Origin of the sequence: Haloferula rosea (genome assembly GCF_016595525.1) — a bacterium.
In the GTDB taxonomy this organism is placed as follows: domain Bacteria; phylum Verrucomicrobiota; class Verrucomicrobiia; order Verrucomicrobiales; family Akkermansiaceae; genus Haloferula; species Haloferula rosea.
On sequence record NZ_JAENII010000008.1, the window covers coordinates 1 to 230686 of the forward strand.

The window sequence follows — 230686 nt, forward strand, 5'->3', positions numbered from 1 at the left end:
CGACTCCGAGCCAAGGGCAAGAAGTCGATTGTGATTATCGGCGCTATCATGACCAAGCTTCTTCACTTGATCTTCGGTGTCCTCAGATCCGGAAACCCTTTGATCCAACCCGCCATCTCCAGCATCAACCTCATCCCGAAATATCCCGAAAATACCCCTTGATTCCATCACCGTAACTGACCCCTCTTACACGAGTGTTCGATTTCCGGGGCCGACCTCTTTCTCGCTCAATCTAACGGCATTCTCAACAGCTCAAGGGCTGAACTCGTCACATGAAGCAACTCGTCGCGAGGAACTTCCTCGCCACGGGAAAGCCTCTCTTCGAGTGCAACTAAGTCCTCAACCACTGCAGCCTTTCTCGCCTTGACCGAATTGCGGTTCTCGATCACACGATCCACCCTGAGAACCCCCAGGCTCTTTTCATTCCGGTCAGCAGTAAACACTCCCTCGAAGAGATACGAGCTAGACTTCCTCAGAACGCCGACACTCCCATCAAATTCGACCTTGAGAGCACTTCGCATAAACCCCTCTTGGATGCTTTCACGAGAATCAAAAAGATAAGACACCCCACTAACTACACTCAAGATCCCTTCAACTTGTAATCGCTCACGCTCAAAGTCGGATGAATTCGCTGAAATCTCCTTAATCCCCACCCGGACAGTTTGACTTCCATCCGATTCAACATTGTCCTCCTGCCCGAATCCGACTCCAAGAATTCCCCACAATGATGCTATCGCTATCGTGAAAAACTTCATAATGCTCATTCTATATCCAAGTTGAAACTGACTCAATAACAACCCATTTTTACTTAGCATTCCCGATGTTTGTTGTGTCATCTGGATGCACAGTTCCATCAACACGCCCTTTCCTGTCAGCCCGAGGCTTCCGGCTGAGATCGAGCTCCACCATATCACCGTCTGGATTAACTACAAAACCAAGCTCAAGACCCAATCCCTTCCCGAAGTGGTAGTCTTCGACCGAAAAGTAACGCGCCATTCTCATATTGATATCGTAAACATGCCAGTCCACATCGACCACATCAGGATTGTAAGGAGGACGCTGATGCTTCGGCGATCGCGGACCCGGCTGAGAGTGGTAATAGCCAATGACGTGGCACTGATCATCTCCATTACGATAATTCCGAAACTTCTCAAACTCTGATTCCTCAGGATTGTCAGCATTGTGGAGCCTAACACTGCGCTCCTCCTTATCGGTGATTGCCGGAGTGTATAGGTAATATAGGTCGAAACGGACTGTTGTCGTCTTCTGACAGTCATCGCTGGTATGCTTCCGCATATCATATTCCGACTCATCGGCGTTCCTGCATGAACAATCAACACGTGATTTCTCGCTACGGCTCCAGCAGCGCAGAATGAAGCCGCCGTATTCCCAATGGTTCTTTTTACTGAGAGGAAATATCTCCTTCATAGCGGCAACGGCTGCGCTCCTCGCAGTATCATATTTTGTCTGAAGGGCTACGAGACCGAGCAAATCCCACCGATTCACCCCATCATTCCCGACGAATCCGTATAAGTTGACCCCGCCGCGTTCCCCGATTGGATCCCTGGATGGCCACCTTCCCGTCACCGGGTCGTAGTATCTGTAGCCATAATAGCTGAATCCAGTTTCCTCGTCTCGATACTTCGTGCTGAACTGCCAAGGGTTGTCGTCGACGAGGACGCCAGTGGATTCGCGCACGTTGCCGAAGGCATCGTAACGGTAGATCCCTCCGTTGTTCGCCTGATTGGTCAGGCGGGCGGGGTTGCCATTCCCGTCATAGTGGTAGTAGAGGGCGTGGCTACCGGTGACGACGCGTGCCAGCAGACCGCCCACACCACCGGCTCCCTGGAGGCTGCCACTGAGATCCTCGCCCCAGACCAAATACGCCCGCAGGATCGGGGCGTTGGTGCTCGGGGCTGCGGCATGTTCCTGAATCACGTTCCATCCGTCATAGACGAAGAGGACGGTCTCGGCAACCAGAGAACTCCCATCGTCAGCGGAGGTTGCATGGGTGGTGGTTTCCTTGGCCACGCGGCGCCCGAGGGCGTCGTAGTGGTAGTAGGCGATGGGGTTCCCGGCCGAATCCCTCACCTCCCGGAGCCGATTCCAGGCATCCCAGACGAAGCTGCGCGTGCCGTCACTGGTCAGATTGCCGTCCGCATCGTGGTTTCGGGTCCCCTGCGGCGGGGTGGTGGGTGAGGTGATGGTGGCATACTGATTGAGGTCGTTGGGGGCATAGTTGGTATTGCCCTGCGCGACGGTCGACGAGGCTCCTTGAAGGGTCACCGCAAGACTGGTGCGGTTGCCCATGTCGTCATAGCTGTAGTCGTGGTCTTTGACGAAGGGGGCGGTGGTATTTCGGGGATCGCTCACGTCGTGGTCGACAGCTGTCAGCTGTCCGGCAGCATCGTGCTGGTAACGGTCGCCCACATTGCCCTTCCAAGCTTGGGCGATGCGCCGGGAACGCTTGTCGTAGGTATACCAGTTTCCATCCATCCAACCTCCGTTGGTATTGCGGTGGACCCGTCCGGTGAGCCGCTTGCCTTGGTCGTAATTGGGGTCGGTGCTTGCTCCATTCTCATACTGCAGCCAATCGATAAGTCCGTCCTTGCGGCGGGTGTAGGTCGCTAGCGCGGTGGTCTGGCCGTCATCGGGGTTGTAGACGTATTGCAGCTGACCGCGCAGGTTGTAGCGATAGTCCACTTGCTCGGTGCCCCCGGGGCTGGTTGGATAGGTCAAATGCGAGAGTCGGCCGGCGTCATCGTGATCGTAGCCTACGAGGTAGCTCTGGCCCGTATGCGCCTGGGTGACGGTGGAAGGGTCTCCATTGGCGTGATACGTGGTGGTCACGGTGGCGATGCTATTATTCTGCGTCAAGGGGCGGCCGCTGTCATCGTAGGTGAAGCTGCTGTTCTCCCCTGAACCGTAGAGTCCAGGCCCGCTCCAGTTAATGGAGGTCAAGCGGTCGCGCTGGTCGTAGCCATAGGTCGCCTTTTTCAGGCTGGGGCGTGTGTGGGTGGCTTCAACTGTGATTTCCCTCCCCTCACTCTCGCCCCCAAGCTCCACCGCCCGGCGTTTCGATCCTTACGCGTTCACCCGCCTCCGCCAGGTAGGTCACCACTCCCGGCAGTTCCACCTCGGAGCCCTCGGCATGGATCCGCGTCTGTTTCCCTCCGAGCCCATCGGCCCCACCGTCCATACCGGATGGACACGTGGTCCTTCGTTGGGTGAGGAACGAAACCGTCACCGGCCGGAGGAATTCAATCTCGCGCACGATCCCATCACCGCCGGGATGAATCCCGGTGCCCCCCGACCCCCGACGTAACCGGTGTTGGGTGACGCGAACCGGATACCGTTGCTCCATCAACTCCGGATCCGTTAGAGCGGTATTGGTCATGTGGACATGCCTGCCGCTGCATCCGGCATGGCCCGGACCTGCACCGGAACCTCCGGCAAGGGTTTCGTAGTAGCCGAATCCATCGTCGCCAAAGAGGAAGTTGTTCATCGTCCCCGGCCCGTTCGCCGAAATTCCGAGTGCTTCGAGAAGTGTATCCGCCAGACGTTGGCTGGTTTCCACATTTCCTCCCACCACAGCAGGTGCCTGCCCAGCTGGCCGCGAGAAATCCGGATTCAGCATTCCCGCGGGAAGCACGATCTCAACCGGAGCCAGCAACCCTTCATTCAGTGGCACGTCGTCCTTCAACCACAAACGCAGGACATACAGGAGCACGCTGCGAACGATCGCCGGGGTCGCGTTCAGGTTCCCCGGGTGCTCATCCGCACTCCCGGTGAAGTCAACGAGCATCCGGCCACCGCCCGAAGTGATCCTCACCTTCAAGATCCGCCCGTCATCCAGAACTCCCTCCGCGCCACGAAGCGCGATCGGCCCTTCCAGATGATCACGCATCAACCTCGCCGATCGCTCGACCACCTCCGAAAGACGTCTCCTCACTTCATCCGCGCCAAAACCATCCGCCAGTTTCACCAGTGCATCCCGGCCGAAATGGCAGGCTGCCAGCTGGGCTTCGGCATCAGCAAGATTGTCCTCCGGCCGTCGCGATGGATACGGCGCATCCCGTAGCAGCGCTTCCAATCGGTCCAATCGGGCCCTCCCCTTCTCGACCAGCAGCATCGGAGAAATCAGCACGCCTTCTTCCGCCAGGCAGGTGGCGGATGCCGGCATCGACCCCGGGGCCATGCCACCAAGTTCCGCATGGTGGGCGCGGTTCGCCACGTAGCCGAGCAGCTTCGCGTCGCGATCATGCACCGGGGCGATCACGGTCACATCCGGAAGATGGGATCCTCCGGCTCCCGGATCATTCGTGATCACCACATCGCCAACCCCGAGCTCGATCCGCTGGACCACCTCCCGGACACAGACTCCCAGCGCACCCAGATGGACCGGCACGTGAGGCGCACTCGCGACCAAGCGTCCATCGACATCCAGCAAGGCACAGGAGTAGTCCATGCGGTCCTTGACGTTGGTGGAGACCGCGGTGCGCTTCAGAGCTTCACCCATGGCATCGAGCATTCCCTCGAAGCGACTGCGGAAAAGCCCGGCAAGCACCGCATCCGGGGTGGCCGTTCCGGTTTCACGCGATGCGCCCGACGCACGTTCCAGCCACAGGGTCTTGCGCGAACCCATTCGCATCCTCCACCCCTCGGGGATCACGCAGGTCGAGAAGCAGTCCTGGAGCAACTCCGGCCCGTGGACGAAGGTTTCGCCAAAAGTCTCCTTCGCCACGGGTTCCAGCGTATCCTCTCCGATGACCCGCAGGGCCACCAGTTCGAGCACGCGCTCCTCCCCGACGGGATAGCCAAAGGTCTGCTGGTAGGTGCGTTTGAATGCGCCTTCGAGATCCGAGGCACTTCCGTGCATCGACTCCACGTCCAAGGCCGACTCCTGCCCTTGGATCCGCAGCGTGGCAAGCCAGCGCATCCGCGGCGACTCGATGCCGAGCGCCCTGCCGACCTCATCCGCCAACCTGCCCCAGATGCCCTCCACGTCCGCATCATCGAGGACCTGCAGCACCTGGGAGACCGCCTGCTCCTGCCGGACTGCCCGCTCCAGACCCCACGCACTCAGCAAGCCCGCATCGCCGGGGACGAGGACATGATCCAGCTCGAGTTTCTCCGCAATCGCCGTCGCATGTTGAGGGCCGGCTCCGCCGAAGGCCAACAAGGCATGCCCGCCCATGTCCACACCCTCCCGGATGCTGACCGACCGAATCGCCTCGGCCATGGTCTCCACCGCGATGTCCCGCAGCCCCCGGAGCAGACCACCGGGATCCGCCACCACCTCACCCGTTGATTCCATCTCCGCGATGAGCTCGGCGAACTTCGCTTCCGACGCCCTTCGATCCAGTGGAATGCCCGCCTTGTCAGGATCCATCAAGCCAAGCAGGAGATTCACATCGGTCAGCGTCAGAGGGCCGCCCCGTCCATAGCACGCCGGTCCTGGATCCGACCCCGCACTCTCCGGACCCACCTCCAACTGGCCGTGTCGCCACTGACAGATCGATCCTCCTCCGGCCGCGACTGTCTCGATCTTCAGCGCCGGAGCCACCACGCGGGCAGGCCCGATCTGCTGCTCGCTTCGATACTGAAAGGATCCATCCAGACGCGCCACATCCGTGCTCGTACCCCCCATGTCAAAGGTCAGCAATCGAGGGAATCCGGCCGCGCGACCGATCTCCGCGGCTCCGATCAAGCCACCTGCCGGGCCGGAAAGGAGCGAATCCTTCGGGTGATAGCGATCCGGAGGCACGAGCCCCCCGGCGCTGGTCATGAACCCGAGCCCCGCGCCATCGAGCGGACCGGAAACCCGCGCCACGAAATGCCGCATGATCGGCGCCAGAAACGCATCGGCCACCACCGTCTCGGTCCGCGGAAGAAGACGGATCAACGGTGCCGTCGCCGAGGAAAGCGTGACCTCGGAAAATCCCTCCGCCCGCAACCATTCTCCGACCTGATCCTCGTGGCGCGATGATCGCCAGCCGTGCATCAACGAAACCGCCGCGACTTCACATCCATCCTCAAGCGCTTGCCGGGCCTGCCGCCTGACCTGCAATTCATCGAGTGGATCCAGTTCATCCCCACCCGGATCCAACCTACCACGAATGCCGTAGACGCCGGTCGCCAGATGCTCATGAGCCGGTTGCTGCAACGAGAACAGATCCACCCGCCTCTGGTCGCGGATCTCCAACAGATCCTCCATCCCCTCGGAAACGAACAAGGCCACCCTGGCTCCTTTCCCCTCCAACAAGGCATTCGTCCCGCGCGTCGTCGCCACCCGCATGTCCAGTTCGGGAAATTCCTCACCCGGTCCGACACCGACCAGAATCCGCGCCGCCACGACCGGGGCCTCTTCGCCGCCGTCGAGCTCCACCAACCCCTTGCCACCTCCATGCAGGACGCGTCCTCCTTCATGCCCGGTCACCTCGACACCATCGGCACTTTTCCACCCGACCAACAGGCCATCGGGCCAGCCCACCGCCGCGCCCTTCAAATCCATCCAACCCTCCGCATCCGGCGCACCGAGCTCCACCCTCAACCTGCCATCAGACAGGATCTTGCAGCGGGATTCCCTGCCATCAGGGCTCCGTGCCCAGGCATCGGTGAAGGTTCCTCCGGTATCCACCCGGACCTGCCAGCATCCACTCATCAGGTCAGCCGTCCCGCCCCTGCCTGACGCCACAGGGCATTGAACACCGCGCCTTCGCCATGCGGGCGACTCGCCGAAGTCACCACGCGCGCCACCTCTTCACCCGGCGGCAGACCAAGCCAACCATCCATACGCGACGGCTGGAAACCCGGGTGGCCGTCGCATCGATGGTACTGGAGAACCAGTGGCTTCGAGCGGAGATCGTAGCCACCCCGCTGCGCACTCTCCGCCACGCGCTGGAGCGACCTCCAGCCCTCCTCCAGATGCTCATGACGCACGTCGAACACAAAGATCACCGCATCGGATTGACGAACCAACAGATCCTGTCCGGCCACATACGGACACGCATCATCGAGACAACGCATCAGGAGAGTGCGGCGATCACCCGCCTCGTTGGGCGCGGCGATTTCCGCCGACCACACTCTCAACTCGCCGACATAGTGCGCCAGCGGTTCGGCGTTGAACCGCCGACAAACCGCCTCAAGCACTTCCTGGCGGCCGTGACCAAGAGCACCTGCCACGGTCACCCGGAATGGGCGTGCATCCGTGGAGCTGCTCATGACCGGCGAAGATGCGTCTACATCCGACCGATTTCACGGGCGGCAATCATCAGGGTCTCGCGAACCCCGGGTGCGAAGCCTCCATCGGTCTGGACAGCCAGCATGACCGATCCTTCACGGATGAAGTCGATCGGAGCGCTACCACAATAAAGTTTCACCTGACCCCCACCGAAGCCAAGACCACCAAGGACGCGCTTGATGCCTTCCACGGCTCCGATGTCCGCGGCCGAAACACGACCCAGCTGGCGGATGCCTGGAAGGGCGCCTGCACGCTGAAGGATTTCGCTTTCGGAAAGCTCGCGGTCCACGCCGAAAATCGCGCGCAACTCGAGCTGCTTGATCGTGGAGGAATCGGATTCAGTCATGTCGATGGATGATGAAGAGGGTGCGGGTGAAGCCGGAGCCGGCGTCACCGGCTCCACGGCAGGAGCGGGTTCCACCTTCTCAGGTGCCTGGCCGAAGGGAGAATCCTCCTTCTTGGCCGGCTCGGGGGAACCCCCAAACGGGCTCGAGGCCGGCTCTGCGGATTTCGGTGATTCATCGACACCGAATGGAGAAGTCGAAGCGGCGGGTGGCTCGAAACCGAAAGGTGACTTGCCCTGCCCCGAAGCGAATGGGCTACTCGATTCAGCCTCCGGCTTCAGGCGCGTTGCCTCCTCGTCATCACCTGCCACGGCAAATGGCGACTTGGGGGCCTCGGCCGGGGCGGCAAACGGGTTCTTCGCGGACTCGTCGACCGCGAACGGGCTCTTCGGAGGAGAGGCAAAGCCTTCCTGCGGTTCAAAAATTCCTTTTTCTTTGCTCATCCTACGCTGGTTGGGGTGTGGGGAAACGCGCACCTGTTGGATGCACGATTTGATTTAACTAGCCAAACATTCCGCTAAAGTCGAGGCCTCATCGCGTCGTTCTGACAAGCCCGACGGGCTCATCCCTCAACGAGACGTTTCAGTTTCCGCTTCACACTCACTTTGGCGGCCGGGGACACGCGATCGATGAAAAGCACCCCGTTGAGGTGATCCGTTTCGTGCTGGATCGCCCGCGAAAGCAAGCCATCGGTCTCAATCTCCAGAACCCTTCCGTCGAGTTGGGGAAGCTTCGCCTTCACCACGGCGGGTCGACGGACGTCCGCGCGAATCTCGGAAATGCTCAGGCACCCTTCGGTGTCCTTCTCGCGTTCCTTCCCGAATTCCAGTTCCGGGTTGATGAAGACGAGCGGCATGATGGATGCCAGGTCGGCGTCTTTACCGTCCACCTTGAGAAAGGAAATGCACTCCGGGTCGTGCGACACATCGACCACGGCCAAGCGGATCGCCTTCCCGATCTGCGGAGCCGCCAGCCCGACACCTTGGGCGTCGTACATGGTCTCGATCATGTCATCGACCAACTTGCGCAGTTCGTCGTCCACCTCTTCCACCTTCCCGCAGCGCTCGCGCAGCACGGGGTCACCATATTGGACAATATCGAGAATCATTCGTTTTCTGCGTTTTCAGCCGGCAGCTGGATCCGTGCCGGCACGTCCTTAATCTCAATCCCCGCCTCGGTCAACGCATCCCAGACCGCAACCAACTGCTCGAGGGACACCTCCTTGTCCGCTTCCAGCTCGAGCTTCCTGCCCGGGTTCTCCTTCACGTAGGCGGAGAGGTAAGCCTTGAGCAACTTGATGTTCGGAACCGTTAGATCGTCGAGACGGATGGCTCCGTCGCGATCGACCGCAAGGATGGAGCGGGCGTCCGCAATCGTATCCGACGGCACTTCACGCACCGTCGGCAACTCGATCTTGAGCACCTCGCGCTTCTTCTTGAACTCCGAAGAGACGATGAAAAAGATCAGGACGATGAACAGAATGTCGATCATCGAAACGATCGGCAACTGCCGCGGGCGCTGAACTGGACGTTCGAATTGCATCGTCTGACCCTACTTGTCGGATGCTTTTGAACTCCCGAACAAGCCTTCAGCCCGCGGGGCTTGCTCGCACACATGGCCCATCTTCGTCAGCAGCACCTCAAGCACCGCCGCGTAGGTTTCGATCTTCCGCTGGAAATATCCCTGCGCGATGATCGAAGGTACGGCAATCGCCATACCAACGATGGTCGTCTTGAGCGCCCGACCGATACCACCGGTAATCATCATCCAATCGGCATCGGACTCGATCCCCGAGAAGACCACCACCAACCCGGAGGCCGTCCCAAGCAACCCGAGCAGCGGCGCCACGCTGGTCACCACATCAATTGCAGTCATCCCCGCATGCAGGCGGACGATCTCCGCACGAGCCATCGATTGCACGGCTTCGGCGATGTCGGTCTGGGATCGACCACGCTGGCTGACTGCCACCGAGCAGAGACGCGCCAGCGTACTTTCGCCACGATCGAACTCCGCGAGCACCGGCTCGAAATTCCCATCCCTCACCCGCTGGTCGAACTGCTCGACCTCCGCCTCGAGCGAATCAGGAAGCACCCTTGATTTCCTCAGGGTCAGCACCTTGAACATGATGGCAGCGAGACCGACCACCGAGGTGATCCCGAGAAGGATCATGAAGATGCCACCTTCCTCGAAAAACAGCCCGATCTGCTCGACCAATCCGGGTTCCGCATCCGCGGCTGCTAGAATCATTGAGTTCCACATGATAAATTGCAGGGCAAAACGCCCCTAAAAGATGAAGTTGTAAAGGAGTTCCAGCGGCTCGCCCTGCAATTCGCGGCGCACGTCGTCCGGCATCTTTGGCAGGTTTGCCTCCCGAATTGCCTTGTGGGTAAAACCTTTCTGGATCGCACCGATGCCGAATTCCTCGACCGTGCCAACGGATCGGACCCGACCATTCTCATCCAACACGACCTGAATCCGGATCACGCCCGGGGTGATCAGATCGCGGTGCTGGATCACCCGCCTCTGCCAAGCCTGCTCAATCGCCCGCCCGATCGCCGCATGGTAGCGCCCGAGCGCCCCCTCCTTCACATCCAGCGATGCCGTTCCCCGTCGAGAGATCGACCCCTTCAGCAAGGTCCTCCGTTGGTATCCGCGGAAGCCAGGTTCATTCGTCGCCTGAGGTTTCGCCGGCTTGGGTTGTTCCTCCACCTCTTCCTCGACCTTCGCGATCTCCTCTTCCGCCCTCTCCTCGGGCGACGCCTTCGGCTCTTCCTCCGCCATGTCAGGAGAAATCGGGCGATCCACCGACAACGGCCCTTCGGCCAGGCGCTGCCTCTCCCCACTCGCCTCCTCATCCGGAGACTCGGTTTCCGTGCCGCTCGGCGTCACCGGCTCGACCGGTTCAGTGACGGTCTCGGTGACCTCCTCAGGCATCGGGCTCGGTTCCTCCTCTCCGGGCGTGGCAGCGCGGTCATGCTCCAGCACCCCGTCCTGATACTCACTCACCGTGGTCTCGATCTCGCCAGCTCTCGGTTCGATCCCCTCCTGACTGGGAAGGTCCTCCATCCCCTCGACCGGATCCGCCTCGCTCGTCGCCACCGTATCCCGCTCGCCAATGAAGGCAGGATCCTCCGGGATCTCCGCCGTCTGATCATCCGAGGTGCGCGCAAATGCCTTCGGCCGTTCTGCCGCCGGCGGTTCGACCTTTTCCGAGGTCACCGGCTGGATCGTGATCGACCTCGACTCGGGCTCGGCCGCTTGCTCGGACGGAGTGGGAGGCTGAAAAATCAGCGTCTGAATGGCCATGAACGCCAGGAAGAGCACCACGCCCACATTGATTCCCAACGACAACAACAAGGCCGTGAGCCACAGCCTTGCATCATCAGATCGGGAGGAATGGATTACGCCTGCGGTCATGCGAACACGGGCCTACCATTGATGCTGGCCGACCCTCCTGCAACCGAGATGTCCGTTCCCGCCCAGAAAATCGACAAGCCCCACCGGACCTCTCGGGCATGCCATCGGCCCACGATCCGGCACTCTGAAGTGCCCCGCAGCCTACCAGTCGATGGTATTGTCCGGAATGTGACCCTCGGCCGTATTCAACGAACAGCTCATGTAGAGCGTGCCCATGTCCGGGATCTGGTTCCCACCGAGCGTATAGGTTCCCCCGGCCGGACATTTCGGCAATTCCTCGAAGAACAGTCCCGTGCCGATCACTTGGGCCTCGAGATTGAGCGCCGTCTGCCCCGGGTTGAGGCCCGACATGTTGCCATACCCCCTCACCGCCTTCTGGACGGCTTGCAGGTTCATGATGCAACCCGAACGGTCCGACCCTCGTTTGAAGGCTTTCGCGCCGGTCATCAGAAGGGTCGCAAACAGGAGAAGAAACAGAATGACGACGGCGAGCTCGATCAGGGTCATGCCGGGCATCGCACGGAAAGCAAGCGGACGCCGGGACACGCTCGAAACACGTTGGAGCCCCCGCGAGCGGGTGACGGATTTCATGGCTGGTTTTTGGGACTAAGGGTGCCGGGGAAGCTCCGATCAGACTAGATAGGTCAGAGTTCCCGACAAGAAGTTTTTTAAAACTTTCAGGAAAACCTAATCAATTCAACGGCTTCGGCCTGCGTCATCCACGCCCCCGAGCCAGCTTCCAACACTCAAGGAAACCGCTCGCGAAGTCATCCGGCTTCGACCGGGTCCAGGCGTCGACTTCATCCGCCGAAAGCCAGAGCGTCGATTCGACCTCGGAACACGGAAAATGCGGCTTCCCGTCCCACCTCACCATGTAGAGCACCACGTGCTCCCAGCCCGTTGCCTCCGTCGGCGGCAGCTTCCCCACCTCCTCAGGCTCCAGATCGACGATTCCCATTTCTTCCTCCATTTCCCGGATCGCGGCGTCCCGATAGTTCTCACCCCGATCCAGATGCCCGGCGACACTGGAGTCCCACACGCCCGGATGGGCATCCTTCAACCGAGAACGAAGCTGAAGGAGCAACTCCCCCCGATGGTTGATGGCGAACACATGCACGGCTCGATGAATCAATCCTTTCTCGTGGACTTCCGCCCTCGTCGCCTCACCCACGACCTCGTCGGACTCATCCACGACATCAAAGAGCTCATCACCTTTCTGGGGCAGCTCCTTGAGCGGATGCTCATCGTAGATCCTCGCTACCTCCACCCACTGCTCGAGCGTCAACTCCTCCGCTCGAACCGTCGGCAACAACCCCATCTTCGGAGCCACCTCCGACCACGCCGGCTCGGCAGGCAACTGCTTCTGCAGTTGCTTCCTCCGTTGCGAAAAACCCCTGCGAATCAGCTCGTCAAAGCGCGCTCCGTCAAATACCGGGAGCTCATTGGTCAAGGGCTCCAACACCGCCACCGACGAGTCGATCTGCGGTCGTGGATGGAAGGCCTCGGGCGGCACCACCTTCAGCGGCGTCACCTTCCACTCGCATTGCACCCGCAGGCTCAGCACCCCGTAAGCCTTCGTCCGCGGCACCGCACCAAGACGGTCGATCACTTCCTTCTGCAGCATGATCACCGCGCGCTCGAAAGGATGCGGGCGGGACAGCAGGTTCCGCATGATGGCTCCACCCGAGGAATACGGGAGGTTGCCGAGAAACTTCAACGGCCGATGCTTCCACAGCACCCGGGGATCGAAGCGAGCGCCGTCGGCGTGATGGACCTCGACGTCATCGCGATCCCGGAAGCGTTCCTTCAGCCATGCCGCAAGACGGGAATCGAACTCGATCAGGATCAGCCTCCGGACCTTCCCCAGCACCAACTCGGACAGGGCGCCCGTGCCGGGACCGACTTCCACCACGGCATCCTCCGGCTTCAGCTCGAGCTGATCCGTGATCCACTGCGCCACGTTCGGGTCGCAGAGGAAATTCTGCCCCAGCTGTCGATTCGGCCGCACCCCCGCCTGCTCCAGGGCCTCCATGATTTCAGTTCCGGTCACCCCGCCAAAGGACAGGTCCCGCCGCCCCTCCGCAAGCCCCGGATGACGAATCCCAAGGAAAGCCCCACAAATTTCTTTTCAAATCTTTGAACATTCAGCGACCTGATCGGTCTCTCTATTTTGAAAGCCGCGCGTAAGTGCAGTTTTCATGTAAGGGTGAACAGCAGTTGTCAGTTCTAGAGCCCCCCGGCTAGGGACTGCGCAACTTCCGCCGTCGGGGAGTGGGTGCTCCCCGGCGGCAACTTCTTTTCCGGAGGTGCCATCTGTTCCGGCCATCTGTTCCGGCCATCTGTTCCGGCCCTGCCCGCCCCTTCTTCCCCGCCCCCCTTTCCGGGCATCGTCGCGCCGCCACTCACTTGGCTGCATTCGGTTAAGAATAAGGGTTGAAGGCAGAGTCCCGGCTCCCTTTACTTCCGCGCCCGCGAACAAGCGGCTGCCCATTCATGATCGAGAACATTCGTAAATATACCGGCCTGATCATTGTCGTGATCGTTCTCCTGCTGCTCGGATTCCTCTTTATGGATACCAGCGGATTCTTCCGCCAATCCGCCGCTGGAGCGACTTACGCCACCGTCGATGGCCGGAATTACAGCCAGTCGGAATTCATCAACATCGGCTCATCCCCGATGCAAATGACCGGCAGCATTCGCAGCTTCGACCCGAACGGCCTGGAGATCATGCGCTTCTCCCGCACGCTCATGGGCAATGCGGAAAGCGAAGAGAATGCCGCACTCAACTTCTTTGCCGGCCGCCTGATCATCCAGAAGGCCGCCAAGGATTTCGGCATCCACACGTCCGCCGCAGACATCCGAGAGTTCATCGAAGGCCTGCAGATGTTCCAGTCGCAACCACCCGTGGGCAGCGCCCCCGGCACCCAGGGCGACTTCGATCAAGTCCGCTACAACCAGTTCATCAAGAACCTCGGCGCCTACGGCATGGTCGAGCGCGACTTCCAATCCCTCGTGTCCGACGTCATCGTCGCCGCCAAGCTGCGCGAAATCCTCGGCGGTGGCCTCACCGGATCCACCGACCTGGCGAAAGCCATGGCCGTGGTCACCTCGCAGCAGATCACGGCGGAAATCGCCGTCATCAGCGCCGATGCCATTCGCGAAAAGATCAAGCCGACCGACGAAGAACTGATGGCCTACTGGGAAACCCTCAAGGACGCCTATCAGACGGAGAAGCGGGTGAAGGTCTCCTACCTCCTCACCTCCCCCACCTACTCCGCGGAAGCCAGCGAGCCGGAGGAAGAAGCGTCCGACGCGGAGAAGACCGACGAGCAGAAAGCTGCGGACGAAGAGGCCAAGGCCAAAAGAGCCGAGCTGCGCAAAGCAGAGGACAAGAAATTCGCCGTCGCCATCGACTCCTTCATCACGGAAGTGGGCAGCAGCGAGGGCAAGGACTTCGAAAAGCTCATCGAGGACAACGGTTGGCAGCTCGTGTCGACCGATTGGCTCACCACCTCCACTCTTCCCGACGATCTGAAGCTCACCACACGGGGTGCTTCCGCGGGCAAGACGATCTCCGACTACATCTTCGAGCTGAAGACCGGTCCTGACCCACTCGCCCCGTTCACCAACGTGATCGGCGTGGGCACCAACCAGTGGCTGGTCGTGCGCCTCGACGAACTCGACGAGCCCCGCACCAAGACCTTCGAAGAGGCCAAAGAAGAGATCACCGAGCGCTACATTTCCGAAAAGGTCAACGAAGCGCTGACCCAGGACGTGGAAGCCAAGGGCAACGCCCTCAAGGAAGCCGTGGCCGCCGGCGACTCATTCGAAGAAGCCGCCAAGGGACTCGGCCTCGAAACCAAGACCCTCGGACCATGGGGCGTCTCCGACCCACTTCCCGAGGAAGCCGCAGGCCGTGAAATCTTCCAACTCGCCTCCACCGTCAACCCGGGTGAATTCGCCGAGCCCCTGATCGAAGACGACCGCGCCGTCATCATTCACGTGGTCAAGCGTGAGATCCTCAAGGACGACAACCGCGGACAGCAGTACGACCGCTTCGCCTCCCAGTTCGAGGTGCAGAACGAGAACGCCGCCTTCGCCGGCTGGCTCGATCAGCAGCTGGAAGACGCCGACATCAAGGGCCCACAAGGCCGCTGAATCATCATGTCTGAACGCGACGACCTGTTTGACGAAGCCAACGGCTGCCTGGCCGTCGGCGATCTCGAAGAGGCCGCCGCGCTCTATCGGCGCTGCACCCAGCTCGACCCGGACTTCTTCGACGGCTGGCACGCCCTCGGCATGGCCCTGCTCAAGCTCGGCCAGGTCAAGGAAGCCATCGGATGCGGGCTTCAGTCCGTGACGCTCCGGCCCAACGACCTGCTCGCCTGGACCTCGCTGTCCCAGATGTACGTCCGGGATGGCAACATCCCCGAAGCCGAAGCCGCAAAGGGCAACGCGCGCATCCTCTCTCTCGGCGGCAAGGTGGATCGCTCCTCCTGATCGCCCCCCGTTTTCCAATTCTCCATCCCTTTCCTGCGATGCTCATCACCACCGCCATCGACTACACCAACGGCGCCCCACACATCGGGCATGCCTACGAAAAGGTCCTCGCCGACGTCCTCACGCGCTACCACCGCCTGCGCGGCGATGAAGCCTACTTCCTGACTGGAGTCGACCAGCATGGCCAGAAGGTCCAACAGACCGCCGAGAAGGAAGGCATCCATCCCGCCACCTTCGCCAAGAAGAAGACCAAGCTTTTCCTCAACCTGTGGAAGAAGCTGGGCCTCGAGTTCGACGGCTGGGCCGAGACCACCGACGACCGCCACAAGGCCTGCGTGCAGAAGATCCTCCAGGACCTCTTCGACCGTGGACTGATCTACAAGAAGCAGTATCAGGGCTACTACTCGGTCAGGCAGGAGCAGTTCATCACCGACAAGGAGCGGAATGAGGACGGCGAATTCGGCCCGGAGTGGGGCGAGGTCGAAGAACGGGACGAGGAGAACTACTTCTTCCGCCTCGCCGATCAGGCCGACTGGCTGAAGGAATTCGTCAACTCGCTTCCGGACTTCGTCATCCCGAGCTTCCGGCGCAATGAACTCGTCGGTGCACTGGATCGCGTCGGTGAGGGCGACCTCTCCATCTCCCGGCCCAAGGAACGTCTCCGCTGGGGCATCGAGCTTCCCTTCGATGAGAACTACGTCACCTACGTCTGGTTCGACGCCCTGATCAACTACATCTCCTTCGCCGGCTACCTCGCCACCAACGATGCCGACCTTCCGCAGTTCGACAAGCTCTGGCCGGTCGACGGCAAGCGTCCGCTGCACATCATCGGCAAGGACATCCTCGTTCCTGCCCACGGGGTTTACTGGCCGTGCATGCTTCACGCCATGGGGCTCCCCGACAGCCAACTACCGCAGATCCTCGTCCACGGATGGTGGAACATCCGCGGCGAGAAAATGTCCAAGTCGCTCGGCAACATCGTCGACCCCGACGAACTCGCCGACAAGTTCGGCGTCGACGCCCTGCGCTACTACCTCGTCCGCGACATCGTCACAGGCAAGGACTCCGACTTCGATCTCGATCGTCTCGTCATGCTCTACAACCAGGAGCTTGCGAACGAACTCGGCAACCTGTGCAACCGGGCGCTCAACATGACCGCCCGCTTCTGCGGAGGCACGGTCACGACAACCCACGAACCATCCGAAGCCGATCAGGCGCTTCGCACCTCGCTCACCGACAGCATCGCCGCCTACCGCGCATGCATGGATGCCTACGACATCGCCGGCGCGCTCAAGGCCATCAATGCCCACGTGTCGCACTGCAATGCCTACGCCGAGCAGAACAAGCCATGGGAACTCTCCAAGGACCCTGAGAAGAAGGACAAGCTCGAGAGCGTCCTCTTCCACATGGTCGAGAGCCTTGCGCACCTCACCCTGCTCCTCTCACCCGTGCTGCCCGAGCCGGCGGCACGACTGGCACACCAACTGCGCATGGACGACCTGCTCTCCTTGAAGCTCGATGACCTGAGTTGGGGACTGGTTCCGGATGGCCATCAGACCGGCAAACCCAAGCCTGTCTTCCCGCGGATCGTGGTTGAGGAAGCGTAAGCCTCCCGCGGCAGGCAGTCGCTCAATCACCGAACTTCCACCCCTTCGGCCTGCCCGGGTGGAATTTCGTCCGTCCCCCGCTCGCCTTGCGCATCGGGTCGAAGAGCATGTCCATCCCGCAGGCCTTGATCTCGTAAACCTGCTCCATCAGCTCGCCCAGCCGACCTTTCGGGAAGCCACGCTCCTTGAACCATACGAGATACTCGATTGGCAGGTCATGGATCGGATAGCCATCAGGAGGGAACTCCTTCTTCCCATACTTGCCGAACGGCATCCGCATCGCCGCGATCTCGATCAGCAGATTGCGGAAATCCTCACGGTCGATCTCGCTCATGCCATCATCGGGGTTCAAAACGGTTCATCCACGTCCCCCCAGTCCTCGTCCGGGCTGCTGTCCCACGACGGCGACACCTTCCACTCCTCAACCATACTCTTCGGGAAATCCCCGAGGAAGCGCGAGGGCTTCTGGATCACATCACCCGAATAACTCTTCGGGTTGATCAGCGGATAGCTCATGTACAACTCGTCCTTCGCCCGGGTCACCGCGACATAGAACAAGCGCCTCTCCTCCTCCATCATCTCCACGTCGTCGGCCTCGATCACCCGACCATTGGGAAACTGACCTTCCGCCAGCCAGATCACGAAGACCACCTTCCACTCCAGACCCTTCGCCTGGTGGATGGATGAAAGCGTGACCTTCTCGGTGTCAGGCTCCGTCTTGTCGCCGGTCGGCTGACCGTCGGCAGACCCCAGCAGGGAAAGCTGGGAGAGAAACTCGAGAATGTCCTCGAATCCGTCCGCGTAGCTCATCAGCTGTTCGATGTCACTACGACGGTTCTCGTAATTGTCGAAGGTCGTCTGGAGATGCTCGTCATACATCCCTTCCAGCACGCTGTAGACCATGTCGCTCGGACGGGCGAACTCACCGTTCGGTGTCATCTCATCGAGGATGTAGCCGAGCTGCTCCCAATGCCGCACCGCCTTCTTCGGTGGCTTCATCGACCCCAGTGCCTCCTTCCAATCCGGGATCTCCTCGCTCTTCGCCCAGCCCCCGGCCACCCAGGCCTGCCACAGCTTGTCCGCCCCCTTGGCTCCGATCCCCGGCAGCAGCTGCACCAGACGCTTGAAGCTCGTTTCGTCGCGACGATTCGTCACCAGACGCATGAAGGCTGCGATGTCCTTGATGTGGGCCTGTTCGAAAAACCTCAACCCGCTGGTGATCCCGAACGGGATATCGTGGCGGGTGAGCTCCATCTGTAGCTCCAGCGACTGGAAGTGCGCCCGGTAAACCACCGCCATCTCCTCCAGCGGAATCCCCTCGTCCCGCAGCTCCAGAATCCGCTGACAGACGAACCGAGCCTGGGTCGAGGGATCCTCCAGCGCCACCATCGCCGGCTTCACCCCCTTCTGCCCCCGCGCCGACCTCAGATCCTTTTCGAATCGGGCGCCATTGGCACGGATCGCCGCATTCGACAGGTCGAGGATCTCCGGCACACTGCGGTAGTTCGTCTCAATCTTGAACACCCGGCAATCCTTGAACCGCTCGGGGAAGGACAGGATGTTCCCCATGTCCGCACCACGCCACGAGTAGATTGACTGCGCATCATCCCCGACCGCCATCACCGACGCACCACCGCCCGTCAGCAGATCGATCCACTGACACTGCACCGAGTTCGTATCCTGATACTCGTCGACCAGCACATGCTGGAAACGCTTCTGATAGAGCGCGAGCAGGTCCGGGTGCTCCTTCAGAAGCTTCAGGGTGAGCACCAGCAGGTCATCGAAGTCCACCGAGTTGGTGTCCAGCTTCCGCTGCGTGTAGCGCTTGTGCACCTCGATGATTTCCTCCTCCCAATCGATGAAATAGGGATAGCGCTGATCGATGAGATCACTCAGGGACACCCCCGTGTTCTCGACCAGGCTGAACATGCTGGCGAGCACATCCGACTTCGGGAAACGCCGGACCTTCGTATCGATCTCCAGACTCGCCACCACTCCGCCCATCAGGGACTTCTGGTCGTCGCGGTCGAGGATCGAGAATGCCTTCGTCAGCCCGATCTCCTCCGCGTGTCGACGCAGGATCCGGTTGCCAATCGAGTGGAACGTCCCACTCCACATCGCCGAAAGATCATGCGGCACCAACTCGCGCACCCGCTCGGTCATCTCCCGCGCCGCCTTGTTGGTGAAGGTCAGCAACAGGATCCGACGCGCATCCACCCCCTGATCGAGAAGCCAGGCCACCCGATACGTCAGCGTCCGGGTCTTCCCCGATCCCGCACCGGCAATCACCAGCGCCGAACCCGGCGCCGAGGTCACCGCCGCGAACTGCTCGTCATTGAGCTCGGCACGATAATCGATCCCCGACGATGGAGCCGACGACGGTCGGTTCAGCTGATACTCACGTGCCATTTCAGTAGTGACCCGGGTTCTCAGGAGACATCACCCGACTTCACTGCAGCAGCGGCATGATCCATGTCCTCCCCCGCATCGACCCGCCGGGCGAACGCCTTGAACTTGGCCAACTCCTTCTTGATCACCGGCAGCATGAAGTAAACCCCGATCAGGTTTGCAAACGACATGCTGAACAACATCGCATCGGAGAAATCGATCACCGCCCCAGGCGACATCGCGGCACCCAGGATGATCACGAGGCAGAAGATCACCTTGTAGGTCAGATCCGCCGCATGCGACTTCCCGAAAAGGAATTTCCACGCCTGAAGTCCGTAGTAGGACCACGTGATCAATGTCGAGAGCGCAAACAGAATCACTGCAATCGAAAGCACATAGGAGAACCACGGCACGACCGAAGCAAAGGAGTCCGAGGTGATCGTAATCCCGTCCACCCCTTGGTGCGTGTAGTCGCCGGTCACGATCACCACCAGCGCTGTCATCGTGCAAATCAACACCGTGTCCACGAAAGGCTCCAACAGCGCCACCAGACCCTCGCTCGCCGCAAAGCGCGTCTTCACCGCCGCATGGGCAATCGGCGCCGAACCAATCCCCGCCTCATTCGAGAAGGCAGCACGACGGACACCCTGCAAGAACGTGCCGATCAAACCACCGGCCATCGCCTCCCCGCTGAAAGCCTTCTCGAAAATCAATCCAAAGGTCGGGCCGATCTTGTCGATATGGGTTCCAAGGACGATGAAACAGCCAATGATGTAGAGCACCGTCATCGCGGGCACCAGACGGGCCGTGATCTTTCCAATCCGGGAAATGCCGCCGATGATGACCGCTCCCACCAGCAGAGCGACCGCGACTCCGACCGCCCAGCGGTATCCCTCCACCGCGCCGCCTGTCACATTTGCTAGCTGCGACGTCGCCTGGTTGATCTGGAACATGTTCCCGCCCCCGAAGGAGGCACCAATCGCACAGATGCTGAAGAAGACCGCCAGCGTCTTGCCCAGAGGCCCCAGGCCGCGCTCCGCGAAGCCACGCGTCAGATACAGCATCGGTCCACCATGAACCTTCCCGTCCTTTCCGATCTGCCGGTATTTCACACCCAGCGTGCACTCGGCGAACTTGCTGCTCATGCCGCACAAACCCATGACCACCATCCAGAAGGCTGCCCCCGGGCCACCGACACTGATCGCGATCGCGACGCCTGCGATGTTGCCTAGCCCGACCGTTCCCGAGACCGCCGCCGTCAACGCCTGGAAGTGGGTGATCTCGCCGGGATCGTCACTCTTCGAATACTTCCCCCTCACGGTTTTCAGCGCCAAACCGAAGCCACGGACGTTGATGAACTTGAAAAAGATCGTGAAGAAAACCGCGCCTCCGGCCAGCCAAAGGAGGACAAAAGGAACCTCGAGGTCCACCTTGTTCTCGCCCTGCCCGATCTCCCCTTTCCAAATCGGCACGAAAACTACCGTCGAGACGGCGTCGGTGTAGGGCTGAACGGCTTCATTCAGCTTCTCGTCAAAGGTGAGTTCCTTCGCCGGCGGCTCGGACTCGTCCTGCGCTGAGAGCTGGGTCGTGGCTCCACCAATGAACAGGAAAACGGCGACGAATGTCAGCATGGGGCTGCCTAGGCGAGTGAACAGACGACGAATCATGTCCGGGCAGGCTGGCAACTCCAATCCCTCCCGGCAAGGCTGGAGGCCACCGAGCTGAAGATGCCGGTTTCATGCCCCAATATTCTCTTGATTCACAGAGCCCAATAGGTCTCATTCGCCCCAGCCGTGCACGGGTAGCTCAGCGGTAGAGCAACCGGTTTACACCCGGTTGGTCGGCGGTTCGATCCCGTCCCCGTGTACCATTCTTTTTCTGCTCGGAACCCTAACCGGCTGGCCTCCCCCCCCACACTTCGCGACATCAACGATCGAGGGGACGGGTGAGAACCGTGGCGAGCGAAGCGAGCCCTTAGGTTCAATGCGGCGGGAGCCCCCGGCGACCGGATCCCTTCATGGCGAAGCCACCATCCGGCATGGCCCCGGCGCAGCGCAGGCAATCCCGTCCCCGTGTACCATTCTTTTTCTGCTCGGAACCCTAACCGGCTGGCCTCCCCCCCCACACTCCGCGACATCAACGATCGAGGGGAAGGGTGAGAACCGTGGCGAGCAAAGCGGGCCCTCAGGTTCAATGCAGCGGGAGCCCATGGCCAACTGGACCGCAGTTCGAATCGGACGGGAAAAACCCTTGCGCCCGGTGCGCGCAGCGCGACGATTCGCGCGTGCCAGCGACGGCGCTCAATCCGTGGTTGAGCCGAGCATCGGACCAACCCGCATTTCGAGATCGCCTCGCCTCATTGGGCTCAGGTGAAGGACCCATCGTGTTCGACCATGTCGATTTCCCGGCCTCGGCCTGGCTCATCGCCGTCATCCTCGATGCCCTTCCCCGCGGAAAACGCTGCTGGATTCTCGTTCATGCGCCCAAGCAGCGGGAGCGACTCGCGCTCGAACTGGAGTTGTGGAAGATCCGCTCCGAGATCCTGCCCGATCCGCCGATGATTCTCCAGGAAGGCGAGGTCTCCGACCCCGAGGGCGCGGCGGCGCGCTTGGAGACGCTCGCCTACGCCGGGCGAGCCAGAACCTGCGGGATACTTGCTTCCCCCGACGTCTTTGATCAGGAAGCTCCGTCGCCCGAGCAGCTGACCCAGCAGGCACTCAGTCTCCGGGTGGGTGAGGAATCCGACCCGCAGGAGCTTGCCTCGCGCCTCACGGCTCAAGGATTCATCCGGGGTCCCATCGTCCAAGGCCGTGGCCAGTTTGCGATCCGTGGTGGGATTCTCGACGTCTTCCCGTGGCAGGCCGGCCATCCGCTACGACTGGAGTTCTTCGACACGGAGATCGAGTCCATTCGTGAGTTCGACATCGACTCCCAAGCCTCCCAGCGAAAGCTGAGCCGGGCCGACCTGCTGATCGGAGAGCCTACGATGGACTCCACCGTCGCAGCCTATCGGCGACCGGACGACCTCGTCGTCCTTCTCGGACAACCGCCTGCCGACGCTCCCGACTACGACATCCACCTCCTCGAAGGAGCACTCGATCAGGAGGGCGAGGAAGATTTCTCAACTGCATGTTTCAGCCGGCCGCTGGGTCAGTTTGAAGCCGGCGACTTCATTCTGCAGGAGGCACTCCGCGAACGCTTCTTCCAGCAACTCGACGACTGGGCCAGGGATGACTGGCGCGTTGGCATCGTGTTCGCGAACCGAGGTGAGCAGGAGCGCTTTCAGGAGCTCCTCCCCGTCGACCAGCAAGACCACCCACCGGAGTTCCTGACCGGTGAGTTGATGGAAAGCTTCACCGTGCCTGCGGCGAAGCTCGCACTGCTTTCCTCGTCGGAAATTTTCGGCCGTTACCAGAACCCGACCGCCGCACGACGAAGCCGGACCGACCAGCAGCGGAACCATGTCGCGCGCGCTTCGATTTCAGACATCAATGAGGCGGATCTCGTGGTTCACTCAGAGTACGGCATCGGCCGGTTCCGCGGCATTGAGTCCGACGACGATGGCGAGGAACAAATCATCATCGAGTTCAGGGACGGCGCGCAGCTTGCAGTACCGATCGACCAAGCCCACCTGGTCGGCAAATACGTCGGCCTCGGTGGCCGCACCCCGGAGCTCTCGAAACTCGGCGGCAACTCGTGGCGCAACGCACGTCGAAATGCCGAACAGACCATCCTCGACTACGCGGCCCGTCTACTGCGCGTGCAAGCCGAGCGCGAGGCCGTCTCTGGCTTCGCCCATCCTCCCGATTCACGATGGATGTGGGAATTCGAGAACTCATTCCACTTCACCGAGACTCCCGATCAGCGCCGGGCGATCGACGAGGCAAAGCGGGACATGGAGTCGCCGCGACCGATGGATCGACTGGTCTGCGGCGACGTCGGATTTGGCAAGACCGAGGTGGCCATCCGCGCTGCCTTCAAAGCGGTCACAGGAGGCAAGCAGGTCGCGATCCTCTGCCCGACCACAGTCCTCGCCGAGCAGCACTGGCGCACCTTCCGGGAGCGGATGAGCGACTACCCGATCCGCATCGACCTGCTCAACCGATTCCGAACCGCCGCCGAAGCGAGGAAGACGATCAAGGATGTGGCCAGCGGCTCGGTCGACATTGTCATCGGCACCCACCGCCTGCTTTCCGCCGACATCACCTTCAAGGACCTCGGCCTCGCCGTGATCGACGAGGAACAGCGGTTCGGAGTGAAGCACAAGGAGCGCTTCAAGGAGATGTTCCGCCAGATCGACGTGCTGACCCTCTCCGCCACACCCATTCCCCGAACCTTGTACATGGCCCTCATGGGTGCCCGGGACATGTCGACCATCGACACGGCACCGCCGAACCGCGTGCCCGTCCACACCTCGGTCACCCCCTACGACGAGCGCCTGATCCGCGAAGCGATCAAGCGGGAGATGAAGCGTGGAGGGCAGATCTTCTTCCTGCACAACCGGGTGAAGTCGATCGAGATGATGCGCAAGAAGCTCACCGAACTCGTCCCGGATGCCCGCATCCTCGTCGGTCATGGCCAGATGGAGAAGGACGAGCTCGAGGTCGTCATGCGCGGTTTCGTCCATGGCGAAGCCGACATCCTTCTTGCCACCACCATCATCGAGACCGGCATCGACATCCCGAATGCCAATACCATTCTCATCGACCGCGCCGACCGCTTCGGCCTGGCCGACCTCTATCAGCTGCGCGGCCGCGTCGGCCGTGCCGGCGAGAAGGCCTACGCCATTCTACTCCTCCCACGCGAAATGGTGACCCAGGGGGACGCCCGCAAGCGCATCCACGCCATCAAACAATACACCGCCCTCGGCTCGGGATTCAAAATCGCCATGCGCGACCTCGAGATCCGCGGAGCCGGCAACCTGCTCGGCACCAAACAATCGGGACAGATCGCGGCCGTCGGCTTCGACCTCTACTGCCAGCTCCTGCGCCAGTCCGTCGATCGCCTCCAGGGGAAAACTCCACAGGAACGCGTCGACACCACCTTCCGCTCCGACTTCACCGCCTTCTCCGCCACCGAGTTCGAACGGGGATCCGGGGACGGGCCGATGCTGCCCTGCTACCTGCCACCCGGCTGGCTCGGAGAGACCCGACTCCGTGTCACCGCCTATCGGGAACTCGCCGAGTGTCAGAAGGAATCCGACTTGATCCAACTGGCCGATCGATGGGCCGACCGATTCGGCCGCCTGCCCGACGAAGCCCGCAACCTCGTCGACGTCTCGCGACTCCGACTGCTCGCCGGCGCGAAGGGTGTGCAGAGCATCGAGATCAAGGGGCAGCGGCTGATGCTTCAGCGCAACGGCGACTACATCATGCTGGAGGGCCGGCGATTCCCCCGCCTGACCACGACAGTCCCCGCCGAAAAATTGCAGGAGGCCGTAAACCTGCTGCGCACCCTTTGATCCGGGCATCCTATTCGGCACCCTCACGATCCCTCGCCGCTTCACGCATCGCCACGGCATCGATGAGCACCGGCCAGCTTTCCGGATCGGCCTTGAATGTGGCATCCATCAACTTCCGATTCGGTTGCTTCTGCTGGACTTCCACATGCACCCTGACCTCGTCGCCCCACCCTTCCACGGGACAGAACGAATAGGTCGAACCCGCCGTCGCACTTCTGCTGCGATTGCTCTTCACCGCCGACAACCAGACCACCACACGTTCCCAATCATCCCCGGCTTCCGAAGTCGGCGCGACTTCCTTTGGCTGCATGACCTTGAACAGGACTCCCGGTTTCCGCTCCAGTTCGAAGCGGAAATCGGAGTCGCCGGACGCCGAGACATCGACTTGAAATGACTTTGAGTAGGGATCATCGTCCCGCTCGGAGTCTCCCATGAAGCACCGAAAATCGATCTCTCCGGCGGGCAACTTCCCCACGAAGACTCCCTGGGCATCGAAATCCACCGTCGTCTCCGATCTGGATCCGCAGCTTCGATTCACTTCCAAGGCCCAGCCTTCTCCTGCAGGATCCGAGAACTGAAAGGAAGCCGACATGGGCACCACGGGAGCACCCCCGGTGTGGCCATCTACTAGACTCACCCGAGCATCGACCCGGGGACGCATTGAAACCGACAACTCGACGTGTCCCGTCTCCCTCCAAGCCTCCTGCGGAACCAAGCGCCCGGATTGATACCCCGGGCACTGGATGGCGAGCTGGCTGATCCTGACCCCGGAAAGGATGAATCTCCCATCGCGATCGGTGACCACCTCGCGCGACCCGATCGTGAGCGGGTGATGGATCCCGCCATGATGCGACAACACAGCCCCTTCGATGGCCTCACCGGTCACCCGGTCGATCACCCGACCGGAAATCCTGTCACACCGCCGAAGCTCCAACGGACCTTCATCAAAATGGACCGGCTCGCTCCGTGCCTCCTTGTAAAATTCGATGTCGCCCGCAATCGAACGTACCGCCCACCCCATCATCGTAGCTCCATCCCGCTCGGCGCGCGCCAGCACCTCCATTCCCGAGTCGAACGAGTAGCCTTGGATGACCGCCCCTCGCAACCGGTATCTTCCCTGCGCGTCAGTCGAGGTGCGGAACCACGGGAGCCCTTCAGCCACTCGATTCATATAAACCTGCAGGTAGGTGATTGCTCCGAATCTTCCCACGGTCACATCCGCACCCGCCACCGGAGCGCCACCTTCATCGATGACTATCCCTTCCAGCCAGAACTCCGGCTGGAGGCGGATTGGATCCTTCGGCAATCCATACTGCCAGATGCTGAGGGCGCAGCCCGGGGAATCGATCACCAGGAACGAACCGGCGAAGGCACCTCCGAGCTTCTCATCTCCACCCCGCTTCGCCCAGGTCTCCAGATCAGACTTCGTCACCTGCCAGTCCCCGTCGGCGGTGGGATGGACCTCGTGAATCACCGCCTCCGCAACGGGTTTGCCATCCGGCCCCGTGATATCACGGGAAACCGCCTCAAGCTCCGGCGCGCCAAACGCCAGAGCCACGAAGCCGTTCATCACCGCAGCCAGCCACATGCACCGATCCATTTCCTGAGCATAGCAGATCTTCCTCCCCGGTCCGTCAAGGCTGTGTAAATCCACCTCATCCCCCGAAATTGCCCGAACGATCCCCCGGAAATACGCACACAGCAGAGGCTGGACAAGGGACGAGGCCAGAAGGTGAACTCATCCCCCACATGAACCGCCCTCATCGTTTCTCGTTGTTTTCAGCCGTTGCCCTCATGGCGACCTCCCTCCCGGCCGCGGCCCAGGATGAAGTCTCCGCCATCGATAGCGGGGATACCGCCTGGATGCTCACGGCCACCGTGCTGGTGCTCCTCATGACCCTCCCGGGTCTGTCTCTATTCTACGGCGGACTGGTGCGGGCCAAGAACGTGCTCAGTATCCTCGTCCAGTGTTTCGTGATGGCTGCCCTGATGAGCATCATCTGGATCACCTTCGGCGCAAGCTTCGCCACCGGTCCGGATACGAACCTGTTCATCGGGGATGCCTCGAAGGTGATGCTCAAGCACCTGACGCCGGATCCGAATCTGGCCAATGGCACCATCCCGGAGAGCGTCTGGCTCACCTTTCAGATGACCTTCATCATCATCACTCCGGCGCTGATGGTCGGAGCGTTTGCGGAGCGCATGAAATTTTCCGCCATGCTCATCTTCACCACGCTCTGGACGATCTTCTCCTACCTGCCGATCTGGCACATGGCCTGGGGTGGTGGCCTTTTCCACCACTGGAATGTCCTCGATTTCGCCGGCGGCACGGTGGTCCACATCAATGCCGGTATCGCCGGACTCGTCGCCTGCATCATGGTCGGAAAACGTCGCGGTTTCCCGGGTCCGCTCCTCACTCCGCACAGCGTGCCTTTCACCGTGATCGGGGCCTCACTGCTGTGGGTCGGTTGGTTCGGATTCAATGCCGGCTCAGCCGTCGCCGCTGATGGGGCGGCTGGCATGGCGATGCTGACAACCCAGAGTGCAACTGCGGCCGCCGTCCTCGTGTGGATGGCGCTCGAGTGGTTCGTGCAGGGCAAGCCGACTGCCGTCGGTGTCGCCACCGGCGCGGTGGCCGGACTGGTCGCAATCACCCCGGCCGCAGGTTCCACCACCGTCGCTGGCGCACTTGCCCTCGGCGCGATCTCCAGCCTCATCTGTTACTTCACGGCGACCAAGCTCAAGCCTGCCCTGCGCTACGATGACTCTCTGGACGTCTTCGGCGTCCATGGTGTCGGCGGCATTGTCGGTGCCGTCCTCACCGGCGTCTTCATCCGTCCCGATGCGCTGGCCGAGGGAATGACCATCGCGACCCAGACCTGGGCACAAACCAAGAGTGTGATCGTCACCATCGTATGGAGCGGCGTGGTTTCGGTCCTGGCTCTCGCGATCGCCAAGTTCACCGTCGGACTCCGCGTCAGCGAAGACCACGAGCAGTCCGGCCTCGACCGCACGGCTCACGGCGAGGAAGCCTACAACACCGAGGGATAAGCTTCCGCACCCCCATTTCAACGCCCGCCTCCGACCTCCGGAGCGCGGGCGTTTTTCGTGGGTTGCTTCCTCTTCGACCCCGCTCTGCGGCCTCTTCCCTCCAAAACCCTTGAAAACCCGCGCGTAGCATCAACGTTAGTGCTTCGATGCGACGCCTTCTCCTCCTTGCCCTGATCCACGCCTCCCCGGCGGACGATTTTGCGACCAAGGCGGTCCCATTTCTCAAGGCTCACTGCTACGAGTGCCACAGCGCCAACGACCCCAAGGGCGGGATCGAGGTCCATGAAATCCTCTCCACGGACGCCGCCTACCGCCACCATGAGTTCCTCGACCGGATCGCCGAGGCAGTGAAGTGGGAGGACATGCCGCCACCGGAGGACGTCGACGTCGTGCCCGACGACCAGGAGCGCAGCGACTTCCTGCGCGAGATCGATCGGATTCGCACCACCTTGGAGAAAGGTGACTTTCCACGCCAGGCGGGCCGCCCGACCTTGCGACGACTGAACCGCGACGAGTATTCCTACACCGTCCGCGATCTCTTCGGGGTCAAATTCCTCGCCGGCCATGATTTCCCGTCCGACGGAGCCGGTGGCTCGGGCTTCAACAACACGGGCGATGCCCTGTTCGTGCCGCCGGTGCTGATGGAGAAATACCTCGCGGCCTCGCGCAAGGTGATCGACGCACTTTACGCGTCGCCAGCGTCCCTCAACCGGACGCTGCTTGCCCGCCCGGACGACAAGAAGTCGCCCGAGCAGGCAGCGAGGGAGGTCCTGACCATCCAGGGCTCACTCGCCTTCCGACGTCGCATTTCAGACGAGGAACTGAATGGCTTGATTGGCTTGTTCAACAGCCGGATCCAACGAGGCGACGACTACGAGGCGGCGCTTCGCTCTCCCCTCCAGGCCCTCCTCATCCACCCCGCATTCCTTTTCCGGGTTGAGAAAGACCAAGCAGGCAAGGACGAGTGGAAGCTCGACGACTTCGAGCTCGCCACCCGGCTTTCGTACTTCCTGTGGGCATCGATGCCCGACCGCGAACTTTTCCAGCTCGCCGATCAGGGAAAACTCTCCGATCCCGCCGTGCTGGCCGCGCAGACCGAGCGCATGATCGCCGACCCGAAATTCGAATACTTCGCCCGTCACTTCGGAGGTCAATGGCTCGGCTTCGACGACCTCCGCGAGGTCGCCAACCCCGACCCGAAACGCTTTCCCGAATTCACCCCCTCGCTCCGGCTCGCAATGTATCGGGAGTCCGTCGACTTCCTCACCCACCTCATCCGCCGCAACCGCCCGGTCCTGGAGCTCGTGCACGCCGACTACACCTTCGTGAATGGCGAGCTCGCCCGCCACTACGGCATTCCCGGCATCCGCGGAAACGAGAGCCAGAAGGTCGAACTCCGAGACCCCCAGCGCGGCGGAGTCATCGGACAGGCATCCATCCTCACCGCCACATCGCTTCCCTTGCGCACCAGCCCGGTCAAGCGGGGCAGCTGGATTCTCGACAACCTTCTGGGCACTCCGCCCCCACCACCGCCCCAGGATGCCGGGGTGCTTCCCGCCGATGACCGCTCGAGCGAGGGACTTTCGTTCCGGCAGCAGTTGGAGATCCACCGCGACAAGCCGAGCTGTGCCGGATGCCACGCGAAAATCGACCCCTTGGGATTCGGCCTCGAGAACTTCGATGCCATCGGACGCTGGCGGGATCGCGACGTGAATGGCAAACCGGTCGATTCGCTCGCGGTGATGCCCGGCGACATCACCTTCTCCACGCCCGCCGAGCTCAAGAAGCTCCTCCTCTCCAGCGATGAACTTTTTCTCAAGAACCTCGCTCGCCGCATGCTATCCTATGCCATCGGTCGCCAGCTCGAATACTACGACGAACCCGCCGTCGCCGAGCTGGTGCGTGAGCTCCGGGCCAATGACCTGAAGGCCCAATCCCTCGTCCTTTCCATCGTCCGCTCCCATCCCTTCCAATACCGCAGCGCCAATCGCTGAGACATCATGGCCAACATCCAATCCAACAAGTGGTCCATCCCACGTCGCTCGTTCCTCCGTGGTACGGGTGCCACCCTTGCCCTTCCCTTTCTCGATGCCATGCGCCCGTTGATGGCGGCGGGGAGCAATCAGGGAGTTCCGGTGCGCATGGGCATGCTCTACATGCCGAATGGCGTGCGCGCCGACCGATGGACGCCCTCCGGAAAAGGATCCGACTACAAGCTCTCGCCCATCCTCTCACCGCTGCAGGCGCACCGCGAGGAATTGCTCGTCCTGACCGGCCTGCAGAACAAGGCGTCCTTCACCGGTGACGGTCACTACGTGAAGACCGGTGGCTGGCTCACCGGCACCACCATTTCCAAGACGACCGGCTCCGACATCTCGGCGGGGGGGATTTCCATGGACCAGATCGCCGCACGACGGATCGGACAAGGCACCAAACTCCCGTCGCTGGAACTCGGCACCGAGCCGGTCGCCACCGGCATCGATCGCAACGTCAACTACACCCGCCTCTACGCATCCCACATCGCGTGGAAGGACGCCAACGTGCCCCTGCCCTGCGAGATCAACCCGCGGGTCGCCTTCGACCGGTTGTTCCGCAAACGCTCCGGCACCGGAGAAAAGCGCGCTGCGGATGAGCAGAGCGTGCTCGACCTCGTGCAGGAAGACGCACGTCGACTGCAGTCGAAACTCGGCCGCGCCGACAAGGCGAAGCTCGATCAGTATCTCGACTCCATTCGCGAGGTCGAACGCCGGATCGAACAGGAGGCAAACTCGCTGGGTGCCGGCGAGAACCTGTCACCCGAGTTGCTTGCCAAGATGGACCAGCTCGACAAGCGGATCTCCAAAGCCATGGGCAAATCCTCACGCGAGGAGGAACTCAGTTCCCGTCCGCGTTTCGATCATGGCGAGCACTGCCGCATCATGATGGACCTCATGGCCCTCGCCTTCTGGTCCGACTCGACCCGGGTCTCCACCTTCATGTTCGGCAATGACGTCACCGGTCGGAATTTCTCCTTCCTTGAGGGGGTGAACGGTGGACACCACCCGATTTCCCACCACAAGGGCAACAAGGACCAACTCGACCAGTACGAGAAGATCAACCGCTGGCACGTCGAACAGTACGCCTACCTTCTCGACCGCATGAAGGAACTCAAGGAAGGGGAAGGCTCCCTTCTCGACCACTGCATGATCGGATTCGGATCACCCATCCGGGACGGGAATTCGCACAACCCGCGCAACGTGCCCATCGTCGTCGCCGGCAGCGCTCAAGGGCAACTCAAGACCGGGCGCCATCTCGTTTACGAGGAAGGCACCCCGCTCTGCCGACTCTGGCTCGGCATGCTCGAGCGCGTCGGAGCCAAAACCAGTTCCCTTGGCGACGCCACCAGCCCGCTGACCGGACTCGGTTGATGACGGGTTGCATTTTGGGGCTAACCAACGGCGGGCGAACTGCAGTTCATCTAGCAGACCCGGTCTGCCCAGACTATTCCCAGCGAAGCTCTTCGCCGATCGTGCGGCGGGCCACGCCGTGTTGCCATCAACCCTCTTTCCATCCTTCAACGGCCCCTCTAGTGTCCAACCCAATCCCATGAAACTCGCCATTCTGCTGATCGCCCTTGGTGCGACCGCCCTCACCCACGCCGCTCCCGACTGGGAAGATGAAAAGATCTTCCGCATCAACAAAGAGGCCCCGCGGGCGGTCTCGATGCCCTTCCCCACGGAAGAAAGCGCCTTGAACAGCAAGCGACTGGAGTCGCCCTACGCCAAACTGCTGAATGGCGATTGGAAATTCCATTGGGTCGACCATCCCGACAAGCGCCCGGTCGACTTCTACAAGACGGACTTCGACATCTCATCGTGGAAGACAATCCCAGTGCCCGCGAACGTGGAGATGCACGGGTATGGAACCCCGATCTACTGCAACCAGCCCTATCCCTTCAAAAAGGACCCACCCCGGGTCATGGGCGAGCCCCCGAAGGACTTCACGACCCATCAGGAACGCAACCCGGTTTCATCCTACCGCCATGACTTCACCGTGCCGGACTCATGGGATGGCCGCCAAACCTTCCTCACCTTCAATGGCGTCTCATCCGCCTTCTACCTCTGGATCAACGGGGAGAAGGTCGGCTACTCGCAGGACTCCCGTACTCCCGCCGAGTTCAACATCACGAAGTATCTGAAGAAGGGAGGGAACACGCTGGCCGTCGAAGTCTACCGCTATTCCGATGGTGCCTACCTCGAGTGCCAGGACTTCTGGCGATTGTCCGGGATTTTCCGGGATGTCTACCTCTGGTCCTCCGCCCCCCTTCAGCTCCGCGACTATACCGCCCGTGGCGACTTGAGCGATGACTACAAGACGGGAACCTTCACCCTCTCACCCCGCGTCGCCGCACTCGACGAGAGCTCGAACGGAGACTTCAAGCTCGAGGTCAAGGTGCTGAACCCGGATGGAAGCACCCTGCTCGAGGAGTCCACGGTCGGAAATGCCCACGGTGGGGCTGGAGGCGACGGCGCGATTCAAATCCGCGACCTGGCCATCAAGCCATGGTCCGCTGAAGACCCGAATCTCTATCAACTGCTGCTGAGACTGAAGGATGGAGACGGCAAGGTCGTCGACTACTACGCAACCCGGATCGGTTTCTCCCGCAGCGAGATCAAGGACGGCAACCTGCTCGTCAACGGCAAGCCCATCATGATCAAGGGGGTGAACCGCCATGACCACCATCCGGACACCGCCCACTACATCACCGAAGAGCAGATGCTCGAGGACATCCTCATCGCCAAGCGCAACAACATCAACGCCATCCGCACCTCCCACTATCCGAACGACCCGCGCTTCTACGAGCTGTGCGATGAATACGGCCTCTATCTCTGTTCCGAGGCCAACATCGAGTCCCACGGCATGGGCTATGGCGCCGAGTCGCTGGCCAAGAAACCCAGCTGGAAGGGGGCTCATGTCGACCGCGTCAGCAACATGGTCGAGGCCTTCAAGAACCATCCGTCCATCATCCTCTGGTCACTCGGAAACGAAGCAGGAGACGGGGTGAACTTCGTCGCCGCCTCCGAATGGATCCGGAAACACGAGCCGACCCGGCCAGTCCACTACGAACGCGCCGGCATGGCCGGCCACGTGGACCTCTATAGCCCGATGTATGCTTCCCACGGGGCCTGCGAGAACTATGCGAAGAAGGAAAGCGCCAAGCCTCTCGACCAGCAGCGCCCACTGATCCAATGCGAGTATTCCCACGCGATGGGCAACTCCTCCGGCGGCTTGGCGGACTACTGGGAGATCTTCCAGCGGGAGCGTCTGCTGCAGGGCGGCTTCATCTGGGACTACATCGATCAAGGCATCCGCAAGACCAAACCGGCGCCCGCCGTGGTAACGGACGCCTCGAGCGCGGCCCGCGCCGTGACCCTGAATGGAGAGGTCGCGGAAGACGGTCTGACAAACGGACACGCGACCGTGGCCTCCAGCAAGGACCTCAATTTCAGCGGCCCCTTTTCGGTTGTGGCCGAACTCACCCCCGCCGGAAACCGCGGTGACAACGACATCGTGACCAAGGGTGACAAGGGCTGGGCGCTCAAGGTCAATGCCGCGGGCAAACTGGAGTTCTTCATCTATCAGAACCAATGGAATGCCGTGACGGCCGATGCTCCGGCCGACTTCGAAGGCAATCGCCACACCCTCGCCGGCACCTACGACGGAACCCAGCTTTCCCTGATCCTCGACGGCAAGGTGCTCGCCACCAAGGAGGCCAGCGGCAAGCCCGATCCAAATGGCCAGCCGATCGGGATTTCCACCAATGCGGACCATCCGTCCCGGTCCTTCAATGGCGCCATCCACAAGGTCCGGCTCCATGACCGCGCCCTGGCAGCCGATCAACTCGATCAGGCCGGCACCCTGCTGGACGTCGACTTCTCCAAGTTCACCCGCGCCGAGGGAGAGCTCGAGTTCTTCGCCTACGGCGGGGACTTCGGCGACAAGCCGAACGACGACAACTTCTGCTGCAACGGCATCATCACTTCCGATCGCAAGCCAACGCCACAACTTCAGGAAGTCGCCAAGGTCTATGCCGACACGGACATCGCCCTGATCGGTCGCAGCGCCCTGCGGATCACCAACAAACGGTTCTTCACCTCGCTGGATGATCTTGAACTCGTGATCGGCCACCTGGTGAACGGTGAGGGCCGCATCGATGAGAAGCTCCCGCTCCCCACCATCGCGCCCGGCGAATCCAAGGAGGTTCCGGTCGAGCTTCCCATGTTCAAGCTCGCACCCGGGACGGAGGTGATCCTCACCGCGGAACTCCGACTCAAGAATGACACGCCATGGGCAAAGGCCGGACACCTGGTGGATTGGGAGCAATTCCCCATCGCGGGAGACGCCTTCACCCTGACTCCGACGAAGACCCCGGGCGAGGTCACGCTCGAACAAGCGAACGAACAAACCATTGTCTCCGGCGAAGGCTTCGTGGTGACCTTCGACGACGAACTGGGTTCGCTCAGCCAGTTGTCCATCGGCGGCGAGAACCTCCTGGTCGCGCCAATGCGACTGAACTTCTGGCGGGCACCCGTCGACAACGAAAGGGCCAATGGCTACGCCAACCGATGCGGCGTCTGGAAGGATGCCGGTTCTGAGGCGGTCGTGAGCAATTCCAAAGCCACCAGGAAAGAAGGAGCCGTGATCGTCCACTACGACTTGAAGCTCCCGGTCGGAAAATCGACGTCGACCGTGATCTACAAGGTGGACGGAACCGGACGCATCAGTGTGGACGTCACCGTGCGTCCCAAAGGACAGCCACTGGGACGCGCCATACCAAGGCTCGGCATGCAGTGCCGGCTCCGCCCCGACTTGTCGAACTGGACATGGTACGGCCACGGTCCCGACGAGACGATGCTCGACCGTCAGGCGGGCGGACGCCTCGGCCTTTGGTCGAAGCCGGTCGCCGATGCGTGGTTCCCCTACGTCGAGCCGCAAGCCACGGCAAACCGCACCGGCATCCGCCACGGTTCGCTGACTACGGCAGATGGCGTAGGCCTGAGCTTCCATGCCCTCGGTGAGCCACTGGAAATGAGCGCATACCCATTCGCCATGTCGGACCTCGAGGGGCCACGTCACCCCTGTGACATCCCCGAGCGGGATTTCATCACCGTGCACGTGGACCATCTCCAGATGGGTGTCGGTGGAGTCAACTCGTGGGGTGCCTGGCCAATGGACAAACACCAGCCGAAGCCCGACAAGGACTACCACTGGCAGTTCTCGATCCAACCGACTCGCTGAACCCGCCCACCCACAAGCCCCCGGCCGGCAAATCATCTCTCCTCCATGCCCCACATCTTCCGTCTGCTCACCCTCGGCCTCACGCTGCTCGTCACTTCATGTTTCGAGGTTCGCGAGGAAATCTGGATCGACGCCCGCGGCGGAGGACGCATGCAGATGGACTACAGCCTTCCCAGGGCCGTGGTCACCCCACTGGGCGGCGAAGCCGGGATCCGCGAACAGGTCGACGAGTTGCTGCGCGAAGCACCCGAACTCCGATTGGATGAGCTTGTGGTCACCCACGAGGACGACCAGATCCTCATCCATGCGGAGCTCTCGACCGACTCCATGTTTTCCCTGCTCGACCTTTCCGAGAGCGCTGCCGTGGAGGGCTTGCCGGACGCCGCTTTGAAGTTGATCGGTGAGTTCGAGTTCCAGCGCGAGGGCACGGACATCACGTTCGCGCGCAAGGTGGACGTCGGGTCGGCTCTGGGGCTCGCCGCCATGATGATCCCGAAAGCAGAGAAGGCCGAACGACGGATGACCTACATCATTCACCTGCCAACCGCGGCAAACGTCCACAGCGCCGACCGGACGGAGGATGAAGGGCGCACCCTGATCTGGGACAAGACCTTGGGAGAAGCCATGGGGGAACCCATGCTGATGACCTTCACCGCCCCCATCCCCTTGCCCTGGGGGTGGATCGCCGCGGCCATGATCATCATCATGGCCATTCCGGTTTTCGCCATTCGACGGTGGCGAAAGCGGGCGGCGATTCGAAAGATCTCCACGACCGCCACCTAGCCATCCTCCTCTTCGGAGGTGAGGCTTTCGATGGTCTCCACCGACGCCCGGTCGCGTGGACGGAGAAACAGGAGGCCTCCCATCAAGGTCCAGATGAGGGAACAGGCGAAACCGATGAGCGTTGCTGCCACCGCGATGTCCGGTTTCATGCCGGTCAGGTCTTCCATCAGGATCTTCATGGATGCCTCGCGCACCCCGAGCCCCGAAATGGACAGCGGCATCGCGCTGAGCATGTCCACCACTGGCATCGCAACCAGGATCGGAGTCGCATCCACCATCGAACCCGCCGACCGCGCGCCGCACCAGAAGCTGGCATAGTAGATCGGCAGCATCACGATTGCTGCCGCAGTGGCAAGCAGGGCATGGCCCCACTTCGTCCGATACACATCGAGCGCTTCGGGGAACTTCCTCATCATGGCGAATCGGGTGTGAATCAGCTTTGCCTTGATGCGGTTGTGGATCGGCGGAGCGGACATCACGAACATGAACACGATCGATGCCAGGCCTCCGCTGAAGAACACCCACGAAAATTTCAGGATGGCGCGCGTCTCCTCACTCTGGCTGGCGAGCGCATCAAAGCGGCCCGCGGTCAGCGCGAAGAACACCACCGACATCGCGATCAAGCCGACCAAGTGATCAAACATCACCGCCAGGGTGACCGCCATCTTTCGTTCGGGATGATCGCGGATCAGCAGGAAAATGCGGGCGGCATCACTGCCGATGCTCCCGACCGCGAGCAGGTTGAACAAATTGCCGATCAGGGTCAGCTCAACCGAGCGCCACAGCGTGATCCGGATCCCTTGAGCGAGCAAAAGCACCCACAGGCGGAAGGCCGTCAGGAGAACCGTGACCCCTGCAAGAAAGATGCCCGGCAGAATCCAGCGCCACGACAGATCACCCGGGCTGGCGAGGATGGAATTGTCCCATTCAACTTCCCGCAGTGCCCACCACAGGCACAAGCCGGTCAGGACCAGTTTGATCAAAAACAGCAGCCACTTCTTCATCCGACTGCCAATGCATCACCCGGGATCAAGGCTGCGCCTCGATCTCCTTGGCGACCGTCTCGACGCTTTCGAGCACGGTCTTGGCCTTGTCGGCATCGCCGATCTTGAGCCCGAAATGCTTTTCGATGGCGACCACCAGTTGCAGCGCATCCACCGAGTCCAATCCCAGACCTTCGGCTCCGAAGATCGGCGTGTTGTCTTCAATCTCCGATGCTTCGAAATCGAGCATGAGCTCGTCGATCATCATCTCCTTGATCTGCGTCCGCAGTTCCGCGCCTTCAGCCATTTGAGTTTCGTTTAAGTGTCTTTTTTTTCAGAAAATGCCGCCGTCGATCTTCAAAGCGGAACCTGTGATGTACCCTGCATCCTGACAAGCGAGAAAGCCGACCGCGGCGGCGACCTCTTCGGGACGACCGAAGCGACGCATCGGGATGCCCGATTTCGCCCGCTTGGCGGCGTCCGAATCCATGTCGGAAAGTGCCTCGGTCTCGATGTATCCGGGAAGGATGGCATTCACCGTAATCCCGGCCCGGGCGACTTCCTTGGCCAGGGTTTGACTGAGCGTCACCACGCCGGCCTTGGCCGCAGCATAGTTCGTCTGGCCCACCGGAGGAAGCAGGGCACTCAGCGAGGCGATATTGATGATTCGCCCGAATCGCTGGCCCATCATCGTGCGGATCACCGCCCGGCATCCGTAGAACACGGAATCGAGATTGGATGAAATCACCGAGCTCCAATCCTCATCGGACATCGTGGCGAGAAGGGAGTCGCGGTGCACCCCGGCATTGTTCACCAGCACGTCGAGCCGGCCATCCTTTGCCGAAATCCTGGCCACGGCCGCCTCCCAGTTCTCACGATCCGTGACTTCAAGTCCCACCAGCTCGCATCGACCTCCGAATTCGGCCGCAAGTGCCTCCGCCTTGACGCGGCTCGACCGGACACCGAGCCAAACTCGGGTTTCCTCGTCTTGCTCCAGAAACCATCGGCCGATGGCCAAGCCCAGCCCGCCATTTCCACCTGTCACCAAGATGCTACGCACGGCCCCAGCATCGGCCCCGAACGCCATTTGGCAAGCCGCAGAATGTCATGGGCATGCAGCAACTGATCCGGCGCTACCAGCGAGCCAGCATGAGACGTGTCACGATGCCTACCGCCGCCGCGATCACCGCGAACCAAATCATGATCACCCCAACCTTCCGGGATGCTTGGTCATAGGTCGGGAACACCCCCTCCGGCGTCTTGTCCTTCATGCTGACAAGCGACCACCCGATGCCCACTCCGGCGATCCCGAACAGCAGGAAGCCGCACCCGGCAATGATGCAGCACACGAATCCTCCCAGCACCAGAAACCGGGACGCCTGCTTCCCCTCCTGCTTCAACCTGAGGCTCTGCTCCCGCTCCCGCTGGACCGCCGCAGGGTCCAGCCCCCTCGCCTTGGCCATTTGCCGAGCGTGAGCCACATCGAACGCGCTCCACTCCGACTCATGGGCGAGGATCTCAATCAGATCGTCGTCACTCGCGGTAAGGAGGTGGTGATCCTCAGGAAGCGGGTCATTCAGATAGGTCGCTTCCAAGAGATCCCGCGCCTTCGGATAGTCCTCAGCGGCAACGGAGAAAATCACCTCCGCGTCCCGCTCGGCACCCAGACTGGAAAGATCGAAGGTCGGAGCGGTGGAGCTGGTCCGGTACTCAATCCCCGCTCCATCGAGCAATCCGATCAAGTCGTCCGCCGGTCCACCATGCCTCAACCGCTGCAATTCAACAAACTCATCGTCCACAGGGTGATCGAATAGGTCATCAGCCCCATGCTCAAGACGTTCCTTCACGATCGAACGGATCAGAAGCCACCAGCCGGCGCCGCGCATAACTCAGCCCCGACTTGAGGGAGAGCATCAACAGAGGCGCCAGCAGCAGGCAGCAAAGCCGACATCCATTGAATCCATGTGCGAGGCCAAGCCCCAGGGCCATGACCACCTGGGGGACAAAGACGAACCACAACATGGACTCACAGGAAACGAGGAGACTGCGGAAGTACGGCTTCTGCCAGCTGGCATTCAGTCCCGCCGTGCTCTGCCCCGAAAGCTGGGTCGTCTGAATCTGATCGCCCAACAACTCGGTGAGCAATGCCCCACCATGGAAGAAACCGGCAATGCCAAGCCCCGCGAGACCCATCAGGCAGGCAGTGACTCCATCTCTGACCTCCCCACCCATGGCTCCGAGCAACCAGGCCGCGATCCCACCTCCCATCAGCGAAGCCAGCACCACCAGGACCATGACCAGCCTCACAAACCGAAGGAATGCGAGACTCAGCCTGACCCCGAGCGGGAAGCTGTCTTCTGGATTCACAAATACTTGTCGGTCACCGCACCCTCACTGGCGCTGGTCACCAACTTGGCATACTTCGCCAGCACCCCCCGCGTGTAGCGCGGCTCGGGCTGGGTCCAGTTGTCGCGGCGAGCCTGCAAGGCCTCGTCATCGAGATTCACGGAGATCTTGTTGTTGACGGCATCAATCGTGATCTCGTCGCCATCGACCAGCAAACCGATCGGCCCACCCTCATGAGCTTCCGGGGTGATGTGGCCAACTACGAATCCGTGACTCCCTCCGGAGAATCGGCCGTCCGTGATCAGGGCCACGGTCTTGCCAAGTCCACGGCCCATGATCGCACTGGTGGGGCCGAGCATTTCGCGCATCCCCGGACCACCCTTCGGTCCCTCGCGACGGATGACGATCACATCGCCGTCCTGAATCCCTCCTTCGAGGATCGACTTCATCGCATCGTCTTCGGAATCAAACACCTTGGCCTTGCCGGTGAAGGACTCGCCTTCCTTGCCGGTGATCTTGGCGACCGCACCACCCGGCGCGATGTTCCCGTATAGAATCCGCAGGTGGCTGTCCTTCTTGATCGGATTGTCCAGCGGACGGATGACCTCCTGACCTTCGGGATAAACCAAGGGTGAGTTCGCCAGGTTCTCCGCCATGGTCTTGCCGGTCACCGTCATGCAGTCACCGTGCAGCAGCCCTGCCTCAAGCAGCATGCGCATCAGAGGCACCGTGCCACCAATCCGCACCAGCTCGGCCATCACGAAACGACCGCTCGGCTTCAAATCCGCCAACAGCGGCACCCGCTTCCCGATCTCGGTGAAGTCGTCGATGGAAAGTTCGACCTCAGCGGCACTCGCCATGCCGAGAAGGTGCAGCACCGCATTGGTGGATCCCCCGAGCGCAATCACCACCGTAATGGCGTTCTCGAACGCCTTGCGGGTCATGATGTCGCGGGGCTTGATCCCCTTGTCGATCAGGTTGAGCACCGCCGCACCGGCATCAAAGCAATCGCGCATCTTGTCGTCGCTGACCGCCGCCTGCGCCGAGCTGTTGGGGAGACTCATGCCCAGCGCCTCGATCGCCGAGGCCATGGTATTCGCGGTGTACATGCCCCCGCAGGATCCCTCGCCCGGGATCGCGCAGCTTTCCACCGTCTCCAGTTCTTCGTCGGAAAACTCACCCGATGCGTGTTTCCCGACCGCCTCAAAGATCGAAACGATGTCGAGCTGTTCTTCCTTGCCCTTGATGGTCGCGCAACCGGGAAGGATCGTTCCGCCATACACGAAGACGCTCGGGCGATTCATCCGCGCCATCGCCATCACGCAGGCCGGCATGTTCTTGTCGCAGCCGCCGATGGCCACGAATCCGTCCATCCCCTCGCAGCCCACCACCGTTTCGATCGAGTCGGCGATCACCTCGCGGGAAACCAGCGAATACTTCATCCCCTCGGTCCCCATGGAAATACCGTCGGAAATCGTGATGGTGTTGAAAATCACCGCCTTGCCACCCGCCGCATCAGCCCCTTTCGCGGACTCCTTGGCCAGCCGGTCGATGTGGATATTGCACGGAGTGACCTGCGACCACGTGGAAGCGATCCCGATGTGCGGTTTGGAGAAATCCTCTTTCTCAAAGCCGACCGCATACAGCATCCCCCGCGAAGGGGCACGATCGGGGCCATCAAGCATGGGCGAGGAATACGGGCGGCGTTCGTCTGACATGGCCGGACTGTGTTTTTCCACGCACACGACGTCAAGACGCAGGGGCGCCAGAGTCGGTCAAATTCCCATCGCCCCGGAATCCACCCGCGGCCCCGTCCCACCCGTCATGCCATCCATTTAACCCAACTGACAGTCTCGGCCACTCAGAAGCCTTGCCAGTCGCCGCTGAGCAACTTATGGCCTCCGGCCTCATGGCCACCTATCGCGTTCTCGTCTCGGACCCCATTTCGGAAATCGGCGTCGCCGCTCTCAATGCTCATCCCGACATTTCCGCCGATTTCAAGACCGGCCTCCCACCTGAGGAGCTGATTTCCATCATCGGCGAATACGATGCCCTCGTCGTCCGTTCCCAGACGAAGGTCACCGCCGAGGTGTTCGCCGCCGCCAAAAAACTGCGGGCCGTCGGCCGGGCCGGCGTCGGAGTCGACAACATCGACCGTGCGGCCGCCACCGACCACGGGGTGATCGTCATGAACACGCCGACCGGCAACACCATTTCGACCGCCGAGCACGCCTTCACCCTGATGCTCTCGACCGCCCGGAACATCGCTCCGGCCCACGCCGAAGTGCTCGCAGGGAACTTCAAGGCAGCGCGCAAGGCCTACCAGGGCATCGAGCTCAACGGAAAGCGCCTTGCCGTCCTCGGCATGGGCCGGATCGGCTCGGAATTCGCCAAACGCGCCCAGGCATTCAACATGAAGGTGGTCGCCTACGACCCATTCCTGACCCAGAGCCGCGCAGATGAACTCAAGGTTGAACTGGCGGAATCCCCCGACATCGCCCTGAACGGAGCCGACGTTGTCACCCTCCACGTGCCGCTGACCGACGACACCAAGCACATTCTCAACGAAGCTCGCCTCGCCTCGATGAATCCCGGTGCCATCGTCGTCAACTGCGCCCGCGGCGGCCTGATCGACGAACCCGCGCTCAAGGCAGCGATCGAATCCGGACACATCGCCGGCTGCGGTCTCGATGTCTTCGAGGAAGAACCACCGCCAGCCGACCACATCCTTTTCGGGCTCAACAAGCACGTCGCCTTCACCCCCCACCTCGGTGCCTCGACCAATGAAGCCCAAGAAAACGTGGGAATCCAGGTGGCCGAGCAGATCCGCGATTTCCTCGCCACCGGCGAGATCCGCAACGCGATCAACATGCCGTCGCTCGACGCCGCCGCCCTCGCGGAAGTCGGCCCCTACCTCGACCTCGCCGGCTCCCTCGGCAAGCTGCTCGCCAAGCTGGGCCCGGAGAACCCGGACTCCCTGCGCGTGTCCTACCACGGCCCGCTGGCCAAGAAGGACACCGGACTCGTCTCGCGCAAGGCCCTCACCGCCTTGCTCAGCGCCCGCCGCAGCGACGGCCAGGTCAACATCGTCAACGCCCCCGCCGTGGCCCAATCAATGGGCCTCGACCTGACGGAGTCCACCATCAGCGCCCAGACTGAGTTCAACGAGCTCCTCGTCGCCGAGCTGCGCAAAGGAGATCAGCGCTTCCGCGTGGCAGGCACCATCATCGGCAAGAGCCCGCGCATCGTGGAAATCGACCGCTTGTTCGTCGACACCAACATCAAGGGCGAATTCCTCATCGTGAAGAACGACGACCGCCCCGGTATCGTTGGCGCCGTCGGCACCCTGCTCGGCTCGGCCCAGCAGAACATCGCCAACCTCTCGCTCGCCAGAAACAAGAGCGACGGCAACGCCCTGACCGTGATCGAGGTCGATTCGCCGCTCTCAGCCGAGCTGATGGACTCCATTCGCAGCACCCCCGGCGTCCTTTCGGCGACCGGAGTCAGCCTGTGATTCCGCAAATTCTTTCACTCTCATTGAATTCCGGGGAACTTTGCCGTTGCCAAGCCCCGCCTCCCTCTGAAAACATCACTCCAACGTATGAAAAAACTCTTCATTCTTGCGACTGCGTTCTTCGCTTTCAGCGGCATTGCCTCCGCTGACATCCAAGCCCCTCCAGGCCACGCTTACAACTCGACCCGGAAACTGGGCCGTGCCATCAGCAACATCCTCTACGGCTTCATGGAAATCCCGGAGCAGATCGTCCGTAAGGGCGATGACTACGGTCGCAAGGCTGGCTACTCCTACGGTGTGGTCGACGGCACCAGCCGTGCCCTTCGCCGCCTCGGCTATGGCTTCTACGAGCTCTTCACTTTCACCTGCCCGACCTACCGTGGCACCTTCAAGCCACCTTACGAAAAGTGTGGCATGGACAACCGCATTGAGATGAACGTGCACGACGGCCTCTCCGAGTTCCCACCAGAGCTGGGTTTCGAGACCTACTACAGGCACAGCCGCACTCAGAGATACTGATTTTCTGCAGTCCACGTTCAGCGTGAATTTCATCCCGGCAGCGGCTCAGGCCCTGCCGGGATTTTTCTTGCTTGGTGAAGGTGCCCGAAACCGAGACCGGCGCCCTGCCCTCTGCTCTTCCGGGTTTCAAAATGACGGAATATCCCGCAAACTTTTCCCCCTAGCCGCGTTTCAACCTCCTATGAATCCGACCCAGTCCTTCCTGATTGCACTGCTGATGATCCTCTTCATCGGCACAGCGAACGCCGAGTCGCGAACCTGGCGGAACAAGGAGGGCTCCGGATCCTTCACCGGGACCTACCTGGGGCACGACGCCCGGCACGTGACCATTCGCCGTCAGGACGGTCAGGTCTTCACCCTGAACATCGACAAGCTTCACGAGACCGACCAGGCGTGGCTGACCGCAAAGAACCCGCCAAAGGCCGAGGAAACACCGATCAACCCGAACGCGATTTTCGACACCCTTTGCTTCGGCGACAACCGCAAGGATGTCGAAGCGAAGCTGAAGGCCAGCAAGGTGGTGGAGACCACCCTCGATGAGACCTTCTTCGGTCGCTTCGGCCTGAACGGCACCTACCGGACCAAGCAGCAGATCGGCGGGCTCCACTGCGAACTCTACTTCGACTGGTCCAAAGCCGGCAACCTGGAGGAGATCTCCCTGCAGACCCAGGGCCTTGGCTCGGAATCCTATGCCAGCCGACTTCAGGACAACTGGACCGAACTCGCCGACCTCCTGACCACCCTGCACGGAAAACCCCTCCAGGCAGGCAAGTATCCGGAACGCAATGAGCTGCAGAACGACCTGTTCCTCGCTTCCCACATCTGGCGTCTCGACGGCGGGGGCTCCGCACTGCTTGGCACCTCAATGCAGTCCGGGAAATACCTGATTGTCGTCCGCTTCACCACCGCCTCGATCGAGCCCGTCCGCGTCCCTTGATCCCCACGGGGCCTCATTTCCTAATCCCGCTCGACCAGCGAGACCTGCAACACCCCGCAGGCTGCCAGGCAATTGAGCACATCGGTGAACCGCTGCGTGCTGACGCCGTCATCCGTCATCAGCATCACCCCGAGTTCCTCGCTCCCGGCCGCAGCAACTGCGGCTTCAAGCCCACGCTTCAGAACCGGAAGCTCCCGTCCGTCACCGCCATGGGCCACCGTGATCCCCGCCTCTCCCTGACCCCAGATCACGGAATTGTCCGGAGTGATCTCGATCCAGACCGGAGTGCTCGAATCCATGGCTTCCCCATGGGGGACCGGCAACTTCATCGGCAGATCCCGCTCGGTCGGCATGATCGTCGTTGCGACCAGAAAGAAGATCAGCAACAGGAACGCGATGTCGACCATCGAGCTCATGCCGCTCCGACCACTCGACTCCTTGAACTCGGGAAAGGTGATTCTCATGATGCTGGGAACGAACCAACCCGGGATTCTCTTGGGTTCGTATTCGAATCGCAGGTTCCAAACCTGTGCGGCCCATTCCTCCCTCGCCTCTAGGATTGAATCCACCCATGATCCTGCAATCAAACGTCTCACTCCAATCCGATTCGCGCTTGGGATCTGCCTGGGGATCTCCTCACTGGCATTCGCAAGTGACTTCCCCGAGCCCACCAACAATCAGGCAGTGCGGGACACACCGTTGGAGGATCCGGAGACCCTCGTCGACCGGTTCACCCTGCCCGAGGGTTTCAAGGCCACGCTCTACGCCGCGGAGCCGGACATCAGGAATCCCATCGCGATGTGCTGGGATGAACGGGGGAGAATGTGGGTGGCCGAGAACTACACCTACTCGGACCAGAAGGAACGCTACGACCTGAAACTGCGCGACCGCATTCTCATCTTCGACGACACCGATGGCGACGGGCGCTTCGATGAACGGACGGTGTTCGCCGACGATCTCCAGCGCCTGACCAGCATCGAGCGCGGCTTCGGCGGTGTGTATGCGCTCTGCCCACCCCACTTGCTTTTCATCCCCTGCGAGGAGGATCGCCCCACCGGCCCACCCGTGGTTCTGCTTGATGGCTTCGGTGCGGACAATGGATTGCGCCACACGATTGCCAATGGCCTCAAGTGGGGTCCGGATGGATGGCTCTATGGTCGCACAGGCATCACCCGAACCTGCCACATCGGGCCACCTTCCACGCCCAAGGATGAACGCCAGCCGATTGGCGGAGGGATCTGGCGATATCATCCCGTCCACCAACGATTCGAGCCCTACTGCCACGGCACCACCAATCCCTGGGGCTCCGACTGGAACGCCAACGGCGATCTCTTCTTCATCAATACGGTCATCGGCCACCTTTGGCACGCCATCCCGGGCGCACACTTCAAGCGCATGTTCGGAGAAGACCCCTACCCCCACGTCTACGAACTCATCGACCAACACGCGGATCACTACCACTGGGATACCGGCAAGAAGTGGAAGCAATCCCGCAATGCCGCCGGACTCTCCGATGATCTCGGTGGTGGACACGCCCATGTCGGCATGACGATCTATCAGGGAGAACAGTTTCCGGAGAATTACCGCGGCAAGGTCTTCACCGCGAATCTGCATGGACGTCGGATCAACGTGGATCGCCTCGAACCCTCAGGGAGCGGCTACGTCGGAAAGCACGAACCCGATTTCATCAGCACCAGCGACCCGTGGTTCCGTGCGGTCGAGGTTTCGACCGGCCCGGACGGTTCGCTCTACATCCTCGATTGGAGCGACATCGGAGAATGTCATGAGCACGACGGTGTCCATCGTACTTCAGGCCGGATCTATCGAATCAGCTACGGAGATCCCACACCCTTCAGAACGGACCTGGGCAGCCTGAGCAATGAGAAGTTGATCGAGCTCCAGACAAACCGCAATGAATGGGCATCCCGCATGGCCCGGTGGGAACTCAGACAGCGAGTCCACCAAGGAGGCGACCAGAGACTCGAAGCCATCTCAGCCCTCGTCGGGAGGATCCTGCCCAATGCTCCGGAAAAATCCCCCGAAAGCACCGCACTCCGCCGCCTGTGGCTGATGTCCACCCTCCGGAATGACACAGTCGAAGCAGCCGCCATGCTTCCCTGGCTCACCCAGGACACGCCTGCACTGCATTCGCAGTTGATCCGGATCCTGATCGACAACCCGTCAACCAACAAACCTGACCACAAGCCCGGGGTTCCACCGGTAGTTTGGAACCGGATCACCGATCCAGAGTTGGTCGGCGCTCATCCTTCCACGCGACTCGCACTTGCCTCGTCGCTGCCGAAACTCCAAGAAGACCAGCGGGTCGAACTCGCCCGACTCCTTCTCTCCTTCGAATCCGACTCCAGTGATCACAACCTCCCCCACTTGATCTGGTCGGGGATTTGCCAACTCCCACTGCCGCGACTCGTCGATTTGTTCGAGGACTGTCGCCTCCCGCCGGTCCGGCGGTTCATTGCCCGGCGCATCGCAGCAGCGGTGAACGAGACACCGGCAGCCCTCAATGCCCTGCTCGACATCCATGTCGAGAGTGGAGCCAGGGAGAGGATCGACGGCCTGACTCAGGCATTCGACGGCTGGAAACGCGCCCCCCGACCGGACAACTGGGCTGCTTTCGTGAAACAACTTCCCGAGGCCGAACAACATGCCCCCTCGGTCATCGCGCTCAGCATCCTTTTCGGGGACAAACGCCAACTGACCACCCTGCGGCAGACAGCCATGAAGACGGATGCCCCCGTCGAGGCCCGGCGTGGCGCCTTGTCCCTGCTAGTGGAACTCGCCGCCCCGGACTTGCAGGAAATCTGTGAAGCCTGCCTGGATGTTGAGGAACTCGCCCCGATCGCCATCCACGGCCTGTCTTCCAGCAAAGACCCTTCGGTCGCCGAATCACTGATTCGCCGCTATCCGGATCTGCCGGATCGAGCCCGTAGCGAAGTGATCACACTTCTTCTGTCGCGACCAGCCTCCGCATCGCTGCTTCTCGACCATCTTGGCACCACGATTCCAACCGCGGACCTGACCACCATTCATGCCCGACAAATCAAGCATCTCAACAAGCCCACACTGAACGAGAAGCTCTCCGCTCGCTGGGGCGAACTACGAGAGTCACCGGAGCAACTGATACAAAGCATCGCCAGCTACCGCTCGAAGCTCACACCGGAATTCCTGTCCAAAGCCAACCCATCACAAGGGCGCCTTCTTTTCCAATCCAATTGTGCCGCCTGCCACAAGCTCTACGGGGAGGGTGGCTCCATCGGTCCGGACATTACCGGGAGTGGTCGCCATTCCATCGACTATCTCCTCGAGAGCATCGTCGACCCCAATGCCGTCGTGGCCAGCGAGCACGCGCTGATGCTTCTCTATCTGAAAGACGGACGCGTTCTCAGCGGGATGCAGCGCCGACAGACCCCGCAAACCATCACTCTGAGCATGACCGACCGTGAGGTGACCGTTTCCCGTGAGGAGATCCGGAAGCAGGAGAAGCAGAAGGCCAGCATGATGCCGACCGGACTTCTTGACCCGCTCAATGACCAGGAACTCCGCGACCTGATCGCCTACTTGATGTCCCGCGAGCAGGTCGAACTACCCCGCTAGCCGCGACCATTTGCAAGCGCGGAGGGATCAATGCCAGAAGTCCACGGCATACCCGCACTCTTCGGCGACGGCTTGGGTGAAGAAATAGTCACCCCAGCTTGTGTAGACACTGATGAAACTCCCCTGACCGTCGCCAACCTCCCCTTCACGCAGGAGACCCGCTCTCGCCGTGGTCGAATCGAGAAATCGCTCCGAACACAGCGCACGAATCATCCGCTCCTTGCCCTCGAGTAGCGCTGGTGTGGCCTCACCCAGGCGATCCAACTCCTGAATCGCGCAACAGGCAATGGCCGCGGCCGACGAATCACGGATCGCCGTGTCCTCATGAGCCAGGGAAAAGTCCCAGACCGGAACTCCCACCCCATCGAGCTCATTCACAAACTTTTCGGCCACCTTTCGAGCCGCCGCAAGGTAACTCGCATCCCCCGTATGCCTGAAACCCAAAGCGAACCCATACATTGCCCAGGAGGCACCCCGGGCCCAGTGGGAATCGATATCCAGCCCACAGTAATTGTCACCCCCGAGCGGACTCCCGGTCTCCGGATCGAAGCGGAACGCATGGAAGACCGACCCATCAGGGCGCACGAAGTGCTTCAAGGTGGTATTGGTATGCCGAATTGCAATATCCCGAAGACGTGTATCGCCTTCCTCCTTGGCCGCCCAGTAGAGCAGCGGCAGGTTCATCAAACTGTCGACGATGGCAAGGCCTTGGTATTTGCAGGAGGAATCGTCCATTCGCCCCCAGGCGCGGATGTAATCTCCAGGTTCGATGAACCGGTCGGCCAATAGGCGCGCCGCACGCAAACCGGTCTCGCGATGCCGCTCCTCGCCCGTGCGCCGATACAGAGCCACCGAGTACAATGAGAAAAGAAAACCCAGGTCGTGCATGGTATCCTTCCCATGCCGTCCGATCTTCTCTTCGTAGTTCTCTTTGAGGCCACCAACCACATCGAGCAACTCAGGGTCATCTGCCGCAGCCGATGCGATCAGAGCCATTCCAGCAAAGAACGAGGTCGTCCAGTTGTCGATATGGTAGAACGACTCATTGCGGTCCGAGTAGTGGCCGGCTCGGTCGAAACCCCAACTCGCAGGAGATGCAACCAAGGATGGGAAGAACTTCCGTATCTTCGAAATCGAGGCACCCAACGCACTCTCAACATCCGTCATGCACGGAGTCGCAAGAGTGTCGATGTCTGACTGAATTGCCATGGTTGTGTGCCGCAACTGAGAGTAGCCCGGAACACGAAGACTAGGCACGAGATCAGCCTAATGAAGCATCCAAACGGTTTCCTTGTTAACTCGTTTCCTACCGAAATGCTGCAGGGTGAACCAATGCATTCTCAGCATTCCATGTCACCTCCCCCGAGGACCGGCAGCGCCATGCTCCATTTTGATCTCTTATCAAAACGGCCGTAACCGGCTGCGGACCATTGGCGGACACTTTCAAGCCCGGCATTTCAAGCAGCTTCCCATGACCGAGGTACACCTCCTCAACCTGTCCCTTTTTGATCAGCACCACCCCCAGCGTTCCTTCGAAGGTCACCCCCTCGATCTCAAACGCTTTCCCGGGGGTCGCCGATTCAACAAGGAACACCTTGGCGTCCTCCCCCGACACCAGCACCGCCGCATGCCCCCCATCGGTCCCGCATCGCCGGACGGAACGGATCCAGGCACCCCGCTCCTCGAAATAGGGTTCATAAAGTGCCACGAAAGGTCGACTCCAAGCTTCACCCGATTGACGCACCAGCACCGTCGGCATCGGCATCTTGTCGAGCCCACGCGGCAGGTTCTTTCGAATGGCTCGATTCTGGGGAGCCTCCATCGAAAAGATCCGCCTGTCCTTTTCCCCAAGCATCCACATCGCCATGGTCGGACTTTTCCCGTCAGGAAGACGCAGCGGAAAGATCGCACGAAAATCACCATCGAACTCCGTCGAGCTTTCTGCACGAAAGTAGTCGTAGCCACTGAGGTCCCCATGCTGCTCGCCGAGCAGCTCGCATGGCTCGAAGCCGAGTGAATCCCCCTTCCGGTCCACCACGGTCACCTCCTGCGCCTGTCCATGATACAGGTAGTCGTGACACCGCTCCTGATCAGCATCGAGCACACGGGACCGGAACACATCGAAGTAGAATCCGGTCTCCCCGTCGATACGGACGACTCCCAGGGTCCGCCGCTGGTCGGCTGCCGGACGGAGATGCCGGAACCTTGCTTGAGCAAACCCGATGTGCTCGGTGAGCCCCGTCTTCTCCGACTCCGGCTCAACTGCCTCGAGAGTCATTGCCAACTGGCCTGGCCCCTCGGGCGGATACAGCGCATGGCCATTGGGAATCACTGTATTGTGGGCCGCCATTCTCGAGTAGTAATGACGTTGATCCCTCTGCCAGTAGCTGGACCCACGACCGGGGTCCGGAGCAAGAATCTGTCCCGCGCCATACAATTCGATGGCGAGACCATTCGCATGGGCATGCCCACCGGCAGTCCCAAACATGGCCGCGGACAGGTCGTGCTCGGGAGCCGATCCATCCAGATGCATCATCAGCGCATTGAGTGGCTCTGCCATGAAAGTGCGAAGCGGCTCCTTCGACAACGGCGCAACGTCCAGCAGATCTCCGACATAACTCGTGACGGCATGAAGCGTGGCCTGCTTTGACCGGTCATAGCGTCCGGTCTTGATCTCGTTGAGAAGCAGCGATGTCAGGCGCGCTTCCTGCTCCCGCTTGCCCAGCTTTCTCGCTGCGGAAATCAACATCTCCAGCGCGTTCATGTTGATCCGGATATTCGTCGAGTCACCGAGACCGATCGACAGACCATTGGGATGCACCAGTTCGGCCTGCACCAGCAAGGCACGCTCCAATTGTGGGTGGTCCAGGAGCTCACGTCCTCCCGGTTCGAGAGCGAGCAGGTTTGCCACCCCGAGGATGCTCGCCGTCGTTTCAAATCCATAGCCCGGCGCTTCCGGCCAGATCGCGGTCTTTCGATCGTAACCCTGTTCGACCACCTGCATCAATCCAAGCTGACCCGGTCGGTCCGCATGCAGGACTTCACCGACATAGTACTCGCGACCTCTCCCGTCGGAGTAATACTCATCAGGCTCGAGCACGAGGCCTCCGTGGGCAATGATCTTCGCCTGGAACAGGTTCCAGTTCCCCTCGTTCAAGCCGCCCTCGACCACGCGGTCCGCCATCCGCTTGATACCCTTCTGGATCACCAAGGGGTCCTTCCCCGACTCAACCAAGTAGGAGTGGATGAAGTCGTAGCACTGGCTGATGAGGATCAGGATATCCTCGTGGATGACCTCGAACGAGGTCGTCCCGATGATCCGCCCCGAGCCGCTCTCGGGGTCCTCGATCCGCGGAGGCAAAACATACTGAAAGCCCTCCATGTAGGTCCACAGCACCGGCAGCGCCACCTTCGCATAGCGCTCTTCCCCGGTGACCCAGTGGAGAAATGCGGCCTCCGCAGCGATGGTCATGATGTGAAAGTTCACCGACTCAATCAGGCGCCCGGTCTGACTGGGATGAACCCACTCGCCTTCATCCTCTTCGGTATTCCACAACCACACGTCGTCCCCCCACGAGTTGTAGGGCTTCCAATCCTCAATCTTCCGGGGAACCACATAGATGGATTTCCAGTCTCGTGCCCCCGCGAATCTGGGCGTAGGGACCGGCGCCCGTCCCTCACCTCCGATCCACTTTGACTCGCGTGTCACAGGGAGCATGTAGTGCGTCTCCCAATTCATCATCAGTCGCGATACCAGCCAATCGGGCTCCTCCTCGACCTTCTTTGCCACAGGATCCACCCGACTCTTGATCACCTCGTAGGCCGCCTTCACCCATCCGACATCACTCACTCTGGATTGCATCTCCGCATGGTCGGATGCACGAACCAGCAACCGGGGGTGATCCGCCCTCGCCCCAGGCGCCGTGACCAGCAATACCCCCACGATCCGTATGAGCCAACCACACGTCCAACGCCAAACCGCACAGGCCACTACTCGGATCGGTGTCGCGATCGATAGCTGAAGCAGACGATGGCCCCCACCAGAATCATGACTCCCCCGCAGGCGAGAAAGCAAAGGCGACCGGTCATGGGATTGGGAATCCATACGAGAGATGCGACGAATAGACCATAAATCAGGCACAGACGGCCAATGGAAACGGAAATCGCCCTCTCTTCTTTCAACCCCGACCCGCTTGGCGAAACCACCGGCGTCTTCAATCGGCCGAAGAAGTCGTCCAAGCGCTTCATGTAGCTCTCATCCTTTTCGTCGTAGAACCATCCGGTCGCAAAAAACCACATCGTGCAGAGCCCACAGACGATGAAGACACTGCTGAAGATTCGGAATGTGGTCACCTCCTCGGGAAGAAACGGCCCCTCCATTCCGGGCAGGAAGGCGAACATCTCAGGCGTCAACCAGAACCGGACCACGTAGGAAGCGCAAAGCCCCACCACCACCGTCGACCATCCCGCCCAAGGTGCCGTCTTCCGCCTGAACAAACCAAGAAACAACGGAATCGACATCGGCAGACCCAGGCTGATGGCCACCTGTGTCAGGAGATCGAACAAGGCCATCTCCCTCATCGTTTCCCAAAGAAACGCACAGGAGACCATGATCGCTCCAAATACCCCCGTCGCCAGCTTCGAAACCACCAGCAGCTGTCTTTCCGGACAATTCGGGTGCATCACCGGCAGGAAGAAATTCCGAACGAAGATCCCCGCGCCCTGATTCAGCCCGGCATCCATCGAGGTCATGGTTGCCGCGAAAATCCCGCACAACAACAGCCCGAGCATCCCGGTGGGCAGCACCTCGCTCGCCGTCAACACAAACGCCCCTTCCTCAGGAAACTTCAGATTCTCCATGATCCCTCCAATGTCCCCGTCGTGGCGAATCGCCGCCACGGTCGGAGGAATCAGCCAGATCAAGGGCGCCACGATCATCCCGATCATGGGAATCAGCAGGGTGAGGCGCGCATCACGATCACTGCGGGCCATCAGGAACTTCGCCGACTTGTCGATCGAGTTCTCCTCAAAGAGCTTGGTGACCATCAAGGCGACAAACCACAGGGCGATGAACTGGGGCCTCGAAAATTCTCCCCAGTCACGGTGGGCAGACGGCGCTTGCTCCAACATCCCCCGGATTCCACCGATGTCGGCTTGATTCAGTGCCAAAACCGCCACCAGAACGGTTACGGTCACCACCAGGAACATCTGGACAAAGTCGCTGGCCACAACACCGAACGAGCCACCAAGCATCGCAAGAATCGTTACCGATGCTCCTAGAACCAAAATCACGATCGGCGTTTCCGCACCCAGGACCGCAGCCATGAATACCGCAACGGCATTCAGCGTGACTCCGCCGAAAATCAGGATGAACGGCAGCCTCGCCCACGTGAAAAACACCTGGGTGCCCGGGCCAAACCTCAATCGCACCGCCTCGAACGGGGTGATGACCTGCATCCGACGGAAACGATAGCAGGTGAATGCGAGAAGGATCAGCAGGGGAACGAGAATCGAATAGAACAGCAGGATCGAATAGGCACCGGTCTGGAACATCTTCCCGGCCGCGCCCGTGAAGCTCCAGGCGCTGAAGCCCGCCATCCACACCGAGGCGCCCGTCACCCACCACGGCATGATCCCCCCTGCCCGGAAATAGTCGGACGTGCTTTTCGATCTGCGCGCATACGTGATCCCCACCCCAAGGAGGAAGATCACGTAAAACGCGATGCTGATGAGATCGTATCGGTCGATCATGCGCCGACCACCCCTAGCCTGATCTCAAGGCCACAGGGAGGAAAACCTGCCAGAGATTTCATCAGCCGGCCTGTGTCGGCCGGCTCGCTGCCTCACTTTGCCGTGAGGTCTTGATTCAGACGGCCGACATGACCATCCCAGTAAAGACCGAGACGGTAGCTGCCGTGAGCCATTCCTGATGGAAGACCGTCGAACCAACCCGGCGTGCTGCCTACGAAGTTCGGGTGCTCCCGGTCCACTTCAGTCAACATCAGTCGTTGTGCGGGATTGCCCATCTTCGACATCGCCGCAGACAACTTCATGCCATCCCGCCTCGCATCTCCATAGGGATAGCCAAAAGGAAGGAAGTTGGGCTGGGGCCTTGAGGGATTGTCACACTTGCCGCGCCCGGAATAAACACGGTGCATCACCAGCAGCGACGGACCGTCCTCATTGACACCGCGCTTCTGCCAACGCGCCGCCGCAAGCTCGGGGAAGAACTGACCTTCATAGGGATCCTCTCCACCAAGGTAGGGAGCGAGTGGTTTCACCAAACCCCTTCCCCGGTTGGTCCAGATGGGCCCAACGCCACCGGAAGTCGTCGGAAGAATCCCGTTGTTGTCCCCGCAATACATCTGGATCGCTCCGAAGACCGACCGCAAGTCATTGGCGTCCACGGCAGCCGATGAGCTCGCCTTCACCTTCTGGTAACCGATGAACGACAAGGCAGCCAGAACCGCCACGATCAGGATCGAAACCATCAGTTCAACCAAGGTGAAGCCGCGAGCACCACGACGTCGTGAATTCATCGCTTTGGAACCGCACCGATCGGCGCGACCAACGAAACAGGCACAACTTTCAAAGGATTGGGTTTTTGCGCTTTCCATAAGCGTGAAGGTGCTCGCGGAGACCCACAATTCGCAAGTGAGAATCCCCGGATGTGAGGTCACCATGTAAACCCTGATGACTTCACAACGAGTTTACAGGGTGACTCCAGCATCCCTTCCCCAATCAAGGTCACCACCCGTAGGGTTACCGATACCGATCGAGAACTTGGGAGAGAACCCAATGCTTCCGACCTCAAAGAAAACAAGACCCAAACCGCAAACTCATGACCATGAAATCCACCCCACGATCCAAAACCCCAAGATCCGTTCCTTACTCGCTCCGACTCGGCCTCGCCGCCATTCTCCTTTCTCCTTCCGTCAATGCCCAGTCGACATGGAATGGTGCGACGGATGCCCTGTGGAGCACCGCCACCAACTGGGATGTCGCTCCGATTGATGGAGCGGCACTCATCTTTGATGGCTCCGCCAACGTCGCGAACACCAACGACTTCATTACGTCTCTCAGTGCGGCAAACGAAGATTCCTTCACCTTTCCCGCGACGGCCGGATCTTTCGTCATCAGCGATGGTGGCGCAGGAACTGTAACCATCGGAACCACGGCCGGTTCCAACAATCTGGCATTCATGGACACCACCACACCCCAGGAGATCGCTCTTGACCTCCAATTCGCAGGTGGAGGCCGGGACCGGAGGGTTCAGATCAACACCGCGGGTGCAACGCTGAGACTCAGCGGAAACATTGACTCCTCGAACAGCTGGCTCTTCCCGAACGGAGAAGCGGGCACCATTGAACTCACCGGCGACAATACCGGACCCGGCAAGGGCGTCCACAGCTCAGGGTCCAATGGCATGCGCGCTTGGTGCCGACTCAACTCCCAGAATCAAACCATCGCACTCGGTAGCCCGACCTGTCTGGGCGACGCCAACGTCGACTTCGCGAATCTGCGTGGACTCCGCATGAACACCGGCGGCCAGGTCCTCACCACCGTCGGCGGCATGGATCTCGTCGGCGCCAACAAGGTGGACTCGACCATCAGTTGGAACGAAAGCACCAGTTACATCGGCTCCGGTGACCTCGAAGTGGGCGGCCTGATCTACACCAAGAACAACGGACGCGCATGGTCGGTCGACGGTGGAGGTGAGTTCATCATCTCCGGACAGGGGCTCATCCTCACCACCCGGGAGGCAGCCCAGGTGATGATCCTGCAGCCTCTCAACGGTAACGTGATCACCATCAATGGCCCGATTCACGACACCCATCAAAGCGGTGGTATCGTGACACAGGCCACGGGATTCGGTGGTGTCCCAACCGATGGTGTCCTCCGCCTCCAAGGAACGGGGACCGTCAACATCAACGCCGACAACTCGTCCACACTGAATGGCGAAGTCTACATCCGCACCGCTGGGCTCACCGTGAAACTTGGCGATGCAAACGCGCTCGGAACCTCGGGAGATCCTGTCGATGTGGTCACCCCGGTGTCAGTCGATAAGGTTTCCCAAACCTACACCAGCGCCCCCGCCAATGAGATTGATGTGGCCGACACCACAGACATCGAAGTAGGCTTCACGATCACCGGCCCTGGTATCCCGGCTGGTGCAGTGGTCACCGCCATCGACAGTCTCAACAACATCGTCACCATGGATGTGGACGCGACAGCGGATGGTAGCGATGTCTCCCTGAACTTCAGTGGGGACCTCGTTGAGACCGAAACGCCTGGTAGAACCAATCTGGAGAACGGAACGCTCGACCTGAACGGCTTCACCGTCAGCGAAACCTTCGTGAACATCGCCGGGGGCAGCAAATTCATCAACAGCAACACCGGCACACCTGCTGAGATCCTCACCGAGATCGTCAATCAGGGCAATCCGACCTTCGATGGTGACGGTGACATCATCGTCAACAACATCCGTCGCACGAATGGTGTCACTCGCCGCATCTTCAAGAACGGGGCTGGCACGCTGACTCTTGGTGGTGATCAGGACAATGGTCGCTATGGTCTCACCGTCGATGGCGGCGACGTCATCCTCGCAAAGACTGCGGGTGAGGCTGTTGCCCGTTTCCCACTGATCATCAACAACGCCGCCAGCACGGTCACGCTCACCAATACCGGTGAACAGATCGGCAATCAAACGGATGGCAATGGCTTGCACCAGATCAACGAGGGCACGCTCGACTTCAATGGATTCGACGAAAGCCTCGGCGCCCTGTCGACCAGCAGCGGCACCGAACCAGGTGGCCTCGTGACCAACAGCAACGTAGGCACGACCTCCACGCTGACCCTGCTCGGTGCAGGCTCGGATGCGACATGGCCGGGAACGCTGAGTGGCGACCTCAACCTCGTGAAGGGCGGAGCGTTCATTCAGACCTTCACCGGCACGGTGAACTACACCGGTGACACCACGGTCAACGACGGAACGCTTGAGTTCGGAGCCGGCACGGATCTTGATGACTCCTCAACGGTGAACATCAATGGTGCCACCGCCTTCCTGAAGCTCGACGACGCGGCCAACGACACGGTCGACAGCCTCTTCTTCGATGGTGTGCAGCAAGCCGCCGGCACATGGGGTTCCACCTCCTCGGCAGCCACCAATCAAGACGACACCCGCTTCTCGGGCACCGGCGTCCTGACTGTAACCACCGGTCCATCGGCCACCGACTACGACACCTGGCTTGGAGGTTTCACCTTTGCCCCTGGTGACGACACCACCGGCACCGGTGATCCGGATGGTGATGGTCTCACCAACGACGAAGAGTACGCTTTCGGCCTGAACCCAACACTCGGAAGCTCGGTCAATCCATATGTGGTGGGCGCAGGCGATGTCACGGCTGGCACATTCAGCTACACACGTCGTGATCCCGCACTGAGCAGTCTCACTTACTCGGTCTTTGTCTCGGATGACCTCGTGAACTGGATCGAAGACACCACCGCCACCCAGACACCAGGGCCGACCGATGGCGACGGCAACCAGCAAGTGGATGTCACCCTCACCAGCCCACCAACGGGCGACAAGGGCTTCGTCCGCGTTGAGGCGAACTGAGTTCGGCTTCATCACATGATTCCAAAGGCGGCAGTCGAAAGACTGCCGCCTTTTTCATTCCCACAGGGAATCCCTGATTCCACGCTTCTCTCACGCACAAGCTCGAAACCGGGGTCTCCCCCCTCGCACCGAAGTGCGCAGTCACATGGTCAACCGTGTGACCTCTTGGACTTCTTTCCCGGCGTAAGTTACCCTCCGAATGTTGGGTAAAGCGATAGGCTGACCCATCCCCCCGGCCCGAGACCCCCGACACCCGATCCATGCTCCACCCGAACCGCATCCTGCTTCTTTTCTTCATCACCTCACTTTGCCGTGCTGAAGTCATCGATCACGACATCTGTATCTACGGGGCCACGTCAGCGGGTGTCACGGCAGCCGTGCAAGCAGCTCGCGACGGAAAGTCGGTGATCATCGTTGATCCGAAGCGCCATCTCGGCGGACTGACCACCGGCGGTTTGGGGGCCACGGACATTGGCAACAAGGATGTCATCGGCGGCATCAGCCGCGAGTTTTACCACCGCATCGCCAGGCACTACAAAGATGATGCCAGCTGGAAATGGGAGACTCGTGAACATTTCTTCGAGAATCGCTCCAAACGTTCCAAGCTCTCCGAAGTCATGAAGGAAGATGGCACGATGTGGACCTTCGAGCCCCATGTGGCCTCGAGGATTTTCAAGACCATGCTCGAAGAGGTGGAGGTGACCGTGCACTTCGAGCAACCGATTGCTTCGGTCAGGAAGGAAGGCAAACGGATCACCAGCTTCAGCACCGAGACCGGGAATGCCTACCGCGCCAGGATGTTCATCGATGCCACCTACGAGGGCGACCTGATGGCACTCGCAGGCGTAACCTACACCGTCGGGCGCGAAGCCAACCCGAAGTATGGGGAGAAAGCCAACGGCATCCGGAAGGAAACACCGAAGAACCAACTTTTCGGCAGCATCGATCCCTACGTGGTCCCAGGTGATCCCACCAGCGGCTTGATCCCACTGATCCAGGATGGCGACGGGGGCACCCCGGGTGATGGAGACCATCGCGTGCAGGCCTACAATTTCCGCCTGTGCTTCACCAATGTTCCTGAAAACCGCCTGCCTCTCGACAAACCGGACAACTACGACCCTCAAACCTACGAACTGGCCGCGAGACGGATCGAAGTCATTCTTGAAGCCGGCAAGGAACCACTGATGAAGAACTTCTGCAATCCGGTCTGGATGCCGAACGGCAAAACCGACATCAACAACAGCCAGGGCATCTCCACCGACTTCATCGGGGCGAACTACGATTACCCGGATGCCGATGCAGCCAGGCGCGACGAGATCTGGAAGGCCCACGAGGACTACGTCCGTGGATTCTGGTATTTCATGTCCACCAGCCCGCGGGTTCCCGAGAAGCTTCGGAACGAGTTTCTCTCCTTCGGACCGTGCAGGGACGAATACGTGGACGACAACTTCTGGTCACCCCAGCTCTACGTGCGGGAAGCACGCCGCATGATTTCAGAGTACGTGATGACCGAGCACCACTGCCGGAGCAAGGTGGTCGCACAGGATTCGATCGGCATGGCCGCCTACGGCATGGACTCTCACAACTGCCAGCGGATCGTCCAGAACGGGGCCGCCCGCAATGAAGGCGACGTGCAGATCCACGGCCTGAAGCCATACGGCATTTCCTACCGGTCCATCGTCCCGAAGACCCACGAGTGCTCCAACCTCTTCGTCCCGGTATGCCTCTCAGCGTCCCACATCGCATTCGGATCCATCCGCATGGAACCCGTCTTCATGGTTCTCGGTCAGTCTTCCGCCATTGCGGCTTCTCTGGCCATCGACCATGACCTTGCGGTCCAGAAGCTCGACTACCAGACTCTCCGCCCCGCCCTCATCAAGGCGAAGCAGATACTTGAGCGGCCGACGAAAAAGAACTAGCAGCCCCGATGATTTCGCCATGACACCCACCCATCGACCTCCAGACGCCAGCCCATGCGATCCACGGACAGGCGGAGCACATGGGTCACTTTCCTCATCGTCATCGCGGCGATCAGCGCAAACCTCCAGACCATGAAGCACCCCCCTCATTCCATCATTCGGGCCTCGATCCAACTCCTTTTCGCGGTGCTTGCCCCCGTCGCCGCTGCCGATCTCAAGCCGGATCGCTCCGTAATCTACAAGACGGTGGGTAACACCAGGCTCCACCTCGAAATCTTCGAACCCCGGGATCTGAATGCATCCGACAGTCGATCCGCCATTGTATTCTTCTTCGGCGGCGGATGGAACGGTGGATCGACCAAACAATTCCACCAGCAAGCCGAGACACTTTCCAACATGGGCATGGTGGCCTTCTGTGCGGACTATCGGGTCAAGAGCCGGAACAAGACCACTCCTTTCGAATGCGTAACAGACGGCAAGTCCGCCATCCGCTGGGTGCGCGAACATGCCGCCGAACTCGGGGTGGACCCGAACAAGATCGTCGCCTCGGGTGGCTCCGCGGGCGGTCATGTGGCCATCTGCACCGACCTCATCACCGGATACGAAGAAAAGGGCGAGAACCCCGAGGTGAGCTCGCGCCCGAATGCTACCATCCTCTACAATCCGGTGATCGATACCACGCGCAAAGGCTACGGAGCCGCCAGGTTCGACGCCGATCAGCAAACCACCCTCTCTCCCTGCCATCAGGTCAAAGAAGGACTCGCGCCCACCATCGTCTTCCACGGAACCAAGGACACCACCGTGCCATTCGAAAACGCGGAACGCTTTACCGAACTGATGAAGAAGCACGGCAATGAATGCACGCTCGTCCCCATCGTTGGCAAAGGTCACGGCTCGTTTAACTCACTCGCATTCCGGCCGAAGAACGACAAGGCCGACTATGATCTGACCATGACGCGTTCGATCGATTTCCTGAGATCCCACGGCTACCTCGAGAACCCATAGGACATCCCTTCCAAGCCATACCAATGAGACTCGCAACCGCATTTTCCACCGTCCTGCTAGCCATGGCCGCCGCGAGCCAGTTGGTCGCGGAAGTCACCAAGCCAAACATCGTCCTGATCCTTGCCGATGACCTTGGATATGGCGACGTCCAGTGCCTCAATCCGGAACGGGGAAAGATTCCCACTCCACACATCGACCAGCTTGCGGCCGAGGGCATGATCTTCACCGACGCTCATAGTAGTTCCTCCGTCTGCACGCCTACTCGCTATGGTCTTCTCACCGGCCGCTACAACTGGCGCACCCGTCTCCAGCGGTTCGTCCTTTACGGATACGACAAACCACTGATCGCTGCGGATAGGCTGACCGTGGCAGGATTGCTTCAGAAGAACGGCTACACCACCGCCTGCATCGGCAAGTGGCATCTCGGCATGGGCCTGCCAGAGGGAGAACCCGACCCGAAGATCACCGACGGCCCCCTCACCCGCGGCTTCGGCACCTTCTTCGGAATCAGCGCATCCCTCGACATGCCGCCCTACGCCTTCATCGATGGCGACCGATTCACCCAACCGCTCACAACCACCAAGACCTGGATGCGCACCGGAGCTGCCGCGGAAGACTTTGAAGCGATCGACGTCCTTCCCACCTTCACCCGCAAGGCCATCGATTTCATCGAGGCGGAAGCGAAGACCGACAAGCCGTTCTTCCTCTACATGCCCCTGACCTCACCCCATACCCCCATCGTGCCGAACAAGGAGTGGCAAAAGAAGAGCCCGATCGGCCGCTACGGCGACTTCGTCATGGAAACCGATGCCATCGTGGGTGAGATCACCAACTCCCTGAAGAGGGCCGGGGTCAGGGACAACACCCTCATCATCGTGACCGCAGACAACGGGTGTTCCAAGGCCGCAAGAGTTCCCGACATGGAGAAGAAGGGTCACTACCCCAGCGCCGATCTGCGTGGCTTGAAAACGGACATCTTCGAAGGGGGCCACCGGGTTCCCTTCATCGCCCGCTGGCCGGATCGCATCGAGGCTGGCAGTCGGTCGGATCAGACGATCTGCCTGAATGACGTGATGGCCACCAGCGCCGAGATCGTGGGGGTCACCCTTCCCGACAATGCGGGTGAGGACAGCGTCAGCATCCTGCCCGCACTTCTTGGCAAGCCCATCCCCAACCAACGGGAGGCCCTGGTCCATCACGCCATGGAAGGTGACTTCGCCATTCGTCAGGGAAAGTGGAAGCTCATCCTCTGTTCGCACTCGGGCGGCGTAAGCGATCCGAAATACAACAGCGAGAAGTCCAGAACACTTCCTGAAAACCAACTCTATGACCTGAGTGCCGACCTCGGTGAGACCCGCAATCTCCAGGCCGAGCACCCCGAAGTCGTCGCGGAACTGACCAAACAACTGGAGAAGATCATCGCCAACGGACGCAGCACTCCGGGCGAAGCACAAAAGAACGACGCGCCGATCAAGCTGCGAAAAGTGCACAAAATCAAGAAGTAGGTCCCCAAACCCCTTACCATGAAAACGCTCACGATTCTCTCCTGTGCCTTGTTGCTGCCCTGTCTCTCCGCAGCTGCCGACGACAAAGCGAAAAAGCCCAACGTCCTCTTTCTGGTTTCCGATGACCTTCGCCCGGAGCTCGGATGCTACGGGAATGACGTCATCAAGAGCCCGAACATTGACGCCCTCGCGGCCAGCGGGCTTGTCTTCAACCGCGCCTATTGCCAGCAGGCCGTGTGCTCACCATCGCGTAGCAGTGTCATGACCGGAGCACGTCCCGACACCACCGGGGTCACGAACCTGACCACCCACTTCCGCGAGGCCATGCCCGACGTGGTCACCCTGCCACAACTCTTCAAGAACCACGGCTACACCTGCAGGGCATATGGCAAGATCTATCACGGCGACCTTCAGGACCCCCCATCGTGGTCCCCACAGAAGGAGCAGTCGTCCATTCGCGGCTTGTTCAATTCAAAGACCTACCTGGTCGCTGACAAGGAACCCGTCAAGCTCACCAAGACCGACCGCGGACCCGCCTTCAGGAAAACGGATGACCCTCCGAATGGCGGTGGTGAAGGGAAGCTCGCCGACCAGGCCATCGCCGCACTGAGGGACCTCAAGGCCGAGTCAGAACCTTTCTTCCTCGCCGTCGGCTTCCACAAGCCCCACCTCCCATTCAACGTCCCGAAATTCTACTGGGATCTCTATGATCGCGACGAAATCCCGCTCGCTCCGAACTACTTCCTGCCACAAGACGCCCCCGAGTTCGCTTTGGTCGAGAAACCGGAGATGTGGAACTACAGTGGTGTCCCCGACACCGCCGATCTCCCGGAAGACTACCGCCGCGATCTCAAGCACGGCTACTATGCCGCGGTGAGTTACATGGACGCCCAACTTGGCCGCGTTGTCGACGAGCTCGACGCCCTCGGCCTCCGCGACAACACCATCATCATCCTGTGGGGCGACCACGGCTGGAAACTCGGTGAGCACCGACGCTGGGCGAAGCACAGCTGTGTGGAGAACGACACCCGTTCCCCGCTCCTCATCAGCACCCCGGGGATGCCGTCCAAGGGTGACACCACTGATGCCCTCGTTGAGTTCGTCGATATCTACCCAACCCTCGCCGAGCTCGCAGGCCTCCCCCTTCCCGACCACCTCGAGGGCAGCAGCTTCACACCGCTGATCGAGAAACCGGACAGGGAATGGAAGGAAGCCGCCTTCAGCCAGTATCCTCGCAGCTACAAGGGCAAGCGTCTCACCGGGTACACCATGCGGACCGATCGCTATCGCTTCACCCGCTGGGTCCACACCAAGGATCACTCCAAGGTCGAGGCCATCGAACTCTACGACCACGACAAGGATCCTCAAGAAAACATCAACATCGCCCCGAACCCCGAGAACCGCGCCCTGATCGAGAAGCTCACCGAGCAATCAAAGGCAGGCTGGAAAGCAGCTCTCAAACCATGACCATCATCCGCATGATCCAACCCTTCACCTCCGCCCTGCTGATCAGTTCAGTAATCCTCATTTCGGAGGCTCGAAGCGAAGTCACCACGACTTCCCTCCTGAACGAGATGGTAGATCGCGAAGCACTCCCACGCTTCCCATCGTCCGATTTCCGCCTGAAGCAGGCCAGCAGTTACAACCGGGCATCGAAGACCCCGGACGACGAGAAGGGCTGGTTCACCAACCGCGACTTCAACTCAAACGACCGCGACAAGAACTTCATCCGTATCGACAATAGGGACGGCCGCAAGGAATGGGTCCTGATGGATCACAAGGGTGCCGGAGCCATCGTTCGCACATGGATGCCGTGGGCGAACGATCGCAAACCGGACACCGACACCATCATCCGGATCTACCTGGATGGCGCCGCCGAACCCGTCCTTCAGGGGAACATGCTCAGCCTCTTCGATGGCAGCGGCCTGATCCCCTACCCATTCGCACACGAGTCCCTGCGCTCCGCCGTCTCCTTCTTCCCGATCCCGTATGCCAAGCATTGCAAGATCACCACATCCAAGGCTCCGTTTTTCTATCAGTTCACCTACCGGGAGTATCCCCAGGGAACCAAGGTCAAAACGTTCTCGGTGGAAGAGTTCGAATCAGCACAACCGCTGGCCAAGAGCATCGGCGAAAAACTGATCGCTCCTCATGGCCCCGACCTTGGCGGCGATCTCACCCTCACCAAGACTCTTTCCACTCAGGAAGAAGCCATCATCGACCTTCCCGCAGGACCGGGTTCGGTCCGCGAAATCGCGGTCAAACTGGGAAGCTACCAAAAGCCGGCAATCACCCGCAGCGTGGTGCTGAAGATGGAATGCGACGGGAAGGAAACCATCTGGTGTCCGATTGGCGACTTCTTCGGCAGCGGCATCGGACTTCATCCGTTCCGGGGCTTCTACCGCACGGTCGATGAAGACGGCACCATGTCCTGCCGCTGGATCATGCCCTATCAAAAGACCGCGAGGATCTCGCTCGTCAACCTCGGCAAGGACTCCGTTGAAGCCACCCTCGCAGCACGAACTGGCGATTGGGCGTGGGATTCACAAAGCATGTACTTCCACGCCGATTGGAAGCGTCAGTACCCGGTCCCCACCCGTCCATTCTCCGACTGGAACTACATCACGACGTCCGGACAGGGCGTCTATGTTGGCGACACCCTGACCGTCATGAATCCCGTCGAGCGTTGGTGGGGCGAAGGCGATGAGAAGATCTGGGTCGACGGAGAAGACTTCCCATCCATTTTCGGCACCGGCACGGAAGACTACTACGCCTACTCGTGGGGAGGTCGGAGCACCGACTTCTACGAGCATCCCTTCCATGCCCAACCTCGCTCGAACGAATACAACAAGCTGAATCGAAAGACGGCCAGGAATGAGAAAGACACCTCGGGATACAGCACGGAAACCCGCACACGATCGCTCGACACCATGCCGTTCGGCAAGAGCCTTCAACTCGACATGGAGGTCTGGTCATGGACGGAGTGCGACATGGAGTTTGCCGTCGCCACCTACTGGTACGGCCTTCCTGGCACGACCAGTAATGTTGAGCCTTCGCCCGACGGAGCTACAGCGCCTCTGACTTGGCCGCTGTCCGCGAAACAAGGCGGAAACAAGAAGCCAGCACGCTGAATCGAAACCTTCGGACAACCCGGCGGGCCGAAGTCGCGAAGACACCTCCCGACAGCACCGGTCCGGGCAAACACACATGGGCGACACCCGAGCTGTCGAACCTGCCTCGGGTCGGAGCAGTCACCCGTGTGACCGGCTCCATCGTTGTTGCAACCTACCCACAGACGGACGATGGCAAGGAGCCGGGCTTTCCCTCGTCTCCAACCACCGGACCGGCAGCCCCCCGCTCTCCTCTCAAGCAATCCAACGACTTTCAGAATGAAAACGACACTCAGATTCCTGACGATCTTCTCGGTAGGACTCATCAATGCCCATGCGGCACGCAACCAGCCGAACATCATCCTGGTGATGCCCGACGACGTGGGCTACGGCGACTACGCCTGCTTCGGGAACCCCATCATGAAGACCCCGGCGGTCGATGCCTTCAAGAAGCAGAGCCTGCTGTTCAGCAAATTCCACGTCAGCCCGACCTGCGCACCAACCCGCGCAGCGCTGATGAGTGGACGTCACGAGTTCAAGAGTGGTGTCACCCACACCATCTACGAGCGTGAACGCCTGTCACTCGATACCTTCACGCTCCCACAGATGCTCAAGTCCGCCGGCTACACCACCGGCATCTTCGGCAAATGGCACCTTGGCGATGAAGAGGAATATCGCCCGGAAAGCCGTGGTTTCGATGAAGTCTACACCCACGGCGGCGGCGGCATCGGCCAGACCTACCCCGGTTCCTGCGGAGACGCCCCCGGCAACACCAACATCGACCCTGCCCTGTGGCACAATGGCAAATGGGTGAAGACCAAGGGCTACTGCACCGACCTCTTTTTCCAACAGGCCACCCGGTGGATGGATGAGAAACGCAAAGCCGATCAACCCTTCTTTGCCTACATCTCCCTCAATGCCGCCCACAGCCCGTATGTCCTGCCCGAGGAATACTACCAACACTACCTCGGCAAGCCCGGCGTCACCGATACCATCGCCAAGTTCTTCGGCATGATCGAGAACATCGACACGAACTTCGGAGCCCTCCTGAAGCAGCTCGAAGAGTGGGGCATGGCCGAGGACACACTCGTCATCTACCTAGCGTCCGACAATGGCGGAACCAAAGGCATCCACATCCACAACGCCGGCATGAGAGGCAGCAAGGGCCGCCCCTACGAAGGAGGCACACGGGTCCCCTGCTTCTTCCGCTGGCCGAACGGAAGCATTCCTGCCGATCGTGAATGCGACGCCCTCAGTTCAGGCATGGACATCTATCCCACCCTGGCCGGGATCGTGGGTGCCGAGTTGTCCGACGCCGTGAAGAAGCAGATCGAAGGCCGCAACCTTCAACCATTGCTCAAGGACCCCGCTGGCGAGTGGCCGGCACGCACGCTCATCCACCACGTCGGCCGCTGGGACAAAGGCAAACGGGAAGAGTGGAAATACACCGCCTGCGCGATCGAGGACGGACGCTTCCGCTTGGTCAACAACAAGGAGTTGTATGATCTTGAGGCTGACTCCGGCGACAAGTCTCCTGAGTACAACAACCTCATCTCCAAATATCCCGAGATCGCTGCGAGGCTTCGGGCCGAGTATGACAAGTGGTGGGATGCACTCCCCCCCTACCTCGTCAACGAGGATGCCATGGGCCCGAAGGTCAACCCCATGAAAGCCCTCTACTGGGAACAATTCGGAGGTGGCCCGGATGAGAAGATGAGATGGCAGATGAAGCCTGACCGGCTGATCAACGGCCATAAGAAGAAAAAGGAACCTGTCGCCAAATAGCCTTCCTTTCCCTCGATGAGACCCTGCTCTGCTTCACTGACCGCCCTGCTCCTCATTTCCTCGGTCAAAGCCCCCGCCGCCAGCCCCGGCGAGACCGTTTACCAGTCCGGATTCCTGTCAAAGAGCGAGGCCCTCGAGTCCATCGAGTTGCCCGACGGCTACCGCCTCGAACTCATCCTCAGCGAACCGCTGGTCGAGGAACCGGTAATGACCGCTTGGGACGGAAATGGCGCGATGTACGTGGTGCAGATGCGCACCTACATGCAGGACATCGATGCCTCGGGTGAGAAGGACTCGAAGAGCGTCATTACCCGCCACGTCGACACGAACGGCGACGGCCGCTACGACAAACACAGTATCTTTGCCAAGGACCTCAAGCTGCCACGCTTCGTGCTGCCGCTCGACGACCGGGTCATCGTCGGCCTGACCGACACCCTCGACCTCTGGACCTACCGCGACACCAGCGGCGATGGCATCGCCGACGAGGTCATCAAGATTCATGAAGGTGGTCGCCGCGGCGGCAACATGGAACACCAGCCAAGCGGCCTGATGTGGGCTTTGGACAACTGGCTGTATCTCACCTACGAGGCCAAGCGCTACCGCTTCACCGACGGCAAGCTGACTGTCCAGCAAATGCCGGCCGGCGGCGGCCAATGGGGCCTGACGCAGGACGACTGGGGTCGACTCTACTATTCCAATGCCGGCGGCGAACGTCCCGCAGTCGAGTTCCAACAGCCGCTGACCTACGGCTCGCTCGCCCTTCCCGGACAGGAAGAGGATGGCTTCCGCACCGTTTACCCGATCGCCGAGGTGCCCGACGTCCAGGGTGGCGAACGCCGCGTCGGCCCGAACGGCGGGCTCAACAACTTCACCGGCGTGGCCGGTCAGTCGATCTTCCGCGGCGACCGCCTGCCACAGGAACTTTACGGCGACCTGTTCATCCCTGAACCGGTCGGCCGCCTGATCCGCCAGGTCGAGGTCGACCGCCAACAGGCCAAGACCGTGCTGCGCAACGCGACCCCCGGCACGGAGTTCCTGCGCACCCGCGACGTGAACTTCCGCCCCGTCTGGACCGCCACCACCCCGGGCGGGCAAATGGCCATCGTCGACATGCACCGCGGCATCATCCAGCAAGGCAACTGGACCAAGCGCGGCAGCTACCTGCGCGAGGTGATCCAGAAGTGGAAGCTCGACAGGAACATCGGCAAGGGCCGCATCTACCGCCTCGTTCACAAGGACTTCAAGGCCGGGCCACAACCGCGGATGCTCGATGAAACGACCGCCCAACTCGTCGCCCACCTGGCCCACCCGAACGGCTGGTGGCGCGACACCGCGCAGAAGCTGATTATCCTCCGCGAGGACCGCGAGTCGGTCGTCCCGACACTTGAGAACATGGTCCGCAAAAGCCCCTCGGAGCTCGGCCGCCTGCACGCGCTGTGGACCCTCGAGGGCATCGGCAAGGTCGACCCGACCCTCCTCGTCCACGCTCTCAGGGACCCGGCCTCGATCGTCCGTACCTCCGCCGTACGCATCGCCGAGCCCTTCATGACCCGCGGCGACGAGTCCGTCGTCGCTGCCCTTTCCAGTCCGCTCCCGAAGGACGCCGAAATGGTCGTGCAGATGCTCAACTCAATCTCCGCCAGCGCCACCACCGCGCCGGAACTGTTGGCCGTCGCCAGCCTGATCGAGGAGAAGTTCGGTGACACCGAAATCATCAGCGAGGTCCTCAAGGTCCGCGAAAAGGCAACCCGCGAAGCCCGACTGGCCATGGCGCGCCAACAGCAGGATGCGCACTTCGCCGCCTCGATGGAACGCGGCAAGGCAATCTACCAGCAGTTGTGCTTCGCCTGCCACGGCGAGGACGGCCAAGGCGCGCCGATGGTCGGACGCCCCGGCGCCAAGCTCGCGCCCTCCTTCACCGACTCGCCCCGCGTCCTCGGCACCGGTGAAGGCGCCATCCGGGTGCTCCTCCACGGCATGAGCGGACCGATCGACGGCAAGGAATACGAAGGCCTCATGGTGCCGATGGCAAACAACGACGATCCATGGATCGCGGACATCGTGACCTACATCCGCAACAGCTTCGACAACGAGGCCCCCGCGATCACCCCGGAGCAGGTGGCCATCCTGCGAAAGCGCCACGCCGACCGCAGCGAAGCCTGGACCGCCGAAGAACTCGCCGAACTTGAACCGGCCGGGCTTCCTTTCGACAAGCGCTGGAAGCTCAGCTCCAGCCACAACGCCCGGGAACTCGAGCTCGCCTTCGACGGCAACGACAAGACCCGCTGGACGACCCAGAAAAGCATGGCACCCGACATGTGGATTCAGATCGAATTCCCCGAGACCACACGTCTGAACGGCCTGAGCCTCGACACCCGCCGCTCGAAGGGCGACTACCCGCGAGGCTACCAGATCCAGGTTTCCAACGACGGCAAACGCTGGAGCGACCCCATCGCCGCGGGCGTGGGAAGTGTCGAAACCAAGATCGTTTTTCCCCAGGTTGAAACCCGCTTCCTCCGCATCACCCAGACCGGCAAGGACCGCCTCTACTGGTCGATCCACGAAATGAATCTCTTGGGCAAGTCGTCCTGACCCCGGAACCCAATATCTCAGAACTCATGAAAAGCCCCATTTTCCTCTCCCTCGCCCTGCTGCTCTCCGCCGCCCATGGCGCCAAGCATGACATGGACGAGAAATACAACCCTCCTGCGACCGCCAAGTTCGTGGACGAGGCTTCTGCTCCTGAAGAACCACTGACCTTGTGGTATCGCATGCCCGCGAAGAAATGGGAAACCGAAGCGCTCCCGGTCGGGAACGGCCGTCTCGCCGGGATGGTCTTCGGTGGTGTCAATCAGGAACGCATCCAGCTCAATGAAGAAACCCTGTGGGACGGCGAATACCTCGACCGCCACAACCCGAGGGCACTCGAAGCCCTGCCGAAAGTCCAGCAGCTGCTCTTTGAGGGTAAGAACAAGGAAGCCACCAAACTAGCAGGCAAGGACATGATGGGAGTGCCTTCCCGAATCAAATCCTACCAAACCCTCGGCGATCTGCTGCTCGATTTCCCCGATGCGGAAAGCGTCTCCGGCTACCGTCGCGATCTCGACATCACCACCGGGATCTCACGGACCAGCTACTCCGTCGACGGCGTCACCTACACCCGTGAGGTCTTCGTCAGCGCACCGGATCAGGTGATGGTCGTCCATCTCACCGCCGACCAACCCGGCAAGCTCGACTTCACCGCCCGCTTTGACCGTCGCGACGTCACCTACACCGAAGGCCCCGGCAACCGACTGATCATGCGTGGCAAACTCGGCGTCGAATTCGAAGCCCAACTGCTTCCCCGGGTGAAAGGCGGATCCATCTCGACGAAGGACGGCGTGCTCACCGTCTCGAAGGCCGACGAAGTCACCCTGCTGGTCAATGGCGCCACGAGCTACAAGCACGCCGAGGACCTCAGCGGCGATGAAACCGCCCGCTGCGAGGCACCGCTCAAGAAGGCCTGGGAAAAGCCCACCGCCCAACTGCGCGCCGACCACGTCAAGGATCACCAATCGCTCTTTAGTCGTGTCGAGCTCGACCTCGGCACCACCGATGCCGTCAAACTCCCCACCGATGAACGCCTCCGCGCAATCAAGAAAGGCGCCCGCGACCCGCAGTTCGAGACGCTCTACTTCCAATATGGTCGCTACCTTCTGATCGGCAGCTCACGCGACGGATTCCTCCCCGCCAACCTGCAGGGCAAGTGGTGCCAGAACTACAAGGCCCCTTGGAACAGCGACTACCATTTCAACATCAACTTCCAGATGAACTACTGGCCGGCACAGGTCGCCAACCTGTCCGAGTGCCACCTGCCCTACTTCGACTACGTCGAAAGCCTCGTTCCCTACGGCCAGAAGACCGCCAAGCTCCACTACGGCGCCGACGGATGGACCCTCCACCACCTCTCCGACATCTTCGGCAAGACCACCCCTGCCGATGGCGTGCATGGCGTCTGGCCGATGGGTGCCGCGTGGGCGACGCGCGGATTCATGGAACACTACCGCTTTACGGGCGATCGCGAGTTCCTGGAAAAGCGCGCCTACCCGATCATGAAGGAGGCCGCCGAGTTCATCTTCGATTTTCTGATCGAGGCTCCCGAAGGTTCCCCCGTCGCCGGCAAACTGGTGACCAATCCTTCCCACTCACCGGAGAACAGCTTCATCAAGGCGGACGGGACCGAGTCGCTCTTCACCTACGCGTCCACGATGGACCTCCAGATCATCCACGGGCTTTTCTCGGACCTGTTGGAGACCAACCAGATCCTCGGTCCTGGCGGAAACTTCGACACTGAGTTCCGCAACAAGGTCGAGGAAATCATGGCCCGGATCGCCCCCATGCAGATCAGCGCCAAGACCGGTCGGCTTCAGGAATGGATCGAGGACTACAAGGAAGTGGACCCGAAGCACCGCCACACCTCCCACCTCTACGGCCTCCACCCGGGCAAGCAGATCAATGCCAACGACACGCCCGAGTTCTACGAGGCCGCGCGCAAGTCGCTCGAAGCCCGTGGCGACGGCGGCAAGGGCTGGAGCATGGCGTGGAAAGTCAACATGTGGGCCCGCTTCAAGAATGGTGAACGCTCCTACGACCTGCTCACCAACCTGCTCAGCAAGATGACGCTGACCAACCTCTTCGACACCCACCCGCCCTTCCAGATCGACGGCAACTTCGGCGGCACCGCCGCCATCGCGGAAATGCTGCTCCAGACCCACGCCGGCGACATTGAAGTCCTCCCGGCCCTGCCGAAAGCCTGGCCAAACGGATCGGTGAAAGGCCTGCGTGCCCGCGGCGGCTTCGAAGTCGATATCGCCTGGAAGGACGGCAAGCTCAGCGAAGCCACGATCAAGTCGCTCAACGGCAACCCGCTCAAAATCCGCTACGGCCAGACCGTCGTCGACAAGGAGCTCGCCAAGGGCGAAAGCCTCACCTGGAGCGGGAACTAACAGAGAATCATTCACGATGAACGAGAACAAACCCTCTGACGACTCCTGCGGCTGCCAACCCGGCGCCTGTTCTCCCGCCCCCTTTTCCCGCCGCGGTTTCATCAAGGCGGGCTCGTTCGCCTCGGCCGCAATGATGAGCGGCGGCCTGCGGGTGATGGCCGGACCTTTCACTCAGGCGGACTTCGAAAAGATCGTCCCTTCGGACAAGAAGCTGAGCAAGGAATGGATCGCCAGCCTCTATGACCGGGGCAAGCCCATGACGGCCACCAAGCCGGATCTGAAATACATCGGCATGCCGATCAACGGCATCTCCACCGGTCAGGTTTACCTCGGTGGCGACGGACGCCTGTGGTGCTGGAATCTCGATGGCGAGCCGGACATGAAGTGGGAAGACATCGGGAAAGGCCACAAATACATGAAGCCGGAGACGGCCCACAGTCCGATGGACCAGGGATTCGCCCTGAAGGTTGGTTCCGGAGATGCCAAGCGTGCCTTCACGCTCGATGCCGATGGCTTTGGCGACATCCGCTTCACCAACCAGTATCCGATGGGCAAGGTCGAGTACGCCGACGCCGATTGTCCGGTGAAGGTCCAGCTGGATGCCTACACGCCTTTCATCCCCCTGAACCGTGACGACTCCAGCTATCCGGTGATCGTCATGCGCTACACGATCCAGAATCCCTCCGATCAGGAACAGGAAGTCGCCATCGCGGGATGGATCGAAAACTTTTCCAACCATCGAAGCGGAAAAGAGAACGGCAAAGGAGCGCGCCTGAGCCAGTATCGCGAACTCGATGGTCTATCTATCGTCGAATGCTGGGCGAAACCCGCCGCAGGTGCCAAAGCCGCCGACGGCGAAACACCGCTCGACCTCGCCAATGACTTCGGCGCGGTCGCCCTTGGCCTGTTAGGCGACACGAAACCAGACTTGGTGGACACGACACGCTCCCAGCCTGGAGCGACCGATCTCTTCACCGCCGATCCATCGGATAAAGCGTCCCGGGACGTGCAGGAGCGCCCCTTCAGCGACAAGGCCTTCGCATCCTTGGGTCGCAAAGTAAAGCTGGCTCCGGGCGAGAGCAAGACCATCGCCTTCACCCTTTCCTGGCGTTTCCCGAACGCACGCTATGTCGAGGGATTTGGACGCAAGGAATGGAGCCGCGACGTCAATTACTACTCCACCCTGTGGCCCAACGCGAGCGACGCGGCCAGCAGCGTCGCCAAACAGGAAGAGGAACTTCGGAACACGACCCAGGATTGGGTGGACTCCTGGTATGACTCCACACTGCCCCACTGGTTCCTCGAACGTGCCTTCATTCCGATCGACTGCATGCAGACGCAACTGACCTTCCGCCTCGCCGAGCAGGACGGTCGCTACGGACTCGCCGAGGGCGTGAACTGCTGCGAGGGCAACTGCACCCACGTCTGGCACTACGCCCAGGGCTTGGCACGACTCTTCCCGGTGATCGAGCGCGAGTGCCGCGACAAGGTCGACTTCGGTCTCAGTTTCAAACCCGACACCGGCGCGATGAACTTCCGCTGCACGACGAAAACCTTCCGTGAGGCCATCGATGGTCAGTGCGGGACGATTCTTCGTGTGCTTCGCGAAAGCCAGATGACCACCGACCTAAAGTTCCTCGAAGGCATCTGGGAGCGCACCAAGCAGTCGATGGACTACGTCATCGAGAAATGGGACAAGGACGAAGACGGCATGCTTTCCGGTGGCCAGCACAACACTCTCGACAAGGCCTGGTATGGCCAGATCCACTGGCTGATCAACCTCTACCACGCCTCCCTCAAGGCCTCGGCCGTGATGGCCCGGCAGATGAAGCAGCCGAAGGTCGCGGAGCGCTACGAGGGCATCGTTGCCAAAGGTGGGAAGTCCATGGTCGAACTGCTGTGGAACGAGGACTACGGCCACTTTATCCACATCCCCGAGAAGAAGCCGGAGGAAACGATCGGCTCAACGACGGGCTGCCACATCGACCAGGTGCTCGGCGAATTCTGGCTACGGAACCTCGGCCTCGATCCAGTCTTACCGCAGGACAAGATTCGCAAGTCGCTTCAGTCGCTCTGGAAATACAACTTCTCTCCGAACATCGGTGACTTCCGCAAGCTCGAGAAGAAAGGACGCTGGTTCGCCGCGGAAGGCGACGCGGGTTTGATCATGTGCACCTTCCCTCACGGCAAGGAGAACGCGCAGAAGACGAACTTCCACCGCTACTTCAACGAGTGCATGTCCGGCTTCGAATGGCAGGTCTCGGCACTGATGATCTGGGAGGGCATGCTCGAGGAAGGCCTCGCGGTCGGCAAGGCGATCAACGACCGCTATCAACCCGCCAAGCGCAACCCCTACAACGAAGTCGAGTGCGGCGACCACTACTCACGCGCACTGGCAAGCTACAGCGCCTTCATGGCGATCTGCGGCTATCGCTACGATGGCCAAGCGGCCAAACTCGGTTTCGGGCCGCGCATGAACCAAGACGATTTCCGCGCCGCCTTCACCACCGCCGAAGGCTGGGGCCGCTTCACACAGAAAGTGGCCTCCGGCAAACAATCCGCCGGCATCGAACTGCGCTACGGCAAGCTGGAGCTGAAGGAACTCGCACTCGATCAGGTTGCTGGAACATCGGCGACGATCGCCAAGGTGGAAATCGATGGGAAACTCGTCGATGCCACCTTCAGCACCGAAGCAGGTCGCTACGTGATGACCTTCAGCGACGGCATCACCATCCAACAAGGCCAGCGCTTGCGCGTCTCACTCGTCTGATCATCTCCTGTTTCTCACCATCATCGATTCATGTCCCGGAAGGCCCTCTGCTCCATCCTCCTGACCCTGCTCGCCGCCCAGGTGGCCTCCGCCTGGCCGGAGCAACCCCCCGAGCCGAACAACCCGAAGGTCGACTTCGAATACTCGGACCCGGCCGCAGCGCCATCGGAACCGCTCACCCTTTGGTTTCGCAAGCCCGCGGCCCTGTGGGAACAAGAAGCTCTCCCCGTCGGCAACGGCCGGCTTGCGGCAATGGTCTTCGGCGGCATCAACCACGAGCGCATCCAGTTCAACGAGGAAACTCTCTGGGACGGCGTGCCGATCGACTACACGAACCCGGAAGCTCTGGAGGCCCTGCCCGAAGTCCGGCGACTGCTGTTCGAAGGCAAGAACAACGAGGCCAAGGGTCTGGCGAAGCGCAAGATGATGGGCGATCCGTACAAGATCAAATCCTACCAGACCTTCGGTGATCTCTTCCTCGACTTTCCCGATACCGACAAGGTCTCCGGCTACCGTCGCGACCTCGACCTCACCACCGCCATCAGCCGCACCCAGTACACCATCGATGGCGTGCAATTTGTCCGCGAGGTCTTCGTCAGTGCGCCCGACCAGGTGATCGTGATCCACCTGAAGGCCGACCGCCCGGGCCAGATCAGTTTCGACGCGGAATTCTCCCGCGAGAACGCCAAAATGGAATCCGCCGACGGAAACCGTCTGGTCCTGACCGGGAAACTCGGCATCGATTTCGAGGCCCAGCTCGTTCCGCGCGTCAAAGGCGGATCCGTTTCCTGCAACAACGGCAAACTCACCGTCAGCAAGGCCGACGAAGTCACCCTGCTGCTCAACGGCGCTACCAGCTACAACAACGCGAAGGATCTATCAGGCGACGCCCACGCCCGTTGCGAGAAACCGCTCCGTGCGCTCACCGGCAAGAAGACCTACGAGCAAATCCGTGCCGACCACATCGCCGACCATCAGTCCTTCTTCAACCGGGTGAAGCTCGACCTCGGCAGCACCAAGGCCACCGACAAACCCACCAACGAACGCCGCCGTTCCCTGAAAGGCGACTCCTTCGACCCGCAGCTTGAAGCCCTCTACTTTCAGTTCGGCCGCTACATGCTGATCGGCAGTTCCCGCCCCGGCGGCCTGCCTGCCAACCTCCAGGGCAAGTGGTGCCAGTCCTACGACGCCCCCTGGAACAGCGACTATCATTTCAACATCAACTTCCAGATGAACTACTGGCCCGCCCAGATCACCAATCTGGCCGATTGCCACCTGCCGATGTTCGACTACCTGGAAAGCCTCGTTCCTTCCGGAGAAAAGACGGCCAAGGTCCACTACGGAGCCGATGGCTGGGTGATTCACCACCTTTCCGACATCTACGGCATGACAGCTCCCGCAGACGGCGTGCACGGCGTCTGGCCCTTTGGCGCCGCGTGGACGGTGCGCGACATGATGGAGCACTATCGCTTCAATCGGGATGAAACTTTCCTCAAGGAACGCGCCTACCCGTTGATGAAGGGCGCCGCCGAGTTCATGCTCGATTTCCTCATCGAGGCACCGGAAGGCACTCCGCATGCCGGAAAGCTGGTGACCAATCCATCCCACTCGCCAGAGAACGAGTTCATCCTGCCCGACGGCACCAAGACCGAGTTCACCTACGCCGCGACGATGGACCTCCAGATCATCCATGACCTCTTCACCGGTCTGCTCGAAGCCAGCGATGCCATCGATCCGAGCGGCGGTCATGATGCCGAGTTCCGGAAAGAAGTCGAAACCGCCCTCGCCAATCTCGCGCCGCTCCAGATCAGCAAGAAGAGCGGCCGACTGATGGAGTGGATCGAAGACTACGAGGAAGTCGACGTCGACCATCGCCACACCTCTCACCTCTACGGCCTGCATCCCGGCAAGCAGATCACCAAGAACGCCACGCCCGAATTCTACGAAGCCGCCCGCAAGTCGCTCGAGACCCGCGGCGACCGCGGCACCGGCTGGAGCTACGCCTGGAAAGTCAACTTTTGGGCCCGCTTCCACGACGGTGACCGCGCCCGCAAGCTGCTCATGGACCTGCTTCGCGGCCGCACCATGGACAACCTCTTCTGCAACCACCCGCCCTTCCAGATCGACGGCAACTTCGGCGCCTCCGCCGGCATCGCCGAGATGCTGCTGCAAAGCCACGACGACGAAGTCCACCTGCTTCCCGCACTGCCGAGCGTGTGGAAAGAAGGCTCCGTCCAAGGCCTCCGTGCCCGCGGCGGCTTCGAAGTCGATATCGCCTGGAAAGACGGCAAGCTGACCGAGACAAAGGTCCGCTCACTCCATGGCCAGCCCCTCAAACTCCGCTACGGCCAGACCGCCGTCGAAAAGGAGCTAACAAAGGGCGAAAGCCTCACCTGGACCGGAAACTGAGCCATGAAATCACTACTTCTTTCCACCGCTCTCCTCGCTGGAGCGCTCTCATTGTCCGCCGCCGAGTACGACGCCTCCGTCCCCCAGTCGACCCACTCGGAAGTCTCTTACGGACCGCACAAGCGCAACGTCCTCGACTTCTGGAAAGCAGCATCCGACGAACCTACCCCACTGGTCTTCGTCATCCACGGCGGTGGCTGGGGAGGCAACAGTAAGGAGGCCATTCACAAATTCGTCGATACCAACAAGCTCCTCGACGCAGGGATTTCGGTGGTCGCGATCAACTATCGCTACCTCAAACAAGCCGGCGAACTCAGTCCGCCGGTCAAGGCGCCGCTCTTCGACGCCGCCCGTGCCCTGCAATTCGTCCGCAGCAAGGCGGACGATTGGAACATCGACAAAGCACGCATCGGTGCGGTGGGAGGATCCGCCGGCGGCTGCAGTTCGCTGTGGCTGGCCTACCGCGATGATCTCGCCGAGCCGGACAGCGACGACCCCATCGCCCGCGAGTCGACCCGGCTTCATTGCGTCGCCGGCATCCGCGTCCAGACCACCCTCGACCCGAAGCAGATGAAGGAGTGGATCCCGAACAGCCGCTATGGCGAGCGCGCCTTCGCCAAGAAGGATTTTCCCGAATTCTTGGCGGCGCGCGACGATCTGATGCCCGAGATCCAGCAATTTTCCCCCTACCATCTTCTCACCGCCGACGACCCGGCGACGTACCTATTCTACCAAACCCCACCGAATCCAGGCGGCAAAGAAAAGGACCCGACCCACTCGGCAAATTTCGGTGTGGGTTTGCTCAAGCGGTGCCAGGAACTCGGTGTCGACTGCGAGTTCGTCCACCCGGGACAGGAGGATGTCGTCCATCCCACCGCGACCGACTACCTGATCACCAAGCTCAAGGCACCGATTGAAGAATCCAAGAAATAGCCTCGCTCTCCAACAAGCTGTGAAAACCCTGCTCCTCTTCGCTTTTTCAGCCACCGTTCTCACGGCGGACGAAAGCAACTCCACCTTGTGGTATGACCAGCCCGCCGCGGAGTGGACCGACGCCGTCCCGATCGGCAACGGCCGACTTGGCGCGATGGTCTTCGGCGGGATCGAGAACGAACGCCTGCAGCTCAACGAGGACACACTGTGGAGCGGCGGCCCCCATTGCTACGATAATCCCGAGGCCTATAAGCACCTCGCTGAGGTCCGCAAACTCCTGCGTGATGGCAAATACGCCGAAGCCGAGAAACTCGCCGGCAAAATGATGGGCGAGCCGATCCACCAGGCGGCCTATCAGCCATTCGGCGACCTGCAGCTGAAATTCCGGCATGAGGCCGAAACCAGCGACTACCGTCGCGAACTCGACCTCGCAACCGGAGTCAGTACCGTCACCTATCAAATCGACGAGACCAAGTTCACCCGCCAGGTCTTCGCCTCCCACCCCGACCAAGCGATCGTCGTTCGTCTTGAATGCAGCCAGCCCGGTCGGATCAGCTTCGACCTGACCAACACCAGCCCACACCCTTCCAAAACCCTTGCCAGCGAAGGCGGCACCCTCACCATGACCGGGCACGTTGCCCCCCGCACCGGCAAACGTGAGGGCGGCTCACGCGGTCTCACCGCCGACTGGGACAAGCCGGGCACCCGTTTCGCCGCCACCACCCAAGTCCTCACCGAAGGCGGATCCATCAGCGCCCATGGCGACAGACTGACCGTCACGAATGCCGACGCGGTGACGCTCTACTACGTTGCTGCGACGAGTTTCGAAAACTATCAGGACGTCACCGGTGATCCCGTGGCCAAGGTCGATCGCGATCTTTCCGCCATCGGCGACAAGGCTTTCGCTGACGTCCTCAAGGCCCACGTCGACGACCATGCCTCACTCTTCGAACGCGTCTCGATCGATCTCGGTGGCGCGCCTTCCAAGCTCCCCACCGACGCTAGATTCAAGCTCGCCCGCGAGGGCCAGCACGACCCCGGCCTTGCCGAACTTGTCTTTCAATACGGCCGCTACCTGATGATCGCCGGCTCCCGCCCCGGTAGCCAGCCGCTCAACCTGCAGGGCATCTGGAACGACGACATGAGCCCGCCGTGGTCGAGCAAGTACACCATCAATATCAACATCGAGATGAACTACTGGGTCGCGGAGGTCGGCAACCTCAGCGAATGCCACGAACCGCTTTTACGGATGGCTGCCGAGCTGCAGGAGCCCGGCAGGAAAACCGCCGAGACCCACTATCGCGCCGAGGGCTGGATGACCCACCACAACACCGACCTGTGGCGCGGCACCGCCCCGGTCGATGGGCCGCAGTGGGGCATGTGGCCGATGGGTGGAGCATGGCTTTGCCAGCACCTGTGGGAGCACTACCTCTACACCGGCAACCAAACCCATCTCAAGAAGAGCTACCCCATCCTCAAGGGTGCGGTGGAGTTCTTCCTCGATGTGCTGATCGAAAACGAGAACGGCTACCTCATCACCTCGCCTTCGCTTTCGCCCGAGCACAGCCATGGCGGGGGCACCAAGGACGGACTGAGTATCGGCCGCGACGGCACTTCGCTCTGCGAAGGGCCCACCATGGACCTACAACTGCTCAACGACCTCTTCGCCAACACCATCGCCGCTTCCGAAAAACTCGGCGTTGACAAAACATTCCGCGCCAAAGTTGCCGAGACCCGCAAGCGACTCCAGCCGATGCAGATCGGTCGCCACGGTCAGCTACAGGAATGGCTCGTCGACTGGGACAACCCCGAAGACCAGCACAGCCACGTCTCGCACCTCTACGGACTTTTCCCCAGCGCCCAGATCAACCGCTACGACACCCCCGAGCTTTTCGAAGCGGCGACCACCTCCCTCGTCCATCGCGGTTTCTCTGGCGGCTGGTCCGGCGCCTGGCGGATTGCCCTCTGGGCCCGGGTCGGCGATGGCGACAAGGCGCTCAGATCGCTGAACGATCATGTGATGCCCCGCTTCGCCACCAACCTATTCAATGGCAGCGAAAAGTTCCAGATCGACGCCAACTTCGGCGCCACCGCCGGCATCGCCGAGATGCTGCTCCAGAGCCACAACGGCGAGATCCACCTGCTTCCCGCCCTACCGAAAGCCTGGCCCAGCGGTTCGGTCAAAGGTCTCCGTGCCCGCGGCGGATTCGAAGTGGACATCGCATGGAAAGACGGTGAACTCACCGAAGCCAAAATCCACTCTCTCAATGGTAGCCCCCTCAAGCTCCGCCACAGGGGGCGAAGCGTCAGCAAGGTCCTGAAGCAAGGCGAGTCCCTCACTTGGAACGGGCTCCCGCAGTAGGCGATCCGACAGTTCTTCAGATTCACTCCTGCTTGTGCGATTTGCCATCACACCGGAGCAATCTGGGCCGGGGCAGACTAAGGGGAATCGATGTGAAGCCGGAGGAAGCACTTCTCTTGTCCGATACTGTCGAGGGGCTCCGCTGCCCGCCAGGTCACGAGCTCGGTGCCATCCCCCTGGTTGACCGCTTCCACCATGACCAGGTCAGTGTTCGACGAAGACCATGCATGGAGATCCTCGGAAATCTCCGGATAGAAAAGAATATCACCCGCATCCAGATTTCGCCGAACCGTAATCGCCAAGAAATCCTGGAACTCGCCGTTCACATAGAAGCTGGCGAAGTGGGGACTGACAGGGTCTCCGCTTGAAGGGTCATTCGGATCCGTCCCTGCCCCATACTCGAAGAGATCCGCGATCGTATCCCCATCCGAATCGACCTCAGGGTCTCCGCCAAGGCCCTGGCTCAAGAACCACTGATCCCAGGTGATCCCGTCCGGCCCGCCTGGGTTGCCGTGAACATCGGCGTGGGAACGCCAGTTGGCAGCGACGTTGTGGTCCGGGTTCGCCGATTCGATGTTGAGCACAAGGCTGTATCCCTCGCCATCCGCCTCGGTCGGCCACGGCAGTTGATCATCGTAGGTGAAGTCCTTGATGACGGAGTCAGTGGCATCCAGCAGGGTGACCCGCTCGCCGGAGTTATCGAGATTTCCGGTGTATTGACCCGCAATGATGGAGGGAGGCACACCCGGATAGCGTTCCGTGAAGGCGGCGAGGTTGTTAACGATCAACACGCGCTCGCCGGGACCAAGCTGGACGACGTTGCTTCCGGTGAAGTCAAAGGTGATGCCATCGGTAAAACGGGTCCCGGTGAGTTCGATGGTGTTGGAGTCCGACAGATTGAGCAATTCGATGAATTCGTAGTCGTCCTTATCGGTGGAGCTGTCCGCCGCAGTTCCGCGCGGGTTGTAATGGAGTTCGGAAACAACCAGGTTCGCGGCGGAACCGGCAACACCGACTATGAATTCGAAGTCATTGAGAGCGCTCCAGGTGGAGATCGAGCTGTCATAGACGCGGGCCCTGACGCGTCCACTCTGATTGAGCACGACCGTGCCATTGGAGACTCCCGCATTTGGGTTGATGGATCCGCCGACCAGCCGGGGATCGGAGCCATCGGTCGTGTAGTAAACCACACCTCCGGAGGCGTTCGGGTTGGTGATGCCCAGCCCGAACCCAGAGGGAACCGAGCCACCGTTCTGTGAATACACAGGAGCGTCGATGGAGGGGTAAAGCGGCTTTGCGCCATCATGATCGTAAGCCCGGAGTTGCGCAATCAAGGTGGCATTGCGCCCGATCCCCGCAGTTTGGCCACTGACTCCCGCATTGATGAAATCGAGGACCTTCTGGTGGGCATCAAGCCAGGTCGAGTAGGTAAAGCCCCCACCCCAGCGGGCGAGCTCCGCATTGATCGCTTCGGTGATCGTCTGGTAGCGGTCATCGACGCGCTCAAGGGCGGCCGCATCGGCAAACGCGCCACCATTGAACAGATGCTTATGAACGCGATCAGCGAATGCCATGCGGTATTCCTCGTTCCACGCAAGATCCTCGTGAAGATACTGAGGATTGCTGCGTGAGAATTCCGATGGCGGTCTGTCGGTGTAAATATCGCCCCAAGGTCCGACGCGGCTATCGCTATCGTCGACCCGGGCACCGTTCCCCGCCCCCATGGAATGCTCACCGTCATGAACGAAAAAGCGGAAACCGTCGACCCCGTCGCGGTCTCGCATCCCAAACCAGTTGTTGGAAGCCCGGACAAAGGTCGAGACCGGCGCATCATAGTTGCCGGTGTAGAAGATCGCGATGAGGTAGTCGGCAAGGTTGTCGACCTCCAGCAGATCGGGGTTGTTCGCGAGGTCCGGGTGCGGGGAGATCCCATCGGAATCAAGCCCTTGCAGTGCGAAGTAGGCGCTGTTGTCAGAAGGATTGGACCGCAGAGCGCGCACCTTCGTCCAAAGGTCATACCAGGCTCCATTCAGGTCACCATCGGTCGCTTCCGTCGTGTAGTTCGCTTCATTGGCTGCCGACTTGATGACATCATACCCATCTTCATCCCCACCGAGGTAGGTTTCTCCAAAGGCGGCTTCGGCGCGCTCCTGGCTCATGAAGAGCCCCCAGTAGACTCCGTTGATGTAAAGCTGATAGTAGCGGCTACGGGTGTAGGGCTGCCCCATGTCACGCTGGGCGTCACGGCCGTGCACCTCACGAAGGAAAGTGTTCTGGTTCGAGTTGTCCTTCGACCATGAGTAATTCTGAGCGGTGCGCAGATCGAGCCTTTCGAAGCGAGATGGGCCCTCGTCCTGAAACACCGGATACCGGAGATCACCTTCGTAGCTATTCCTGAAATACAGACGGAACGCATGCTTGGGGTTGCCATTGCTGCGGCTGGCCCCACCGCGGATTCGGACACCGCAGTCCTTCTGGAACTGCCCGACACCCTGACCGCTCTCGTTGAGGAGCTCGACCGAACACCCACGCTCCCACCCGGCACCGCGTTTGGAGGCATTGGAGTAGATCCCTCTCGAGGCAGACGAAAAGTCCTCCTGCTCCATCACCAGCGAGATGGTCGGAATGTCAACGAGGCCATCGACGATGTCCTGTTGGGTCACGCTGCCACCACCCATGCCGTATTCATAGACCTGCCCGTTCACCGGGTCACTTGGGAAGCCAAGGGACGCAGCGTGGGTCACATCCTGATTGAGAACATCGTTGGGAAAGATGTAGGTCTGGGTATCGACATTCGTGGGGGCGTATCCATCGAGGAACGCTGCAGCGCGCACCACCGTGGTTTCGGAAACGGGGATCGGCGACGAATAGATCTCACCATGATTCCGCGTCGGCTCGGAGCCATCAAGCGTGTAACGGATCTCCGCACCCGGGTCATCCTTGGTAATGATGAGATCGAAGGGCGCGTAGAAAAGCCCCCGATCGACATCAAAGTGGGTATCACCAAGAAACCCCTGAACCCCACCGAAATTGGAACTGCCAGGTGTCGGTGTGGGCATGTAGCCGATTTCCTGCCCGGCACCCCAACTACCGTAGGATGCATCCTCCTCCTGGGGCGGGTAGGTTGGGTTGAAGTGATGAACGAGCACATAGACGCCGAAGACATTTCTCCGGTAAAGCCCGAGATACTCACCACTTGAAGAGAGCTTGAAGTTGGTATGGAACTCATTACCTCCGAATACCGTGTTCTTGGAGGACGCGAAGATGACGAGGTGGCCACCATGCTCCAGCGGGTAGGCGGGAATCGCATACTTTCCGGGATTCGACGGGTTGTCAGTCAGGAAGTAGCCGGCAAGGTTCACGGGGCCCCCGGTTCCATTGTAGAGCTCGATCCAATCCGATGCATCGCCCTCGGCGTCGTCGAGGGTGTTCTCGTTGTCCGCCATGAACTCGTTGATGATGAGGTGCGGGGTAATCAGTGGTTGCTGCACGGCAGTCACCTCGAACTGGGAATTGACGTTCTCTTCATTGAGGAAAAACACCTCGCCCGCATCCCCTCCCGTCGCCTCGAAATAGACATACTCGATGGCGTGAGTACCCACCGGCAGGAACATGCTCCCGTTGGTCGTCAGCGGCGCGTGGGTGCTGTCGTCGAGGATCAGATCCTGGCCATTGATGCGGAGCCTTCCCCCATCGTCGTTGTTGATTCCGAATGTATACTCACCCGGAATGTTGACGATGAGGTTGGCGGTGGCGCGGAGAACGTAGTGGTCAAGCCCATCGCCGATCGGCGGAGACAAGTCACCAGGAAACTCACCGGAATTCGCGGGTCCATAATTGATCTGCGGGACCATGCTGACAGTGATCTCCTCATCGACATTCGAACCAGCCAGTAACGCGTCGGCATCCGCGAGACTCGTGACGGTCCCGGTTGACGTTCGGTGGAGGACGGTCCACATGCCCGCGTCAATACCGATCCGTGTGAGCAGGGTCGCGGTGACGGTGGCACTACTTGAACCGAAGGAATTGGAAGCGGTAAGGGTATAGGTGGTGGTATTGAGCGGAATCGCAATTGCCGTTCCGGAGACTGGGTTCACCGATCCGATCTCTGGAGAAATCACCACCGACTCCGCGTTGCCGACGGACCAGGAAAGTTCAACGCTGGACTCGGGCACCGGATTGGCATTGTCGATCGTGAACGAACCAATGACAGGCACGTCCCCGGTTGCGATGGTGACGGAATCCGAGGCAGATCCAGCCGCATTGGTTGCCGTGATGGTATAGGTGGTCGTCGCGCTGATGTTCTCGACAACCAGGCTTCCGTTCCCCGATGCATCCGTATCGGGCAGGACGTTGCCAATGCCCTTGTCGATCGAGATTGAGGCAGCGCCCGTGCTATTCCACTGAAGGATGGTTGATGCTCCCGAGGGGATGAACTCCGGAGTGGCCGTGAGGTCGACGGTGGGCGGCACATCGACATGGACCGTGGTGGTTGCCGTTGCACTCCCCGACCCGGTGGTTCCAGTCAGCGTGTAGGTGGTCGTGGATGTCGGAGAAACCGACAAGGAGTTCAGCCCGGTGACGTCGACAGGAGCTGGACCACCGCTGATGGTCAGGCTGCCAAAACCAGCGGCACTCCACTGGAGCAAGCAGCTTTGACCACCCGTGATATAGGCTGGAGCAGCACTGAATGCGTCGATCTCCATGGGCGACCCGACGAGACCGCTGCCACTCTCGGAGAAGGCAAAGAAAGATGCCCCATTCCCCGGATCCGACGCGGCATAGGTCCAGCTGGTGTCACCGATATCCAGCGAACCCGCCCCCGCCCCATCATCGTGATGGTTGCGAAGTTGATTGAAGGTGCCGAGGTCGTAGAGAAACCGGGAATCCGTGGCGAGGGCGTAGAGACTGCCCGCCTCAGCATCGTTGAAGGGTTCGTCGAAAATGCCGACGTCATCGATGCCGCCCTTCCACTGTCGCTGCGGATCCGTCTCCGGGTTGGCGCCGATGAGAAGGGAAAACCGATCCCGGGCACGTTGCGCTTCGTTCAATTCAGGATCGTCCGGATCCGTGGCAACGAGCACACCATCGACGTAGAGGCGGGCCTCCGTCCCGTTGTCTGTGACGGCGAGGACGTGGTGCCACTGCCCGTCATTGACACTGCCGCCCGCGATATCGCCACCGCCACCATAGTAGGCGATTTCCGAAGAGTCTCGGTTGCGGCGGGCAATACGGTATTCGTCACTGTCCCCCTTCGAGAGGACCGCCTGCCAACCGGTATCCCAGGAATCCACCTGGATCCACGCCGAAACGGTCAGGTCTTCCTGCCTCCTCCGGGTGTCGGCGCTATCGGCAATATCAAGGTAATTCGATCCAGTGAGACGCAGGCCATTGCCAAATACAGCCGGCGAGTAGTTCGCAGTCCCGACCCATGTGGCGGCGTCATCGCTCACACCCGCCTGCGCGGAATCCAGAACGACCGACCCATTTCCCGACTCCATCTGCCAATAGCCTACCAATGAATCACTCAGGGCGGGTGAAAGCACGAAGGGCAGGATGAGCAGAGCTCTTGAAATAACGTTCATAGGGAGAAATCGAATGGGTGGTGGCGGGTTCCGCGTCACCGACATGGTGACGAGGATGATGGAGAGCAGTTGCGCAGGCTGGCTGTATGGAAGAACCGATGCCGATGGCACTCGCGAGGATGGGAATGGCCACCATCCCGGGGTTGAACCCGAAGGTGGGCAACAGGGATCGAGAGCACTGAATCCAAGGCTTCCACGACGCTTGGGGCATCCATGAAGATTCGGGCTGGCGGCTTCATTCGCGTCCTTGCCTTCTCAGGCATTTCACGAGCCTCGGGTGAGCGGCCGAAGCTTGGACAAGGGAAAAGAGCCCCCGGATTCGGAGGCTCTTTTGATGGTTAGGGATCGAATCACCTGAGCGGGTTGGCCCAGGTTACTCCACCACTTCGACTTCAAAGACCTGGTAGAAGGACTTCGGATAGGTCGCAACATCGACCGCAACCTCGGTAAAGGTGTTGGTCGAGCCACCCGTGTAGGGATCTCCCACATCCTCCCAGTCCGTGCCATCAAGCGTCGATGTTACCCGCATTTGATAGGTCTTCGACGGCGTAAGGCCCGAGACGGTCAAGTTGAAGTTGCCTCCGACATCAAACCCGAAGGATTCGACGACCACCGCCTTGTCCGGAACAGGTCCCGGGGTCACATCGTTGGCGATGAGGTATTCAACATTCTCTCCGTTGCCGTAGATCTCGTAGATCTCCTCCGGAGTGAGTACCCGCTTCCAAATTGCGACATCATCGATGTTACCATTCCAGGTCCGAAGTGAGTCCGGATTCGCACCGATGAGGACGGATGCAGCCGTATCCAGTGCATTCGGAATCGCATCCCCCCTGAACTCAACAAGGTAGCCATCGAGATAGAGGCTGATGCCCACCCCGGCTTCAGCAACCCCCACGAGGTGGTGCCAATTTCCGTCGTTGATGGGATTCGCATTCGCGGTGGAGTTCTGCGCAGGAACGTCACCGCTCGTGCCGGCTGCGAAAGCAGCTCCCACCGTATTATGCCGCCGCGCGAGGCGCCACGTGCTTTCACCCTTGGCAACAACCGCCTGCCATTGCTCGTCGAGCGCTTCCACCTGAACCCAGGCCGAAACAGTGATGTCACCGCCGACAATGTCGAAGTAGTTCTCGTCTCCGGAGACGAGCACGCGCTGGTTGTTCGCTTTGTCCAGATCGATCGCCTGACCGAACTTTCCGGTCGCATAGGTCTCGGTGGATACGGTTCCGAGCATGCTGCCATCCAGACCCAGGAATCCGGAGTCGGTCAGATCGTTGTCGAACTGCCAATTGCCGCGGAAGCCACGCAACCACTCGGTAGGGAAAGACTGGTCATCGGTTGGGTCAGTCGGAGGCGTGGCGTTGGTTTCCGTGCCATCCACCCATCCATCGTCGTCGAGGTCGGCATCGTTGGGATTCGTCACGTAGCCGTCTGCTCCTGCCACGACCTCTTCTCCGTCAGGAATGCCGTCAAGGTCGCTGTCAGCAGCGGCCCAATCGGTCGTATCACCAGGAGCGGTACCCAGGGTGGGCCCAGTCCAGGGGTTTGCGGAGCCCGATGTCTCCTGGAGGTTGGACAATCCATCAAGATCGAAATCGTTATCGGCGGTTGGGTCACTGCCAGCCAGAACTTCCTCGAGGTCACCGACACCATCGAAGTCGGTGTCGGGCTCGTTCGGGTTGGTCATGTGAATATTGACCTCATCATCGTCGAACAGACCGTCGTTGTCGGAATCCGTCGAGGCGAGCACCTTTGACAGGGGATTGAGCGAGAGTTGGGCGACTTCGGTTGGCGTCACCACCCGTTTCCAGATAGCGATATCGTCCAACTGACCATTGAAACGGTTCGTGAAGGTCGCTGCTCCACCGTCACGCATGCCGAAGGTCAGAAGCTTATCGAGTGCGTTCCCCGGTCCACCCTGCGAGAAGTCGGACGAGCCAACCGTCGTGGCATGACTGGTATCCTCGACCCCGTTGACATACAGGCGCCGGGTTCCGTTCGCACCATCCCACACAGCGAGGATGTGCTTCCAACCCGTATTTGCGGTCGCAGCCGTGTTGTCGAGGCCTGCTGGGTCGTCAGGTCCGCCAGTACTGCGAAGCGTCATGCAGGCAAAGGCGTTCCTGTTGTTGCGGCGAACCTGCCACCCTTCGACGCCTTCTCCGTGCTTGCACAGGAATGGACTCCACTGACCTACGGCACCATTCGCCCAGAACGAGATGGACAATGCGTTTGCGGCATTGACGTCGGCGTCAAAGGTGGTCGCATAGGAGCCCTCGGTGTTTGCCGAGTTGTTCACGAAAACCCCGTTGCTGCCATCGAGGGCGAGAGCCTGACCAAAGTCGGTATTTTGCCCCGCCACATAGGCGATGGTTCCATCCGCGGTGCCATCATGAAGTCCCCCGGTGTGGGTACCCGAGGTCTCGGTGAGGTTGTTCTCGAATTCCCAGTAGCCAATCAGCCCGGTGTCTGCGGCGGGAAAACTCTGGTCATCAAGTGGATTGGTCGACTCCGCCAATTCCAACCCATCGAACCAAAAGTCATCATCGGTATCGGCATCATTGGGGTTGGTCACATATCCGTTGGCCAATGAAATCTCATCTCCGTCGTCGACCCCATCGCCATCGCTGTCCGGGTTCATCCAGTCGGTGGTGTCACCCGGAGCGGATCCGAGAGTGCTTCCCGTCCAAGGATTGGCCGAACCGGTATTCTCTTCCGAGTTCAGCAGGCCATCCATGTCGTCGTCATCATCCGAGAGTGGGTTAGTCCCCATTTTGACCTCGGTGAAGTCATCGACACCGTCGCCATCCGTATCGGGATTATTGGGCAGTGTTCCAAGAGTCGCCTCATCATCGTCGAACAAACCGTCCGAGTCCGTGTCCGTGGATGCGATCGCGTCAGACACGGCATTGGTGGAAACGTGCAGGATTTCAAGCTCGGTCAGAGCACGACTCCAGATGGCCACATCATCGATCTGGCCCGTGAAGTTGTTGCCGAAAGTCCCCGAACCCGCATCACGCATGCCGAATGTCAGGTAATTGACAACCGCGGCACCTGGCCCTCCGGTCGGAGCGGTATCACCCGCTGCAATCGTCATCGTCGAATCCTCAACGCCGTTGACGTAGAGCTTTCTCGTCCCGGAAACCCCGTCCCAGACAGCGACGAAGTGCTTCCAGCCGGCATCGTTCGCCGCAGTATTGGCACCCACAGGATCGATAGCCCCTCCCGTACCTTGAAGGGTGAATGTAGCATTCGGAGAAGCCCCACGCTTGCGCACCTGCCAGCCCTCGGAGAGTTCACCGAACTTGCAGACGAACGGATTCCATGTGGCGGGGGTTCCCTGCGCCCAGAACGAAATCGTGATCGCATTCGCGGAAGCAATGTCGGCGTCAAAGGTGCCTGCGTAGCTTGGATCCACGTTCGACGTGTTGTTGATGAAGACACCATTGCTGCCATCCAGATCGAGAGCCTGGCCAAAGCTACCACCCGGATCGACAGGCAGCGCTGGCGGGCCCGAGGTGTAGGCACCCGTGCCATCCCACGTGCCGTCGTGAAGATTGCCGGCATGGGCGCCGGAAACTTCGGTGAGGTTGCCCTCGAACTCCCAGAGTCCGATGAGGTTTGAACTGAGCTGCGCGCTGGCCGTTCCAACGGGAAGGCAGGCAGCGAGCGTGATTAGTATGGGTTTTGTCGTTTTCATTGTCAGATGATCATCGAACCGACTCAGCGACTGCGAAATCAACAAGCAGTCGTGGCACTCATTCCAGCTCAGGGTGAGCCGGTGAGCTGAGTCCTTGGGTTTTCAGTTTGGGTTTCTGGGTTGGGTTTGGAGCCTTCTGGGCGGTTCTCACTCGTTTGCGAACTGGAACCGTAGTAGCAAGAAAAACAGACCATGTCCCACAACGAGACCATGCTCCACCTATGCTATTGTCGATCCTCGCAAAAACGTATTGAAGTCCGTTTTTCCGTCACAGCCGGCAGATTGCTCACTCTGTAAACTTGCTCCATCACCGGCATAAAGTCGACCTTGAGCGGACCTTCTGGAGGGGTCACACTGCCCCATGGCGACATCGCGAACCGCGCATGAAAGACATGCTCGATCAGCGGACATCTGGAGACAAAATAGCACAATATCTCTGATTTCCTTATCGTTCGCGCCATCGCACGGGACCACCTCGTCGATTGCCCTCATGGAATTCGTGGCATGATCGACTCCCACAAGTGACGGCGACGCGCCGTCAAACGCATGACACAAAAAACAATCTCTGGGAAGTGAGACTCGATCCTCGAGGTTCGCAATCCATCCCCGACTTCCATACCGGGATCTCTGAGTAAGCTCCCCTCGTCTCGATTCGAGCTCAACATCGGCTTCACCGCTCGCAAGAGACACGGCTTGCATCGTCGGGCGATTGCATCCCACCTTGTCCCCACTTGGATAAGCTCATGGCACATGCTCTCAAACTCCCACGAATCCGGCGCCTTTTGATGCTGCTTGCGTGGACTTCGATCTCCGCGTCGGCCTTCTGTAGGGACAGCGTCGTTGTCTTCAATGAGGTGCACTATCATCCGAGGAATGACGGCGATCTTCTTGAATACGTGGAACTCCACAACCAGTTGGCGTTTGAAGTCGACATGTCGAATTGGCGGATCGATGGGGACATCGATTTCGACTTCCCGGAAGGCACCATCTTGCCTGGGCGGGGCTACCTTGTCATTGCGAAGGACCCTGCAGCCTTGTCCTCCGCAACCGGACACAGTGGAGCCTTGGGTCCATTCAATCGCAGCCTGTCGAACTCCGGTGGGACGATCCGTCTCTACAACAACAAGCTCTCATTCCGCTCGCAATCGGGCACTGGCTCGGTCGGCGCCGCCACTTCCACTCTGGAAGGCCGACGCATCATGGATGAACTCAGCTTCGGCGATAACCATCCTTGGCCTGTCGGACCGGATGCCTCCGGATTCTCCCTCGCCAAACGCGATCCTGAGCGTGGCACCGCGGCTCCAGAGAACTGGACGGTCAGCACCCAACTCAATGGCACCCCAGGCAGCGAGAACACCTTCGCATCACTACGCAAGCTCTCGTTCAACGAAGTGACTTCGTCTCTCGATGCCGATTTCCAGCTTGAGATCCACAACCACGGCGACACCCCGGTCGCACTCGGAGGCTTGGTGATCGGGTCTTCCGACGAGCTCTCTCCGGATTACCTCCTCCCGGCGCTTGAGCTCGAAGCCCATGGCTTCCTCGCCATCGACGCGCTCATGCTGGGATTCGTTCCGGCTGACAACGACCGCTTGTTCCTCCATGGATCCGGGAAGGCCACCCTGATCGATGCCGTCCGGGTCGATGACACCGCGGTCGCACGAGCACCCGATGGCACGGGTGCATGGTCCCGCCCCACTACAATGACCCTTGGGTCGGAGAACGACGTTTCCTTCGAGGATGCCATCGTCATCAATGAAATCTTCTATCACGCCAAGGCACAGCTCGAATCAGGTGGCACCAGCACGACAAACCAGCAGGTTCTGGATTACTCGTCCACATGGCGCTACAACCTGAGCGCGGGCGCCGCCGGACTTCCCTCAGGATGGTCAACGGTCAGCCATCCAGTCGACGGTAACGACTGGGCCTCCGGTCCCGGACTGCTTGGATTTGAGAACACCCCACTGGGAGAACCGCTCCAAACCTCCGTCGCGCTGGAATCGAAGATCACCTACTACTTCGAAACGGATTTCATCTACAACGACCCCGAAACGGTCACGGAAATGGTGATCAACCACTACGTCGACGATGGCGCCGTGTTCTACCTGAACGGGGTCGAGATCGGCCGGTTCAATATGGAGCCGGGCACGGTCACCCCCAACACCGTGGCCAATCCCGGAGTCGGAAATGCTTCTCTGCATTCGCTCGTCATTCCCACACCGAATGTCCAAGCCGGCAGCAACCGCCTCTCGGTAGAAGTCCACCAGATCAACACAGGAAGCAGCGACATCGTCTTCGGTGCCAACGTCGTCCTGAGAACCGAGCAGACCAGCGACTACACTCCCTTTCTGGAACGCGATGAAGAATGGCTTGAACTCCATAACCGCAGCGCGGCGGTGGTGGACCTCTCCAGCTGGGCGCTGGATGGAGGCATCCGCTTCGACTTCCCGTCCGGCACGACCATCGCTCCGGGAGGGTATCTGGTGGTCGCCAAGGATTCATCCGCATTGTTGGCGAAGCATCCCAGTTCCCCGGTGATCGGCGACTACTCGGGACGGCTTGGCAACGGTGGGGACGAGGTGATCCTCAGGGACGCTCATGGGAATATTGCCGATGAAGTGAACTACTACGGTTCTGGTCATTGGCACCCGCAGGCGGACGGGGGTGGCTCCAGCCTCGAGCTGCGCGACCCGGATGCCGACAATTCCATCTCTGATGCCTGGCAACCCAGTCACGAATGGGCACGTAACACTTGGCAAACCTACTCATACGAAGCCGTCGCGACCGACAACGGCATCGGCGACAACCTCTATCACGAACTACAGATTGGCCTGCTCGATTCGGGCGAGCTGCTGATCGACGACCTCAGCGTCCTCGAAAACAACAGCACCGAGTTCATCCAGAACGGCGATTTCGAAAGTGACGCCGTGGGGGCGGCACCCGACAAGTGGCGCGCGATAGGCTCTCACGGCTCGCATGGGAAGACCGTCGTCATCAGTGATCCCGACGACCCGGGGAACAAGTGCCTTCACGTGGTTTCCACCGGCCCCACCGAGAACAAGCACAACAAGCTGGAGACCACCTTCGCCAATGGTGAGGAAGTCGTCCCCGGAAACACCTACCGAATCACCTTCCGTGCCAAATGGTTGAGTGGCTGCAGCCAGCTCAACACGAGGTTGTATTTCAACTACCTCCAACGCACCCACGCCCTGGACTCCGCCGAGATCTGGGGAACCCCCGGGACCATCAACACCGCTGCCATTCCCAATGCAGGACCGGACCTGTCCGGCCTCAACCACTCACCGGCAGTTCCCGATCCGGGGGAACCGGTCACGGTCAGCATCCTGGCAGATGACCCCGACGGCATCAGTGGCGTCACCCTCCATTACTCAGTCAATGAGGGGCCGTTTCTGAGCACGCCCATGACCTCGTCGCACGGCAGATTCACGGGCACCATCCCCGGCCAGAGCGCCAGCGCCATCGTGCGCTTCTATGCTCTGGCATCGGACGACCTCGGCATGACCTGCCTGCTCCCGCCGGCCGGAAGTCAAGGAGGCGCCTTCTTCAAGGTGCAGGATGGATTCACGGACACCTCGGGAGTCCGCCACAACCTCCGCATCATCATGTCGGCATCGGACCGCGACTTCCTCTTCCTGGACACCAACCGGATGAGCAACGACCGCTTTTCCGCCACCGTCATCGAGGATGAAGAAACCGTTTATTACGACGTGGAGCTGCGTCTCAAGGCCAGCGCCCACGGCCGCTACCAATCCGGAAGCTACGGTTTCAACCTTCGCTTCCAGCCGGACCGGCGGTTCCGGGGTGTCCACGACAGCATCTCGGTCGAGCGAGGAGGATCCGACCGGCAGATCCTCGCCAAAACCCTTACCAATCGAGCGGGCGGCGGCTATTGGTCATTCTACGATGACGTCAGCTACGTCATCCCTCCCACCGCGAATGACCGGGGCGTCGCCCTGCTGGCACTCAGTCGGCACACCTCAAGCTACTGGGACGGCCTCTTCCCCGACGCCGATGAAAGTGGGACCCTGTTCAACCTTGAACTTCACTACTCACCGAATGGCACGACTGGCGGGCCAGAGGACCTGAAAATCGGAAATCCATACAACCACACCAACGGGCAGTATCGTCTTCAAGACCGAGGCGATGACAAGGAGCCCTACCGCTGGGGTTTCCAGATCCGCAGTGCTCGTGAACGTGATGACTACTCCCGAATCATCGAGCTCAACCAGGCCGTTGGGAACCTCTCTGGCAGCGAGCTCAAGAACGCGCTCGATTCGATCATCGACGTCAACCAGTGGATGCGGACCTTCGCGATGATGTCTCTGAATGGTACCGACGATGTTTACAGCCGCATCTGGGAACACAACTTCCGCTTCTTCGTCCGTCCAACCGATGGAAAAATCATCATCATGCAATGGGATCTCGATCGGTCCTTCCGGCTCGCCGCGGGTTCTTCGGTAATCCCAACCGTGAACAAGCAGGGAACCCCCTATCCCGTCGCGAAGATCTTTTCGATACCGGAATACCGGCGCCTTTTCGATGGTCACCTGAATGACCTCGTTCAAACCACCTTCAACAGCGACTATGTCAGTGCCATCTCGGGCGGGCTCGCCACGGGCATCGGCTCGGGCGTGAACTTCACCAACTACGTCACCAACCGGGCGAACTACGTCCTCTCCACCCTCCCGGCTCCCATCTCCTTTGAAATCACGACCAATAGTGGCGCGGATTTTTCCGAAGCCGACAGCGTCGTCGACCTGTCCGGCAGCGGATCCCATGATGTCTTTTCCATCGAGGTCAACGGGATGCCTACCACCGTGAACTGGACTGGCACCAACAGCTGGCACGTTTCCCTTCCCATCGGGATCGGCCCCAACCCCCTGACTTTCACCGCGAAGAACCATCACGGAGTCGAGGTCGGAAGCGACTCCATCACGGTAACCAATACAAGCAGCATCGATCTCGCCGACGCCGGCAACACGATCCTCAGTGAGTTCCACTACCACCCGGGCTTGCCCAGCCCCGCCGAGTTGGCAGCGGGATTCACCGAAGACAATGATTTCGAGTTCATCGAACTGATGAACACCAGCGCTTCCTTCGTTGAATACACCAACGTCCGTTTCACCGATGGGGTGACCTTCACCATGCCGCCCGGCACCGTCCTCGCTCCGGGAGAAAGGATCATTCTGGTTCCTGATCAAGCGGCCTTCGAATTCCGCTACGGCATCGGCACGGCGAGAATTGGTGGCGTGTACACCGGCAAACTCAGCAACGGAGGAGAACGCATTCACCTGGTGGCTGCCGACGGATCCACCATTGTCGACTTCACCTATTCCGATGCCTTGCCGTGGCCGGGAAGCCCGGACGGCGAGGGATACAGCCTGGTTCTCCGGGGATCCACACCCGGCACCGCGGATCATTGGCGTCCGAGCATCGCGATCGACGGCAACCCGGGCAATACGGACGCGATCCACTATGCCGGAGGTAGCCTCGTGGATTACCTGCTGGTTGGCTCACCGACACCGCATGCGACAGGTGGCAACTTCCAACTGGAATTCACGATTCGTGCCGCTGCTGATGACGCCACCTTCGAGGTGCATTTTTCCAGTGACCTCGACTCATGGACCCCGGCGACGGAGGCAAACCGACTGTCCCGGACCGATCACCCCGATGGAACCAGCACCCTCCTGTATGAGACACCCATTCCCATGGGCGATGGGCTTGCCCACTTCGGCAGGGTCTCTGTGGCACCCCGCTGACGATCCCTTGGCCCGGCCTTGAGGTAGTCGACAGGGAAACCTGACTAGGCAGCGAATGCTGCTGGAAAACGCCCCTCAATGTCGTTGAGTCGCATCAGCCCTGAGGTCGCGCGATTTCACGGCTCATCCCGGCATGGACCGCGCGCTCCTGACATTCTCGAACCTCCTCCGATTTTCATCATGAAATTCTGCCTAACCGCCATGCTCGCCGGATCCCTGCTGATCGTATCGCCTGCAGCGCAGGCAGAGGACGCAAGCGCGGCGAGCAGCGGAAAGTCGGCGCCAGCCAAGCGCATGGACTGGTGGACAAACGCCGATTTCGGCATGTTCATCCACTGGGGTGTCTACTCAAAGGCAGGCGGAGAGTGGAATGGCGAGACCCACCACCACGAGTGGCTCCAGTTCACCGCCGGAATCCCCCTCAAGGAATACACCGAATACGCCAGAACCTTCGATCCGAAGGACTTCGATCCCGACGCCTGGGTGAAGGTCGCGAAGGATGCCGGGATGAAATATCTCGTCATCACCAGCAAACACCACGACGGCATCGCGATGTATGACTCAAAGGTCAGTGATCACAACATCATCAAGCTTGCGGGACTGGAAAAAGACCCCATCCGCCAACTTGCCGATGCCTGCCGCAAACAAGGGATCCGCTTCGGCGTCTACTACTCACTCGGGCGCGACTGGCAGGACCCGGACGTCCCCACCGGCAAATACAAGCCCGGTTGGCGCAGCAACCTGATCGACTTCCCCAACGAAAAGCAGAAAGTCTTCAACCGCTACTTCAAGCGCAAGGCCCTGCCCCAGGTCCGGGAATTGCTCACGAACTACGGGCCGATCGACATCATGTGGTTCGACACCCCCGAGCTCATCTCCCCCGCGGAGAGCAAGGAGATGCTCGACATGATTCGCTCCATCCAACCGGAATGCATTGTCAACCAGCGTGTGGGCAACGACCTGGGCGACTACGAAACGCCCGAACAGACGATTCCTCCGGCCGTGTCCCATGAACCCTGGGAAACCTGCATGACCCTGAATAGCCACTGGGGATACAACAAGGCGGACGACGACTGGAAGAGCTCCGGCTATCTGCTGCGCAACCTCGTCGACATTGTCAGCAAGGGAGGCAACTACCTGCTCAATGTCGGACCGACCGGCGAAGGCATCATCCCCGAGCCCAGCGTGATTCGCCTCACGGAAATGGGCGATTGGCTGAAGCGCAACGGCGAGGCGATCTACGGCTGCGGGCCGACGCCATTCGGGGACGAACTCGGTTCCTACAGCGCGACGGAAAAGGACAAGAAGGGAAACCCGAAGTTCATCGCCAAGAAGGAATGGCGAGCCACCACCAAACCCGGAGAACTATTCCTTCATGTCTTCAACTGGCCGAAGCAAGACCTCACCATTCCACCTGTGGAAGCCAGCATAGCCTCTGCAACCTTCCTCACGAACCCTGATCAAACACTGCATTTCGATCAGACCGATGATGGCGTGACCATCAAACTACCCGACGAGGCCCCTGACAGCCCGATCACGGTCATTCGACTGAAGCTCACCAAGTAATCATCATCCCCATTCAACTCCATGAAGCTCCAACTCTCCAACTCACCCCTTTTCCGGACACTACTCTGTTCGGCCCTGCCCCTCTCCTTCAGCGCCGCCGTGGCGAACGAGGCACAAACCCACCTCGAATCCCCTGACGGAAGCATCAACGTTGTCTTCAAACTTACTGACAAGGGCGCTCCGCGCTACGCGGTGAAACGCGGAGGCAAGGACCTGCTTCTCGAATCGCAGCTCGGACTCAAACTGAAGGGCGACCGCCATCTGGTCGATGGTTTCGCAGTGTCCGACAGCTCGACGTCCAGCCATGACGAGACCTGGACACCCTTCGTCGGTGAACGCAGCGAGATCCGCGACCGCTACAACGAACTCGTCGTCGACCTCAGCAAGGAAGACAGACCCGCCCTGCAGATCAAGTTCCGCGCCTACGATGAGGGAGTCGCCTTCTGCTACACGCTTCCCGAACAAGCAGGTAGTTTCACCATCACCGGGGAGTTGAGCCAATTCCGCTTCGCCGACGATCACTTCTGCTGGGACACCAAGGACCCTCAGGCCGTCTACCGTCGCGTCCCCATCTCCGAAGCCGGCAGCAACATCGAGCGGCCGTTGGTCGTCGAAGCCAGCCCCTTCGTCGCCCTTGGCGAGGCGCGCCTTGTCGACTACGCACGCCTGCGTTTCGACACCACAGATGACAACACCTTCGGCATCAAGCTCGGCAGCAATGTGGTGGCGAAAGGCTCCTACACCACCCCATGGCGCTACATCATGATTGGCGACACCCCCGGCGAACTGCTTGAAAACAACGACCTCCTCGTCAACCTCAACGATCCCTGCGCGATCGAGGACCCATCGTGGATCCGCCCCGGCAAGGTGATCCGCAGCGAACTCAACACCGAGACCGCCAAGAAGACGATCGATTGGGCCAAGAAGATGGGTGCCGCCCACATCCTGCTCGATGCCGGCTGGTATGGACCGGAAAACAGTGAGAAGTCCGACGCCACCACCGTCACCATCGACCCGAAGCGCTACAGCGGGGAATTGGACATGCAGGAGGTCATCGACTACGGCAAGAAGAACGGCATCGGCACGATCCTCTACGTCAACCGACGTGCTCTTGAGAAGCAACTCGATGAACTTCTCCCGCTCTATCAAAAATGGGGGGTCGCCGGAATCAAGTTCGGCTTCGTCCAGGTCGGCTCGCAGAAGTGGACCAAGTGGGTGCACGACTCGGTGAAAAAATGTGCGGATTACCAGATGATCGTCGACATCCACGACGACTACCGCCCCACGGGCTGGAGCCGGACTTACCCGAATCTTCTCACGCAGGAAGGCATCCACGGCAACGAGGAGATGCCCACACCTGAGAACAACGTACTGCTTCCCTTCACCCGATTCCTCTGCGGTGCTGCCGACTATACCGTTTGCTACTACAGCTCCCGTATCCAATCCACCCGCGCCCACCAGCTTGCAGCCTCCATCGTCTATTACAGCCCCATCCAGCTCATCTTCTGGTATGACGGCCCGCGGAATTTCAAGAACGCCGACGACCACGACCTTGAGGTCTTCAAGGAAGTCGTCACCACTTGGGACGACACCAAAGTGCTCCATGGCGAAATGGAGAAGTTCGTCTCCATTGCTCGACGCAACGGCGACAAGTGGTTCGTGGGCACCATGAATGCCGGAGAACCCCGCAAGCTCCCCATCAAACTCGACTTCCTCGAGCCCGGTGTGGAATACACCGCCAACATCAAATCCGACGGAAACCCGGATGGCAGCGACCCGAAGAAGGTCGTCAGCACCCGGCAAACCGTGACGTCCGAGTCCATCATCACCGCCGATATGGCACACAACGGAGGTCAGGCCATCATCCTGACCCCTACGAAATAAGGAACCAGGCGCCTGAGTTTTCGAGCTTCATCACGATGCTGAAGCTCGAAGCTCTCCCATCACGATTCTCCGGCCAAATCGAAGCGCCGCCTTCCCGGGTTCTTTTGCAAGCAATTCACTGCCTCCAGACCTGCACCCGGAAGAAGTGATCCGATCCATAGCCCCCCATGGGAATGCTGAAGGGCAGAACCCCTCCATTTCCCGAATAGACCCCCTCAACATCCTGCCAGCCGGATTCGCTCAGACCCCCGTTTTCCTGAATCTGGTAAAAATGGCCGATCTGGGAATTGAGAATTGAAAACTCCAGGTTGCCACCAGAACTTGCGATGGGGCTCATTCGCAGTTCTTCGATGACGATTGGATTCGACGGCACCACGGAAATCTCCGTGCTTGGATCCCCTTCAAATCCGTCAAAACGGGCGATCACGATGTAGTGATAGGGCGTTCCGGCGGAAACTCCGGTATCGCTGAAGCTGGTCCCCGTGATGGTGTCATCCACCACGGTGTACGGACCTCCCGCTGTGATGGAGCGCTTCACGGTATAGCCGATGGCCTCTGGAACCGCGTCCCATGAAAGGTCCACTTGGGATGCGTTCATCGGCGAACCGGCGAAGCCGACCGGAGTCTCCGGAATCTGAACCCTGAACCAGTCGAAGTTCACAAAGTCCGAGCCTGTCGTGCCGTCTTCGACGAACTCAAGGTAAAGGTTGTAGATGCCCGCCTCGTTATCGAGCTTCGTTTCGATCGATTCATAGACCTGCCAGTTGCCGGTCTCGGGAATATCCACCTCACCCAGGATCGCCCCATCGGCACTCCCCTCGCGAATCCTGATGAACCCATCAGGGCGCCCCCCAGGACGGGCCACATTGAAGGCCAGGGTGGAGTCCTCTGCCAACGCGACACCACCGTAGCGGACGAAGTTTCCGTCGTTGATACCAGCGACATTCATGTAGGTCGAATGATCTTCGAGGATGGTGCCCCACTGGTGGCTGTAGTCCTCGGCCTCGATATGCGCGTAGTCAAAACTCTCGGGACCGAGCACGATCTCGAAACAACAGACGGACTCGCCGGGAATCACGGATGTGAACGAGTCACTGGATCTCACCGGAACGAGCGACTCGAAGCCCTCGACATCACTCGGGTCGGTCCAGCGGGTGCGCCTCACCGTCGAGCTAGCGATCGTATTGCCGGCTGGGGTAATCTCCAATGGCACCGCCGCGGCGTTCTCATTGATGACCCAGACGGTCATCAGGTTGCCCTTGATGAAGGCCGCCACATTGCGGGGAACATCATCGTCGTTGGCGCCAAGAGGAGCGCGGAAGAGATCGGGCTCCTCGACGATGTCGAGCGCGTGACCGTAATTGGACGTCGAGCTGAGCTTCTGGAAAATGTGATACTTGACGTTCCGGGTCGGCGTTCCGTTGGGATTCAGAATGTAGGCGTGCCCCTGGCTGGTGGTTCCGATTGCCAACCAGCCGTTGAGCCCGCCAAACCCGGCGCGTATGGCCTCCAGGTAGTAATAGAACGAGGTCGTTTCATTCTCACCCGAAGTGGTTTTCCACCCGTGGACTTCGGTATTCCAGATCTCCGGAACCGTATCGCCCGGATTGCTCCAGATGCTCGCCACCTTGTCTGCAAATGTCTCCGCCTTCCCATCCCGACCGGTGTTGTGACAGGAGGCGATGTCAATGGCGTTTCTCCTGCGGGTGGTGTTGACCGTGTTCAACCAGGAGTTTCCCTGGGCATAGCTGTAGGAGGATGCAGCCACGATGGCCGGCATCAGCTCAGGATCCAGATTCGCCTCCAGGTACTCGGCGATATCGCGGACGTCGCCACTGCTCATGGCACCGGGACCCCGCCCGGAAGTGTCCCACTCGTTGGTGACATCCAGAAAGCTGATTTTGAACCCATAGGAGTCCATGAGCAGGATGTATCGTTCCAGATACTCGGCACACTTCTGGACATTGGCGGCATTGAGATTGTAGTCGGTGTTGTTGCCTGTTGATCCTGTGATCCATTGGGGATAGGGCTGCCAGTTGACATTGTTCTGGGCTTCATCCAACGGTCGGGGGGAAGCGAAGAACTTGATGTTCGGATTGGCCTCCTTCATCTCCTGCATCATGGGAATGATCTTGTTGGTATAGGCCGACAGATCGAAGTCCCCTTCCGTCAGTTCATAGCCGGCATTGATGGCCACGCGGACATAGTCGATGTCGGTATCCACCGCCGACCACCGGGCAATGTCGTTACGTTCGGACCCATTGAGACCACCCGTCCAATACCACAGGCGCTCGTAGTCCATACCGTAGCGCATCTTTTGTTGGGGGGTGTTGCCCACAATCAAGGGAAGTGGTGCACTTGCAGACTCGTAGGAAAACCAATTCAGGTTGAAGGCAGCCGAAGGGATCACAAACTCCAAACGAAGCGTCTGTGTGCCTGCTGTGGGGAAATTCACCCAGGTGCTGATCGTTTTCCATGACTGCCAGCCATCGGAAGCATCGATCCACAGCGAGTCGAGCATCTGCCCTCCTGAAACGATGTTGATGAATCCGTCCGAGTCGTCCGCAGCAACGCGAAAATCCAGCCGGTGCCATCCGGCCGATTCGGGCGCGATGGTATACTCCATCCACTCCCCATCGCTGATCCAACCCAGGTTCTTTCCACCGCCGATATCCTGCGTATCCTCGAAACGGTATCCCTGACCGTCATCATAGTCCTCTGCTTCCACCATCGCCGTCTTCGACCACCAGTTCAGGTTGAAGAGCGTGCCGTTGTTGGTGGTGCTGGTTTCCACGAAAACGAGATAGACATCCTGCGGGCCCACCACCGGGGCCACGGGAATGGACAGCGTTTCCCATTCCTGCCAGCCACCGGTCTCGGGGACCTCGATCTCCGCAATCAGCGTTCCACTCGTCGACCCAAGACGGACTTCGATGTGGCCGTCGTCCGTGCCGCTGTTCCGGGCGACCCGGAAGTTCAGAAGGGCGTTGTCGCCGAGGGTGACGTCTTCAAACCGAAGCCAGTCGCCGTTGGAAATATAGGCGACGTTCTGCCCGCCTCCGTCGTCGCTGGTGTCCTCCAGACGGGTTCCGGCCTGACCATCGTAGTTTTCGGCCTCGATCTGCCAACCGGCAAAGGGATTGGCGATGGCGCGCAGTTGAAGGGCATTGAGCTGAGCCCGGCCATAGTTGATGCCGCCATTGAGCGTTCCGGATACGCCGAATGACTGGGTGGTGGCGTCGGCGGTGAAGGTTCCGATCACAAATTGGCCGTAGTCGATGCCATTGTCTGCGTCGGTGTCCAATTGGAGGCTGGCGGCCCCGTCGAGAACCGTCAGAAAACCGGGATTCCGATTGGCATCCTGCGCCCAGTACTGGATTTGGTAATCTGCACCAATGGTCAATCCTCCCAACACCACGGTATCCGTGGCAAATGCCTGAGAGTCGTAATCGATCGCATTGGACCCGTGAAAATAGCCATCGTTGACCACGCCACCATAATCCGAGCTTCCAGCTCCGAAGTTCGCATCATCGCGAAACTTGCTGCTGAAGCCCGGAATGGAGTCCGCATTCGCCGCGCTGTAGGAGGCAAACTCGACCTCGATGCCATCCTTTCCTGTCACGATCACGGAGGACGAACCGTCGCCACTGCTGCTGGCGTCGAGTGCGTAGACCAGGGTGCCGCCAGTCTCGACATCAGCCGTCGCCGTGGAAATCGCCTGCGGGGTTCCCCACGTGATGATTGCCGCACTTAGGGAGGCGGGGATGACGGCAAGGCTGCAGCCGGTCAGGAACAGGAGGAATTGCTTCATGAAACTACCGTTGAATGGATTGGCGACCATTTTGCATCAGTGATACCGATCTCGCGGAAGATACACCAGACACAGTGGATGCCAGCCTGAACTCCGCGCACCTTGGTAACCTCTGATGAACGCCACACCCAGGCAGCCGATTGAGACAAATTGTTCCACCTTCCCATCACACTGACTCGCGGGAGGGTTGAATCCTCAGTGAACGACGGCATACCTTGCGCCTCGAATCGCGTTCCAGCTTACGGAATCGATGCACGTCCCTCGGGAGACCCGCGAACACGAGAGCCGATCCCACGGCATTACAACATGCAAAAACTCCCAGCCACTTTCCTTTTCACGGGTCTCCCTCTTGCTCTCAACTGCCTGACAGGAGGAACGGCTCATCGCCCCCATCAAGGTCCCTTGATCGTGGTCCACTGCGAACGGACCATGACCGAATCGCCCGCATGAATCACATGGCCCGAAACGTTTCCTTCTTCATGAAGCACCTGCTACTCGCGGCCCTCTTGTCCCTTCTCCCCGCCGAAGCGGATTGGGTTGCCCTGCTCAAGCAGGACCACTCGGATTTCCCGAATCCGGAGCGCGGTTTCTACTCCTATCAGAGTCTTTCCGCTCCATCGGATGAGTGGAAGGAACTGAGGAAGAAGGGAATCTCCCTGATCGCGGGCAAGCTGCAACTCGAAGCCTATCGCGAGGTAGAGGCCCTTCCGCAGACCCTTCTCGATGAGGTCCGTGCTGGATTCACCCAAGCCCGGGCATGCGGACTGAAGGTGATCGTGCGGGTGAACTACGGTCACCGCGGCCCGAGTGGTGACTACACGACCTACGAAGATCCCGCCGGGGAGATCCTGCTCGCCCACATGAGCCAACTGGCACCCGTCTGGGAAGACAACGCGGATGTCATCGCCCTGTTCGAGGCTGGTTTCGTCGGTCCGTGGGGCGAATGGCACACCACCAGGATCGCGAAGCATGAACCACTGCAGAGGAAGTTCTTCCTTGAGATCCTGAAACACACACCCAGGTCCCGCATGGTGGCCCTGCGATACCCGGAATTGAAACGAAGCATCTTCAAGCGCCGGAAGCCCCTCGGAGAAGAGGAGGCCTACAAAGCAACCGACCTCGCCCGAACCGGTCACCACAACGACTGCTTCCTCTCCTCACCCAACGACGTCGGGACCTATGGGCGCGGAAAGGACTCACGTCTGGAGGAAGTCGACTACCTCGCCAAGGAGACCCGCTACACGGTCTACGGAGGTGAGACCTGTGCACTCCACGGACTCAACGACGCGGAGCGAACGCTGGCCGAACTGGATTTCCTCAACGCCAGCTACCTCAACAGCGGATACCATCCTGAAGTCCTCGCCAAATGGAAGGACCAGGGATGCTACGCGGAGGTGTCCCGGCGCTTGGGCGCGCGCTTCCATGTTTCCGAAGCCACGGTCAACGGTGGGCGCCTGACTCTCACCATCAACAACCTCGGCTTCGCTTCTCTCTTCAATGCACGACCCGTGTTTCTGATGCGCGGAACTGAGGACAAAGTGATGGAACCCGTCCCGATTCAAATCGATCCCCGGTCATGGAAATCGGGGGAGAAGGTCACCCTGACGCTTGACGTTGAAACCGACGAAATCACACAAATCGGTCTGTGGATGCCGGACATGTCCCTTCCCTTGCGCAACGACCCCCGCTACTCGATCCGTTTCGCCAACATCGGAGCGTGGGATGAGGTCCGGGGCATCAACTGGTTCGTCAGGTCGAGCCAACCCTGACCCTCATTCAATACAACTCCATCTGAATTCCCAATGAACGCATCCCGAATCCTCCAAGTTCCTGCCGTTACTTTCGTCAGCTTCTGCGCTCCTCTACTTGCCCTCGAAATTCATGTCAGCCCGGATGGAGATGACACCAACCCGGGTTCTCCCGAGCGCCCCGTGGCCGGCCTTCATCGGGCTCAGGAAATCCTGCGGAGTTCAGACCAGCGCGGCAGCGAACCCATCGACATCATTCTCGACGAAGGAATCCACTACCTCGGCAAACCCCTGCTGCTCGAGGCGGCTGACTCCGGCAGCAAGGACGCGCCAGTCACCCTCCGCGCGGCGAACGGCAAAACGGCAGTGCTGAGCGGAGGCGCCGATCTGGGCAATCTCGACTGGAAGATCCATCAAGGCCAGATCCTGATGGCGAAGGTCCCCGAAGGCACGGCCATCGATATCCTCTACGTCAACGGCAAGACCATGCCCATGGCACGCTACCCGAACTTCGACCCCGAGGCGCAGTACTTCAACGGCACCGCCGCCGATGCGTTCAGCAAGGAAAAGGCCGCTGAGTGGAAGAACCCCGCAGGCGGCTTCATGCACGCCATGCACAAGGCCAAGTGGGGCGGCATGCACTACCGCATCACCGGCAAGGATGACAACGGCGAACTGACCCACGAAGGAGGCTGGCAGAACAACCGCCCTTCCCCACCCCACCCCGACATCCGCTTCGTCGAGAACATCTTCGAGGAACTCGATGCTCCCCGTGAGTGGTTCCTCGATACCGAAACCCATACACTCTACTTCTTTGCACCCAAAGGCCTCGACCTCTCGAAGGCGACCTTCCAAACCGCACGCCTCGAGAACCTTGTCGAGCTTCGCGGCACCGAGGAATCTCCGGCCCAGCACATCCAACTCTCCGGCCTGACCTTCACCCACGCCGCCCGCACCTTCATGAAGAACAAGGAACGACTGCTGCGCACCGACTGGACGGTCAACCGCAGTGCCGCCGTCTTCATCAATGGCGCTGAGGACTGCCTCATCCAGAACTGCCACGTCCGCGAAGTCGGAGGCAATGCCATCTTCGTCAACCACTACAACCGGCGTATCACCATCCGGGGCTGCCACATCGAGCAGGCCGGCGGCAATGGAATCGCCATCATCGGAGGTCAGGGAGCGGTGCGCGACGGACTCGTCGGCTACGGCTCACGCACGACCTATGAGAAACTCGACAAGACTCCCGGGCCGAAGACCAACAACTACCCCGCCGAAGTTCTCGTCGAAGACTGCCTGATTCACGACATCGGCCGGGTTGAGAAGCAGACCGCAGGGGTCGAGATCGACATCGCCATGCACATCACCGTGCGCCACGTCACCGTCCACGACGTCCCCCGCGCCGGCATCAACATCGGCGCCGGCAACTTCGGAGGTCACGTCATCGACTTCTGCGATGTCTTCGACACGGTCATGGAAACCGGCGACCACGGGTCGTTCAACTCCTGGGGCCGCGACCGCTTCTGGAAATTGAAGGACGTCCCCAATGACGAAATGGGCGCAGGCAAATACAAGGATCTGCCCCTGCTCGACGTCATTCACCCGATCACGATCAGCAACAGCCGCTGGCGTTGCGACCACGGATGGGACATCGATCTCGACGACGGTTCCTCGAACTACCACATCTTCAACAACCTCTGCCTCAATGGCGGCATCAAGAACCGTGAGGGCTTCCTCCGCACCGTGGAGAACAACATCATGGTCAACAACAGCCTCCACCCCCACGTCTGGTACAAGCACAGCGGCGACATTTTCCGGCGCAACATCGTCTTCGACAGCTATCGGCCCGCCATCATGCCCGACACCCCGTGGGGAAAGGAATTCGACCACAATCTCTACGTTTCCAAAGACAAGACCGGACCCGCCCTTCCCCTCGCCGGTCAGAGCAAGCGTGACGAGCATTCCATCTACGGGGATCCCGGGTTTCTGGATCCTCAAGCAGGAGACTACCGCGTCGCTCAGGATTCACCTGCGCTCAAACTGGGCTTCAAGAACTTCCCCATGGACCGCTTCGGCGTGACCAGCCCCCGGCTCAAGAAGCTCGCGCGGAGCCCCAAGCTCCCCATCCCCGGCGATCCCGAGCAAAAGAAATCCAAGCGTGACCGCCGCGAGCACCAATGGCTCGGAGCCAAGGTGAAGAACATCGTCGGCATGGGCGAAGTCTCCGCCACCGGACTCCCCGACGAGATCGGGGTCCGCCTCCTCGACGTACCGAAAGACTCGGCCGCCGCCAGACACGGACTGCAGAAGTCCGACGTCATCATCGGCTGCAACGGAAAGAAGACCGACACCTTTGCCGACCTTCAGGGCCACTGGCATGTCTCCAACGAAGATGTGGAACTTGAGATCTGGCGCGGTCAGGAATCGCAAATGCTCGAAATCAAGAAGGACTGACCGCTCTCGGCATCCCGGCTGCCCTCATCGGCGGGAAAAGGCGGTCAGCGAGCACCTGCCGGCACCCCCATCCTCGACCTGTCGATTTCGTCCCGAAATCAACAGAGAAACCCGCCCCCTTCTTGAGTCTCCGTCACAGGGTTTATGCTCCATGCAGACCATGAAACTCAGTTTTGCTTCCCTCCTAGCCACTGCCGCACTTGTGACCGGCTCCACTGCACCCCTCGCGGCCGAGGAGACTCCCGAAGTCACCGAAACCAAGCAACAGCAACATGACCGCATGGAATGGTGGCATGAAGCCAAGTTCGGCATGTTCATCCACTGGGGCATCTACTCGGTGGTCGGCGGCGAATACAAGGGGCAGAAACTCCCGAACAGCGCGGAATGGATGATGTGCCGGGGCAAGGTTCCCATTGCCGAATACAGCAAATACGCCGAGCAATTCAACCCGACCAAGTTCGATGCCGATACCTTCGTCAAGATGGCGAAGGACGCCGGCATGAAGTACATGGTTATCACCGCCAAACACCACGACGGCTTCGCCATGTTCGACTCGGTCTGGGGTGACTACGACGTGGTCGACGCAACTCCATTCGGTCGAGACATCATGAAGGAGCTCTCCCGGGCCTGCAATGAACAGGGGCTCAGATTTGGTTTCTACTACTCACAGGCGCAGGACTGGCACCACCCGGGAGGTTTCGGAAACAACTGGGACAAGACAATCAAGCGCGTCAGCTCCGACATCTACGTGAACGAGAAAGTCATTCCCGAGGTCAAACAACTCCTCACCGAGTATGGCCCCATCTCCATCCTCTGGTGGGACACCCCGCGCGACATGAGCGCCGAGGCCTTTGAGAACATCTATTCGTTGAAATCCCTCCAACCGGGAATCATCACCAACGACCGTCTCGGCAAGGACTACCCGGGTGATCACAAGACCTTCGAACGCCACATTCCGGACCGTGGCCCGGTGGATCAAGCTTGGGAGGTCTGCATGCCGATCAGTGGCAGCTGGGGTTACAAGAAGGGAGATGAAGACTTCAAGTCGACCTCGAAGCTGATCCGCAACCTCGCCGACATCGCCAGCAAGGGCGGCAACTACCTCCTCAATGTCAGCCCGACGGGCGAAGGCGTGGTCCTCCCCCAGGCCGTGGAGCGACTCAAGGAGATCGGCGACTGGATGAAGATCAACGGCGATTCCATCTACGGCACCACCGGTAGCCCGTTCAAGAAACTCGACTGGGGCCGCTGCACCAAGAAGGAGTATGCGAAGGGAACCACCCTTTACCTCCACGTCTTCGACTGGCCCGAGAACGGTGAATTGCTCGTCCCTGGACTGAAGAACCCGGTCAAGCAGGCCTATCTGATGGCAGACTGGAAGCCTCTCGAGTTCCGCCAGGAGGAATCAGGCACCATCATCAGCCTGCCCACCGATGCGCCCGACCCCATCAACAGCGTGATCACCGTGCAAGTCAGCGGCACCCTCGAAGTCGAGGACACCGGTCTCACACAGGACAAGGACGGCAACCTGCTGTTGCTGGCCGAGGATGCCTACATCCACAACAACGAAGGCAGCACCGACGCCAAACTTCAGGACCGCGGTGAGGAACCGGACAACATCGGCTACTGGAACGACAAGGAAGCCACGGTGGAATGGGATTTCAAGATCACGCAGCCCGGCACCTTCAACATCATCGCCGAGCTCGCCTCGGAAGCTGACAGCCGCTTCGTCATCACCGCCGGAGAGAGCACGATCAATGGCACGGCCCTGTCCACAGGCAGCTACGGCACCTACCGTAAACACCCGGTCGGGACGATCGAGTTCCCATCGGCCGGTGACTTCACCTTGAAAATCAAGCCGGATTCCAAGGCATGGAGCCCGCTGAACCTGCGGCGGGTGACCTTGGTGCCCGCCAAGTAACCCTTACCCTTTACGAGAATCGGGGGACCCTGTCCTGGGTCCCCCGAATTGAATTTCTCAGGCTGCCCCCTCACTCGGCAACCACACGCACGAACAAGGCAGGGTTCGACAACAGACCCACTGGCAGGGTCACGGTGACGGTCTCCACCGGATTCCCTCCATCGCTCGACTCACCGAAGCCAGCCGGCACGGGTGCCCAATCATTCGCCAGCGAAACCGAGTATTCGTAGCGATAGCTCAGACCGGTCGCGTTGGAGACCGGATTGCGCCGGGTGTAGCTGAACGTTCCGGTGGCGGCATCCAGCGACTCACTGATGGGGCTCACTGACGATGCGGAGGTGGGATCGGTCCCGAACGCATACTCATCCCCGTTGGAGACCCCATCCAGATCATCGTCGTCATGCGGAAGTCCCTCCAGGCCGAATCCGCTTGCCCAGCTTTGATAGTCAGGGGATGAGGCATCGCTGAGCACCACCAGCCAGCCATCGCCCATGAAGCGGTCATCATCCACCACATCGAGCACGGTGCCGGTCACTGACGAACTTCCATAAGTTCCCGAAGGCATCTGCACGCCATCGATGTACAGGGCGTTGACCACGTCGGATTGTCCGTGGAACAGGTCGAGTTTCCCACGAGTTCCGCTCACATAGGGAGTGAAAATCACCCTACCCGTGTCGGAAAGGATTGGATCAAAAAGCCGCATGGTTCCCGCTTCAATCTGGGTGTCCCCCTCGTAGCCGGTCTTGAGTCCGGATTCAAGGAACTGGTCGATCTCGAGAAGCCCGTTGCCCCGCTTGATCAGGCCACCGGGCCCCGACATGTTCCGTTCGATGATCAGGGCATTGTCCCCACTCGCCGGATCCACCACCAGCGTCTCGTTGATGACAACCGGCACTTGGATCTCGTTGTCTCCGTCGTTGAACCTCGGACTCATCAGGGAGGGCGCATCAACGACGATCGATCCGGTGCCGCTGATCGTCGATGCATGCAGTTCAAGCTCCGGCCCGTTCATGATCAGATTCCCATCGAAGACGCAGGCGCCTCCGATATTGATTCGCTGGGTGCCCGACAAGGTCACCGAGCCGTCCAGAATCTCCAAACTCACCGGCCCCGTGGCGATCGTGCCCAGACCACTCGTGAATTCGAGGTCCCCCGCACCGGTTTTCTCAAGCGGGTTCTCATCGAACGTGTTTTCGACCGGCCCAAGGCTCAAGCTCTCCGCATTCCGGATATCAGCCCCGCCACCCCCCATGATGATCGATGCGGACAGTCCGTTGAAAACGCCTCCCGCCTCGACCTCAAGACGGCTACCTCCTCCCAGTTCCAGCGTACCCAAGGTCAGGTTTCCGGTCGGCCCAACCTCGATCTCACCATTCTCCAGGCATCTCACCACCCCGTTGATGGTGGCAGTGTTTTCAAACCGAACCGAACCACGGTCCACGTTGTTCATGCTCTCCGCGACAAGGCTACCGCCGGCAATGAAGGTCAGCGTGCCGTTCCTCGTGTTGACCCACGCAAGATCTCCGGCGATCACCCCTGCAGGCTCGATCGTGACCGCTAGATTGCCATTATCGGGGAAAATCACGTCGTCACCCGTGTTGAAGACCGTCGGCAGCCCGTTTTCCAGGAAGTCGTCGTCCGGAGTCGTCCAATCACCCACACCGTCCTGGTCACCATAGATGATGCCGGTCGGCGGTTCGGGGATCGCAGCCACCGTCAGATACTTCGCCCGCACCTCGCGATCACCGCTGGTGTTGGTCAACTCCATCGTGATCACAGTCCCTGCCGGCACGCTTCTACTACCGAGAGAAAAGGTGTCTCCAAACGGGGCGCCAAACAGCACGAGCGGGGCGCTTGCATCCGAAAAGGAAAGGGTGACCTCCGAGGAGTTGTCTCCCCAACCCGCGAAATCGAGAGCCTTCAATTCGACATCAACATCGAAGCTGAACATCCACGCCTCCCCCGGATTGAAATCCCGATCGTCATTTCCCCAGCCTCCCGAGTTCACGACCGAGTTGATGCCAAGAGCGTCCCCGACATTACCGGGAGGCAGGCTGTTGGTCACATGGCCGGCTCCGTTCGAAGCCAAGGTTCCGTCCTGACCGCGGATGTCCACGGTCGTCAGTGTGATGTCGATCAGATTGTCGTCTTTCTCCATCATGCTCGCTCCGACTCCTTGCCCATCGAGACCGCCTCCATCGAGGAAATTGAATTGGACGTCGGCAAGAGCAGTTGAAGTCAGAAGAGCCAGGGAAAGCAGACCAGACCGGGTGCAGCGGGATTTCATGGTGTAGGGATTGGTTCGAAGCATGCGGGACGACCGTGAGTTCGCCCTCTTATGGTGTCACCTCACGAGAATTCGGGAGGGACGGCCCCGCCGAGCAGAAGGTGTGCCGGGGGACCTCGAAAATGGATGTGAACTCAGCAATAATATCCATGCCTTCCTGATCCACTCCAAGAGGTCAACAGGGTTCGCACCACATCCCTTGAACCCCCATCCGCGCCCAACAGAATTCCGTGACCAGCTCGTAAACCCATGTCCGAAAAACCTGCGCCGTCCGGCAACCGCTTCGCATTCGTCATCGTCACTTCGCTGTTCTTCATGTGGGGCTTCATCAGCTGCATGAACGACCTGCTGATCCCGAAGTTCAAAGCGGAGTTCGACCTCACCCAATTCCAGGCCAACCTCGTTCAATCCTTCTTCTTCGGCGCCTACTTCCTCGTCTCCTTCATCTATTTCATCATCTCCGCCTCCAAGGGAGATCCCATCAACAAGATCGGCTACAAGAACGGCCTGATCATCGGACTGTTGCTGACCGCAGGTGCCTGTCTCGTCTTCTACCCGGCCGCCAACGCCAAGTCCTACCCCCTCTTCCTGACCGCCCTCTGTCTGCTGGGCAGCGGCGTCACCCTGATCCAGATCGCGGCAAACCCATACATTTCGATTCTCGGACCCGAGTCATCCGCCTCGTCCCGATTGAACCTCTCCCAGGGCCTCAACTCACTTGGCTATGTCCTGACCCCACTGATCGGCGGCTACTTTCTCTTCAAGGGGCAGGAGGACACCGGACTCGAATCGGTCAAGGCACCCTACATCGGTCTTGCCGTGGTCCTCTTCCTGATCGCCGCGGCCATCAAGTTCATCAAGCTTCCCACCTTCCAACAGCACGGGAAGGTTGAGGCAGGCATCAAGGTCTTCCGCCACAAACACTTCATCTGGGGCTGGTTCGCCATCTTCTTCTATGTCGGTGCCGAGGTAACCGTGGGAAGCATCCTCGTAAACTACCTCGGCGACAGCGAGATCGCCGGGCTGAGCGAAGAAGAGGGCGTCAAGTATCTCGCCTTCTACTGGGGCGGCCTGATGATCGGCCGCCTCATGGGAGCCATCTCCCTGAGCGGTCTTGCAGAAGCGAAGAAGTATCCCTTCATGCTTCTTGCCGCAGCGGTATCCATCGGCGTCATCTTCCTCTCGGCATCTGCGGATTCCGACATGAAATTCGGTGACATCTGGCCCTACCTCGTCACCGTCGCCCTTAGCTTCTTGTTCTTCCGCCTCGGCAATGCCAAGGCCGGGCGCATGGTCGGACTCTTCGCACTGATCGCCACCGTGCTGTCGGTCCTCGCCATGACCACCTCCGGCAATTTCGCGCTGTGGTCCATCGTCGGCATCGGACTCTTCAACTCGATCATGTGGTCGAACATCTTCACCCTGTCCATTCGCGGGCTCGGAGAAGACACCTCACAAGGCAGCTCGTTGCTCGTCATGATGATTGTCGGTGGTGCCGTCCTCCCGGCGATCCAGGGATCGATGATGGACCTGATGGGCGTCCGCCTCTCACTCTCCATCGTTTTGGTCAGCTACCTCTACCTCGCCTTCTTCGGCTTCATTGGATCGAAACTTGGCCGTGAGGCAGACGCCCCACCCCCATCCGCGTAAGGTCTCTCCGGTTCGATCACGCCGATCCACCATGTCTGCCAACCCGAATACCGACGAGCGCGCCGTCATGGCGCTTGATGCGGGAGGAACGAACTTCAAGTTCTCCGCCATCCGTGGAAACGAACCCGCCATCGAGCCGTTCTCCGTACCTTCGAATGCCCACGACCTGGAACTCTGCCTCGCCACATTGGTCGATGGTTTCAAGCGGGTGCGGAACTCACTGCCGGACAACCCGGTCGCCATCAGCTTCGCGTTTCCCGGACCCTGCGACTACCCGAACGGCATCGTCGGGGACCTCAAGAACCTGCCCTGCTTCCGGGGCGGTGTCGCTCTCAAGGCCATGCTTGAGGAGGTATTCGACATTCCTACCTTCATCAACAACGACGGCGACCTTTTCGTCTACGGTGAAGCGATCGCCGGCCTCCTGCCCGAAGTGAACGAACTTCTTGCCAAGGCAGGCAGCCCGAAACGCTATCGCAACCTCTTCGGCGTCACGCTCGGAACCGGCTTTGGCGGTGGAATCGTCCGCAACGGTCAGCTCTTTCTCGGCGACAACATCAGCGCCGCGGAAGTCTGGACTCTCCGCAACAAGATCGACCGCGACATGCCCGCCGAAGAAGGTGCCTGCATCCGCGCCGTCCGTCGCACCTACGCGGAACAAACGGGCATTCCGTTCGACGAGGCACCTGATCCTCGAACCATCTACGAGATTGGTGTGGGAACGACCGAGGGAAACCAGCAGGCCGCGGTCGCAGCCTTCCAGCGCCTCGGTGAAGTCGCCGGCGACGCGATCGCCCAGGCACTCACTCTGATCGACGGACTCGCCGTCATCGGCGGCGGCATTTCCGGCGCCCATCCACTCTTCCTCCCCTCCATCATTGCCGAGATCAACGGCAACTTCCGTACTCCGAACGGCGAGACCCAGAGGAGGCTGACCCAACTCGCCTTCAACCTCGAGGACCCCACCCAGGTGGAAACCTTCCTCAAGGGTGACACCCGCGAAATCATCATCCCCGGTACCACCCGGACCACTCAATACGATCCCATGCCGCGTGTCGGTGTCGGCATTTCCCGACTCGGCACCAGCGAAGCCGTGGCCATCGGTGCCTACGCCTTCGCCCTCAACCAACTCGACTCTCAATAACATGCTACGCTCCCTTCTCTTCGCCCTACTGACCGTCAGCGCCGTCGCCGCTGAGAAATCGCCCGTTGATTGGATCGACCCACAGATCGACACCAAAGAGCCCCGCTTCTTCTTCTTCAGCTCCGCCTGCCGGCCATTCGGCATGGTCAATCTGAGCCCCGATACGAAGACCGATCACACCTGGAAGTCCGGCTACCGCTACTACGACGAGAAGATCCAGTGCTTCAGCCACATCCACGGCTGGCAGATCGCCGGCCTGCCCGTCATGCCCGTCGCGGAAAGTTCGAACCACAAGGACTACGCCTCGAAGTTCTCCCACGACGGCGAAATCGTCAAAGCAGGCTACCACAAGATCCACCTCGACGATCACGGCGTCACCGCCGAACTGACTTCGACCACCCGGGTCGGATTCCATCGCTATACCTACCAGAAAGACGAAGCCGCCCACCTGATCCTCGACCTCGGGCGCAAACTCATGGATCACGAGATGATCGACCCGGTCGCCGAACTCCGTGAGGACAAGATGGCCATCGAAGGATCCACAACCATGGGCCCTTCGGGACGCCGGAAAAAGGAGTTCACCGTCTACTACGTCGCGGAATTCGATCATCCCGCCGAAGCCGTCGGCGATTGGAAGAACGGCAAGGTGGTCGTCGACTTCGGCAAGCTCGGGAAACCGCTCCAGATGAAGGTCGGCCTGTCCTACACGAGCCTTGAAGGAGCCCGCCGGAACCTCGCCGCCGAGCTGCCGCACTGGGACTTCGAAAAGGTCGTGCAGGATTCCTACGACCAATGGAACGACTGGCTCGGCCGCATCGAGGTCGAGGGAGGTACGGACGCGCAGAAGACCAAGTTCTATACCGACCTGTGGCACGCTCACTTGGGCCGGCGCATCATCAGCGACGTCGACAAGTCCTACCCGGACAACACCGGCCCGGAAACCGTCGTCCGGAAGGGCAAACGTCACCACTACAACTTCGACGCCCTGTGGGGTGCCCAATGGTCCCTCAACGTGCTCTGGCCGATGGCCTGGCCGGAGCTCATGGATGATTTCGCCGACACCATGATCAACATGTATCAGAACGGTGGCATGATTCCCCGGGGACCATCCGGTGGCAACTACACCTTTGTGATGATCGGGGATCCAGCGACCTCCTTTTTCTCCGCTGCGTACCACAAGGGCATCCGCAATTGGGACAAGCAGATCGCCTTCGATGGACTGATGCGGAATGCATTTCCAGGCGGCATCCGTGACCATGCCGGCTACGAAACCCAGAAGTATTCCAACGGGGGCGGCATGAGCTACTACGTCAATCGTGGCTATGTGCCGCTCGGCATTCCCAAGTCTCAAGGAGGACACCGTCAGGGCGCAGCCCAGACGCTCGAGTATTCCTATCAGGACTGGTGTCTCGCCCAACTCGCGAGATCCCTCGACTACAACGAGGAAGCCGAACTGCTGGAGAAGCGCGCCACGAACTACAAGAACCTCTGGGACCCATCGATCGGCTGGATGCGCCCACGCAACCTCGATGGAAGCTGGTACAAGAATTTCAAGCCGATCAACGAACAGGGTGGCTTCACTTCCCCCGGCTTCGTCGAGTCCGCCTCGGCCATCTACACCTTCTACATCCCCCATGACCTGAAGGGGCTCGCCGACCTCTTCGGCAGCGCCGACGCCATGGCGGACCGACTCAACAGCAACTTCGAGAAAGCGGCTCCCGTTCGCTTCATCGCCGAGCACGGCAACCACGCCATCTCCTGGGTCGACTACCAGAATCAACCGTCGACCGGGCTGGCCCACGTGTTCTCCCACATCGGGAAACCCTGGCTTTCCCAATACTGGGTCCGCGAAGTTCTCGACAAGACCTTCTCCGACATCACCCCCGATGGTGGCTACAATGGTGACGAGGACCAGGGACAGATGGGAGCACTCAGCGCCCTGATGGCGATCGGTCTGTTCGACATGACAGGCGGAGCCGCTCAGAACCCCAACTTCGACATCCTCGCCCCCGTCTTCGACAAGGTAACCATCAAACTCAACCCCGACTACCACGACGGCGGCGAGTTCACCATCACCACGAAGAACCAGAGCCCCCAGAACCGCTACATCCAATCCGCGAAGCTCAACGGCAAATCATGGGATTCCTTTCTTCTCCCACATTCCGAATTTGAAAAAGGTGGAACCCTGGAACTCGTCCTGGGTCCGGAACCGAACAAGGCATGGGGAACGAAGGAATTGCCGGAACCCCGCAGGAATGGGAGGTAAGCGGACTTGGCTCGTCGGGCCGGGAGCCGTGCCACTCGCCACTGGATGGGTGCAGGGGAAACAGTCGTAGGAACAGCCCATCGACACCGACGGGCGGATGTTTATCATGTTCCGATCCACCTCAACCTGCCTGACCCGAATGGCGCGGTTTTCAGGGCATTGATCCGGCCCACCTTGCCAGTGGTATGACCGTCTCCCACCTAAGAGCAGCGCCAGTCCAACCAGACCCTCAATAGCGATAGTCCAGTCCGTCGCGACTGAGCTGGCAGCTCCGGTCGATATCCAGCATCGCCTTCTCAAGCTCCGCGAGTCTCTCCGGCAACTCGCTGGCCAGATCCTTCTTCTCGAAGGGGTCTCGCGACAGATCGTAGAGCCGGAGCCGACCACTGGGCTTCGCTTCACGAAGCAATTTCATGTCGCCACGGATGATGGACATGCCGTCGGTGCCCTGCACCAGACGGCGGTATCCGAAGAACAGATCCTTCCCCCGTTCGTCGACTTCTCCCTTCGCCACCGGCATCAGGTCGATCCCATCGATCGGGCGCTTGTCCTTCGACCGGAACTCGTATCCGGTCAGATTCGCAATGGTCGGAAAGAAATCCACCGTGGAGCATCTCACCATGGTCTTGCCACCAGGTTTCAGCATTCCCGGCCACTCGACACAGGCGGGAACCAGAAGGCCCCCTTCATACATGGTGTGCTTGTGCCCCTTGAACCCTCCTGCTGAAGCGACCCCCTTCTTCACCATCGGATCCGCCGGGCCATTGTCGCTGCAGAAGAACACCACGGTCTCACGTTCGATCTTCAACTCCCTCAGCTTGGCACGCAACCGACCGATCTGCTCATCCATCGCAGTAATGCAACCATAGTAATTCTTCCGCGTTTCACCCGCCTTGGGATACAATTTCTTGTATTCCTCTCCTGCCACAACCGGTTCGTGGGGAGCATGGAACCACACCGTGGCGAGAAAGCGCCCGTTGCGGTTCTTCTCAATGAAGGGGATCACCCGATCCATGATCACACGGCTGTCGTCGCCCGCCACGTTCTCGGTCACCGGCACACCGTCCTGCAAATACGGCGCTCCACCCTTCCACGGTTCACCCGGTTCAGCCCCCCACTTGCTCCAGCCATCGGGAGTCACACAAGGATCCCAGGTCGGGACGGCGCTCGTCGTGGCAAAGTACTCGTCGAAACCATGATGAGAGGGCGGCGAGTAGAATCCCCGTGACCCCGGTTGATCGGGCTCGATCCACCCCACGTGCCACTTGCCGAAAAAGCCGGTCGCATACCCTTCGTCCTTGAGCATCTCCGCCACCGTGATCTCGCCCACCCGCATGCCTCCGGTGTGCGCCGCGAGAATCCCGAAGCGAAACGGAAACCTCCCGGTCAGACAGCTTCCCCGTGTCGGTGAGCACAACGGCGAGGAAGCGTAGAAGCGATCGAACCGCACACCATTTTCCGCCATCTGATCCAACTGCGGTGTCTTGATCTCATCATTTCCATTGAAACCCACATCCCCCCACCCCTGATCATCGCTCATGATGAGGATCACATTGGGACCCCGCCCTTCGTCAGCCCCGGCGGCCACACCCCACTGCATGGCAGCCACCGCTACGACGAGCGAAACCGCCCGCACCTGCTTCATCCAATATCGAATTTCCATCATGACTCTTCCTCAATGAGTGGTTTCACGGCGGCAGAGATCAATGCCGCAATCTTCCTCGTCCCGGCAGGCGACGGATGCACCCCGTCTTTGCTCAACCACCCGGGCTCGGATTCCAACTCCTGATTGAGGTCAACCAGGGTCAGGTTGTGACCCTTTGCCACCTGGATGGCTGCCTGTCGATAGCTCTGCCACAGCTTGGGTATCCCTCCCGCCGCTTCGTAGAGATCCGATTCATGACGGGTGTAGTAGATCTTCTCGTCGATCGGGGGCAAGGTGCAGACCACCACCTTGGCGCCGATTTCCCGGCAGGCATCGACGATCTTCTCAAGATTCGCCTGATACTGCTTCACCGGCACATGAACCCGCGGAGCATCCACACGGGCATCGTTGGTCCCGAAGAACACCACCACCACGTCCGGTTCCTGATCGAGCACATCCTTCTTCATCCGCCTCAGGCCCGCCGCGGATGAATGACCAGCCACACCGGCCATCACCGCATTCACTCCGAGCGTCTCACCCAAGATCTCCGGGTAGCCACGCTTGGTGATGCTGTCACCGAAACAGACGACTGTCTTGCGGTCCTCGTCGCCCTCAGGGGAAGCCGCAGCCGACACGAGGCAACTCAGCAGCACAGCCAACGCGGGGAGAAATCTCATCATGGGATCGGAAGGAAAGCCTGCATGAAGAAGCCCCGTCGTCGTCCGAGCCTCCACAGCCTAAAAATCATGCCTACTTCCAGACTCTATGCTGGCACTCCCTCCGGTCACCCTGTTGACTTTCCGGGATTTCACATGAGTAAATCCGGACCATCAGGGAAACACGTGACCCTTCGCGACATTGGCGCCGCCTTGGGTGTGAGCCACTCGACCGTCTCGCTTGCTCTGCGAGATCATCCCCGGATCTCTGAAAAGATGCGCGCCAAGGTGAAAAGCAAAGCCGAGGAACTCGGCTATCAACCCGACCCGATGCTGGCAGCGCTCGCCACCTACCGCCGCAGCCGGACGGATCAGCCGATCACCGCATCGATCGCCTGGATCAACGCCTGGCCCGACCCGAAGGACCTGCGTGCGCACCGGGAGTTCGACAGCTACTGGCAGGGTGCCAGCAAGGCCGCGGAGAAATTCGGTTACCGCTTGGAGGAGTTCCGCCTCGACGCCAACTTCACCCCCGAACGGCTTCACCAGATCCTCGACACTCGTGGGATTCGTGGGCTTCTCCTGCCACCTCACCACAATCAGCCTGATTGGAAGAATTTCCCATGGGACAAGTATTCCGTCGTCCGCTTCGGTCGCACCCTCCAATCACCCTCCTGCCACATCGTCACGGCCGACCAGGTGGCGAATACCATCCTCGCTTTCCAGAAGATGCATGAGCGAGGATACCGCCGCATCGGCTTCGTCGCCCACAACTTTGAGTTCCGCTACAATGGCATGCTCTTCGAACTCGGCTACATCGGAGGCCAACGTATGATCGATGATTGCGTCAAGCTGCCCCCGCTCCTCCTCCGCCGGCGCAAGCCTGACGAAGTCCGCGCCAGCCTCCGGGCCTGGCTCGACGAACACCGCCCGGATGCCATCTTCACCACTCTGACGGACCTTCCTGCCATGCTGAAGCGGGAACAACTCACGGTTCCTGACGACATCGCCGTGGCCGCCACCACCATCCTCGACACCAACGTGGACTCAGGCATCGACCAGCACCCCGAGGAAATCGGCCGGGTCGGTTTCCTGATGCTGAACTCACTGATCAACGACGGTTCCCGGGGCATCCCCGACATCTTCCGTCAGATCCTCGTGGAAGGCAGCTGGGTCGACGGCTCTAGCCTGCCGGACCGCTCCGCTTGAGGGTCTTCCCCCTTCCTTCGATGCAGTTCTACCGAGACATCGGAGCCCCCTCGAAACCAGGCTGACAAGTACCACCGGGGGGACTCGAACCCCCACGCAGGTTACCCTGCAACGGATTTTAAATCCGCGGCGTCTACCAATTCCGCCACGGTGGCATTCAACAATCGACTCCCGGGACTTCCAGCTCGGGCGCGCGCATTAACTCCGCCATTCAGCGCACAGGCAAGGGCAATCGAGCCCCGGCGAATACGTCGAGCTGACCCCGCCTGCACAACCTATGGCTCGCGCTTGGAAATCACATCAATCGCCCGATCCATCGATACCCTCACCTCCGCTGAGGCATCTTCCCTTGCCTTCTTCAATGCAGGAAGTGCCGCCGAGGTCCCCACCCTGGCAAGAAGTCGGACCGCGGAGAGCTGGGCCAGAGGGTCATACGATTCGAAGCCCGAAAGGAGGCTTGGTTCAATCATGGCTCCGAGATCCCCGTACAAGGCTTCCCAGTCCTGAGGCTCTTTCAACCACAGCGCATGGATCAGATCGATCGAGCCCTCATCGCGCTTTTTCACGAGGAATTGAATCACACTATCCGGAACCTCTTCTCCATTGGACTGCAGTTCGCTCGCTGCGATCCGCACGGCCGCGATCGATCCGTCATCATCCGCCGCCCAATTGATCAGAGCACGTGCCACGTCTCGCTTCATCGAAAGGTCACCTTCCTCGAAGAGTTCCTGCAAGCGCTTCACAATGTCACTCCGGTAGAGCTTCGGTTCGACCTCGACGAGGCGCTTCACCGCCGATTGGGCGCGTTGCAGATCGATACTCTCCAACTCGCGGCGATTGAGCTCGTAGAACGACGGATCCCCAGGGTCCTGCATCTTGTCCAACTCCCCCTGCAGGAAGGTCTGATTGTCGACCTTCACCTCGATCAGGTTGAGTTCATCAATCACCCTCTCCACCGACCCGAACTCATCACAGAGCTCGGCAATCGACGTCAGGCCGGGCGGCACATCACGAAGAACCACCAGATGGTCCGATGGAGGCCGCGGATAACTCCAGGACTCGGCACTCGCACCGGTCGAGCGGACCAGGAAATTGAAAACCTGATCGAGATTGAACAACCGGATGTCCCTTACCCAAACCCCAACGGCAGTCTTGCCTTGGCTGACCCCGTCCGCGCCATAGACCTCCAGAGCCTCAGCCAGCTTGCTGTAACCAATCTCGGATTTCAACTCCGCATACGGATCTTCCTCGATGGAAATGATCCCTTCGGAGGTCAGCCCTCCTGCCGGCTCGAGCGGCATCGGCACCGGCGTCGTGTCCGTAGGGAGTCCTTGACGAAAGACAAATGGCAGCGGCATCAGGCATCCGAAGATCGCGAGGGATCCCAAAACCGCTTTCAGGCGCTGGTGCCGATTGGCAATGAACACCAGCAGTGAGGCTACCAAGCTGGTGAAACCGACGAGGACGAGCCGGTTGCTCATCGGTGCGCCGTCGAGCATGCCGCCCGGGCTACCACCGAACACCATGATCAGGGCCACAATGGCAGCTCCGATCACTCCTGCAAATCCCAGGATGACACGTTGAGGTGACACCGGCTCGACAAACACGTGGGGCTCCGCCTGATGCTCCTGCACCATGGACATGGGTGCGGCCTCGAATTGCGGAGCGGGCCCGCTTTGCAAGGGAACCCTGCCAAAACGCTCCAACGATGGGTCCTTCCGCTCCCCCGGATAGAACTTCTTGCTCCGAATCGTGACCTCCTCGCCCACGCGGAACCGATGGTCGCAGCTTCCGCATTCGACCATCTTCCCTTCGAGTTCGGGTGACACCTTGAACCTCTGACCACACCCGGGGCAGCGGATCGACACCATCTCGGGTTCCAAATTCGGATTTTCCATCGGCGGGGCCATCATGAACGCAGAACCCACCCAATGGCAATACCCGTCCAGCAAGCTTGTCGGCCCCGTTCCGACCCGCTAAGCAGTGGCCATGTTCGCACCCATCGCAGGTCTTCTGGTTCTTCAAGAAAGGGATCGCCGCCTCACAGAGCTCAACGAGCAAATCGCCCACCTCCCCCAGGAGGAGGCCAGAGCCAAGGGCCGGCTCAGTCAGGACGAAGCGAATGTGGCCGCCGCCAAGCACGATCTGATGGAGCTCGGGGTGAAGGCAAAGAATGTCGAGCTCGACGTGGAAACCCGCCGGAACACGATCACCCGGCTCAAACAGCAGCAGTTCGAAACCCGCAAGAACGAGGAGTTTCAAGCCCTCGGACACGAGGTCGAACGCTATGCGGCGGAAGTCGACGATCTGGAGACCCAGCAACTCGAGTGGATGGAAAAGGCTGACGCCCAGCGAAAGATACTCGATCAGGCGGAGGCCGTGCTCGCGAAGAGCCAGAAGGTTGTCGACGAAGACCTGGCGGCGCTCAAGGAACGAGGCAAGAATCTCGAGAAAGAAAAACTGGAAGTGCAGGCCGAACGCGAGCGTCTTGCCTCCGAAGTCGAAGAAGAGCTACTGAGCCTTTATGACCGCCTCCTCGTGAAGAAGAAGGGAGTCGCCATCGCCCCGGTCCACGCCGGCCAGTGCGGCGGCTGTCACGTGAAACTCATTCCGTCCACGCTTGTGAAAGTCCAGGCGGAGCGGGAAATCGCTCAGTGCGAGAATTGCGGACGCATCCTCTACTCCGAAGCCTGACCCGTCCCAACGTTCCCCGAGGTCAAAATTCCCTCGAAGAAAGAACTACGGGTTGGAAGTACTCACCGCACGGCCCTCGTACATCTCCTGCCTGCGTTCCTCGAGGACCACGAGCCAGTTCATCATCGTGATCGGCGGCAAGGCTGCCGGGTGCTTGATCGGGCTCAGATTGACCTCCACGAGACCATGGTCGACCTCTGCTTCAGTGGCGGTCTTCAGGTCGAGCAGGTGTACCGAGTCAACCCCGCGATCCGAGTCTCCGGCGAGACTTCCCAGCTGGCCACTCAACTTCAACCGGTAGGGATCCATTTCCGCTCCATACCGCTTCTCGGGAGCAAAGAGCGAACACGGAGGATAGAAAGGTGCCACAATCCCACTTCCCGGCGGAATAGCGGCTTCCACCACATTGAAGTCGTCGGCGATGTAAAGACGCAGATTGGTGACCATGGAGAACCCTTTGGTGAAGCTCGTCATGTCACGGCACTCCTTGAGGATGACTCCATAGTCCAACTCCGTGCACGGAATTGAAGGGCGCTGCAGATACGCGGAGTTCGGGTAATCCACATTCACCGCGATCGAGTGATTCACATCCGGACCATCCCCGCCGAGCTGGGCAAGGAAGGCCGCGAACCGTTCAGGATAGACCGAAAGGCACGGCTTCGAGTCATGAAGCACCGTCACCTCGAACGGATAGCTCGGGCGATAGAAGCCCGACTTGAACACACCCACAATGGGGTCACCGAAGCGGGCGTTGTCGAATGTTACCGAGCCCGTCACACCGGTTTCATAGTAGTATGACCCGTTCTTGCCATAGGCGATGTCAACCGGTTGGTCGAAAAACACGGTTTCGTGCTCCACAGCACACTGAATGTAGCCCGAAGGAAGTCCGACCTCCGGTCCCTCGCCAAGGTCGATCACGAGTTCCTCGCGGTTGCCGTTTTTCAGGTAGCTGAAGGTCAGCTCGCTGGGCATGGGATCATCGACGTCCGGCACCTCACTGATGTCGAGATGCATCGCGCACTGCAATGCCCCGACCGAATAGTTGTTCCAAGTGGTCGGCGAGATGGTGTTGATCTCAGCCGAATGCGCGTGCCGATCGAAAAAGTCCACACCCCGGTTGATCGGAACGAAAGCCGAACGACCGCTTTCGGATGACATCGAGACGGGCATGAAGCTCCCATGTTCAAGCTCGTAGCGCTCCCTGACCCCGGGAGCGAAGGGGTTGGTCGACAGTTGCCCGTCCTCGCCGGACTCCAACGAGTCGATGTCATCCTCCGCCAACAACGGACTGCCTCCCACGGAGGCCTCCGACGACAAATCCACACCGTGCCGGGCGGACACCCAATCCAGATTCAAGCCGGAACCGACCTTTGTTCGACTCGCGAATACCCCACCTTCAATACTCGCATTCTGCCAGTCGGAACCATCCGCATGCTGACCGAGCACCGTGAATGCTTCGGCCGAAATCGCCAGCTGCGAAGGCACCTCGTAGATCGACAGCACGAAATCCCGATAGCGCTTCTCCAAGCCTGTCTTCGTGTCCATGTGATCTGCCAGATTGACGCGAAACGCCCACCAATTTCTCTTTGCCACAAAAGGTTCACCCGGTTTCGCATAACCGAACCTGATCTGCGGGTAGGGAATCAGATTGAATTGCGGGTAGTCATCCACGGATGCGCCGACCCGGCCATCGGCCAGATCTCCGTAGTACTTCAGATCACTGATCACCGGCCAATTTGGATCCACCGTCGTGACCGAACTTGCGTTGGATTCCAGCGGCACGGGGAATCCGGCACCGAAGTCCTGATTCAGGCCAGGAGTCACATAGGCACTGCGGTCCAAATCCAATGGATAGAATGTCTGGGAAGAGAAAGTCGACGCGTCACCCGAATTGCCGATCACTGCATCTTGAAGATTGAACCGCGTCAGGAGCCCCGCCTCGACGGAGTCCTCGGCATTGCCTTCCAGAATCGCCGAACGAAAGATCTTCTGCCACCTCAACGGAGTCCGGCTGGCAGAACTCTCGTCGGATCCATCCTGCATGCAGCGCATTGCACGGTTTGCCGTAATCGGAACGATTGCCCGCAGGACCGCATCCTCTTTTTCCGCATAGTCCAGACGGAGGGTAGTCGCTGCCTGCGTGCGTTGGGATTCCACCGAGGATTCGTAGGATGAGACCATCATCATCAGCATCACCACCCCGAGGGACAGCACCATCAGATAGGAGACATAGCCTCCTTCATGCCGTGAGTTTCGCTTTGTCCGTTTCATAGCTGCTGGGTTCCTGAGTAAACAAGTTCTTCACCGTTGGGCCCCGTGAGCGTCATCCGCAGGATGCCCTGTTCCACTGAAAACGTCACATCGGTCGGCTCCTTGGATATCGCCCAATCCGCCGGACCCACCACACCAGTCGAGGGGATCAGTCGGTAGTACAAGCCCGTTCCCGTTCCCGGATCTTCAAACGACAGGATCGCCGCTTTCTCGGTGCCATCGGACTCCATGAACCGCAAGACGAGCACCTTGGCATCCTCCAGAACCGCCCCCTGGCCGGACCTCAGTGCATTCATGTCCGCGAAGAGCTGATAGCCCTCGGCACTGCTAATGACCCGCACCACGTAGTTGCTGATCAAGGGGGCCTCCCGGACGAGGAAATCCTGAGCCCTGAAAATCCTCAGGAAGCTCATCTGCTGATTGAAGAGCATCAGACTCATGGCAGCCACCATCATGCCGACCGACATCGCCAGCGTGAGCTCGACCAGCGTGTACCCTCGCCGAATTGCGGTTCTTGCCGTCTTCATTGCGATCTCACCACGGTTCGGGATTTCACATACTGACGCCCACCCACTTCATAGAGGAGAAGGCTCTGAAACTTCCAAACCTTCATGCCGGCTGGATTGGTCGAAACCGTACCGCTACCTCCGTCGATCGGGAAATTGTTCGAATCCGGAGTCCGGGTCCGGACCACCGTCCCACTGATCTCCTTCCCTCCCGGCAACTTCCCCAACACCACATTCGCCTCCGACTTGGCCGGATAAACCGGCCACGGTGACGTGTTTGCCAGCAGATCCTCAAAGGGCAGACGCTGCGCATACGCCTTCTCATAGGTAAGATAGGCGTCCGTGATCGTCTGTTGCAGCGTCCACTGACGGGGCGCCGTGACGTTGATCGCAAGCTTGAGCAGGATCAACGAGAGGCCGGTCAGGAAGGTCAGCGCGTAGGTCGCCTCAATCAGGATCGCTCCCCGTGAACGACGGGTTCGCGCACGGCGAAACCGGCCCACAGGGGCCGCGAAGCCGCGCTTCCGCGATGTTCTTGGAGGAGGAGTCTGGGGAGACATTTCACAAAGCTTAACAATAAGCTTTGCGATAGGCAACCCACGTGATCACGCAGGAAACCGCCGATTTCAGGGGTCTTGTGTGACATATAGCTCGGCTCGACGCTCCTCGACCATGACCAGCCAGTTCATCATGGTGACCGGAGGAAGCGCCGATGGATGCCGGATCTGAGTAAGATTGACGGCAATATTCGAGTGCGCCACGTCCACATCGCTGCCCGTTTTCAGATCGAGCAGGTGGACCGCAGAGTCCCCTCCTCCACCCGAATCGCCGGCGAGATTCCCGACCTGACCGGAAATACTAAGTTTGAAAGGGTCGATCTCCGCTCCATACCGCTTCTCTGGCGCAAAGAGCGAACTGGGCGGGTAGTAGGGAGATGGAATCCCGGAGTCGAGCGGAGGCGGCACCGCGATGGTGTTGAAATCGTCGGCGATGTAGAGCCTCAAATTGGTCACGAGCGAGAACCCCTTGTCGAATTTGCTGAGATCCGCGCACTCCTTGAGCACCACCCCGTAGTCGAGTTCCGTGCAGGGAATCGACGGTTGTTCAAGGTAGGCATGCCCCGGATACGCCACATTGACCACCAAAGAATGGTTCACGCTGAGATCGTCAGCTCCAACCGTTTCAAGGAACCCCTCCATTCTTTCCGGATAGACCTCCACACACCATTTCTCATCCTGTAGCAGTGCCACCTTGAAGGGGTAGGACGGACGATAATAGCCGTACTTCAACGAGCCGACCAGCGGATCTCCAAACCGGGCATTGGTGAACTGCACATCCCCACTTGCCGCCGACTCGTAGTAGAATGAACCATTTCTCCCGTAGGCCACATCCACCGGATAGGGGAAATTGACCGTCTCTCCCTCAACCGCGCATCGGATGTAGCCAGCGGGCAAGGCCGCATCGCTGGGGTTCTCATCGAGCCTGATGTCGAGAACCTGAAGACTCCCCCCCTTGAGATACTCGAAGCGCAGGGCCGTCGGCATCGGGTTGTATTCATCCACCGTGTCCGTGATATCGAGTCGCATCGCACACTGCTTCGCTCCGACCGAGTACTCGTCCCATGTCGTGGAAGAAAGCACGTCCGTCTCGGGATTGTGGGCATGGCGATCGAAGAAGCTCGCACCCCGGTTGATCGGGAAAAAGGCCGCACGCCCCGCCTCAGATGCCAGGGAAACCGGCATGAAGGTCTCATGATCCACCTCGAAGCGCTCCCTGACCCCTGGAGCGAAAGGGCTCGACCCCGCCTGCATGTTTCCCACCGCCGCGCTGTCATCGATCTCAATGCCCCGCCTTCCCGAAATCCGGGATAGGGTCATACCCTCCTCGATCCTCGCACGGGTCGCGAAGACACCACCTTCCACCACCGCATTCTCCCACGCGCTTCCATCCGCATGTTTTCCCAATACTGCAAAGGCCTCGGCAGAGATCGCAAGCTGCGAGGGAATCTCGAATACGGACACCACGAAGTCCCGCTCCATGTTGTCGACTCCGGTGCGGGAGTCATCGTCTTCCGCGAGGTCGAGGCTGAATGCCCACCAATTCCGCTTCGCCACGAAGGGCTGGCCCGGTTCGGCATAACCGAATCGGATGTTCGGATAGGGGATCAGGTTGAACTCAGGGTGTTCATCCACCGGGAGCCCCAGGTGTGCTTGCGCCCGGTCGCGATACACCTTCTCGCGGCTGATGATTGGATAAAGCCTGTCCCGAACCAGCATGGTCGAATTGGCGGAATCCAGTGGTGCCGGAAAGCCAGGCCCCATGATCCGTCCCGTACCGGGTGATACATCCCAGCTGTGAGGGTCCGGCTCGATGGGATCGAAGGTCGTCAGGATGTTTCCATAGGCCGAGTCACCCGCGGTGGCCTGAAAGGTGTTATCCAGACCGAACTGGGACTTGAGATCGGAATCCACCGAGGTTCTCGCATTCGCCTGATCAAGTGCTTCGGAGAACAAGCTTTTCCATCGGACCGCCTGTCGGGTCGCTGCACTGTCGTTCGAACCGGACCTCATTGCCATGATGGCCCGATTCGGCACGAGGTTGACGATGGAGCGCAGAATCTCCTCCTCCTTGTCGGCGTAGTCGATTCTCAGAGTCGTCACCTTCGAGACATCCTGGGAAGTCACCGAGGCATTGTAGCTGGCCACCATCATCATGATCATCACCACGCCCAATGACAGCACCATCAGATAGGACACATACCCACGACTGCGCTTACGGAAATTTTCCTTCGTCTTCATAGCTGTTGGGTTCCCGAGTAGACCAGTTCTTCACCATTCGGGCCCGAGAGAGTCATCCTCAGAATACCCTGTTCGACTGCGAATGTAACATCCGCCGGCTCCTTCGAGATCGCCCAATCCGGCGAACCGACCACTCCGCTGTCGGGGATCAGGCGGTAGTACAAGCCCGGGCCGAGTCCTCCCCCCGGATCCTCGAACGAAAGCACCGAAGCCCTTTCCGTTCCATCCGACTCCATGAACCTCAGCACCAGGACCTTGGCATCCTCGAGAACCGCACCGTCACCGGACCGCAGCGATGCCATGTCACTGAAAAGCTGGTAACCTTCGGCGCTGCCAATGACACGAACCATGTAGTTGCTGATCAACGGTGCCTCTCGCACCAGGAAGTCTTGGGCACGGAAGATCCTCAGGAAACTCATCTGCTGGTTGAAGAGCATCAGACTGATCGCCGCGACCATCATGCCCACCGACATCGCAAGCGTCAGTTCGACCAAGGTGTAACCCCGCTTTCTCCTGAATGAAACCCTTCTCATTGTGACCGGACCACCGTTCTTGATTTGACATATTCCCGCCCCCCGAGCTCGTAGATGAGCAGGCTTTGAAACTTCCATACCTTCATCCCCGCCGGGTTGGTGGCGGCGGATCCATTTCCGCCATCCAAAGGGAAGTTGTTGGGATCAGGAGTCCTGGTGCGTATCACCTTCGCCACGAGCGCGGTCGCTCCGGGAAGTTTTCCCAGTTCCACCGTCGATTCGGCCTTCGAAGGATACGCAGGCCATGGAGAATCCCCACCGAGCAGGTCCGCAAAAGGCAGGCGCTGGGCGTAGGCCTTCTCGTAGGTCAGATAAGCATCCGTGATCGACTGCTGAAGCGTCCACTGACGCGGAGCCGTCACATTGACGGCCAGCTTCAGAAGAATGAGCGATAAGCCGGTCAGGAAGGTCAGGGCATAGGTCGCCTCAATGAGGATGGACCCACGTCGATACTTGTTCCTGCGGGAAGATGGCCTCATGGTACGCCCATGCGCAAACTTCTTGCCCTTTGCTGGTTCATCCTCGCCGGCACCCTTTGCGGCCAAGCCGTCCTTGAACCCCCGTTCGGGCTGAAGTGGGGCAACTCCCCCGACCAGTTGCTCGACTGGGCCGGCCGCCATGACCTCGACATCCGCATCACCATGCCCGGCAAGCAACCCGACATGCGGATCTTCCGGGTCGAATCTCCCGCCGGCACCCTCCCCTCGAGCCAGGCCAGAGCGGTCGAGGGTCGATTCATCCAAGGCCGCCTGATCGAAGTCACGATCCACCACGGCAACCCGGGCGCACTCGCTGACACGGTGGAGAAGCAGTTCAATGAGACCAGGAGAGAGCTCGCAAGGAAACACGGAAAGCTCACCGCCAATCAGCAGGAACGGCGTGTGGAAGATCAGTTCTCCACCCGCACTCTTTCGTTCCACAGGGAACCCGTCCAGGGGTTGTTCCTGCTGCTTGCCTTCACGGAAGTCGAAGACCTGCTCCGAAAGTCCCGAAGCGCCAGATTCTCGATCATTTACCGCAACGACAATCTGCGTCGGCGACTCGAAGCCGCTCCAGCGACCGGCGGGGGAACAACCGGTTCGAAGTGATTCAGTGGGTTTCATTCCCCCTTATGGATTGATTATGATGAGTGCATCGAGCGCCTCCGGCTGAATAGTTTGACTACCGGGGCCGCGTTCACTGTCCGTCGAGTGCGGCAACCCGCTACTCCACCGTGGTGACTGTCCCGTTCAGGGTCAGATCCCGGTTGATACTAAAGCTGACGTAGTCAAGTCGATCGGTGCCGAATGGGGTCTCTGTCAGAACTTCAAGAGTCCAGGTGCCACTTGAGTCAATCACCTGATCCCAGTTCTCGATGGTGAGCACACGATCGTGGGGAATCGCATCGTTGATGATCACCGCCGACCCGGGCACCGCGGCACCGACAGTGCCGAGTGACTGGCTTCCCTTGTAGATCTGGGCATAGGTCCTCGAGTCCGGATAAAGATCATTCAGGGTCACCGTGAGTGTGGGTGTCGAGAACCTCAACTGGTCCCCATCCTCGATTCCGGCGATCGAGCCATCTGCCACCGGCCACACCTGGACATACTTCGAGGCCAGCTGAGACTCGGGAGCCTGATAGTCAGGAAGAGAGTTGATCGTGATCCTCTCCTCGCCGCGTAGCTTGGATCGATCGGCTCCCGGAAGGTTCGTCAGTGGGTAGTTGAGCACGTAGGTTCCGTTCTGACCAATGTATCCTTCGGCCAGTTTGGTCGCTTGCTCACGATCCAAGCCAACCCCGACACCATTGCCATAGCTCTGGACGTGCTGCAGGATTTTCACCATTCGGGCCGCCAGAGGAGCACTGGGATCACTGAGCATCCCGTTGAGGGTAACCGTCACGGTGAAGGGCCGGTCAGCACGGGTCCTGGGGATCGTCACATAGGGATCCTCTGTCTCGATCACCACGGAAGCCTGAGGCACGTAGGCGCCGACATATTTGTGATCCAACAGATAGTCGGCGAGCGTGCTGTTCTCGACAGTCCACAATTCAAACCGGGCGCCACCCGGGTCGATGGCAAGCGGAGACAGTTGTTGTCCTGTCTGAGCGACCGGCACCTGCCATTCGGCGTTCGAGAACACCTGGACCTGTCGAATGAAATTGATGTAGCTGTCGGCCTTGGCGAGCGGAGCAGCCAAAGTGCAACTCAGTGCCACGAGTGGGCAGAATCGATGGATCGGGTTCTTCATGGTTCTTCGACGTTTGCAGTTTCAGCAGGTTCCTCGGGTGCCACATAAGGGAGCACCGAGATCGGTCCGGTTTGGTAGGTGGCCACCACCACCTGCCGGCAGTCCTTGAATGATTCCAGCATGGCCTCTGACAACGGAGCCTGGCCCTCCGCTTGCGCGCGGGTGACCTCAACGGTGCGAATCCATGCACGGTTCTGCATCAGGAAATCGGGCCAGTTCACCAACTGGGGATTCTCAGGCAAACCCATCACCCCTCGAAGGTCCGCAGGAAGGTGCAGAACGGCCCGCTTCGGAACGAGGGTCGCGGTATTGCCCCGCTTCAGGACCTCGGACCGTGCAATGAGGCTTTCTGGTTTGAAGGGCTTCGAACTCTTCACCTCCTCTGGGATGTTGGCAGTGGCGAGTTGACCGATCGGATTGACCGCCCGGCCGCGCCCTGCCTCGACGATCGAATCGTGTGTGGCCGCATCGCGGATCACCGCCCGTGGCGGCGCCTGATCACCACAACATCCGTCTTGTGCCCCAACAGGCACGATAAGAGCTGAGCAACCGAATAGAATCTGAATGGTCTTCATGGTCGTGGTTTTCTGGATCACCTGATTTCGTCGTCGATGTTTCCGGAAGGATCTTCCTCACCATTGGGACCACCACCGCCTTGGCCGGGGTTCGAGACGTCAACACCATCCACGTTGTTGCCGTGTCCATTGTTGTTCTTGCAGTAGTCGAAGCTCGCAAGAACCACGAGGTCCTGAAGGTCGAAACCCGAAGCATTGGTGTTCGTCTGACCGAGCTCGATCAGATAGATGACATCCTTCGGTCCGATGTTGATGTAGCCGCCCGCATCAAGGTAGGGCTCGAGGAAGCTCTCAATGTTGCCTTGGTTGAAGGCAGGAACACTCGAAGGAGGGCGCTGTCCATTCACCAGAGCGATCACATTATCGGTGGGATAACCGGTCGAGCGCCAATCCTTCCAGCGGCTGCCGTCGTAGCACCTAGCCCTGATATCAATGGGCTGACCGGCTGGAACCGAACTCGCAAAGTAGGTCTGATTCGGCTTCACCTTGTCCTGGGTATTGTAGAAGAACTGATTCCAGGTGCCGCCACCGATCCGCACCTGGGCCTGCACATAACCCCACACCGGTTTGCCCCTTCTTGTCCCGATCTGGTAAGACGCACCTAGAACACTGATTTCCATGCACAGGTCCGTGGTGGGAGTCACGGTGTCGTCGTCGGGGTCGACGTCGACCACGTCATTCGCCGCTTCGGGATACTGGATGTCCCAGGTCAGCGTCGGGTGAGTGCCGGTCTGCACGAGGGTCGGGAACGCATCAAGAGTTCCAACCGGAATCAATGGTTCCTTGGGCTGGTTCCCGTTTCCGTTCCCGTTGTTGCCATTGCCATTTCCGGCGAGGGCAATCGTGGGGCTGACAAATGACAAAGTCATGGCAAGGGCAGCTGCCGGCAAGGCAGCTCGTAGGCTGGTTTTCATGGCTGGTGTGGGTGTGGGACATTAGGAAAGGAGGCTTCCGGATTCCGATGTCGGGACAGACGATCGGGGGAAGACGGCCCGGAGGAGGGAAAGGCACGGTGCAATCTGGCTGGATATGCGCCGTGACGGTTCGGGACAGAACCCCTCTCCGGGCCACCGGAAACTCACTCGGGACGTGAGCATCCGGACAACTTCACTAGGGTGTAATCAATTCAATCAATGAGGCGGGTAAGGTTCGGTGTAACAGCAGGGTAAATTCGGGTCATCCTAATCGCTCCAGCCCCGCCACGGGCCGGCGGGAACATCGTGCTCTTCGACAAATCGCCATTGGACCCGCTCGCCGCTTTGCAGGCCGAGGTAGTCACGGATTGCCGGACTCACATCGATGCCGGCGCCTCCGTTGCGGTTGTCGCGGGGTTCTTCCCCATCAAAAACGTATTGCCAGTGATCGGTCTGGAACGGGCCGACATCTTCCCAGCGGCCGTAGCAAACACGGCCCTTGCGGTGGATGGCGATCCAACGCCCCTTGCAAACCGAAACCCCTTCCCCACGATATTCGGTCCAGAACCAAGGAATCACTTCGGAGGCCTCGGGACGGTGGCGGAAATTCGACCCAATATCGTTGTATGGCAGGGCGACATAAAACGGATTCAGCTTGGGCTGGAAACCTGCCGGCAGAAGACCATTCCGACGCTTCGGGTCATCATAGCCGCCGAAATTCGATTCCCAGTTGGGATCCCAGGCGCTCGCGTGATTGGGCGTCGGGTTGTTCTCGGTTGGCTCTTCTCCCACCCAGAATACGGTGGCCACGACATTTCCACGCCAAGCGGCAACACGGCGGAACATCTCGGTCGGACTCTCGAGCACAATGGTCGCAGCTGGCGGAACACCAAACGGATCACTCAAGCCCGGCAATGCTGAACGACGATCCTCAAGGAGGGCCTCGTGGGTGATTGCCAGGCGATCTTCCAGCTGAGTCGCCCCACTCACAACTCCCAAGAGGGAAAGCGCGATGAAAAGGTGACTGGAAGGACGAGCAGGCATGATCTTTTTAAAGTTTCGGACGCAGTCGGCGACCTACGTGATCAAGTATGTTTATTTCGGAAACCTAAACAAGAAGTTTCTGCAGAAAAAATTGAACGCTTTAGAATCAAGGTTGTCTAAGCGGAATTTGCCCCGGGACGCACACCGGAAATCCCGGGTTCTCCCCCAAGTACACACGAGACTTCAAATGGGCCCCGGGGCAAAGAGTATAAAGGATTCCGCGCCATCGCCTGTGGTGAAACAGCCCCAAATTCTGCGGGCATTTCCAAGTTGAAGCGCGTCTCATTCCGGCGGACCGAAATGATGCCTGATAGAGAACCAACTCGAACGCATGAGCTCAAGGGTATTTTAAGAAAATTTGAACATCATTGAGTTCAAATGGTCCACAATACCTAAAGACTCTAATTTTTCAGGCTCCTCTGCGGTCGGCTGGTCGGAGGACTCAAGCTCCTCCGAGGCGCTTTTCGAGCTCTCGAATGGAGAATTCGGTCATCGTCGGCCTCCCATCCGCCCCGCAGTACGGCAGGTCACAGCGAAACAACTGCTTCAGCAAGGCCATCGCTTCGCCAGGTCGCGGAGATTCCAGCAGTGCTGCCTGACGGGCCAGCGACTTGGCCAGACGATCGAGAGCAAAGCGGGAGCGGGCCGCCGCCCCTTCCACCAACTCGTCTGCCACATCCAGAAGCAGTGCCCGGATCTCGCCCGGATCGAGGAATTCGGGGATCGCGGCCACACTCAGTGCCCCTCCGCCGAAGCTCTCCAGTTCGAATCCAGCTTCCGCAAAAACCGCTTGGTGCCGCAGCATGGTCTCCACCTCTCTCGGACCGGGTTCCAAGATCAAGGGAACCAGCAGAGCCTGGGACTCCACCACCCCGCCAATCGCCAGCCAGCGCTCGTACAGGATCCGCTCCCGAGCGGCCCGCGGATCGAGAAGCACCAACCCATCCTCGGATTCCAACAGGGCATAGCGCCCGTGAAGCTCTCCAATGAGGCGGAACTTCTCTGCCGATGACACCTCCTCCTTGTCCTCCGATTTCAGGGGCAGCGGCTGATCGATGACCGGAGCGACCCATTCGCGCCGTGGGAACGGATCCACCGGAGAAGTCTTTCCAGCCGGCTCTGCATGGAGGCGGTCCTGGGGTGGCACGGGTGCGGGCTTGGACGCAGAGAATACCGGGGGTGCAGCGGATGCCGCCTGAGGTCGAGGAAGATCGGTCGCGACGCTATTCTCCTTGGCTTGTTGGAGTCCCTCCTGGACCGCCCGAGAGATCAGTTCCCTGAGCTCATGAGGGCGATGAAGTCGAATTTCACGTTTCGCGGGGTGGACATTCACGTCGACTAAAGCCGGATCCATTTCAATCCACAGCCAGGCAGCCGGATGCACGCCATCGACAAGTCCACCTCGGAACCCCTCCACCAGTCCCCGCGACACCGCGGAGTCCTCGACAGGACGCCCATTCAGAAACACGCATTGGTGGCGCCGTCCCTTGCGGGCATGGCTGGCGGGAAGTACGAAGCCCTCCACCTGCGCCCCCTTGCCCTCGACCACTGGCAAAGTGAGCAACTCCGAACCCGTCTCCGTGCCGAGCATCCAACGAACGCGGTCACGGCGCGACATCCCTGCAGGAAGATCAAACACTTCGCGCTCGTCCTTGCGGAAACGCAGCCGCACCCCCGCAGCGGCGAGGGCATGCAGCCGAAGTTGGTGCTCGATGTGCGCCGACTCCGTCGTCTCGGTGCGCAGGAACTTCCGTCGCGCCGGCACGTTGAAAAAGAGATCCCTCACCTCAATCACCGTGCCCGGAGCGCAACCCGCTTCCCGGATTTCGCCGATCGTTCCACCCTCCACCTGAACTTCATGTCCGGCGACTTCGTCCGCCTGCCGGGTGGTCATCCTGAATCGGGAGACACTGGCAATACTCGGCACGGCTTCGCCGCGAAATCCAAGCGTGCGGATCTGATGCAGGCCACCGGCATCGCGCAACTTGCTCGTCGCATGCCGTTCGAGGGACAGCAGCGCATCCTCGCGTGACATGCCACTTCCGTCGTCTCCAACGCGGATCAGGGCCGCCCCTCCCCGTCTGATTTCCACCAAAACCTCGCCAGCGCCGGCATCGATGCTGTTCTCGACCAACTCCTTGACCACGCTTGCCGGACGTTCCACCACCTCGCCGGCCGCCACTTGGCTGGCCAGGATGTCGGGAAGAACTTGGATCCGGGGCACGGGAAGGATTTACGTGCCCGGCCCGCCGAGCCCAAGTGCCAAGTTGGGCAACGGCCCCAAGACCGGACCGATCCGGGAATTTTCCATTCCCAAGTCGTGATCCCGCTCTTATCAGTTCCCCATGATCTCGATCAACCAACGGGCCAGCGAGGCACTCCGGGACCTCCTTGCCGAAAAGCAGGCTGGGCCGACGGCCGGGCTTCGCCTTGCGGTGAAACGCGGAGGCTGCGCTGGCTGGCAATACGAAATGAAGATCACCGAACCCGAGCCCAGCGACCACATCATCCAGTTCGATGGTGGACGTTTGATCGTGGATGCCGAGAGCACGGAACGTCTCAAGGACTGTGTGGTCGACTACGAGGACTCCCTGTCCGACGCAGGATTCCGGATCCGCAACCCTCAAGCCGCCCGCTCATGCGGATGCGGCACCTCATTCGAAGCCGTCGGCGAGACGCCTCCGGACCCTGAAGAAATCGAAGACTGCGGGAAGCCCTGATGCCGAAGAAAAAGGACGCACCGACCTGGAAGCGCAAGCCCCACTTCTACTGGTGGACGCTTGCCAACGCGCTTGCGATCTGCGCGGCCATTCTCAGTTGGGTGCTGTGCCTTCATGTGTTCGGTCACCCCGAAATCCCGAAGAATTACGAACTTCTCAAGCGCCTCGACCTCGCCAAGCCAGCCGTTGGCTTCGAACTCCAGAAGGCACCTCCAGGCAATGCCGCGGACCCACGAGCCCTGTATCGGCGCTATGCCGAACTCGATGACCTATCCACGCAGAGACTGAACCGAGGCCTCCTCAGGAATTACCTCACCGAATTGCCTGAACCCGGACTCATCCAGTACATCGAAGGCAACTTCAAGATCACCCACGTTCGCGAACTCTCGGAAGACGATCTGTTTCATCCGGGATTCGTCGTCCGAGCCCGGGCCATGGTTCGCCCCGACGAGTTCTCGGAAGCCGCCCCTTGGCCGGTCACTATCGACTATCTTTTCCCGACACAAAATGCGTCAGCTGCCGACTGGTTCCAGCCCGGCGATCAGCTTGCGGTCTCCAAGGTGCCGAACTGCGCCCTGCTCCTCCACGTCACCCGGACGCAGACGGAAGACACACCGCTGGTCCGCCTGACCGTCGTCCCCATCGCCATGGGCGACTACAAGATCGGCAAGAATCGCAGCTTCACGATCAGCACTCCGACCGAGCTCAACCCGTCCGCTCCCTTTCCGGTCTTTCCGGAAGGATCCTGAGCGACCACAAGTCCCCAGCGGAAACCCTACTTGGAAAGGGTCAGTTGCCCGCTTCCAATCGGACTCCAAAAGGGATCATTGAAGCCCTCAAGGAAGTGGCGCCCGATCAGATTGGAAGCGTCTTCGGAATCAAAACCCAGCCTCGCACGAAGTGGCGTTGGGATGTTGGACGAGGTGATTTGCAGTGAAGCGCCGTATCCTTCAGCGACATACGAGAGGCTGGTGATAACTCCATCCGATGCATCGACGCTGTAGTTCGTTGTGCCTCCCGTGCCAGTGGAATCAAAGACGAACGTGTAGGTAATCACGTTCGGCGGCGCAGTATTCAAAACCAGGGTTCTGTTGGCGAGAGTCGCCGGGCTCAGACCGCCCGGATGACGGGTCAGGAGCATGTCGAAGAATGCCTTGGGAGCAGCAATCTCGTCCAGTTGGGTGGAGGGTTCGGTCCCAAAGTCCGGATCGATGTGACGCCGCGTGGTGGGAGACCACGACAAGAGGTCAGAGGACCGACGAAACGAAAAGAAGCTCCCGGAACCCAGCGGTTCATCATGATCGAAATGGACCGCATTCTCCTCGACTCGGAGTTCACCAAGCGGCGGACCCACGTAGGGTAGATTCTGGGCGTGTTCATCGAAATCGAGCGCTGCCTGCCCCACCCTCTCAATGGTCACGTTTGAGATCGTCGTGGTCCCCGCTCCGCCGAAAATGATGGCATCCACGACGGCGCGGCTGGCCGGATCCGTGACACTTCCAAAAATCGAATTCACGTCGTCAAACCGGGTCAAGATTGTGTTTCCCGTGAACATGATCTGACTCCCATTCGTATTCGGGCCCCGGTTGATCTCCGGCCCGAAGAGAGTCCCTGTGAAGTTGGCCAAAGCCGACATCGACACGTTGTAGCCGTTGTGACGAAGCGATGCATCGAATTCATCCGGAACGGCGTAACCCGGGCCACCAACCGAACTACTGGTCCCGGATCCCGTGAGCGCGTAAAAGGTGCTTGGAAGAGGGAAAAAACCGAACTCATTGACCACCGAATAGAACGTCTGTCCGTTGTAGAGCGGAGCCCGGGTCAAGCGACCGGTATTCGGATCGATCCGATTCCGAGTTCCCTCGGCGAGCGTGATGAAGTTGGCCACCGTCTTGGGTGCCTTTTCATATTCGAGGACGACTTCGATCGTGCCCTTGTTGGTCACGAACTGGGCGAAGATTCCATCACCTTCAGAGGTTTCAGCTCTGACCGCCGTGATGGAGCCGGCAATGAGGATGAGGGAGCACAGTGATACCTTCATTAAGGGTATCTAAACTTTCAAGACATCCAAATTCAATCGCGAATCCCCGCAGGCACCCGAGGAAACAAGGCAAAAGAGGCCAAATCGTTGATTTTTCGCGGCCTTCAGAAGATCCGCGCGCACCAAAAAACATCAAAAAAGGCCTCCACAAGCTCCGATTGCCTCCGGGATTCGCCGACAAATTCTCAAAACTCACAGTGGCCCGGGGTGCGGGCGAATGGGATCACGTCACGAATATTGGTCATCCCGGTGACGAACATGAGCATGCGCTCGAAGCCCATCCCGAAACCCGCGTGGGGCACCGTGCCAAAACGCCGGGTATCGACATACCATGAATACTCCTCGGTGGAGAGTCCGTGCCGCTCCATGTTGGCGAGCAGCACGTCGAGTCTCTCCTCCCGCTGACTTCCACCTACGATTTCGCCGATGCCCGGAACCAGAAGATCCATTGCGGTCACCGTCTTGTCGTCGTCATTCAGACGCATGTAGAAGGGTTTGATCTCCTTCGGGTAGTTGTAGACCGTGGTTGGCTTCTTGAAATGCTCCTCGGTGAGCCAACGCTCGTGCTCACTCTGCAGGTTGTGACCATACTCCACCGGATACTCGAACTTCACCCCGGACTTCTGGAGGATGTCCACCGCTTCGGTGTAGGACACCCGCTCGAACGCTTCGCTGGCAACGTGCTCGAGGCGGGCGCGCAGTCCTTTGTCGACGAAGCGCTCGAAGATCGCCAGATCCCCGTCCTGACCCTCGAGGGCTTCCTTCACCAGATACTTCACCATCTCTTCGGCGAGATCCATGTCACCCTGAAGATCACAGAATGCCATCTCCGGCTCGATCATCCAGAACTCCGCGGCATGCCTTGAGGTATTCGAATTCTCCGCACGAAAGGTAGGGCCAAAGGTGTAGATGCTGCCGAGAGCCGTAGCGAAAGCCTCGCCCTCCAGCTGGCCCGACACCGTCAGGTGGGTCGCCTTGCCAAAGAAATCCTCCTCGGCCTTCGCTGGCTTCGGGTCGGCAGGATCGTGAGTGGTGACGCGAAACATCTCCCCCGCCCCTTCGCAATCGCTCGCCGTGATGATGGGAGTGTGGATGTAGTGGAATGCCCGTTCCTGAAAGAACCGATGGACCGCGTAGCTCATCCGACTGCGGATCCGGAACATGGCGCCGTAGAGATTCGTCCGCGGGCGCAGGTGGGCGATGGATCGGAGGAACTCGGGCGAATGCCCCTTCTTCTGCAGCGGGAAGTCCTCGGGCGCGGTCCCAAGCAAACGCAACGACGTCGCGTGGACCTCCCACGACTGACCACCGCCCTGGGACGCGACCAGCTTGCCCACCACCACGACCGAAGCCCCGGTGGTCATTTTGGTCAGATCTTCGGAGCCCGGCGTCCCTTGATCCACGATGACCTGCAGGTTTCCAAGGCAGGATCCATCGTTGAGTTCCAAGAACGAGAAGGCCTTCGAGTCACGCCGGGTTCTCACCCAACCTGCCGCCTCAATGGAGGCAGCCGGTCCGGAGGCAGCCAGCAAGTCACGGATCACAGTTCGCATGCGCGCTATCTAGCCTCCAGCCCAGCCCGTCGCAAGCTCCCTTGGGACCGGGCGATGATTACGCATCATTTCCTGTAAAATGGCACCAAACCCTGCGTAAAGAGCCCACTCATATGACCAAGCGTGCGACCCTCACGGCCCTGGCGGCCTGCTCTCCCCTCCTCGCGGCGGATTGGAATCCCCCTCAAGCCGCCAGCAAAGTGGCACCCATGGCATTTGAAGTCCCGGAAGGCCTCGAGGTCACCGTGTGGGCATCCACACCGGACCTGTTCAACCCCACCAACATGGACATCGACGCGCAGGGTCGCATCTGGGTGGCGGAAGGAGTGAATTATCGCCGCCACAAGGGCCGCCGGCCCGGTGGTGACCGCATCGTGGTGCTTCAGGATACGGATGGCGACGGCAAGGCCGACAGCTCCCACACCTTCGTGCAGGAAGAGGGATTGATCGCGCCGCTGGGAGTCGGCGTTTTCGACAACGTCGTGGTCGTTTCCCAACCACCCGATCTGATCGTCTACACCGATGTCGATCGCGACTTAAAGTTCGACCCGGCCGTGGACAAGCGCGAGGTGCTGCTCACCGGATTCAATGCCCGCAACCACGATCACTCGCTGCATTCGGTGACCGGTGGGCCCGACGGCAAATGGTATTTCAACAACGGCAATTGCGGCGCGATCTTCACCGACCGCTCCGACAAGACCTTCACGCTCTACGGCGCGTATAAGGGCGGCGGCGGGGACTGGTTCGTCAACAGCAGCAAAGAGCTCAACAAGGCGAGTGATGATGGCTTCAAATGGACGTCCGGATTCTCCGCACGAATGAACCCGGATGGCACCGAGGTCGAGATCATCGGCCACGGCTATCGGAACTCCTACGAGCACGCGGTCAACTCGTTCGGCGAGCTGTTCCAGAACGACAATGACGATCCACCGGCGTGCCGGAATTCCTACGTCCTCGAATACGGCTCCGCAGGCTACTTTACCCGCGAAGGCCAGTCCTACCGCACGGTCAAGCGTCCGGGTCAGGACCATGGCAGAGCGCATTGGCGGCAGGATGATCCGGGAACCTTCGATGTCGGCGACATCTACGGGGGCGGCTCACCCACCGGTGTCGTCTTCTACGAGAACGGTGCCCTTGGCGATTCCTTCGCCGGAACCTTCCTCAGTTGTGAAGCTGGCCGCAACGTCATCTTCAGCTACCAGCCCGAAGTCCAGGGTGCTGGCTACAAGATGGAGCGTGGCACCTTCATGAACTCCAACCACGACGGCAAATTCGTGGGATCGGACTTCGTCGGCGGTGGCAAAGCCCAGGCGAAAACCGACAAGGGTGAGGTCGACCCGAAACAGTTCCGCCCTTCCGATGTCGCGGTCGGCGCGGATGGAGCCATCTACGTGACGGACTGGTTCGACCCCCGTGTCGGCGGCCACGCAGACCATGATGACTCATGCTCGGGAACCATCTACCGGATCGCACCCAAAGGTTTCAAAGCGGTGAATCCCGAGTTTGACCTGAACACGATCGAGGGCGCGATTGCCGCTCTCCGCAGCCCCGCTCCCAACGTGCGATGGACCGGTTTCGATGCCCTCAGGAAACAAGGAGCCCAGGCGCTGCCAGCCGTCTCGAAACTCCTCGGAGACAAGGACCCATGGATCGCCATTCGCGGGGTGTGGTTGCTTCCCTACCTCGGAGAAGACGGCATCACCAAGTGCACCGAGCTGCTGAAGTCGGGCGACGAACGCATTCAGCTCGTCGCCTTCCGTGCGCTGAAACGTGCCGGCAAGGACGTCTATGCCGCAGCAGCCCAACTCGCCCATGCTCCGTCAGCCGCCCTGCGCAGGGACGCCGCGCTCGCGATGCGTGGCCTGCCCGCCGACAAGGCAGCCCCCGTCCTGATCGAAGTCGCCAAGCACTGGGATGGTTCCGACAAGAACTACCTCGAAGCCATCGGCCTCGGTGCGGAGAACCAGGAGCCCGCCGTCTGGACCGCCATGCGCGAAACCCTTTCCCCCGGCGATCCACTGAAATGGAACGACTCCTTCGCCAAACTCACGTGGCGTCTGTGGCCGACCACCGCCATCGGCTCCCTCAAGGCCCGCGCGATGGCCCCCTCGTTGACCAAGGATCAGCGTGAGTTCGCGATCGAGTCCCTTTCGTTCATCGATGACCCGGCAGCGGCTGATGCCATGTTCGACCTGGTCACCCAGGATACCCAGATCAAGCCGGCTGCAACCCGTTGGCTGTTCGCACGGGGCACCGGCGCATGGGCCAGGTTCGGATTGAAGAAGCGCCTGAAGGAGACCGGCATCTACGACCCTGCCAAAATCGAGATCACCGAGATCATCATGCCCGGCAAGCCGGCGAGCACCAAGTTCTCTGATCAGGATGTGCTCAAGCTCAAGGGTGACGCCGAACGCGGCAAGTCCACCGCCATGAGGTGCGCCATGTGCCACAACATCAACGACGTGGGTCCACACTACGGCCCGGACCTCCGCGGCTGGGTGGCCCGCCAGGGAGAAGCCTCGGCCGTGCGATCCATCATCGACCCGTCCGCAGACATCGCCCACGGGTTCGGAGGCACCGCCGTGAACCTCAAGAACGGCAAGTGGATCGATGGCCTGATCATCGCCGATGGCGACCCTGTCGTCATCACGGCCAATGGAGGCATCACCCAGATGGTGCCGAAGAATCGGATCAAATCGCGCCAGAAGATGAACCGCTCACTGATGCTCAACGCGGACCAACTCGGCCTGTCCGCCCAGGACGTTGCCGACATCGTCGAGTGGCTCAAGAGCTACTAGGAACGTCGTTGTTCCAGTCAACGGAAATTCCTGCGACTTCACCCGGACCGCCTACTCCACCGTGGGCAGGTATTCCTGTGAGACCGATGGGTTGCCAATGAGCCGCGGCCGACCGGACCACTCGTCGAGCTCGCCCCAGATACGCCCCCACATGCGCTTCATCATCCCACCCATGTCGCGTTCCTCCTTGATGCGCGACTTCAATGGATCGCCCCGGCCATCCACCTGATACTCCCACGCGAAGATCGGCCTGAGCTCGAGTCCCCGGTCGTCCCACTCGCGGTATTCCCCGAAGCGCATGTCGACCAACCATACCCCGCGGCGCGTCTCGCGGGCCAGACACCACTCTTTCGAGAAACGCAGCACGCTTTTCACTTCGGAGGTGTCACGCCACTTCGATAGCACCTCGGGCTGCTTGGGGAAGATCGTCCAACGCATCGAGGGGTCACCATCGAGAAGAGACCGGTAACCGACCCAGAACTCGCCTTCCCGCTCAATGACTGCCCTCCACAATAGAATGGAGAAAGGCGCCGGAGCCTCCATCTTCCGATTCCAGTCGATTCCTCTCCTTTCCAGATCCCGGGTAATCGCCGCGGAGACCGATTGCTTCGCCCAGAAGCTCAAACCGACGTAGAAACATGAGATGCCCAGGCACACGGCGGTCATCTTGATTCCCTCCTTTTTTTTCCAGCGTTTCAGCTCGATGCGCAGACCCCAGATCACCGCTACGAGCAGCGGAATGGTGAAGAGAGGATCGATAATGAATAGATTGTCGAGCGAGACCGGCCGCACCGAGAACAGCCAGAGCACCTGCGTTCCGTAGGTCGTGAAGCAGTCGATCAGGATGTGGGTCGACCAGACGAGAAAGACGAACCAACCCGCACGAACCGGCGTGACCTTCTGCCTCTTCCAGCGCAGCGCGAACGGCTTCGCGAGCCCGAAGGTCACAAGCAGGAGGCAGAGGATGGAATGCGTGAAGCCCCGGTGCACCCGCAGGTCCCAAGCGGTATCAAGAAAAGGCACGAGCAAGGAATCCAAGTCCGGGATTGTCCCCAGAAGGGCACCCCAGCCGATCGCAGGACGACCAATCTTCGTGCCTAGCACAAGGGCTCCTACTGCCGCACCAAGGGCTGCCTGGGTGATTGAATCCACGGGCGCCAATCTCCCCGAGTTCCACGCCTCGCCAAGTGAAAAAGCCGATCGGCTTACAGATGGTGCTCAGCCGCCGGTATCCCAGAGGTTCTTGAAGGGCTCGCGCTCCTCATTCTCCGGCTCGTAGCGGGGATTCAAACGCGGGAGGTAGCGTGGCTCGACGTTCGCCTTGATCCACGACTTGAGCTGCTGGAACAACTTGTCGGTCAGCTCCGGCTTCTCCTCCGAAAGGTCCTTCTCCTCGAAGGGATCGGCCGGAATATCGTAAAGCTCCAGATTCCCATGCCAGTCCCAGATCAATTTCATGTCACCGACGCGGATGGCCGAGTGAGGGGTCAGTGGGAACCCGTTGTCGGGGTGCTTGACGATGACGTTGAACGGATAGTGCCAATAGAGCGTGCGCTCGGGTTGTTCGGCAGCGGGGTTCTCCAGGGATGGCAAGATGCTCTGGCCATCGACGTCGGCAGGAATCGGATTACCGGTCAGGGCTGCGAAGGTCGGCAGGAAATCGGTGCAGTCCACGACCGCATCGCACCACGCCGATTGATCGAATCGACCGGGCTGGAAGTAAACCAATGGCACCCGGACTCCCCCCTCATAAAGACAGGCCTTCCCGCCTTTGAACGGGGCGTTGTCGGTCGCCGCCGGATCCGTGTATTCCACCCCACCATTGTCCGAAGTGAACACGACCAGGGTATCATCCGCCAAGCCGGTCTCACCCAGTGCCTTCAGGATCGCCCCGACCGACTCGTCGAGGCTCTTCACCATGGCCGCATAGGTCGGGTTGTCGTGCCCCCCATTGCCAAGCTGGGGCTTCTTGGAGAAATGATCCACATCGTCCTGCTTTGCCTGGATGGGCGTGTGCACCGCGAAATGGCAGAAGTAGAGGAAGAAAGGTTGATCCGGTGTCTTCGCCCTTTCCTTCAGGTATGTCACCGCCTGAACCGTCAGGTCGTCGGTGAGATAATCCTCGCCCGTTGGAGCCCCCGCCTTCCCCGCGGCCGATTCCTTCTGTGGCATCTTCGGGAACGGCAGCTTCTTCTGGTTCCAACTGGGCCTCCAGTTGAAGTAGGACGATGCACCCGAGTCGAGGTAGGCGATCTCCGTGAATCCGTGGTCTCCAGGCTGCATGCCCTCGGCGCCATGCCCGCCTAGGTGCCACTTGCCGATGAACGCGCTGTCGTATCCCGAAAGGACCTTCGGCAGGGTCGGAAGCTCGGGCGATATCGCCGTCTTGGCATGGGCATTGCCCCACGCAAGGGTCCGGCGGATGGCGTCCTGATGACTGAACGCATCATGCGGACTGAAGCCATCCGGAACCGGTCTGCCCTGGTTGTAGTAGGTCGGCGTGCGTGGGGTCGCGGTTGTCACGCCCAGCCGAGCCGCAATCTTTCCGGTCATGATCGCGGCGCGGGTCGGGGAACACAACTGGTTGGCGTATGCCTGCGAGAACGCGACCCCCTGGTTCACCAACCGATCGAGATTGGGAGTCTCATAGACGAGTTCCGCCTCCTTCCGGCTTCCAAGTCGCACCGCATAAGCATTCACATCCATGATCCCGAGATCATCGGCCAGAATGAACACGATGTTCGGTGACTTGGACGGCGAGGCATGCCCGGCGGAGGTGATGCCGACCAAGGCGGACAGGAGGATGGAAACGAACTTTTTCATGGATGGCGGAATGACGGAGCTGAGCCTGACCCGCCCGACCTGCAACTCAACAAGAAACGTTCCCCTCATGGCTTGCTTGCCCAAGTTTCCGCGCGCCTCCCCCCATTCTGATTCAGCAGAATGAGCTCGAAAGTACTCCCGTCCTCCGCCGGACTTCCGAGCCGATCAAAGAGTCCAGCCATACACATTCGCCCCTTGGCATCTCGCTCCGGGCAACCAATCCTCCCCCATGCGCACCGCTGTCTATGCCGGATCCTTCGACCCTCCCACCAACGGCCACCTGTGGATGGTCGAACGAGGTTTGGAGATGTTCGACCGCCTCATCGTGGCGATCGGCGACAACCCGACGAAGAGCTACACCTTCACCATCGCCGAACGGTTGAAGTTGCTCGAAACCGCCATTCCCTCCTGCGAGCGCCTGACAGTCGCTCATTTCGACAATCGCTACCTCGTCGACTATGCCATCGAACACGATGCCCAGTTCATCCTCCGTGGCATCCGCAGTCAGGCCGACTACGAGTATGAGCGGATGATGCGTCACGTGAACAACGACCTGGCCCCGGAAATCACAACGACCTTCCTCATGCCCCCACGCGACATCGCCGAGGTGTCATCGAGCATGGTCAAGGGCCTGATCGGTCCCTCGGGATGGCAGGACACGGTTCGCCGATATGTCCCACAGACGGTTTTCGAAGCACTCGAGAAACGTAGCCAACCCATTCGCTAGGTCGGACACCGCCCGGTGCGGCACCTTTTCCCAAACCCATGACAACGCTGTTCATCGCGCTCGGCTCGCTGGTCCTCTACCTCGTCGCCTACCATACTTATGGGAAGTGGCTTGCCCGCCGGATCTTCAAGCTCGACCCCGACCGCATCCCGCCGTCGGTCGAACTGGAGGACGGAAACGATTACGTCCCCACTTCCAAAGGAGTCGTCTTCGGCCATCACTTCACCTCCATCGCCGGTACGGGACCCATCGTAGGACCCGCTCTCGCCGTGATCTGGGGTTGGGTCCCCGCCCTTCTCTGGGTGCTGTTCGGCTCCATCCTGATCGGAGCGGTCCATGATTTTGGATCGCTCGTCGTTTCGATGAGGAACAAGGGACAAACGGTTGGCGACATCTCCGGACGCATCCTCGCCCCCCGGGCACGCATCCTGTTCCTCTCCATCCTTTTCCTCGCCCTGACCATCGTCCTCGCAATCTTCGGCCTGGTGATTGCCAACGTCTTCAAGTTCTACCCGGCCTCCATCTTCCCCTGCTTGATCCAGATTCCCATCGCTGTGGTGATCGGCCTCTGGCTCCACCGCAAGGGCATGAACCTCACCCTGCCATCGCTTGTCGCGCTGGGTGTGATGTATCTCACGGTGTATCTCGGCGACTGGGGTCCCCTTGGGGCATTCAATGCCGCCCTTGCCGAATGGTCGGTTCTGACCTGGTGCGTCGTCCTGCTCCTCTATTCCTACGTGGCTTCAGTTCTGCCGGTATGGGTGCTCCTCCAGCCACGCGACTACATCAACTCACTGCAGCTTCTCTCGGCTCTGGCACTGGTGATCATCGGGTTGGTGATCGCAGCGCTGTTCGGCTTCGGCAGTGGAGCAGAAAAACAAGCACTCGAGATTGCGGCGGAGCCAATCCGTATCGGCGAGAACGCCCCACCGGGTGCACCACTCATGTTTCCCTTCCTTTTCGTGACCATCGCCTGTGGAGCGATCTCCGGATTTCACTGTCTCGTATCCTCGGGCACGTCGTCGAAGCAGCTCAAGAGCGAAGCGGACGCCCAATTCGTCGGCTACGGATCGATGCTCACCGAAGGGTTCCTAGCAGTGCTGGTCATTCTCGCCTGCGTGGCCGGGCTGGGTCTGGGAATTCCTGAGATCATCGATGGCGAGAAGACCGGAGCCATCCTCACCGGCGCCGACGCCTACCACGCCCGCTACGGCAGTTGGCAAGCCGCTGGCGGACTCCCTGCGAAAGTCGGTGCTTTCGTCGACGGCGCCGGGAATTTCATTCAAGCCCTCGGTCTTCCGGCGAAGTTCGCCATCGCCCTGATGGGCGTGTTCGTCGCCTCATTCGCGGCCACCACCCTCGACAGCGCGTGCCGACTTCAGCGCTACGTCACCCAGGAATTGGGTGCCGCGATTGGCCTCAAGGTGCTGACCAACAAACACGTGGCCACCATTTTCGCCATCGTCGTGGCCGGAGTCATCGCCGCCCTCCCCGGAGGACCGGGAAAACCCTACGGATCGGGAGGCCTGCTTCTCTGGCCGCTTTTTGGAGCGACCAATCAGTTGCTTGGGGGCCTCGCCTTCCTCGTCATCCTGTTCTGGATGTGGAGAAGAAACCTCCCTGTTTGGTTCGTCGCCATCCCCGCCCTGTTCATGCTCTTCCTGCCGGCTACCGCCATGATCCTCCAGCTCTTCGCCGGCGATGGTGCCTGGCTGACAGGCACCCAGCCGAACTACCTGCTTGGAGCCTTCGGGCTCGCCACCCTCGCCCTGGAGGCGTGGATCGTCGTCGAGGCAGCGGCGGCGTGGCCGAAGGCCAAGGGAGTGCTCGAGCCGGAGCTGACCCGGTCGGAATCGTGACCCGCTCGCCCTGCCCGATCAGAAGCTTCTTTATTTTCCCGGTGATTGTCCGAGGTTGAACCTTGATCGTGAAACCCATCTGCCTCGCCACCTTCTTCTTCTCGTCGCTGCCTGCGCTCTGCGCCCCTCCAACGGGCTCCATCACACGCCACGTATGGACCAATGTTTCCGGGGTCGCGGTCCCGGACCTTACCAACCTTTCCGACTATCCGGACTCCCCCGACACCAGCACCACTGCCTCTTCGTTTCTTGCGCCAACGAACTGGAGCAACAACTACGGAACCCGGATGTTTGGCTGGGTCCACGCCCCGGTCACGGGCGACTACACCTTCTACCTCCACGCAGATGACAATGCAGAGCTCTGGCTCAGCACCACCGTATCGCCCGATCAACGCCGAAGGATTGCCCGGGTCCCCGGATGGACCAATGCCGGCGACTGGAACAAGTTCCCGGAACAAACTTCCCCGATCATCACCCTCGAGGCCGGGAACTACTATTTCATCGAAGCGCTCCAGAAAGAGGAAGGTGGCGGAGACAACCTTGGGGTCGCCTGGTCCTACCCGGGTCAATCGCGAACCTACGTGCCCGGCGCGAGCCTGAGCCCGTGGCAGAATCTCGCCCCTGAAACGAACGATGATGTCGCCCACCTGCCCCCGGGCGGACAGGTCCGGATTCCAGTCCTCGCCAATGACCTCGATCCCAATGGCCGGGCCGACATCGACCCGGGCAGCCTCGCAGAAGGCACCCCGCCGACGAACGGAAGCCTCGCTATCGACCCGGTGAACGGACAGATCACCTACACCCACGATGGATCCCCGACCGTGAGCGATGTCTTCAGCTACTCGATCAGCGATCAAGCCGGGGCATCCTCGACGGCAAACGTCGTCATCACCATCAGCGACGCCCCACGACTTCCACTTGCGACTTCCACCATGCCCGAAAACGGCCCCGTCCAAGAGCTGACCCTGGTCGACGCATTTCCCGGCCTCGGATTCTCGGCCCCGGTCGGCATCGTGAGTCCGCCCGCCCCGGACCAGCGGCTCTTCATTCTCGAGAAAGGCGGCGACATCAGGCTGATTCCGGATCTGCAAAGCCCCAGCAACGTCCGGTTCATGGATCTCGACGGCCTCGTCAGCGGACGATCAGGCGAGGTCTTTCAAACCAGCAGCGAGCAGGGTCTCCTCGGTCTTGCCTTCCACCCTTCCTATGCCACGAACGGCCGCTTTTTCGTCGTCTACTCGGTGAACATCAGTGGCGTCCGCTACCAGCGGCTCTCCGAGTTCGCCGTCTCTCCGACGGACCCGAACTCAGCGAACACGGGCTCGGAAAAAATTCTCATCGAACAGCGGAACGAGGCCGGCAACCACAACGGCGGCGACCTGCATTTCGGGCCCGACGGATATCTCTACATGAGTTGGGGCGACGAAGGAAACGCCAACGACACCCTCAACAACTCGCAGACCATCACCAAGGATTTCTGGTCCTCCATCACCCGGATCGACGTCGACCTCGAAAGCGAGGATTACACTCCCACGGACGGCACGGGAAGCGACGACGACAGCGTCCCTCCCAACGACCACCCTGCCGTGGTGAAGGACAACCTCGGCAATCCACGCTACGAGGTTCCGGCCGACAATCCGTGGGTCGCAACGCCCGTCTTCAATGGTCAGAACCTCGACGTCGAGGATGTCCGGACGGAATTCTGGGCGGCGGGCCTGCGCAACCCGTGGCGCATGTCCTTCGACCCCGTGACCGGGGATCTCTGGTGTGGCGATGTCGGCCAGGGAGCATGGGAAGAGATCAATCTCATCGAACGCGGCGCCAACTACGAATGGGCATTTCGTGAGGGGAACCACAATGGAGTCAAATGGAACAACCGGCCTTCGGGTTGGACTCCGAACCAGCAACCCTCCGAAGGACCCAACCGCGGACCCGTGTGGCAATATTCCCATGGCTCCGGCCAGTTTGAGGGCAACTCGGTGACCGGCGGTGTTGTCTATCGGGGCAGCAGAATTCCCTCACTTGCCGGGCACTACGTCTTTGCCGACTATGGCTCGGGGAACATCTGGTCATTCGATGTGAATCAGAGCCCGCCAAACGTGCAGCGCATCGCAGGAGAAGGAGGCATCGTCGCCTTCGGGCATGACCCGACCAACGGCGATGTGCTGATGGCCGACATCGACAACGGGCTGATCCGCCGCCTTACCGCTGACACCACCGGTGACGTCTTCCCCGACACCTTGGCAGCTACCGGGCTGTTTGCCGATGCCACCACACTCACCCCGAATCCAGGGCTCATTCCCTACGACATCAATCTACCATTCTGGTCCGACCACGCGATCAAGTCACGTTGGTTCGGGCACCCGGAAACGTCCCCCACCCTCGCGTATAGCCGGGACGGAAACTGGGCATTCCCCACAGGGAGCACCTGGGTGAAGCACTTCGAACTCGAGACCGAACGCGGCAATCCGTCGACCCGCAAACGCATCGAGACCCGCGTGCTGGTCAAGACGGAGGAGGGATCCTACGGAGTGTCCTACCGCTGGAACAACGACGGAACCTCGGCAACTCTCGCCGATGCAGCCGGGGAGGAATTCGATCTGGCCATCATCGACGGGGGCGTTTCCAAGAACCAGCGCTGGCGCATCCCCTCTCACGCGGAATGCAACACCTGCCACTCCCCGCAAGCCGGCCACGCCCTCTCTTTTCAGACCCGCCAGCTCAACCGACCCGGGACGATCGGCGCATTCAGCGGAAACTTCGTATCAGTGCTCGAGCTCACCGGTTACCTGTCCGGCCTCACCGACGACCCGACAACGCTTCCTCGACACGTCCAACCGTCGGAAACCGACTACTCGCTGGAGGCACGCGCCCGATCCTGGCTCGATGTGAATTGCGCCTACTGCCACAGCGCCTCCGGCACGGTGCCCACGGACTGGGATGCCTCGGTCAGCCTTCCCCTCTTCGAAACCAACATCGTCAATGGTCTGCCCGGCACCGGCATTCTCGATCCCGATGACCGACTGGTCGTTCCCGGTGACGAATCCCACTCGGTGATCGTCCATCGTGCCGCGGCGCGCAACGGCTACACGCGGATGCCTCCACTGGCCACCTTCGAGACCGATGACACCGCCATCCAGCTACTCATTGACTGGATCGAAAGTGAGCTACCGTCCCGGCTGAGCTACGATGACTGGCGCAGTTCCTTCTTTGGCATGGACCCGCAGGGAGCCCCCGAGGTGGATGCCGATCTGGACGGGCGCGACAACCATCAGGAATACCTCGAGCAGACTCACCCGCTTCTGGCCGACGCCCCGGCGTCGCTCACCATCGCCCACACGAATGGATCGATCCGGGTTTCGCTCCCTGAACTGAGCGGACGCAGCCTGCGCCTCGAGTCATCCACCGACTTGCTCCATTGGACCCCATGGCCCGACCCGGAAAACAACGGCGTCCCGAGGGCGTCCGGGCAGGCTCTCGAAATCTCGATTCCTGATCCCAACGGTCGTCAGTTCTTCCGCTCCACCGTTGAGGAACGCTGAGCGACTACTCGACCGAATAGCCGTAGGAGATCAGCGCGAAGAATCCGAAAATGATCAACAGGATCAGGAACCAGCGCCACGCCTGGATCGTTTGATGGCCGACCGTCAGGTTCGCATCCCGGTCCCAGGACGTGATCCCGTTGTTGCTCAATCGGGTGCAGGCGGTGATCTGAGTCACTAGGGACACGAGCGGGATCCCCAGACCCAACCCACGATAATAGACTTTCAGGGAGCGCACCAAGGCCTCACCGAACGACAGTTTGCTGCCATCGGCATTGCGGATCGAGATGCGGAAGATCGCCTTCCCCGGTGTCGTGCCGAACAATGCCAGACTCACTGACTCCAACAGCGCGATGACGGCAAGGATCAGCACATTGAACAGGGTGTCAGAGATCTCCAATGCTTCAGGCAGCAGCATCCCAAGAACAATCCCGAGGCTGACACCGAAGATCATGATGTCGACCGACCGCGCCCAGAAGCGGATCCACGGCCTCACTTGTGGTCCCGAAGTCACCTGCTCCGCCACAGCGACTTGTGAAGCCGCACTCGGCGGCGCGTAGGGAGACAAGCTGCCGTCCTCCGATCGAACTTCTGAAGCCTCTCCTCCAACAGCGGATTCGACCGGTGACCCGAGATTTGCAAATGTTTCCAGCTCCGTCGACGGAACCCAGTCCGTCATGCCCTCGGCCCAGACCAGCGTCTCCTTCGGCAGACTTCCCGACCGGAACCGCTCGACCAGAACATCCTCATCCACCGGACCCTGCTGGGCTTCGAACTCACTGAAAAACCACTGTTTCATGACCTGAATGTTAGAGGATCCACCCATACCGGGCGCCTCAAAGATTACGGAGTAAATGGAAATCCATCCGTCGAGGCAACCCCGACATCATGCTCGCGCCACCACCCTTGGATCACTAACCTCACGACCATGCAGCGCCGACAGTTCATCCAAGTCAGCTCCATGGCCCTAGGCACCGGACTCTTGCCCGCTGCCACACGCGCCGCGAACCCCAAGGCGACCCCCGCCCTGACCATTGGCCTGCTCACTGATGTTCACTACGCCGACAAGCCCGCTAGAGGATCACGCTTCTACCGCGACAGCCTTGGAAAAGCTGAAGTCGCCGCCGAGTTCTTCAAGCGGATGAAGCCCGACCTCGTGCTTTGTCTGGGCGACCTCATCGACGCCGCTCCTTCGCTCGAGGAAGAAATTTCCGATCTGAAAACCATCAGCGAAGTGATCGACCGCTCCGGACGACCCCGCCGACACGTGCTGGGAAACCATTGCGTTCACACCCTGACCAAAGCCGAATTCTTCAAGCACGCAGCGCTCAGCCAGACCACAGGCCATTTCTCCGAGGTCATCGGAGGGACTCGGATCGTGGTCCTCGATGCCTGTTTCACCGGCGACATGGAGCCCTACCAAAGGAAGAATTTCGAGTGGACCGACACAAACATCCCAGAAGGGCAGCTCAAGTGGCTGGAGTCGGAGCTGAAGGCATCGAAGGAGCCTGCCGTGGTGTTCATCCACCAGCGGATCGACCGCCCGCCGAGCGATCACCACACGGTCAATCAGTCACCCCGCGTCCGACAGATTCTCGAGCGATCCGGCAAGGTCTCGGCAGTGTTCCAAGGGCACAGCCACCAGAATGATCTCACCACCCTCAACGGCATCGATTACTGCACCCTCGCGGCCATGGTCGAGGGCCAAGGGAGCGAAAAGAACGCCTACTCGCTGCTCGAGATCCATTCGGATGGATCGATGACCCTGAAAGGCTACCATCAGCAGGTCGGTCGGGAGTTCGGCGAGTGAGGCCAGGGGGCGATTTCCTCCCCCCATTCTCCGAGGAATTGTGCAGGACTTGCTCGGCAGTTGACCCAGAATGGGATCCGGTCATCTTGCCCCTGCCTACAGGCAAACCATCAGACATGAAGGACCCCATTACTGTATCCATCACGGGGGCAGCCGGAAACATCGGCTACGCCCTCCTTTTCCGCATCGCTTCCGGCTCGGTTTTCGGTCCCGATCAACCGGTGAACCTGAACCTCATCGAAATCGAACCCGCCTTGCCCGCCCTTCAGGGTGTGGTGATGGAGCTCGATGACTGCGCATTCCCACTGCTCAATGAGATCACGGCAACCGCCGATCTCAATGAAGGCTTCAAGGATGCCGATTGGGCACTCCTCGTCGGTTCCGTTCCGCGCAAGGCAGGCATGGAGCGCAATGACCTGCTCGGCATCAACGGCAAGATCTTCACAGGTCAGGGCCAGGCCATCGCCGCCAACGCCAAATCGAGCTGCCGCACCCTCGTGGTCGGCAACCCGTGCAACACGAACTGCCTGATCGCCATGTCCAATGCCGCCGGTCTTCCGAAGAACCAGTTCTTCGCCATGACCCGGCTCGACGAGAATCGCGCCAAGTCGCAGCTCGCTGCCAAAGCCGGCGTCCATTCCTCACAGGTCACCAACCTGTGCATTTGGGGCAACCACTCCGCCACGCAGTATCCGGACTTCACCAATGCCAAGATCGACGGCAAACCCGTCACCGAAGTCATCACCGACATCGACTGGCTCAAGGGTGAGTTCATCTCCACCGTGCAACAACGCGGTGCCGCCATCATCAAGGCACGGGGTGCTTCCTCCGCGGCATCCGCTGCCAACGCCGCGCTCGATACCGTCGTCAGCCTGATCAATCCGACTCCGGAAGGAGATTGGCACAGTGTCGCAGTCTGCTCGGACGGATCCTACGGCATTGAAGCAGGCATCATGGCGTCGATGCCGATCCGCACCAATGCCGATGGCACTTGGGAAGTCGTCCAAGGCGTGCCTGTGGATGAGTTCAGCCAGGAGAAGATCGATGCGACCATCGCCGAGCTTGTTGAAGAGCGCGATGCCGTCAAGGACCTGATCCCCGGTTGAGTGATCGCGCTGAACCTCAGCGCATCCTGATTCTCATACGCCCGGCTTTCCGCAATGGATCGCCGGGCGTTTTCGTATTCCGCCGGGCCATCACTCCGTGCCCTACCAGCGGTTTCCCATGGGCTGAATCACGTCGGTTTCCAACGAGATGATTGGACAACCGCTGCCCAGCCTCCAAGCTCCCCGCATGCCCGATCCGCTCGTCATCGCCGACCGTGAGTTTTCGTCCCGCCTGTTCCTTGGCACCGGAAAATTCCCGTCGAATGAAGCCATGCGCGACGCCTTGGAAACATCGGGCACAGAGGTCGTCACCGTGGCCCTGAGGCGCGCCGATCTGTCGGGTGAAGGCGACCCCTATGCCAACATCCTGGAATTCATTGATCCCGAGCGCTACCTCATCCTGCCCAATACGAGCGGAGCCATGAACGCCGAGGAGGCCGTCCGCCTCGCCAAGCTCGCCGCCGCCGCCGGACTCCCGAAATGGGTCAAGCTGGAGATCCACCCCGACCCGACCTATCTCCTCCCCGATCCGATCGAGACGCTCAAGGCCGCCGAAATCCTCGTCAAGGAAGGCTTCACCGTACTGCCCTACATCAATGCCGATCCCGTGCTCGCCAAGCGACTTCAGGAAGTCGGCACCGCCACAGTGATGCCCTTGGGCGCGCCCATCGGAAGCAACCGTGGAATCGCCACTCGGGATCAGATCCGCATCATCATCGAGCAAGCTACGGTACCTGTCGTGGTTGACGCCGGCATCGGCGCACCGAGCCACGCCGCCGAAGCCATGGAGATGGGTGCCGACGCCGTACTGGTCAATACCGCCATCGCCATTGCATCCGATCCACAACGCATGGGCCGCGCCTTCCAGATGAGTGTGGAAGCCGGACGTGAGGCCTATCTACTGGGCCTACCCGAGGAATCGGACACGGCCTCGGCGACAAGCCCTCTCACCGGTTTCCTCAAGCGCTGAAATTCCACCGGGAAATTCAGGTCGCCTGCAGGCGTTCCTTCAAGTCGGCCAACGACTTGCGCCACTCGGCAAAATCCTCGGACTCCTGCCAGGTCTCGAGAAGCTCGCAGGGTTCGTTGAACACGCGGTCGACGACGCGCAATGCACGTTGCTGGAGACTTCCCTCCGCCTCGATATCCTGCTCATCAATCCAGTCCTGAAGGTCATCCCCCGCTTCATCGGAGGGCTTCGGATTTCCTCCGGCCCACGCCACCACTTCGGCAGCGGCAAGCCCTTCCTCGGCGATGGGTGCTTCCACGTAGTCATCGCCCAGTCCAAGCACGGCATCGAGGGCCTCCTCGATCATTCCGGAGCCTTCTGATTCCTTCAACTCAGCGAGCCAGTCGCAAGCTGTGTCGTTCCCAAAAACTGTCGTGTCCCAAGCACCCATGCGTGGTTGTATCCCTCGTGAATCCTGCCCCTGTCAATCGTCGATCTCAATTGATCCGACATCCCATCCCGGCTCCGGATATTTCATGTCCAAATCCTCAAGAGTGTCGGCAAAAAGTCGCGCCACGCAGAGGTTCCGATACCACTTCTTGTTCGCTGGGATCACATACCAAGGCGCGTGCTTCGTGCTCGTCCGCTCGATCAGGTCCTCGTAAGCATGTTGGAACTCATCCCACTGTCCCCGGTCGGTCAGATCATCCGGATGGAACTTCCAGTGCTTCATCGGGTTGACCAGACGAGCCTCCAGCCGACGCTTCTGTTCGCCCTTCGAAATGTGGAGGAACAGCTTGATGATGGTCGTTCCCTCTTCGGCAAGCATCTGCTCGAACTCGATCACGTGCCGGTACCTGCGTTTCCACACCGCGTCTTCGAAGATCTTCTTCACCCGCACGGCGATAATGTCCTCGTAGTGGCTGCGGTTGAAGACGGCGATCTCACCGTTGGCAGGGACGTGCGGATGAATGCGCCACAGGAAATCGTGGGCCATTTCGTCCTCCGTCGGCTTCTTGAATGACATCACCCGGATCCCCTGCGGATCGACCCGTGAGAACACGCTCTTCACGCAGCCATCCTTGCCGCCGGTATCCATGGCCTGAATGATGACGAGCACGCGCTGTTTGCCCTCGGCAAAGAGGACCTTCTGCTGGGCCTGGATTCGATCACGGAGCCCGTCGAACAACTCCTGGGTCGTGCTCTTCGATCCCTTCGGACAAAGCGCAATACTGGATGGATCCCTGTCCGAAAGCTTGAGCTTGCTGCCTTCAGGAATCAGATAGGCTTTGCGAGGATCGCCGATTTTCATTGGCATCATGCTTTCCCGGCGATTGCGCTTTGGGAAGCTTGAAATGGAAATCCCTCAGAACTCGCCCGTCGTCACACATTCGGCATTGCAAGACGGACCCACGGGATCAATCTAGGGCCGATGTCCTCTCCATCCGATGCCTCATCGCCCGTCACGACCGCGGTGCATGTGGGCGCCAGCTCCGTCTCCATGCTGATCGCCGAGCGCGGTGAAGACGGAGTCTACAAGCCCCTCGATTTCCTCGAGCAACCCGCCCCACTCGCGCGGGATATTTTCCGCTTCGGGCGCATCACCCGCGGCACGACGGAACGCATCGTCGAGATCCTCGTCGGCTTCATCAGTGCCGCATCGGAAGCCGGGATCGAGCTCGACACCTCATCGCGTGCCGCAGCCACCAACATCCTCACCGAAGCCAGCAATCACGAGCGGTTCCTGAATCGCATCCGGATCGCGTGTGGCCTGGCGATCAACCCGATCGACGACGGTGAGATGACACGCCTGATCTACCTGAAGACACGGCGGCGGCTGCACGACACCCCCATCATGCGGGACAAGCCCGCCATCGTGCTTCACGTCGGCCCGGGCAATACCCGCGCGCTGCTTTTCGACAAGGGAGCCATCAGTCGCTACACCAGTTATCGGCTCGGCACCCACCGGACGCGGGAAATGATCGAAGGATCCCACACCGCCGGCCCCGCCATGCTCCGGGTCATCCGGGAACACGCATCGGGCAACATCGGCCAACTGCGGTTCGACTACCACGACATCCAAACCCACTCGCTCGTCCTGATTGGTTACGAAATCCAGCAGATCAGCAGTTTCCTCACCGACTCGAAGGGACGATGTTCGCTGAAATCCCTCCAACGCCTCTCCCAGCAGGCCGCCGAGATGACCGACCTCGAACTGGTCCAGCATTTCAAGGTCGACTACCAGACCGCCGAGGCGCTGGTGCCTGCCATCGAGAACAATCTCGCCATCGCCGAGGTGCTCGACGCCAAGGAGATCCACATCCCGGCAAGCGACTACGAACAGGGACTGCTCCAGGACCTTCTGATTTCCTCCGACCTGACCAATTCACTCGACCACGAAGTCCTTCGTTCGGCGCGCATCCTTGCCTCACGCTATCAATCCGACGGACGCCATGGAGAGCACGTCGCGCAGATCGCCATGCATCTCTTCGAGAAGCTGACGGACCTTCACGAGATGGGCGAGCATGACGCACTGCTGCTGCGGGTGGCCGCCATCCTCCACGAAGTCGGCACCTACGTGAGCCCGCGGGCCCACCACAAGCACTCGGAATACATCATCCTCAACAGCGAGATCTTCGGGCTCGACCGCCGTGACGTCACCATCATCGCCCTGGTCGCCCGCTATCACCGCCACTCAGGCCCCCAGACCGAGCACGCGAACTACCGCGAACTCACCCCGATCGACCGGATCCTCGTCTCCAAGCTGGCATCCATCCTCCGCGTGGCCGACGCCCTCGAGCGAACCCACAACCAACGGGTCCACGACATCGATGTCCGCTTCGACCACCAGCGGATGTACCTCACCCTGCCCGGCGTCGCCGACGTCGCGGTCGAGCGACTGGCGATGAAATCCAAAGGTGACCTTTTCGAACAAGTCTTCGGTCTCGAAGTCATCATCGACGACCCATCCTAAACCTTGCCGACACCCATGGACCTGCCCTACGTCAATCGAGAACTCTCCTGGCTTGAGTTCAACCAACGCGTGCTCAATGAAGCACTTCGAGCCGACCTTCCCTTGCTGGAGCGGGTCAAGTTCCTCGCCATCACCGCGTCGAACCTGGATGAGTTCTTCCAAGTCCGGGTGGGCGGTCTGATCCTCATGCGCCGACGGGGCCGCAAGCGCCCGGACCCCGCCGGAATGACACCGGTGCAGCAGATCACCGCCATCCGCCGCCGGGTTCAGCGCATGCTGGCGGATCAAGGCAAGCTCCTGACCGGCGAGCTCCTCCCTGCCTTGGAAGAAAAGGGCATCATGCTACTCAAGATTGGGGACCTCAGCCCGAGTCAGGCCGATCAGGCCGCCACCTACTTCCATTCCTCGGTCGGCCCGCTGCTCACCCCTCTGGCCGTCGACTCCGAGGACGAACCGCCGCACATCCCCGGGCTGCAGTTGACCGTTGCCTGCAAACTCATCGACGACGAAACCAACACGACCCGCTACGCGCTGATTCCCATCCCCGATTCACTGGGCCGTCGCGTGCCGGTGGACACCGACGACGACACCTCCGCCTTCGTGCTGATTGAAGACCTCGTGGCAGCCCACTGCAGTTCTCTTTTCCCGGGCGAAACGGTGGATGCCACCGGTTGGTTCCGCCTTACCCGAAACGGCGACATCACCGTCCAGGACGATGATGGCGGCGACCTCGCCGGGGAAATGGAAGATGTGCTGGCGGCGCGCAAGCTCGCCGACACCGTCCGCCTTGAACTCCCCATCCCCCTGTCCCGCGATCTGTCCCGCATGATCGAAAAGGTCTGTGGTGCCAGCACCTCGGAGATCTATCGAATTGCAGCCCCGCTTGGCATTTCGGGATTCATGGACCTGGCCTTCATCCCTGGCTACGACCAACTTCGCGACCCGGACTGGCCGGCACAGTCGTCGCCCGACATCCCACCGACCGAGTCGGTCTTCGATGCCATCAGTCGCCGCGATCTGCTCCTCCATCACCCCTACGAGAGTTTCGAACCCGTCATGCGGATGCTCGACGAGGCATCCAACGACCCGGACGTCCTCTCCATCAAACAAGTCCTCTACCGTACCGCGAAGAACTCCCGCATCATCGATGCCCTGATCCGTGCCGCGGAAAATGGAAAGAACGTCACCGTGCTTGTCGAACTCAAGGCCCGCTTCGACGAAGCGAGAAACCTCGTCAGGGCGGAAGAACTCCAGCGTGCCGGAGTACAGATCGTTTACGGAGTCAAGGGGCTGAAAACCCACGCGAAGATCTGCATGATCGTCCGCCGCGAAGCCGGTCACCTCCGCCGCTATGTGCACCTGGGCACCGGCAACTACAATGAGTCGACAGCCCGCCTCTACACCGACATTTCGCTTCTCACCTGCCGACCCGAGTATGGGGCGGATGCCTCGATGTTCTTCAATGCCGTCACCGGCCGCTCCAAGCTCCTTCGCTTCCAGCGCCTCGTCCCGGCTCCGACCGCAATGAAGCCACGTCTGCTCTCATTGATCGCCGAGGAAGCCGAGCGGGCCCGCCAGGGGGAACCCGCGCGGATCACCGCCAAAGTGAACTCCCTTCAGGACCCCGATATCATTGCAGCACTCTACGATGCCTCCGCCGCAGGCGTGAAGATCCGGCTCAACATCCGTGGCATCTGTTGCCTCAAGACAGGCAACTCCAAGCGGGCCAAGAACATCGAGGTCGTCTCCATCATCGATCGCTACCTCGAGCACTCGCGCATCTTCCACTTCCATCAGGGCGGCGACCCGGTCGTTTTCATTGCCTCAGCCGACTGGATGGGGCGGAACCTCGAACGCCGGGTCGAATTGATGATCCCCATCGAAGACAGCCGCTTGCGCAATCGCCTGATGAAGATCCTCGACACCTTCTTCAAGGACAACACGCAGGCATCGCGGATCAAGCCGGACGGGACCTCCGAAAAAATCGAGCCCGAACCCGGACAAAAGAAGTTGCGGGCACAGGAGTATTTCTTCAGGCAGGCACGGCGCACTGCCAGGGCACGCGAACACGAACGCGCCATGCGCTTCGAACCCCACCTTCCGCCCAAGTAAACACACTTTCCCTATGACGATCGATACAGCCGGACAAACGAAGAGCCAATGGGGCGAAGGCCCGATCTGGTGGCAGGACAAACTCTACTACGTCGACATCGAAGGTCACGCCGTGATCTGCCATGACCCCGTGACCGGCGACGACCAACGCTGGGAAGTCGGCGAACGCGTTGGCACCGTCGTCCCGCGGGAGGCGGGCGGCCTCATCATCGCCGGCGACACGGGATTTCATTTCCTCGATCCGGACACGGGCAAACTCACCGCGATCGGTGACCCGGAACCCGACAAGGAGAACAACCGCTTCAACGATGGAAAATGCTCTCCGGACGGCCGCTTCTTCGCCGGCACCATCAGTCTCGTGAAGAAGACAGGCGACGCCCGCCTCTACCGGCTGGACTCCGATCAGTCCATTCATGAGGTGTTCGGCCCGGTGACCAATTCCAACGGCATCGGCTGGAGCCCCGATGGAAAAACCTGCCACTACATCGACACGCCACGCCGTGAGGTCCTGAGCTTCGACTACGACAATGGCCAGATCAGCAACATGCGCACCAGCGTGGATACCTCCGCCATCGATGCATCACCTGATGGCATGACGGTCGATGCCGACGGAAACCTCTGGGTCGCGTTTTGTCACGGAGCCTGCGTCGCCTGCTACTGCCCGACCTCGGGCAAGGAGCTTCGCCGGATCGAGCTCCCCTGCCTCGAGACCACGGCCTGCGCCTTCGGCGGTCCCGACCTGACCGATCTCTACGTGACCACCGGCATCCACAAGACCGAAGTCGAGGAACTCGCCGGCCGCGTGCTCGTCATCAAGGGACTCGGAGTCAAAGGCCTGCCCGCGAATCCGTTCGCGGGCTGATCTCCGCGCTCAGCGGTCATCCGACACCCCGGTGGGACGGTCGCCGTCCGCCGTGGCGTCGATCGCATGCAGGCTGATGTCGTGACGCATGCACAACTCCTGGACCACATCGCTTTCCAGCAGCAGCACGCGCTTCGCTTCGATTGCAATCGCACCGACACCCGCCTCCACACAGGTCTCGATCGTCTGGGGTCCGACCACCGGCACATCGAAACGAAAATCCTGATTCGGCTTCGACACCTTGATCAGCATGACGTTCTTGCCACGTCCGAGCGACCCGCCGCGCTTGATGCACTCGTTGGTTCCCTCGAAGGCTTCTACGGCAAGCACCGTACCATGGCGCACCACGATGGTCTGGCCGATGTCCAGGCGGCTGGTCTCCTTGGCGATGCGGAATCCGAATGCCGCATCTCCGAGCTGACGCTGCTTCATCGCAGGGCCGAAGACATGACCGGGCCCGGGTAGAAGGTCTTCCAAAAAGGTGGTGGCCGGAAGCAGCTTGATCCCTTCCGAGGCGAGCTCATTGGCGATCGCGCCGAACAAGGACTCCGCATTCCGCTCCGGAGTCTTCGCCAGCACCATCAGCGCCTTCATGTCCGGCCGCAGGTTGAAAAGATTCTTTGGTGCGATCTGCCCGACCATGATGGCCTCGGTGACCCCGTGCTTCTTGAAGAACTTGATCGGCTTCCCAAGCTGTCCGACACGAAACCATTCGGAGGCCTCCACCTCCTCCAGCAACTCCGGCCGGGTCTCATCCTGGAACGCAGCGACAACCAGGGTGGCACCCGGAGCATTCCGCCGGGCAGCCTCCACGAAGATTCTTGGGTAGGCGCCATTGCCGGCGATGATCCCGATCTTCCGAACTGCCTCGTTGCCTTCAGTCATGATCGTGAAAGTAGCGGCTGTGGGACTCGAACCCACACTCCATAGGAACTCGATTTTGAATCGAGCGCGTCTACCAATTCCGCCAAGCCGCCCTTGGGTGGGCGGATGTTTGCCCTACCTGCGCGTCGGGCGCAAGCGGCAAAACCGCCCAACTTTGCATCCGTCCGGCGATTACTCGCCGTCAGCAAGATAGCGCTCGGCCTCGAGTGCCGCCGCACAGCCCTGCCCGGCAGCCGTGATGGCCTGACGGTAGTAGTGGTCCGCGACATCACCGGCTGCAAACAACCCGGAGGTCTTCGTCGCCGTCCGGCCCGGATTCTGAAGGATGTAGCCGTTCTCGTCCAAATCCACCAGATCGCCGAGGAACCCGCTGTTCGGCACGTGCCCGATCGCGACGAACACGCACTTCACCTCGAGTTCCTTCTCGGAACCATCCACGGTGCTCTGCAGCGTCACCGCACGCATCTCACCCTCTTCGTCGGTCAGATACTCGCTCACCGTGCTATTCCAAACCGGCTCGATCTTCTCGTTCGCCAATGCCCGATCGGCCATGATCTTCGAAGCACGGAGCTCGTCGCGACGGTGGATCAGATACACCTTGCTCGCGAACCGGGTCAGGAAGTCCGCTTCCTCACAGGCGCTGTCGCCGCCACCGATCACACACACCGGCACATCCCGGTAGAATGCGCCGTCGCAGGTCGCGCAGGAGGTCAGACCGTGGCCGATCAGCTTCTCTTCGCCCTCGATCCCGAGGTGACGCGGAGCCGCTCCGGTAGCCACGATCACGGTCTTCGTTTCAAGCGTCTTGCCCCCCGCCACGATCTCGAAGTGTCCGGCGTCGGTCTTCGTCACGCTTTCCACATTGGCAAACTCGATGCGGGCACCGAATTTCTCAGCCTGCTTCTGCATGTTGCTCATCAGTTCGGGACCCATGATTCCCTCAGGAAAACCAGGGAAGTTCTCCACTTCGGTGGTGGTCGTCAGTTGTCCGCCCGGCTGGGTGCCGGTCAACATGAGCGGATTCAGATTGGCTCGCGCCGTGTAAATCGCCGCAGTGTATCCTGCGCAGCCTGTCCCGATGATGATTACGTCTTCCATGGTGATCTGAGTCGAATGCCCGCGAAGTATTCCCCAAACCTCCCCAAGGTCAACGCCGGGAATCACTCCATTCCGCGCTTGCGCTTTTCATTGGCGATCCAGTCCTGATCACGCGGCGAAAGGTTCTTCTCGCTGGTCTGGAAACGGGTGCCGTCGGGCTCCATCAGCAGCAGCTTGCCCGCCTGATAGGACAGCAACTTGGCGAAAATACGGCGTCCGCGCGGGTCCGACCACGTCCGGTAGCCCTTCTTCTCCATCTTCTTCTTCCACGCTTCGTGGGATTTCCCGGCCAGCATGGCCGCCTGGCGCAGCTGTCCCCACTTGTACTCCGCCTGGCCACGCCGGTATCCCTTGTAGCGTCCGATCACCTCACCAGAAGGCGTCAGCACCAACAGGTTTGGCTGACCCAGAATCTTGTAGCGCTTCTTCAGATCCTGCACGAAGCCCGACTTGCGCGAGGTCGAGTCATCCAACTTGCTGCCGTCGATCCGCTGGTCGATCTGCAGACGTACGAAAGTACCCGCCGCCCATTCCTCGAAATCCTGCGTGTTGAACAATTCCTCAGCCAATGCCTTGCAATTGGGGCTGTTCTGCGAATCCGTGAACCACATCAGCACCGGCTTGTCGCTGTGTCGGGCTTCCTTGAAGGCGTTGCTGTAGCTCTGGCGCCACGGGCCCTCGCTGGGCACGGCAGACAGCAACTCCTTCAGCTCCGGGACGATCGCATCCGGATCCTCCGCATCCGGATCCGTGAAGACGATATCCTCGTGATCCAGCACCACGCCTGCGTTGTCGCGCAGCGCATCCGGAATGCCGCCGCTGTTGCCAAGTGGTGTGGCTCCACCACCCCGCAGTTCGGCTGGAATCGAACCCGGCCCGAAGGGATCCGGCTGCATCCCGCCCATCGGCCCGGCTCCACCACCGTCGCCTCCACCTCCACAGGAGGCCAGCAATCCGGCTGCGATCAAACAACACCAGCGAAACTTCATGGGATGACCCTAAGAGGCCTTCCCGAAACTTGCAATCCATGGGCAGTTTGCCTTGCCGAGTGGCGCCGGGTCGGCACACTCCCGGCGAACTTTTCCAACCCCTGACGCCCCATGCACCGACGTCTGATCCCACTATTCCTCGTACTTTTCGCATTCATCGCACCCACGGCCCTCGCTGCCGGAGGAGGCCACGGAGCCGAAACACCGGCTTTTGTCACCCAGATGAACGAATTCCCCGCCCTCGAGGAAGCAGAAGGCATCGACAAGACCGACATCATGGCGCGCATCAAGTTCCGTGCGTCCCAGGCCCCGTTTCTGGTGGTCGCCACGATCATCTTCATCTGCGCCATCATCCACACCTTCTTCGCCGTGCCCCTCACCAAGCTCGCGCACAAGGTGCAGCACGAGCATGACGACATGATCCGGCGGAAGAATGAAGCCGCCGGCGAGGAGACGGAGGAAACCGACATGGTGAGTTTCAAGGCAACCCTGCTCCACTTCCTCGGCGAGGTCGAAGCCATCTTCGGAATCTGGGTGGTCGTCCTGATGGGCGCCATCGGCTGGTTCTATGGTTTGGACTCAGTCACCGGCTACATCAGTGGCACGGTCAACTTCACCGAGCCCATCTTCGTGGTCGTGATCATGGCGCTGGCCTCCACACGCCCCATCCTCAACTTCGCCGAGCGCTGCCTCCGACTCGCCGCCCGACTCGGCAAGGAAAGTCTCACCGCCTGGTGGCTCTCCATTCTCATCATCGCCCCCATCCTCGGATCGTTCATCACCGAGCCCGGCGCCATGACCATCGCCGCCATGCTGCTGGCGAAGAAGTTCTACAGCTACCGCCCGTCCGCCAAGTTCGCCTACGCCACGCTCGGCTTGCTGTTCGTCAATATCTCGGTCGGCGGCGTGCTGACCAACTTCGCTGCGCCACCGGTCCTGATGGTGGCCCAGAAATGGGAACTCACGACCCCGGAAATGTTCTTCCACTTCGGTGAAAAGGCCATCATCGGCATCCTGATTTCCACCGTGGTCTACTTCCTCTTCTTCAAGAAGGAGCTGAAGGAACTCAGCGCCCGTGCCCGCGAGGAGGCGGACCTCGAAGAAAAGCAGGATCACATCCCGTTCTGGGTGACTTTCACCCACCTCTTCTTCATGGCGTGGACCGTCAAGTTCGCCCACGACCCACCGATGTTCATCGGCAGCTTCCTCTTCTTCCTCGCCTTCCGTCAGGCGACCGCCCACTACCAAACGGCGATCAACCTCCGCGGCCCCATCCTCGTCGGCTTCTTCCTTGCGGGTCTCGTCATCCATGGTGGCCTCCAAGGCTGGTGGCTCGCACCCATCATCACCTCCCTGTCCGAATGGCCGCTGTTCATCGGTTCCGTCGTGCTCACTTCGTTCAACGACAACGCCGCGATTACCTTCCTCGCCAGCCAGGTCGATGGGCTCTCCCCTTTCCTGAAATATGCGGTGCTTGCCGGTGCCGTGAGCGGCGGTGGTCTCACCGTGATCGCGAATGCTCCCAACCCCGCAGGTCAGGCCCTGTTGAGCCGCTTCTTTGGCGACGGGGTTTCGCCCGGCAAACTTCTCGCTGGAGCCCTCGTTCCGACCATCATTGTGGGTGCCCTGATGATGCTCTTCCCCGACCCGGGCATTGAAGAGATGTTCACGGTCAGTGCAGATAAGGTCGAGGAAGTGGCCGCTCCAGAAGCGATCGGTGATCTTCCCGAAAGCCCTGCGAATCACGAGTAACCATGTTCACCGGTCTGGTCGAATCCCGGGGTGCGGTTCGCGCATTGGAATCCAAAGGCGAACAGGCACGACTCACCATTCAGATTCCCTTCGCCAGCGAACTCTCCCTCGGGGATTCGGTCGCGGTCAACGGGTGCTGCCTGACGGTCACCCAACTGGATGGCGGCGACGCGTCCTTCGACGTTCTCAACCAAACCCTGAAGGTCACATCGCTCGGGGATCTCAAGGAAGGATCCACCGTCAATCTCGAGCGCGCCATGCAGGTCGGCGACCGCTTCGGCGGACATTTCGTGCAGGGACACATTGATGCCACCGGCACCATCGAGGCCTACGCCCCCATGGGTCAGGACCACCGTCTCGAAGTCAGGCTCCCCGAGGACATCGCCAACCTGAGCATTCCAAAGGGCTCGCTCGCCATCGACGGCATCTCACTCACCATCGCTGAACTCGAAGGCACCCTCGCCCGCTTCTGGATCATTCCCCATACCCACGCCGAGACCAACCTCAGCACCCGCCAACCGGGACAACGGGTCAATCTCGAGGCCGACATGCTGGCGAAGCATGTCGCCAAACTGATGGGCAAGGCCTGAATGCCGAGCCATTCATGACGTCGGAGCGAGCCAGTTGAATGGCGGAAACGGTAGATTGCGAAGCACCGCAAAGCCGATCACCAGCCAAGCCAGCACCCACGCACCACGCGTCCCCAAGGGGAACCGCCACGCTGGAGGACACCCCCTCAGCCAGCCAAGCACTTCGGGCACCAGCGCCACGAGCGCCAGTGGGAGCAGGATCACACCCAGCGGGTTGAACCGGAACGCCGCTGCCACATTGCCGTCGAGCACCGCATTGGCAGCGCGCGTCATTCCGCACCCCGGGCAATGCAAGCCCGTGAGATCATGAAGCAGGCAGGTCCACGGCATCGCCGACGGCCCACCGGTCATCAGTAGCCAAGTGGCCACCCCCACGAACCCCAAGGCACCTAGCAGAATAGCCAGCCGCCCCCATCTCAGCCCATGAGCTCGCTCGCTCATCGAGGATCAGAACGAGGAACTCGACTCGGCATAGAAAATGAACCCGAAGGCCGCCAGGTTCGCGATGAGGCCGAGACCAAAGGAAATCCAACACCACATCTTGGCGGCATTCGATGCCTCCTGGGCTGCCTGCCAATCGCCACTGCGCTTCAAGCCGTCCACCTTGGCTGCATACACGATCGCCGGAATCCCAAGTGGCCAACAGCACAGGATAGTCACAACAATCGACTGCCAAAGGTAGGTCGGAATCTCCGGTCCCATCTGCAGCTGGTTGGCCGGCGATGCCGTCACCGGCGATTGGTAGGGAGAGCCACCAGATCCTGCAGCAGGCACGTTCGACGGCCCTGATGGCGTGGAAACGTGAGGTGCCAGTGAGGAAGCCAACTCAGGCGTTTTCGCCAGCGGCTGCCAATCACTCATTCCGTCGTGCCAAACCAAGTCTTCCGGCTTCACGGAACCCGCGGCAATCTTGCCCCTCAGCTCCTCCTCGGAAATCGGTCCCGCCTGGCTGCCGTTCTCAGAATAATACCACTGCATGGCTGAGATTCTCTAGCGCCCGGTGGGCTACATGTCACGGGAGATTGCCACGAGTAGGAATATTCCCCCCGCCAACGTGATCCCAATTGTGATGTAGCCGGTCACCAACCCGGCAATCGCCATGCCACGCCCGCCCATCGGCAGCACATACTCACGGATCTGTTTGAGGGCCAGATGCCCACAGATCACCGCCGGTATCCCGGCAAGAATTCCGATGAAGCAACTGAAAAGGAGCACCAGCGAGCTGATCCCGCACACCATGCTTGCGATGGCCATTCCATTGTTGGGCACCACCGGGATACCTCCGTAGCCGGGCACCGGGGCCGGACCTGCAGCCACCGGCGGCTGATACACGACCTGGGACGACCACTCAGGCACCTGCAGAATCGGGAGCCACTCGTCCATGCCCTCCCGCCACACGATCGTCTGCCCGTTGATCATCCCCGAGGCCAGCATCGCACGAATCTCGTCGTCTTCGACTGGCCCGCTCTGCTGACCGTTCAATCCGTAATACCACTGTGCCATCAGGACCGACTTCACTCATCCGGGAGAGCCCTGCCAAGCCCAAAGCACCCGACCCACTGTTGATCCGGCCACCTCCGACAGGAAAACCCCATCAATGGGAAGGCACACGCCCCCAGCTCGCCGGGTCCATCTGGTAGAAGCGGGCCATCTCCCGATAGACATCCGGCTCCTCACGCTTCATTCCCCTCGCACGCTCGAAAAAGGTCTCTGTCGCGACCGCAAAGAACTCCGCCGGGCTCTCCGCACCGTAGTCGTCCAGCACACTCCGCTTGCCCTGCTCGACCCTCTCGCAGAAGGCCTTGTAGGCGGGTGCGAAGGCTTGCGACCAACGGCCGTAGTCTTCAAGCAACTCGAACTCCGGCACCCCGTCCGCGGCACCGTCGGCCTGGTCGATCTGATGGGCAAACTCGTGCAACACGACATTCAGCCCGTCCTGGGGATTCGCATCGCCCTGCCGGACACTCTGCCATGCAAGCACCACACTCCCCGTCCCCCAGGATTCCCCGAGCCTCACGGTTTCACTGCCATCCCGGTCGTCACGACTCTTGAATGCCACCGGGTAGACCAGAATCGATTTCAAGCGTTCATAGTAGTCCTGGGGCCGGTGCGCGATCAACAGGCAGGCAGGTGCCGCGATCGCCAACCTCATCTCATGGGTCACTTCGTCAAGATCCCCGCAGGCCTCGAACGACTTCTCGGCGAGGAAGACCTGAATCCATCCTTCCGCCAAGGCGCGCGTCTCATCCGGGACAACCTTCCAGATCGGAAACAATTCCTCGATCATGCGGTGGTCCGTCTCCTCGAGCTTTTCCGCGCGCAAACTCTCTCTTCTCCGATCCCTGCGGGCACTGTGCAAGCCGGCCATTCCCGCCAGACCGGCCACCCCTCCCATCAATATCCAGATTCCTAACATGCCTTACCGGGTTCGCTCGATCTGCGGTTCCAATCCACGAGTTCGCGGTATGTCACGCCCTGCCCTCCGAAAATATCCAGGGCCGAACCAACGGTAACATCCACATGCCCACCACTGAGTTCCCCGACCCGCTCGACATCCGCCATCGAAGCCGCACCACCCGCGTAGGTGACCACCCCACCTCTCCACTGACCCAGCATCCCGACCAATTCTTCGTCGATCCCGCCACAGAGCCCTTCGACATCCGCCGCATGGATCAGAAACTCGTCGCAGGAACCCGCCAAGCGATCCAGGGACGGTGGATCCAGCTTCATGTCCGTGAGCGTCTGCCAGCGATTCGTCGCCACTCTCCACCCGTCCGCCACTCTCCGACATGACAAGTCGATGACCAACTTCTCCGCTCCGACCTTCTCGACCAGCCGAGCCAGACGCTCGTCGGAAAACCTCTCGCCGTCCTCAAACAGCCAGGAGGTCACAATCACATGGCTGGCACCTGCATCAAGCCACTCCGACGCATTCGCCTCCGTGACACCGCCGCCCAACTGAAGCCCGCCCGGCCAGGCCGCCAGCGCCTCCCTCGCGGCATCGTGATTGCCCGGACCAAGTTTGATCACATGTCCACCACGCAGATCGTCGCTGCGGAAGCGTCGCGCAAAAGATGCCGGACTCTGCTCCGACACGAAATTCTCAATCGGCCCGGCCCCTTCGTCACGAAGGGTGCCGCCGACAATCTGCTTCACCTTGCCGGCGTGCAGGTCGATGCATGGTCGAAATCGAGTCACATCCCCACCCTCCCCGATCTCGCCGCCAGCGCAAGCCCGGAGCCAGCGCTCAACCGACTTCGAATCAGACGAGGACGACGACAAACCTTCCTCACATCTCCAGCATCAATCGCGTCGGATTCTCAATGCAGTCCTTGATCCGGATGAGGAAGGTCACTGCCTCCTTGCCGTCAACGAGGCGGTGATCGTAACTCATGGCGAGATACATCATCGGACGGATCTCCACCTTGCCATCGACCGCCACCGGGCGTTGTTGGATGGTGTGCATGCCGAGGATGCCGCTTTGTGGTGGATTCAGAATCGGCGTGCTCAGCAGCGAACCATAGGTGCCACCATTGGAAATGGTGAACACACCACCCTGCAGGTCTTCGATCTGAATCTTCCCTTCCTTCGCCTTCATCGCATAGGCGATGATCTCGTTCTCGATTTCCGCGAAGCTCTTCTTGTCGCAGTCCTTCAGCACTGGAACCACAAGTCCCTTCTCGGTTCCGATGGCGACTCCGATGTCGTAGAAGTGGTTCTCGATGATCTCGTTGCCATCGATCATGCCATTCACCTGCGGCACATCCTTGAGTGCCTGGACGACCGCCTTCACGAAGAAGGACATGAAACCGAGTTTGACGCCGTGCTTGGCGATGAACTCCTCCTGGACGCTCTTGCGCAGGCCCATCACGGCCGACATGTCGGCCTCGTTGAAGGTTGTCAGGATCGCCGCGGTCTGCTGGGCATTCACCAAGTGGGATGCAATCTTGCGACGCAGCATCGACATCTTCCGGCGGGTCGTCCTGCCATCCGCCACCGGCGTGGAATCCGGACGCTCTGCGGGCGATGGAACCACCGTGAAATCAGGCTTCGATTTGCCGGAATCACCTGCTGGCGGAGCAGTTTGAGCTGCCGGTTCGGACGGTTTCTCGACCGGAGCGCTTGCCTTGGACTCCTCCTTCGCAGCAGGAGCCGGGGCTGCCTCAGGGGCCGCTCCCACGGTGATCTCGGCAATCACGGTGCCGATGTCGACTTCCTCACCTTCAGCAACGAGAATCCTGATGGTCCCGGACTCGTCCGCTTCGAGTTCGGTCGAAACCTTGTCGGTCTCGAGAGTCACAATCACCTCGCCCTTCTTGACCGGATCGCCGTCGGCCATCCTCCACGCGGCCACGTTCGCGGTGGCGATGGATTCCCCCGCCGCCGGGACTTTGACCGGAACCACCTTGCCAGCCGAATCACCACCAGCGGCTTCGGCGGCGGGTTGGGCAGGTGCTGCACCCTCATCCGACGAACCGGATGACTCCGGGGATGACTCAGCCTGTGACTCATCGATCGTCGCAATCACTGTACCGATCGCAACCTCTTCGCCCTCGGGCACCACCACTTTGAGAATGCCGGAAACATCCGCGGTCAGCTCGTTGGAAACCTTGTCGGTCTCAAGTGTGACGAGCACATCACCGGCTTGCACGGACTCACCGTCCTTCTTGTGCCAATTGGCAACGTTCGCACTCGTGATCGATTCGCCTGCGGCGGGGACTTTAACTTCGGTGGCCATGAAAATTGGGGTAGGAAAATGAAAAGCAGATCGTGGGCCGATTTCAGACCGAGAAGGCCTGTTCGATGAGGGCCTTCTGTTCGCGATAGTGCTTCGCCTTCGATCCTGCGGCAGGACTTGAGGCACGGCCTCGCCCGGCGTAGCGGACCCGGCGTCCGAGCACCTTCTCGAGGCGAGGGAAGATATAAGACCAAGCACCCATGTTGAGGGGTTCCTCCTGGCACCACACGAACTTGGATGCCTTCGGGAACTGGCTCACCAGAGCCTCGATCATCTCGCCATGGAATGGATAGAGCTGTTCGATCCGGAGAATCGCCGTCTGATTGAACTCGTGCTCATCGCGATGGGCAGCGAGATCGTAGTACACCTTGCCGGTGCAGAACACGACCCGGGTGACATCCTCGGGAGATTCAAAGCGCTTCGGATCGGGCAAAATCTCCTGGAAGCAGGACCCCTCGAGGAAGTCCTCCTCGTTGGAGACCGCCTCAGGCCGCGTGAGCAGGCTCTTCGGCGTCATCAGGATCATCGGCTTGCGGAAATTGCGGCGCTTCTGACGACGCAGCGCGTGGAAATACTGGGCCGGCGTCGTGAAGTTGCCGACGATCATGTTCTTCTCGGCGCACAACTGCAGGAAGCGTTCGAGGCGGGCGCTCGAGTGCTCCGGCCCCATGCCTTCATAGCCATGAGGAAGGAGAAGTACTAGATCCGACGGAGTTTGCCATTTCGACTCGGCGGAGGAAATGAACTGATCGATGATCACCTGCGCGCCATTCGAGAAGTCTCCGAACTGAGCTTCCCACATCGTGAGCATGCTAGGCGCACCGATCGAATAGCCGTAGTCGAAGCCCAACACCGCGAACTCGGAGAGCAGCGAGTTGTAGACACAGAACTTGGCCTGATCCTTACCGAGATTCTGGAGCGGGATGTAGCGCTCGCGGGTCTCGGAGTCATAGAACACGGCGTGGCGCTGCGAGAACGTGCCGCGCCGGCAATCCTGTCCGGAAAGACGAACCGGGTTTCCTTCCAGCAGCAGGGAACCCCATGCCAGAGACTCGGCGAGCGCCCAGTCGATACCTGCCCCCTTCTCCAAGGCTTCCATCCTCCTCGGGACGAAGCGCTTGGCCAAGGTCGGGTGAAGGTGGAATCCGTCGGGCACCGTGGTCAGCACCTTGCCCAGATACTGGACCGTGTCCTTGGGAATGCCGGTCGGCACCGAGGCGTGGGAATACTTCGGCTGGGCCACCGCAGTCGACCCACTGAACACAGAACGTTCGCCCTTCTCCTGAGCCTCCAACATCTTCTGATAGCCGGCCTCGAGACGATCCCAGATTGCTTTCTCAATCGCATCCGCATCGCCCTGGCTCAGCGTACCTTCGGAAACCAGACGCTTCTTGTAAAGCTGACCGACGGTGTCCCGGCTCTGGATCTTGCGATAAATGTGGGGCTGGGTGAACGCAGCCTGGTCCGTTTCATTGTGCCCCTGCCTGCGGTAGCAGTACATGTCGATCACGATGTCCCGACCGAACTTCTGGCGGAATTCCAAGGCGAACTGGGCGGCCCAGAACAACTCCATCGGCTCCTCCCCGTTCACGTGCAGGATCGGCGCCTCGATCATCTTCGCCACATCGGTCGCGTAGGACGACGAGCGGGCATCTTCCGGCATCGTCGTGAAACCAATCTGGTTGTTGATGATCACATGGATCGTGCCACCCGTCCGATAGCCCGGAAGCTGGGAGAGATTCAGCACCTCCGCGACCGATCCCTGACCGGCGAATGCGGCGTCGCCGTGGAGAAGAATCGGAAGCACGCGCTTGCGATCGGTCTTTACCCCGTCGTCGCCGAGCTGACGCTGTCTGGCCCGGGCCTTGCCCTCGACCACGGGATTGACTGCTTCGAGGTGACTTGGGTTGGCCGCGAGGCTGACCCGGACTTCGCCATCGGGAAGCTTCCGGACGCTTTCGTAGCCGAGGTGGTACTTCACGTCGCCGTCGCCTGCCACCAGGTCCGGCATGTAGTTCGGGGTGAACTCGTAGAGAATCGTAGGCAGCGACTTGGCCACGAAGTTGGCCAGCACGTTGAGACGACCGCGGTGGGCCATCCCCATCTCGATCTCCAGCACGTCTTCCGACGGGCACTGATTGAGAATGGCGTTGAGGATCACCATCGCCCCTTCGCCACCCTCGAGCGAGAAGCGCTTCTCCCCGAGGAACTTCTTACCAAGGAAGCTTTCGAATGCTTCAGACTCCAGCAGCCACTTCAAGGCCTCGGCCTTGCGCTCGGCGGAGTCGGGCTCACGGCGGACCCGTGCCTCGATCTTCTCGCGCACCCAGTGGCGGACCACGGTGTTGTGGATGTGCATGTGCTCGAAGCCAATGATCCCGGAGTAGGTCGCCTCGAGCGCAGCGACCATATCGCGCAGCTTCATCCGCTCGCCATTCCGGAAAAACCGGTTGGCCGCCTCCCGATCGAGATCTGCTTCGGAAATCCCGAACTGATCCAGCTTGAGCCGAGGATTCCGCTCCGGCGGGCCCAATGGGTTGATGTCGGCCTGGGTATGACCAAGCGCCCGGTAGTTGTAGACCAGACTCACCACTTTGCCGAAAAAGGACACTTCATCCTGAGGAGCCGATCCCTCGGGGGCGGGAGCCGCCGACTTGGCTGGGCTCTCGGCCTGTTTCTTCGGTTGCGCCACGCCGAGCTCAAAGCCCTCGAAAAATGCCCCCCAGGTAGGCTCTACCGATTGGGGGTCCTTGCTCCACTGAGCATATTTTTCTTCCAGGATGTCCGCATTCAGGCGGGCCGAAACCGAGGATTTCATGAATCGAGATTGGAATGAGTTGCAACCCCGGACAGGAATTTCCAGCTTGGCCCGCGTCGCGCAGCGACTAGGTAAGGGGCGGGCCGGGAGGCGTCAACCGCACAGCGCGGTTTTGCCCCGGAAATTCAAAGATTCCTTAACTTGATGATCGAAGTCCGAGAACTCACCAAGCGATTCTCTCGCCACACTGCCGTCGACAACATCAGCTTCAGTGTCGGCAAAGGGGAAATCGTCGGATTTCTCGGCCCGAATGGTGCCGGCAAGACCACAACGATGCGCATGCTCACCGGCTACCTCCCCGCCACCTCGGGGAGCGTTGAGATCGGAGGCCACGATGTCTTTCGCGAATCCGTGCAGGCCCGCCGGAAAATCGGCTACATGCCCGAGAACGTCCCCCTTTACGAGGACATGCGGGTGCGGGAATACCTCAAGTTCCGGGCCCACCTCAAAGGACTCTCGACTAGCGAAACCCGTCGCCGCGTCGGCGAGGTCATCGCCACCTGCGGCCTCGATTCGGTCCGCCGGAAGATGATCAAGGTGCTGTCGAAAGGATATCGGCAGCGGGTCGGACTGGCCGACGCACTCGTCCACTCACCGGACCTGCTGATCCTCGACGAACCGACCAACGGACTGGATCCCAATCAGATCCGCCAGATCCGGGAGCTGATCAAGCGCCTCGGCGAGTCCCATACCATTCTCCTTTCCACCCACATCCTCAGCGAGGTCGAGATGACCTGCGGGCGCGTGATCATCATTGATGGCGGCAAGGTTCGGGCCCAGGACAGCCCGGAGAGCTTGGTCGATGGGATGAGAACCGCCGGCAAGGTCCTCATCGAACTCAAGGCGGATCCCGAGGTGGTCCAAGGTGCGATCAACAGGCTCGACCACGTCAAGCGCGTCACTCAGGAAGCCACCGGTGACGGATGGTTTGCCTTTGAAGTGCTCGTCGATTCAGGCACGGACGCGCGCGAGCGCATCCACGAGGTGATCGCCCAGAATGGCTGGTCGCTCCGTAGCCTCCACCGTCGCGTGGCCACGCTGGAAGACGTCTTCGTCGAACTCACCCGCCAGGATTAAGGGCCGGTTTGATTGGACGAAATGGCCGGAGGCTTCAACCGTTGAGGTTGGAGATCGTCTGGAAGATCGCGTTGATCATCAGGTAGGCCATGGTGCCGATCATGAGCGCCATCACGATCAGGATGGTCGGCATGATCAGGGCCATGATCCGGTTCAGATCCTTGTTCAGCTCCTTGTCGTAGCGCTCAGCAGCACGACGCAGGGACATGTCGATCTTTCCCGTCTGCTCACCGACCGCGACCATGTCGACGAGAAGGGCCGGGAAATTGCCGGTGCGGACCATCGCCTTGGACAAGGCCCGACCATCGCCAACCTGCTCGATCACCTCATTCAGGGATGCTCGCAGGGACAGGTTCTGGGTGGCATCGCGCGACAACTCGAGCGCCCGAAGCAACGGGAGCCCGTTACCGACCAAGTTGGCCATGGTCTCAAGAAACTGAACGTAGAATCGGCTCGAGATCACCGGCCCCGCCATCGGCAGAGTCAATTTCATGCGATCCCACGTCGGGCGATTCTCCTCGTTGTCCTTCCATGCCTTGAAGAACAGGCCGCCAGCAACGAGGAGGATGAGATAAACATACCAGAATGCCGCAAAGTGGTCGGTGACGACCACCATCAGCTGGATCGGCCCAGGCAGCTTGCCGCCCGGTGCTGACTCAATGAGTTGGGTGAGCTGCGGGATCAGAATGGTGACGAAGACGATGGTCACCCCGACGCCCGCGAGCACGAGGAAGGCCGGGTAAATCATCGCCAGAATCAAACGCGACTGCAGCTCCGCGAGCGTCTTCAGGTAATGCGCCTGACGCTTGAGGATCGTATCGAGCGCGCCCGATGCCTCACCTGCCGCCGCCAGAGAACAATACAGCGGACCGAAACTCGGACTGACCCGCTTCAGCGCGATCGAGAAGTTGGTGCCATCACGGACCAGGTGCCTGATCTTTACCGCCACGTCCTTCAGTGATCCGAGTTCCTGACGGTTCTCCATCGCCCGAAGTGCCGGCTCGAGTTGCAATCCGGCGGAGAGCATGTCGGAAAGCTCCTCGGTGAAGAGAACCACCTCCTGGCGTTTCAACTTCAGCTCGCCGTCGGGCGATGAACTCTCGGCTTGCTCCGTCGAGCGGGAAACCGGGCGCGCCTTCGCCTTCGGTTTGGTGGCAGCTTTCTTGGGAGCCTCACTCGTCGCATGACTCAGGCTGACCGGCTGGAGACCCTTCCGGTCGAGCAGACGAAGCGCCTCGGTGCGGTCTCCTGCATCGACCTGCCCCGTTTGCACCGCTCCGTTTGCTCCGAGCGCCTTGTAGGAAAATGCTGGCATCGTATTCCTGACCTCAGTCCGATCCTCCGTCGGTTGCCGTGACGGCGATCACTTCTTCGAGTGTTGTCACCCCCTGCATCACCTTGAACCATCCATAGCCCCGCATCGGGATGTAACCATCCTTGATGGCTCGAGCGCGCAGCGTCGGCGAGTCGGCCCCGTGGGCGATCATGTCCTGCATCTGCTGCCCGAGGACCACGACTTCGTAGATCGCGAGACGACCGGAGAACCCGGTTTCCCGGCACCGGTCGCATCCTTTCGCCTCGTAGGCCTGCCCCTGAATCTCAGCGGGAATCCCAAAGGCTTCACGATCCGCAGGAGTTACATCGCGCGGCGACTTGCAGTGGTCGCACAGCTTCCGCACCAGACGCTGAGCGAGGAATGCCCGCACCGCCGCCGATACCAGGAAGGGCTCCACCCCCATGTCGATCAAACGACTGATGCCACCCAGAGCATCGTTCGTGTGCAGCGTGGAGAACACCAAGTGACCGGTGAGGGAGGCACGGATCGCAATCTCCGCCGTCTCGAGGTCACGAATTTCCCCGATCATCACCGTGTTCGGATCCGCACGAAGAATGGACCGGAGGCCGGCCGCAAAGGTCAGACCAATATCCGACTTCACCGCGATCTGCATCACGCCGGGCAGCTTGTTTTCCACCGGGTCTTCGATGGTCACAATCCGCTGATCGGGTCGATTGATCTCACTGAGGAACGAGTAGAGGCTGGTCGACTTACCGGAACCCGTCGGCCCGGTGATCAGGATGATTCCGTTCGGAAGATCCAGAAGCCCTTCGATCTTCTCGCGCACGAACGGCTCCATGCCGAGTCGGTCGACATTGAACTTCTCCTGGTTGAGAAGACGCAGCGAGACGCTTTCGCCTTCGACCGTAGGCACGGTCGCGACACGAACGTCGATCGTCTGCCCTTCCAACTGCAGGTTGATCCGGCCATCCTGAGGAAGTCGGCGTTCGGCGATATCGAGCCTCGACATGATCTTCAGGCGCGCGATCACCGAGCTTTGCAGCGCCTTGATGTTCTCCGGCACCGTGACCTCGATCAAACGACCGTCGACCCGGTAGCGGATGCGCAGATTGTCGGCGAGAGGCTCGACGTGAATGTCCGTGGCCTTCTGCTCGAGCGCTTCGCGAATGATCTGGTTCACGAACTTCACCACGCTCGCTTCCTCATCGTCATCGGCGTCGATCACATTGGCCTCATCGGCCATCTCGAGGTTACCGAAGTCCATGTCGCGACCTTCGAGAATCTGCTCGAAAGTATCCGCACCTACTCCGTAGAGCCTGCGGAGGGACTCGTGGACGCGGCGACGGGAGGCCATGCACCATTCCACGGGCATGGCGATCTCCTGAGCGACCGCCTGCCGTGCCACCAGATTGAACGGGTCGAAAGTGACAAGCTTCAGACGTGGATTCTCCTCATCGCCAAGCAGTTCCAGAGGAAGTAGTCGGTAGCGCAGAGCCACCCGAGGCCCACAGGCTTCCCGAAGGGGGAGCGGCGCCTCAGGCATGACGATGCTGTCAATCCACTCCATCCCGAGCGACGCGGCGAGTTCCCTGAGGTAGGGTTCCTCATCGACGACCCCGGCGTCGAGCAAATCGTCAATGGGAGAGCGCTGACGCTGAGCGGCGCCATCGAGTACTTCACCCAGTTTATCCAGGTCCTGGCATCCGCTTTTCCGTGCGGGTTCGATCAAGAGGTCCGTCATTCAGCTATGCGTCTTGTCACGTAAAACCGCCCACCCTGCAACCTTGTCTCTTCAAAATTCGGAACAATCCAGTTTTCCATCGAGAACCCACCCAAAGATGGCCAATCCGCCCGCACCGGCTATCCTCCTCTGAAATGCGACTGCTTCTCCTTCTCGTGCTACACCTGAATCTGTCGGTCGCTCGCGCCGACCCCCAGCGCGCATCCAGCGGAAATCAGCCGGTTTTGATCGAAGACGAAGCAGGACGCCGCACATGGCACACCTCCCGGCTCTCAATTCAATCCACCGCGAACCTGAGCCCGAGGGACTTGAACCGACTTGTCACCGTGGCCGAGGCCACCGTTCGCGCCGTGGCTGCCCATCCGCTCCCCTTGTTCAAGCCTCCCTCGGATGAGCGCCTGCGGATCATCATCCTCCACGACGATGCCAGCTACGTCGCCGAAGGCGGCCGTGTCGGGTCGGCCGGGATGTATCTTTGGCGTCAGCAATGTGTCATTCTCCATGCCCAGCACCTGTTCCGATCCCTGCCCGCCAGCCGACTCCGCGCCGAAGCTGACGAGAGTCTCGTCGTCCACGAACTGGTCCACCTCTGCATGCACAGCGCTCCCCCGAACCTTCCACAGTGGCTGAAGGAGGGAATCTGCGAGTACTTTGCGGCAGCCCATCAAGGGGCTGGGAAATTTCGTTTCGACCAGCCCGAGCAGTCGATTCGTCGCCATCTGCGCAAGCGCTTTGATCCCGCTGACCCGGAAATCCCCGTTGCCCCGATCCACGAGATCGCCGGCCTTGATGCCAGGCAGTGGTCCGCTTATCTCGATCGCCTCCCCTTGGATGAACGCCTGCCTCCCTACGCCACCGCGCTTCTTCTGACCCACTATTACCTCCACGGAAGCAAGGAGCGGCAAGACCTCATCCGCCGTGCCCTCGAAACCCCAACCAAGGAGGCCCGCGAACCCGTCGACCTCCATCTCCGAGGAGAAAATTCAAAAATTCTCGAGCAACTCGGGAACTACTGGCGTCCCAAAGGCCTCCAACTCAAGACTTCATCGTCTCTGCCCGCCACTCCGGCCGAAGAATCTCCGAACCGATAAGGCCGGAATGGGTCCAGAAACCAAAGTTTTTGGGGGTAAAAACTATCACTATTCCAAAAAAGTTCATGTAACCTTAAGAAAAGGCTTTCCAAATTGATATTTCCAGATACACCTATTCCCGTGCTTCGGCACCGGTCCATTGGCGCACCCTGCGTAAATTGACCTGCCTGAATTCCGGGGGGATTTCAGACAGGTTTGGCAGAAACCGCCAAGAAGGACTCAGAAAGGACGCGAGTTGAGAATCCGGGGGGAATCCGACTCGCGTCTTTCTACGTACCCCTGCCTCAGGAATTCCCGAGTTCGTTGTACTTCAGGTTGTTCCCCTTGGACTTGTGAACCGGATACCGTTCCTCATTCCTCTCGATCTTTGCACGCATGATCTGCCCCAAGTCGAAGCCGAGGGTATCCGCCATTTCGAACAGGAGAATGCCAACGTCGGCAATCTCGGAGGCGATCTCATCCCGGCGCTCTTCTGCCCGACGCTCGACCTGTTCGGGTTGCTGCCAGACAAAATGCTGCAGCAACTCCCCTGCCTCCGCGGCAATGGCCACCGCCATGTCCTTTGGATTGTGATACGGTGCCCACTCCCGCGCTGCAGAGAACTCCCGAATCTGCTGGGTCAGCCGCTGAATTGAATCTTCCATGTCCCGACCTCGCAGCTTCAAGCTGCTGGACCAAGCAATTTCCGCGGGAATCAGGCTCGCCCTTGCGCCTCCTACCCAGCGCACTACCTTCCGACCATGAAATTTCCCTTACTTAGTCTGCTGAGCCTGTCCCTTGCGGCTTGCGCCGAGACCAAACCCAGTAGCCCCATCATGGAGACCTCCGACACCGCCCCCGCCCAACCCAGCGAGAAAATTGCCAAGACCGACGCCGAATGGCGTGCGGAACTAACACCCGAACAGTACCACATCCTCAGGGAGGCCGGGACGGAGCGTGCGAATGGCAAGGTTTACAAGGAGTTCAAGGAGCAGGGCGCCGGCACCTACTACTGCGGTGGCTGCGATGCTGAACTCTTCTCATCGAAAGAGAAGTTCGACTCCGGTTGCGGATGGCCATCGTTCTACGATCCGGCCAACGCGAAGAACGTGAAGACATCGACTGACTACAAGATCGGCTATGCACGCACCGAGGTTCTCTGCGCGGTCTGCGATGGCCATCTAGGCCATGTGTTCACGGGAGAGGGCTTCGACACTCCGACCGACAAGAGATACTGCATCAATGGGATTGCCCTCAAGTTCGTCCCCGCCGGGAACAAGGCGCCCGATCAGGCAAAGCCGGCTGATCCCTCAAATCCCGCGACGAAAGGCGCGGTGGACGGACAACAGGGTGACCCAAACAAGGAATAGTTCAGCCCACTTTATCCTTTTACTTTCCGAAACTTGCGCTTTCCTTCCCGCTGAGTTGCGTCTTAAAGCAGCTCAATTTTCCACATGTGTCGGGTTTCAAACCCAACTTGGTTTCCGGGGGGAGGCTTTGTTGGGATTCCTGACTGTTGGGACAATCGAAAGGTGCGGGTTGTGAATCCGGGGGGATCCAACCCGCGCCTTTCAACCGATTCATTGGCTGCCTGAGGCATGGTCCACCTTCCAGAGGCGCTCGGCAGCTCGGCGGGGCTCCGCCCCTTCCGGTAGGCACTCGGCACCGAGCGGCAGCCGGTAACCAATCTCACGGACCTTGCGGAACACCTCGGAGTAGTTGACCTCCCCGGTTCCCGGTTCGTGACGACCTGGCGAATCCGCAAACTGCACGTAGCCAATCCACTCCTTTCCCTTCTCAAGGTTGTCGATCAGGTTGCCCTCGTAACGCTGCATGTGGAAGAGATCCCAATTCAGTTTGACGTGAGTGGACCCAACGGCTTCACAGATCGCGATGCCATCCGCGCTTCCATAAAGGCAGTGGCCCGGATGATTGTAGGGGTTCATCGGCTCGACGATCGCCGTGCATCCGTGGGTCTCCAGCACCGGAACAGCCGCCCGAAGCTTTTCAATGACCGATCCGTGCATCTGCCCTTTCGAAAGCCCCTTGATGTCATCCCCTGCCACGACGCAGAAGCGATCACAACCCGGCAAAATGGGAGCAGCTTTGCACGCGGCCTCAATCTCCGCGACAAAGTCACTGACTGGAAAATCCGGATCGTTGATCTCCTGACCAAATCCCCACGCAGTGAACTGGGTCGCCGTCATGCCGTGACGGCGCAACGCTTCCGCACCAGCCGCCAAATCCTTGTCCCGCCAGGTCCAAAGCTCAATCGCCGGGAATCCCAGTTCCGCGGCCTGCTCGATACGCTCGACAAATGAGCCCTCGAACCACATCTCGATGTTGACCGCGATGGCGGTGTGCGGAGTCCTGCCTGGTAGATCGCCTTGTTCGCTCACGCGGGAACCCAAGCACCCGGCCCGCAGGATTGCACGCAGGAACAGGACCGAGTCACCCTCGCTCCGCCGATGTCACGCCGCGGCGTTCCGCAGCAATCCGACCAGCACCCCCTGAATGACCAGCTCGCGAGCCGGAATGAGATCGGGATAATCCGGATTCTCCGCTTGAAGGTAGGGCCGACGATTTTTGACGACGTAGCGCTTCAAAGTGGTCTCACCATCGATCAAGGCCGCCACGATATCCCCCTTTCTCGGCTCCCGGAATTCGAGGATGACGGTATCGCCATCACAGATGTGGGCATCGACCATGGAGTCCCCCCTCACCTTGAGGGCGAAGGTCCGGGCGCTTGGACGGATCCCGAGGCTCGCCACATCGATCGAAATGCATCCTTCCTGCTCTGGCGCCGCATCCTGCGACATGCCCGCCGCAATGCTGCCGTAAATCGGGATGTCGACAATGGCCTCCCGGTCCAACTCTTCGGGAAACACCACGGCACGAGCTTTGTTTGGCAGACGCTGGATCGCCCCCTTCTTCTCCAAAGCGCGAAGATGACTCATCGCCGCGGTCTGACTGGCGAAACCGAAGTAATGCTGGATCTCACGAGTCGAGGGCATCACTCCCGTCACTCGCTGGGCTTCTTTCAGGTAGGAGAGGATCTCTGCTTGTCGATCGGTGAGCTTTTCAGACATGATTCCTTGAACAGTGTTCGTAAGAACAAAGCAAGGAACAAGGGACAGCTCAAGCCATAAATTCTCCGCGGAACTGCCTACTCCAAACTTGAGTCACCCCTCCGATGATTGCGAGGCAGCAGAGCACCCCAAAAAGAAACACTCAGCGTCCCACGACCTCCCGGCTCCACATGGGCGAGCGCGGCAGATCCTTCGGACGGCAGACCACGATCCCGGCCCGCTTGGACGAGTCATTCAAGTAGTCGGTGATGGGGCGGTCGACGATGGTCATCCTCCCCTTGTCGCGCTCCGAAGTCGCATGAGTGAAGTAGGCCCGCCCCTTCAATTTGACGATCAACCCGACATGAGAGGTATAGCCGTATTTCCACGTCGAGGTAATTGCCACCACATCGCCATCCTGAAGGTAGGACTCCACGCTGCGAACCTTGGACTTCGGCACATGCCACACCGGCAGCTTCGATACCCGCGCCTCGACTTTGCCCATCTCGGGGATCAAGGACTTGTTGTTGCGGAGGTAACGGTAGCTCTTCCACGCTTCCGTCATGTAGCGAACCTCACGCCGCAACCTCACCGCACCCGGTAGGCCCGGCGTCACGTTGGTGGCCAATCCACGCTTCTGGTTGTCATAAAACACCTCCTCGAGGTGATGCATCCGGCTCAGGTAACTCCCGGTGCACTTGCCACCACGATAGCGCTCGATCTCGATCATGTGCAGCATGTCCTCGGGACGGTAGGGACCCGGCTTGTAATGAAGCATCCTCGCAAACGCCAAGGCGTTCTCGTAAAAGGTCCAGCAGTCCATGCCACCGAAGTTGACCACGGGATTCTCGATATGATCATCCACCTCGAGCGTGTAGTTCACATACGGCGTCCCGACCATCGCCCGGGCGACACGCACCGTCCTCTGGTTAAGGGGAAGTGAACGCCAGTTTTCCCGCTCTGCCTTCGCGACCAAAGCTTGGAATTTTGACTCTCCCTTGAACACCGTCGACAACGGGAGCCGCACCGGGCTCGGAGGTGTCACCGAGTGCATGGCGGCCGAAGTCGAGACGGGAATCGACTCGGTCGCCGCTCCTTGATTCCCCGCACCGCCACATCCAGCAAGCAGCCCCACCGACCCCAGCAACACCCCGATCCGTCGCGTACGATTCATAACGCATACCCTACAGGATTCCGCGGTGAAGGAAAGCTCACGAATGTGAAACAATCACCACGCCGGGAATCCTGATTGCATCGCCCCGGCACGTCGTCACCATCCTACCCATGACCCTTCCATGCAGCCCCAGGAATGAAATCGACGGCATCGTCTACCTCCCGCGACTCTGTGACAAGATCCGCCTCCATACTGCGGGGCAACTTGATCCGGATTACCACGCCAACCTTGGACGTGGCATGGACCTCTGGACGTGCCAATTCCTTGGAGTCGACTACGAAGCTCTCGCAGAGGTCGTCAGATCCGGAGCCTCGGACGCTGAAGCGCTCGATTGGGCGAGGGAGAATGGCACCCAACGCCCGGAGCATGAGGCCACCTGGTGGAAATGCTACATGCTCACCCGGGGCTTCCGCGACGATCTGGCAGAACGATTGATAGCGCGGAAGCAGGAATCCGGCATGGAGGATCGGACCGAAATTCAGACCTTCATGGACTACATCGACGCCGACGAAGGGCGCTTGTAGGAGACTCCGCCCTGAGCCTCAGATTAGCAGGATTCGGCCCGACCGCGGATTCCCACCCGAGGCGGCCCCCAGCAAATGCTTGCTAACTCCCTCATTCTCCTCTAGAAACCCCCGGTCGGGAGTTGCAATCTTCATTGGATCCAGCTCCCTGACGCTGCACCCCCACCCACCATGAAGATCCCTCACTTGACGACCTGCTTGGCTGTTGGCCTCGCCTGCAGTGCTTTCGGGCAGACGTTTACGCTGGACGACACCGGTCCGGATTACGATCCCGGGACCTACCGCGCCGTCAATGACTACGTCGTCGGCAACGTATCCTTCAACAACTTCACCGGTCCAACTAACCCCTACGCCGTCAACCCAGTCGGCATGAAGCAGACCCGCGTGACGCTGGGTGGAGGCCTCGATGTGGACGTTTGGGATGTTTGCGCACAGATCTTTGTGGGACCAACCGGCAGCTCCACCTACACCGTGACCAACGGATTGGGAGCATCCGGCCTCTCGGCCACCCAGCAGAACCAACTCGGAGCGCTCTATTCCAATGCTCTCCCGCTTTTCCTGACAGCCCGGGCATCCCTCTCCTACGACGAAGCCTCTTCCTTTGCCGCTGCGATTCAGATGTCGGTTTGGGAAATTGCTGAGGAAATTTTCCCGAGCTTGTCATTGGACGAGACGGACGTTGCGGTTCTCAACAGCTTCTCCATCGACGTCGCTGGTTCCGATACCGATGCGTTCACAACCGAGGCCATCGACCTCGCGATTGAATGGGTTGGCCTCATTGAAAGTGGCGACTGGGAGAATTCCGGAGGTATCAGCTTCTTCTATGTCGATGGCGGAACCGAGCAGGATCGCATTTGGGCCACCGTTGGCGCCACAACCATCCCCGAGCCATCAGTGGCAATTCTAGGGATCCTCGGAGGCTTGCTTCTCGTTGGAAGACGACGCCGCTGAGCACCTGGAATATTTTCTCTACCGCCCGACGAGCTCCGGCTCGTCGGGCTTTTTTGTTTTCAGAATCCAGGTCCTTGGCCAATTCACCCAACTGATCGCCATTTCCTCTCATCGTCTGGACCTAATCATGCCACCCGATACAGTGGAGTCATGTCCGACAAGCCGTTCCACTACCAAGATCCCTTCCCCCTTGGCCCCGACACCACCGAGTATCAGAAGATCAGCTCGGATCACGTCTCCCTCTCCGAATTTGAGGGCCAGAACATTCTAAATGTCGCCCCGGAGGCCCTGACCTTGCTCGCGAATGAGGCCTTCAAAGCGATCAACTTCACCCTCAGGCCTTCTCATCTCAAACAAGTCGCAGCCATTCTCGACGATCCGGATGCAACCGAGAACGACCGGATGGTTGCCCTCATGCTTCTGAAGAACGCGGAGATCGCGGCCAAGGGAATCCTACCCAACTGTCAGGACACCGGCACCGCCACCGTGATCGGCAAGAAGGGTCAACAGGTTTGGACCACCGGCAACGATGCCGAAGCCCTCTCGGAAGGCATTCACAAGACCTACACCGAGGAGAACCTCCGCTACTCCCAAACCGCCCCCCTCAGCATGTATGAGGAGGTCAACACTCGAACAAACCTCCCGGCCCAGATCGACCTCTACGCCGATCAAGGGGACGCCTACAAATTTCTCTTTGTCAGCAAGGGCGGCGGATCGGCGAACAAGACCTTCCTCTATCAGGAAACCAAGGCCCTGCTGAATCCCAAGCGCCTGATGGAGTTCTGTGAGGAGAAGATGCGCTCGCTTGGCACGTCAGGCTGCCCTCCCTACCATCTCGCCTTCGTGATCGGGGGCACTTCCGCGGAAACCTGCCTGAAAACCGTCAAGATGGCCTCCACCCGTTACTACGACGCACTCCCCACCGAAGGCAACGAGCACGGTCAGGCTTTCCGTGATCTGGAACTGGAGAAGCAACTCCTACAAGTTGCGCATCAGATCGGTATCGGCGCCCAGTTCGGAGGAAAATACTTCGCCCTCGATGTCCGGGTCATCCGCCTTCCACGCCACGGGGCTTCCTGCCCGGTCGGCATCGGCGTCTCCTGCTCCGCGGACCGCCAGGCCAAGGCGAAGATCACCAAGGACGGCATCTTCCTCGAAAAGCTCGAGAAGAACCCCGGACAGTACATCCCCGACAAGTTCCACGATTGGAAATTCAAAGGCGTCGAGGTGAATCTGGACGAAGGCATGGAAAAGACCCTCGCCACCTTGAGCAAATACCCGGTGACCACCGCACTTTCACTCAATGGAACGATCATTGTGGCTCGTGATATCGCCCACGCGAAGATCCGCGAAATCCTCGAGGAGACCGGTGAACTTCCGGACTACATCAAGGATTACCCCATCTACTACGCCGGACCCGCCAAGACGCCGAAAGGCTATGCCTCGGGCTCCTTCGGGCCAACCACAGCTGGGCGCATGGACCCTTATGTCGACCTCTTCCAGTCCCACGGGGGCTCGATGGTCATGCTAGCCAAAGGGAACCGGTCCCAGCAGGTCACGGATGCCTGTGCCAAGCATGGTGGCTTCTACCTCGGTTCCGCGGGTGGTCCGGCAGCCCTTCTTGCGAAAGAGCACATCAAGTCACAGGAGGTGGTCGAGTTCCCGGAACTGGGCATGGAGGCCGTGTGGAAAATCACCGTGGAAAACTTCCCGGCCTTCATCCTCGTGGATGACAAGGGGAACGACTTTTTCCGCAACCTGAGCCAGTGCCCCATCTGCTGAGGGCGGCACCAGCATGACCTTCGTCAGCTTGGCCGACGACTCCCAGCCCCGGCTCACCACCGGGGCTTTTTGGTTCACCAGCGGGGCTGCCTGGTCACCTGGAGCACCCCACGCCACAGGTCTCCTCCAACATCCAGTGTCTTCGTCCGGCTGACCACGGCGGGAATCGGCACGTTGATGTAGTGGCCGTGCTCCATCCCGATCATCACTCCCGTCTTCCCTGCCATTCCCGCATGCACCGCATGGCGGCCCATCTGGTCACACACGAACCGATCAAACCCGTTTGCAGGGACACTGCGGATGAAGTAGCTCGGATCGAGATACTTCAAGGTCATCTCAAATTCACGTTCGGCAAAGTGAGCCTTGATCCGGTCCCGCAGGTAGGTGCCGATGTCTTCGTGCTGGAGGTTTCCTGAAGCATCTCTCTCACCGGCCTTTCCTTCGAACAGATGCTGCCCGGCTCCTTCTGCGACCACGACGACCGCATGCCCCCGTCGACGAACCCGATCTTCAAGGGACTCAAGGAAGCCCCCCTTCCCTTCGAGGGGAAACGGGATTTCCGGTACGAGGGTGAAATTGACCTCCTGACTCACGACCGATGCCCCGGCGGCAATGAAGCCCGCATGGCGGCCCATCAGCTTCACCAATCCGATCCCGTTCACCGCGTCCCGGGCTTCGACGTGGGCGGCTTGAATCACCTCATGCGCCTTGTCCAAGGCGGTTGCGAAGCCGAACGATTGGTGAACGAAGGAGATGTCATTATCGATCGTCTTGGGAATCCCCACGATGGCCACCTTCGCCTCCCTCCGCTGCAATTCCTTGTGCAAATCGTGTGCTCCCCTCTGGGTTCCATCACCGCCCAGGCAGAACAGGATATCGATGGCCTGAGCTTCGATGAAGTCAGCCATCACCCGAGGGTCCTGCGGCCCCCGTGAGCTACCCAAGGCAGTGCCACCCAACTTGTCGATCGGTTCCACCAACTCCCTGTTGAGCAGGATCGGACGCTTCCCCACGGCGGGGTTCAAACCACGATAGCCGTTCCGGATCCCCAGGACCTTGGGCACACCATAGTTCTCCGAGAGTTCGTAGAATACCGAACGAATCACATTGTTCAGCCCCGGTGACAACCCGCCGCAGGTCACGATTGCCGCGGTGGTTGCCCTCGGATCGAAGAAGAGCCTTTCACGAGGACCGGCCTCCTCCAGTGTTAGAGGAGTTTGGACAGCACGTCCTCCCCCCTCGGTGATATCGAGCCTCACCCGCTCGGACTCCGAGACAAAGTGCCTTCCGCCGTGACGTTTGGCCGATTCAAAACACAATGGAGAGGGATGAACCGGGTCCCCCAGTCCCGAAACAAGCAGGTCCTTCTGTTCGATCATTGTTCTGTGATTTGTGGGTGGTCAGACCCGCCACCAAACAGCGGGCTGCTGCACGACCCCATCCAATCCCATCGCCCCATCCCCTTCACCGCATATCATCCGGAATCCCGTGCTTCGATTCCGGCAGGCAGGCAAGGCAGGTATCTCAGCTTTTTGCTGCCACTTCTTCCGCGGAGAGTGGTGAAACCAAACCGGCTGAGAGGATCAACTTGCTGGCCTCCTCCATGCCCAAATCGCTCTTCATCACCCGCTCGTCCTCCACGATCACCACAAAGCCCGTGAGTGGATTCGGAGCTGTCGGAAGAAAGATCGCCGTCACATCCTTGCCGGATTGCGGATCACGAAAATTGCCGGTGATGAAGCCCAACAAACGGCATCCCGGGCTTGGATACTCCACGAACGCCACTCCCTTGAACTTCCTCTCCGACCCGAGTTGGCGCAGCGCGTCCACGAGTTGTTTGATCGATGAATAGACGAATCCCAACAGAGGAAGCTTCGCGATCTGCGCCTCGAACCACCCCAACAGACGACGACCCGGACGATTGGTCACCGCCAACCCGACGGAGAACAGAATGAGCACCGGTAGCAGAGCGAGAACCAGATTCGATCCAGGAAACTCGAACGACCATAGCAAGTCGGGATCCGCCCGTTCCGGGTCCAATCCACGTTGCCGGTTCAGGAAGTCGAACAAGCCATCGATCATCCCGTCCCCGAGATTGCGAAGAATCCGGTAGATGCTCACCAGCAACCAGAATGTGGCAAGCACCGGGATCACGGATACCACCCCGGCGAGCAAGGCACGGGCCGCTCTGCCCAGTCCGGAGTGTTTGTGTTGGTCGACTGACATCGCGCGCGAAAAGAAAACCGCGCCTCACCGGAATGGCAAGGCGCGGTCTGTTAAAAACTCGTGGATCGCTCAGACCTTGGCTTCATCAGGCTCGGCGAGGGAGTCGACATGCTCGAAGGTGAGCTCTTCGGAATCCTCCGCACGAACGACCCGCACCGAGTCGCCGGCCTTCACGTCGCCGCGAAGGAGAGCTTCGGCCAAGGGATCTTCGAGGAACCTTTCCACAGCGCGGCGCATCGGCCGCGCCCCGTAGCTTGGATCGTATCCCTTCTCGACAAGCAGGTCGCGCGCCGACGGGTCGAGGACCATGGTGATCTCCTTCTCGAGCAGGCGGGCCACAAGCTTGTTCACCTCGAGGTCCACGATCTTGTCCAGATCCTTCTTCTCGAGCATATGGAAGACCACCAGTTCATCGAGACGGTTCAGGAACTCCGGACGGTAGTGCTTCTTCGACTCCTCCAGGATCTTCTCCTTCATGCCCTCGAAATCCGCTTCGTCCTCGGACATCGCTCCGAATCCGAGCGACGTCTGACGCTTGACGGTGGAGGCACCGACATTCGACGTCATGATGATGATGGTATTGCGGAAATCGATCTTGCGGCCCAGAGAGTCGGTCACCATGCCCTCCTCCAGAATCTGGAGCAGCAGGTTCATCACGTCCGGGTGAGCCTTTTCGATCTCGTCGAACAGGACCACGGAATAGGGTCGACGACGGACAGCTTCGGACAGCTGCCCACCTTCTTCGTGACCGACGTATCCCGGAGGCGAACCGATCAACCGGCTCGACGTGAACTTCTCCATGTACTCCGACATGTCGATCTGGATGAGCGACTCCGGATCGCCGAACATGAATTCGGCGAGGTTGCGGGCCAGATAGGTTTTGCCGACTCCGGTTGGTCCGAGGAAAAGGAAGGAACCGATCGGACGACGGGGGTCCTTGAGGTCCGCGCGCGAACGACGCAGGGCCTTGGAAATCGCGACGACCGCCTCGTCCTGCCCGATCACCTGCCCCTTCAGCTTGTCCTCCATCTTCAGAAGCTTCTCGGCTTCCTTCTGCTCCATGCGCTGGAGCGGCACACCGGTCCACTTCGAGACCACCGCCATGATTTCGTCTTCGCCGACATCCACCACGGTTTCCTCAGACGAGGCACGCCAGTTTTCCAAAGTCGTCTCCAACTCCTTCTTGGCATTCTTCTCCTGATCCCGGAGCGACGCGGCCTTCTCAAAGTCCTGCTCGCCGATCGCGGCGATCTTGTCGCGATTGATCTCCTCGATGCTCTCTTCAAGCTCCTTGATCACCGGGGGGCGGGTCATCTGACCGATGCGGGCACGGGCGCCTGCTTCATCAAGCACATCGATGGCCTTGTCCGGAAGGTAGCGACCCGTCAGGTACCGGGACGTCAAACGGACCGAAGCCTCAATGGCATCCTCGGAATACTTCGCTTTATGGTGAGTCTCGTACTTGTCTTGGAGACCCTTCATGATCTCGATCGCATCATCGATGGACGGTTCCTCGACCTTCACCTGTTGGAAGCGACGTTCAAGGGCGGCGTCTTTCTCGATGTACTTGCGATATTCGTTGAGGGTCGTTGCACCCACCACCTGCAATTCCGAACGCGAGAGCGCCGGCTTAATGATGTTGGAAGCATCCATCGCACCCTCGGCGGACCCGGCACCCACGATCGTGTGGAGCTCGTCGATGAATAGAATGACGTTCTTCACCTTCTTGATCTCATCCATCACCGCCTTGATCCGTTCCTCGAACTGACCGCGGTATTTGGTGCCGGCGACCATGAGCGCGAGGTCCAGCGTGATCACCTTCCGATCGCGGAGCAATTCAGGCACGTTGCCGGCGGCGATCTCCTGAGCGAGTCCTTCAACAATGGCCGTCTTGCCAACCCCTGCCTCACCAATGAGGACCGGGTTATTCTTCGTCCGGCGACAAAGGATCTGGATCACGCGTTCGATTTCCGACTCCCGGCCAATGACGGGGTCGAGTTCACCTTCACCGGCCAACTTCGTCAGATCACGACCGAAAGCACGCAGCGCGGGCGTCTTGGTTTTCCCCTCCGCACCTCCGCCTTCAGGGTCAGCACCCTCGTCCTCGAAGACGTCCAAATCATCATCGTCGTCGTCTTCGTTCTCCGGATTGAAATTCGGGTCGATCTCAGCAAGGATTTCGTTCCGCGTGCGCTGGATATCCACTTCCATGCGACGCAAGACCCTGGCAGCCACGCCTTCACCTTCGCGGAGCAATCCGAGCAGGATGTGCTCGGTTCCCACGTAGCTGTGATTCAGCGCCTTGGCTTCCTTGTTGGCCAAGGCCAGCACCTTTTTCACACGTGGAGTGTAGGGAATGCTGCCGGAGACCTTCTGTCCGTTTCCGGTTCCGACTTCCTTCTCCACTTCCATGCGGACGGTTTCGAGGTCCAAGCCCATGCGTTCGAGGACGTTCACCGCCACGCCTTGGCCGAGTTTGATCAGCCCGAGCAATAGGTGCTCCGTGCCAACGTAGCTGTGGTTGAAGCGGTCCGCTTCCTTGCGGGCCAGCGCCAGAACTTGCTGTGCTCTTGGTGTGAAATTATTCATGAAATTCCGAGGTCGGGGGTGTCATCACCCTCTTGGTTTTCTTCTATAGAACTGATATCAGGGGCTTCCAGGGTTTGCAACCGGGAGCGGACAATTTCCGCGCGAATCGTGTCCCGTTCCTCCGGTCCGAGTTTGGCGCCGTTGTGCATCTGCAGGTGGGCCGGCTGGATCTCCATCAGTAGCGTATCGCATGCCGACACGATCTCTTCGGCGAAGAATCCGAGATCGCCGCCCAAACGAAGGAGCGACAGGTGGGTCAGGGCCTCTTTGGAGGGAATGATCCATGCGTGTTTGAGCAGACCATAAGCCCGCCCGATCTTATCGCAAACCATGTCGGGGTCGTCCTCGAGCAACTTTTCACGAGCATCGCGCTCATGCTTCGCCACCTGGGAAATCACTCGCTCGAGTCTCTCAAGAATCGTCTGCTCGCTCTCACCGAGGGTCGACTGATTCGAAATCTGGAACAGGTTACCGAGGGACTCCGAACCTTCCCCGAAAATCCCACGAACCGCCAGACCGATCTTGTTCACCGCCTGGAGAACCTGGCCGATCTGGTCACTCAGGACCAAAGCCGGCAGGTGAAGCATTGCAGAGGCCCTCATTCCGGTTCCCAGATTCGTCGGGCAGGTCGTCAGGTAGCCCAACTCAGGATCGAAGGCATACTCCACCCGATCCGCGACTTCGTCATCGACTGCCGAGAGCGTTTCATACGCGGTTCGGAGATCGAGGCCCGGGCGGATCGATTGCATCCGCAGGTGATCCTCCTCGTTGAGCATGATGCCCACCGACTGCCTCCGCTCGATGACGGCAGCACTGCCCTCACCGCGGGCAGCGTGCTCACGGCTAATCAAATGGCGCTCCACCATCACCTGTTTTTGCAGGGAAGTCAGTGAATCGAGTTCCTTGGAAAATCCCTTTTTCATCACCGACAACCCTTCGACGGCAGGCAGCAAGATCTCCAAGGCATCGCGGCGTTGCTGCTTCTTGGCCCATCCGGGGAAAGGCAGTTCCGCAAGGTTCCGCGCCAGACGGATGCGGGAGGTCAGCACGATCGCGTTGTCCACCCCCTTGCCGACCATCCAGTCAGCGGGGTGTTTCATCAGGGTCGTGAAACGCATCATGACTTGCCCTCCATGCCTGAAATTTCGCCTTCCAAGCCCAGGATCTCATCGCGCAGGGCAGCGGCATCCTCGTAGTTCTCCGAGCCGATTGCGCTCTCGAGTTTCTCTCGCAGTTCCTCAAGCCGCATTTTCCGCTGCTGCATCTCCATCAAGCCATCCGGGACCTTCCCTGAGTGGACGGTCCCCTTGTGCATGCCGCGCAGCATCTGCGAAACCTCGGAGCGGAATGCCTTGTAACAATCTCCGCAGCCGAATCGCCGAACCCTTTTCAGATCGTTCAGAGTGAATCCACAGGTCGGACACGCCGGGCCAGCCACCACCGGATTGCTCACCACCGGAGCCTTCCCCTTGCCCGCCGATGGAGACGTGGGCCCCAGTAGCATATCGGCCAGCGCGAACCCGGTCGGGTCCGTCACACCGCTTTCTCCAGCGCACTCATTACACAGCGCAATCTTCTTCACCTGACCTCCCACCAACTGGGTGAGGTGAACCTTCGCTGGCTTTCCACATTTGTCGCAATCCATGCCCGCCCCAAGCTAGGAGAGGAGGATCGAAATGCGAAACGAAAACTCGGCCAGATTGAGAAATCTTAATCCAGTGGCGTACCGCTCTTCAGCGTGAGGGCGTGGAAGGCCTCGATCAGCTTCAAAGTCACTGGGCCCGGTTCGCCCGACCCCACGGTCCGACCGTCCAGACTGGCGACCGGAATCACTTCCGCGGCGGACCCCGTCAGGAAGCACTCGTCACAGGTGAAAATGTCGTAACGGGTCACCGATTTCTCGACGCACTCGATGCCGTTCTCCGCCGCCAACTCGATGATCACCTGCCGCGTGATGCCGTCCAGCGCCCCATCGGACACAGGCGGCGTGATCACCACCCCACCCTTGACGATGAACAAGTTGTCCCCCGTGCACTCCGCCACGTAGCCCTGTTCGTTGAGCATCACCCCTTCCAGGGCACCTGCCTGAATGGCTTCCACTTTGGCCATCACGTTGTTCAGGTAGTTCAGTGACTTCACCTGGGGCATCAGGGCGGCAGGCGCTGGCCTGCGGGTCGCACAGGTGGCGAGAGCCATGCCCTTCTTGTAATTCTCCTCCGGATACAGGGTGATGGTCGAAGCGATGATGAACATGCTCGGCGTCTCGCAAAGCATCGGATTGAGCCCGAGGGTGCCCGTCCCACGAGTCACCACGAGCCGGACGTAGCCATTGTCCAAGCCATTCGCCCGGATGGTCTCGAGCGTGGCGTCGATGACCTCCTGCTCGGACCACGGCATCTTCAGCAGAATCGCCTTGGCGGAGTCGTAGAGCCGCTTGATGTGCTCCTCCAAGCGGAAGACCCGGCGCTCATAGAATCGAATGCCTTCAAAGACACCGTCACCATACAACAAACCATGATCGAACACGGAAATCTTCGCGTTCGCTTCATCCACAAGTTCCCCGTCGAGCCAGATCTTCATCGAATTTGGCGCGCAGCCTAATGCCCAAAACCCCGCTGGCAAGCGCGTCCTGCGCCCTCGCTAGGGAAGCTCATCCGCCACGGCGGGTTCATCCGCATCGTCGGGCCGCACCTGACCCAACGGCGACTTCACGTCCGTCAGCAATTTCCAGTCGACCCGCCCATGATCGAGGCGCTGGATCTCACTGGCGTAAACCGCATCCTCATTCTTCGGATCCAGCTCGGCGGCCAGCTCGACGAAAATGCGCGCCAACTGCTGATCTTCCACTCCTCCCTGCTGCCGCAGCAGCTGCGAACGGGTGAACAGCAAACGGGCCAGAACCTCTTCCGAATAGTCGCTCTCCACCGGCTCGGGCACCATGCCACGGTTCAGCTGATAGTTGGCGACGAGGGCCCGGCGGTTTCGCGCAGACAAGTGCAGGGAGAGCGCCAACAAGCGGCGTGCCTTCTCCAGTGAAGCCGCTGACGCTTTGGCCTTGGACACCTCGTTAATCGCGTGAACCGCCAGATTGGTCGCGTATTCCTCACGTTCCCGATCCAGCATGCCCAATGCATCCGAGAAGGCACCGGCACCCACTCTGGGCTCCTTCCAGAGAAACGGCTTCTTGGATTCATCGGCGGCACCAAGCGTCATCAGGCCGAGCCACAAAATCACCCCTTGTCCGAAACGAGTCACTGCCAGTATGTTCCAACCCATTTGAAACCCATGCAAGCGGCAAGTCAGCCACCTCCCGACAAGTCCGAGTGGCGCCAGCAATTCCGCAAACAGCTGCGGGCCCAACCCAATCCGGAAGAAGCATCGGCTGCCATTCGGCTCCACCTGACCCATCGCTTGGAAGTCAGCGAACCGCTCCGCATCGCGACATTCTCCGCCCTCCGCGGCGAGGCCGACCTGTCCCCCTTGATCTACGAACTCCCCCGCCACGACTGGCTGTTTCCCCGCGTCCGCGGCAACGACCTCACTTTCCACCGCATCAGCACGACCTCAGAACTCCAACCCGGAGCGATGGGCATCCTCGAACCAGACGGACGACTTCCCGTAGAAGACTCGCAGAGCATCGATCTCATACTCTGCCCCGGTCTCGGATTCGGCAGAGACGGCTCGCGCCTCGGTCGGGGCCGTGGGTTTTACGACCGCACCCTCTCCGCCTGCCGGGCAAACGCCACCATCATCGGGATCGCCCTGCCTCATCAGCTCGTCGACGCCGTGCCAACGGAAGCCCACGACTGCTTCATGGACCAACTCGCCACCGTCGATGGGCTGACTCCCTGCCCACCCCGCTAGACCCAGTCCGGGACGCAGAGCTGAAACTCGGGGATGCGCACAAAAACCCATTCCCCATCTGCAGTTTGGCCGAAGAAGGCTCCTTCCACCGAAGCATCCTCCGCCGTGACATGATAACTGTTGTAGGAAAAATCCTGTCCGGGCGCCAGATCAGGGGTCTGACCAACCACCCCGTCGCCCTCCACGACCACCTGCTCGTCGCCCTCTTTGACGATCCACTTCCGACCGAGGATCCTCACCTGTTCCTGTGACCCATTGACGATCGAAATGAAGTAAACGAAAGGATGCGGCTTGTCGGCAGGCGCATCGAGCGATGGCATGTAAACCACGTCGTCGACCTTCACCTTCAGTCCTTTCAACTCGCGCATGAACCCCCATCTCACGATCTGAAGCGCTCCTTGCCAAACCCCAATTTCACTGTTTCTCGTCTCCTTACCCTCTTAGTTTCAATCATGCACTCAGCTCCCATCGCCTTGACCATCGCCGGATCCGACTGCTCTGCGGGCGCCGGCCTGCAAGCCGACCTCAAGACATTCCAACACTTCGGCGTCTATGGACTGACCGTCGCCACCTGCGTGGTCGCGGAAACCCCGGCAGAAGTCCGCTCAATTCACCCCGTCCCCCCGAACATCATCGCCGATCAGCTTGCCATCCTGCTGGAAAGCTACCCGATCGGCGCCATCAAGACCGGGATGCTTCACTCCGCCGAGATCATCGAGCTCGTCGCCACCGCCCTGGCTCGTCACCCGTCCATTCCGCTCGTGCTTGATCCCGTCATGATCGCTTCCACCGGCGATTCGCTCGCGGAAGCCGACACCAAAGGTGCCTACTTGGATCACCTCGTCCAGCGGGCCACCCTGATCACGCCCAACCTCGACGAAGCCGAAGCCATCAGCGGTGCACGCATCACCAATGAGTCCGAGCAGGCTTTGGTGGCCCGACAACTGAACGATGAACTCGGGACTGCCATTCTTTTAAAGGGCGGACACTTGGCTGGCCCTGACTGTCTGGATCTCTTGATGGACGACGGAATCCGCACCGATTTCCGCTCCCCGAGGATCGACACCCCCGCCAGCCACGGTACCGGCTGCACGCTGTCCTCCGCAATCACCGCGGGACTTGCCCACGGGCACTCCATGATCGAGGCCGTCTCGGATGCGAAAGTCTTTCTGAATCAGTCACTTTCCCATGGCCTCAAGCTCGGAGACCTGCATGCCCTGAATCAGGCGACCCACTTTCCGGACTCCACGACGGAATAATATCCCTCAACAACATACTTTTGCCTTGCCATGCGGGGGCCGGTCACTAGTTTCGCCGCCCCATGGCTAGGACCTCAGGAAAAGCAAAGACCCGGAAGGCTGTCGCCAAACGTTTCAAGGTGACAGGCACAGGGAAGGTCCTGCGTCGGAAACAAGGCAAACGACACTTGCTTCAAAACAAGAACCGTAAGCGCAAGCGTAACCTCGGTAAGGTGACGCTCGTTTCAGATGCTGACATCAAGAATGTGAAGGAAAACCTTCCTTTTGCCTAACCAGGAAACATAGCGGCACATCCGCGCCCCCCATCCGCAACACGGATGGCCTCCATCGCAGCCTGATCCCGCAAGGGATACCCACCAGACGAGCGAGACTGCGGGAGGAAGAACGAAACCAACGGCCCGTCTGACCCAAGAAAGAAAATGCCACGCGCAACCAATAGCCCGGCCTCACGTGCCCGCCGCAAGCGGGTCCTTCTGCGTGCGAAAGGCTTCCGCGGATTCCGCTCGAAGCTCTACCGCTACGCCAAGGACGCCGTCCGCAAGGCACATGAGTACGAATACCGTGACCGCAAGAAGCGGAAGGGACAGTTCCGTCGCCTCTGGATCCAGCGTATCAGCGCTGCGACCCGGGCCGAAGACCTTACCTACTCCCGCTTCATCGAAGGCCTCAATGCCGCAGGCATTGAAGTCGACCGCAAAGTCCTCGCCGACCTTGCAGTGCATGATGCCGAAGCCTTTTCGGCCATCGTTGCTCAAGCGAAAGCCGGTCTCGAAAAGAAGAAGAGCGAAGCAGCTGCCTAAGCTGACCACGCGATTCCCTCTCAAACGCCGCCCGGTCTTGTACCGCGCGGCGTTTTTCTATTTCCGCTGAAGTGGGTGTAGCGCTCACCGCCAAGGAAACTCCACATCCAGCATGGCCTCGCCTCGGCCAGCGTGAGCCCCGGATGAACGCCGGTCCCACTCGGCCATCCGATTCCCCCCTCCACCCTCCTATCCATTGACCTCCGTCACCCGACCCGCTATCCCCTGCCCCGCTTTCCGCCGATGAAGGACCAGATTCAATCCACCCAAACCGAGGCCCTCGCCCAAATCGAGGCGATCTCGGACTTTCGCAGCCTCGAAGACGCCCGCGTGGGCATTCTGGGCAAACAGGGCAGCCTGACCAAGCTCTCCGCCGGCATGCGCGATGTCGCCAAGGAGGACAAGGCTGAGATCGGCCAACTGCTCAATGCCGCCCGGCAAACCATCACCGCATCCCTCGACGCAAAGAAGGAGGCCCTGCAGAGTGAAGCCGATGCCAAGGCGCTCGAAGGCATCGATCTGACGCTCCCTGGCCGCTCGGTCCACCACGGATCACTGCACCCCTTGACCATCATCCGCCATGAGGCCATCGGCATTCTGCGCCGTATGGGATTCGCTCTGGCCGACGGACCGGAAATCGAGGATGAGTTCCATTGCTTCGATGCCCTGAACACCCCGGAAGACCATCCGGCGAGAAACGAGAAGGACACCTTCTATTTTGACTCGGGCAAACTGCTCCGCACCCACACCTCGAGTGTGCAGATCCGAACGATGGAAGGCGGGAAGCCGCCGGTCCGGATCATCGCTCCTGGCTCCGCCTACCGGCGCGACGAGATCGATGCGACCCACCTGTCGGTCTTCAATCAACTCGAAGGACTCTACGTCGATGCCGATGTTTCCTTGGGTGACCTTAAGGGCACACTTGAATACTTCCTCCAAGAGATGTTCGGATCGGAGACCGAAGTCAGGTTCCGCCCCCACTTCTTCCCCTTCACCGAGCCGAGCTTCGAGATCGACGTCAAGCTCCACGCCAAGGGCCAGGCCCCCAAATGGATCGAAGTCGCAGGCTGCGGCATGGTGGACCCCGACGTGTTCGATAGCGTCAATGGCAACCGCAAGGACGAAGCCTACTCGCCTGCGGGAGTGACCGGCTTCGCCTTCGGCATGGGCCTGGATCGCCTCGCCATGATCCGGTGGGGCATCAAGGACATCCGCCTGCTCATCGAAAACGATACCCGCTTCCTCAAGCAATTCGCCTGAACCCATTCTGATCCCAAGAGGTGCTGCAGTTGCCGAGAAGCCACTCTTTGATTCTCCGTCTCGGCGCTTCTTGCGCACCCCTCCGTGGTAGAACCCACATCCCCTTTTCCCAATGAACGTCTCACTCAACTGGCTCTCCACCCACGTGGACCTCAAAGGCAAGTCGCCTGAAGAACTCGATGCCCTTCTCACCTTCGCCGGCGTGGAAGTCGAAGATATCAAGCTCAGCGGCGTGCCATCTGACAAGATCGTCGTCGCTCAGATCAAGGAAGCGGTTCAGCATCCCGACGCTGACAAGCTCAAGGTAACCCAGGTCGACGCAGGCGAAGGCCAACTCCGCCAGATCGTCTGTGGAGCGAAGAACTACAAGGTTGGAGACAAGGTTCCCTGCTGCCTTCCGGGAGCCGACCTCGGTGGCTTCGTCATCGGAGAAACCAAGATGCGCGGTGTGGAATCCAAGGGCATGCTCGCCGCAGCCTCCGAGATCGGCCTGACCGATGAGGAAGACGGATTGATGATCCTGCCCGAAGACTTCGAGATCGGGAAACCGGTCAAGGAACTCTTCGATCACGATGTGCTCCTCGAAGTCGAGGTCACTCCGAACCGGCCCGACCTTCTCAGCCACTACGGGATGGCCCGGGAAATGGCTACGCTTCTGGAAGCACCACTCGCTGAACTGGACATCCCCTCACGCGAGGCGATTTCAACCGCTGGAGTCCGCATCGAAGCGGACGAGGTCTGCCCTTTTTACACCGCGGTGCGCATCTCAGGCGTGTCGGTGAAGCCCAGCCCCGCATGGCTCAAGCAGCGCCTCGAGGCGATCGGACTGCGCCCAATCAACAACATCGTCGACATCACCAACTTCGTGCTCCACGAACTCGGCCAACCTCTTCACGCCTTCGATGCGAGCAAGGTCTCGGGCGATCTGGTCATCCGGACTGCCAAGGAAGGCGAAGTCTTCAAGGCTCTCGATGAAGAGAGCTACACCCTCGAAACCGAAGACTGCGTGATTTCCGACGAGTCCGGAACCGCTCTCGCCCTCGGTGGCGTCATGGGCGGGCTGGACAGCGGAGTGTCGGAGGGCACCACCGATGTCATCCTTGAGTCCGCCTATTTCACCCCATCACGAATCCGCCGGACCTCGCGCCGGACCGCACTGATGTCGGACTCATCTTACCGCTTCGAGCGCGGGGTGGATCCTGCAGGAGTCGCCAAGGCATCGGCCCTCGCCGTGAAACTGATCACCGAGCTGGCCGGGGGAACGGCCGAAGCCGAAACCATCAGCGTCGGCGCAGCGCCCGAACTCACTCAGCCGGTCACCCTCGACCTCGGCCGACTCGATCAGCTCACCGGGGGCTCGATTTCTCACGACGAGGCTGCCGCGATCCTCACCCGGCTGGGACTGAATCTGAACGACTCCGGCCAATGGGACGTGCCGTCTTTCCGCGCTGACCTCCAACGCCACATCGACTTGGTCGAGGAGATTGTCCGGGTCAAAGGACTCGACGCGATCCCGTCGCGCCTGCGCGGCACCTTCGTCCCAGCGTCGTCCGTCGATCACGACTACGACGCCGACATGCGGTTGCGCGAGCGGCTCGCCGGCCTCGGTTTCCATGAATGTCAGACGATCAAACTGATTTCGGACGAGCAGGTCGCCGATGCGCTGCCGCTCAAGCCGCTGCGTGAGGGCGACACCATCCGCGTGAGCCTTCCACTCAGCGAAGACCATGCCGTCCTGCGTCCCAGCCTGACTCCCGGCCTGATCGCCTCCGCGGAAAGAAACATCCGCCAAGGTGCCAGCAGCCTGCGCTTGTTCGAAATGGGCCGCTTCTTCCGCAACGCGGGAGGCGGCAAGGCCAAGGATCTCGAAGCCGAGAGCCTGGCCATTCTGATCGCCGGAGAACGCCAGCCCGGCAATTGGGATACCGCCACCCAGCATGTCGACCTCTACGACCTGAAGGCCATCGTCCAAGCAATGCTCCCAGGACATGCCATCCAGCTCAACCCACGGGAACGCGAAGGGTTTGCACTGGGCGCCGACATCCAGGCAGCCGGTCAGAACCTCGGATCCTTCGCCATGCTCACCCCGGCCAGACAGCGCCAGATCGACGCCTCCGGCCCGGTCTTCATCGCTGATCTCGACTTGGGCAAACTCAGGAAGCTCTCTGCCGTGACCCACGAGATCCAGGACCTTCCACAATTCCCGGGTTCCACCCGCGACGTTGCCATCGAAGCCCCGGAATCGTTGGCCAACGCCGACATCGAGAAGGCACTTGGGAAGATCAAGGAACCTCTCTTGGCAGGCTTCGAGTGTTTCGATCTGTTCAGCGACCCGACCGGCGAAAAGCTGTCGGCTGATCGCAAATCGATCGCCTACCGAATGACCTATCGTTCGGCAGAGAAGACCCTGAAGACCAAGCAGGTGGACCAAGCCCATCAGGGCATTCTGGACCAACTGGCCAAGAGTCTGCCGATCAGCTTCCGCTGAATGACGGGCCTCGCCCCCGCGATCTGGGCGGGCTTAGCTCAGGTCTTCGCTGGTCACCGAAGTCTGTTCCCGGGAGCCCAGCAACTCCGCTTGCTCCACCACCCGGGAGGGAGCTCCATCGAAACGGAAGCTGTGGCAGTTCGGGCAGATGACCACGCCGGAGCCGACGATTGAGTCGCAGCCTTCGCACACCTTGTAGCCGCCTGGATTGGATGCAATCTCGGCGGCTTTCTTCCGGCGCGGTGAATGATCAGGAGACTTGGACATGATTGGACAAAAAAGAAGCGGCACCGAAAATCGGGGCCGCTCCAGAAAAAAATTGCGGATCCCGCAGATTCAGCCAACCGAGGCAACCACTTTCGCAGCCTTGCTCTTCAGGTTCGCAGCCTTGTTCTTGTGGATCAGGCCCTTCTTGGCCGCCTTGTCGACTGCCGAGGAATACTTCGACAGGCTTTCCGCAGCCGCTTTGGCATCACCTGCCTCCACCGATCCGAGGGTCTCCTTGCGAAGCTTCTTGATGGTGGTCTTGCGCTGGCGATTACGCTCGGTACGAGTCTTCGTCTGACGAACGCGCTTGAGGGCTGACTTGTGGTTGGCCATAGGTAGAAAAGTAAATCAATGGACGCCAATTTCGGCGCGGGGCGGGAATTTAGGGATTGGAGCCCTCCTGTCAAGCTTGTCTCGCAGGATTTCCGTCGCAATTTCGGTGATCCAGCGGCCGGGAAGCTCGAGCGAGCTCAATTACTGCATGCTGAGGAAAACATCAGCACCCTTGCGCTGGGCATAGGCCTGTCCTTCGGCGGTATTCAGCAGCGAACCTCGCATCACACGAACCTCCGCTCCCTCTCCCACCCGGTTGTACAGGTCGATCACGTCTTTCATCCCCATCCGGATGCAGCCGTAAGACGCCGGGTAGCCAAGGCGCCACTCCTCGGGCGTTCCGTGGATGTAGATGAGGCGACCAAAGGTGTTCCGGTTGTGATAATCCTTCCCACGCAGCCACATGATGCGGCTGACGATTGGGTCGCGCCCGGGTGCATTCGGCTTGAGAACCTCACCTGTCGGCCTCCGGGTCTTGAAGACCATGCCCTTCGGCTGCCCTCTCCCGATCTTCTTGGCGACCTCCATGCGACCCAGCGGAGTGCGATTGCTCCCAGGCTGCGAGCCAAGACCGAACTTCGAGGTTGAGACCTTGTAGGCCTTGACCGGCTTGCCGTCACGGACGAGCAGCATTCGCTGATCGCGAACACTGACCAGCATCTTGTTCCGTGTGTCCTTCCCTCCTCCGCAGGAACTGAGGGTCAGTGCACCTGAGGTGAGGACGGCGAGAGCAATGAGGGAGCGCAGAAAACGTGACATCTTCAGAGTTCTTTCGAAGTCACCTCTGACTCCTTCGAAGATCCCCCTGAAGGCATCATCCGAGCCAGAGACGATAAGGATGTATAAAAGAATCCAACGGGAAATGGAAGCAGAAGAATTGCGGAAGACCAACGGCCATCAATCGCGGCTTCGACGACCACGAAGAGGAAGAAGAAGCCGAAGAGGAGCTCGACGACCGGAGTCAGGGTCTTCATCGCCTTGTAGCTGCTCTTCTTCCAGTCCTGCTTTTTCGCCTCTTTCTGGCCAATGCCGTATTTCGGCGTGCGGACGAAGCCGGACTGATGGTTGAAGATCGCTTCGATCACAGCCTTGGCGTTGTTGATCGACATCCCGATGCCCAAAGCGAGCAGCAGTGGGAGATAAGGGACTTCACGCCACCATTTCTCCGGCCTCAGGGCTTTCTGCGCGGTCAGGTAGAAAAAGATCACCGACACCGACGCGAAGAAGAAGATCGGCACATTGATGAGGTAGTAGGTCATCCCGCCGAATTGGGAGCCGTGCTGATTCGGATAAATCAGGAAGCACAGGCAGATCAGCATCAGATAGGCGAAATTCGAAGTCAGGTGGGCCGTTGCCTCGAGCTTGACGACCAGCGGCACCTTGGCGCGCCAGATCGTGGGTAGGACCTTCTTGCAGACTTGGATCGAACCCTTGGTCCAGCGGTGCTGCTGACTCTTGAAACCATCCATGTCGACAGGCAACTCCGCGGGAGTCTCGACCTCTTTGAGGAAAATGAAACGCCATCCCTTGAGCTGGGCACGGTAGGACAAATCCATGTCCTCGGTGAGGGTGTCATGCTCCCAACCACCGGCGTCCGCGATGCATGACTTGCGCCAGATGCCGGCGGTACCGTTGAAGGTGAAGAAGCGTCCGCTTCGGTTCCGTGCCGTCTGCTCCAACTCGAGGTGACCGTCGAGGAACATCGCTTGGATGCGGGTCAGAACATTGAAGGTCCGATTGAGGTGCCCCCAACGCGTCTGGATCATCCCGATCTTCTCGTCGGTAAAATAATGGATCGTCTTCTGCAGCACATCCGGATTCGGAACGAAGTCTGCATCCAGAATAAAAAGATACTCACCCTTGGCGAATTCGGTGCCGTTCTCCAGGGCTCCGGCCTTGAAACCCGTGCGGTCCGTTCGGTGGATGAGCTCGGCATCAAACCCTTGGGCTTTCAGCCTTTCGACACCTGCCCGGCAGATCTCCGTCGTTTCATCGGTGGAGTCATCGAGCATCTGGATCTGCATCTTGTCCTGCGGATAGTCGATCTTGGCGACCGCATCGAGCAGCCGGTCCACCACATGGAGTTCATTGAAAACCGGCAACTGGATGGTCACCAGAGGGAGTTCTTCAAACTCCTTCAAGGGCTCGGGGCGACGTTTCGCATGGCGAAGATACAGGTAAACAATGGTCAGCCGGTGCGCTCCATAGCCCGAGAGGCCAAGAAGCACGAGAATGTAAGAAGCATACCAAAGGGGTGACGACCAAAGATCCATAACAATAAGAGAATCAGGAGAATGCAAAAAGCTTCCAGTCCGTGGCTGGAAGCATGAAGAAAGGGAGGACAGAGAGATTTGCGGTGCGGAAAGCAGCTACCTCTCCGGCGGGGCGGAGCCCAGCAGAATCAAGACCAAAGGTCAAGGCTCATCCCCGAATGACGCATTCATGTTGCGAAATTCGTGGGCGACTGCCAGATTCTCCTCGTGTTCCGGATCCTTCCCATCGCCCTAGCAGCAAGCGTCTTGACCTGCCCTCCCCTGTCTTTTTCTCAGGATGAGGCCCCCGCCGAGCCCCCTGCCATCCCTGCCGACCTCCTCGATGACCCCCATGTCCGCGAGGAACTCGCCATCAATGAGTTCACCGCTCCCTCGATTGCCCGGATTTTCGACTCCCTTGAGTCGCTGGCTCCCCTTCCGATGGCGGACTACACAAGAGAGACACCGGAGCGCATGCCTCTCAATCGAGCTGACCTCGCCGTGGAACTCGGATTTCTCATCGCCGACGGCTTCCTGATCGTCCAGGTCGGCGAGTTGGGCAAGGTCGAAGGTCTGGCCTCTCAACTGACCCGCTACGCCAAGGCGCTTGGCGCGGGAGAACGGGTCAACCGTCACGCGGCAAGCCTGCTGGAAAGCGCAAAAAACCAAGAGGTCGACCAGCTGAAGAAGGAACTCGCCGCCACCCAGAAGGACGTGGAGCTCGAACTCGTCACGCTGCGGGATGCCGATTTGGCCCACTTGATTTCCCTCGGCGGCTGGATCCGCGCGCTTCAAGTGGCATCCGGGGCAGTCGACAAGCAGTTCAGCGAAGAACGGGGCCGCGAGGTCATGCGGGAGGACATCGCGGACTACTACGCGTCCATCGTCGGCTCGCTCGAACCCCGAATCGCCGAGCGGCCGAACTACGTTGAGATGCGGAATCTCCTCTCGGGCATGCGCAATGAGATGCTGCTCAAGGAAGGCGAAGCACCGACCCCGAAGCGCATCGCCGGCATCAAGGCGCAGGCAAACACACTGGCCGAACTCGCACTCAAGCGGGAGGAATCTCCATGAGGATTGCTGTTCTGGGCCTCGGAATCATCGGATCCCGCGCCGGAAGCAACCTTCGCTCGAACCCGAACCACGACGTCCGGCTCTGGAGCCGGTCTTCAAGAGGGCTGGAGGGGGAAGTCGAATCGCTTGAAGCGGCGGTCGCGGATGCCGATGTCGTTGCTCTCTACCTCAAAGATGCCGAGGCGCTAAGGGATCTCGTTCCCACGTTGGCATCCTGTGTGAAGGGAGCACCGGCCATCCTCAACCACTCAACCATCGATCTGGAGACCACTCGGTGGCTGGCGGATTTCTGTGCTTCCCGCGGATGGGCATTTCTCGACGCCCCCTTCACCGGGAGCCGCGACGCAGCTCAAGCCGGACAGTTGGTCTACTACGTGGGAGGAAATCCTGAAACCATCGAGGCATTCTCTCCGCTGCTCCTCGAGACCGGGCGCGAGGTGATCCCTTGCGGCGAAGCCGGCACCGCCACAATCCTGAAACTGGTGACAAACCTGATCTCTGCCTGCTCGGTTCAGGCAATGGCAGAAGCCCTCGCCACCGCCACGAAGCATGGCATTGCTCCGCAGGCCCTGATTTCAGCAGTTGGCTCGAATGCCTGCGGCTCTCCACTCGCCGCGATGAAGCTGCCCACCATGGCGGAAGGCAATTTCGATACCCATTTCTCGCTATCGAACATGCTGAAGGACAGCCGCTATGCGTTGGCGCTGGCGGAAGGTCTCGACACTCCTGCCATCCAAGCGGTTTCTCAGCGAATGGCCGAGTTGTGCGACAAGGGACTCGAAGACCTGGACTACTCCGTGCTCGCCAAGCCCTACTCGGACTCATGACGCCCCCCCTTGCCTGCCCCGCCGAGACCCCTACCATCCTCTCCTTTTCAGGACCTGACGCCGTCCGATTCCTGAATGGTCAGATGACGCAAGCCGTCGATGGACTGGGGGACGAAGCAAAACCTGCCTGCATCACCAACGCCAAGGGACGACTCGAACACTTCGTCCATCTTTGCCAAGGACCGGACAACGAATCCATTTGGGTCGTTTCCAACCATGATGATCCCGAAGAATTGCGGGCGCGGCTGGAACGCTACCTGATCGCGGACGATGTCGAGGTGGAGGATCTTTCCGGCACTTGGTGTCGGATCCATGCTTCCGGCCGCCTCACTGGTGCCACTTTCACCCGTGAAAATCTCGGACCATGGGGCAAAGGGAGCGATCATTGGTGGCCCGCGGGCGACGAACCGACGATCCATACCTTGGCTCCGGAAGAGATCGAGGATCTGCGGATCGAACGCGCCCTTCCGCGGTGGGGCAAGGAACTCACCCCGGGCATCCTCCCCCCCGAAGCCGGTTTGGACAGTTCCGCCATTTCCTACTCGAAGGGCTGCTACATCGGCCAGGAAGTCCTTTCACGAATGAAGACCGCTGGAAAGGTGAACCGGAGACTCGGGCTTTTTGAAATCCCCTCCGGCCTCACCGAAGGAGCCCCGCTTGAGCTGGATGGCAAGGAGGTTGGCACGCTCACCAGCGTGGCCGGTTCCCTCCCACTCGCTTTGGGTTACGTGAAGAAGGCTGCGTTCGACCAGGAGTCACTGCAGACCTCCGCCGGACCTGCGCATTGGAAACGCTGGGCCTGACATCTCTCCCTTCCGACCACGAAAAAGCGGCGTCTGGAGTGAATCCAAACGCCGCTGAAAAAATCAGGTTCTCGCTGCCGAATCAGTACTCGTAGCTGAGGGAGAATTGGAAACGGCCCCCTTGGTCAGCCAATGGGTCGGGACTCTCGATCGGAATCGCGTAATCCAGCGCGATTGGAACCGGGCTCACTGGCAGACGGAGACGAACGCCGACACCCACGTTGTGATACAGGTCACTTGGGCTTGGGTCCCAAGCGTCAAGATTCACAAAACCCATGTCGTAGAAGGTCGCGAAGCGGACATTGTCGATCACTGGGATCGTGTATTCCACACTGGCAAAACCGAGTGACTTACCACCGATCACCTCACCGGTGACAGGATCCCGTGGGCCCACGTCGCGGAAGTCGAAGCCGCGCAGAGTGCGTGCACCACCGAGATAGAGGCGGTCGAAGATCGGCACCGTGCCACTCGTCGCATCGACGAAGGCGAGCTCGCCGTCCACCGACAGGATGGAGTCCCATTTCAGATTCCAGAACTTGGAGCCCCGCATCGTCAGGCCGTAGTTGTCAACGTCGCCACCCAGGAAGGTGCCTGCAACGTGCACTCCGATATCCACCTTGGAACCCTCACGGGTCTCGATCAGCGCATCACGGCTGTCGTAAACCCAGTTGGCACTGAGGGCACTGCGGATGTAGTCGCCATCCTCGAAAAGCAGCGGCGATGGGAGCCCACCACCTGCAACGGAATTGGCGGACAGCACTGCCACGCTTGGATCCACATCGATCGAGATCTTCTCAAGGCGGTATTCACCCCGAATCGAAGTCCGCTCGGTCAGGGGCTTGCGCAGGGAGATCGCCATGCCGGCGTTGGTCTGCTCGTAAAAGTCGGAGAAATACTGGGAATCCCGGTAGAACAGCTCACCTCCGAGCGCCAACTGACGGCCCATGAACCACGGCTCGACCAGAGAGATGCCGAAGTCGGTCCGCTCGGAACCGATCCGAAGGTCCATCGCGAAACGCTGGCCGCCACCGGTGAACGACCACGGATTGCGGATGTCGAAGTTGGATTGCTCAAGGTTGACGAAACCAACGACACTGTCGATCGAGCTGAAACCAATACCGGCGGTGATCGAACCGGTGCGACGTTCCTGCACGAGGATGTCGACGTCCCGGTAGTTGCCGCCACGCGCACTCGGCGAGGAATTCACTTGGACGTCACCGAAATACTGGAGGCCTTCGAGACGGGCCTTGGTGGTGTCGAGTTCCACCGAGTTGAAGTAGTCATCAGGATTGAGGGGGACCTCCCGGCGGATCACCCGGTCCTGGGTCTTGGTGTTCCCCTGAATATTGACCGAACCGACCCGGAAACGGGAACCTTCGGTGATGCGGTAGATCACATTGACCTGGTTCGGACCAGCGTCGCGAATGTCAGGCGTGACGGTCGCATCGGCATAACCGCGGGATCCGTAGTAGCTGCGGATCGTGGTCATGTCCGCACGCATCTTCTTCGAGTTGTAGGCGTCGCCCCCGTTGAGGGTCATCGCTGGGTAAAGTTCCTCTTCGGTGAACACGGACATCTTGCCGAAACCGACACCCTTGACGGTGTATTTCTCACCCTCGCTGATCGGAATCACCAGGTCGACCCGACCGTCACCAACCGGCTCACGACGGACACCAGGGCTCGAAACCCGCAGATAACCCTTCGAGCGGTAATAATCGAGGACCGACTCAAGGTCCTCATCGAGTTGTTCCACCTCGAATCGACCCGCCTTGGTGAAGAACGAGAACAAGCTCTTCTCCTTCACGCTCATCTGGCGGCGGAGCGTGCGCTGATCGAAAGTATTGTTTCCCTCGAAGCGGATGTCGCGAATCTCATTCTTACCACCCTCATCAATCACGAAAATCAGGTCCGTTCCCTGACCCGTCTCGGAAGGCTGGACACGGTGGGAGATGCTGACGTCCGGATATCCGGCGTCGCGGTAGTAGTTCTCAAGGTTGTTGCGGGCCTCGAGAATCATCTGGTCGCTCAAGGCGCCACCCGCCTTCAGCTTCGAGGCCTTGGCCAGCTTGCTGTCGCCGTAGACGGTATTGCCGACAAATCCAACGGCGACCACCACCTCACGCGGAACCACCGCGTAAACCACGCGAACCCCTGAACCCACCGGCTCGGCAAGAACACGGACATCATTGACGAACCCCGACTCGTAGAGAGCCTTGATGTCGCTGTCGATCGTGTCGGTCTTGTAGGTCGAGCCCTGACGCAGCTGGATGTAGTTGCGCAAACGCGCTTCATCCACCGTCTTCGGACCATCGTAACGAAAGTCCACTCCGGTCACATTCTTGCCCTCGAAATCCTGCGCTTGCGCCGACATTGTCGACCCCACGAAGATTAAGAGCGCAGCTAGAACCACCCGGCACACTGATGAGAGCGCGCCCCGATTGCCGTTGGGGGATGAAAAAACCATGTCTTTCAGGAATGCGAGGGATCAAACCCGCCCAGCACGTCCCCCGTCAAGGCTTCATCTCCCAAGTCGGCAACAATCTGTTGGAGAAATTCCGTGAATTCCGCGACTACTTCGCTTTGACAACCAGCTTCGCGCATCATTAGCCTCCCGCCCCCAGCGCGGGACCCACCCCCTCTTCACTTTCAGGATCATGAACATTACCGTCGAAAAGCAGCCCAACTGCAACGCCTCACTCCTCGTGGAAGTCCCATCGGACACCGTCCAGAGCGAGCGCAACAAGATCGTCAAGACCTACACTTCCCAAGCGCGTATCCAGGGATTCCGCCCGGGCAAGGCTCCACGCAAGGTCATCGAGAAGCGCTTCGGCTCTTCCATCACCAGCGAACTCGAAGAGCGCCTCGCCCGGCAGGCCTTCGAGAAAGCCATGACCGAGCAGGGGCTCAAGGTGCTCGATTTCGGCCGCCCTGCGGATTTCAAGGAGACTCCGGACGGATCGGTGACCTTCCGTTCGCAGCTGACACTCGCCCCCGAGATCAATCTTCCCGACTACAAGGGCATCACCATCACCGCCGGTTCGGCGGAAGTCACCGAGGAGGAAGTCGAACAGAACCTCCAGTCACTCCGCGAACGCCTCGCCGACTATTCCGACATCGAAGGTCGCACGGCCACCACGGGCGACCTTGCCGTCATCGACTATACCTCCACCCTTGACGGGACTCCGCTCGAGGAAGCCCTCGGCAAGCCGGTCGGCTACCTGTCCGGACGCGAAGGCTTCTGGATCAAGATCGACGAGGAGTCCTTCCTTCCCGGTTTCGCCGCGGAACTCGATGGCTGCGCCGCAGGCGACGAAAAAGAGATCAAGGTCACGGTGCCCGAGGACTTCCCGGTCGCCGAACTCCACGGCAAGGAACTCGTCTTCGACGTCAAGGTGAAGGAGATCAAGGAAGTGTCCCTTCCTGAACTGGACGACGAATTCGCCGCGAAGGTGACCGGCGGAAAAGGACTCGATGAGCTCAAGACCATGGTCGAGCAGCAGCTTGGAGTCGAAAAGCAACGCCAGGTCGACGACGCCAAGGTCAACCAGATCGTCGAGCACTTCAACGAACTCGTGGATTTCGAACTGCCCGAGGAACTGGTCCGCGAAGAGACCCAGAGCCAGGCTGACTCATTGGTGCAGCGCGGCGTTCAGTCCGGCATGAGCGAGGATGAGATCGCCGCCCAGCAGGCGGAGATCTTCGCAACCGCAGGCATGCAGGCGCGGACCAACCTCAAGACCAACTTCATCCTTCAGGAAATCGCACGGGTGGAGAACATCCAGATCAGTGATGCCGAACTGGTGAACCACCTCGCCACGGTGGCCCAATCGCGCAAGGAGAGCCCGAAGAAGATGATCAAGCAACTTCAGAAGGAAGGTCGGATCCCCGGCATCCGGAACTCCATGCTGGTCGGCAAGGCCATTGACTTCGTCCTCGAGCACGCCAACGTCGAGGAAGCTTCCGCAAGCACGGAAGACCAAGAAGAAAAGTCATGAGCAATTTCCCCAACTCGGTTCCCACCGCGGGCTCCCCGCAAAACAACTACTACGTCCCTACCGTCATCGAGCAGGATGGCCGGGGTGAGCGCGCCTTCGACATCTACTCGAGGCTCCTCAAGGACCGCATCATCTTCATCGGTACGCCGATCGACGACTTCGTCGCCAATTCGGTGATCGCCCAGCTGCTCTTCCTGCAGATGCAGGACCCGAAGAAGGACATCCACATCTACATCAACTCCCCCGGCGGCTCGGTCACCGCAGGACTGGCGATGTATGACACCATGCAGTTCGTCACCTGCGACGTGAATACCTACTGCATCGGCATCGCCGCCTCGATGGGATCCGTCCTGCTGACAGCCGGCACCAAGGGCAAACGATTCTGCCTGCCGAACTCCCACGTCATGATTCACCAGGTCTCAGGTGGAGCGCAGGGAACCGCCTCCGACGTCGAGCGGACCATCGGCTTCATGTTCAACCTCAAGAAGCGCCTCAACGGAATCCTCGCCGAACACACCGGCAAGTCCGTGGAGGATGTGGAGCGGGACTCCGACCGGGACAACTACATGACGGCCGAAGAAGCCGCCGAGTATGGACTCGTCGACAAGGTGCTCGAGAGCCGCAAGGAACTCCCCGATGCCGTGAAGTCCGCCATGAAGGCGGATGATGACGGAAAAAAGGACGACGCCTGAGCGGATATCCGCTAAAGTGATGAGAATCCGGCGGGGATGGCCCTGCCGGAGCAACCCCATCGAATCCGACAGTTTCATACCATGGCGCGAGCATCCAACCTGACGATGTGCTCTTTCTGCGGAAAGAGTCATTCTGAAGTCAAAAAACTCATCGCAGGCCCCGGGGTCTACATTTGCAACGAGTGCGTTGAAGTGTGCTCGAACATCCTCGACAAGGAACTGACGGGCGGCGACGGCAAGACCAAGGGTGGAAGCACTTCACTGAAGGGCAAACCCCTTCTCACACCCGCCGAAATGCGGGAACGCCTCGATGACTTTGTCGTCGGGCAGGAGCAGGCCAAGAAGGTTCTGGCGGTGGCCGTTTACAATCACTACCAGCGGCTCCGTCAAAGCGACGCTCTCGAGGACACCGAGTTCGATGGCGTGGACATCGAGAAATCCAACGTCCTGCTCCTCGGACCGACCGGCTCGGGCAAGACGCTTCTCGCACGCACCTTGGCACGTCTCCTCGACGTCCCCTTCTGCATCGTGGATGCCACCACCCTCACGGAGGCCGGCTACGTCGGCGAGGACGTGGAGAACATCATTCTCCGCCTACTACAAGCATCGGACTTCGATGTCGAAAGAGCGGAGCAGGGCATCATCTACGTCGACGAAATCGACAAGATCGGCCGCAAGACCGACAACGTCTCCATCACGCGCGACGTATCCGGCGAAGGCGTGCAGCAAGCCCTGCTGAAGATCCTGGAGGGAACGGTTTGCAACGTTCCACCGCAGGGCGGACGCAAGCACCCGCAGCAGGAATACATCCAGATCAACACCGAGAAGATCCTGTTCATCTGCGGTGGAGCCTTCGTCGGCCTGCCCGACATCATCCAGCGGCGTCTCGGAAGAAGCGCCCTCGGTTTCCATGGGATCGAGGAAGGGAAGAAATCCGACGAGCCGGACCAACTCGACCTGACCGAACCCGAGGACCTGCTCCACTTCGGACTCATCCCTGAATTCATCGGCCGCCTTCCCGTCATCACCACCCTGCGTGAACTCACCGAGGACGAACTCGTCGAGATTCTCACCGAGCCCAAGAATTCGCTGCTCAAGCAGTATTCCAAGCAACTGGCGATGAATGGGGTGAAGCTGAAGGTCACCAAGGACGGCCTGCGGGCGATGGCCGAGGAAGCCGTCCGCCGCGGTACGGGCGCCCGCGCCCTGCGTTCGATTTTCGAGCGCCTGATGCTCGACGTCATGTATCAGGTTCCTTCCCGGGAGGACATCGAGTCAGTGACCCTCAACCGAGCTGTGGTCACCGGCGAGAAGGCCCCTTCCATGCGGAAGCGTCGGTCCGACAAGGATGCCGCCTGAACATCCCGGCTCCCGGGCACCATCGCAACCACCGGACGCGGAAGAGGCCCAAGCGGGGAATTCATCCCAGGGTCACCTCAACTTCCCGATCACGTCGGGATTGCGAAGCCCGCCCAAGGCCGCTTGAATCCAGCCCATGCGATTCATCTTCCTCCTACTCCCTGCCCTGCTCTTCGCGGATGAACCGGAGTCGGAGGTGGAGGCACCCGCTCCCGCAGAAGTCGCCGAGGCATCACCCCTCCCGGATCCTGACGAAGCGGCCTACCCGGCAATCGAACGATTCGTGCAGGTGCTGGAGCAAGTCCGCCAACGGCATCCGGATGTCGATCGGCTCGCCTACGAGCGTTTGGTCAACCACGCCCTCGAGGGCATGCTTTCCTCGCTCGATCCACACTCATCATTCATCCACCCCGAGATGGCCGGCATGATGAAGGACCAGCCGGACCTGATTCCCCATGTGCCTTCTCTGGGCATCACTCTCGGCTGGAGAAGCGATGGACCGTATCTCTCGAACGTGCTGCCGGGTAGTGCCGCCTCGGCCCTGATCGCAGGATCCTCCCTGCTCGAGGTCGATGGCAATCCGGTCAAGGATGTGGATCCCTCGCAGCTCCTGTCGCGTCTGACACGTGCTCCGGGCGAGAGCAGCACCCTCCTGCTCAAGTCCCCCGCCGAAGCGCGTCCTGCTGAAGTGACGCTGGTTCACCGAAGCGTCGAAGATCGGGCGGTCACCCATTCCTCCATCCTGCCTGATACCACACCGAAAGCAGGATACATCCGGCTGGCGTCCTTTACGGATGCTTCCCCACGTGAACTGGAAGCCGCACTTGATGAACTGGAAGACGACGGGATGGAACGCCTCATCCTCGATCTCCGGGGAAACCCCGGCGGTTCCCTGCCCGCTACCGTCCGCATCCTCGGACTGTTCCTTCCACCATCGACGGCTGTCGTCACCACCCAGGGCCGCGCGGGCGAAAATGGCGAACCACTCACCACCCCGGAGCGCCAACGACGTGAGCGGAACTATCCGGTGGCCGTCCTGATCGATCGCATGTCTGCTTCCGCATCCGAGCTCACCGCGGGTGCCCTCCAGGACTTGGAACGGGCCACCATCATCGGCGAGACCTCCTACGGAAAGGGCTCGGTCCAGAATATCATCCCGATGGGTGGCGGCACGGCACTCAGACTCACGATCGCCACCTACCACACTCCTAGTGGCCAAACCCCGCACCTGACGGGCATCCAACCTGATGTCGAGATCGAGATGTCTGATTCACTCCGCGAAAAATTCAACCTTTCGATGCGAAAGGACACCCTGACCCCGGAGGAGCAGGAAACACTCACAGACTGGAAGGACCCGGTGATCGAAGCCGCGTTGGAAGCCACCAAGTAATCCATTTCCTCCCACTCATGCGTCTTCTTGCCATCGAGAGTTCCTGCGACGAAACCGCTGTCGCGATCATCGAAGGAGCCCCCGGCGCCCCGGCGACCCTCCTTGCGTCGAAAGTCGCCAGCCAGATCGAACTCCACCGGGTCTATGGCGGCGTCGTCCCCGAACTCGCGTCGAGAAATCACTCACTCCACCTGCGCCCCTTGGTCGAGCAGGCTCTGGCCGACGCCCACCTTTCCCTTCGCGAAATCGACGCCTTCGCCGCCACCTCCGGCCCGGGGTTGGCCTCCTCACTTCTCATCGGAGCCACCGCGGCAAAGGCCCTGGCTGCAACGACCCGCAAACCCTTCCTCGCGATCAACCATCTCGAGGGACACCTCCTCTCTCCGTTCATCGACCGCTCCGGAGTCCCACCGCACGTTGCCCTCATCGTTTCCGGCGGACATACCTTGCTGCTCGATGTCGAAAAGCCCGGCAGCTACAGGAAACTCGGAACAACCCGCGACGACGCGGCGGGTGAAGCCTTCGACAAGGTCGGAAAGATGCTCGGCCTGCCCTACCCCGGTGGACCCGAGGTCGAGAAGGCGGCAGTACAGGGGCGCCCCGATGCTTTTGATTTCCCGCGCTCGATGATGAAGGATCGCAGCCTCGATTTCTCGTTTTCCGGCCTCAAGACCGCCGTGCTCTACACGCTGACCGACCGGAATCCGGTCGATGGCACCCCGAAGGAGGACGACTTGCCCGACCTTTGCGCATCCTTCCAACAGGCCGTCATCGACGTATTGATCCACAAGACCCTCCGCGCCGCCACCACAAGCAACCGGCGCACCATCGCCCTGTCCGGTGGCGTATCCCTCAACCGAAGCCTGAGAACCGCCTTTGCGAGGGCGACCGACGACGCCGGCATCGAGCTGACTACCGCCGATCCGGCCCTGTGCACCGACAATGCCGCCATGATCGCCTTTGCCGGCCTGCTTCGTCATCAGAATGGCGAATGCTGGCCGCTGGATTCAGATATCGACCCCGCCATGCCACTCGTTCCATAGTGCCCGCGCAAGGCGACCGAGCCCTTCCGGATTTGATCCCCCATCCTTCCCGCTTTTAGTCATTCATGGCCTACCGCACCCTCATCTTTGATTTCGATGGCACTCTCGCCAATACGCTCGAGGAGAGCCGTCGGATTTTCAATGAGCTTGGCAAGGACCACGGGCTCAGGGAAATCACCCCCGCAGAGCTGCCCGGACTCCGTCATCTCTCTCTCAAGGAACTACTCAAACACCTTCAGATCCCCAAACACCGCGTCCCCTCACTCATCGCACGCGGAACTTCGATGATGCGGCGAAACATCGACAAGCTCCCCCTGATCCCGGGGATTGAGTCCGTCATTCCCGATCTCCGTTCGCGCTGCGATTCCTTCGGCATCCTGACCTCGAATGCCACCACCAACGTCGACCTGTTCCTGAGATCGCACGGCCTCCGCTCCCATTTCGATTTCATCTCGTCGACCTCCAAGCTCACCGGCAAGGCGAAGCACCTCCGCGCCATCCGCAAGACATTCTCCCTGGAATCCCAAGAGATGCTCTACATCGGTGACGAGATTCGCGATGTGAGAGCCTCCAAGAAGGCTGGAATCCCGGTGGCGGCAGTGACCTGGGGTTTCAATTCTCCCGAGATCCTCGCAGCCGAGGCTCCCGAACACCTCATCAACCACCCCAGCGAGTTCCTTCAACTTGGACTCCGTTGAGCTCATTCGAAGTTCGACAAGTCCGGCAGACATCGCTCCATTTGAATCCATGAACGACGAGACCCCTCCGAACCACGAGGCCCCCGCGCAGCCCCCCACGCCCGAGGAATCCACACCCGCGCCGACTCAGCAGCCGGCTTCGCAGGATACCAAGGCACCCTCTCCGACCGTCATCGCGATCGCCTTCATCATCATCGTCCTTCTCGGCGTCATCATTTTCCAAAACATCATTCCTCGGAACGGTGCGCAGGGCCCCGCTGAAAGCCCGGCTCGCAACGCGCTCAAGGCCGACCTTGAAACGGTCCGTGCCGAACTGAACCGCGAGCGCATGGAACTCGGCCTCGATCCGATCGGAGGTAGCAGCAGCATCGAGTCTGCCGATGAAGTCGCCAAGCGACTGCAGGCGGATGCCGATACGCTCGCTTCGCTCGCCACCAGCTTCCAGGAACTCCTCGCGAGGAAGGATGCCCAACTCGACGAAATGCGGACCGAATCGATCGCTGCACTCAAGGACCAACAACGACTCCGCGAGCTCCTCGCCACCGCCAATCAGGACCTGAGGAAGGCCATGATCGATGCCTCCATGGCGACCAAGCTCCAGTCCGACCTCAACGAGGCCAACATGCGGATCGTGGCCCTGCAAACCGAAATCCAAGAACTCCGGGCCGTGCCCGACGCCTTGAGGGCCCAACTTCTTGAAAGCCAGCAGCGCGAATCCGAATTGCAGTCCCAACTCCTCCTGCTGCAGTCGAAGTTGGCCCAACTCGAAGGTCAGCTCAACCAGGCCAAGTTGTTTGCCGCCAACGAAAATGAACTTCTGAAGGAAGCCATCGCCCTGGTGCGCGCACTGCGGAAACTCCAGGGTGCCACACCCCAGGAGCTCTCCGCAGCTTACAGTGAGTTCGGCGCTGAACTCGGAGCCAACGTCCTGCACATCTGCAAGTTCGCCACCGGCTCCTCAGAAGTGTCCGCCGAACTCCAATCCAACCTGTCCAACCTTCCGAACGAGGCTCCCGAGAATGCTCTGCTTCTCGTCGTGGGTTACGCATCCGAGACCGGCAATGTCGACAGCAACCGCATCCTGTCGTCCGATCGCGCCACCGCCGTCGCCCAGGAACTCGATACCCTCAAGCGCGTCGGCCAGCAGGTCCAGGCGGTCTACCTCGGCCAAACCAAACGCTTCGGCAAGGACTCCCCGCTTGAGAACCAGCGCGTCGAAGTCTGGCAGGTCGTTCCCAAGCCCAACTCCCTGCCTCCACTGGGTCCAGGTCGTTGACCCACAGTGGGCCCGAGCGCCGGCCCACAATATTACCCACCCAATTTGGTTGAGCTGACACCCCAGATCTCAAGATGTTCAATATTTCTAAAATTTTATTGAGCCCTTACGCGATCGCGGGTATCAACCCCTCATGCTGTCCCAACTTGCATCTCTGAAGCTCCCCCAATTCGAGCGGAAGAACCTGAATTTGAACTTCAGGTCCATGCGCACCCATTTCCTGCCCAATGCGCGGAAATTTCTCGGCCAAACGGCCCACTTCCTGAAGACCTGCTACATTGACGGCTTCAGGGCGTTGCTGTTGGGCAAATTCAACCAGCGGCAGGCCATTCTCATCATCGTGGCAACCATCCCAATCCTCCTGAGCGTCGGCATGCTGTTCATCCCGACCGTGCTTTTTCCCACGCCTCAGCACCAGGCATTCTACCACTTTGCCCAGACTCTGGCCGGCGATTCGATTTCCATGATTCCTGTCGTGATCGGAGCGGTTTCGACCACCCTTGGACTGAAGATTCCTCTGGGCTGATTTCCTTTGTTGCTGAGTTCTTGTTTCTCGAAGTCCGGGCCATTCATGGGTCCGGACTTCTTGTTTTGAGCAAGATGCGGTTCCTGCGACCGTATTGGCTCCTATCGCGAAAGTTCCATTCCCTTCCGTTTTTCCCGCCGTGTCCCGCCTCGCAGTCCACTTCTCTGTCTTCTGTCTCTCGGCATGTCCGTGGGTCATGGCGGACAAGGTGACTTATGACGAACACGTCCTCCCCATCTTCGAGCAGGCGTGCTTGAACTGCCACAATCCCGACAAGGCCAAGGGTGGACTCGACCTTTCCACCTACCCCGCCACCATGAAAGGTGGCTCGGGTGGAAAGATCGTGGAAGCCGGCGATACCGGTTCGAAACTCATCGCCGTCGTCCGGCAGACCGCCGAACCCATCATGCCGCCGGAAGGCGACGCGCTTCCCAACGATCAGATCAAGACGCTGGAGGCATGGATCACGGGTGGTCTGCTCGAAAACTCGAGTTCCAAGGCGAAGAAGCCGACGAAACCCAAGTTCGACACCGCCTTGGCCGGCGATCCGTCTTCCCGTCCTGCCGGACCTCCCCCCTTCCCTTCTGACCTTCTGCTCGAGCCTGCCACTGTCGCCCCTCGAACATCGGCCATTCATGCGATGGTCACCTCACCATGGGCGCCCCTGCTGGCCGTGACCGGACAGAATCAGGTCCTCCTCTACAGCACTTCGAACCTCGAGTTGGTCGGCATCCTCCCCTTCCCTGAAGGCGAACCCGTCTCGCTCGCCTTCACCCCCAATGGCCGCTACCTGATCACCGGCGGCGGGATTGCCGGGAAATCAGGCGTCACCGTCACCTTCGACGTCACCACAGGGGAGCGCGTCCTCACGGCAGCGAAGGAATTCGACACCGTTCTCAGCGCCGACCTCAGCCCCGACCTTTCCCGGGTGGTCACCGGTTCCCCCTCCAAACTCATCAAACTCTGGAACAGTGAGGACGGCAGCCGCCTGGCCGCGATCAAGAAACACACCGACTGGATCATGAGTGTCGACTTCTCCAACGACGGCATCCTGCTTGCCACCGGCGACCGCAACGGCGGTGTGTGGGTCTGGGAAGGCACGACCGGGAACGAATTCCACACGCTCCGTGGTCATCAGGCAGGCATCACCGAAGTCCGATTCAGAGCCGACTCCAACATCCTCGCCTCTGCCTCCGAGGACGGAAGCGTGAGGTTCTGGGAAATGAACGGAGGCAAGGAGGTGAAGAAGATCGACGCCCACAAGGGCGGTGTCACCACCTTCGCGTGGGGGATCGACGGCACATTTGCCACCGCCGGGCGCGACAAGACCGCCAAGCTTTGGAAGCCCGACTTCGGCCAGCAGAAGACGATTCCGAAACTCCCGGACATCCCGACGTCGATCGCTCTCGATACCGAAAACAAGCGTGTGTTCGTGGCCGACTATCAGGGGCTCATCGCCGCTTACGACACACGGAGCGGCAAGCAGGTGGGAACCATTGATTCCAATCCTCCCACCATCCCCACTCGTCTCGCTTCCTTGGAGAAGGAACGCGTCACGGTTCTCAAGGAATTCGATGACTCAAACGCAGCTCACCAGGCCAGCGTCGCCAAGGTCCGCAACGCTGAAGTCCGCCTAACGGAAAACAGGAAGGCGGTCGTCCAATCGAAAGAGGCCCACCAACACGCCAAGCAAGCGCACGAGGAACACAAACGTCTCATCCAGACCACCCGCCAGAAGGTCGATCGGCTGAACCAACAAAAGGCGCAGGCAAATCAAGCGAATCAGAAGGCCGTCACCGAGGCGAAGAACCACGACCGCCGGATTCAGGACGCGCAGCAGGAAGTGGATCAACTCGGCAAGCGACTTGCCGCTACGAAAGAGTCGCGCCAAGCCGCCGAGAAGGAAAAGGACGAAACCAAGCGCGCCGCCACCCTGCAAAGCCACGACCAACAGATCCAACAGCAGTCCAAACAGCTCGCGACCGCAGAGCAAGTTCTCGCGGAACTACGCAAGCAGGCGACCCCGTTCGATACGAGACGCGATGAGACGCAACAACACCTCCAACGGGCTTCGGACGAGTGGAATCGGGAGAAGGAGGCCCTCGCCAAGCACGACGCAGCCCTTCCCTCGCTGAAACAGGCCATTGATCAGACGGCCAAGAGGATCAAGGAACTCGAGAAACAGGGTCCGGAGATTCAGAAATCCATCGATGAGGCCAACAAGGAACGCTCGGAAACCGGATCGAGACTTTGGAAAGCAAGGTTGGCCCTCAACCACCACGCGCACTTGGTCAGACGTTGGTCCCGGGCTGAACTACTGTCCGAGATTCTCCAGACCCGGCAACGCATTGCTGATGACCAACTCAAGTCGGAAGAACTGGCCGCATCATTCGCGGCCACTTCGAAACAAGTCGAAGCCCTGCAAGTGGAACTGGCAGAGAAGCGCCAGGAGTTGGGGGCCATCCTCGGCCAGCTCGCCGCAGTCACGGACGACGCCAAACGCACCGAACTCCTTGCGCTTGAAGCCACCCTCACCTCCATCATCGAGGACTTGGAAAGCAACATGACCCAAGCCTCCAGCCAGCTGAGCAAACAACGAGGGACGCTGGACCAATTGCTTCCATCAATCCACCGGCGGCGGAAGGAACTCGCCACCCATCAGACCCTCTACGACTCCCGCTCCGGCACCAGCGAGTGAGCCGAATTCCGGCCCTGTCGGCATCGGATCTTGCCAACTTCTCCCGCCGGATGAAGCTGGCGGAGCTTCATGCTTCGACCATCGATCATACGCGCTCTGATTACCCGCCAGATTCTGCTGTTTACCCGGAATCCAGTCAGAGCGACCGAACTTTTCTTCTGGCCCGTCGTCCAACTGCTGGTCTGGGGCTTCACCACCACATACATCCAGCAGCTGGCTGCAGGTAGCGACCATCAGCTTCCTCAAGTCATCACCTACCTGATCGGTGGCATCATCCTCTGGGATGCCTTGTTTCGATCCCAGCAGGGAGTCGCCATCTCCTTCCTCGAGGATGTCTGGACGAGGAATCTTCTCAACATCTTCGCGGCACCCATCCGTATGACCGAATACCTCGCGGCCAGTTTCTCGGTTGGACTGCTCCGGGTGGCCGTAACCGCCATTGTCATGGTGGTCATCGCCCTGCTCGCCTACTCCTTCAACCTGTTCCAATTCGAGTGGGCCCTCATCGCCTTCTACGCCAATCTGATGATGTTCGGCTGGACGCTGGGGATGGTGTCGATCTCCCTCATCCTCCGCTGGGGACACGCCGCGGAATCACTTGCATGGGCCGTGCCCTTCCTGATCCAGCCCTTCGCGTGCGTCTTTTACGGCATCGATGTCCTGCCCCAGTTCATGCAGGGAATCGCGCTGGCCATGCCCCCTGCTCACGTATTTGAGGGCATGAGGCAGCTCCTCAGCACCGGCGAAATCGACGCCCAGCACCTCGCGGCAGCGACAGCCCTCAATATTTTATTCATTTCAGGCGCAGCCTCCCTCTTCTCAAAAATGCTCAAAACCGCCCGCGACAAGGGCCTCCTCGTCAAATCAGCGTCATCATGAGCACGGAAACGCCTCATGAAAGTGAGGATTCACGAGACCTCAACAAAAAAGTTGTTCTGATATTTTAAAAATGCTAATTAATCGGCTGCTGCGTCACCCCACCCCACGGCATGCTCCGCCCTCCCAGCATCTCCCTACTCCCCATCATCATCGGATCCCTCATCGGGACTTCCGACCGCGCCTGCTCCTTCGAGGAGGCCCAATCCAGCAACCCCATCGGCAGGATTGCCCGTGTTCTCAACCCGAAGCTCGTTGAAATCGAGGAACGAATCGGTTGGCTCGAGCGGCGACTGCGGCAACTCTCCGCCTACGCCCCCAAACCCTTGAACCACGGTTATGGCTGGCAGTCGATTCGCGCCAATGGCGCCACCGAGATTCCGACGCTCACGCTCGACCTTCAGGATACCTACCCGATCAGCGAAATCTTCATCGTCCCAAGCCAGCTTCGGCCAAGCGAGAACCAGCGCTACTTCCCGCTCCGCATTCAGATCGAAACCTCCCTCACCCCGGACTTCTCGGATGCCCAGCTCGTTTACGAAACCCGTGACAAGTTGCATGAAAGTCAGGCCGGGTTCCCACTTCGGATCGTGACTCGCGATGTCGAAGCCCGCTACGTCCGGCTTTCCATCCCACTCGGTCACTTCCGCGGCGACCAATCAATCGCCGCAATCTCCGAGTTCGTCGCACTTTCGGGAGGTGAGCCCGTTTCGTTTTCCGCATCGGTCACGGCCACCCACTCGCTGGACTCGCCCAACCAATGGGAACCGAAGTTCGCCATCGACGGGCGCACTCCTCTCGGCACTTGGGAAGGCGGAACCTGGACGAATTCCCGGGGGAATCTGGTCGATGTCGACCCTCAGAATCCGGAGGCAACGTGGACCATCGATCTCGCTGAAAGCGAACGCGTCGAGCGGGTCGTGTTGTTTCCCTATCAGTTTGCGGAATTCGGTGGAACCAGCACCTTTCCTGAGAAGCTCACCGTCTCCATTTCCGACACGCCCGACGGCGGAGGCGTTCCCATCGAGGTCAACACCGGAGGCAATAGTTTCGCACCGTGCGTCATCTCCACGCTGGGTCACCAGGGACGCTACGTGACCATTCGCAGCGCCACGCCCGTCAGCCTCGGCAGGCTGCACATGCAGGCCTTGTCGGAAATCGAAGTCTGGTCGTTCGGACGGAACGTGGCGGCTGGCCATGAGGTCGAAACCACCGCGAACGGTGCCAAGCAACCGCCGACTCTGCAACTCACTGATGGCTACGCAAACGGACTTGAGATTCGCCCGATTGCCAGCTGGCTCCAGCAACTCAACGAACGGAACAGCATCCAGAAGGAACTCGCAACCCTGAGCCCGACACGCGCCAGCATGGCGACCGAGACCGAGCTGAATACCACCTGGGGTGCTTCGGTCGCGATCGGTCTCACCTTCCTCATCCCCATCGCCTTCGTCGAACGCCGCCGATTGGTTTCCCGCAAGCAGATCGACAGTCTGCGCAAACGCATCGCCTCCGACCTTCACGATGACATCGGCAGCAACTTGGGAAGCATCTCGCTGATCGCCCGCTCTGCGAAACGTGACCTCCGTCGACTGGAAGGTCCGACTGAAGTTGCCGAGGATCTCGATGAAGTCGAAGTGATTGCCCGTGAAAGTTCGCTGGCCATGCGGGACATCGTCTGGCTCCTCGAGCGTCGACAAGACAGCATCGGCGACTTCGTGCAACGCATGCGCGACACCGCCGGCCGCCTGCTCCGCGACCTCGACTACGAGCTCATCTGCCGCTCAAACCGGACGGCCGCCAAGATGACCCTCGACGCCAAGCGTCACCTCTTCCTCTTCTACAAGGAAGCTCTGCACAACATCCTGAAGCACTCCAAAGCCACCGAGGTGAGCATTCGCATCCAGGATGCCGGTGACCGCCTCGTCATGGAGGTGAAGGACAACGGTATCGGCCTCCCCACCGGAGAGAACTCGCGACCCGCCGCGGTTCGCAAGCTGGTCGACCGCGCAGCAGTGCTTGAAGGCCGCCTGAAGGTGGAATCCAAGCCGGGGAACGGGACGCTCTTGCGTCTGGAGGTGAAACGCGCCAACCTGATCGCGAGCAAGGCAGTGGCATGAGCAGCGATACCCCATCAACCCCCATCCGGATCTGGATTCTCGAGGACCACTCGCAGTTCGCGAAGCAGATGTGTCGCCTCATCGGCGGAGAAGACGACATGAACTGCGAAAAAGTCTTCACCCATCCGGATGAGCTTTTCGCTGAAATCAGCTATGGCTCGAAACTTCCGGATCTGATGCTCTTCGACCTCGGCCTGCCGGGGAAGGACGGGCTTCAGGTCCTCAATGAAGTCAAAGCCAAGTTCCCGGAGCAGAAGATCGTCATTCTGACGGCCTTCGATGACCGGGAACGCGTCTACCGCGCGATCTGCAATGGCGCTTCAGGCTACCTGCTCAAGACCGCCGACCCCGACGACATCGTCGATGGGATTCGCGATGTCATGGGTGGTGCCGCCCCACTCAGTGGCGCCATTGCCAGCATGATTCTCGATGGCTTCGCCAAACTCGGCCCGGTCGAGGAAACGGAGCCTCTCACAAAACGCGAAGAGGAAGTGCTTCGCGCGATGGTCAAGGGTCACATCAAGAAGGAGATCGCCGATCAGTTGGACATTTCCCTCCATACCGTCGACATGCACCTTCGCAGCGTCTACCGGAAGCTCCACGTCCGCACTCAGACCGAGGCGGTCTCCAAGGCCATTCGAAAAGGGCTCATCTGATGCCCTCCCACGCAGCGGGCGGTTCCCGACTGCTCCGACTGCCTTCCTCCTCTGCCTCGCCCCTACCGGCGGGGCTTTTCTTTTCGGCAACCCTTCCACCGGGTTGGCATCGAAGGTCATGCACGAAGTCCACGAACGCTGAAGGGGGAAACATTCAGCGTCCGTGGGCCCCTGGGGGGCTGTGCATTTCCCTTACGCACGCGATCGTGGCAGCTCTGCGTATTCCTCCCATTACGTGATCACGGCGAAGTGACCTCCTGAAAAAGAACGCGGGCGCCGGAGGGGGAGAGTTCCGGCGCCCGTGCGAACGCGTCACTCAGCGAGCGACATCCACATCATGCCTCCCCCGGCACGAAGCACCATTACGCCATCGCGGAGGACCCCGGCCCCCTCCCCTCAGCCCCCGGGAAACCGTGGGATTCCCCAAGCTTCAAAGCCGTCCCGCCGCCTTGATGTCGAGATACTGGTTCGCCAACTCGACCGGAAAGTCCTGCGCAGGCACATCCAGGGTGACCACTCCGTGCGCCCGCAGGGTCGCCATCACTTCCTCGCGTTCCAGATCATACTGTTCCGCTGCAGAAAAGCGCAGCGCATCCTTGAACACACCGATCGGATGCTGGCGGGCGTCCTCGATGGCCCGCTCACGCAAACTCGCCAGGACCACCAAATGCCGCGCCGAAAGGATCCTCAAGGCCGGGATCAATTCGGACGCATCCTCACCCCGAAGGTTCGTCATCACCACCACCATCGCACGCCGTCTCTGACGGGCCTGCAAACGTTCGGCGGCAGTCGTGAAATCACTCGGTTCCGTGGTCGTCTGATAGTCGTAGAGATGGTTCAGCAGCGTCGCCATCGAATGAGCCCCCTTCACCGGCGGCAGCCAGCGATCGGTCCCTCCAAACGATTGAACCCCGACCTGGTCCCCTTGTCGGAGCGCCACGTAGGACAGCAGCAGCATCGCGTTCAAACAGTGATCGAACTGCGGAAGCTCGCCGTCCATCGCCCGCATCCGTCGTCCCGTGTCGGTCAGGAAAATGATCGTCTGGTTTCGCTGTTCCTGGAACTCACGACTGATCAACTGCATCCGTCGGGACGTCGCCTTCCAATCAATCTGTGCCAGCGGGTCCCCCTCACGATACTCACGAAGTTGATGGAAATCCCGGCTGCTTCCGGCCAGCGACCGGCGTACGATCCCCATCTGGTCCTGCCGTGCCTGGGTCGCCAGCAAGGCGAACCGAATCACCGGCTCATAGTCGGGATACACCCGCACCTTCTCCTCCTCACCATGGACGGCGGACTTCCACCACATCCCCAGAGGCGAACGCATCCGGGTATGCACCGGCCGGAACACCGCCTCGCCACGCTCCATGATCCGCACCGGATGTGTCACCCGCAAGCGTTCTCCCCTCGGCACCATGCCCGTCCACGGCATCGCCTCGGCCTCGGCCCCCTCGGGAATGCCGTCGAAGAGCATCAGGGCACACGATGGAGCCCCATGATGAACCAGTTCGATACCGACCTCCCCGGGTTCACCCAGCGCGAACCGCTCGGGCAATTTCCGGACCAGCTCGATCTTCGATCCTTTCCACAGCAGCAACCCGTCGATCAGGAACAGCAGCACCAGCGCTCCTCCCACGACATACCAGGTGACTAGTACTTGACCACCCCAGATCGAAGCGGCCACACCGAGGAGCAGCCACACGAAAAGGAATCTGAGAGTGATCAGACTGGGAGTCATCTTGCGTTCAGTGACGTGGGGCCGGCACCGACTCGACCAGACCCCTAAGGATTTCATCGACCGTCTGACCGCCGATCGAAACCTCCGGTGCAACCTGCACACGATGGCGAAGCACCGGCAGGGATGCCGCCTTGATGTCGTCGGGCGTGACGAAATTTCTCCCGTGCAGGATCGCAATCGCCTTGCCGATCCGGACCAGCGAAATCGCTCCGCGCGTCCCTGCCCCCAGCGCGATGGACTTCGCCTCACGAGTCGCCTGAACGATGGCAACCGCGTAATCGACGACTTCCGGAACAACCTGCACCGCCGCCGTCTCGGCCTGCGCGGCGACCACCTCCTCGGGGGTCGCGACCACCTCGACGGAGTCAACCGGCGACGCGCCCGGAATCTCGCTTGCAGAGCGCGTCACGATCTCCGTTTCAGAAGTCCCGTCCGGATAATCAAGCAACACCTTCATCAGGAATCGGTCCAACTGGGCCTCAGGCAGCGGATAAGTCCCCTCGTGTTCGATCGGGTTCTGGGTGGCCAGCGTCATGAACGGCGCGCCCAATGGCATGGTCTCCCCATCGATCGTGACCTGCCTCTCCTGCATCACCTCCAACAAGGCCGACTGGGTCTTCGCAGGGGCCCGGTTGATTTCATCGGCCAACAACAGATTCGTGAACACCGGTCCCTGCCGAAGCTGGAAGGTCTGGCTCTTCATGTCGAAAAGACGGAATCCCGTAACGTCCGAAGGCATCAGGTCGGGGGTGAACTGAATCCGGCTGAAGTCACCTGCGAAAGTCTTCGCCATCGCCAGCACGAGCTGGGTCTTGCCAAGACCCGGCTTCCCTTCCAACAGAACATGACCGCCCGCCAGCAAGGCCGCAAGAACCTGACTGATCACCTCTTGCTGCCCGAGGACGGAGCGCTCGATCTGCGCGCGCATCCGCGCGACCACACCGCTTGCTGCCGACTCCGGTTGAGCTTCTTCAGCGGCGACCTCTGGCTGCGCTGGCTCGTCGTGGATTGACGAGACCTCGGTCTCTGGAGTCACGGGATCAGTCTCCGGGCTCACGTGTTCAGGATCGGGTGGAATGGAGTCGTTCATGGAATCGAAGTGTGGATGGATTGCAGGTCCGCCACCAGGCGGGTGAAGCTCGCGGAATCCCGCGCGCGTTCGAAAGTCATGGCACGCTCGGCGCGCTCTCTGGGAATGCCGGAACGCTCCGCCATCAGCCCGAACATGTCGGCATCGCGCCGACCGGAGGCCATCGCAAGCGCTTGGGTCCGCTCCAGGATGCTCTCACGCAGAGGTCGCAGCAGCCCTTGGCCACGATCCAGCCTCCAGTGGAAATCGCCGAGCGCTTCCAAGTGGTGATCATAGGCCCTCAGCGCCCTCGAGTCTTCGTGGGCATCGAGCGGGCCGAAACGCGGCAGGTTCTTCCACAACCAGAACGCCACGAGAAGAATCAAGGCAATCAGGGCCGGCCACGCCCGGGACCACAGCAGGCTCCAGAAGGAAAGCGATGCGTTGCGCACAAACACGACCTCTGTGCCATACTCCGAAAGCTCCATCAGGGTCTTGAGCAGCTCGGCATGATCGTAATCGCCAATGTAGCGGTTTCGGAACGGTCGGGCATCACTCACGATCGTCAGCCGCCCGTCACCCAGGTTTCTGGAAATCAACATCCGACCCTTGCCGTCGCCCGGCTTGATGCGCACACCGGACTCCATCCACACCTCGTAGCGCCGCCCTCTCAGCCTCACGAACTCACCAGCCTTCGGTGACTTGAATGCATCCTCCTGCTCAACCCCCTCCACGGTGTATCCAAGACGCGCCATCCACGCATCGAAAGCATCCGGCTCCTCTTCCGCATACCAAGATCCGAAACTTCCTCCGCGGCTCCAGTCATTGATGTAGCCCTCGCCGTGCTCCAGCGTGATCACGGCGTGGCCACCCCACTCCACCCACGATTCCAGTGCCTCAATGTAGCCATCCGCCGTCAGGACGGAGGCCGGCAGGACCACCATCCCCAGCGGATCATCAAGCTCCGGCCAGCCCGGATCATTCCGAACCGTGTAGCCGAAATCCTCCAGGAACCGCTCGGCGGCAAGATAGGGATTCACTCGTGCGCGCCCCTTGTGACCGACCTCGCGAGTCGTCTCGATGTAGCTGCACCCGACCAGCGCGAAGATCAGAACGAGAAGCAAGGCTCTCACGCCGCCCCCCTTTCACGAAACGGCCAGTTGCGGCAGAGGGACTCGATGGTTTCGTCCGAGGGAATCTGCCGGGCATACGCCAGTCGGATCCACTCCGTCGTCAGAGAGCCGAAATACTCCTGATGGAGGACCTGGGAAGTCTTCACCCTTCCGAGACAATCATTCTCGGTATCCGACTCCGCGATCTCCACGCCCCCCTTGCCGATCATCCACGAGATCGCCCCACGGTAGAGCAGGCTCATCGCTTCCTGTCGCCGACCCGACCGCCACGCCTCCATGGCCGCCACCGCCACATCGTCCGGCAGACTCTCTTCGGTCACCTCCATCCCCATCACCACCTTCGCACGGGCCTGCGCCTTCGGAGCCCTCGTCCCCCCGCGCCCGGCGAATAAGTGTCGGTATTTCCAGATCAACCACGCCACTAGTCCGATCAACCCACCGATCACGAGAAACTTCAACAAGGCAGCCAATGCATCCATGCCCGTGCCACCCGCACTACCGACACCCCCGCCAAACAGCTTCTCCAGCCACTCCCAGCGCCACGGCTCGGGCTCCTTGATGGTCTCGGTGTGGATCTCGAAATCCTCGTGCGCCAGCACCTCTTCGATCACCACCTTCGATTCCGATTCCTCCGCCTGCGCAGGGGTCACCATCCATCCGATGACCCCGACAAGGATGGCACCTGCCATGCCCTGCAACCGGTTCGCCATGCGTCGGAAGGCCAACTCCACATCCCATCCCTCGATCCAAGTACGATGGTTGATGTAGATGCCGAATCCCGCGCCGACGGAAAACATGTCGACCAACCACATCGACACACACAGCGAGAGCATGATCGCGACCGACAACCCGAGCGGCGGCACCAAACCCTCGACCTCCCACCACAGCGACATCGCTTCACCCCACTCCGCCTGGGCATTCTGCGGCAGGAAGAGCATGCCGGTGAAGAACAGCGCCAGCGCGAGCCAGAAGGTCAGGAACAGCCGCCACATCGCCAACATGATCACACTCGAATCACCGCGCCGCAGGAGAATCCGGCAACGCGCCGAGTAGTCCTTCCCCTTCAGCCCCTCGAGGTCCTCGACGGGCATGGTCAGCGGTCTCCATGGCGAAGCACGCGCCCAGATCATGCGGAAGAAGAACCGTCGCCCAATCGCCTTCGGCAGTTCCTTCCACAGATGCTTCATCTTGGGATCCTCTCCAAACAGGATCCGGCTCAACTTGAAAAGGGTCAGCCTTGAGCTCACCGGGATCCACCACCAGAACAACAAGGAAAACCAGAACGGATGATCCCGCAGCAACGGCAAGGCGATCAGAAGCACCGGAAGCATGCCGATCCACCAAGCCGCACTGAGCTTGGCGAAATCCCGGCGGACCAGGGCGAGCCCGAGATCCACCGACTCCCACTCGCTGCGCGGCCTCAGTTCGGCCGTCACCGACTCAAGCCTCACGCTCCCCCCTTCCCAACAAAAGGAAATACGCCACGTGCAGCAGCCACATCAGGATCCCGAAGGTATACTTCACGTTCGACGGCAATCCCTGCGCCGACCAGAAGCCCTCGATCACCGCAGCGATGGCCGTCATGCCCGCCGCCCCGTAGATGAGTGGAAGGGCCTTCTTGGCCGCCATCCCGATAGCCTTCGCCCTCGTTATTCTCCCTGGCTTCAGGACAGCAAGCCCCAGACGCATCCCGGCCATCCCGGCGATCACCATCCCGATCAACTCGAACGACGAGTGGCCCGCCACGAAGGTCCAGAACGACTCCGGGTTGCAGGCATAGGTGACGTAGCCGGCCGATGCCCCGATCGCCAGACCGTTGTAAACGAGAAAGAAAATCGTCCCGAGACAGGCCACGATCCCGCCGGCAAAGATCCGGAAATCAATGCTGACGTTGTTCTGGATGTAGTGACCGAACATCTGGAAGTTCGAACCGAACTCGCTGCGCAGGTAGGAGAGCTGTTCCTTCTCACCGCCATACATCTGCTCGAGCCCCGACATGCCCGACGGGCCGAGGATCGCCTGCACCCAGTCGAGGTCGATCCATGCCATCGCCATCATCACACCGAATGGCACCCAGAACATCAGGTTGCACAGCCAGAACAACCGCCAGTCTTTCCTCACTGCGGCGGGAAAGTCCCGCACCACGAAACGCACGAAAGATTCACCACCCTTCCGCTGGCTGCGGTAGAGCATCTTGTAGCCACGGATCACCAAGTCATTGAGCCGGGTCACCACCTCACCGCCATACATCCGATGATTCGCCAAGGCCAAGTCGGCACACATCTCACGGAACCTTCGCGGCAATTCGGAAACACCCGCCATCGGCTTGCGACGCTCGAGGCTTCCGACCAGATCGTCGAACTCGCGCCACGCCTGCTGGCGCCTTTCCTCGAAATTCCCCTTCTTCATCTACTTCCGCTCCTGAAGCCACCTTGCCATCGCCGTGAGCCGCGTCACCCCGGCAGCACCTTTCGAGCCACTCAGCTCGCGTGCGTGATCCGCAATTTCAATCCTCCGCCCCTCCGACCACAGACCCGCCCGATCCGTGAACGCCGACAGGGCCTTCACCTCCTCAGGACGCAGCGCCATCGGGGGGGCAATCGTCTCCAGTGCCGGTGGACTGGGCACCACCGGTTCAGGCGGCACCTTGTCGTAGATCACCACCGTGCCAGCCGCCAGATCCCCTAGGCGCTGGAAAC

The 230686-nt window shown here is 60.2% G+C and carries 163 protein-coding genes, 3 tRNA genes and 2 pseudogenes (1 of these 168 cut by a window edge); 80 read left to right on the forward strand and 88 right to left on the reverse strand.

The genetic code is table 11. From position 1 onward, the window contains the following. Positions 1 to 227 precede the first annotated feature (227 nt). The 11 genes from JIN81_RS11205 to rsmA form a co-directional block, all read right to left on the reverse strand. Positions 228 to 755, reverse strand: a complete 528-nt coding sequence (locus JIN81_RS11205) for a hypothetical protein (protein WP_234044764.1) — start codon at positions 753 to 755, stop codon at positions 228 to 230. A gap of 49 nt (positions 756 to 804) precedes the next feature. Continuing rightward, positions 805 to 3066: an RHS repeat-associated core domain-containing protein gene (locus JIN81_RS11210; RefSeq protein WP_200279233.1), complete on the reverse strand. Its 2262-nt coding sequence runs from the start codon at positions 3064 to 3066 to the stop codon at positions 805 to 807. Further along, positions 3044 to 6664, reverse strand: a complete 3621-nt coding sequence (locus tag JIN81_RS11215) for a hydantoinase B/oxoprolinase family protein (protein ID WP_200279236.1) — start codon at positions 6662 to 6664, stop codon at positions 3044 to 3046. Before JIN81_RS11215 ends, JIN81_RS11210 begins: the two co-directional genes overlap by 23 nt. Next, positions 6664 to 7224 carry a hypothetical protein gene (locus JIN81_RS11220; RefSeq protein ID WP_200279239.1) on the reverse strand — a complete coding sequence of 187 codons (561 nt, stop codon included), beginning with the start codon at positions 7222 to 7224 and terminating at the stop codon, positions 6664 to 6666. Before JIN81_RS11220 ends, JIN81_RS11215 begins: the two co-directional genes overlap by 1 nt. Before the next feature lie 17 nt (positions 7225 to 7241). Continuing rightward, a complete protein-coding gene (locus JIN81_RS11225) occupies positions 7242 to 8030 on the reverse strand; it encodes a hypothetical protein (protein WP_200279242.1) in 789 nt (262 codons plus the stop codon). 119 nt (positions 8031 to 8149) lie between these two features. Further along, positions 8150 to 8695 carry a peptide deformylase gene (gene def / locus JIN81_RS11230; protein ID WP_200279245.1) on the reverse strand — a complete coding sequence of 182 codons (546 nt, stop codon included), beginning with the start codon at positions 8693 to 8695 and terminating at the stop codon, positions 8150 to 8152. Beyond that, positions 8692 to 9129, reverse strand: a complete 438-nt coding sequence (locus tag JIN81_RS11235; RefSeq protein ID WP_234044766.1) for an ExbD/TolR family protein — start codon at positions 9127 to 9129, stop codon at positions 8692 to 8694. Before JIN81_RS11235 ends, def begins: the two co-directional genes overlap by 4 nt. Positions 9130 to 9138: 9 nt before the next feature. Then, positions 9139 to 9846 (reverse strand): MotA/TolQ/ExbB proton channel family protein, encoded by a 708-nt coding sequence (locus JIN81_RS11240; RefSeq protein ID WP_234044768.1) that lies wholly within the window; start codon positions 9844 to 9846, stop codon positions 9139 to 9141. Positions 9847 to 9870: 24 nt separating this feature from the next. After that, entirely contained in the window at positions 9871 to 11004 is a 1134-nt protein-coding gene (locus JIN81_RS11245; protein ID WP_200279254.1) for a hypothetical protein, read from the reverse strand. Between the two features lie 141 nt (positions 11005 to 11145). Then, positions 11146 to 11595, reverse strand: a complete 450-nt coding sequence (locus tag JIN81_RS11250) for a hypothetical protein (protein ID WP_200279257.1) — start codon at positions 11593 to 11595, stop codon at positions 11146 to 11148. 124 nt (positions 11596 to 11719) lie between these two features. Continuing rightward, positions 11720 to 13036 carry a 16S rRNA (adenine(1518)-N(6)/adenine(1519)-N(6))-dimethyltransferase RsmA gene (gene rsmA, locus JIN81_RS11255; protein WP_200279260.1) on the reverse strand — a complete coding sequence of 439 codons (1317 nt, stop codon included), beginning with the start codon at positions 13034 to 13036 and terminating at the stop codon, positions 11720 to 11722. A gap of 461 nt (positions 13037 to 13497) precedes the next feature. Between rsmA and JIN81_RS11260 the strand changes: the two genes are divergently transcribed. Genes JIN81_RS11260 through metG form a run of 3 tightly spaced genes read left to right on the forward strand, consistent with a single transcriptional unit; the run spans position 13498 to position 17111 of the window. Beyond that, positions 13498 to 15162: a SurA N-terminal domain-containing protein gene (locus JIN81_RS11260; RefSeq protein ID WP_200279263.1), complete on the forward strand. Its 1665-nt coding sequence runs from the start codon at positions 13498 to 13500 to the stop codon at positions 15160 to 15162. Between the two features lie 6 nt (positions 15163 to 15168). Next, entirely contained in the window at positions 15169 to 15504 is a 336-nt protein-coding gene (locus JIN81_RS11265) for a tetratricopeptide repeat protein (protein WP_200279266.1), read from the forward strand. Positions 15505 to 15542: 38 nt separating this feature from the next. After that, positions 15543 to 17111 carry a methionine--tRNA ligase gene (metG, locus tag JIN81_RS11270; protein WP_200279269.1) on the forward strand — a complete coding sequence of 523 codons (1569 nt, stop codon included), beginning with the start codon at positions 15543 to 15545 and terminating at the stop codon, positions 17109 to 17111. 22 nt (positions 17112 to 17133) lie between these two features. Here the strand turns inward: metG and JIN81_RS11275 are convergent, their stop codons facing one another. The 3 genes from JIN81_RS11275 to JIN81_RS11285 are packed head-to-tail and all read right to left on the reverse strand — an operon-like array spanning position 17134 to position 21130. Then, a complete protein-coding gene (locus JIN81_RS11275; RefSeq protein ID WP_200279272.1) occupies positions 17134 to 17445 on the reverse strand; it encodes a DUF3820 family protein in 312 nt (103 codons plus the stop codon). A gap of 14 nt (positions 17446 to 17459) precedes the next feature. Further along, the gene (locus JIN81_RS11280; RefSeq protein WP_200279274.1) at positions 17460 to 19520 is read right to left on the reverse strand and encodes an ATP-dependent helicase; all 2061 of its coding nucleotides are present in this window, start codon (positions 19518 to 19520) and stop codon (positions 17460 to 17462) included. Between the two features lie 20 nt (positions 19521 to 19540). Further along, positions 19541 to 21130, reverse strand: a complete 1590-nt coding sequence (locus tag JIN81_RS11285) for an alanine/glycine:cation symporter family protein (protein WP_200279276.1) — start codon at positions 21128 to 21130, stop codon at positions 19541 to 19543. Between the two features lie 164 nt (positions 21131 to 21294). On the opposite strand from JIN81_RS11285, the gene JIN81_RS11290 reads away from it, so the two are divergent. Together JIN81_RS11290 and mfd are read left to right on the forward strand one after the other, a co-directional pair. Then, a tRNA-Val gene (locus JIN81_RS11290) sits at positions 21295 to 21369 on the forward strand. 513 nt (positions 21370 to 21882) lie between these two features. After that, on the forward strand, positions 21883 to 24960 hold the full coding sequence (gene mfd / locus JIN81_RS11295; protein WP_200279278.1) for a transcription-repair coupling factor: 3078 nt from the start codon (positions 21883 to 21885) through the stop codon (positions 24958 to 24960). Positions 24961 to 24970: 10 nt separating this feature from the next. On the opposite strand, the gene JIN81_RS11300 is transcribed toward mfd, so the two are convergent. After that, positions 24971 to 26560, reverse strand: coding sequence for a carboxypeptidase-like regulatory domain-containing protein (locus JIN81_RS11300; protein ID WP_200279281.1), 1590 nt, complete (start codon positions 26558 to 26560; stop codon positions 24971 to 24973). A 194-nt stretch (positions 26561 to 26754) separates the two neighbouring features. Between JIN81_RS11300 and JIN81_RS11305 the strand changes: the two genes are divergently transcribed. The 5 genes from JIN81_RS11305 (at position 26755) to JIN81_RS11325 (ending at position 36072) form a co-directional block, all read left to right on the forward strand. After that, positions 26755 to 28011 carry an ammonium transporter gene (locus tag JIN81_RS11305; RefSeq protein ID WP_343217936.1) on the forward strand — a complete coding sequence of 419 codons (1257 nt, stop codon included), beginning with the start codon at positions 26755 to 26757 and terminating at the stop codon, positions 28009 to 28011. A gap of 146 nt (positions 28012 to 28157) precedes the next feature. Continuing rightward, on the forward strand, positions 28158 to 30005 hold the full coding sequence (locus tag JIN81_RS11310) for a DUF1592 domain-containing protein (protein WP_200279284.1): 1848 nt from the start codon (positions 28158 to 28160) through the stop codon (positions 30003 to 30005). A gap of 6 nt (positions 30006 to 30011) precedes the next feature. Beyond that, positions 30012 to 31418: a DUF1552 domain-containing protein gene (locus JIN81_RS11315; RefSeq protein WP_200279287.1), complete on the forward strand. Its 1407-nt coding sequence runs from the start codon at positions 30012 to 30014 to the stop codon at positions 31416 to 31418. A 178-nt stretch (positions 31419 to 31596) separates the two neighbouring features. Continuing rightward, positions 31597 to 35289 (forward strand): glycoside hydrolase family 2 TIM barrel-domain containing protein, encoded by a 3693-nt coding sequence (locus JIN81_RS11320; protein WP_200279290.1) that lies wholly within the window; start codon positions 31597 to 31599, stop codon positions 35287 to 35289. A gap of 45 nt (positions 35290 to 35334) precedes the next feature. Next, positions 35335 to 36072, forward strand: coding sequence for a hypothetical protein (locus JIN81_RS11325; RefSeq protein WP_200279293.1), 738 nt, complete (start codon positions 35335 to 35337; stop codon positions 36070 to 36072). Here JIN81_RS11325 and JIN81_RS11330 read toward each other — a convergent pair. The 6 genes from JIN81_RS11330 to ilvD all read right to left on the reverse strand — a co-directional run bounded on the left by JIN81_RS11330 (position 36069) and on the right by ilvD (position 41119). After that, the gene (locus tag JIN81_RS11330; protein WP_200279296.1) at positions 36069 to 37076 is read right to left on the reverse strand and encodes a lysylphosphatidylglycerol synthase transmembrane domain-containing protein; all 1008 of its coding nucleotides are present in this window, start codon (positions 37074 to 37076) and stop codon (positions 36069 to 36071) included. The genes JIN81_RS11325 and JIN81_RS11330 overlap by 4 nt on opposite strands. 25 nt (positions 37077 to 37101) lie before the next feature. After that, positions 37102 to 37362 (reverse strand): phosphopantetheine-binding protein, encoded by a 261-nt coding sequence (locus JIN81_RS11335; protein WP_200279299.1) that lies wholly within the window; start codon positions 37360 to 37362, stop codon positions 37102 to 37104. Between the two features lie 27 nt (positions 37363 to 37389). Further along, positions 37390 to 38115 carry an SDR family oxidoreductase gene (locus tag JIN81_RS11340; protein WP_325100878.1) on the reverse strand — a complete coding sequence of 242 codons (726 nt, stop codon included), beginning with the start codon at positions 38113 to 38115 and terminating at the stop codon, positions 37390 to 37392. 73 nt (positions 38116 to 38188) lie between these two features. After that, complete coding sequence (locus JIN81_RS11345; RefSeq protein ID WP_200279305.1) at positions 38189 to 38902, reverse strand: hypothetical protein; 714 nt, start codon at positions 38900 to 38902, stop codon at positions 38189 to 38191. Further along, positions 38886 to 39422, reverse strand: a complete 537-nt coding sequence (locus JIN81_RS11350; protein ID WP_200279308.1) for a hypothetical protein — start codon at positions 39420 to 39422, stop codon at positions 38886 to 38888. The genes JIN81_RS11345 and JIN81_RS11350 overlap by 17 nt, the downstream gene beginning before the upstream one ends. Further along, the gene (gene ilvD / locus JIN81_RS11355; protein WP_200279311.1) at positions 39419 to 41119 is read right to left on the reverse strand and encodes a dihydroxy-acid dehydratase; all 1701 of its coding nucleotides are present in this window, start codon (positions 41117 to 41119) and stop codon (positions 39419 to 39421) included. Before ilvD ends, JIN81_RS11350 begins: the two co-directional genes overlap by 4 nt. Before the next feature lie 191 nt (positions 41120 to 41310). Here ilvD and serA point away from each other — a divergent pair, with 191 nt between their 5' ends. From serA to JIN81_RS11370, 3 genes are all read left to right on the forward strand, one after another. Next, a complete protein-coding gene (serA, locus tag JIN81_RS11360) occupies positions 41311 to 42915 on the forward strand; it encodes a phosphoglycerate dehydrogenase (protein ID WP_200279732.1) in 1605 nt (534 codons plus the stop codon). An 87-nt stretch (positions 42916 to 43002) separates the two neighbouring features. After that, complete coding sequence (locus tag JIN81_RS11365) at positions 43003 to 43434, forward strand: exosortase system-associated protein, TIGR04073 family (RefSeq protein WP_200279314.1); 432 nt, start codon at positions 43003 to 43005, stop codon at positions 43432 to 43434. A gap of 181 nt (positions 43435 to 43615) precedes the next feature. Beyond that, positions 43616 to 44371: a hypothetical protein gene (locus JIN81_RS11370; RefSeq protein ID WP_200279317.1), complete on the forward strand. Its 756-nt coding sequence runs from the start codon at positions 43616 to 43618 to the stop codon at positions 44369 to 44371. 20 nt (positions 44372 to 44391) lie between these two features. Here the strand turns inward: JIN81_RS11370 and JIN81_RS11375 are convergent, their stop codons facing one another. Further along, entirely contained in the window at positions 44392 to 44835 is a 444-nt protein-coding gene (locus JIN81_RS11375) for an ExbD/TolR family protein (RefSeq protein ID WP_200279319.1), read from the reverse strand. A 220-nt stretch (positions 44836 to 45055) separates the two neighbouring features. On the opposite strand from JIN81_RS11375, the gene JIN81_RS11380 reads away from it, so the two are divergent. Then, positions 45056 to 47983, forward strand: a complete 2928-nt coding sequence (locus tag JIN81_RS11380) for a PVC-type heme-binding CxxCH protein (protein WP_325100879.1) — start codon at positions 45056 to 45058, stop codon at positions 47981 to 47983. Positions 47984 to 48010: 27 nt separating this feature from the next. Here JIN81_RS11380 and JIN81_RS11385 read toward each other — a convergent pair whose 3' ends face one another. The 4 genes from JIN81_RS11385 to JIN81_RS11400 form a co-directional block, all read right to left on the reverse strand. Next, a complete protein-coding gene (locus JIN81_RS11385; protein WP_200279325.1) occupies positions 48011 to 49192 on the reverse strand; it encodes a glycoside hydrolase family 88 protein in 1182 nt (393 codons plus the stop codon). Positions 49193 to 49289: 97 nt separating this feature from the next. Further along, the gene (locus JIN81_RS11390) at positions 49290 to 51845 is read right to left on the reverse strand and encodes a heparinase II/III domain-containing protein (protein WP_200279328.1); all 2556 of its coding nucleotides are present in this window, start codon (positions 51843 to 51845) and stop codon (positions 49290 to 49292) included. A gap of 128 nt (positions 51846 to 51973) precedes the next feature. Further along, on the reverse strand, positions 51974 to 53734 hold the full coding sequence (locus JIN81_RS11395) for a sodium:solute symporter family transporter (RefSeq protein ID WP_200279331.1): 1761 nt from the start codon (positions 53732 to 53734) through the stop codon (positions 51974 to 51976). Between the two features lie 92 nt (positions 53735 to 53826). Further along, the gene (locus JIN81_RS11400) at positions 53827 to 54522 is read right to left on the reverse strand and encodes a type II secretion system protein (protein WP_200279334.1); all 696 of its coding nucleotides are present in this window, start codon (positions 54520 to 54522) and stop codon (positions 53827 to 53829) included. Between the two features lie 1676 nt (positions 54523 to 56198). Between JIN81_RS11400 and JIN81_RS19645 the strand changes: the two are divergent. The 13 genes and pseudogenes from JIN81_RS19645 to JIN81_RS11465 all read left to right on the forward strand — a co-directional run. After that, positions 56199 to 56978 (forward strand): annotated as a pseudogene (locus JIN81_RS19645) (hypothetical protein); the annotation flags it as partial. 881 nt (positions 56979 to 57859) lie between these two features. Next, positions 57860 to 59518, forward strand: a complete 1659-nt coding sequence (locus JIN81_RS11410) for an FAD-dependent oxidoreductase (protein ID WP_200279340.1) — start codon at positions 57860 to 57862, stop codon at positions 59516 to 59518. A gap of 132 nt (positions 59519 to 59650) precedes the next feature. After that, positions 59651 to 60523: an alpha/beta hydrolase gene (locus JIN81_RS11415; RefSeq protein ID WP_200279343.1), complete on the forward strand. Its 873-nt coding sequence runs from the start codon at positions 59651 to 59653 to the stop codon at positions 60521 to 60523. Between the two features lie 23 nt (positions 60524 to 60546). Continuing rightward, positions 60547 to 62028 (forward strand): sulfatase family protein, encoded by a 1482-nt coding sequence (locus tag JIN81_RS11420; protein ID WP_200279346.1) that lies wholly within the window; start codon positions 60547 to 60549, stop codon positions 62026 to 62028. Between the two features lie 18 nt (positions 62029 to 62046). After that, the gene (locus tag JIN81_RS11425; RefSeq protein ID WP_200279349.1) at positions 62047 to 63495 is read left to right on the forward strand and encodes a sulfatase; all 1449 of its coding nucleotides are present in this window, start codon (positions 62047 to 62049) and stop codon (positions 63493 to 63495) included. Positions 63496 to 63506: 11 nt separating this feature from the next. Then, positions 63507 to 65159, forward strand: a complete 1653-nt coding sequence (locus JIN81_RS11430; protein WP_234044773.1) for a glycoside hydrolase family 172 protein — start codon at positions 63507 to 63509, stop codon at positions 65157 to 65159. Positions 65160 to 65417: 258 nt separating this feature from the next. Continuing rightward, on the forward strand, positions 65418 to 66923 hold the full coding sequence (locus JIN81_RS11435; RefSeq protein ID WP_200279355.1) for an arylsulfatase: 1506 nt from the start codon (positions 65418 to 65420) through the stop codon (positions 66921 to 66923). Positions 66924 to 66938: 15 nt separating this feature from the next. Continuing rightward, on the forward strand, positions 66939 to 69515 hold the full coding sequence (locus JIN81_RS11440; RefSeq protein WP_200279358.1) for a DUF7133 domain-containing protein: 2577 nt from the start codon (positions 66939 to 66941) through the stop codon (positions 69513 to 69515). Between the two features lie 26 nt (positions 69516 to 69541). After that, the gene (locus JIN81_RS11445; protein WP_200279361.1) at positions 69542 to 71908 is read left to right on the forward strand and encodes a glycoside hydrolase family 95 protein; all 2367 of its coding nucleotides are present in this window, start codon (positions 69542 to 69544) and stop codon (positions 71906 to 71908) included. 16 nt (positions 71909 to 71924) lie between these two features. Beyond that, complete coding sequence (locus JIN81_RS11450) at positions 71925 to 74678, forward strand: GH116 family glycosyl hydrolase (RefSeq protein WP_200279364.1); 2754 nt, start codon at positions 71925 to 71927, stop codon at positions 74676 to 74678. A gap of 30 nt (positions 74679 to 74708) precedes the next feature. Then, a complete protein-coding gene (locus JIN81_RS11455; protein WP_200279367.1) occupies positions 74709 to 77087 on the forward strand; it encodes a glycoside hydrolase family 95 protein in 2379 nt (792 codons plus the stop codon). A 3-nt stretch (positions 77088 to 77090) separates the two neighbouring features. Beyond that, positions 77091 to 78020 carry an alpha/beta hydrolase gene (locus tag JIN81_RS11460; protein ID WP_200279370.1) on the forward strand — a complete coding sequence of 310 codons (930 nt, stop codon included), beginning with the start codon at positions 77091 to 77093 and terminating at the stop codon, positions 78018 to 78020. Between the two features lie 19 nt (positions 78021 to 78039). Next, complete coding sequence (locus tag JIN81_RS11465; RefSeq protein ID WP_200279373.1) at positions 78040 to 80382, forward strand: glycoside hydrolase family 95 protein; 2343 nt, start codon at positions 78040 to 78042, stop codon at positions 80380 to 80382. A 77-nt stretch (positions 80383 to 80459) separates the two neighbouring features. On the opposite strand, the gene JIN81_RS11470 is transcribed toward JIN81_RS11465, so the two are convergent. Continuing rightward, complete coding sequence (locus JIN81_RS11470) at positions 80460 to 85967, reverse strand: lamin tail domain-containing protein (protein ID WP_200279376.1); 5508 nt, start codon at positions 85965 to 85967, stop codon at positions 80460 to 80462. A 373-nt stretch (positions 85968 to 86340) separates the two neighbouring features. Next, positions 86341 to 89664 (reverse strand): LamG domain-containing protein, encoded by a 3324-nt coding sequence (locus tag JIN81_RS11475; protein ID WP_200279379.1) that lies wholly within the window; start codon positions 89662 to 89664, stop codon positions 86341 to 86343. A 743-nt stretch (positions 89665 to 90407) separates the two neighbouring features. Here JIN81_RS11475 and JIN81_RS11480 point away from each other — a divergent pair. The 3 genes from JIN81_RS11480 (at position 90408) to JIN81_RS11490 (ending at position 98894) form a co-directional block, all read left to right on the forward strand. Then, complete coding sequence (locus JIN81_RS11480; RefSeq protein ID WP_200279382.1) at positions 90408 to 95444, forward strand: lamin tail domain-containing protein; 5037 nt, start codon at positions 90408 to 90410, stop codon at positions 95442 to 95444. 180 nt (positions 95445 to 95624) lie between these two features. After that, positions 95625 to 97010: an alpha-L-fucosidase gene (locus JIN81_RS11485; RefSeq protein WP_200279385.1), complete on the forward strand. Its 1386-nt coding sequence runs from the start codon at positions 95625 to 95627 to the stop codon at positions 97008 to 97010. A 21-nt stretch (positions 97011 to 97031) separates the two neighbouring features. Beyond that, on the forward strand, positions 97032 to 98894 hold the full coding sequence (locus JIN81_RS11490) for a glycoside hydrolase family 97 protein (RefSeq protein ID WP_200279391.1): 1863 nt from the start codon (positions 97032 to 97034) through the stop codon (positions 98892 to 98894). A gap of 115 nt (positions 98895 to 99009) precedes the next feature. On the opposite strand, the gene JIN81_RS11495 is transcribed toward JIN81_RS11490, so the two are convergent. Continuing rightward, positions 99010 to 102705: a carbohydrate-binding protein gene (locus JIN81_RS11495; RefSeq protein WP_200279394.1), complete on the reverse strand. Its 3696-nt coding sequence runs from the start codon at positions 102703 to 102705 to the stop codon at positions 99010 to 99012. 479 nt (positions 102706 to 103184) lie between these two features. Here JIN81_RS11495 and JIN81_RS11500 point away from each other — a divergent pair, with 479 nt between their 5' ends. From JIN81_RS11500 to JIN81_RS11510, 3 genes are all read left to right on the forward strand, one after another. Continuing rightward, entirely contained in the window at positions 103185 to 104474 is a 1290-nt protein-coding gene (locus JIN81_RS11500) for a DUF4832 domain-containing protein (RefSeq protein ID WP_234044775.1), read from the forward strand. 33 nt (positions 104475 to 104507) lie between these two features. Then, positions 104508 to 106907 (forward strand): PDZ domain-containing protein, encoded by a 2400-nt coding sequence (locus JIN81_RS11505; RefSeq protein ID WP_200279400.1) that lies wholly within the window; start codon positions 104508 to 104510, stop codon positions 106905 to 106907. 160 nt (positions 106908 to 107067) lie between these two features. Then, positions 107068 to 108828, forward strand: coding sequence for an alpha-L-fucosidase (locus JIN81_RS11510; RefSeq protein WP_200279403.1), 1761 nt, complete (start codon positions 107068 to 107070; stop codon positions 108826 to 108828). Between the two features lie 70 nt (positions 108829 to 108898). Here JIN81_RS11510 and JIN81_RS11515 read toward each other — a convergent pair whose 3' ends face one another. Then, the gene (locus tag JIN81_RS11515; protein WP_234044777.1) at positions 108899 to 111139 is read right to left on the reverse strand and encodes a hypothetical protein; all 2241 of its coding nucleotides are present in this window, start codon (positions 111137 to 111139) and stop codon (positions 108899 to 108901) included. Positions 111140 to 111364: 225 nt separating this feature from the next. On the opposite strand from JIN81_RS11515, the gene JIN81_RS11520 reads away from it, so the two are divergent. From JIN81_RS11520 to JIN81_RS11530, 3 genes are read left to right on the forward strand one after another with little or no spacing between them, the layout of a single operon-like run. After that, the gene (locus JIN81_RS11520; protein ID WP_200279409.1) at positions 111365 to 112765 is read left to right on the forward strand and encodes a sugar MFS transporter; all 1401 of its coding nucleotides are present in this window, start codon (positions 111365 to 111367) and stop codon (positions 112763 to 112765) included. Positions 112766 to 112796: 31 nt separating this feature from the next. Next, positions 112797 to 113909 (forward strand): ROK family protein, encoded by a 1113-nt coding sequence (locus tag JIN81_RS11525; RefSeq protein WP_200279412.1) that lies wholly within the window; start codon positions 112797 to 112799, stop codon positions 113907 to 113909. Between the two features lies 1 nt (position 113910). Next, complete coding sequence (locus JIN81_RS11530; RefSeq protein ID WP_200279415.1) at positions 113911 to 116175, forward strand: GH92 family glycosyl hydrolase; 2265 nt, start codon at positions 113911 to 113913, stop codon at positions 116173 to 116175. 229 nt (positions 116176 to 116404) lie between these two features. Here the strand turns inward: JIN81_RS11530 and JIN81_RS11535 are convergent, their stop codons facing one another. Together JIN81_RS11535 and JIN81_RS11540 are read right to left on the reverse strand one after the other, a co-directional pair. Continuing rightward, entirely contained in the window at positions 116405 to 117841 is a 1437-nt protein-coding gene (locus JIN81_RS11535) for a sulfatase-like hydrolase/transferase (protein ID WP_200279418.1), read from the reverse strand. Next, complete coding sequence (locus JIN81_RS11540; RefSeq protein WP_200279422.1) at positions 117838 to 118500, reverse strand: SGNH/GDSL hydrolase family protein; 663 nt, start codon at positions 118498 to 118500, stop codon at positions 117838 to 117840. Before JIN81_RS11540 ends, JIN81_RS11535 begins: the two co-directional genes overlap by 4 nt. A gap of 132 nt (positions 118501 to 118632) precedes the next feature. Between JIN81_RS11540 and JIN81_RS11545 the strand changes: the two genes are divergently transcribed. Next, positions 118633 to 119685 carry a LacI family DNA-binding transcriptional regulator gene (locus tag JIN81_RS11545; protein ID WP_200279426.1) on the forward strand — a complete coding sequence of 351 codons (1053 nt, stop codon included), beginning with the start codon at positions 118633 to 118635 and terminating at the stop codon, positions 119683 to 119685. A 69-nt stretch (positions 119686 to 119754) separates the two neighbouring features. On the opposite strand, the gene JIN81_RS11550 is transcribed toward JIN81_RS11545, so the two are convergent. Both JIN81_RS11550 and JIN81_RS11555 read right to left on the reverse strand, forming a co-directional pair. Further along, a tRNA-Leu gene (locus JIN81_RS11550) sits at positions 119755 to 119840 on the reverse strand. Positions 119841 to 119960: 120 nt separating this feature from the next. Then, positions 119961 to 121583 (reverse strand): hypothetical protein, encoded by a 1623-nt coding sequence (locus JIN81_RS11555; RefSeq protein WP_234044778.1) that lies wholly within the window; start codon positions 121581 to 121583, stop codon positions 119961 to 119963. Between the two features lie 91 nt (positions 121584 to 121674). Between JIN81_RS11555 and JIN81_RS11560 the strand changes: the two genes are divergently transcribed. After that, positions 121675 to 122379: a zinc ribbon domain-containing protein gene (locus tag JIN81_RS11560; RefSeq protein WP_200279432.1), complete on the forward strand. Its 705-nt coding sequence runs from the start codon at positions 121675 to 121677 to the stop codon at positions 122377 to 122379. 45 nt (positions 122380 to 122424) lie between these two features. Here the strand turns inward: JIN81_RS11560 and JIN81_RS11565 are convergent, their stop codons facing one another. The 6 genes from JIN81_RS11565 to JIN81_RS11590 form a co-directional block, all read right to left on the reverse strand. Continuing rightward, complete coding sequence (locus JIN81_RS11565) at positions 122425 to 124650, reverse strand: hypothetical protein (RefSeq protein ID WP_200279435.1); 2226 nt, start codon at positions 124648 to 124650, stop codon at positions 122425 to 122427. Further along, positions 124647 to 125177, reverse strand: a complete 531-nt coding sequence (locus tag JIN81_RS11570; protein ID WP_200279438.1) for a PulJ/GspJ family protein — start codon at positions 125175 to 125177, stop codon at positions 124647 to 124649. Before JIN81_RS11570 ends, JIN81_RS11565 begins: the two co-directional genes overlap by 4 nt. Beyond that, the gene (locus JIN81_RS11575; RefSeq protein WP_200279441.1) at positions 125174 to 125716 is read right to left on the reverse strand and encodes a hypothetical protein; all 543 of its coding nucleotides are present in this window, start codon (positions 125714 to 125716) and stop codon (positions 125174 to 125176) included. The genes JIN81_RS11570 and JIN81_RS11575 overlap by 4 nt, the downstream gene beginning before the upstream one ends. A 66-nt stretch (positions 125717 to 125782) precedes the next feature. After that, a complete protein-coding gene (locus JIN81_RS11580; RefSeq protein WP_200279444.1) occupies positions 125783 to 127954 on the reverse strand; it encodes a hypothetical protein in 2172 nt (723 codons plus the stop codon). Further along, the gene (locus tag JIN81_RS11585) at positions 127951 to 128487 is read right to left on the reverse strand and encodes a prepilin-type N-terminal cleavage/methylation domain-containing protein (protein WP_200279448.1); all 537 of its coding nucleotides are present in this window, start codon (positions 128485 to 128487) and stop codon (positions 127951 to 127953) included. The genes JIN81_RS11580 and JIN81_RS11585 overlap by 4 nt, the downstream gene beginning before the upstream one ends. Continuing rightward, complete coding sequence (locus JIN81_RS11590) at positions 128484 to 128966, reverse strand: hypothetical protein (RefSeq protein ID WP_200279452.1); 483 nt, start codon at positions 128964 to 128966, stop codon at positions 128484 to 128486. Before JIN81_RS11590 ends, JIN81_RS11585 begins: the two co-directional genes overlap by 4 nt. A 9-nt stretch (positions 128967 to 128975) precedes the next feature. Between JIN81_RS11590 and JIN81_RS11595 the strand changes: the two genes are divergently transcribed. Continuing rightward, on the forward strand, positions 128976 to 129575 hold the full coding sequence (locus JIN81_RS11595; RefSeq protein WP_200279455.1) for a hypothetical protein: 600 nt from the start codon (positions 128976 to 128978) through the stop codon (positions 129573 to 129575). A 115-nt stretch (positions 129576 to 129690) separates the two neighbouring features. Here JIN81_RS11595 and JIN81_RS11600 read toward each other — a convergent pair whose 3' ends face one another. The 5 genes from JIN81_RS11600 to mutL all read right to left on the reverse strand — a co-directional run bounded on the left by JIN81_RS11600 (position 129691) and on the right by mutL (position 135473). Further along, a complete protein-coding gene (locus JIN81_RS11600) occupies positions 129691 to 130716 on the reverse strand; it encodes a hypothetical protein (protein WP_200279458.1) in 1026 nt (341 codons plus the stop codon). Further along, complete coding sequence (locus JIN81_RS11605; RefSeq protein WP_200279461.1) at positions 130713 to 131291, reverse strand: hypothetical protein; 579 nt, start codon at positions 131289 to 131291, stop codon at positions 130713 to 130715. Before JIN81_RS11605 ends, JIN81_RS11600 begins: the two co-directional genes overlap by 4 nt. A 17-nt stretch (positions 131292 to 131308) precedes the next feature. Continuing rightward, positions 131309 to 132205 carry a hypothetical protein gene (locus tag JIN81_RS11610; RefSeq protein ID WP_200279464.1) on the reverse strand — a complete coding sequence of 299 codons (897 nt, stop codon included), beginning with the start codon at positions 132203 to 132205 and terminating at the stop codon, positions 131309 to 131311. Between the two features lie 267 nt (positions 132206 to 132472). Further along, a complete protein-coding gene (locus JIN81_RS11615; protein ID WP_200279467.1) occupies positions 132473 to 133249 on the reverse strand; it encodes a hypothetical protein in 777 nt (258 codons plus the stop codon). Between the two features lie 442 nt (positions 133250 to 133691). Continuing rightward, positions 133692 to 135473, reverse strand: coding sequence for a DNA mismatch repair endonuclease MutL (gene mutL / locus JIN81_RS19485; protein ID WP_200279470.1), 1782 nt, complete (start codon positions 135471 to 135473; stop codon positions 133692 to 133694). A 121-nt stretch (positions 135474 to 135594) separates the two neighbouring features. Here mutL and JIN81_RS11625 point away from each other — a divergent pair, with 121 nt between their 5' ends. Together JIN81_RS11625 and JIN81_RS11630 are read left to right on the forward strand one after the other, a co-directional pair. Next, positions 135595 to 135969 carry a HesB/IscA family protein gene (locus tag JIN81_RS11625; RefSeq protein ID WP_200279473.1) on the forward strand — a complete coding sequence of 125 codons (375 nt, stop codon included), beginning with the start codon at positions 135595 to 135597 and terminating at the stop codon, positions 135967 to 135969. Then, entirely contained in the window at positions 135969 to 136718 is a 750-nt protein-coding gene (locus tag JIN81_RS11630) for a hypothetical protein (RefSeq protein ID WP_200279476.1), read from the forward strand. The genes JIN81_RS11625 and JIN81_RS11630 overlap by 1 nt, the downstream gene beginning before the upstream one ends. A gap of 26 nt (positions 136719 to 136744) precedes the next feature. Here the strand turns inward: JIN81_RS11630 and JIN81_RS11635 are convergent, their stop codons facing one another. Both JIN81_RS11635 and asnS read right to left on the reverse strand, forming a co-directional pair. After that, positions 136745 to 138010, reverse strand: coding sequence for a peptidylprolyl isomerase (locus tag JIN81_RS11635; protein WP_200279479.1), 1266 nt, complete (start codon positions 138008 to 138010; stop codon positions 136745 to 136747). Between the two features lie 185 nt (positions 138011 to 138195). Beyond that, positions 138196 to 139563, reverse strand: coding sequence for an asparagine--tRNA ligase (gene asnS / locus JIN81_RS11640; protein ID WP_200279482.1), 1368 nt, complete (start codon positions 139561 to 139563; stop codon positions 138196 to 138198). 113 nt (positions 139564 to 139676) lie between these two features. On the opposite strand from asnS, the gene JIN81_RS11645 reads away from it, so the two are divergent. Continuing rightward, positions 139677 to 142361: a PVC-type heme-binding CxxCH protein gene (locus tag JIN81_RS11645; RefSeq protein ID WP_200279485.1), complete on the forward strand. Its 2685-nt coding sequence runs from the start codon at positions 139677 to 139679 to the stop codon at positions 142359 to 142361. A 51-nt stretch (positions 142362 to 142412) separates the two neighbouring features. Here the strand turns inward: JIN81_RS11645 and JIN81_RS11650 are convergent, their stop codons facing one another. Then, the gene (locus JIN81_RS11650; RefSeq protein ID WP_200279488.1) at positions 142413 to 143513 is read right to left on the reverse strand and encodes a metal-dependent hydrolase; all 1101 of its coding nucleotides are present in this window, start codon (positions 143511 to 143513) and stop codon (positions 142413 to 142415) included. Between the two features lie 66 nt (positions 143514 to 143579). Next, positions 143580 to 145184 carry a sulfatase gene (locus JIN81_RS11655; protein ID WP_200279491.1) on the reverse strand — a complete coding sequence of 535 codons (1605 nt, stop codon included), beginning with the start codon at positions 145182 to 145184 and terminating at the stop codon, positions 143580 to 143582. Between the two features lie 229 nt (positions 145185 to 145413). Between JIN81_RS11655 and coaD the strand changes: the two genes are divergently transcribed. The 3 genes from coaD (at position 145414) to JIN81_RS11670 (ending at position 151312) form a co-directional block, all read left to right on the forward strand. Then, a complete protein-coding gene (gene coaD / locus JIN81_RS11660) occupies positions 145414 to 145911 on the forward strand; it encodes a pantetheine-phosphate adenylyltransferase (RefSeq protein ID WP_200279494.1) in 498 nt (165 codons plus the stop codon). A 38-nt stretch (positions 145912 to 145949) separates the two neighbouring features. Further along, positions 145950 to 147770, forward strand: coding sequence for a carbon starvation CstA family protein (locus JIN81_RS11665; protein ID WP_200279497.1), 1821 nt, complete (start codon positions 145950 to 145952; stop codon positions 147768 to 147770). 68 nt (positions 147771 to 147838) lie between these two features. After that, entirely contained in the window at positions 147839 to 151312 is a 3474-nt protein-coding gene (locus JIN81_RS11670; protein WP_200279500.1) for a PQQ-dependent sugar dehydrogenase, read from the forward strand. A gap of 4 nt (positions 151313 to 151316) precedes the next feature. On the opposite strand, the gene JIN81_RS11675 is transcribed toward JIN81_RS11670, so the two are convergent. Continuing rightward, positions 151317 to 152111 carry an RDD family protein gene (locus tag JIN81_RS11675; protein ID WP_200279503.1) on the reverse strand — a complete coding sequence of 265 codons (795 nt, stop codon included), beginning with the start codon at positions 152109 to 152111 and terminating at the stop codon, positions 151317 to 151319. A gap of 129 nt (positions 152112 to 152240) precedes the next feature. Between JIN81_RS11675 and JIN81_RS11680 the strand changes: the two genes are divergently transcribed. From JIN81_RS11680 to JIN81_RS11690, 3 genes are all read left to right on the forward strand, one after another. After that, on the forward strand, positions 152241 to 153122 hold the full coding sequence (locus tag JIN81_RS11680) for a metallophosphoesterase family protein (RefSeq protein ID WP_200279506.1): 882 nt from the start codon (positions 152241 to 152243) through the stop codon (positions 153120 to 153122). Positions 153123 to 153238: 116 nt separating this feature from the next. After that, positions 153239 to 154228 carry a malate dehydrogenase gene (locus JIN81_RS11685; RefSeq protein ID WP_200279509.1) on the forward strand — a complete coding sequence of 330 codons (990 nt, stop codon included), beginning with the start codon at positions 153239 to 153241 and terminating at the stop codon, positions 154226 to 154228. Positions 154229 to 154415: 187 nt separating this feature from the next. After that, positions 154416 to 155198 (forward strand): thiazole synthase, encoded by a 783-nt coding sequence (locus JIN81_RS11690; RefSeq protein WP_200279512.1) that lies wholly within the window; start codon positions 154416 to 154418, stop codon positions 155196 to 155198. A gap of 16 nt (positions 155199 to 155214) precedes the next feature. Here the strand turns inward: JIN81_RS11690 and JIN81_RS11695 are convergent, their stop codons facing one another. After that, entirely contained in the window at positions 155215 to 155628 is a 414-nt protein-coding gene (locus JIN81_RS11695) for a DUF4259 domain-containing protein (RefSeq protein ID WP_200279515.1), read from the reverse strand. 33 nt (positions 155629 to 155661) lie between these two features. Continuing rightward, positions 155662 to 156489, reverse strand: coding sequence for a PPK2 family polyphosphate kinase (locus JIN81_RS11700; RefSeq protein ID WP_234044783.1), 828 nt, complete (start codon positions 156487 to 156489; stop codon positions 155662 to 155664). A gap of 120 nt (positions 156490 to 156609) precedes the next feature. On the opposite strand from JIN81_RS11700, the gene JIN81_RS11705 reads away from it, so the two are divergent. Genes JIN81_RS11705 through JIN81_RS11715 form a run of 3 tightly spaced genes read left to right on the forward strand, consistent with a single transcriptional unit; the run spans position 156610 to position 161125 of the window. After that, the gene (locus JIN81_RS11705; RefSeq protein ID WP_200279521.1) at positions 156610 to 158151 is read left to right on the forward strand and encodes a Ppx/GppA phosphatase family protein; all 1542 of its coding nucleotides are present in this window, start codon (positions 156610 to 156612) and stop codon (positions 158149 to 158151) included. 15 nt (positions 158152 to 158166) lie between these two features. Next, the gene (ppk1, locus tag JIN81_RS11710) at positions 158167 to 160263 is read left to right on the forward strand and encodes a polyphosphate kinase 1 (RefSeq protein WP_200279735.1); all 2097 of its coding nucleotides are present in this window, start codon (positions 158167 to 158169) and stop codon (positions 160261 to 160263) included. A gap of 13 nt (positions 160264 to 160276) precedes the next feature. Beyond that, a complete protein-coding gene (locus JIN81_RS11715) occupies positions 160277 to 161125 on the forward strand; it encodes an SMP-30/gluconolactonase/LRE family protein (protein WP_200279525.1) in 849 nt (282 codons plus the stop codon). A 9-nt stretch (positions 161126 to 161134) separates the two neighbouring features. On the opposite strand, the gene JIN81_RS11720 is transcribed toward JIN81_RS11715, so the two are convergent. From JIN81_RS11720 to JIN81_RS11735, 4 genes are all read right to left on the reverse strand, one after another. Beyond that, complete coding sequence (locus JIN81_RS11720) at positions 161135 to 162010, reverse strand: LpxI family protein (protein ID WP_200279528.1); 876 nt, start codon at positions 162008 to 162010, stop codon at positions 161135 to 161137. 11 nt (positions 162011 to 162021) lie between these two features. Continuing rightward, a tRNA-Leu gene (locus tag JIN81_RS11725) sits at positions 162022 to 162102 on the reverse strand. A 79-nt stretch (positions 162103 to 162181) separates the two neighbouring features. Further along, positions 162182 to 163108: a thioredoxin-disulfide reductase gene (gene trxB / locus JIN81_RS11730; RefSeq protein ID WP_200279531.1), complete on the reverse strand. Its 927-nt coding sequence runs from the start codon at positions 163106 to 163108 to the stop codon at positions 162182 to 162184. Positions 163109 to 163170: 62 nt separating this feature from the next. After that, entirely contained in the window at positions 163171 to 164097 is a 927-nt protein-coding gene (locus tag JIN81_RS11735) for a thioredoxin family protein (RefSeq protein WP_200279534.1), read from the reverse strand. Between the two features lie 111 nt (positions 164098 to 164208). Here JIN81_RS11735 and JIN81_RS11740 point away from each other — a divergent pair, with 111 nt between their 5' ends. Further along, a complete protein-coding gene (locus JIN81_RS11740; protein WP_200279537.1) occupies positions 164209 to 165849 on the forward strand; it encodes a putative Na+/H+ antiporter in 1641 nt (546 codons plus the stop codon). A gap of 2 nt (positions 165850 to 165851) precedes the next feature. Continuing rightward, positions 165852 to 166439 (forward strand): riboflavin synthase, encoded by a 588-nt coding sequence (locus JIN81_RS11745; RefSeq protein ID WP_200279540.1) that lies wholly within the window; start codon positions 165852 to 165854, stop codon positions 166437 to 166439. Positions 166440 to 166451: 12 nt separating this feature from the next. Here JIN81_RS11745 and JIN81_RS19650 read toward each other — a convergent pair whose 3' ends face one another. From JIN81_RS19650 to JIN81_RS11780, 7 genes are all read right to left on the reverse strand, one after another. Then, a complete protein-coding gene (locus tag JIN81_RS19650; RefSeq protein WP_200279543.1) occupies positions 166452 to 166880 on the reverse strand; it encodes a DUF2752 domain-containing protein in 429 nt (142 codons plus the stop codon). A 6-nt stretch (positions 166881 to 166886) separates the two neighbouring features. Continuing rightward, the gene (locus JIN81_RS11755) at positions 166887 to 167417 is read right to left on the reverse strand and encodes a CD225/dispanin family protein (protein WP_200279546.1); all 531 of its coding nucleotides are present in this window, start codon (positions 167415 to 167417) and stop codon (positions 166887 to 166889) included. 27 nt (positions 167418 to 167444) lie between these two features. Continuing rightward, positions 167445 to 167942: a GYF domain-containing protein gene (locus JIN81_RS11760; RefSeq protein ID WP_200279559.1), complete on the reverse strand. Its 498-nt coding sequence runs from the start codon at positions 167940 to 167942 to the stop codon at positions 167445 to 167447. A gap of 91 nt (positions 167943 to 168033) precedes the next feature. Continuing rightward, positions 168034 to 168855 (reverse strand): zinc-dependent peptidase, encoded by an 822-nt coding sequence (locus JIN81_RS11765; protein WP_200279562.1) that lies wholly within the window; start codon positions 168853 to 168855, stop codon positions 168034 to 168036. Further along, positions 168849 to 169637 carry a phosphoribosylformimino-5-aminoimidazole carboxamide ribotide isomerase gene (hisA, locus tag JIN81_RS11770; protein WP_200279565.1) on the reverse strand — a complete coding sequence of 263 codons (789 nt, stop codon included), beginning with the start codon at positions 169635 to 169637 and terminating at the stop codon, positions 168849 to 168851. Before hisA ends, JIN81_RS11765 begins: the two co-directional genes overlap by 7 nt. A gap of 91 nt (positions 169638 to 169728) precedes the next feature. After that, entirely contained in the window at positions 169729 to 171177 is a 1449-nt protein-coding gene (sucB, locus tag JIN81_RS11775; protein WP_200279567.1) for a dihydrolipoyllysine-residue succinyltransferase, read from the reverse strand. 43 nt (positions 171178 to 171220) lie between these two features. Continuing rightward, positions 171221 to 173995, reverse strand: a complete 2775-nt coding sequence (locus JIN81_RS11780; protein ID WP_200279570.1) for a 2-oxoglutarate dehydrogenase E1 component — start codon at positions 173993 to 173995, stop codon at positions 171221 to 171223. 144 nt (positions 173996 to 174139) lie between these two features. Here JIN81_RS11780 and JIN81_RS11785 point away from each other — a divergent pair, with 144 nt between their 5' ends. Next, positions 174140 to 175072, forward strand: a complete 933-nt coding sequence (locus tag JIN81_RS11785) for an ABC transporter ATP-binding protein (protein ID WP_200279573.1) — start codon at positions 174140 to 174142, stop codon at positions 175070 to 175072. A gap of 34 nt (positions 175073 to 175106) precedes the next feature. On the opposite strand, the gene JIN81_RS11790 is transcribed toward JIN81_RS11785, so the two are convergent. Beyond that, on the reverse strand, positions 175107 to 176387 hold the full coding sequence (locus JIN81_RS11790) for a type II secretion system F family protein (RefSeq protein WP_200279576.1): 1281 nt from the start codon (positions 176385 to 176387) through the stop codon (positions 175107 to 175109). A 13-nt stretch (positions 176388 to 176400) separates the two neighbouring features. Further along, positions 176401 to 178110: a GspE/PulE family protein gene (locus JIN81_RS11795; RefSeq protein ID WP_200279579.1), complete on the reverse strand. Its 1710-nt coding sequence runs from the start codon at positions 178108 to 178110 to the stop codon at positions 176401 to 176403. Between the two features lie 134 nt (positions 178111 to 178244). Here JIN81_RS11795 and JIN81_RS11800 point away from each other — a divergent pair, with 134 nt between their 5' ends. After that, a complete protein-coding gene (locus tag JIN81_RS11800; RefSeq protein ID WP_200279582.1) occupies positions 178245 to 179201 on the forward strand; it encodes a hypothetical protein in 957 nt (318 codons plus the stop codon). A 284-nt stretch (positions 179202 to 179485) separates the two neighbouring features. Here JIN81_RS11800 and JIN81_RS11805 read toward each other — a convergent pair whose 3' ends face one another. Next, positions 179486 to 179845, reverse strand: coding sequence for a nucleotide pyrophosphohydrolase (locus JIN81_RS11805; protein ID WP_200279585.1), 360 nt, complete (start codon positions 179843 to 179845; stop codon positions 179486 to 179488). A 171-nt stretch (positions 179846 to 180016) separates the two neighbouring features. Between JIN81_RS11805 and msrB the strand changes: the two are divergent. Then, a pseudogene (gene msrB, locus JIN81_RS11810) lies at positions 180017 to 180451 on the forward strand (peptide-methionine (R)-S-oxide reductase MsrB); the annotation flags it as partial. Positions 180452 to 180760: 309 nt separating this feature from the next. Here the strand turns inward: msrB and JIN81_RS11815 are convergent. The 3 genes from JIN81_RS11815 to JIN81_RS11825 all read right to left on the reverse strand — a co-directional run bounded on the left by JIN81_RS11815 (position 180761) and on the right by JIN81_RS11825 (position 183422). Next, positions 180761 to 181579: a TIM barrel protein gene (locus JIN81_RS11815; RefSeq protein WP_200279592.1), complete on the reverse strand. Its 819-nt coding sequence runs from the start codon at positions 181577 to 181579 to the stop codon at positions 180761 to 180763. Between the two features lie 72 nt (positions 181580 to 181651). Further along, positions 181652 to 182269, reverse strand: a complete 618-nt coding sequence (lexA, locus tag JIN81_RS11820; RefSeq protein ID WP_200279595.1) for a transcriptional repressor LexA — start codon at positions 182267 to 182269, stop codon at positions 181652 to 181654. 142 nt (positions 182270 to 182411) lie between these two features. Beyond that, entirely contained in the window at positions 182412 to 183422 is a 1011-nt protein-coding gene (locus tag JIN81_RS11825; RefSeq protein WP_200279598.1) for an N-acetylmuramoyl-L-alanine amidase-like domain-containing protein, read from the reverse strand. A gap of 110 nt (positions 183423 to 183532) precedes the next feature. Here JIN81_RS11825 and JIN81_RS11830 point away from each other — a divergent pair, with 110 nt between their 5' ends. From JIN81_RS11830 to JIN81_RS11840, 3 genes are all read left to right on the forward strand, one after another. Next, positions 183533 to 183946, forward strand: coding sequence for a DUF5069 domain-containing protein (locus JIN81_RS11830; RefSeq protein ID WP_200279601.1), 414 nt, complete (start codon positions 183533 to 183535; stop codon positions 183944 to 183946). Positions 183947 to 184117: 171 nt separating this feature from the next. After that, entirely contained in the window at positions 184118 to 184897 is a 780-nt protein-coding gene (locus JIN81_RS11835) for a hypothetical protein (protein ID WP_200279604.1), read from the forward strand. 150 nt (positions 184898 to 185047) lie between these two features. Continuing rightward, a complete protein-coding gene (locus JIN81_RS11840; RefSeq protein WP_200279608.1) occupies positions 185048 to 186679 on the forward strand; it encodes a fumarate hydratase in 1632 nt (543 codons plus the stop codon). A gap of 74 nt (positions 186680 to 186753) precedes the next feature. Here the strand turns inward: JIN81_RS11840 and JIN81_RS11845 are convergent, their stop codons facing one another. The 7 genes from JIN81_RS11845 to JIN81_RS11875 all read right to left on the reverse strand — a co-directional run bounded on the left by JIN81_RS11845 (position 186754) and on the right by JIN81_RS11875 (position 194770). Beyond that, entirely contained in the window at positions 186754 to 188058 is a 1305-nt protein-coding gene (locus tag JIN81_RS11845) for an ATP-dependent 6-phosphofructokinase (RefSeq protein ID WP_200279611.1), read from the reverse strand. 145 nt (positions 188059 to 188203) lie between these two features. Beyond that, complete coding sequence (locus JIN81_RS11850; protein WP_200279614.1) at positions 188204 to 188905, reverse strand: DUF502 domain-containing protein; 702 nt, start codon at positions 188903 to 188905, stop codon at positions 188204 to 188206. A 69-nt stretch (positions 188906 to 188974) separates the two neighbouring features. Next, positions 188975 to 191494, reverse strand: a complete 2520-nt coding sequence (locus tag JIN81_RS11855) for an ATP-dependent Clp protease ATP-binding subunit (protein ID WP_200279617.1) — start codon at positions 191492 to 191494, stop codon at positions 188975 to 188977. Next, on the reverse strand, positions 191491 to 192594 hold the full coding sequence (locus JIN81_RS11860) for a protein arginine kinase (RefSeq protein ID WP_234044786.1): 1104 nt from the start codon (positions 192592 to 192594) through the stop codon (positions 191491 to 191493). Before JIN81_RS11860 ends, JIN81_RS11855 begins: the two co-directional genes overlap by 4 nt. A gap of 17 nt (positions 192595 to 192611) precedes the next feature. After that, a complete protein-coding gene (locus JIN81_RS11865) occupies positions 192612 to 193139 on the reverse strand; it encodes a UvrB/UvrC motif-containing protein (protein WP_200279619.1) in 528 nt (175 codons plus the stop codon). Positions 193140 to 193204: 65 nt separating this feature from the next. Further along, positions 193205 to 194074: a branched-chain-amino-acid transaminase gene (gene ilvE / locus JIN81_RS11870; RefSeq protein WP_200279622.1), complete on the reverse strand. Its 870-nt coding sequence runs from the start codon at positions 194072 to 194074 to the stop codon at positions 193205 to 193207. Between the two features lie 60 nt (positions 194075 to 194134). After that, the gene (locus JIN81_RS11875; RefSeq protein WP_200279625.1) at positions 194135 to 194770 is read right to left on the reverse strand and encodes a hypothetical protein; all 636 of its coding nucleotides are present in this window, start codon (positions 194768 to 194770) and stop codon (positions 194135 to 194137) included. A 9-nt stretch (positions 194771 to 194779) separates the two neighbouring features. Between JIN81_RS11875 and JIN81_RS11880 the strand changes: the two genes are divergently transcribed. Then, a complete protein-coding gene (locus tag JIN81_RS11880; RefSeq protein ID WP_200279628.1) occupies positions 194780 to 195358 on the forward strand; it encodes a 5-formyltetrahydrofolate cyclo-ligase in 579 nt (192 codons plus the stop codon). On the opposite strand, the gene JIN81_RS11885 is transcribed toward JIN81_RS11880, so the two are convergent. Beyond that, the gene (locus JIN81_RS11885; protein WP_200279631.1) at positions 195355 to 195726 is read right to left on the reverse strand and encodes an ApaG domain-containing protein; all 372 of its coding nucleotides are present in this window, start codon (positions 195724 to 195726) and stop codon (positions 195355 to 195357) included. The two genes, JIN81_RS11880 and JIN81_RS11885, sit on opposite strands and share 4 nt — an antisense overlap. A gap of 84 nt (positions 195727 to 195810) precedes the next feature. On the opposite strand from JIN81_RS11885, the gene thiD reads away from it, so the two are divergent. The 5 genes from thiD (at position 195811) to pheT (ending at position 201165) form a co-directional block, all read left to right on the forward strand. Further along, entirely contained in the window at positions 195811 to 196617 is an 807-nt protein-coding gene (thiD, locus tag JIN81_RS11890) for a bifunctional hydroxymethylpyrimidine kinase/phosphomethylpyrimidine kinase (RefSeq protein WP_200279633.1), read from the forward strand. A 62-nt stretch (positions 196618 to 196679) separates the two neighbouring features. Further along, positions 196680 to 196889, forward strand: a complete 210-nt coding sequence (rpmI, locus tag JIN81_RS11895) for a 50S ribosomal protein L35 (protein WP_200279636.1) — start codon at positions 196680 to 196682, stop codon at positions 196887 to 196889. A gap of 147 nt (positions 196890 to 197036) precedes the next feature. Further along, positions 197037 to 197417 carry a 50S ribosomal protein L20 gene (rplT, locus tag JIN81_RS11900; protein WP_200279639.1) on the forward strand — a complete coding sequence of 127 codons (381 nt, stop codon included), beginning with the start codon at positions 197037 to 197039 and terminating at the stop codon, positions 197415 to 197417. A gap of 243 nt (positions 197418 to 197660) precedes the next feature. After that, a complete protein-coding gene (gene pheS, locus JIN81_RS11905; RefSeq protein WP_200279642.1) occupies positions 197661 to 198677 on the forward strand; it encodes a phenylalanine--tRNA ligase subunit alpha in 1017 nt (338 codons plus the stop codon). 112 nt (positions 198678 to 198789) lie between these two features. Next, on the forward strand, positions 198790 to 201165 hold the full coding sequence (gene pheT / locus JIN81_RS11910) for a phenylalanine--tRNA ligase subunit beta (RefSeq protein ID WP_200279645.1): 2376 nt from the start codon (positions 198790 to 198792) through the stop codon (positions 201163 to 201165). A 33-nt stretch (positions 201166 to 201198) separates the two neighbouring features. Here the strand turns inward: pheT and JIN81_RS11915 are convergent, their stop codons facing one another. The 4 genes from JIN81_RS11915 to JIN81_RS11930 all read right to left on the reverse strand — a co-directional run bounded on the left by JIN81_RS11915 (position 201199) and on the right by JIN81_RS11930 (position 203993). Continuing rightward, positions 201199 to 201432 (reverse strand): hypothetical protein, encoded by a 234-nt coding sequence (locus tag JIN81_RS11915; protein ID WP_200279648.1) that lies wholly within the window; start codon positions 201430 to 201432, stop codon positions 201199 to 201201. Between the two features lie 69 nt (positions 201433 to 201501). Beyond that, complete coding sequence (rpsT, locus tag JIN81_RS11920; protein ID WP_200279651.1) at positions 201502 to 201765, reverse strand: 30S ribosomal protein S20; 264 nt, start codon at positions 201763 to 201765, stop codon at positions 201502 to 201504. A gap of 141 nt (positions 201766 to 201906) precedes the next feature. Then, complete coding sequence (locus JIN81_RS11925; RefSeq protein ID WP_200279654.1) at positions 201907 to 202524, reverse strand: L,D-transpeptidase; 618 nt, start codon at positions 202522 to 202524, stop codon at positions 201907 to 201909. A gap of 2 nt (positions 202525 to 202526) precedes the next feature. Beyond that, positions 202527 to 203993 carry a cellulose synthase family protein gene (locus JIN81_RS11930; protein ID WP_325100880.1) on the reverse strand — a complete coding sequence of 489 codons (1467 nt, stop codon included), beginning with the start codon at positions 203991 to 203993 and terminating at the stop codon, positions 202527 to 202529. A 252-nt stretch (positions 203994 to 204245) separates the two neighbouring features. Between JIN81_RS11930 and JIN81_RS11935 the strand changes: the two genes are divergently transcribed. From JIN81_RS11935 to ygfZ, 3 genes are read left to right on the forward strand one after another with little or no spacing between them, the layout of a single operon-like run. Beyond that, the gene (locus JIN81_RS11935) at positions 204246 to 205091 is read left to right on the forward strand and encodes a hypothetical protein (RefSeq protein WP_234044788.1); all 846 of its coding nucleotides are present in this window, start codon (positions 204246 to 204248) and stop codon (positions 205089 to 205091) included. After that, on the forward strand, positions 205088 to 205918 hold the full coding sequence (locus JIN81_RS11940) for an NAD(P)-dependent oxidoreductase (RefSeq protein ID WP_200279663.1): 831 nt from the start codon (positions 205088 to 205090) through the stop codon (positions 205916 to 205918). Before JIN81_RS11935 ends, JIN81_RS11940 begins: the two co-directional genes overlap by 4 nt. After that, the gene (gene ygfZ, locus JIN81_RS11945; RefSeq protein ID WP_200279666.1) at positions 205915 to 206721 is read left to right on the forward strand and encodes a CAF17-like 4Fe-4S cluster assembly/insertion protein YgfZ; all 807 of its coding nucleotides are present in this window, start codon (positions 205915 to 205917) and stop codon (positions 206719 to 206721) included. The genes JIN81_RS11940 and ygfZ overlap by 4 nt, the downstream gene beginning before the upstream one ends. An 82-nt stretch (positions 206722 to 206803) precedes the next feature. On the opposite strand, the gene bamA is transcribed toward ygfZ, so the two are convergent. Continuing rightward, positions 206804 to 209092 (reverse strand): outer membrane protein assembly factor BamA, encoded by a 2289-nt coding sequence (bamA, locus tag JIN81_RS11950; RefSeq protein WP_200279669.1) that lies wholly within the window; start codon positions 209090 to 209092, stop codon positions 206804 to 206806. A gap of 283 nt (positions 209093 to 209375) precedes the next feature. Here bamA and tig point away from each other — a divergent pair, with 283 nt between their 5' ends. From tig to JIN81_RS12010, 12 genes are all read left to right on the forward strand, one after another. Continuing rightward, a complete protein-coding gene (gene tig, locus JIN81_RS11955; RefSeq protein ID WP_200279672.1) occupies positions 209376 to 210716 on the forward strand; it encodes a trigger factor in 1341 nt (446 codons plus the stop codon). Beyond that, entirely contained in the window at positions 210713 to 211408 is a 696-nt protein-coding gene (locus tag JIN81_RS11960; protein ID WP_200279677.1) for an ATP-dependent Clp protease proteolytic subunit, read from the forward strand. Before tig ends, JIN81_RS11960 begins: the two co-directional genes overlap by 4 nt. 81 nt (positions 211409 to 211489) lie before the next feature. Further along, entirely contained in the window at positions 211490 to 212767 is a 1278-nt protein-coding gene (gene clpX / locus JIN81_RS11965) for an ATP-dependent Clp protease ATP-binding subunit ClpX (RefSeq protein WP_200279680.1), read from the forward strand. Between the two features lie 136 nt (positions 212768 to 212903). After that, positions 212904 to 214157, forward strand: a complete 1254-nt coding sequence (locus tag JIN81_RS11970; RefSeq protein WP_200279683.1) for a S41 family peptidase — start codon at positions 212904 to 212906, stop codon at positions 214155 to 214157. A 17-nt stretch (positions 214158 to 214174) separates the two neighbouring features. Continuing rightward, entirely contained in the window at positions 214175 to 215200 is a 1026-nt protein-coding gene (gene tsaD / locus JIN81_RS11975; RefSeq protein WP_200279686.1) for a tRNA (adenosine(37)-N6)-threonylcarbamoyltransferase complex transferase subunit TsaD, read from the forward strand. A 65-nt stretch (positions 215201 to 215265) separates the two neighbouring features. Then, positions 215266 to 215898 carry an HAD hydrolase-like protein gene (locus JIN81_RS11980; RefSeq protein ID WP_200279689.1) on the forward strand — a complete coding sequence of 211 codons (633 nt, stop codon included), beginning with the start codon at positions 215266 to 215268 and terminating at the stop codon, positions 215896 to 215898. A 49-nt stretch (positions 215899 to 215947) separates the two neighbouring features. Beyond that, positions 215948 to 217174: an OmpA family protein gene (locus JIN81_RS11985; RefSeq protein ID WP_200279692.1), complete on the forward strand. Its 1227-nt coding sequence runs from the start codon at positions 215948 to 215950 to the stop codon at positions 217172 to 217174. 133 nt (positions 217175 to 217307) lie between these two features. Next, positions 217308 to 217700 carry a hypothetical protein gene (locus tag JIN81_RS11990; protein ID WP_200279695.1) on the forward strand — a complete coding sequence of 131 codons (393 nt, stop codon included), beginning with the start codon at positions 217308 to 217310 and terminating at the stop codon, positions 217698 to 217700. 139 nt (positions 217701 to 217839) lie between these two features. Continuing rightward, the gene (locus tag JIN81_RS11995; protein WP_200279698.1) at positions 217840 to 220398 is read left to right on the forward strand and encodes a c-type cytochrome domain-containing protein; all 2559 of its coding nucleotides are present in this window, start codon (positions 217840 to 217842) and stop codon (positions 220396 to 220398) included. Between the two features lie 69 nt (positions 220399 to 220467). Then, complete coding sequence (locus JIN81_RS12000; RefSeq protein ID WP_200279701.1) at positions 220468 to 221277, forward strand: ABC transporter permease; 810 nt, start codon at positions 220468 to 220470, stop codon at positions 221275 to 221277. Positions 221278 to 221387: 110 nt separating this feature from the next. Then, positions 221388 to 223391: a sensor histidine kinase gene (locus JIN81_RS12005; RefSeq protein ID WP_200279704.1), complete on the forward strand. Its 2004-nt coding sequence runs from the start codon at positions 221388 to 221390 to the stop codon at positions 223389 to 223391. Next, positions 223388 to 224047: a response regulator gene (locus tag JIN81_RS12010; protein WP_200279707.1), complete on the forward strand. Its 660-nt coding sequence runs from the start codon at positions 223388 to 223390 to the stop codon at positions 224045 to 224047. Before JIN81_RS12005 ends, JIN81_RS12010 begins: the two co-directional genes overlap by 4 nt. Positions 224048 to 224477: 430 nt before the next feature. Here the strand turns inward: JIN81_RS12010 and JIN81_RS12015 are convergent, their stop codons facing one another. The 6 genes in view from JIN81_RS12015 to JIN81_RS12040 are tightly spaced (at most 7 nt apart) and all read right to left on the reverse strand, a layout consistent with a single transcriptional unit that may run on beyond the window. After that, entirely contained in the window at positions 224478 to 225785 is a 1308-nt protein-coding gene (locus tag JIN81_RS12015) for a DUF58 domain-containing protein (RefSeq protein ID WP_200279710.1), read from the reverse strand. Between the two features lie 7 nt (positions 225786 to 225792). Further along, on the reverse strand, positions 225793 to 226875 hold the full coding sequence (locus JIN81_RS12020) for an AAA family ATPase (RefSeq protein ID WP_200279713.1): 1083 nt from the start codon (positions 226873 to 226875) through the stop codon (positions 225793 to 225795). After that, complete coding sequence (locus JIN81_RS12025) at positions 226872 to 227987, reverse strand: DUF4350 domain-containing protein (protein ID WP_200279716.1); 1116 nt, start codon at positions 227985 to 227987, stop codon at positions 226872 to 226874. Before JIN81_RS12025 ends, JIN81_RS12020 begins: the two co-directional genes overlap by 4 nt. Beyond that, complete coding sequence (locus tag JIN81_RS12030; RefSeq protein ID WP_200279719.1) at positions 227984 to 229423, reverse strand: hypothetical protein; 1440 nt, start codon at positions 229421 to 229423, stop codon at positions 227984 to 227986. The genes JIN81_RS12025 and JIN81_RS12030 overlap by 4 nt, the downstream gene beginning before the upstream one ends. Positions 229424 to 229427: 4 nt before the next feature. After that, positions 229428 to 230396: a stage II sporulation protein M gene (locus tag JIN81_RS12035; protein ID WP_200279722.1), complete on the reverse strand. Its 969-nt coding sequence runs from the start codon at positions 230394 to 230396 to the stop codon at positions 229428 to 229430. Beyond that, positions 230397 to 230686 carry the 3' portion of an RDD family protein gene (locus JIN81_RS12040; protein ID WP_200279725.1) on the reverse strand. The gene runs 463 nt beyond the window's last position, so only the last 290 of its 753 coding nucleotides appear in the window; the start codon falls outside the window, past its right edge; the stop codon is at positions 230397 to 230399.

What these genes read in the sequence shown, in the direction of transcription:
- JIN81_RS11205 (WP_234044764.1), bottom strand. Translation starts at nt 755, where the DNA reads ATGAAGTTTTTCACGATAGCGATAGCATCATTGTGGGGAATTCTTGGA.
- JIN81_RS11215 (WP_200279236.1), bottom strand. Translation starts at nt 6,664, where the DNA reads ATGAGTGGATGCTGGCAGGTCCGGGTGGATACCGGAGGAACCTTCACC.
- JIN81_RS11220 (WP_200279239.1), bottom strand. Translation starts at nt 7,224, where the DNA reads ATGAGCAGCTCCACGGATGCACGCCCATTCCGGGTGACCGTGGCAGGT.
- JIN81_RS11225 (WP_200279242.1), bottom strand. Translation starts at nt 8,030, where the DNA reads ATGAGCAAAGAAAAAGGAATTTTTGAACCGCAGGAAGGCTTTGCCTCT.
- def (WP_200279245.1), bottom strand. Translation starts at nt 8,695, where the DNA reads ATGATTCTCGATATTGTCCAATATGGTGACCCCGTGCTGCGCGAGCGC.
- JIN81_RS11235 (WP_234044766.1), bottom strand. Translation starts at nt 9,129, where the DNA reads ATGCAATTCGAACGTCCAGTTCAGCGCCCGCGGCAGTTGCCGATCGTT.
- JIN81_RS11240 (WP_234044768.1), bottom strand. Translation starts at nt 9,846, where the DNA reads ATGTGGAACTCAATGATTCTAGCAGCCGCGGATGCGGAACCCGGATTG.
- JIN81_RS11245 (WP_200279254.1), bottom strand. Translation starts at nt 11,004, where the DNA reads ATGACCGCAGGCGTAATCCATTCCTCCCGATCTGATGATGCAAGGCTG.
- JIN81_RS11250 (WP_200279257.1), bottom strand. Translation starts at nt 11,595, where the DNA reads ATGAAATCCGTCACCCGCTCGCGGGGGCTCCAACGTGTTTCGAGCGTG.
- rsmA (WP_200279260.1), bottom strand. Translation starts at nt 13,036, where the DNA reads ATGGAGGCCCTGGAGCAGGCGGGGGTGCGGCCGAATCGACAGCTGGGG.
- JIN81_RS11260 (WP_200279263.1), top strand. Translation starts at nt 13,498, where the DNA reads ATGATCGAGAACATTCGTAAATATACCGGCCTGATCATTGTCGTGATC.
- JIN81_RS11265 (WP_200279266.1), top strand. Translation starts at nt 15,169, where the DNA reads ATGTCTGAACGCGACGACCTGTTTGACGAAGCCAACGGCTGCCTGGCC.
- metG (WP_200279269.1), top strand. Translation starts at nt 15,543, where the DNA reads ATGCTCATCACCACCGCCATCGACTACACCAACGGCGCCCCACACATC.
- JIN81_RS11275 (WP_200279272.1), bottom strand. Translation starts at nt 17,445, where the DNA reads ATGAGCGAGATCGACCGTGAGGATTTCCGCAATCTGCTGATCGAGATC.
- JIN81_RS11280 (WP_200279274.1), bottom strand. Translation starts at nt 19,520, where the DNA reads ATGGCACGTGAGTATCAGCTGAACCGACCGTCGTCGGCTCCATCGTCG.
- JIN81_RS11285 (WP_200279276.1), bottom strand. Translation starts at nt 21,130, where the DNA reads ATGCTGACATTCGTCGCCGTTTTCCTGTTCATTGGTGGAGCCACGACC.
- JIN81_RS11300 (WP_200279281.1), bottom strand. Translation starts at nt 26,560, where the DNA reads ATGGATCGGTGCATGTGGCTGGCTGCGGTGATGAACGGCTTCGTGGCT.
- JIN81_RS11305 (WP_343217936.1), top strand. Translation starts at nt 26,755, where the DNA reads ATGGCGACCTCCCTCCCGGCCGCGGCCCAGGATGAAGTCTCCGCCATC.
- JIN81_RS11310 (WP_200279284.1), top strand. Translation starts at nt 28,158, where the DNA reads ATGCGACGCCTTCTCCTCCTTGCCCTGATCCACGCCTCCCCGGCGGAC.
- JIN81_RS11315 (WP_200279287.1), top strand. Translation starts at nt 30,012, where the DNA reads ATGGCCAACATCCAATCCAACAAGTGGTCCATCCCACGTCGCTCGTTC.
- JIN81_RS11320 (WP_200279290.1), top strand. Translation starts at nt 31,597, where the DNA reads ATGAAACTCGCCATTCTGCTGATCGCCCTTGGTGCGACCGCCCTCACC.
- JIN81_RS11325 (WP_200279293.1), top strand. Translation starts at nt 35,335, where the DNA reads ATGCCCCACATCTTCCGTCTGCTCACCCTCGGCCTCACGCTGCTCGTC.
- JIN81_RS11330 (WP_200279296.1), bottom strand. Translation starts at nt 37,076, where the DNA reads ATGAAGAAGTGGCTGCTGTTTTTGATCAAACTGGTCCTGACCGGCTTG.
- JIN81_RS11335 (WP_200279299.1), bottom strand. Translation starts at nt 37,362, where the DNA reads ATGGCTGAAGGCGCGGAACTGCGGACGCAGATCAAGGAGATGATGATC.
- ilvD (WP_200279311.1), bottom strand. Translation starts at nt 41,119, where the DNA reads ATGTCAGACGAACGCCGCCCGTATTCCTCGCCCATGCTTGATGGCCCC.
- serA (WP_200279732.1), top strand. Translation starts at nt 41,311, where the DNA reads ATGGCCACCTATCGCGTTCTCGTCTCGGACCCCATTTCGGAAATCGGC.
- JIN81_RS11365 (WP_200279314.1), top strand. Translation starts at nt 43,003, where the DNA reads ATGAAAAAACTCTTCATTCTTGCGACTGCGTTCTTCGCTTTCAGCGGC.
- JIN81_RS11370 (WP_200279317.1), top strand. Translation starts at nt 43,616, where the DNA reads ATGAATCCGACCCAGTCCTTCCTGATTGCACTGCTGATGATCCTCTTC.
- JIN81_RS11375 (WP_200279319.1), bottom strand. Translation starts at nt 44,835, where the DNA reads ATGAGAATCACCTTTCCCGAGTTCAAGGAGTCGAGTGGTCGGAGCGGC.
- JIN81_RS11385 (WP_200279325.1), bottom strand. Translation starts at nt 49,192, where the DNA reads ATGGCAATTCAGTCAGACATCGACACTCTTGCGACTCCGTGCATGACG.
- JIN81_RS11390 (WP_200279328.1), bottom strand. Translation starts at nt 51,845, where the DNA reads ATGCAATCCAGAGTGAGTGATGTCGGATGGGTGAAGGCGGCCTACGAG.
- JIN81_RS11395 (WP_200279331.1), bottom strand. Translation starts at nt 53,734, where the DNA reads ATGATCGACCGATACGATCTCATCAGCATCGCGTTTTACGTGATCTTC.
- JIN81_RS11400 (WP_200279334.1), bottom strand. Translation starts at nt 54,522, where the DNA reads ATGAATTCACGACGTCGTGGTGCTCGCGGCTTCACCTTGGTTGAACTG.
- JIN81_RS11410 (WP_200279340.1), top strand. Translation starts at nt 57,860, where the DNA reads ATGCTCCACCCGAACCGCATCCTGCTTCTTTTCTTCATCACCTCACTT.
- JIN81_RS11415 (WP_200279343.1), top strand. Translation starts at nt 59,651, where the DNA reads ATGAAGCACCCCCCTCATTCCATCATTCGGGCCTCGATCCAACTCCTT.
- JIN81_RS11420 (WP_200279346.1), top strand. Translation starts at nt 60,547, where the DNA reads ATGAGACTCGCAACCGCATTTTCCACCGTCCTGCTAGCCATGGCCGCC.
- JIN81_RS11425 (WP_200279349.1), top strand. Translation starts at nt 62,047, where the DNA reads ATGAAAACGCTCACGATTCTCTCCTGTGCCTTGTTGCTGCCCTGTCTC.
- JIN81_RS11430 (WP_234044773.1), top strand. Translation starts at nt 63,507, where the DNA reads ATGATCCAACCCTTCACCTCCGCCCTGCTGATCAGTTCAGTAATCCTC.
- JIN81_RS11435 (WP_200279355.1), top strand. Translation starts at nt 65,418, where the DNA reads ATGAAAACGACACTCAGATTCCTGACGATCTTCTCGGTAGGACTCATC.
- JIN81_RS11440 (WP_200279358.1), top strand. Translation starts at nt 66,939, where the DNA reads ATGAGACCCTGCTCTGCTTCACTGACCGCCCTGCTCCTCATTTCCTCG.
- JIN81_RS11445 (WP_200279361.1), top strand. Translation starts at nt 69,542, where the DNA reads ATGAAAAGCCCCATTTTCCTCTCCCTCGCCCTGCTGCTCTCCGCCGCC.
- JIN81_RS11450 (WP_200279364.1), top strand. Translation starts at nt 71,925, where the DNA reads ATGAACGAGAACAAACCCTCTGACGACTCCTGCGGCTGCCAACCCGGC.
- JIN81_RS11455 (WP_200279367.1), top strand. Translation starts at nt 74,709, where the DNA reads ATGTCCCGGAAGGCCCTCTGCTCCATCCTCCTGACCCTGCTCGCCGCC.
- JIN81_RS11460 (WP_200279370.1), top strand. Translation starts at nt 77,091, where the DNA reads ATGAAATCACTACTTCTTTCCACCGCTCTCCTCGCTGGAGCGCTCTCA.
- JIN81_RS11470 (WP_200279376.1), bottom strand. Translation starts at nt 85,967, where the DNA reads ATGAACGTTATTTCAAGAGCTCTGCTCATCCTGCCCTTCGTGCTTTCA.
- JIN81_RS11475 (WP_200279379.1), bottom strand. Translation starts at nt 89,664, where the DNA reads ATGAAAACGACAAAACCCATACTAATCACGCTCGCTGCCTGCCTTCCC.
- JIN81_RS11480 (WP_200279382.1), top strand. Translation starts at nt 90,408, where the DNA reads ATGGCACATGCTCTCAAACTCCCACGAATCCGGCGCCTTTTGATGCTG.
- JIN81_RS11485 (WP_200279385.1), top strand. Translation starts at nt 95,625, where the DNA reads ATGAAATTCTGCCTAACCGCCATGCTCGCCGGATCCCTGCTGATCGTA.
- JIN81_RS11490 (WP_200279391.1), top strand. Translation starts at nt 97,032, where the DNA reads ATGAAGCTCCAACTCTCCAACTCACCCCTTTTCCGGACACTACTCTGT.
- JIN81_RS11495 (WP_200279394.1), bottom strand. Translation starts at nt 102,705, where the DNA reads ATGAAGCAATTCCTCCTGTTCCTGACCGGCTGCAGCCTTGCCGTCATC.
- JIN81_RS11500 (WP_234044775.1), top strand. Translation starts at nt 103,185, where the DNA reads ATGAAGCACCTGCTACTCGCGGCCCTCTTGTCCCTTCTCCCCGCCGAA.
- JIN81_RS11505 (WP_200279400.1), top strand. Translation starts at nt 104,508, where the DNA reads ATGAACGCATCCCGAATCCTCCAAGTTCCTGCCGTTACTTTCGTCAGC.
- JIN81_RS11510 (WP_200279403.1), top strand. Translation starts at nt 107,068, where the DNA reads ATGAAACTCAGTTTTGCTTCCCTCCTAGCCACTGCCGCACTTGTGACC.
- JIN81_RS11515 (WP_234044777.1), bottom strand. Translation starts at nt 111,139, where the DNA reads ATGCTTCGAACCAATCCCTACACCATGAAATCCCGCTGCACCCGGTCT.
- JIN81_RS11520 (WP_200279409.1), top strand. Translation starts at nt 111,365, where the DNA reads ATGTCCGAAAAACCTGCGCCGTCCGGCAACCGCTTCGCATTCGTCATC.
- JIN81_RS11525 (WP_200279412.1), top strand. Translation starts at nt 112,797, where the DNA reads ATGTCTGCCAACCCGAATACCGACGAGCGCGCCGTCATGGCGCTTGAT.
- JIN81_RS11530 (WP_200279415.1), top strand. Translation starts at nt 113,911, where the DNA reads ATGCTACGCTCCCTTCTCTTCGCCCTACTGACCGTCAGCGCCGTCGCC.
- JIN81_RS11535 (WP_200279418.1), bottom strand. Translation starts at nt 117,841, where the DNA reads ATGATGGAAATTCGATATTGGATGAAGCAGGTGCGGGCGGTTTCGCTC.
- JIN81_RS11540 (WP_200279422.1), bottom strand. Translation starts at nt 118,500, where the DNA reads ATGATGAGATTTCTCCCCGCGTTGGCTGTGCTGCTGAGTTGCCTCGTG.
- JIN81_RS11545 (WP_200279426.1), top strand. Translation starts at nt 118,633, where the DNA reads ATGAGTAAATCCGGACCATCAGGGAAACACGTGACCCTTCGCGACATT.
- JIN81_RS11555 (WP_234044778.1), bottom strand. Translation starts at nt 121,583, where the DNA reads ATGGAAAATCCGAATTTGGAACCCGAGATGGTGTCGATCCGCTGCCCC.
- JIN81_RS11560 (WP_200279432.1), top strand. Translation starts at nt 121,675, where the DNA reads ATGTTCGCACCCATCGCAGGTCTTCTGGTTCTTCAAGAAAGGGATCGC.
- JIN81_RS11565 (WP_200279435.1), bottom strand. Translation starts at nt 124,650, where the DNA reads ATGAAACGGACAAAGCGAAACTCACGGCATGAAGGAGGCTATGTCTCC.
- JIN81_RS11570 (WP_200279438.1), bottom strand. Translation starts at nt 125,177, where the DNA reads ATGAAGACGGCAAGAACCGCAATTCGGCGAGGGTACACGCTGGTCGAG.
- JIN81_RS11575 (WP_200279441.1), bottom strand. Translation starts at nt 125,716, where the DNA reads ATGTCTCCCCAGACTCCTCCTCCAAGAACATCGCGGAAGCGCGGCTTC.
- JIN81_RS11580 (WP_200279444.1), bottom strand. Translation starts at nt 127,954, where the DNA reads ATGAAGACGAAGGAAAATTTCCGTAAGCGCAGTCGTGGGTATGTGTCC.
- JIN81_RS11585 (WP_200279448.1), bottom strand. Translation starts at nt 128,487, where the DNA reads ATGAGAAGGGTTTCATTCAGGAGAAAGCGGGGTTACACCTTGGTCGAA.
- JIN81_RS11590 (WP_200279452.1), bottom strand. Translation starts at nt 128,966, where the DNA reads ATGAGGCCATCTTCCCGCAGGAACAAGTATCGACGTGGGTCCATCCTC.
- JIN81_RS11595 (WP_200279455.1), top strand. Translation starts at nt 128,976, where the DNA reads ATGCGCAAACTTCTTGCCCTTTGCTGGTTCATCCTCGCCGGCACCCTT.
- JIN81_RS11600 (WP_200279458.1), bottom strand. Translation starts at nt 130,716, where the DNA reads ATGAAGAACCCGATCCATCGATTCTGCCCACTCGTGGCACTGAGTTGC.
- JIN81_RS11605 (WP_200279461.1), bottom strand. Translation starts at nt 131,291, where the DNA reads ATGAAGACCATTCAGATTCTATTCGGTTGCTCAGCTCTTATCGTGCCT.
- JIN81_RS11610 (WP_200279464.1), bottom strand. Translation starts at nt 132,205, where the DNA reads ATGAAAACCAGCCTACGAGCTGCCTTGCCGGCAGCTGCCCTTGCCATG.
- JIN81_RS11615 (WP_200279467.1), bottom strand. Translation starts at nt 133,249, where the DNA reads ATGCCTGCTCGTCCTTCCAGTCACCTTTTCATCGCGCTTTCCCTCTTG.
- JIN81_RS11625 (WP_200279473.1), top strand. Translation starts at nt 135,595, where the DNA reads ATGATCTCGATCAACCAACGGGCCAGCGAGGCACTCCGGGACCTCCTT.
- JIN81_RS11630 (WP_200279476.1), top strand. Translation starts at nt 135,969, where the DNA reads ATGCCGAAGAAAAAGGACGCACCGACCTGGAAGCGCAAGCCCCACTTC.
- JIN81_RS11635 (WP_200279479.1), bottom strand. Translation starts at nt 138,010, where the DNA reads ATGAAGGTATCACTGTGCTCCCTCATCCTCATTGCCGGCTCCATCACG.
- asnS (WP_200279482.1), bottom strand. Translation starts at nt 139,563, where the DNA reads ATGCGAACTGTGATCCGTGACTTGCTGGCTGCCTCCGGACCGGCTGCC.
- JIN81_RS11645 (WP_200279485.1), top strand. Translation starts at nt 139,677, where the DNA reads ATGACCAAGCGTGCGACCCTCACGGCCCTGGCGGCCTGCTCTCCCCTC.
- JIN81_RS11655 (WP_200279491.1), bottom strand. Translation starts at nt 145,184, where the DNA reads ATGAAAAAGTTCGTTTCCATCCTCCTGTCCGCCTTGGTCGGCATCACC.
- coaD (WP_200279494.1), top strand. Translation starts at nt 145,414, where the DNA reads ATGCGCACCGCTGTCTATGCCGGATCCTTCGACCCTCCCACCAACGGC.
- JIN81_RS11665 (WP_200279497.1), top strand. Translation starts at nt 145,950, where the DNA reads ATGACAACGCTGTTCATCGCGCTCGGCTCGCTGGTCCTCTACCTCGTC.
- JIN81_RS11675 (WP_200279503.1), bottom strand. Translation starts at nt 152,111, where the DNA reads ATGAAACAGTGGTTTTTCAGTGAGTTCGAAGCCCAGCAGGGTCCGGTG.
- JIN81_RS11680 (WP_200279506.1), top strand. Translation starts at nt 152,241, where the DNA reads ATGCAGCGCCGACAGTTCATCCAAGTCAGCTCCATGGCCCTAGGCACC.
- JIN81_RS11685 (WP_200279509.1), top strand. Translation starts at nt 153,239, where the DNA reads ATGAAGGACCCCATTACTGTATCCATCACGGGGGCAGCCGGAAACATC.
- JIN81_RS11690 (WP_200279512.1), top strand. Translation starts at nt 154,416, where the DNA reads ATGCCCGATCCGCTCGTCATCGCCGACCGTGAGTTTTCGTCCCGCCTG.
- JIN81_RS11695 (WP_200279515.1), bottom strand. Translation starts at nt 155,628, where the DNA reads ATGGGTGCTTGGGACACGACAGTTTTTGGGAACGACACAGCTTGCGAC.
- JIN81_RS11700 (WP_234044783.1), bottom strand. Translation starts at nt 156,489, where the DNA reads ATGAAAATCGGCGATCCTCGCAAAGCCTATCTGATTCCTGAAGGCAGC.
- JIN81_RS11705 (WP_200279521.1), top strand. Translation starts at nt 156,610, where the DNA reads ATGTCCTCTCCATCCGATGCCTCATCGCCCGTCACGACCGCGGTGCAT.
- ppk1 (WP_200279735.1), top strand. Translation starts at nt 158,167, where the DNA reads ATGGACCTGCCCTACGTCAATCGAGAACTCTCCTGGCTTGAGTTCAAC.
- JIN81_RS11715 (WP_200279525.1), top strand. Translation starts at nt 160,277, where the DNA reads ATGACGATCGATACAGCCGGACAAACGAAGAGCCAATGGGGCGAAGGC.
- JIN81_RS11720 (WP_200279528.1), bottom strand. Translation starts at nt 162,010, where the DNA reads ATGACTGAAGGCAACGAGGCAGTTCGGAAGATCGGGATCATCGCCGGC.
- trxB (WP_200279531.1), bottom strand. Translation starts at nt 163,108, where the DNA reads ATGGAAGACGTAATCATCATCGGGACAGGCTGCGCAGGATACACTGCG.
- JIN81_RS11735 (WP_200279534.1), bottom strand. Translation starts at nt 164,097, where the DNA reads ATGAAGTTTCGCTGGTGTTGTTTGATCGCAGCCGGATTGCTGGCCTCC.
- JIN81_RS11740 (WP_200279537.1), top strand. Translation starts at nt 164,209, where the DNA reads ATGCACCGACGTCTGATCCCACTATTCCTCGTACTTTTCGCATTCATC.
- JIN81_RS11745 (WP_200279540.1), top strand. Translation starts at nt 165,852, where the DNA reads ATGTTCACCGGTCTGGTCGAATCCCGGGGTGCGGTTCGCGCATTGGAA.
- JIN81_RS19650 (WP_200279543.1), bottom strand. Translation starts at nt 166,880, where the DNA reads ATGAGCGAGCGAGCTCATGGGCTGAGATGGGGGCGGCTGGCTATTCTG.
- JIN81_RS11755 (WP_200279546.1), bottom strand. Translation starts at nt 167,417, where the DNA reads ATGCAGTGGTATTATTCTGAGAACGGCAGCCAGGCGGGACCGATTTCC.
- JIN81_RS11760 (WP_200279559.1), bottom strand. Translation starts at nt 167,942, where the DNA reads ATGGCACAGTGGTATTACGGATTGAACGGTCAGCAGAGCGGGCCAGTC.
- JIN81_RS11765 (WP_200279562.1), bottom strand. Translation starts at nt 168,855, where the DNA reads ATGTTAGGAATCTGGATATTGATGGGAGGGGTGGCCGGTCTGGCGGGA.
- sucB (WP_200279567.1), bottom strand. Translation starts at nt 171,177, where the DNA reads ATGGCCACCGAAGTTAAAGTCCCCGCCGCAGGCGAATCGATCACGAGT.
- JIN81_RS11780 (WP_200279570.1), bottom strand. Translation starts at nt 173,995, where the DNA reads ATGAAATCCTCGGTTTCGGCCCGCCTGAATGCGGACATCCTGGAAGAA.
- JIN81_RS11785 (WP_200279573.1), top strand. Translation starts at nt 174,140, where the DNA reads ATGATCGAAGTCCGAGAACTCACCAAGCGATTCTCTCGCCACACTGCC.
- JIN81_RS11790 (WP_200279576.1), bottom strand. Translation starts at nt 176,387, where the DNA reads ATGCCAGCATTTTCCTACAAGGCGCTCGGAGCAAACGGAGCGGTGCAA.
- JIN81_RS11795 (WP_200279579.1), bottom strand. Translation starts at nt 178,110, where the DNA reads ATGACGGACCTCTTGATCGAACCCGCACGGAAAAGCGGATGCCAGGAC.
- JIN81_RS11800 (WP_200279582.1), top strand. Translation starts at nt 178,245, where the DNA reads ATGCGACTGCTTCTCCTTCTCGTGCTACACCTGAATCTGTCGGTCGCT.
- JIN81_RS11805 (WP_200279585.1), bottom strand. Translation starts at nt 179,845, where the DNA reads ATGGAAGATTCAATTCAGCGGCTGACCCAGCAGATTCGGGAGTTCTCT.
- lexA (WP_200279595.1), bottom strand. Translation starts at nt 182,269, where the DNA reads ATGTCTGAAAAGCTCACCGATCGACAAGCAGAGATCCTCTCCTACCTG.
- JIN81_RS11825 (WP_200279598.1), bottom strand. Translation starts at nt 183,422, where the DNA reads ATGAATCGTACGCGACGGATCGGGGTGTTGCTGGGGTCGGTGGGGCTG.
- JIN81_RS11830 (WP_200279601.1), top strand. Translation starts at nt 183,533, where the DNA reads ATGACCCTTCCATGCAGCCCCAGGAATGAAATCGACGGCATCGTCTAC.
- JIN81_RS11835 (WP_200279604.1), top strand. Translation starts at nt 184,118, where the DNA reads ATGAAGATCCCTCACTTGACGACCTGCTTGGCTGTTGGCCTCGCCTGC.
- JIN81_RS11840 (WP_200279608.1), top strand. Translation starts at nt 185,048, where the DNA reads ATGTCCGACAAGCCGTTCCACTACCAAGATCCCTTCCCCCTTGGCCCC.
- JIN81_RS11845 (WP_200279611.1), bottom strand. Translation starts at nt 188,058, where the DNA reads ATGATCGAACAGAAGGACCTGCTTGTTTCGGGACTGGGGGACCCGGTT.
- JIN81_RS11850 (WP_200279614.1), bottom strand. Translation starts at nt 188,905, where the DNA reads ATGTCAGTCGACCAACACAAACACTCCGGACTGGGCAGAGCGGCCCGT.
- JIN81_RS11855 (WP_200279617.1), bottom strand. Translation starts at nt 191,494, where the DNA reads ATGAATAATTTCACACCAAGAGCACAGCAAGTTCTGGCGCTGGCCCGC.
- JIN81_RS11860 (WP_234044786.1), bottom strand. Translation starts at nt 192,594, where the DNA reads ATGAAACACCCCGCTGACTGGATGGTCGGCAAGGGGGTGGACAACGCG.
- JIN81_RS11865 (WP_200279619.1), bottom strand. Translation starts at nt 193,139, where the DNA reads ATGGATTGCGACAAATGTGGAAAGCCAGCGAAGGTTCACCTCACCCAG.
- ilvE (WP_200279622.1), bottom strand. Translation starts at nt 194,074, where the DNA reads ATGAAGATCTGGCTCGACGGGGAACTTGTGGATGAAGCGAACGCGAAG.
- JIN81_RS11875 (WP_200279625.1), bottom strand. Translation starts at nt 194,770, where the DNA reads ATGGGTTGGAACATACTGGCAGTGACTCGTTTCGGACAAGGGGTGATT.
- JIN81_RS11880 (WP_200279628.1), top strand. Translation starts at nt 194,780, where the DNA reads ATGCAAGCGGCAAGTCAGCCACCTCCCGACAAGTCCGAGTGGCGCCAG.
- JIN81_RS11885 (WP_200279631.1), bottom strand. Translation starts at nt 195,726, where the DNA reads ATGCGCGAGTTGAAAGGACTGAAGGTGAAGGTCGACGACGTGGTTTAC.
- thiD (WP_200279633.1), top strand. Translation starts at nt 195,811, where the DNA reads ATGCACTCAGCTCCCATCGCCTTGACCATCGCCGGATCCGACTGCTCT.
- rpmI (WP_200279636.1), top strand. Translation starts at nt 196,680, where the DNA reads ATGGCTAGGACCTCAGGAAAAGCAAAGACCCGGAAGGCTGTCGCCAAA.
- rplT (WP_200279639.1), top strand. Translation starts at nt 197,037, where the DNA reads ATGCCACGCGCAACCAATAGCCCGGCCTCACGTGCCCGCCGCAAGCGG.
- pheS (WP_200279642.1), top strand. Translation starts at nt 197,661, where the DNA reads ATGAAGGACCAGATTCAATCCACCCAAACCGAGGCCCTCGCCCAAATC.
- pheT (WP_200279645.1), top strand. Translation starts at nt 198,790, where the DNA reads ATGAACGTCTCACTCAACTGGCTCTCCACCCACGTGGACCTCAAAGGC.
- JIN81_RS11915 (WP_200279648.1), bottom strand. Translation starts at nt 201,432, where the DNA reads ATGTCCAAGTCTCCTGATCATTCACCGCGCCGGAAGAAAGCCGCCGAG.
- rpsT (WP_200279651.1), bottom strand. Translation starts at nt 201,765, where the DNA reads ATGGCCAACCACAAGTCAGCCCTCAAGCGCGTTCGTCAGACGAAGACT.
- JIN81_RS11925 (WP_200279654.1), bottom strand. Translation starts at nt 202,524, where the DNA reads ATGTCACGTTTTCTGCGCTCCCTCATTGCTCTCGCCGTCCTCACCTCA.
- JIN81_RS11940 (WP_200279663.1), top strand. Translation starts at nt 205,088, where the DNA reads ATGAGGATTGCTGTTCTGGGCCTCGGAATCATCGGATCCCGCGCCGGA.
- ygfZ (WP_200279666.1), top strand. Translation starts at nt 205,915, where the DNA reads ATGACGCCCCCCCTTGCCTGCCCCGCCGAGACCCCTACCATCCTCTCC.
- bamA (WP_200279669.1), bottom strand. Translation starts at nt 209,092, where the DNA reads ATGTCGGCGCAAGCGCAGGATTTCGAGGGCAAGAATGTGACCGGAGTG.
- tig (WP_200279672.1), top strand. Translation starts at nt 209,376, where the DNA reads ATGAACATTACCGTCGAAAAGCAGCCCAACTGCAACGCCTCACTCCTC.
- JIN81_RS11960 (WP_200279677.1), top strand. Translation starts at nt 210,713, where the DNA reads ATGAGCAATTTCCCCAACTCGGTTCCCACCGCGGGCTCCCCGCAAAAC.
- clpX (WP_200279680.1), top strand. Translation starts at nt 211,490, where the DNA reads ATGGCGCGAGCATCCAACCTGACGATGTGCTCTTTCTGCGGAAAGAGT.
- JIN81_RS11970 (WP_200279683.1), top strand. Translation starts at nt 212,904, where the DNA reads ATGCGATTCATCTTCCTCCTACTCCCTGCCCTGCTCTTCGCGGATGAA.
- tsaD (WP_200279686.1), top strand. Translation starts at nt 214,175, where the DNA reads ATGCGTCTTCTTGCCATCGAGAGTTCCTGCGACGAAACCGCTGTCGCG.
- JIN81_RS11980 (WP_200279689.1), top strand. Translation starts at nt 215,266, where the DNA reads ATGGCCTACCGCACCCTCATCTTTGATTTCGATGGCACTCTCGCCAAT.
- JIN81_RS11985 (WP_200279692.1), top strand. Translation starts at nt 215,948, where the DNA reads ATGAACGACGAGACCCCTCCGAACCACGAGGCCCCCGCGCAGCCCCCC.
- JIN81_RS11990 (WP_200279695.1), top strand. Translation starts at nt 217,308, where the DNA reads ATGCTGTCCCAACTTGCATCTCTGAAGCTCCCCCAATTCGAGCGGAAG.
- JIN81_RS12000 (WP_200279701.1), top strand. Translation starts at nt 220,468, where the DNA reads ATGCTTCGACCATCGATCATACGCGCTCTGATTACCCGCCAGATTCTG.
- JIN81_RS12005 (WP_200279704.1), top strand. Translation starts at nt 221,388, where the DNA reads ATGCTCCGCCCTCCCAGCATCTCCCTACTCCCCATCATCATCGGATCC.
- JIN81_RS12010 (WP_200279707.1), top strand. Translation starts at nt 223,388, where the DNA reads ATGAGCAGCGATACCCCATCAACCCCCATCCGGATCTGGATTCTCGAG.
- JIN81_RS12015 (WP_200279710.1), bottom strand. Translation starts at nt 225,785, where the DNA reads ATGACTCCCAGTCTGATCACTCTCAGATTCCTTTTCGTGTGGCTGCTC.
- JIN81_RS12020 (WP_200279713.1), bottom strand. Translation starts at nt 226,875, where the DNA reads ATGAACGACTCCATTCCACCCGATCCTGAACACGTGAGCCCGGAGACT.
- JIN81_RS12035 (WP_200279722.1), bottom strand. Translation starts at nt 230,396, where the DNA reads ATGAAGAAGGGGAATTTCGAGGAAAGGCGCCAGCAGGCGTGGCGCGAG.